Consider the following 230,686-nt stretch of genomic DNA (forward strand, 5'->3'; position numbering starts at 1 on the left):
ACTCGGTCAGCACCGACAACACCTGGGCGGCGAACGCCTCGTTCAGTTCGACGACGTCCATGTCGTCGAGGGTGAGGCCGAGCCGGCCGAGAACGGCGGCCGTCGCCGGGACCGGGCCGATGCCCATCGTCGCCGGCGCGACACCGGCCACCGCCCATCCGGCGAGTCGGACCAGGGGTGTCAGCCCCAGCGCTGCGGCCCTGTCCGCCGTGGTGACGAGGCAGAGCGCGGCGCCGTCGTTCTGGCCGCTGGCGTTGCCGGCGGTGACCGTCGATTCCGGATCGATCGTTCCGCGGATCGGGCGGAGCCGGGACAGCGACTCGAGGGTGGTGTCTGCTCGGGGATGCTCGTCGTCGGTGACGACGACGGGATCGCCCCTGCGCCGAGGCACCGTGACGGGCACGATCTCCTCGGCGAAGACGCCGCTCCGTTGCGCCGCGACGGCGCGCTGGTGGGACTGCACCGCGAAGGCGTCCTGGTCGGCGCGTGGCACACCGTACTGCTCGCGGAGGTTCTCGGCCGTCTCGATCATCCCACCGGGCACGGGAAAGTGTGTGCCGCCGGCCGTGATCCGGGCCCGTGCGAGCCTGTCCTGGAGGGGCACGGAGTCGGCGCCGACGCCCCACCGCACACCGTCGGTGTAGAACTCGGTGGAGCTCATCGACTCCACGCCGCCCGCGAGCACGACGTCGCTCACGCCCGTGGAGACCTGCATGCAGGCGTCGAGAACGGCCTGCAGCCCGGACCCGCAGCGGCGGTCGACCTGGCGGCCGGGGACGCCGATGCCGAGCCCCGCATCGAGTGCGGCGACGCGTCCGATCGCCGGTGCCTCGCCGTTCGGTGCGCCCTGCCCGAGGATCACGTCGTCGATGTCGGCGCCGGACAGCCCGGTGCGCGAGAGGATCTCGATGATCACGGCAGACGCGAGGTCCGCTGCGGGAACGGTCTTCAGGGCCCCGCCGAAGCGGCCCACGGGGGTGCGCAGCGGAGCGCAGATGACGGCGTCGAGCATGGCGTGGTCTCGTCTCGTGTGTCGGTGGTCGGGTGGGGGGAGAGGTCAGGAGGTGCGGGCTGCGTCCGACCGCGACGCGACGCGGGCGAGATCGGCGTCGATGGCGGCCGCGGTGCTCAGCAGCGCCGGCACGACGGTGGTTCTCAACTCGTCGAGCGAGTAGCGCGCCGCGGGAGTGCTGATGTTGACCGCGGCGGTGACGGCGCCGCCGTGCCCGTGCAGCGGCGCGGCGATCGAGCGGAGTCCGATCTCGAGTTCCTGGTCGACGATGCAGAAGCCCTGTGTCCGAACGAGATCGAGTTTGGCGCGCAGGCTCGACTCCGTCGTCACCGTCCGTCCCGTGAGGTCGCGGAGGTCGGTGCGCGCGAGAAGGTTCGCGAGAGCGTTCTCGTCGACACCGGCCCACAGGACTCTGCCCATCGAGGTGGCGTAGGCGGGGAAACGGGTGCCGATGGTGATGGACACGGTCATGATGCGGCTCACCGGGACCCGGGCGACGTAGACGACGTCGAGGTCGTCCAGGACGGACACCGACGAGGACTCGTGCACGCGCGCGGTCAAGGCCTCGAGATGCGGTCCGGCGATCTCGGGGAGCGAGAGCGACGAGAGGTACGAGTAGCCGAGATCGAGGACCCTCGGAGTCGGCGCGAAGGTGGTGCCGTCGGTGCGGACGTACCCGAGTTCGACCAGGGTGAGCAGGAAGCGACGGGCAGTGGCGCGGGTGAGATCGGTGGCTCGGGCGACCTCGGACAGCGTGCGACGGGGATGGTCCGCGTCGAAGGCCCGGATCACCGCGAGTCCGCGGGCGAGGGACTGCACGTGATCCGCGGCGGCAGCGCGGGTCTGCGGCTGTGTGGGCTCGGTCATGGGGTCCTCTCCTCGTCGGCTCGGATGCGCGTGTCTCATTGAAGCACAGTGTTCGCATCACGGACTTCTGTTCACTTGTCGAACAGTGCGTTAGGGTCACGGTCATGATGAACAAGGTGGTGGCCTCGGCCGCCGAGGCGGTGGCCGACATCCCGAGCGGATCGTCGATCGCGGTGGGCGGATTCGGTCTGGTCGGTGTGCCGGAGCTTTTGATCGCTGCACTGCTCGATCAGGGTGCGACCGATCTCGAGACCATCAGCAACAACTGCGGGACCGACGGCTTCGGGTTGGGAATCCTGTTGGAGCAGGGCCGGATCCGCAGGACCGTCAGCTCGTACGTCGGGTCGAACAAGGAGTTCGCCCGCCAGTACCTCGGCGGTGAGCTCGAAGTGGAGCTGACACCGCAGGGCACGCTCGCCGAGCGGCTGCGAGCGGGCGGCGCCGGAGTCCCGGCCTTCTTCACCCCCGCGGGGGTGGGGACCCAGGTCGCCGAGGGCGGGCTGCCACAGCGGTACGACGGCGCCGGCGGGGTCGCTCTCGCCTCGGCCCCGAAGGAGACGCGCGAGTTCGACGGTGTCACCCATGTCCTCGAGCGCGGGATCGCCGCCGACTTCGCACTGGTGCACGCCTGGAAGGGTGATCGGTACGGCAATCTCGTCTACCGGGCCAGCGCCCGCAACTTCAATCCACCGGCAGCGGAGTCGGGGCGCATCACCATCGCCCAGGTGGAGCATCTGGTCGAGCCGGGGGAGCTGACGCCCGAGGACGTGCACACGCCCGGAATCCACGTTCAGCGCGTCGTCGTCGTCGGGCCCGTGACGGTCGGGATCGAGCGCAGGACGGTGCGGTCATGACCCCGACTCCCCGCACACGGGACGAGATGGCGGCACGGGTGGCCGCCGAACTCGAGGACGGGCAGTACGTGAACCTGGGCATCGGTATGCCCACGTTGATCCCGGCCCACATTCCCCCCGACAGGACCGTGATCCTGCACTCGGAGAACGGAGTTCTGGGCGTGGGCCCGTACCCCACCGAGGACGAACTCGATCCCGAGCTGATCAATGCCGGCAAGGAGACCGTCACCGTGCTCCCGGGGGCCTCGTTCTTCGACTCGGCACAGTCCTTCGGCATGATCCGCGGCGGCGCCGTGGACGTCGCCGTCCTCGGCGCGATGCAGGTGGACAGCCGCGGTGATCTCGCCAACTGGATGATCCCCGGCCACATGGTCAAGGGGATGGGCGGCGCGATGGACCTGGTCCACGGAGCGCGACGCGTCATCGTGATGATGGAACACGTCTCCCGCAGCGGGGAGCCCAAGATCGTCGAGAGGTGCACGCTCCCGCTCACCGGTCGCGGCTGCGTGCACCGCATCATCACCGATCTGGCGGTCATCGACGTCACGGCGGACGGGCTCGAACTGATCGAGACCGCACCCGGCGTGGGGGTCGACGACGTCCTCGCGGCGACGGGCGCCGAGGTCCGCGTCCGGACGTAGCGTTACCGTTTCCTTCTCATGGTCGACTCACTCACCGACGGACTGAAGGTCCGCCATCTGACGATGATGGGCCTCGGCTCCGCGATCGGCGCCGGGCTGTTCCTGGGCACCGGCGCCGGCATCGCCGCCGCGGGACCCGCCGTCCTCCTGTCCTACGCCATCGCCGGCTTCCTCGTGATCCTCGTCATGCGCATGCTCGGCGAGATGGCCGCCGCCTCGCCGTCGTCGGGATCGTTCTCGACCTACGCCGAGATGGCGTTCGGCCGCACCGCCGGCTTCGTCACCGGCTGGCTGTACTGGTTCACCCTCGTCATGGTCATGGGTGCCGAGATGACCGGCGCCGCAGCCTTCATGGGTGCATGGTTCGGTGTGGATCCGTGGATCCCCGCCCTCGTGGCCATGGTCGTCTTCGCCGCGATCAACCTCGCGAAGGTGTCGAACTTCGGCGAGTTCGAGTTCTGGTTCGCCGCCATCAAGGTCACCGTCATCATCGGGTTCCTCGTCGTCGGGACGTTGCTGGTGTTCGGCCTGCTCCCCGGTTCGGACCCTGTCGGCGCCGCCAACTTCACCGGTCTCGGTGGGTTCGCGCCCAATGGCGTCTCGGGCATCGCCGCGGGGCTGCTGGTCGTGGCGTTCGCCTTCGGCGGCATCGAGATCGTGACCATCGCGGCGGCCGAGTCGAAGGACCCGGCCCTGTCGGTGGGGCGCGCGGTGCGCAGCGTCGTGTGGCGCATCAGCGTCTTCTACCTCGGGTCGATCCTGGTGATCACGTTGCTGCTGCCGTGGAACCGTCTCGACGAGGCGCAGTCGGCCGCGGAGAGCCCGTTCACGCTGGTGCTGCAGCAGGCGAACCTCTCCGGGGTGGTCGGCTTCATGGAGGCCGTCATCGTGCTGTCTCTGCTCAGTGCCTTCAACGCGCAGGTCTACGCGACCAGCCGGATGATGTACTCGCTGGCGCTGCGGGAAGGCCGGAGGCCGGCCGGTGGTGGGCGGGAAGGCCGGAGGGGGCCGTTGGCGCGGGTGGATGCGTCGGGGGTCCCGCGCGCCGCGCTGCTCGTCTCGGTGTTCTTCGGCTTCGTGGCCGTGCTGCTGAACTATCTCGACCTCGACGGTCTGCTGACGTTCCTGCTCAACGCCGTGGGCGCGTCCCTGTTGGCGATCTGGGCGATGACGGTGGCATCGCAACTACGACTACGACGCCGTCTGGAGGCGGCAGGTCCACTGCCCGTTCGCATGTGGGCGTTCCCGTACCTCAGCTGGATGGCGCTCGCGCTCCTCGTGGGCCTGACCGTGCTCATGCTGACGGACGCGTCGTCCCGTCGTCAGGTACTCGCCACCCTCGCGGTGGTCGTGCTGTTGACCGTCGTCGGTCTGGTCACCGGGCGTCGTCGGGCGGCGGCTCGCTGATCACACGCTGGGCGTGGGTGTAGACGTTCATACCGTCTCCGCGGAGGAAGCCGACGACAGTCAGGCCGGACTCGTCAGCGAGGTCGACGGCGAGCGACGACGGCGCGGACACCGCGGCGAGGATCGGGATCCCGGCCATGACGGCCTTCTGCGCGAGCTCGAAGGATGCGCGTCCGCTGACCATGAGCACCGTTCCCGTGAGGGGAACCCGTCCTTCGAGCACCGCCCACCCGATCACCTTGTCCACGGCGTTGTGTCGGCCTACGTCCTCCCGCACCGCGAGAAGCGTGCCGTCCGTGTCGAAGAGCGCGGCCGCGTGCAGCCCGCCCGTGGACGCGAAGATGCGCTGGTGCTCGCGGAGGGTGTCCGGGAGCGTGGTCAGGACGGTCGTCGTGACTGTCGCGCCGTCGGCTCCGGGGGAGTGGCGGGTCTTGAGCCGCACCGCATCGAGTGACGCCTTGCCGCAGACGCCGCAGGACGACGTCGTGTAGAAGTTCCGTTCGACCCCGGGGTCGGGTGGTGGGACGTGCGCTGCCAGAGCGAGATCGAGCACGTTGTAGGTGTTGAGCCCCTCGTCGTCGACACCGTCGCAGTACCGTGCGGCCAGAATGTCGTCGCGGCCGCCGATGACGCCCTCGGTGGCGAGGAACCCGTGCGCGAGTTCGACGTCGTGTCCGGGCGTACGCATGGTGACGGCCAACGCCTTGCCGCCGACGCGTAACTCCAACGGTTCCTCGGCGACCACGGTGTCGGGCCGTGACGAGCGGTGCGGTCCGCGGATGCGGACGACCGGTCGGCGGACGGTGGCGCGGCCCATCAGTGGTGGCTCTCGTGCGACGTGCTCATCACTCCATAGTGGACCCGCGTCGGCCCGGCGCGCGGACGGACCCGTGTCCGAGGCGGCGGTGCATAAGTTAGCCTTGCCTACACCAGGGGGGCTGGGTCCCCGCCGTCCATCGAAGGGACCACCTCACCATGGCCATGTCGGCCGGCGTCTCACGTCGTTCTTTCCTCCTCGGTGCCACCGGCGCGATCGTCGCGGTGGCCGCTGCGTGCAGCAGTTCGGACTCCGGCGGATCGCAGGACTCCGGCGCGACCGTGTCCACGAAGTACGGCGAGGTCAGCGTGCCGTCGGACCCGCAGCGCGTCGTCAGCGTCGGGTACAACGACCAGGACACCCTGCTCGCGCTGGGTGTCGTTCCGGTCGGAGTGTTCGACTGGTACGGCGACTACCCGTCCGCGACCTGGCCCTGGGCGCAGTCTGCGCTGGGGGGCGCCGCACCGGCGATCGTCGGGACCGCGTCCGAGGGCATCGACGTGGAGAAGGTGGCGTCGGCAGGCCCCGATCTCATCGTCGGTACCTATGCCGGTATCACGCAGTCGGAGTTCGACTCGCTGTCCCAGCTCGCCCCGACCGTCACCCAGCCGACCGGTTTCGTCGACTACGGCATTCCGTGGCGCGACCAGACCGCACTGCTCGGCCAGGCGCTCGGTCGGGCTGATCAGGCGAGCACGCTGATCACCGATCTCGAGCGCGAGTTCGCCGACACGGCTGCCGCCAACCCGTCGTTCGCCGGCAAGACGGTGCTGCTCGGAGCGCTGCAGGGGCCCGGACAGTTCGGTGTCTACGGCGCGCAGGACCCGAAGGTGCGCTTCCTCAACGAACTGGGCTTCGTGAATCCGCCGGTCGTCGACCAGGTGGGCGAGCGCAACTTCGCCACCGTGAGCACCGAGCAGTTGTCTCTCGCCGACGTCGACGTGCTCGTCTGGTACGCCGGTGGCGGCTTCGGTGACAAGCTTCGTGCCGAGCTGGCGGCCACTCCCGTCTACCAGCAGCTGTCCGCCGTCCAGGAGAATCGCGTGATCATTCTCGAGGACGAGGCGGCCGAGGCCATGGCGTGGAGCACCGTGCTCAGCCTGCCGTTCGCGTTGCAGGAGATCCCCGGTCGGCTGGCACCTCTCGTGCGCTGACACGCCCGGTCGCGGATCGGCCGGCGGTACTGTCGGCGGCGTGACCGTGCTGATCATCGGCGACGCCGACCGTCTGGACTCGGCCGGTGAGAGCCCGGGCCGATTCGCGGTGCGAGGTCCGGAGTCGGACGCGTGGTTCGACGCCGAGACGGACCGTGCGGTGGTCGGCTGGCGCTGTGTGCTGATCGGTTCCGCAGCCGATGTCGCGGTCTACCGCGAGCGGGCGCTGCGGGCGGGCGCAGAACCCGACGAGATCTCCGTCGTCGTCACGCAGGACGGCAGTGTCGACGTCTACTGCCCGGTGTGCGGAACGGTCGGACCGGCACCGCCCTGTGGGTCCTGCGGTGCGAATCTCGTGGTGACCGACCATGTCTCGAGCCGTCTCGCTGCTCGCCTCGGCGTTCCGGACGCCGCGTCGTGACACTGCGGGTGGTCCACTCGACCGCGGTCACTCCGGACGGTGCGGTGCGGCGCATCGACCTCGCGCCGCTGCGCTCGGGGGACGCGCTGCCGTCGTTCGTGCCCGGAAGCCACGTGGTGGTGCGCTGCGGCGACGACGCGTCCGCCCCGTACAACGCCTATTCCCTGATCGGGCCGCCGCACGCCCCGTCCCTCTACTCGTGCGCGGTACTCGCCGTCGGCGCCGGGTCGCGATGGCTGCAGAGCCGGCGCCCGGGTGACGTCGTCGAGGTCGACACTCCGCGCAGCACCTTCGCTCCGGTTCTCCGTGCGCGGAGGCACCTGCTGGTGGCCGGCGGGATCGGCATCACGCCGATCCTGTCCCTGGCGCGGTGGCTCGGGTCGACCGCCGAGGTGCACTACGTCCACCGGCCGGAACGCGGCGCGTTCGCCGAGGACGTGGCCACGTCGTGCGATGCGCGGATCAGCACCACCCGCGAGGACTTCACGAGCGGACTGGCGGACGCGCTCACCCGGCAGCCACTGGGAACTCACCTGTTCGTCTGCGGGCCACCCTCTCTCGTCGAGGCGACGCTGACTGCCGCGCGTGCGGTGGGCTGGCCGGAGAGCCGTCTGCACACCGAGGCGTTCATCCGCCCCGATACTCCTCGCCGGTCGTTCGTGCTCGAACTCGCGCGCAGCGGTCGCACCCTGCCGGTGTCGGCCGACGAGTCGGTGCTGGACGTCCTCGACACTGCCGCCGTGTCCGTCGACCGGCAGTGTCGTCACGGTGTCTGCGGTCGGTGTCGGACGCCCGTGCTCGCGGGCGCCGTCGATCATCGCGACCTGTTCCTGTCCGACGACGAACGCACACGGTCGGATTCGATGATGGTCTGCGTGTCCCGCGCCGCGGGGGACCGTCTGGTGGTGGACCTGTGACCGACCTACGGGCCTTCCCGTTCCCCTTCGACGGTGACACGTACCGGTACAGCACGAATCTCGAACCGGCGCGCACGGCTCATCGGACCGCCGCGGGCGGCTGGGGTGAGCACGTCGTCGAACCGGGCACCGACTATCGGGGCGCGCTGGCCGAACGCGCCCGCATCCTCGCACGGGACCCCCGGCGAGCGGTGTCGTTGCCGCACATGGCGGCCGGCCGGGTGGGACGCGCTCGAGACGGTGCTGACCGAACTGCACCGCAGCGTGCCCGACGAGACGACGCTCGATCTCGACGACGGGCGTGTCCGTTTCTCGAACAGATTGTCCGGCACCAGCATCGACGTCGCCAGAGGTGACCCGAGCGTCGACCCACTGCTGCTGGCGGCGGGGGAGACCCCGGACGATCTCGTCCTGCTCGACACCCGCAGGGGCGAGCTGTTCGCCGACGCGGGCGTGGTGACGTTCGCGTCGGGGTGGTCCGTGAACTTCGCTCTGGGTGCGAGCTTCGAGGACATCCACGGTCCCGTCCCGCGTGTGCGGGAGGAAGGGGTCGTGGCGCGGGCGCGCGCGTTCCTCCTCGGGCTGGGTGCGGGAGCGATCGTGCGGCGCACCAACTGGTCGCTCGGTGTCGATCATCGGCTCGACGCCTCTCTGGAGACGCGCGGGGAGTGGGCACCCGCGCGACGGCACCTCGAGACCGCGTCCGTCGACGAGGTCGGCCGGCGCCTCTGCCTGCGGGTCGAGGTGCAGCACCTGACGCGCCTCGCTCCGTCCGGTGCGATCCTCTTCCTCATCCGCACCCATCAGGCCTCGCTCGACGAACTCGCCGCGGTGCCCGGCTGGGCGGAGCGCGTCGTCGCGGTCACCGCGGAGCTGCCGCGTGACATGGCCGACTACAAGGGGCTGACCGCGCTGCGACCGGCGATCGACCGCTGGTGGCGGAGCAGACGTCGCGCGGTGCTCGGGTGATCGCCTAGGTTCGGGGGCATGACCGACGCGAGCGCTTTCCGGACTCCCGACGCCTACCTCGACCTTCCCCGCATCGCGGGCCTCGCACTGTCCGTCGACGGAGCGTCGCTCGTCACCACGATGTCCGAGCTGAATGCCGCACGGACGAAGTACGTCTCGAGTCTGTGGTCCATCGCGACGGACGGCACGTCGGCGCCGCGCCGGCTCACCCGGTCCGCCACCGGTGACTCCGCACCGACCTTCGCCGCGAACGGCGACCTGCTCTTCGTGCGAGCGGAGTCCGGTGACGACGACGCACCGTCCGCGGTGTGGGCGCTGTCCGCGCGGGGCGGAGAGGCCCGCAGAGTCGCGCACCGCGGCGGAGGGGTCGGGGGAGTCGTGGCCGCGTCCGACGCGCCGGTGTTCGCCGTCTCCGGTGAGGTTCTGGGCGACGTCGACCGTGACGAGACGCTGCGCGCGCTGCGGAAGGACAAGGCCGTCTCCGCGATCCTGCACAGCGGATATCCGATGCGGCACTGGGACAGCGACCTCGGTCCGGCGTCCACGCACGTCTTCGTGGGGAACCTCGGCGACACCGAGGACACCGACGTCGCTCTGCGGACGGTGACGCCGCGACCCGGCGGCTCGGCGGGCGGCGGCGCGTACCGCGACACCTCCGTCGCGGTGGCTCCCGACGGCTCGTGGCTGGTGGCCACACGCAGGGTCGCGGGAGCCGATGCCACCACACGGCACGTGCTCGTCCGGATCGACACCTCGGACGGTGCCGACGCCGTGCTGGTCGACGACCCGGTGGCCGACGTCGGTGCCCCTGCCGTCTCGCCGGACGGAACGCGCGTCGCCTATGTGCGCGAGACGCATCCGGAACCGGATGCGGCGCCGCGGACCACGCTGCACGTCCTCGACCTGACGACCGGGCTGCCGGAGCAGTGGGCGGCCGGGTGGGACCGGTGGCCGTCGTCGCCGGTGTGGTCCGCCGACGGGCACAGCATCCTGGTGACGGCGGACGACGACGGCCGGGCACCGATCTTCGTCGTGACGCCCGACGCGGCCCTCCGCCTGACGCACGACGACCACGCCTACACCGACCTGCGCCCGGCTCCGGACGGTGATGTCGTCCACGCGCTGCGCTCGTCGTATCTCGTTCCGCCGCATCCGGTCCGGATCACGCTCGTCGACGGTGCGGTGACCGAGCTGCGATCACCGGCCGCCACGCCGACACTGCCGGGCACCCTCGAGGACGTCGAGACCACCGCCGAGGACGGCGTGCGGGTGCGCGCCTGGTTGGCTCTGCCCACGGGCACGTCCGCCGACTGGCCCGCGCCGCTGGTGCTGTGGGCGCACGGCGGACCGCTCGGATCGTGGAACGCCTGGTCGTGGCGCTGGAATCCGTGGATGCTGGTGGCACAGGGATTCGCCGTCCTGCTCCCCGATCCGGCACTGTCCACCGGGTACGGACAGGCGTTCGTGCAGCGCGGCTGGGGCCGATGGGGGACGGAGCCCTACACGGACCTGATGGCCGTCACCGACGCCGTCGAGCAACGCGAGGACATCGACTCCACGCGCACGGCGATGATGGGCGGCTCGTTCGGCGGCTACATGGCCAACTGGGTCGCAGGTCACACCGACCGCTTCCGGGCGATCGTCTCGCACGCCGGTCTGTGGGCGCTGGACCAGTTCGGTCCCACCACCGACGAGGCGTCGTACTGGGCGCACGAGATGACGCCGGAGATGGCGTTCGAGAACTCACCGCACCTGGCCGTCGCGGACATCGTCACCCCGATGCTGGTGATCCACGGCGACAAGGACTATCGCGTGCCCGTGGGCGAAGCGCTGCGGTTGTGGTGGGAGCTGTTGTCCGAGTCCGGTTCTCCCGCCGACGAGAACGGGGAGACCGTGCACCGGTTCCTGTACTTCCCCGACGAGAACCACTGGATCCTCTCGCCGCAGCACACCGCTGTCTGGTACGGCGCCGTGCACGCCTTCCTGGCCGAGCACGTACTCGGACAATCCACTCCGATGCCCGAGATCCTCGCGGCGCGACCGGGCCGGACCGTCGATCCCGACGCGCACTAGAATCACCCGGTGATCAGATCGACGACAGCGCCCGACGAGAACCCTGCCGACCGCCTGCCCAAGGCCTGGAATCCCGGTGACGTGGAAGCAGGCCTCTACCAGGGATGGGTCGACTCCGGGTACTTCGTCGCCGATCCGGACAGCGCGAAGCCGGGGTACTCGATCGTGCTCCCGCCGCCCAACGTCACCGGCAGCCTGCACATGGGCCATGCCCTCGATCACACACTGATGGACGTCCTGTCCCGTCGCAAGCGGATGCAGGGCTACGAGGTGCTGTGGCTTCCCGGCATGGACCACGCGGGCATCGCCACGCAGTCGCTCGTGGAGAAGCAACTCGTCGCCGAGGGAACGTCCAAGGACGAACTGGGCCGGGACGCCTTCATCGAGAAGGTGTGGGAGTGGAAGCGTGAGTCCGGCGGCACCATCGGCGAGCAGATGCGCCGGATCGGTGACGGCGTCGACTGGAGCCGCGAGCGGTTCACGATGGACGAGGGCCTCTCGCGTGCCGTCCAGACCATGTTCAAGCTGCTCCACGATCGTGGCCTGATCTACCGCGCCGAGCGCCTCGTCAACTGGTCGCCGGTGCTGAAGACGGCGATCTCCGACATCGAGGTCAAGTACGAGGACGTCGAGGGCGAACTGGTCTCGCTGCGCTACGGATCGTTGAACGACGACGAACCGCACGTGGTGGTCGCCACCACTCGTGTCGAGACGATGCTCGGCGACACCGCCGTCGCCGTTCACCCCGACGACGAGCGCTACCGGGACCTGGTGGGAACGACGCTTCCGCACCCGTTCCTCGACCGCGAGATCCCGGTCGTCGCCGACGACTACGTCGACCCCGAGTTCGGCACCGGCGCCGTGAAGATCACGCCGGCACACGACCCCAACGACTTCGAGATGGGTCTCCGGCACAGCTTGCCGATGCCGTCGATCATGGACACGTCGGGCCGGATCGCCGACACCGGAACGCAGTTCGACGGTATGGACCGCTTCGAGGCTCGTGTCGCCGTGCGCGAGGCACTCGCGGAGCAGGGCCGCGTCGTCGCCGAGAAGCGTCCGTACGTCCACAGTGTCGGCCATTCCGAGCGCAGCGGCGAGCCCATCGAGCCGCGACTCTCCCTCCAGTGGTGGGTGAACGTCACCACGTTGGCGGCCTCCGCCGGCGACGCCGTGCGCGACGGGCGCACCGTGGTGCACCCGAAGAGTCAGGAACCGCGGTGGTTCGCCTGGGTCGACGACATGCACGACTGGTGCATCTCGCGCCAGCTGTGGTGGGGGCACCGCATCCCCATCTGGTACGGACCCGACGGTGAGACGGTCTGCGTGGGCCCCGACGAGACGCCGCCCGAGGGCTGGGTGCAGGACCCGGACGTGTTGGACACGTGGTTCTCGTCCGGCCTGTGGCCCTTCTCGACGATGGGCTGGCCCGACCGCACTCCCGACCTCGAGAAGTTCTATCCCACCAGCGTTCTCGTCACGGGTTACGACATCCTGTTCTTCTGGGTCGCCCGCATGATGATGTTCGGCACCACCGTCGGCGACGAGCTGCCCGGTCCGGTGCCGTTCCGCGACGTGTTCCTGCACGGGCTGGTGCGTGACGAGTTCGGCCGCAAGATGTCGAAGTCGAAGGGCAACGGCATCGACCCTCTCGACTGGGTCGACCGATTCGGTGCGGATGCACTGCGTTTCACGCTGGCGCGCGGCGCGCATCCCGGCGGTGACCTCTCGGTCGGCGAGGACAACGCGCAGAGTTCGCGCAACTTCGCCACCAAGCTGTTCAACGCCACCAAGTTCGCGTTGATGAACGGCGCTGTGGTGCAGGATCTCCCGGCCCGCGAGACGCTCACGGACGCCGACCGCTGGATCCTCGACCGGCTGGCGACGGTACGCGCCGAAGTGGACGACGCGCTGGACCGCTACGAGTTCGGCAAGGCGTGCGAGGCGCTGTACCACTTCGCCTGGGACGAGGTCTGCGACTGGTACCTCGAACTGGCCAAGGTGCAGTTCTCGTCGGAGAGCGCGGCGGAACCCACTCGTATCGTCCTCGGTGTCGTGCTCGACTCCATTCTCCGCCTGCTGCATCCGGTCGTCCCGTTCGTCACCGAGACGCTCTGGAAGGCGCTCACGGGCGGCGAGAGCATCGTGGTCGCACCGTGGCCGAAGGAGACCGGGGTCGGAGCCGATCCCGTCGCGTTGCAACGCGTGTCCGACATGCAGAAGCTCATCACCGAGGTGCGCCGCTTCCGCAGCGACCAGGGCGTGAAGCCGAAGCAGAAGGTCCCGGCGCGGCTGCTCGGGGTCGAGGAGGCGGACCTCACGGCACAGATCCCCGCGACCCGTGCGCTCGCCTTCCTGACGGAGCCGGAGGAGGACTTCGCCGAGACGGCGTCCATCGAGGTTCGACTCTCGCTCGGTACCGTCGTCGTCTCCGTCGACACGTCCGGCACCGTCGACGTGGCGGCCGAGCGCAAGCGCGCCGAGAAGGATCTCGCGGCCGCGGAGAAGGAACTCGCCGCCACCACGGCCAAGCTGGGCAACGAGGCCTTCATCGGCAAGGCCCCCGAGGCGGTCGTGGACAAGATCCGCGCACGGCAGCAGATCGCCCGCGAGGACGTCGAGCGCATCACCGCACGTCTGCGTGAGATGGGGCCGGCGTGAGCTATCCGGGAAACTCCGGGCCGGAGGGGGTGACGGGACCCTCGCCGGTCGATCTCGCCGAGTTCACGCTGGTGGAGTCCGAACTGGACCAGCGCTGGGGCGAGACGACCATCGAGCCGTCGCTCACGCGCATCAGTGCGCTGATGGACCTGCTCGGGTCCCCGCAGGCGAGCTACCCGTCCATCCACGTCGCGGGCACCAACGGCAAGACGTCGGTCACCCGGATGATCGAGTCGCTGCTGCGGGCGTTCCACCGGCGCACCGGTCGCACCACCAGCCCCCACCTGCAGTTGGCCACCGAGCGGATCGCGGTCGACGGGGTGCCGCTGACCCCTCGCCAGTACGTCGACACGTACCGCGACATCCTGCCGTACGTCGAGATGATCGACGCGCAGTCGGAGGCCGCGGGCGGGCCCAGAATGAGCAAGTTCGAGGTGGTGACCGCGATGGCGTTCGCGGCGTTCGCGGAGGCCCCGGTCGACGTCGCCGTCGTCGAGGTGGGTCTCGGCGGGCGGTGGGACGCCACCAACGTGGTGGACGCGCAGGTCTCCGTCATCACCCCGATCGGTATCGACCACATCGAGTACCTCGGTACCGATCTGGCCGGTATCGCCGAGGAGAAGGCCGGCATCATCAAGAAGGCCCCCGAACGGCTCGATCCGGTCGACACGGTGGCGGTTCTCGACGAGCAGCAACCCGAGGTCACCGACGTCCTGTTGCGGCGTGCCGTGGAGATGGACGCGGCGGTGGCCCGCGCCGGGTCCGAGTTCGTGGTCCTGGCCCGTCGCGTCGCGGTCGGCGGTCAGCAGCTCGAGCTCCGCGGCCTCGGCGGCGTGTACGACGACATCTTCCTTCCGCTCCACGGTGAACACCAGGCGCGCAACGCCTCGCTGGCCCTCGCGGCGGTCGAGGCGTTCTTCGGCGCGGGTGCCGACCACGGACTCGACGTCGAGACGGTGCGCGAGGGTTTCGCCTCGGTGGTGAACCCGGGCCGACTCGAGCGGGTGCGCAACGCACCGACGGTCTTCGTCGACGCCGCGCACAACCCGCACGGCGCCGCCGCACTCGCCGCGACGCTGACGGCCGAGTTCGACTTCCGCAAGCTCGTCGGCGTCGTGTCCGTGATGAAGGACAAGGACGTCGACGGCATCCTGCAGGCACTCGAACCCGTACTCGACGAGATCGTCGTGACCCACAACGGCTCCCCGCGCGGGCTCGACGTCGAGGCACTCGCCGACGCCGCCGTGGCCAAGTTCGGCGACGAGCGTGTCGTCGTCGCGGAGACGCTCCCGGACGCACTCGAGATCGCGATCGGCATCGCGGAGGACGTCGCGGACGAGGGTGAGGCCGTCTCCGGTGCCGGCGTCGTCGTCACGGGATCCGTGGTGACCGCCGGTGCGGCACGCACTCTCTTCGGGAAGGACCCGGTATGACAGTCCCCGAGGCGGGCCAGGTCCCGCCGCCCGCACGCGATCCGTGGAAGGGGTTCCGCGGCGTCTGCGCCGGCACCCTCGTCCTCGAGGCGATCGTCGTCTTCCTGTCCCTCCCGGTCGTCGCGACCGTCGGCGGCGGACTCACGTGGATCAGTGGGACGTACATCATCGCGCTGGGCGTGGTCATGCTGCTCGGTGCAGGACTGCAGGGTCGGTCGTGGGCTCTGTCCTTCGATCTCGCGCTGCAGGTCCTGGTGATCCTCGGCTTCTTCGCGCACCCGTCGATCGCCGTCGTGGGCGTGCTGTTCCTCGCCGTGTGGGTGTACCTGCTGTATCTGCGCCGCGATCTCCGCAAGCGCATCGCCGAGGGCCGGTTGCCGAGCCAGCGAGAATGACGCCGGTGCTCCGGGGCCGATCGAGGGTCCTCTAGGCTCAGCGCTCGTGACCGAACGCACTCTCGTACTGATCAAGCCGGACGGCGTCGAACGTCGCTACGTCGGCGACATCCTCGGCCGTATCGAGCGCAAGGGGCTCGACCTCGTCGCCCTGAAGCTCCTGACGGTGGACCGCGAGGTGGCGGAGAAGCACTACGCCGAGCACGCCGAGCGGCCGTTCTTCCCCGACCTCATCGAGTTCATCACCTCGGGACCGCTCGTCGCGGCGGTGCTCGAGGGTCCTCGTTCCATCGAGGCCTTCCGTCAGATCGCCGGTGGCACCGACCCCGTGGCCAAGGCGACGCCCGGCACCATCCGCGCCGATCTCGCGCTGGACGGACAGAAGAACCTGGTCCACGGCTCCGACTCGCCCGAGTCCGCTGCTCGTGAGATCGCGCTCTGGTTCCCCGAGCACGGCTGACGCTCCACCTCGAGTACCACCCCCGACCGCCGGGCCGCACCGCGAACCCCGCAGTGGCACGCGGCGGTCGGGGAGTGTGGGATACTGGCCTAGGTCGCGACGCGCACCACGCGAACGTGACCGGATGACAATCACGGACCGAAGCCCGTCATCGCGAACACGCGCAGGCATCGATGCGAGTCTCCTTCTCGCACCGCCGACGCGTCCCGCTGAAGATCAGGTGCTCGGATCGGCCATCCGCCCAGGCAGTGCGGTGACAGTCGCCGACCGTTCCGGTCGACGACCTGACGCAGTGCGAACCCGCTTTTTCGTCGGATCGTCCGATCCCGCGAACGAACCATGACTCCCGCGTGGCCGCGTGCCATTCGACGGACGACGCCCGATCGGGCACCTCGACCGTGGATGTTCGCGCCCGGGAGCCCGAGGAGAACACGTGGCCGACACCGTGCCGCCCCAGGAGCCGCTCGATCAGGGCGCCCCCACCTTTCCCGAGCGCATCCGCGTTCACGCGCTCGCCAAGCTGCTGGGAGTGACCAGCAAGCAGGTCGTCGCCCAGCTGGCCGAGATGGGCGTCGACGTCCGCAGCGTCCAGTCCAGCGTCGTTCGTGACGACGCGCAGACCGTCGCCTCCGCACTGGGTGCTCCGGCGCTCGACGCCGCCGACGTGGCAGGTCTGCCCGCTGCGGAGAGCGCACCTCCCGCCGCCGAGGAGACCAGCTCGGCGTCCACGGCCGACGAGAGTCCGGCGTCTCCCACCGAGCCGGACCTCTTCACGAACATCGAGACGGCCGAGGCGACGGCCCCGTCGTCCGCCGACCCCGCCACCGCGCCGCTGTTCCTGCAGCCCGAGGTCACCGAGGCGCCGAAGGCTCCCCGGACGCGGGCACGTCGCGCTCGATCCGCGCCGAAGAAGGCGGAGGTCGACGAGACCACGACAGCGGACGCACCCGAGGCCGAGGGCACTGCCGACGTGTCCACCCCTGTCGAGGTGTCCGCCCCCGCCGAGAGCACCCCCGCCGTCGAGACGGCGACCGAGTCCGACACCTCCTCGTCCGATGCCTCCGCGTCCGACGAGGGCACCGACGACGACGCGAACGAGCAGGACGGATCGTCCGGTCCTCGCCGCCGCCGCCGTGGCCGTCGTGGCCGTGGTCGTGGACGCGGCGACAACCAGAACGACGATCAGAGCGACGACGACGAGTCGGACGAGTCCGCCGCGGATCGCTCCGATGCGCCTGCCGCCGAGAACGCGACGGCGGAATCGGAGACCACGGACACGGATGACGCCGCGGAGGGCGACGACGCGCCGAAGCGCTCCTCGAGCCGCCGCTCGCGCAGCCGTCGTGGGTCGCGGGCGGACACGTCCGCCGACTCGGACGCGCCAGAGACCACCGATTCGACCGACGCGTCCAGCACGACCGACACCACTGCCGCCGAGACGGAACCGTCCGCGGAGGACACCGACGGTGCCTCCGGGGAGAACGACGGCGCCTCCGGGGACAACGACGACGACTCGACCGGGGACAGCGCGAGCCGTCGCCGGCGCCGCCGTCGTCGCCGCAAGAGCGGTGGCGAGAGCGCGGACGCCGAGACCACGACCGACGACGATCCACCCAACACGGTGGTGCACGAACGCGAGCCACGTCAGCGCGCGGCCAAGTCCAAGGACGAGGTCCAGGGCATCACCGGGTCGACCCGGCTCGAGGCGAAGCGTCAGCGTCGCCGCGACGGTCGTGACGCCGGCCGTCGCCGTCCGCCGATCCTGACCGAGTCCGAGTTCCTCGCGCGCCGCGAGTCGGTGGACCGGACGATGGTCGTGCGCGAGAAGTCGCTGGCCGGGCACCCGGACCTGACCCAGGTCGCGGTGCTCGAGGACGGCGTTCTCGTCGAACACTTCGTCACCAGCACGGCCTCGGGCTCCATCGTGGGCAACGTCTACCTCGGCCGCGTGCAGAACGTGCTGCCCAGCATGGAAGCCGCGTTCATCGACATCGGCAAGGGCCGCAACGGTGTGCTGTACGCCGGCGAGGTCGACTGGGACGCCGCCGGTCTGGGCGGCAACAGCCGCAAGATCGAGCAGGCGCTCAAGCCCGGTGACCAGGTGCTCGTGCAGGTCAGCAAGGATCCCGTCGGGCACAAGGGCGCCCGGTTGACCACGCAGATCTCGCTCGCCGGCCGCTTCCTGGTCTACGTGCCCGGTGGCTCGTCCACCGGCATCAGCCGCAAGCTGCCCGACAACGAGCGCAAACGTCTCAAGGACATCCTGCGCGACATCGTCCCGTCCGAGGCCGGGGTCATCATCCGGACCGCGTCGGAGGGCGTCAGCGCCGAGGAGCTCGAGCGCGACGTCACCCGTCTGCAGGCGCAGTGGGCCACCGTCTCGGAGCGCTCGACGGGTGCCGAGGCGTCCAAGTCGTCGGCTCCGGTCACGCTGTACGAGGAGCCCGACCTCCTGGTCAAGGTGGTCCGCGATCTCTTCAACGAGGATTTCTCCAAGCTGGTCATCGAGGGCGACCGTGCCTGGTCGACGGTGCAGAACTACATCGAGACCGTCGCCCCCGACATGCTGCCCCGCGTCGAGCGGTACACCTCGGAGTCCAAGGACGTCGATGTCTTCGGTGCCTTCCGCATCGACGAGCAGCTGGCCAAGGCGCTCGACCGCAAGGTGTGGTTGCCGTCCGGCGGCACGCTGGTGATCGACCGCACCGAGGCCATGACCGTGGTCGACGTCAACACCGGCAAGTTCACCGGTGAGGGCGGCAACCTCGAGGAGACCGTCACCCGGAACAACCTCGAGGCGGCCGAGGAGGTCGTGCGGCAGATGCGCTTGCGCGACATCGGCGGCATGATCGTCGTCGACTTCATCGACATGGTGCTCGAGTCCAACCGCGACCTGGTGCTCCGTCGCCTGACCGAGGCCCTGGGCCGCGATCGCACACGGCACCAGGTGTCCGAGGTGACGTCGCTCGGACTGGTCCAGATGACGCGCAAGCGCATGGGTACCGGTCTCATCGAGGCGTTCTCCACGACGTGCGAGCACTGCCACGGGCGTGGGCTGATCATGCATCAGTTCCCCGTCGAGCCGGCCAAGGACGAGGGTGGGCGCTCCCACTCCCGCTCCGATCGGTCGCGGTCCGACAACTCCCGTTCGGACACCACCTCCCGCTCCGACAGCCAGGCCTCCGAGGGCGGCTCGCGTCGCAAGCGCGGCGGCCGGGACCGTTCGGAGAATCGAGTCGACGAGACGACGACGGCCGAGACCACCGAGTCCGAGTCGGGAAGCGACACGGCTGTGCGTCGTGCTCATCCCGTCGCTCTGGCCATGGCGGCGCACCTGCATCCGGACGATGTCGCCGAGGTGGCGGACACCGTGTCGGATCCGATCGAGGACGCGACGGCCGCCGTGGCAGCGGTGCGCGACGCCGCCGGCCGCAACGGCCGATCGGACTCGGCCGCCGAGGTGACCGAGACGTCGGACACGCCGTCGACACCCGATTCCGCCACACCCGAACCCGCGGCGCCGGAGCCTGTCGCTCCCGAACCCACCGCCGCGACGCGTCCGCGCCGCAGTCGTCGGGTGTCCCGAGCGGCGTCCGCGCCGGCCGGGGACTCCGCCGGCACGGTCATCGTGGTGCCCTCGGCACTCGAGACGTCCACGGCAGCACCGACTTCCGGCAGCGGCGACGAGGGCGGCGCTGCCGAACCCGTTGCAGTGACCGTCGGGGGCGGCGCCTCCGTGGAGCCCGTCGCACCGGTCCGGCGTCCGCGCCGTCGGGCAGCGGGTCGGCCGGCCGGGCCGCCGGTGGACGACGAGGCCTGAGCTGCGGCCGAGCACCGGGCCCGGCGGTTTGACCGGGCCACGGGCTCTACCGTAATCTTGGACAGTCGCTGCCGGCGACGTGGCTCCGTCCTGTCCTCCGCGAGGTGAGCGGGCGCAGCCACCCGAACTTCGGTTCGCCGGCGCAAGAGTGTGACCAGCAGGGGCTGCGGAACCGCAGCCACGAGACCAGTCACGTCCCCGACCAGGGACGTGAGAACGCATCAAAGAAGCAAGGGGTAGCCCTCCGATGGCAACGTACGCGATCGTCAAGACCGGCGGAAAGCAGTACAAGGTCGCTGTAGGTGACCTCGTCAAGGTCGAGAAGATCGAGGGAGCGCCCGGAACGGCTGTCTCGCTTGCTCCCGTTCTCGTCGTCGACGGGTCCGAGCTGACCACCGGGGCCGACAAGCTGGCCGGCATCACCGTCACCGGTGAGGTCGTCGAGCACACCAAGGGCCCGAAGATCCGCATCCACAAGTTCAAGAACAAGACCGGGTACCACAAGCGTCAGGGACACCGGCAGAAGCTGACCGTCCTGAAGGTCACCGGCATCAAGTAAGCCCTGACACCGGTCTCCATCCGGCGTCTCTGCGTCACCACGGCTCGTTCCACCAGGGCTCGTCCATCACGGCACCGGCTCCACCAACCCCGGGAGGGTTTCTCATGGCACACAAGAAGGGCGCGTCCAGCTCACGCAACGGTCGCGATTCCAATGCTCAGCGTCTCGGCGTCAAGCGCTTCGGCGGACAGTCGGTCAGCGCGGGCGAGATCCTCGTCCGTCAGCGCGGCACCCACTTCCACCCGGGTGTGAACGTCGGCCGTGGCGGCGACGACACGCTCTTCGCCCTCTCGGCGGGTGCAGTTCTCTTCGGCACCAAGCGTGGCCGCAAGACCGTCAACATCGTCCCGGCCGCCGCGGAGGCCTGATTCTCCTGCGGCGCCCGCGAGGCCCGGCTTCGGCCGTTCCTGCGACGTCAGTGCACGTTCCCGTCAGGGGCGGTTCGGAGGGCTCGTCCTCCGTCCGCCCCTGACGGCGTTTCACCCCTCGGCGCCCTGTCGGCCGCCGATCTCTCAGCAGTTCAGCATCATCTGCCTTTCGGAAGGACCCTCCACCCATGTCGCGTTTCGTCGACCGTGTCACCCTGCACGTCAGTGCGGGAAAGGGCGGTAACGGGTGCTCCTCCGTCCACCGGGAGAAGTTCAAGCCCCTCGGTGGTCCGGACGGCGGCAACGGCGGCCGCGGCGGCGACGTGGTCCTCGTGGTGGATCCGAGCGTGCACACCCTTCTCGACTTCCACTTCCACTCTCATGCGAAGGCAGGAAACGGCACGCAGGGGGCCGGCAGCAATCGCGACGGCGCCGTCGGCGAGGACCTGATCCTGGGTGTCCCGGACGGCACCATGGTTCTCGACAGCGACGGCCGGATCCTCGCCGACCTGGTGGGCGAGGGCACGCGTTTCGACGCGGCGGCCGGCGGTCGCGGCGGCCTGGGCAACGCCGCCCTCGCATCACGAGCACGCAAGGCGCCCGGCTTCGCGCTGCTCGGCGAGGACGGGGTCGAGCGCGACCTGGTCCTGGAGCTAAAGTCCGTGGCCGACGTCGGTCTGGTCGGCTTCCCGAGCGCCGGAAAGTCGTCTCTCGTCTCCGTGCTCTCGGCCGCCAAGCCGAAGATCGCCGACTACCCGTTCACGACACTGGTCCCGAACCTCGGCGTCGTCTCGAGCGGCGACACCACGTTCACCGTCGCCGACGTCCCCGGCCTCATCCCCGGCGCCAGTCAGGGCAAGGGGCTGGGCCTGGACTTCCTGCGTCACCTCGAGCGCTGTGCCGTGCTCGCCCACGTCGTCGACTGCGCGACCCTCGATCCGGGTCGCGATCCCGTGTCCGACGTCGACGCTCTCGAGGCCGAACTGGCCGCGTACACGCCCGCCCTGTCGAGCGACGCCGGCCTGGGCGAGTTGGCCGATCGCCCGCGCATCGTCGTGCTCAACAAGGTGGACGTTCCCGAGGCGCAGGAACTGGCCGACATGGTGCGCGAGGACTTCGAGGCCCGCGGCTGGCCCGTCTTCGCCATCTCCGCGGTGAGTCGGGAAGGTCTGCGTCCCTTGACCTTCGCTCTCGCGGAGCTGGTCGCGCAGTACCGCATCGATCATCCCAAGGCCGTCGCGCGTCGGCAGGTCATCCGGCCCGTCGCCACCGACAAGGCGGGCTTCAGCGTCATCTCCGATCCTGACGAGCCGGGCGGCTTCATCGTGCGCGGCGAGCGCCCGGAGCGGTGGGTCATGCAGACGGCCTTCGACAACGACGAGGCCGTCGGTTACCTCGCCGACCGACTCGCTCGTCTCGGTGTCGAGGCGGAACTGGTCAAGCAGGGCGCGCAGCCCGGGGCGTCCGTGACCATCGGCGACGTCAGCTTCGAGTGGGAGCCGCAGACCCCCGCCGGTGTCGACGTCACCATGACCGGCCGCGGTACCGACTCGCGCATCGACCAGGTCGAGCGCATCGGCGCGCCCGAGCGCAAGCACGCCCGCCGTGTCCGTCGAGGGCTGGAGAGCGACGAGCAGTGACCGCGACGCAGCCGCACGGGAGTACGCGGGAGATCATCGCGTCGGCGCGCAGCATCGTCGTGAAGATCGGGTCGTCGGCTCTCACCAGCATGGAGGCCGGACTCGACCTCGCCCGGCTGGACGCGTTGGCGGATGCGATCGAGGCGCGGATGCGTGCCGGGTCCGACGTCGTCGTCGTGTCGTCCGGAGCGATCGGTGCCGGTATGGCGCCGTTGGGTCTCAAGCAGCGGCCTCGTGACCTGGCGACGAAGCAGGCCGCGGCCAGTGTCGGCCAGTTGGCGCTGGCGCACGCGTGGGGCACCTCCTTCGGCCGCTACGGTCGGACCGTCGGTCAGGTGCTGTTGACGGCGGACGACATCGCCCGTCGGTCGAATCACCGCAACGCTCAGCGCACCTTCGACCGACTGCGCTCACTCGGCGCCGTGGCCGTCGTCAACGAGAACGACACCGTCGCGACGGCCGAGATCCGCTTCGGCGACAACGACCGTCTCGCAGCCCTGGTCGCGCACCTCGTCGGCGCGGACGCGTTGCTGCTGCTGTCCGACGTCGACGGCCTCTACGACGGCGACCCCCGCAAGGACCCCGACGCGACCTTCGTCCGCGAGGTCGCGAGTCCCGAGGATCTCGACGGCGTCGTCGCCGGATCGGGCGGCTCCCTCGGCACCGGCGGCATGGCGTCCAAGTTGTCCGCGGCCCGCCTGGCAGCGGACGCGGGTGTTCCCGTCCTGCTGGCGGCGGCGTCCGAGGCGGCCTCCGCGCTCAGTGGCGGACCGGTGGGGACCACGTTCACCGCGCGCCCGAACAGGTTGTCGGCCCGCCGATTCTGGGTTCGTCATGCCGCGGACACCGCCGGCGCCCTCACGCTCGACGACGGCGCCGTCACCGCGGTGATCGGCCGGCGACGCTCGTTGCTGTCGGCAGGAATCGTCTCGGTCAGTGGCTCGTTCGACGCCGGCGACGTGGTGACCCTGCACGGCGTCGACGGCACCGTGGTCGCGCGCGGAGTCGTCGCGTACGACGCGGCGGAGCTCGCCGGCATGATCGGTCGCTCGACGGGCGATCTCGCCCCCGAGGCCCGACGCCCCGTGGTGCACGCGGACGACCTCGTCCCGGACTGAGCGACCGGTCAGGCCGGAGCCGAGGCGGCGAGCACGCGCCGGAGTGCGAGGGCCAGCAGCGCCACCGCGACACCGGCCGCAACCATCGACCACAACGCCCAGCCGAAGCCGGTCAGCTCCGCGAGAGAGCCGAACGCGACGGGTGCCAGCAGCACCCCGATCCGGGCGATCAGCGACACCACTGTGAGGGCCGTGCCCGCGGTGATGCCGGGGAGTCGTCCGGCCAACCCGAACGCAGCCGGAAAGATCGGTGCCGCACCGAATCCCGCGACGGCGAACATCACCGGGGCGATCACGGGCGAACTCACCACGGGTGCCGCCAGGAACGCGGCCGCGATGAGCAGTGCGCCGCCCATCAGCACGGCGTGGCGTCCGACGCGGTCCACCACGGCGTCACCGACGAGGCGTCCGACGAACATCGCGGACGAGAAGGCCACGACGGTGAGACCCGCCAGTCCCGGCCCGGCCCCGAGATCGGTGGAGTAGATCGCACCCCAGGACTGCGGCACGTCCTCGACCAGGGCGCACACCAACACGAGCCCTCCGAGCGACGCCAGGGCGCCGGAGAACACGCGCCGTGGCCCTCGGCCGGACGGTCGAGGGACGGTGTCGGGCACGGCGCGTCCGTCGGGAACCAGCGAGCGGTGAGCCACCAGCGCGAGCGCCAGCAGGACCCCACCGACGAGAGCGAAGTGGACGAGCACGGCGAGTCCGATCCCGGCCGCGGCGGCGCCCGTGAGGCCGCCGGTGACGGCCCCTGCGCTCCACGCCGCGTGGAATCGGTTGAGAAGCGAACGCCGCCGGTTCTTCTCGACGATCACCCCCTGCGCGTTCATCGCCACGTCCATGACGGCGTCGGCCCCGCCCAGGACGGCGAGAGCGAGTGCCAGTGCCCACCACGTCCCGGCGAGTGCCGGGAGTACGAACGCCAGGCACAGCACCGTCGCGGAGAGCAGGACGACTCGGTGACTGCCGAGCCGCCGGATACCGACGGCGGCCAGGGGAGTGGCGAGAAGGCCGCCGGTGCCGACTCCCGCGAGCGCCAGACCGAGCACCGACGCGTCGAGTTCGAGAGCATCGCGGATCGCAGGCAGGCGCGGCGCCCAGTTACCGAGCACCGCACCGTTGACGAAGAAGATCGCCGCGACGGCCCACGGGGCACCGCCGACGGTCCTGCCGTCCGTCACAGAAAGGACGCCAGGACCTCGGAGCAGCCGGCCTCGATCTTCTGGGCGGCGAACTCGTCCCCGCGGGTGCGTCCTCGGTTGACGATGAACACCGGGATGTCGTTCTTCCACGCGTGCCGGACGAAGCGCAGTCCGGACATGACGGTGAGCGAGGACCCCAGCACCACGAGCGAGCGCGCGGCGTCGACCATGTCGTAGGCGCTCCGGACGCGCGGCTTGGGCACGCTCTCACCGAAGTAGACGATGTCGGGTTTGAGGATGCCGCCGCACACCTCGCATCCGACCATGCGGAAGTGGGCGGTGCTCTCGATGATCGCGTCGGCGTCCGGGGCGATCTCGACGCCGTCGGCACCGACGACGGACTCGATGAAGCCGGGATTGGCAGCGGTCAGACGTTCGTCGAGAGCCACGCGGGAGACGAGGCGATCACAGTCGAGGCAACGGACCCGGCCGTACACACCGTGCAGGTCGATCACCGAGCGGGAGCCGGCCTTGGTGTGCAGCATGTCGACGTTCTGCGTGATGACGCCGGAGACGGTACCCACGCGCTCGAGCTCGGCGAGGGCGCGGTGCCCGGCGTTGGGGCGGGTGGCGTCCATGTGGCGCCAGCCGACGTGGTTGCGAGCCCAGTAGTGACGTCGGAAATCGTCGTCGCCGATGAACTGCTGGAACGTCATCGGGTTGCGCGGCGGAGAGTCCGGGCCCCGGTAGTCGGGAATTCCCGAGTCCGTGGACATCCCGGCACCGGTCAGCGCGACGACGCGGCCGTCGGCCATCGCGTCCTGTAGAGAGAGGGCGCTGCGCGGCGACCGATCGAGAGAGCGTGGGGAAACCGAGGTCACGTCTCCAGAGTAGGTCGCCGCGCGGGCTGGGGTGGAGCGGCGGGGTGGGATGTCCGGTCGGCCCGTGGCGTCAGGCAGGAACCTCGATCAACGGGTAGACGCCGTTCTCGTCGTGACGCTCGTTGCCGACGACGGGCGGGTTGAACACGCACAGCATCCGCATGCGGGTCCGCGTCTCCACCGTGTGACGCTCGTGCCCGTTCAGCAGGTACATCGATCCCGGACCCAGGTCGTACGTCTCACCGGTCTCGCGGTCGGTGAGCGTGCCCTCGCCCTCGATGAGCCAGACGGCCTCGACGTGGTTGGCGTAATGGAAGTTGTTGACGGTGTTCGGCTCGATGGTGGTCTCGTGGAACGAGAACCCGACCTTGTCACCGCCCAGGACGATCCGCTTGGACCGCCACTGGCCGTCCTCGCTCGCGATGTCGCGCTCGGTTCCGGTGATGGCCTCGGTGGTGCGAACGATCATGTGGTCCTCCTCGTGCTGTGCGGACGTGCGGAACGCGATTCGGTCAGGAGCAGACGGTCGCGGTGGCGTCGGCCAGGATGCCGAGGCCGTGATCGAGATCCTCCTCGGTGATGGTGAGCGGCGGAAGCAGCTTCACCACCTCGTCGGAGGGTCCGGACGTCTCGGCGAGCAGGCCCTTGTCGTAGGCGAGCGCGGTGACCTTCGACGCCTTCTCCGCGTCGTCGAACACGAGACCCTGGACCATGCCGCGACCGCGGGTGCTCAGACCCTCGAAGCGGGCCGAGAGATCGATGAACGCGTCCTGGATCCGCTCGCCCTTGGCCAGGATCGACGCCTCGAACGCGCCGTCGGCCCAGTAGTGGTCGAGCGCGGCCTTGCTGGTGACGAAGGCCGGGCTGTTGCCGCGGAACGTGCCGTTGTGCTCGCCGGGACCCCAGACGTCGAGTTCCGGGCGCATGAGCGTCAGTGCCATCGGCATGCCGTAGCCGCCGATCGACTTCGACAGCGTGACGATGTCCGGCACGATGCCGGCGTCCTCGAAGGAGAAGAACGGCCCGGTGCGGCCGACGCCCATCTGCACGTCGTCCACGATGAGCAGGATGTCGCGGCGCTTCAGCAGATCTGCGAGCCCGCGCAGCCACTCGGCACGGGCGACGTTGACGCCGCCCTCACCCTGGACCGTCTCGACGATGACGGCCGCGGGGCGGTTGATGCCGCTTCCCGAGTCGTCCAGCACTCGTTCCATCCACTGGAAGTCGTCCGTGGCACCGCCGAAGTAGTTGTCGAACGGCATCGGGGTCGCGTGGACCAGCGGGATGCCGGCGCCGGCGCGCTTCATGGAGTTGCCGGTGACGGACAGAGCGCCGAGCGTCATGCCGTGGAACGCGTTCGTGAAGTTGATGACCGAGGAACGGCCGGTGACCTTTCGCGCCAATTTGAGCGCGGCTTCCACGGTGTTCGTTCCGGTGGGTCCGGGGAATTGCACCTTGTAATCCAACCCGCGGGGCTCGAGAATGCGCGTGGTGAACGACTCGAGGAATTCACGCTTCGCGACGGTGGACATGTCGAGACCGTGCGTGATGCCGTCCCGCATGATGTAGTCGACCAGTGCCTGCTTGAGCACGGGATTGTTGTGGCCGTAATTGAGCGCACCGGCTCCGGCGAAGAAGTCGAGGTAGCGACGGCCGTTCTCGTCGGTGATCCACGAACCCTGCGCGGTGTCGAACACTGCGGGCCACTGTCGGCTGTAGCTGCGGACCTGCGACTCGCGGGCCTCGAAGATGTCGGTGGTGGTGTCGGTCGGGGTGATGCTGGTGGTCATCGAGGTCCTTCGGGTGTGGTCGTCGGAAGTGTCGGCGAGCGTGCCGTCGAACGGGCCGACCGTGTAGAGGTCCTCCGGCTCGTGGCTGTCGGGAAAGTCGTTCGCTGCGAACAGATCTCGTCGGGTGATGGTGGTGTCGCGTCGTCGCGCCAAAGATGTGAAGAGGGCGATCGACGCGTCGTTGTCGGGGCTGATGGTGGTCTCGAGGAGGCGTGCTCCGCGTGGGGTGGTGCGGTCGACGAGGCCCTGCAGCATGCGCACGGCCAGGCCGTGCCCGCGCTGGTCGGAGTCGACCGCCACCTGCCAGACGAACAGGGTGTCGTCGGCGTCGGGACGGATGTATCCGGTGACGAAGCCGACCGGACGGTCGTCGGCGTCCACTGCCACGATCGAGGTGTCGGAGAAATCGCGGCACCACAGCACGTACGAGTAACTGGAATTGACGTCCAGTACTCGGGAGTCCCTCGCGATCTCCCACAATCGCGTCCCGTCGGCCACGCGTGGTGGGCGGAACGAGAAATCGATGTCGTCGGTCGGGGCGGCTCTCTGTAACACTGGCGTCATATTGCAGACGAACGTAACAAGGCTGACCGGACATGTCAGGCGCCCTCGTCGTCAGGCACGAGAATGGCACGCCTATCGCCAGTACGTTCGCCCCTTGTGAGTGTGGTCACACGACGATGCGTTCGCCGGCGACTCGGGGGCCTGCCGCGGCCCGCGGGAGGCGCGGGAACCCTCGCAGCGGCACCGCGGCGTGGGGCTGCTGTGACCAGTGTGAACAGGGTGATCAAGACTGAATGGTCTCGACGACGGTGAAATAAATGGTCAGAGCCCGGCGAGGCACCCACCGTTCCCGTTCGGTGATGGCTAATGTCCGGCACACTATGACTCCCACGGTCAGACTTCCCCGGCCCGCCCGACTGCGAGGCGCCGCTGCACGTGTCGGTGCAGCCAGCTCGACCCCCGTCGCGATGGTGCTCGCCGTTCTGCTCCCCACCGTGGCGGCCGGAGTGTTCTGGGTCACGCAGACCGATCGCCCCGCCACCACCGGCACCGTTTCCGTCGCCGCCACTGCGGGCGGGTCGACGACGGACCCGCTCGGGTCGAGTCGTGCCGCCCTGACCAACACGGTCCTGCCGCTGCAGATCCTGAGTGGCGGTATGGCCGAGCTGTCCGACGGCAGCGTGGAGCTGGACGACGGCGCTCACCAGATGTCCGACGGCCTGCACCAGGCCCGCGACGGCTCGGCCGAACTAGCCGACGGCATGACCCAGCTCCGAGCCGGCCTCTGGCAGCTCGGTGACGGCTCGTCGCAGGTGAGCGGAGGAGTGGATCGCGTGGTGGGTGCGCTCACCGGCGTCGGAGCCGCGCAGGGCCAGATCGAACTGATCGTTCAGCAGACTCTCGACTCGCTCGCCGCGTCCACCGATCCGGGCGCCGCCGCGTCCGCGGATCAGCTGCGGCCGGTCCTCGACCTGCTGCGCACCCAGGGACTGAACGCCGGGGTGATGACCGACCTGCAGACGCTGCGCGACGGTGCGCGCACCGTGGCGTACCAACTCGACGACCCGTCCTCGGAGTTCGTCGACGGCATGGTGCGTGCCACCGACGGATCCGCGCAGCTGCGCGACGGCCTCGTCCTGCTCGACGACGGCGGGGTACGCCTCGTCGACGGCACCACGCGCCTGGTCGGGGGAGTCGGCCCGATGGAGACCATGTTCTCCACCCTGCGCACCAACGTGGAGAAAGCGTCCACCTCGCTGCCGGCAGCAGAGCGGATCGAACCCGACCCGGCCGGCGGCGGTACCTCGTACGTGGTGCGGTCCGCCTCGGACGCGTGGCCGTACCTCGCGGCGGCGTTCGCGCTCGTCGCAGCAGCGCTCGTCGGATTCTTCGTCCCGCGCGCCCGCGCCGCGGTCCTGGGGGCGGTGGCCACCGCGTCGACGATGGTGCTGGCCCTGACGTTCGCCGACACCGGCGCGAGTCTCTCGGGCTCGATGGTCTCGACCGTCCTGATCGGAGTCTGGGTCGCCGCGGTGGCCACTGCGGCGCGTGCACTGCGCACCGCACTCGGAGCCGTCCGTGCCGGAGTGGTGCTCGGGGTCCTCGGGCTCGTCCAGGTGGTGCTCGGCGGGTTGGTCCTGCGCGGGGTCGGTGGTCTGCCCGACACGGTCGGACTCTTCACCCCCCTCGGCCAACTGGTCCGGTCGTTGGAGAACGCCGCCGCGGGCGGAAGCATCGTCACCTCGCTCGTGTCGGTGATCGCCGCACTGGTCACGGTGGCTGTATCGGTGGCCGTCCTGGCCGCGCATCGCACGATCGACGACGCGGAACCGGTCGACCACGGCGCCGATGCGGCTGTCGAGAACGACGCCGACGAGGCCGACCGAACCGAGGACGACAGCGTCTCGTCCTCCGTACGCTAGGACCACCGGCCGGACGATCCCGCGGCAGGAATACCTGTCGGCGCCGGGTGGGCGGAGGAGCGTGACGTGCTGCTCGACGGAGCCAACGCACTGATCTACGGGGGCGGCGGTGTCGTCGGGAGCCGGCTGGCCGTCGCCCTGGCCCGCGACGGAGCGCGCGTGCACCTCGCGGGCCGCTCCCGGACGAAGATGCAGCACGTCGTCGACATCATCCGCGCGGACGGTGGCCACGCCGAGGCGGCCGTCATCGACGTGCTGGACGAGGTCGACGTCGACGAGTACGTGGACGTCGTCGCCGCCTGCTCCGGGAGCATCGACGTGTCGATCGACGTCATCATCCCTGGCCGGGCGTCGCGTTCGACCCACTCCGAAGCGTCGGCGCGTCGGCTCGATCGCACCGAGGTCGCGGATCTCGAACGTCCGGTCCTGGACGCGCTGCGTGCCCACTTCATCACCGCGCGGGCGGCCGCACGGCACATGGTGTGCCAGCACTCCGGTCTCATCCTCGTTCCGCGCTGCCTGCCGACCGCAGGCGACGCGGGGCTGGACGCGTCGTCGCTGGCCTCCGTCGTCATCGATCGGCTCGCCGCGCAACTTGCCGGCGACCTGGTCGGCACCGGGGTGCGCGTCACCGCCGTCGACACCGATCCGACGTCGGCCGACGAGACGGCCCGACGGCTGGTGGCCGCGGCGTCAGACGGCGATACGTAGCGCCTCGACGAGATCCCGGTACAGGGTGTCGGTGTCGAGCAGCTCGCGGTGCGTTCCCTTCGACCGGACACGTCCGCGCTCGAGCACGAAGATGGTGTCCGCGTCGATGACCGTCGACAGGCGGTGCGCGATGGTCACCACGGCACCGTGCACCGACAGGTCGCGGATGGCGTCGTGGATGGCGGCCTCGGTGATGCCGTCCACCTGCGCGGTGGCCTCGTCCAACAGCAGGATGTCCGGTGGGCGGACGATGGCACGGGCCAACGCGATGCGCTGACGCTCGCCGCCCGAGACCGCCGAGTCGCGCAACTCGGTGGCGAGACCGGCCGGCAACAGCTCGATCTTCTCGGCCAGCCGCACGCGTTCGAGTGCCGCCCACAGCTCGGCGTCGGTCGCGTCCGGGTGGGTGAGCCGGAGATTGTCGGCGATCGTGCCCGGCAGTGTGGGTGTGGCCTGCTCGACGTAGCCGATGCGCGCGCGGATCTGACTGTGGGACAAGGCCGAGTACGGGACACCGTTCAGGGCGAGTTCGCCGTCCCGCGGTTCGAGGAAGCGCAGGATCAACGAGAACAGCGTCGTCTTGCCGGCGCCCGACGGCCCGACGACGGCGGTGTGGCCGCGCGACGGAATGCTCATGTCGATCGCGTTCACCGCGGCGCCCTCGTCGCCGTACCCGGCCGTGACCCGAGTGAGGGTGAGCGCCGAGACCTCCGCGCTCGCCGGCAGGTCCGCGACCGCGGTGGGCGCCTCCTTCTCGAGGTCCATCACCTGCACCTCACGAATGCGGGCCGCGGCGGCGATGCCGCGCTGCAGCTGCGAGACGTAGAGCGTGAGCTGGGCGACCGGGCCCACCAACTGGAACGCGTAGAGCAGGAACGCGACCAGGCTGGAGACGGCCAGCGCTCCCGAGCTCACCCGATACGCGCCCACGCCGAGCACCGCGATGATGGTGAGCTGGATCCCGGAACCGGTGATGGTCCACGCCCAGGCTTCGAGACGCACTGCCCGGATACCGTAGGACGCCGAGACGCGGGCCTCCTCGATGACCAGCTCGCTCGAACGACTCTCCGCCCGACTGGCCTTGACCGTGCGAACGGCGCGCAACGCGCCCTCCAGGATGCCGCCGAGCCGACCCATCGCCTCCTGTGCATTGCGTTGAGCGCGAGCCACCTTCGGCATGAGGAACCCGGCGGCGACACCGATGAGACCGATGCCGAGCAGAGCCGTCCCGAGGAGGGGGAGGTCGAGGGTCGCCATGAGCACGATGACACCCACGATCGCGATGCTGCCGTTGACGATCTCGACCAGCGCCCAGGACGACGCCTCGCGGAGCAGCATCGTGTCGGACGTGACCCGCGTGAGCATCTCGCCCGCGGGACGAGCGGTGACCGCCGGGATGGTGGCGCCGAAGAACCGCCGCACCATCGATGATCGCGCCTCGAGCACGACGCGTTCGGCCATGGTTCCCAGGAGCAGGCGTTGAGCCAGACCCACGATGATCCCCACGACGAGGAGCCCGACCAACAGGACGATGGCCGACCGCGTGGCGCCCGGGACGTCGAAGGAGTCCAACAGTCGTTTGGTGACCAGCGGAGTGGCCAGGGACGACGCGGTGACCAGCAGACCGAGAAGCAGACCGAACCGGAACAACCGGCGATGCGGGCGGATGAAGGTCCAGAGGAGGCGGAGATTGGGGAGCCGACCAGGTGCATCGGGAGTAGCTGTCGTCACCTCGTCACACTAGTCGCGCGCCGACAGACACCCCTTCTGTCCATCCTCGGCCTACCTGCCCGTCCCCGGCCTACCCGACCACCCGCGGCCGGCCTCCGGCCTACCCGCGACCGATCAACGCGAACGGAAGCACCGCATCGGCCCCCGCCTGCCGGAGCGCCCGCGCCGCCACGGTGAGCGTCCACCCGGTGTCGGTGGAGAGATCGAGCAGCAGGACGGGTCCGCGATGCGCCGTCAGATCGGGTGCCTCGAAGGCGTCCACCAATGAGGCGACGCGGAACGCGGAGTTCGCGCCCGAGACGGGCCGGGCATCGGGCCGACGGTGCAGAACGCCCAGTGGCTCCAGCCTGCCGACCCTCGCCAGACGCTCCCCGAGGTCGTTCAACAGCGCCGGTCGGGAGTCGCTCTCCATGACCATCAGCCCGGTGGGCCGCTCGTCCCACGTCCACTCTGCGAGGACCTTGATGCACGCGGCCTCCAGCCCGTCGGGTGCCGGACCGTCCTCGCCGTCCGTCAGCGCGCGCAGGCGTGGTCCCCACACCGGGTCGGTGAGGCGGCCGAGGATGCGGCCGGTCTCCGGGCCGTCGCTGATCTTCCCCGACAGCTCGACGCCGACCTTCTTCAGTCCTGTCGGCCACTGCTTGCGGATGGCGAGGTCCAGCCCGGGTCGATCGAGACGCCGCCGGGTCGACTCCACGTGATCGGCCGACACGTCCGCGGAGAGGTGCTGCCCGGTGCAGTTGTCGCAGCGCCCGCACCGGTCCGCCTCCGCATCCCCGGTGAGGGACGGATCGTCGAGTTGCCGGCGCAGGAACGCCATCCGGCACTCGTCGGTGCTCTGGTACTCGATCATCGCGCGCTGCTCGGACAGCCGTGCCTCGTCGAGTCGTTCGTAGCGCTCCCGGTCGTAGTGCCAGTGTTCCCCGGTACCGAGCCAACCGCCCTTGACCCGCCGGACGGCGCCGTCGACGTCGAGGACCTTGAGCACCATCTCGAGCCGAGTGCGTCCGAGCTCGACGAGCGGTTCGAGAGCCTGGGTGGACTGGGCGCGCTCGGTGTCCAGCACCTCGAGCACCCGACGTACGACGTGTTCGCGAGGGAAGGCGACGGACGCGAAGTAGCTCCAGATCTCCCGGTCCTCCGGACCGGGCAGGAGGACGACGTCGGCGCGCTCGGTGGCGCGTCCCGCGCGGCCCACCTGCTGGTAGTAGGAGATGGGCGACGACGGTGCACCCACGTGCACGACGAACCCCAGATCGGGTTTGTCGAAACCCATGCCCAACGCCGAGGTCGCGACGAGCGCCTTGACACGGTTCTGCAGCAGATCCTGTTCCGCCGCTTCGCGTTCCGTCGGATCGGTCTGGCCGGTGTAGGCGGCCACCTCCATTCCTCGATCGCGCAGCAGCGCCGCGAGGTCGTTGGCTCCCGCGACCGTCAGCGAGTAGACGATGCCCGAGCCGGGCAGGGTCTCGAGATGGTCGGCGAGCCAGGCGATGCGCGCCGTCGGATCGGGGATGGTGACCACGGACAGGTGCAGCGACTCGCGCTGGAGACCGCCACGCAGGACGGTGGTGTCGGCCCCGCCGACACCGAGCTGTGCCGCGACGTCCTCGACCACCCGATCGTTCGCGGTGGCCGTGGTGGCGAGAACGGGGACCCCCTCGCGCAACTCGGCGATGAGCGACCTGATGCGGCGATAGTCCGGCCGGAAGTCGTGACCCCAGTCGGAGACGCAGTGCGCTTCGTCCACCACGACGAGCCCCGCGTCCGCGGAGAGCGAGGGCAGCACCTGATCGCGGAAGTCCGGATTGTTCAGCCGCTCCGGGCTCACCAGCAGCACATCCAGTTCACCGGCCGCGACGCGTGCGTGGACGTCGTCCCACTCGGTGACGTTGCCCGAGTTGATGGTGGCGGCGGTGACCCCGGCGCGCTCGGCCGCAGCGACCTGGTTGCGCATGAGCGCGAGCAGAGGCGACACGATGACGGTCGGTCCGAGCCCCTGCTCGCGCAACAGGCGTGCGGCGATGAAGTACACGGCCGACTTTCCCCACCCGGTGCGCTGCACGACGAGTGCGCGTCGATGATGGACGACGAGCGCCTCGATCGCCGTCCACTGGTCCTCACGGAGAACGGCATCGGGGCCGGCGAGGTCGGTCAGCAGCTCCTGTGCGCGCTCACGGGTACTCATGCGTCACGCGTCCCGGCGAGAGCCCGGTCGACCTCGGTGACGGTGGGAGCCGAGGACCCCGCGCCGTCGCGCGTGGTGGCCACGGCCCCTGCCGCACACGCGCGCCGAACCGCGGCGGCGGGGCCGTCGCGCCACGCGGCGGCCAGCGTGCCGGCGAAGACGTCGCCGGCGCCCGTGGTGTCGACGGCCTCGACGGCGGGCGAGGGATGGGCGGTGACGACGCCGTCGGCGCTGCGATGGCGGGCACCGTCGGCCCCCAGCGTGGTGACCACGTGCGGAATGCGGGCGAGTGCGTCGACCCCCAGGGCGTTCTCCTCGTCGCGGTTGACGATCGCGACGTCGACGAGAACCAGCAGATCGTCGGAGAGCGGTTGCACCGGTGACGGATTGAGGAACACGAGCGTGCCGTTGGCCCGCGCGTGTCGCGCCGCCGCGACGACCGTCGCGACGGGCGTCTCGAGTTGGCACAGCAGGACGTCGGCTTCGGCGACGGCAGCCAGTTCCTCCGCCGTGAGCTCGGTCAGGGTCTCGTTGGCACCGCCCACGACGACGATGGAGTTCTCCGCGGCGTCGTCGACCGTGATGACCGCGACGCCACTCGCGCCCTCGACCTCGCGCAGCAGCGACGCGTCGACCTCGGCCCCGACGAGGGTCTCGCGCAGTTCGAGCGCGAAGGTGTCGGAGCCGACTGCTCCGACGAAGACCACCTCGGCGCCGGCCCGAGCGGCGGCGACCGCCTGATTGGCGCCCTTGCCGCCGGGGGAGGTGCGGAACGCGCTGCCGAGGACCGTCTCACCCGGTGCGGGCAGCGTGGGGGTGCGGGCGACGAGGTCCATGTTGATGCTGCCGACGATGGTGATGCGGGGACGTGCGGTGTCAGGATCGGCCATGGTGCACGACACTAACGGGTGGTTCGGACACCCGAGCCGTCTCGACGAGCGGGCGGCCAGTCCACGAACGACTTGCTCCGCGGCGGCGCGAACGTGCGCACCTTGGACGTGCGGAGACCCTGCCGGACCAGCCCCTCGGCGACGGTGATCGCCGCGGTCACCCCGTCGACGACGGGAACGTCGACCCTGGCCCGCACGGCGGCGTCGAGACCGGACATTCCGCCGCACCCCAGGACGATCACCTCGGCTCGGTCGTCGCGCACCGCGCGCTCCGCCTCGTCGACGACGGCGCGCACCGCCGCGTCGGGATCACGGTCGAGGTCGAGCACCCCGAGGCCGCTGGCGCGGACCGACGCGCAGCGGGTGTGCAGGCCCGCGACGAGCAGTCGGTCCTCGATCAGCGGGACCGTGCGATCGAGGGTGGTCACCACCGAGTACGAACGCCCCAGGAACATCGCGGTGCTCGCCGCGGCCTCGGTGATGTCGACGACGGGAACGTCGAGCAGCTCCTGCAGGCCCTCGCGGCCGTGCTCGCCGTAGCCGGCCTGCACGACGGCGTCGAACGGTTCCGCGTACGCGCGGACGGTCTCCATGACCGCGACGGCGGCGAGGTACGACTCGTAGTTGCCCTCCACCGACTCGGCCCCGAACGCCGGCGTCAGCGCGACCACGGTGGTGCCCGGCGACGCGATCTCGCGGGCGCGCGCACCGATGGCCTCGGTCATGGATCGCGTCGTGTTGACGTTGACGACGAGGATGCGCACGGCAGCTCCGGAGTTCGACGGGAACGGGGTTCGGCGTCGCTCAGAGTAGACCCGCTCCGCAGGCCGGAAGATATATCGCGAACTCGGTTACGTTGGCAGCGCACGAGCGTGAACCGAACGAGAGGACCGGACCCACACCATGGCCGAACTGTTCTGCAACGGAGGCGCCATGCGTGGCGGCAACCTGCACCACAACGTCTCCAGTCACACCTTCCTCGGCTCGGTGCGGACGGCGCCGAACTACCGGTTCTTCGCGGTGCGCGACGAGTTCCCCGGCCTGCTGCTGACCGAGACCGGTGGCGCCTCCATCGCCGGTGAGCTGTACGACGTCCCGATGGAGAACATCCGCACCGACTTCCTGCCGGAGGAGCCCGTCGAACTCGAACTCTCGGTCATCGAGCTCGCCGACGGACGGTCGGTGATGGCCGTGGTGCTGCGACCGGGCCTGGTCGACTCGCTGTCCGCCGAGCTCACCGAGATCACGGATCTCGGTGGGTGGCGTGCCTACCGCGGGCTTCCCGATCCGGACGAGACCGTCTCTGCGGGAGCATGAGTCGTGTCCGCCGCTGCTGACTTCCTCCTCTTTCCCGATCTCGCCTCGCGCGCTCTGGGCGGGTCGGTGAGCGCCGCCAACGACGAGTTGTTCGCGCAGCGCGAGAACCTGATCAAGCCGACGGCGCCGTTCTTCGATCCGTCGGAGTTCGGCCACAAGGGCAAGGTGTACGACGGCTGGGAGACCCGCCGCCGACGCGACGACGGGCACGACTGGGCTCTCGTGCGGCTGGGTGCGGCGGGCATCGTGCACGGCGTCGTCGTGGACACCGCGTTCTTCCGCGGCAACTATCCGCCGTTCGTGTCGGTCGAGGCCGCGTCCGTCGAGGGCTACCCCTCGGCCGAGGAACTGTCGACGGTGCAGTGGCACACCATCGTCGAGAAGTCGCGGGCCGACGGCGACACGGCGAATCTGTATCCCGTGACCGACACCCGTCGCTGGACCCACGTCCGGTTGTCGATCTATCCGGACGGGGGAGTGGCGCGGTTGCGGGTGCACGGCGAGGTGGTGCCCGACCCGCGGTTCCTGACCGGAACGGTCGATCTGCTGGCGGCGGAACACGGTGGGCGGCTCGTGGAGTGCTCGGACGCGTTCTACGCGTCTCCGGCCAACATCATCCTGCCCGGCCGTGCCCGGAACATGGGTGAGGGGTGGGAGAACTCGCGTCGGCGAGGCGGCGGAAACGACCACGCGACGTTCGCTCTCGGTGTCGCCGGGGTGCCGCGGCACGTGGAGGTGGACACGTCGTACTACGTCGGCAACGCCCCGGGCTGGGTGCGACTGAGCACCGTCGACGATCGGGTCGCCGACGTCGCGGATCCGTCCGCGTGGGCCGAGGTCCTGCCGCGTACGGCGGTCCAGCCCGACACGCGGCACCTGTTCCATCTCGACGGCGCCCCTGCCGCAACACATCTGCGCCTCGACGTCTACCCGGACGGGGGTCTGTCCCGGCTGCGGTTGTTCGGCGATCCGGACGAGCGTGGCCGCGTCGACGCGCGCGCCGCCTGGTGGGACGGGCTTCCCGCCGAACACCGCGCACTCCTCGCCGAGCAGGCCCCGGCATGAGCGCGTGGGATCTCGCGTTCCGCGCGCGCCGTGCGGTCGTGACCGCGGCCGACGGTTCCCGTACCGAGACGGCGTGCACGGTGGGGGTGCGGGACGGCCGCATCGTCGCCGTCGTGGGTCACGACGATCCCGTCGATGCGGACGTCGTCGTGGACCTGGCCGACGACGAGGTACTGCTCCCGGGTCTGGTGGACACCCACGTGCACGTGAACGAGCCCGGTCGCACCGAGTGGGAGGGTTTCGCGAGTGCGACGGCCGCCGCGGCCGCCGGGGGCATCACGACCCTGATCGACATGCCGCTCAACAGTATTCCGTCGACGGTCTCCACCGACGCACTCGACGTCAAACGAGCGGTGGCCGAGCCCGAGGCTCGCATCGACGTCGGCTTCTGGGGTGGCGCCGTACCCGGCAACGTCCCGGACCTGCGCGCGATGCACGAGGCCGGTGTCTTCGGCTTCAAGTGCTTCCTGCTGCACTCGGGTGTCGACGAGTTCCCGCCTCTCTCGCCCGACGAGCTCGAGGAGGCGATGCGGGAGATCGCCTCGTTCGACGGACTGCTGATCGTGCACGCCGAGGACGCGCAGATCATCGCCGACTCCGAGAACGCCGGCGGCCGGGACTACGCAGGTTTCCTGGCGTCGCGACCGCGCGCCGCGGAGAACACGGCCATCGCCGACGTGATCGCGGCGTCGCGGCGGACGGGATGCCGCGTCCACATCCTGCACCTGTCGAGTGCCGACGCCGTGCCGCTCGTGGCGGCGGCGAAGAAGGACGGTGTGCGGATCACTGCCGAGACCTGCCCGCACTACCTGTCGTTCGCGGCGGAGGAGATCGCGGACGGGGCGACCCAGTTCAAGTGCTGCCCGCCCATCAGGGAGGCCGACAACCGGGACGCGTTGTGGCAGGCGTTGTCCGACGGCGTGATCGACACGGTGGTCACCGATCACTCGCCGTGCACCACGGAGCTCAAGCGGTTCGACATCGGCGACTTCGGTGTCGCGTGGGGCGGCATCGCCTCGCTGCAGGTGTCCTTGGCCGCCGTGTGGTCCGAGGCCCGTCGGCGTGGGCACTCTCTCGCCGACGTCGTCGGGTGGATGTCCGCGGCGACGGCGGCTCAGGTCGGACTGGAGAGCAAGGGCGCGATCGCGGTGGGCAAGGACGCCGACCTGGCGGTGTTCGCACCGGACCAGGAGTTCGTGGTGCACGCGGAGGAACTGAGGCACAGGAATCCGGTGAGTGCGTACGACGACCGCACGGTGACGGGCTGTGTGCGCTCGACCTGGCTCGCCGGACGACGCATCGATTTCGACGGTCCACCGCAGGGAAGGCTGCTGACGCGCGGCTGATTGCAGATTGTTGACAATCGGACGATCGTCCTCGACAGTGAGGGCATGACTGCAGCAGCATTCGTGCCTCGAACAGCCGACGCCTCCACCAGTGCTCACACCGCTCGGCTGTCGCCCGCCCTGAAGCAGGCCACACCCATCGTCGTGGATCACGCGTCGGGAAGTTGGATCACCGGGACCGACGGGCGCCGCTACCTCGACTTCACCACGGGTATCGGCGTGACCAGCACCGGACACTGCCATCCGCGCGTGGTCGCGGCGGCGCGCGAGCAGGTCGGCAAGATCATCCACGCGCAGTACACGACCGTCATGCACACGCCTCTGCTCGAGTTGACCGAGAAGCTCGGCACCGTCCTGCCGGTCGGCCTGGACAGCGTGTTCTACGCCAACTCGGGGTCCGAGGCCGTCGAGGCGTCGATTCGTCTGGCGCGCATGGCCACCGGCCGCCCGAACATCATCGCGTTCCACGGCGGCTTCCACGGTCGCACCGTCGCCGCGGCGACACTCACCACAGCCGGGACCAAGTTCCGGTCCGGCTTCGCTCCGATGATGGGCGGCGTCCACATCGCGCCGTTCCCGTACGCGTTCCGATACGGCTGGGACCTCGACACCGCGGTGACCTTCGCCTTGCGCGAGCTCGACTACCTGCTGCAGACCGTGTCCGCCGTCGCCGACACCGCGGCGTTCATCATCGAGCCGGTCCTGGGCGACGGTGGTTACCTTCCCACCCCGCCGGCGTTCCTGGACGGACTCCGAGAGCGAGCCGATCGGCACGGCATCGTGCTCATCGTGGACGAGGTCCAGGCGGGAGTGGGCCGCACGGGGAAGTTCTGGGGTCACCAGTTCTCCGATTCCACCCCGGACGTTCTCATCACGGCCAAGGGTCTCGCCAGCGGCTTCCCGATCTCCGCGATCGCCGCCTCGACCGCCCTCATGAGTACCGCCCTGCCGGGATCGCAGGGCGGCACCTACGGCGGGAACGCGGTGGCCGCGGCGGCCGCCGTCGCCACGCTCGACGTGGTCGAGGACGAGGGCCTGGTGGAGAACGCCCGTCTGCGCGGGGAGCAGCTTCTCGGTGGACTGCGTGAGATCGCGGCTCGGCACGACGAGATCGGAGATGCCCGCGGGCTCGGTCTGATGGCGGCATTCGAGTTCGTCGACGACGCCGGGGACGCCGATCCGGGCGCCGCGCTCGCTCTGCAGAAGGCAGCTCTGGACCGCGATCTCCTGTTGTTGACGTGCGGTGCGCTGGGCAACGTGGTGCGCATCATCCCGCCCCTCGTGGTGACGCGGGACGAGGTCGAGCTGGGACTCGAGCGCATCGCGGAGGCGTGCGACGCGGCGCTGGGAGTTCGGTCGTGACGACGACGGTCGACCGACCCGTGCCGGTGGCCGATCGCAGCATTCTGATCGGTGGTCGATGGCGGGACGCGGTGGACGGCCGCACGTTCGACGTCGAGAACCCTGCCACCGGCGAGACCATCGCGCGCGTCGCCGACGGGGGGCCCGCCGACGCCGCTCTGGCGCTCGATGCCGCGAGCGCCGCCCAGTCTGCGTGGGCGGCGACGTCGCCGCGGGAGCGGAGCGTCGTGCTGCGCCGTGCGTTCGACCTCGTGGTCGAGCGGACGGAGGACCTCGCCGCCGTGATGACCGCCGAGATGGGCAAGCCGCTCGCCGAGGCGCGCGGCGAGGTCGCCTACGCAGCCGAGTTCCTTCGCTGGTTCTCCGAGGAGGCCGTCCGCATCGCCGGCGATCACACCCTGACCGGCGACGGGTCGACGCGCATGGTGGTCACACGAGTACCGGTGGGACCGTGTGTGCTGGTGACGCCCTGGAACTTTCCGCTTGCCATGGGTGCCCGCAAGATCGGGCCCGCTGTGGCCGCCGGATGCACCATGGTGTTCAAGCCGGCCGAACAGACACCGCTCACCTCGCTCGCTCTGGCCCGCATCTTTCAGGAGGCCGGACTGCCGGACGGCGTCCTCAACATCGTCACGACCTCGGACGCGGGTGGCGTCGTCGAACCGTGGTTGCGCAGCGGTGTGGCTCGGAAGCTGAGTTTCACGGGCTCCACCGCCGTCGGCAGGCTGTTGCTCGGCCAGGCGGCGTCCACCGTCATGCGGACGTCGATGGAACTGGGCGGGAACGCGCCCCTCGTCGTCTGTGCGGACGCCGATCTGGGGACGGCGCTCGACGGAGCCATGATCGCCAAGATGCGCAACATGGGGGAGGCCTGCACCGCCGCCAACCGGTTGTTCGTCCATCGGTCCGTCGTCGACACCTTCGCGGAGCAGCTGACCGCGCGGATGGCCGAGCTGACCGTGGGAGACGGTGCGCACGAGGGTGTCCGGGTCGGCCCGCTGATCGATGCGGAGGGCCGCGCGAAGGTGCAGCGCCTCGTCGACGACGCGGTGAGACGCGGGGCGCGAGTCCTGACCGGCGGTGCCACGCCGGAGGGGCCGGGATACTTCTACCCTCCGACGGTGCTGGTGGACGTTCCACCCGACGCCGAGATCGTGCACACCGAGATCTTCGGGCCGGTCGCCGCGATCATCACCTTCGACGACGAGGACGAGGTGGTGCGCATCGCCAACGACACCGAGTGGGGTCTCGTGGGCTACGTGTTCACTCGTGACGTCGACCGGGCCTTCGATCTGGGCGAGCGTCTCGAGGTGGGCATGGTCGGTCTCAACACCGGGCTGGTGTCCAACCCCGCGGCACCCTTCGGCGGGGTCAAGCAGTCCGGACTGGGACGTGAGGGCGGGCGTCTCGGCATCGACGAGTTCCTCGAGGTGAAGTACTTCGCCGTGCCGCGTCGGCCGGGGCGGACGCTGTGACGGCCACTCGACGGCTGACGCCTCTCGACGCCCGCACCACGTCGATCGTCATCGCGGACCAGTTGCGCGAACGCATCATCGACGGATCGTTCGCACCGGGGGAGCAGGTCCACGAGGCGACGGTCGCGACCGAACTCGCCGTCTCCCGCGGACCCGTTCGCGAGGCGCTGCAGCGGCTGAGTCAGGAGGGGCTGCTCGTCTCCTTCCGCAATCGCGGCGTCTTCGTCGTCGAGCTGGGTGAGTCCGACGTCGCCGAGATCTACCAGGCGCGCGCGGCCATCGAGATCGGTGCCGCGTTCACCGTTCTGCGGCGTGGTGACTCCGGACGCGTCGCGGACGCGTTGTCGCGCATCGTGGTCGAGATGCAGCCGGCCATCGACCGGGGCGACTGGCGGTCGGTGGCGGAGCGGGATCTCGCGTTCCACACCGCACTGGTCGCGGCGACGGGCAACAGCCGGATGGGCCGGATGTACGCGACGCTCGCCGCCGAGGCCCGCATCTGCATGGCCAACCTCGAGACCGCGTACCACCGGCCCGACGCGTTGATCGAGGAGCACACGCTGCTCGTCGATCTGCTGCGAGCGCAGGACTGGGCCCGGCTCGAACCTGCTCTGCGCGAACACATGGACACCGCCGTGCACGATCTGACGGCGTCGCTACGTGAGTCGGCGGAGACCGCGTAGTCACTCGCGCTGCGCCCGTGGGTGCGAGCACCTACGCTCGCTCCAGGAACCCGGATAACCTCGAAACTGTCAGGGGTACAGCATGATCGACACGATCAGTACGGCCGAACACAGCTCCCGCCTCGCTGCCGTGCGTGCCGTCATGGCCGAGCGGGGTCTCGCGGCGCTCATGATCACCGATCCGTCGAACATCTACTATCTGACGGCCTACAACGCCCTGTCGTTCTACACCCCGCAGGTGCTCTTCGTGCCGGCCGAGGGCGACATGCTGTTCTTCGCCCGCGCCATGGACGCGCACGGCGCCTCACGCACGTCGTGGCTTCCCGACGACCAGGTGTTCGGCTATCCGGAGACCCTGGTCCAACGGCCGGACACCCATCCCTTCGTCTGGGTGGCCGACACGCTGCGCGGACTGAGCCTGGTCTCGAACTTCGAGCACGGCCAGGTGGGGCTCGAGATGGACTCCTACTACTTCAGCCCGAAGGCGTTCGAAGCACTCGTGAAGTGCCTGCCGGAGTACCGGTTCGTCGATTCGCGTGAGCTGGTGAACTGGGTGCGGTCGGTGAAGTCGGACACCGAGATCGAGCTGATGCGCGGGGCGGCGGCGATCTGCGAGAGCGCCATGGCGACCGCGATGGACGCGATCGCCGTCGGTGTGCGCCAGTGCGACGCCGCCGCGGCGATCTCCGCGGCGCAGGTGCGCGGCACGGACGACTTCGGCGGCGACCACCCGGCCATCGTTCCGATGCTGCCCACCGGTGAGGGTGCGGACACCCCGCATCTCACCTGGACCGACCGGCCGTTCCGGGACGGGGAGTCGACCGTGGTGGAACTGACCGGGGTGTTCCGCCGCTACCACGTCCCGATGGCGCGGACGGTCTCGCTCGGGCGACCGGACCCGCGCATGGCCGGTCTCGCCGCCGCCACCGACGACGCACTCGGAGCCGTGCTCGCGGAGATGAGGCCCGGAGTGCAGACCAGTGACCTCGCGGCGACGTGGAACCGTGAACTGGGCCGGGCGGGATTTCACAAGCCTTCCCGCATCGGGTACTCGATCGGCATCGCGTACGCGCCGGACTGGGGCGAGCGCACCATCAGCCTGCGCAGCGACGACGCCACGATCCTGCAGCGCAACATGACGTTCCACGTCATCGGCGGTATGTGGCTCGACGGTTACGGATACGAGGTGTCCGAGTCAGTGGTGGTCACCGACACCGGTATCGACACCTTCACCGCCTACCCGCGATGCCTGACAGTCAAGGAGTGACGGACATGCACGCACAGACGTACGAGACGACCACGCTTCCGTGGGCGCTGCGCACCGATCACCTCGTCGGGTCGATGATCGACTCGTCGACCTCGCTGCTCGCCGCGCAGAAGCACGACATCGTGCGCTTCGCCATGGGATCGCCCGCCGCCGAGGCGGTTCCGCACGCGGCGATGGCGGAGATCGCGGGCCGGGTCCTGACCGCAGATGCCTTCGACTACGGTGCGACAGAGGGTGATCCGGCTCTGATCGAGCAGCTGGTGGCCTTCTGCGACGCCTTCGGTGAACCGACGTCTCCCGATCGGTTGGTCATCACGTCGGGTGGCATGCAGGGGCTCGATCTCGCGTGCACGCTGTTCGTCGACCCCGGCGATCTGGTGATCGTCGAGAGCCCGACGTACACGAACGGCACCGCGACCGTGCTCAGCTACGGTGGCGACATCCTCGAGGCGCCGATGGATTCCGACGGGCTGATCGTCGAGGCGCTTCCCGAGTCGGTCGCCCGCGCGGGCCGACTGCCCACGATGATCTACACCATCCCGACGTTCCAGAATCCGTCCGGGACGACCATGTCGCTGCCGCGCCGACTGGCGCTCCTGGAACTCGCCCGCGAGTGGGGCGCCGTGGTGCTCGACGACGACCCCTACGGCCACCTCCGCTTCCAGGGAGATCCGGTTCCGAGCCTGCGAGCGCTCGCTCCCGACGACCCGCTCGTGTTCTCCGTACGCACGTTCTCGAAGCTCATCGCCCCCGGTCTGCGCGTCGGGTGGGTGGACGCGGACCCCGCCGCTCGCCGGTTGATCATCAACGCGAAGCAGGCGATGGACACGTGCACCAACGTGCCGAACCAGCGGATCGTGGCCGAGTTCCTGCGACAGGGACTGCTCACCGAGCACCTGGCGTCCCTCGCGGACATCTACCTGCCCCGCAAGATCGCGATGCAGACGAGCCTGGAGCGGCACCTCGGTGGGAGGGTGCGCACCACCGATCCCGAGGGCGGTTTCTTCCTGTGGGTCACGCTGGTGGGTGACGACGCCGCTGTGGACACGCGGCGGCTGTTCGAGATCGCACTCGCGCACGGTGTCGCCTTCATCCCGGGTCCGGCGCTGTCCGCGAACGGCCTCTTCGGCGATGCGATGCGACTGTGCTTCGCGTCCTCGACGCCCGAGCGCATCGACGTCGGGGTGCAGCGGTTGGCGGGTGCGCTGGACGCGGCCCGAGCCGAACTGTGACGGCGGCCGACCTCCAGCAGGATCGCGCGTCGACCGACGTCGCGACGGTCGAGCGGATCACGAGAGCGCTGATCGACGCCGGTCCCGACGAGTCCGCCGTGGTGGCCGAGATCTGCCGCATCGCAGAGAGTCTCGGTCTGCAGACCGTCGTCACCGACGCGTCGCCGGGGCGGCCGAACGTCGAGGTGGTCCTTCCCGGCGAGCCCGGCCCGGGCCTGCTGTTCCTCGGGCACTCGGACGTGGTGCCCGCCGGGGAGGGCTGGAGCGGGAACCCGTTCCGCTCGCGGGTGCACGACGGTCGGATCGTGGGACGCGGCGCCTGCGACATGAAAGGTGGTCTCGCCGCGGTACTCGCCGCGATGGGGTCACTGGCCCGGCGCGGTGTGGTCCCGGCGCGCACCGTGACACTCGCCTGCGTGGTGGACGAGGAGGACACGGGCCTGGGCATCCGGGCATGGGTGTCCGACCGTACCGACCAGACCGGCCGGCCTCCGGCCTTCAGGGTCGATGACGGCCGGCCTCCGGCCTTCACGGGATGCGTCGTGGCGGAACCCACGGCCGGCACCGTGATCGTCGGGTGCCGCGGAGCGGCGAACATCGTGCTCACCGTCACCGGTCGGAGCGCGCATGCCGGCCGGCCCGAGAACGGTCGCAGTGCCGTGGTCGCGGCGGCCCGCGTCGTGGGCGAGATCGACGGGCTGCACGCGGAACTGGCCACCGTGCCGCACCCGGTGCTCGGCGCCGCGTCGTGGAACGTCGGCCGGATCGACGGTGGGACCGGACCGTCGATCGTCGCGGGCCGCTGCCGGCTGGAGATCGATCGTCGCCTGCTGCCGGACGACGACGTGGACGCCGTCGTCGCGGACCTGCTCCGCCGGGCCCGCCTCGTCACGGATCTGGACGTCGACGCGTACGTCGAGATGGAGATGCCGGGATTCCTCACCGACGAGTCGAGCCCGCTCGTCGAGTCGGCGCTGGCGGCGCTGCGCTCCACGGGTGCGCCGGACCCGTCGACCGCGGTGTGGACGGCGTCCTGCGACGGGGGGTTCGTGGCCCGTGACCTCGGAGTGCCCACCATCGTGCTGGGTCCCGGTGATCTCGAGGCGCAGGCCCATCAGCCCGACGAGTCCGTGGACCTGCTCGAGGTCGCTCGCCTCTCCCGGGCCTACGCTCGACTGATGACGGAGCAGCGACCGTGAGCCCCTCCCGCACGAACGGCGGAGCGAGGCCGATCATCACCGTCCTGCACGACGGGCTCCTTCCCGACCGGGTGCAGGAACTCGACACCTCGTACGAGGTGCGGCATGCCACCGCCGACACGTTCGGCGATGCGGTCGACGGCGCGCAGGCGGTCCTGCTGTGGGACTTCTTCTCGTCGGCGCTCCGGGACCAGTGGTCGCGCTGCTCCGCACTCGAATGGGTGCACGTCGCCGCAGCAGGGGTGGACAAGCTGTTGTTCGACGACCTCGCGGCGTCCGACGTCGTGGTGACCAACGCGCGCGGGGTGTTCGACGTGCCGATCGCCGAGTTCGTGCTCGCGTCCGTGCTCGCTCTGGCGAAGGACGTGCGCGGCACCGTCGAACTCGGCCGGCAGGCGCGATGGTTGCGCCGGGAGACCGAGAACATCGCGGGGCGTCGAGCTCTGGTGATCGGCACGGGCAGTATCGGCCGGGCGACGGCGCGCATGTTGCGTGCCGTCGGTATGGACGTCTCCGGGGTCGGACGGAGCGCTCGTGCGGGTGATGCGGATTTCGGAACCGTCCACGCCAGTGCGGATCTCGCGTCGGTGGTGCCCGGCGCCGACTACCTCGTTCTCATCGCACCGCTGACACCGTCGACACGGGGCATGGTCGGCCGCGACGTGCTCGCGGCGGCCGATCCCGGGGTGCGCGTGATCAACGTGGGTCGTGGCGAACTGCTGGACACCGACGCGCTGGTCGACGCTCTGCGCGGCGGCCACGTCGGGGGAGCTGCCCTCGACGTGTTCGACACCGAGCCGCTGCCACCCGAGCACGTGCTGTGGACCCTCGACCACGTGCTGCTGACCGCACACATGAGCGGTGACACCGTGGGGTGGCGCGACCGGCTCTACTCCGGTTTCGCCGAGAATGCCGAACTATTCGCGGCCGGCCGACCGCTGCGCAACGTCGTCGACAAGTCCCTCGGGTTCGTCGCCGGGTGACCCGGTGACCGCGGGCGTCCGGTCGTATCCCTTGCGGTCGTAGATCGCGATCACCAGAGCGCCGAGGACCAGGCCGATGACGAGCCCGAGCAGCGTCATGCCGAGTCCGTGGGCGAGACCCGAGTTCCAGCGTGAGTCGAAGTAGAGGATCGAGCGCACGGCGAGATACACCTGATGCATCGGTTCGAATTGCGCGAGCCACCCGAAGAGCGCAGGTGACGCTTGGATCGGGATCGTGGCGCCGGCGGACGGCAGTCCCAGGATCACGAAGACGACGAGGTTGAGGATCAGCCCCGGAGTGCCGAAGATCGACAGCACCGACACCGCGGTGATCCCGACGGCCGAGATCGCCAGCACTCCGAAGAGCCACAGGCCCAGCGCATTCGGGATCGGCATGCCCAGTGCGGTGGCGATCGCGACGTAGAGACCGGACACCACGAACCCGATCACCACCATCGTCAGCCATTTCGCGGCGAGCACGCGCAGGCGACTGTCGGTGGATCGGCGACGCTGCAGGAAGGTGGGGCCGAACTCGAGCGGCACGAAGCCGAGTGCGCCGTCGACGAGGGCGCTGGCGATCATCGCGCCGGTGAAGCCGGCGAGCACGAGCAGCAGGGCGTAGTAGAAGGCGGACAGCCCGAGCCCCGTGCCGTCCGGAAGTGGGTCGTAGGGAGTGACGACGATGTCGACCGGCGCAGCCAGTGTGAGGGCCGCGGCCCCGGAGAGGGTGGCGCCCGCGGGCAGTGCCTCGGTCACTTGCGTCGTGAGTCGTTCTCCCAGAGTGCCGTTCGCGGAGTCGAGCGCCGTGTCGCCGATGGTGGTCATGAGGGAGGACCCGAGTGTGCCGGCACGCGGATTGGTCATGATCGTCACGATGGGTCGCTCGATGTCGCCCGCCACGACGGAGCCCTGCGTCAGGATCGACACTCGTTTGGTGAAGTCGCTCGGCACGACGATCGCGCCGTAGACGTCGCCGTTCGCGAGGAGGTTCTGCGCCTCCGCGATACCGACCTGCTTCAGATCGATCTTCTCCGCGTCGATGCCGTCCGCGATGCCCTGGCCGATCTGCTGCCCCAGGTTCGCCTGCTCACCGTTCGGCAGCACGTCGCCCTCGTCGCTGACCACCAGTGCCACCGGGAAGTGGCGGAGGTTCTCCTTGGGGTCGAGGATGCCGCCGAGGTACAGCGCCGCGAGCAGCGACATGACGACGGAGACCGCGACGACCGGCAGCACCCAGGTGGTGGGGCGCCGGAATGCGGGCGCAGCGGCTTCGGGGGACATGGCGGGCCTTCCGTCGGCAAGTTCTCGGTGACCGATACACATCTGTATCGTCTCGTTCGATATGATAGTGCATCATGGCGGCGACTTCAGGCAACGTGACCGCGAGAACAGGCAGGACCGCCACTCGCAGCAGAGCACAGACTCGCGAGCGAGTGCTGGACGGCGCCCTCGAGGTGTTCGTCGAACGGGGCTTCGGGCGATCGACCCCGGAACAGATCTGCGAGCGAGCGGGATTCACTCGCGGAGCGTTCTACTCGAACTTCTCGTCGATGGACGAGGTCTTCCTCGAACTGTGGACGCGACAGGCGTCGGGACTGATCACGCGGGTACGCGGAGTGGTCGACGCCCTGGAGTACGACGCGTCCGACGGGCGGTCCTTCGAGGAGATCGTCGTGGCAGCGCTGAGCGGACTGGTCGGCGACGTGTCGTGGCACGTACTCATGGCGGAGTTCGGCGCCCACGCGGCGCGGAACCCGGGGCTGGCGGCCGTGGTGACCGGGCACCGGGCCGCGCTCCGTGACGCCCTGCGTCCCATGATCGTTCACGGTCTCGCGACCCACGGGCGCGAGGTGGCGGTGGACGACGACACCCTCGGTCGGGGTGTCGTCGCCGCCTACGAAGGAGCGATGGCCCAGGCGATGATCGAGCCGGCCAACCCGGTACCCGCGCGACTCGCCCTCGAGCTCGTGGCCGCGGTCATATGGTCGTTCTCGCGCGAGCGCTGACTCCGCACATGGTCGTTCTCGCGCGAGCGCTGACTCAGAACGCCCGCTCGTACTGCGGAGGTGTGGCCGGGGTGATGTCCGCGCCGAGCTCGCGTGCCGCACGACGGGCCCAGTAGGGGTCGCGCAGCAGTTCGCGCGCCAGGAACACGGCCACGGCCTCGCCGGACCCGATGATGTCCTCGGCCTGCTTGGGCTCGGTGATCAGTCCGACAGCGGCCGCGGGGATGCGCGTCTCGCTCTGGATGCGCCGGGCGAACGGCACCTGGTAGCCGGGTTCGACGGGGATGGACGCCTTCGCGACGTTGCCACCCGTGGAGACGTCGACGAGGTCGACACCGTGATCCTCGAGCTGCTGGGTGAGCAGAACGGTCTGGTCGGGCGTCCAGGCCTCGGAGTCGACGCCGCGCTCCTCGCCGGTCCAGTCGGTCGCGGACACGCGCACGAAGACGGGCTTGTCGGCCGGCCACACCTCGCGGATCGCGTCGACCACGCGCAGGGTCAGGCGGACACGACCCTCGAAGCTGCCGCCGTACTCGTCGGTCCGGTGGTTGCTGGCCGGGGACAGGAACTGGTGCAGCAGGTAACCGTGCGCCGCGTGCACCTCGGCCACGTCGAAGCCGGCGGCCAGCGCGCGTACCGCGGCGGAGCGGAAGTCGTCGACGACCTTGTCGATGTCCGCGGTCGTCATCTCGCGCGGAGCCGGGTAGTGGCCGAACTCGACAGCGCTGGGTCCGACCGTCTCCCACGCGAGGGAGTCGTCCGCCGCCAGCGGCTTTCCGCCACGCCACGGTGCGTCGGTGGACGCCTTGCGACCGGCGTGGGCCAACTGGATCGCGGGCACACTGCCGTGCTGCCGGATCTCGGTGACCACCTCGGCCAACGCGTTCGCCTGCTGGTCGTTCCAGATGCCGAGGTCCCACGGCGTGATGCGGCCCTCCGGGCTCACCGACGCCGCCTCGGTCATCACCAGGCCGACGCCGCCGACGGCACGCGAGACGAGGTGAGTCCGGTGCCACGGTGTGACCGCGCCCGTCGAGGGTCCCTCCGCGTCCGCCGAGTACTGGCACATCGGCGACATCCACACCCGGTTGGGGAAGGTGACCTCACGCAGGGTCAAGGGCTCGAACAGCAGGCTCACAGTCATCTCCTCGTCTCGTCCGACACGCGCGCCGTCCACGACGACAGCGCTCAGGATGAACGAACAATTCGGCCGGGCGATCATTCCCGTCGGCCGGATCGTCCCGGGTGCGCTCGGGCGTACGGGCTGGTGGGAGCGTGACCTACCCTGGACGGCGTGACTGCCACCACCAGCGCCGAGGTGTCCACCCCCGATGCTCTCGAAGCGGACGTGCACGCCGCTGCTGCCCGCGCCCGGGTCGCCGCGCGCGCACTCGCTCTGCTGACGACCGCGCGCAAGGACGACGCGCTGCACGCCGCGGCGGACGCCGTCCTGGCCTCCGCCGACGCGATCCTCGCCGCCAACAGCGAGGACCTCGCACTCGCCGAGGCGTCCGGCACCCCGCCCTCGCAGCTCGACCGACTGCGGCTGACCCCCGACCGCATCGACGGCATCGCCGCCGGACTGCGCCAGGTGGCGTCTCTGCCGGATCCCGTGGGGGAGCTCCTCGAGGGTCGGACCCTGCCCAACGGACTCGAGATCCGGCAGCTCGCGGTGCCGCTCGGCGTCGTCGGCATGATCTACGAAGCCCGGCCCAACGTCACGGTCGACGCGTTCGGGCTCACTCTGAAGTCGGGCAACGCCGTCCTCCTGCGGGGGTCGTCCTCCGCCGCGCGATCGAACGCCGCGCTGGTGGGTGTTCTGCGGGCGGCCCTGTCGGCGCTGGACCTTCCCGCCGACGCCGTCCAACTCCTGTCCAGCGAGGATCGAGCGACGGTCACGCACCTCATCCGGGCTCGCGGACTCGTCGACGTCGTCATCCCGCGCGGTGGGCCCGGCCTCATCTCGGCGGTGGTGCGCGACGCGACGGTGCCCACCATCGAGACCGGTGTCGGCAACTGCCACGTCTACGTGCACGCGTCCGCGGACCTCGAGATGGCCGAGCGCATCCTGCTCAACGCGAAGACACGTCGAGTGAGCGTGTGTAACGCCGCGGAGACGGTGCTGATCGACGCCGCCGTGGCCGACGTGGCGGTGCCGCGTCTGGTGCAGGCGTTGTCGGACAACGGCGTACGTGTCCACGGCGATCTTCCCGGTCTCGTTCCGGCCACCGAGAACGACTGGGCCGACGAGTACCTGTCCGACGACATCGCCCTCGCCGTCGTCGACGACCTGGATGCCGCCGTCGCGCACATCGACAGGTACGGCACGGGACACACCGAGGCGATCGTGGCATCGGATCTCGCTGCCACACGGGCGTTCTCGGCTCGGGTGGACGCAGCGGCCGTCATGGTCAACGCCTCCACCGCGTTCACGGACGGTGAGCAGTTCGGCTTCGGAGCCGAGATCGGCATCTCCACCCAGAAGCTCCACGCCCGCGGCCCGATGGGGCTGCGGGAACTCACCTCGACCAAGTGGATCGTGCAGGGCGACGGGCACATTCGTCCGGCCTGACCCGCCTCCACCACCTCTCTGGAACAACCGAAAGGCCCGGCGTGACGCAGACGTACTCCGACATCGTTCCGTTCTTCTCTGACGTCGACGACGTGGCGACCCGCCTCGCCGCCACGGGGTACCTCGCCGACAAGGCGACCGCCACGGCGGTGTTCCTCGCCGATCGTCTGGGCAAGCCGCTGCTCATCGAGGGCCCGGCAGGTGTCGGCAAGACGGAGCTGGCTCGCGCCGTCTCGCAGGCCGCGGGAGCCGAACTGGTCCGCCTGCAGTGCTACGAGGGCGTCGACGAGGCGCGGGCACTGTACGAGTGGAACCACGCGAAGCAAATCCTGCGCATCCAGTCGAGTTCCGGCGCGGGGTGGGACGAGACACGCCACGACGTGTTCTCCGAGGAGTTCCTGCTGTCGCGGCCCCTGCTCACGGCGATCCGTCGATCGGATCCCACCGTGCTGCTGATCGACGAGACCGACAAGGCGGACATCGAGATCGAGGGCCTGCTCCTCGAGGTGCTCAGCGACTTCGCGATCACCGTGCCGGAGCTCGGCACCATCTCGGCGACCAGGCGGCCGTTCACGGTGCTGACCTCCAACGCGACACGCGAGTTGTCGGAGGCGCTGAAGCGTCGCTGCCTGTTCCTGCATCTCGACTTCCCGGACGCCGACCTGGAGCGGCGCATCCTGGCCAGCCGGGTCCCGGAGCTGCCGGAGGCGATGGCCGAGCAGATGGTGCGCATCGTGCAGGTGTTGCGGGACATGCAGTTGCAGAAGTTGCCGTCGGTCGCCGAGACCATCGACTGGGGCCGCACCCTGCTGGCTCTGGGCATGGACGAGGTGAGCGACACGGCCGTGCGGTCGACGCTCGGCGTCATTCTCAAGCACCGCTCCGATCAGGACCGCGCCGTCGCCGAACTCCGACTCGGCTGACCCGTGACCGGGACGGTGGACATCTCCGGCATCCCCGCACACCTGGTGGGGTTCGTGGAGGCGCTGCGTCGCCGCGGTATCGACGTCGGCCCGTCGGAGACGGTCGACGCGGGCGCGGTGCTGGCCGTTCTCGACATCCTCGATCGGGAGGTGGTGCGGGAGGGTCTCGCGTGCGCGCTGGTGCGCCGACCCGGCCATCGCCCCGCGTTCGACGCGCTCTTCGATCTGTGGTTCCCGGCCGCGATCGGTGCGCGGACCGCCGACGAGGAGAACACGGTCGGCCCGCCTCTCGCCGAGGACGGCACCGTCGATCTCGACGCTCTGAAACACGTGCTGGCGGAGCTGCTCGCGGACGGTTCCGCGGAGGCCATGGCGCAGGTCGAGCGCCTGGTGGGCGACATCGTCGAGACCTACGGCAAGTACAGCTCCAGCCGCGGCGAGTCGTTCTCGGAATACCAGACGCTGCGCACGGTGGAGCCGTCGACGCTGCTGGCGAAGATTCTCGACGGACTGATCGGCCGCTCCAGCGGTCCCGGTGCACCCACGACCGGCGAGTTCGAGTCCGAACTGGCCCGTCGGACGGCCGCGGTCCGCATCGCGGAGTTCCGGTCGATGATCGAGAAGGAGACCCGTCGCCGCACCGCCGAGGTGCTGGGCAAGGAACGGGTGGCGTCCTACGGCGTCCCGCGCCTGGTCGAGGACGTCGACTTCCTCCGCGCGTCCGAGTCGGAACTGGCGGCCCTCCGCAAGAACGTCGCTCCGTTGGCGCGGCTCCTGGCGAGCCGACTGGCGGCCCGTCGACGGCGGTCGCGAGCGGGGTCGATCGACCTGCGGCGCACCCTGCGCAAGTCCTTGTCGACGGGCGGCGTCCCCATCGACCTGGTCAACCGCAAGCCCCGCACCGCGCGGCCCGAACTGGTGATCTTCTGCGACGTCTCGGGATCGGTCGCCGGCTTCAGCCAGTTCACCCTGCTGCTCGTGCACACGTTGCGCGAACAGTTCTCCCGAGTGCGTGTCTTCGCGTTCATCGACACCGCCGACGAGGTGACCCGGTTCTTCGACGCCTCGGCCGGACGCGCGTCGCTCGCCGAGTCGATGTCGCGCATGATCACGGAGTCGGAGCTGATCACCTACGACGGCCATTCCGACTACGGCCACTCCTTCGAGACCTTCACCGCGCATCACCTCGATGCCATCGGTCCTCGGGCGTCGCTGTTGATCCTGGGCGATGCCCGCACCAACTACCGCGATCCGCGCACCGAGTCCCTCGCCCGCATGGTCACCGTCGCCCGGCACGCGCACTGGCTCAACCCCGAGCCGAAGGCGCAGTGGGGGACCGGCGACTCGGCCGCCGACGTCTATCGGCGGGTGATCTCGATGCACGAGTGCCGGTCGGCGGCGCAACTGGCCGAGGTCGTGTCGCGGCTCCTTCCCACGGGATCCTGACGTCTCTCGGTTCGGCCGAATCCTCTGTTCGGGGCAGGTCCACGTAGAGTCGTCACTCGTGCAGGAACCGACGACGCCGCCCGAGGGCCGACGCCCGCGACGTCTCGGCGTCATGGGTGGCACGTTCGACCCCATTCACCACGGGCACCTCGTGGCCGCCAGTGAGGTCGCCGACCGGTTCCAGCTCGACGAGGTCGTCTTCGTTCCCACCGGCCAGCCCTGGCAGAAGCAGGACCGGACGGTGAGCCCGGCGGAGGACCGCTACCTCATGACGGTCGTCGCCACCGCGTCGAACCCTCGCTTCTCCGTCAGCCGCGTCGACCTCGACCGTGCCAAGCCGACGTACACCGTCGACACGCTTCGCGATCTCGCCGACCAGCATCCCGGTGACCAGTTGTTCTTCATCACCGGGGCCGATGCTCTCAGCAGCATCATCGGCTGGCAGAACTGGCAGGAACTGTTCGAGCTGGCCCGCTTCGTCGGCGTGTCCCGCCCCGGGTACGAACTGGGTGCCGACCATCTGGCCGAGTACCTCGATCGGTTGCCGAAGGACGTCCTGACCCTCGTGGAGATCCCGGCCCTGGCCATCTCGTCCACGGAATGTCGACGGCGTGCCGCCGAGAACCGTCCCGTCTGGTACCTCGTGCCGGACGGCGTCGTCCAGTACATCTCGAAGCGGGACCTGTACCGCCCTGCCGGGGAGGAGCGTCACGACGGCATCGCGACCGTCTCCGAGCCCGCACCCCAGCACACCGGCACTTCCGCCACCACCGCATCAGCCCTACCAGGAGAGAACACCACGTGAGCGCTACACCCGAGGCCATCAGGGTCGCCAGCATCGCCGCACTCGCGGCGGACGAGAAGCTCGCCGCCGACGTCATGGCCCTCGACGTCTCCGACCAGCTGGTCATCACCGACTGCTTCGTCATCGCGTCGGCACCCAACGAGCGCCAGGTCAACGCCATCGTCGAGAACATCGAGGAGAAGCTCCGCGAGGCGGGCAGTCAGCCCGTTCGTCGTGAGGGCACCCGCGAGGGCCGATGGGCACTGCTCGACTACGTCGACGTGGTCGTCCACGTGCTCCACAACGACGAGCGTCACTTCTACGCCCTCGAGCGTCTGTGGAAGGACTGCCCGGTCCTCGAGATCGAGGGTCTCGGAGCCACGGACACCTCGACGCAGTACGGCACCGACGATCACGGTGTCGACGACGCCCTCGACCACGGTGTCGATCGCGTCACCGAACCGGACGAGTGACGTCCGTTCGTCGGTTGGTGCTGCTCCGGCACGGTCAGACCGAGTACAACGCGGCCTCGCGCATGCAGGGTCATCTCGACACCGACCTGACCGAACTGGGTCGCACACAGGCCGAGGTCGCCGCTCGAGCGTTGGCATTGCTGCAGCCACACCGCATCGTCTCGTCCGATCTGCGACGGGCACACGACACGGCGACCGCGCTCTCGACGGCCACGGGTGTTCCCGTCGAGCTCGACGAGCGGCTCCGCGAGACGCACCTCGGTGACTGGCAGGGGCTGACGCACCTCGACGTCGACGACGTCTCACCCGGCGTCCGCGAATCGTGGCGCGCCGACGCCGAGTTCCGTCCGCCGGGCGGCGAGTCGCGCGTGGACGTCGCCGAGCGCTCGATGCCGCTGATCCAGGAGCTGCTGAAGGACCCGGAGTGGACCACGGCGCCCGTCGTCGTGGTCGCCCACGGTGGAACCATCGCCGCGCTCACGGCCGCACTGCTCGATCTGCCGGTCGACCGGTGGCCGGTGCTCGGGGGACTGGGGAATGCCAGCTGGGTGCAGGTCGCCGGACACGGAACGGACGACGTCTCCTGGCGCCTGGACGTGTGGAACGCGACGGCCGCCGTGGCAGGTGACGTTCTCTGATGTCCGCCGCGGATCGCCCGGTCCTGCTCGTCCTCGCGGATTCGCTCGCGTACTACGGTCCCGAGGGCGGTCTGCCGGCCGATCATCCCCGCATCTGGCCCACCCTCGTCGCGCGCGAACTGGGGTGGGACGTCGAGCTCGTCGGTCGCATCGGCTGGACCTGCCGCGACGCCTGGTGGGCTCTCACCCAGGATCCTCGCGTGTGGGCGTCGATACCGCGTGCCCGCGCTGTGGTTCTCGCGACCGGCGGGATGGACTCTCTTCCGTCGCCTCTGCCGACGGCTCTGCGCGAGCAGATCCGCTACGTCCGGCCGCCCGTCCTGCGACGCGGTGTGCGCGCCGCCTACGGCTGGCTGCAGCCGCGGCTCTCGCACCTCGGCCGTCCGGTGGCCCTGCCGCCGCATCTGAGCGTGGACTACCTCGAACAGATCCGGGCCGCCCTCGCGGCCGTGCGTCCGGACGTCCCCGTCATCGCGACGCTCCCGTCGGTACATCGGTGCGACGCCTACGGACGTGTGCACGCCGGTCGCGAACCGGCCGTGCGGGCGACCACGGCGTGGGCTGCGGAGCACGATCTCCCGCTCGTCGACCTCAAGGCCGCCGTCGAGGAGAACATCGCGTCCGGTGACGCGAATCCCGATGGCATTCACTGGGGTTGGGACGCACACGTACGCGTCGCCGAGTCCGTCGTCGCTGCCGTGCGCGCCTCCGCCCGCATCTGATCCACAGGGTCGTGGCCGTCCACAGATGAGCCCGGCGGCGGCTCGTCTCGTCCTGGCCCGGGCCTACCGTCGCGGGCATGGCACCCGAGATCGCTGCTCCCGAGCCGGCCGACCCCGACGGCGGCCGGTCCGACGCGGTGCATCGCCGCGCGGGTCTCGTCGGCTCGCGCTTCCGGATCGATCCGGGGTCCCGCGGCGTCCGTGCCCTCGCCGTGGCCGCCGTCCTTCTCGTGGGCGCCGTGGGGGCAGTGGTGATGCGAGATTCTCCGCAGGTCACCGCGGTGCCGCCGCTTCCCCCTCTGATCACCGAGTCCGAGACGCCGACGACGTCGGCACCGGAATCCGCGGGAGTCGTGGTCAGCGTGCTCGGCGCTGTGATGCGCCCGGGACTCGTCACCGTTCCCCCCGAGTCCCGTATCGCCGATGTCGTCGCGGCCGCGGGTGGGCGCCGGGACGACGCGGACCTCTTCGGGCTCAATTGGGCGGCGAAGGTGTCGGACGGTGACCAGGTGGTGGTGGGGTCGACGACGGGGTCGGTACCGCTCGCTCCGGCACCCGTGTCCGTGGCCGGTGAGGGGTCGTCCGATGCCGGCGGGAAGGCCCCGGGTCTGGTGTCGCTGAACGAGGCGACGGAGGCGGAGCTCGATGCCCTGCCCGGTGTCGGTCCGGTGACCGCGAGCGCGATCGTGCAATGGCGCACCGAGAACGGCGGCTTCACGTCCGTCGATCAGCTGTCCGAGGTGAGCGGCGTCGGCCCCGCTCGGCTCGAGAAGCTGACGCCCCTGGTCACGGTGTGACCGACGCACCTGCCGTAGATCTGCGGCTCGTCCCGAGTGCGGTGGGGGCGTGGGCTGCGACCGTGGTGGCCGTCGGCGCGGGGTGGCGGCCCGCGGCGGCTCTGGCCGCGGTGTGCGTGCTCGTGGCGGTCGTCGGCTGGTGGTGCCGGCGTCGGCACGGCTCGGGATCGCTGGTGATGCTCGTCGTCGTGGCGGCCTGCTGCGTCACCGCGGCGTTCGCGGCGACGTCGTCCCTGCGGATGCACGAGGTGACGACGGGCCCGGTCCGCGAGGGCGCGCTGCGCGGTGCGTACGCGACGGTCGAGGGCGTCGTCACGGACGATCCACGTCCGATCACGGGCTCGTTCGCGGATCAGGTGCTCGTGCCGATACGAGCGAGCCGAGTGACGCTGCGCGGCACCGTCGTCGATGGGTCGGCCCGGATCACCGTGTTCGCGCCCCCGGATCCGTGGCGGGCACTGGAACCGGGTGTGTCGGTGACGTTCCGGGCGCGGCTCGCGGCTCCCGATCGTGTGGGCGCGGTGGATGCCGTCGCACGTGCCACCGGGCCACCCGAGGTGGGGAGCGCGCCGGCCCTGCTCCGGTGGTCGGGCGTGGTGCGACGTGCTCTCGCGGAGGCCGCTGCCATCGCTCTGCCACGTGAGGAGGCGGGGCTGCTCCCCGGGATGGTGGTGGGGGACAGGTCAGGACTCGACGTCTCCGTCCAGGACTCGTTCACGGCGGCCGGTATGTCCCACCTGACCGCTGTGTCGGGTGCGAACTTCACCTTCGTCGTCGGGTGTGTCGTCCTCGGCGCTCGGCTGCTCTCGGCCGGCCCTCGAACCACCGCGGCGCTCGCGGGAATCGTCCTCGTCGCGTTCGTCGTGGTGGCGAGACCGTCACCCAGCGTCCTGCGTGCGGCGGTCATGGGTGTGCTGGGTCTGCTGGCGGTGATGACCGGCCGCCGTCGCCATGTGATGCCGGCCCTGTGCACCGCGGTGCTGGTGCTGCTGGCCGTCGATCCGGGACTGGCGGTGTCGTGGGGGTTCGCGCTGTCGGTGACCGCGACGGTCGCTCTCGTGCTGCTCGCCCCGGTGCTGACGGCGATGGTGAGCCGCGCCGACGCACCGCCCGGTCGCCGACGTCCGGTGCTCGACGCCGTGGCCGTGGCGCTGGCGGCGCACCTGGTGACCGCACCGCTGGTCGCCGCCATGGCTGGAACGTTCTCCGTCTACTCGGTGGCGGCGAACGTGCTCGCCGCACCCGTCGTCGGGCCGGTCACCGTGATCGGCGCGCTGGCGGCCGTGGTGGCCGTCGTGAGCGTGGAGGCCGGGGCTGTCGTCGCCGGGGTGGCGTGGGTGCCGCTGCGGTGGTTGCTGGCCGTGGCCGCGTACACGGCGGACGCTCCCGGTGCGACGGTGCTCACTCCGACCGGGCCTCGGGGCGCCGCCGTCGTCGGGGGATGTGTCCTCGTCGCGGCGGGCGCGGCGGTGATGGTCCGGCGTCGGTGGCTGTCGGCGCACCGTGGCACCATCGACCGGTGAGTTCGACAGCGAGCAGCACCCGTCCCGAGCCCCTGCACCTCGTCCTGGGCGACGAGGAGCTCCTCGTCGAGCGTGCGGTGTCGTCCATCGTGGCCGCGATGCGCGCGGCAACGGTGGGGGCCGGGGCCGAGGTGCCGGTCGACCGTCTGCGGGCGGGGGACACGACGGTCGCCGAGCTCGCGGAATTGCTCAGCCCCTCCCTCTTCGCCGAGGATCGCGTGGTCGTCTTCGAGGCGGCCGCGGAGGCCGGTAAGGACGCGATGACGCTGGTTCTCGACGCCGCGGCGACGCCGGTGGACGGTGTGGTCCTGGTCGTTCTGCACTCGGGTGGAGGCCGGGCCAAGGCCATGGTGGGGGCGCTGCAGAAGTCCGGTGCCGTGGTCCACGAGTGCGCGAAGCTGTCCAAGGCGTCGGAGCGCGTCGACTTCGTGCGGGCCGAGTTCCGCTCCCACTCGGAGACACGCGTCGCTCCCGACGCCATCGCCGCACTCGTCGACGCGGTGGGGTCGGATCTCCGCGAACTGGCCGCTGCGTGCTCGCAACTGGTGTCGGACACGGCGGGCAAGGTCGATGTCGCGGCCGTCCGCCGCTACTACTCGGGCCGTGCGGAGGTCACGGGCTTCGACATCGCCGACAAGGCCGTGTCGGGTGACCGCGCCGGCGCTCTCGAGGCACTGCGGTGGGCGATGCTGGGCGGCACACCGCACGTGCTGCTCGCGGACGCACTGGCCGAGGCCGTCCACACGGTGGCGCGGGTCGGTTCGGCGGGCCGCGGCGATCCGTTCCGGATGGCGTCCGAACTGGGGATGCCGCCGTGGAAGATCAAGAAGGCGCAGGCGCAGGCCCGCATGTGGGATCCGCAGCGCATCGCCGAGGCACTGCAGGTGGTGGCCGCGCTCAACGCGGACGTCAAGGGCCAGGCCGCCGATGCGGACTACGCGGTGGAACGGGCAGTGAACGTGGTGGCGGGGCTGAGTTCGCGCTGACAGCGCCGCCCGGGCACACGACTACGCCCCGGGCATCGTGCTCGCCCGGGGCGTAGTGCTGACAAGCTACTGCACAGGAACTCTCGAGAAGAACTGCACAGGGACTCTCGAGAGGAGCCGCGAGGGCTCGGGAGAGATCAGAGCTTGTTGAAGGCCAGCGACAGTGCCGACTTCTTGTTGGCAGCCTGGTTCTTGTGGATGACGCCCTTGCTGGCTGCCTTGTCGAGCTTGCGGCTCGCAGTCAGCAGGATCTCCTCGGCCTTGGCCTTGTCGCCGGCTTCGGTCGCCTCACGGAAGGAGCGAATCACGGTGCGGAGCGACGACTTCACCGACTGGTTGCGCAGGCGCTGACGCTCGTTGGTAGCGATTCGCTTCACCTGGGACTTGATGTTGGCCACGCGTAGTTATCCTTCGTCTCTTCTCGGTCCGGGACGGCTGACTCCGGGGAACACTCTCGAGCCGTACGTGCAGTGCTTGTGAAAGCTGGTGACGGTGGGTGCGCACGAGCGTGCCCACGTCCGACGTACGAGACTACCAGCGTCGGTCCGGTAACCCAATTCGGTGATCTCGCTGCAGGGAGTCGGTGTGCACGTGACTCGTGAGGTTGCATGGAATTAACGTGTCCACCGTGCTCCAGTGGTACCTGTGAGGCAGCATGGCGACCATGAGTCCCCGATCAAGCGCTGCACCACAGGCGAAGAAGAGCCGTTCGCAGTCGCAGTCCTCGTCCGGGCCGAGCGTCTTCGACGGTTACCGGGACATCGGGAAGTACGGACTGGCGTTCGACGAGATGTTCGACGGCGACGGCGGGCTGCGTGGACCGTACAAGGGAATCCACAAGGCGCTCGCGCCGTCGGACGCCGCGGAACTGGACGCCCGCTCGGACGCCCTCGGCCGCGCCTTCGTCGATCAGGGCATCACGTTCGCGCTCGAGGGGCAGGAGCGTCCGTTCCCTCTCGACCAGGTGCCCCGGGTCATCGCGGCGTCCGAGTGGAACAAGCTCGAGCGCGGGATCAAGCAGCGGGTCAAGGCACTCGAGTTCTTCCTGGCGGACATCTACGGGGAGCAGGAGATCCTGCGTGACGGCGTGGTCCCGAAATCTCTGGTGACGTCGTGCGAACACTTCCACCGCGAGGCGTTCGGCATCGTGCCGCCCAATGGTGTGCGCATCCACGTCGCCGGTATCGACCTGATCCGGGACGCCGAGGGCACGTTCCGTGTCCTCGAGGACAACCTGCGCTCGCCGTCGGGGGTCTCGTACGTGATGGAGAACCGCCGCACCATGGCGCGCGTGTTCCCCGACCTGTTCGCCAGCCACCGGGTGCGTGCGGTCGGTGACTACGCCACGCACCTGCTGCGCGCCCTGCGTGCCGCTGCCGCGATCAACGAGGCGGACCCCACCGTCGTCGTCCTCACACCCGGCGTCGCGAACTCTGCGTACTTCGAGCACTCCCTCCTCGCCCGGCTGATGGGCGTCGAGCTGGTCGAGGGCCGCGACCTCTTCTGCCGCGACAACGTCGTCTACATGCGCACCACCGAGGGCGAGCGCCAGGTCGACGTGATCTACCGCCGCATCGACGACGACTACCTCGACCCCATGCAGTTCCGACCCGACTCCGTTCTCGGTGTGGCCGGACTGGTCAACGCCGCACGTGCCGGCAACGTCGTCATCTCCAGCGCCATCGGCAACGGTGTCGGCGACGACAAGCTCACCTACACGTACGTGCCGACCATCATCGAGTACTACCTCGGCGAGAAGCCGCTCCTGGCCAATGTCGACACGTATCGGTGCTGGCTGCCGGACGAGTGCGAGGAGGTGCTCGACCGTGTCGACGAACTGGTGATCAAGCCCGTCGAGGGCTCCGGCGGATACGGCATCGTGTTCGGTCCGGACGCGTCGCCCAAGGAACTGGCCACGATCAGCAAGAAGATCAGGGCTGATCCGCGCGGGTGGATCGCGCAGCCCGTGGTGCAGCTGTCGACGGTGCCCACCAAGATCGGTGACCAGCTCGCGCCGCGGCACGTCGACCTGCGGCCGTTCGCCGTGAACGACGGTGACGACGTGTGGGTGCTGCCCGGCGGACTGACCCGAGTGGCGCTGCCCGAAGGGTCCCTGGTGGTCAACTCGAGCCAGGGCGGCGGCAGCAAGGACACGTGGGTGCTGGCCGGCCGCGCCACCAAGGAGGACGAGCGTGAGCTCGGCGGGGCGGAGATCGTGTCCGAACCCCCGTCGTCACCCACCGCGGAGCAGGGCCCCGAGCTCAACAGCCAGCAGATTCAACAGCAGCAGCAACAGCTGACCCACTCCCCGAAGGACGGTGCCCGCTGATGTTGGCTCGTAACGCCGAATCGCTGTACTGGATCGGCCGCTACGTCGAACGCGCCGACGACACCGCGCGCATCCTCGACGTCACGGTGCACCAGCTGCTCGAGGACGCGACCGTCGATCCCGACCACACCTCCCGAGTCTTGCTGCGAGTGTTGGGATTCGAGCTTCCCGACGAGCGCCTGGACGTGTGGTCGCTGACGGAACTCGTCGCTTTCTCCCGCGAGGGCAACGGCTCCATCGTCGACTCGTTGTCCAGCGCCCGCGAGAACGCTCGCGGCGCACGCGAGGTCACCTCGAGCGAGATGTGGGAATGTCTCAACACGACGTACAACGCACTGGGTGAACGCATCCGAGCGTCGAAGCGTCTGGGCCCCCACGAGTTCCTGGGGTTCATCGAGGAGCGCGCAGCGATGTTCGCCGGCCTCGCCGACTCGACGCTCAGCCGCGACGACGGCTACCGGTTCCTGCTGCTCGGTCGCTCCGTGGAACGCATCGACATGACCGTCCGCCTGCTGCTCGCCCGTGCCGGCGACCGACCGTCGTCGCCGGCGTGGGTCACGGTGCTGCGGTCGGCCGGTGCACACGACACGTATCTGCGTACCTACCGTGGCGCTCTCGACGCTCAACGCGTCCTGGAGTTCATGCTCCTCGACCGGCTGTTCCCGCGCTCGGTGTTCTACGCACTGAGCGAGGCCGAACACTCGCTCGACAGCCTCGACCATCACCCCGACATGCGCGTCGGATCCCGTGCCGAGGCGCAGCGACTTCTCGGCCGCGCTCGCAGTGAACTCGAGTTCCTGCAGCCGGGTGTTCTGCTGGAGGACCTGCAGGACCGTCTGATGTCGTTGCAGGAGACCTGCCGCGAGGTGGGTGAGGCGATCTCCAAGCAGTACTTCCACGCAGCGCCCTGGGTCGCCTGGACGGACGCCGGAAGCCGAACGGACGAAGCACAATTGGAGGGTGAACTGTGAGCTGGCGGATGCGCGTCGTGCACACCACGGGGTACAACTACGACGCACCGGTCACGTCCTCGTACAACGAGGCGCGACTGACGCCGCGGAGCGACACCCGGCAGAACGTCATTCTGAACCGCGTCGAGACCGATCCGGCGACGAGGTCGTACCGGTACACCGACTACTGGGGCACCGCGGTCACGGCGTTCGATCTGCACGCTCCACACACGTCCCTCGAGGTGGCCGGGTCCTCCGTCGTCGAGACGGACGCGTTCGTCCCGCCGGAGGAGACCCTCGACTGGGAGGACCTGGCCGCAGACCCCGTGGTGGACAGGTTCAACGAGCTGCTCGGCCACAGCACCTACGTCCCTCGGAACCGTCAGCTGACGTCCGTCGCGAAGAAGTTGGCGAAGGATCTGGGGCCGTACGACGCCGTGGTGGCCGTCTGCGACTGGGTGAACCAGGAGATGTCCTACGTTCCCGGCACCACCGGGGTGCACACGTCCGCGGTGGAGGCGTGGGCCGAGAAGAAGGGCGTCTGCCAGGACTACGCACACCTCACGCTGGTGTTGCTCCGCAGTATCGGCATTCCTGCCCGCTACGTCTCGGGCTACCTGCACCCGAATGCCGAAGCGGTGGTCGGTGATTCGGTCGAGGGTCAGTCACACGCGTGGATCGAGGCGTGGACCGGATCGTGGTGGGGCTACGACCCGACCAACGGTGTGCCGGTGAACGAACAGCATGTCTCGGTGGGAATCGGACGCGACTACGCCGACGTGCCACCCCTGAAGGGAATCTTCTCCGGTGGCGGGTCCACGGAACTCGACGTCGTCGTGGAGATCACCCGGCTGGCCTGACGCCAGATTCGCCCAACAGCGAGCGCGTCAGTCTCTGACGCTCGTCCACGCAGGCGGTGAGCACCGCGGCGACGTCGTCGTCGGTGATCACCGTCGGGTGCCCGTCGGCGCCATGGTCGTCGCGTTCGATCGCGGCCACCACGGTGCGGCGCACGAGTTCTCGGACGTACGAGGCGGTTCCACCCTCGGTCGCCTCCACCAGCGGTGTGAGATCGGCTGCCACGTCCACGGCCGACAGGTAGAGCCGTGCCAACCGTTCGCGACCGCGGGTGTCGGGCAACGGGATCTCGACCGCGAGGTCGATACGGCCGGGCCTGTCCCGGACCGCTCGCTCGATGGAGTCCGGTCTGTTGGTGGTCAGGACGAACGTGACGTCCGCGTCGCCGTCCATGCCGTCCATCGCGTCGAGCAAGGCGAACAGGAGCGAGTTCACACCCGTTTCCTCGCGCTCCCGGGCGATGAGATCGACGTCCTCGACCACCACGACCGACGGGCTCAGGCGGCGTGCAAGGGTGGTGGCCTCGGCGATGTGCCGCATCGCGGACCCGGTAAGTACGATCACCGTGCTCATCGGCACCAGTCCCAGCAGGTGACGGACGGTGTGGGTCTTGCCGGTTCCGGGCGGTCCGTACAGCAGTAGTCCGCGGCCCACATGCTGGCCGGCCTCGCGGAGCCGCGCCGCGGAGGACCCGACGGTGACGAGATGGCGAGTCATCGCCTCGAGGGTGCCGTCGGGAAGGATCAAGTCCTCGCCCGCGACGGTGGGCCTCGCCATGAACCTCACGAGGCCGTTGCCGCGTCCACCGCTCCCTCCCAGGGTCAGGACCTGCCCGCGCATGACGTCGTGGTCGGTCATGAGCGAGAGGAGGGCGTCCAGCGTGCTCGCACCGGCGTCTCGATCGCCGGACAGCACCTCGATCTGGAGTGGGGCCTGGTGGGCCGGGTCGGGAATGTGGAGCGCGACCGCCACGGGAATACCGCCGGGAGAGTGGGTGTCGAGCAACCCGAACACCGGGACGGACATCGTCGACGCGGGACCGACGTCCACCGACCGGTACTCGACCGGTGCGCCGCGACAACTGCCACCGCGACGGCAGGAACTCAGCATGGCGACGAGATCGTCGTGGTACCGCTCGTGGCCACGAACCGACGACCACCGTTGTGCCGCAGATGAAGTCGACTCCTCCGGGCGGTCATCGGCATAGGCCTCGACGGCGAGGACGAGGGTCGCGGCCTGATAGGCGGGGAGTGAGCGGCGATGCGAGATCACCGCATCCGGAGGCGCCGCCAGGTGCGAGAAGATGTGCAGCGCAGGCTCTTCGAGCGGACCGGTGTCGAGTGTCCGGGCGCGATGGGAGAGATGGGACAGGGCTCCGCTGACGATGTCGAGGGAGTCCGGGGAATGCGTGAGGGTCACAGTGAACGCACTACCAGTGCGGATGGTTCGAAGGAATGTGACGCGGGATGTGGCGCCCGTGAGGAAGGGGAAGAGGGGGGCGGAGAATCACATCCGCACGGACACGGTAGCACCGCGGCATGGATGTGCGCCAGAGCCGGCCGGAGCTGACGACCCTCGCGGCGTCCGGGCGGAGGTGATTCACTGGAGACCATGTCGGCCACCGGATGGTTCCTCGTCGCCCTGATCGTTCTCGTCGCCGCCGTTCTCGCGTTCCGACTTCTCGGACGCGCCGCATCCGGCAGGCCCACGACCTCCGGCGAGGTCGGAACGGTCGGCCTGGACGACGGTGCTCGCGCCGAGATTCATCGACTGCTGGCCGCCGACAAGAAGATTCAGGCGATCAAGGTCTATCGGGAGCGAACTGGCGCCGGACTGCGCGACGCGAAGGTGGCGGTCGAGTCCCTCGAACGCGGTGAGTCCCTCACGCCGGGCCCGGCGCAGTGGGACGACCTCGTTCCACGCCTCACGGCACTGAAGAACGAGGGACAGGCGATCGTCGCGATCAAGTTGCTCCGCGAGCGGACCGGGTTGTCGCTGCTCGAGGCCAAGAACGCCGTCGATCGACTGTGATCCGAGTTCAGTGCCAGGAGAAGTCGGAGCGCAGGCGCTGTGCCACCAGGTCGAAACGATCACGGGGGAGGACGGCTCCCTCTCGTCGGATCCCGCCCTCGGGAACGTCGAGCACGCGGTCGAGACGGACCCAACTCGGGCGTCCCTGCGCGTCCCACGGCCCGCCGCCGAGGCCGAGCCAGTCGCGGTCGCCGTCGTGCTTGCTCTGACTCGAGAGCATGAGGCCGAGCAGAGTGGAACCGTCGCGGCCGACCACGAGCACCGGTCGATCCTTGCCCTGCGACGGATCCTCCTCGTAGGCCACCCACGTCCACACGACCTCGCCCGGGTCCGCGGCGCCGTCCAGCGCGGGGGAGTACTCGATGCGCCGTGCGCGCATGGCGGTGGGAACCGAGGTCGACGTCACGGGCCGTCCCGACGGTGCTCCGGTGGGTGACGTGCCACCGGCACCGGACGCGCCGATGCGTGAACCCAACGACTGCGTCACCTTGTCGAGGGCGCCGGACCGCTGCAGCTGCCGGAACAGGCGCGGGCCTTCCGCTACTGCGAGTCGTCCCAGTTTCTTGCCGATCGACGCCAGAGTTGCCATGCCGACCAGGCTACCGAGACCCGAGGACGTAGCTCACCACCTTTGAGTGAGGTTCGGCTACCCTAAGTCCGTTTTCGGGAGATTCCCGATGTGAAAGAGGGTTGTCGTGAGGCGTGGAAGTGTCGGACGTGTGGGTCGCCGCACGGTGGTGGCCGTCGGACTGAGTGTCCTGGCGCTGGTGTCGGCGTGCTCGTCCGACACCGAGAGCGGATCGACCGAGGGGTCGGTGACCGTGACTCACGCCTACGGCGAGACCGTCGTGCCGGCCGATCCGCAGCGTGTGGTCTCGGTCGGACTGACCGAGCAGGACACCCTGCTGGCTCTCGGCGTCGTTCCCGTCGGTGTCACGGAGTGGTACGGAGAGCAGCCGGACGCGACGTGGCCCTGGGCTCACGATCTGCTGGGTGACGCCCGGCCCGAGGTGCTCACCCAGGACGACGGCATCCAGTTCGAGAAGGTCACCGCCCTCGAACCCGACCTCATCATCGGCACCAACGCCGGCATGACGCAGGACGACTACACCCGGTTGAGCGCCATCGCCCCGACCATCGCCCACAGCGACGTCGATTCCCCCTACTTCGAGCCGTGGGATCAACAGACCCGCACCATCGGAGCCGCGCTCGGCAAGCCCGACGAGGCGGAGGCGCTCGTCGAGAACGTCCGCACCCGGTACCGAGAGGCTGCCGAGGCCCACCCCGAGTTCGCGGGGAAGAAGGCCGTCCTCCTGCAGAACGCGATCTACGACGGCAACGCCATCGCCTATCAGGACGGTCTGAGCACGGACTTCCTCACCTCGCTCGGGTTCGAGATCCCGTCCGAGCTCGACGCCTTCGTCCAGGAGGAGGACGCCCAGGCGTACATCCCGTTGGAGAACCTCTCCGTGCTCGACACCGCCGACGTGCTGCTCTGGGCCACCGAGTCCCCGGAGGACCGCGCGACCCTCGAGGCCGACCCGGTCTACTCGTCGTTGCAGGAGGTGCGGGAGAACAGGCTCGTCTTCACCGACGCGATCACGGCCGGCGCCATCTACTTCACCTCGCCGCTGAGCCTGCCGTACCTGCTCGACTCGCTCGTACCGGCATTCGAGAGCACCCTCGCGGGTGCCGGAGCGGCCACCACCACGGCCCCCGCCTGACCCCTCCGGCCTGCCCGCCCCACCTGCACGACCGGCCTCCGGCCTGCCCGCCCCACCTGCACGACCGGCCTCCGGCCTGCCCGGGACCCCGGCCTCGGTGACGTGCAGATATTCTGTACGTCACCACGGCCGTCTCGTCAGGAGTACCCCATCACCAATTTTGCGGACACGACGTTCACGGATCCCACCAGGATCCGTAACTTCTGCATCATCGCCCACATCGACCATGGCAAGTCGACGCTGGCCGACCGCATGCTGCAGCTCACCGGTGTCATCGACGACCGGTCGATGCGCGCGCAGTACCTCGATCGCATGGACATCGAGCGTGAGCGCGGCATCACCATCAAGGCGCAGAACGTCCGCCTGCCGTGGAAGGTGGGGGACACCGAGCACGTCCTGCACCTGATCGACACCCCCGGGCACGTCGACTTCACCTACGAGGTGTCGCGTGCACTCGAGGCGTGCGAGGGTGCCGTGCTCCTCGTCGACGCTGCACAGGGCATCGAGGCGCAGACGCTCGCGAACCTCTACCTGGCACTCGAGAAGGATCTGACGATCATTCCGGTGCTGAACAAGATCGACCTGCCCGCGGCGGACCCCGACCGCTACGCCGCGGAGATCGCCCACATCGTCGGCTGCGAGGCGGACGACGTGCTGCGCGTCTCGGGCAAGACCGGCATGGGCGTCGAGGCATTGCTCGACGAGGTGGTCCGTCTGGTCCCCGCGCCCGTCGGCGACGCCGACGGCCCCGCACGGGCCATGATCTTCGACTCCGTCTACGACGCGTACCGCGGCGTGGTGACGTACGTGCGTGTGGTGGACGGCAAGATCCTGCCGCGCGAGAAGGTCACCATGATGTCGACCGGTTCGACGCACGAGCTCGTCGAGGTGGGCATCGTCTCGCCGGACCCCAAGGCGACGAAGGGCCTCGGCGTCGGTGAGGTGGGCTATCTCATCACCGGCGTCAAGGACGTGCGTCAGTCGAAGGTGGGAGACACCGTCACCAGCGCCCGCAACGGCGCGACCGAAGCGCTCACCGGATACCGCGAGCCACGGCCGATGGTCTACTCGGGTCTCTACCCGGTGGACGGGTCCGATTACCCCGATCTGCGCGACGCCCTCGAGAAGTTGCAGCTCAACGACGCCGCCCTCACCTACGAACCGGAGACGTCCGTCGCTCTCGGGTTCGGGTTCCGCTGCGGATTCCTCGGTCTGCTGCACATGGAGATCACCCGCGAGCGCCTCGAGCGCGAGTTCGGGCTCGACCTGATCTCGACCTCGCCCAACGTCGTGTACCGGGTGGAGATGAACGACGGCGCCGAGCACATCGTCACCAACCCGTCGTACTGGCCGGAAGGCAAGGCGCGCGCGGTGTTCGAGCCGATGGTCAAGTGCACCATCATCTCGCCGAGCGAGTTCATCGGGTCCATCATGGAGCTGTGCCAGAGCCGCCGCGGTGAGCTCGGCGGCATGGACTACCTGTCGGAGACCCGCGTCGAGCTGCGCTACACCATCCCGATGGCCGAGATCATCTTCGACTTCTTCGACATCCTCAAGTCACGCACCCGCGGCTACGCGAGCCTCGACTACGAGGAGATCGGCGAGGAGTCGGCCAACCTGGTGAAGGTGGACATCCTGCTGCAGGGCGAAGCCGTCGACGCGTTCTCGGCCATCGTGCACGCCGACGCGGCCGGTGCCTACGGCAACAAGATGACCACCCGACTCAAGGACCTGATCCCGCGCCAGCAGTACGAGATCCCGATCCAGGCGGCGATCGGGTCGAAGATCATCGCGCGCGAGAACATCCGTGCGATCCGCAAGGACGTCCTGGCGAAGTGCTACGGCGGTGACATCAGCCGTAAGCGCAAACTGCTCGAGAAGCAGAAGGCCGGCAAGAAGCGGATGAAGACCATCGGTCGTGTCGACGTGCCACAGGAGGCGTTCGTCGCCGCCCTGTCCACCGACGCGTCCGCGGACAAGAAGAAGTAGGTCCGCGGTCGCTCCCGCGGGGACACCCATGACCAGGACCCCGCCGGCCGGCACCGGGTCCGCCGCCGACGACGATCCGCCGTCGCTGGCCGACGCGGACCTGCTCCGTACTCCGCCGGCGACGCCGCGCGGAGTGCGCACGCGCGCTGCGCTCGTCGCGGCGGCGCGGGTGGTGTTCGAGCGTGCCGGGTACCTCGACGCCCGTCTGGTGGACATCACCGCCGAGGCTCGCTGCTCGTCGGGCACGTTCTACACCTACTTCGCGAGCAAGGAAGAGATCTTCGCGGCGGTGCTCGAGGTGTCGCAGGACGACATGATGCATCCCGGTACCGAACACGTGCCGGACGACGGTGATCCGGTCGCCGTCATCGAGGCGAGCACGCGCGCGTACTTCGAGGCGTACGAACGCAACGCGAAGCTGATGGAACTGCTCGAACAGGTGGCGGCCATCGACATCCGGTTCCGGCGGCTCCGACGCAACCGTGCCGACGCGTTCGTCCGTCGCAACGCGCGCAGCATCGCGGGTCTCCAGCGACGAGGCCTGGCGGACAGCGGCGTGGATCCCGTCGTCGCATCACTCGCGTTGTCGGGCATGATCTCCCGGCTGGCGTTCACCCATTTCGTGGTGGAGCCGTCCCTCGGCGAGCCGCCGACGTGGTCGTCGGATCAGCTGGTGCACGCGGCGACGCGCCTGTGGGTCAACGCCCTCCGACTCGACTGACCGTCACGAGTGCGCATGGCCGTGGGCGGGCTGGAACTGCCCGGCCTGCGCTGCCTCCTCCGCCCGGATGACGTGCACCACGGCGTTGATCAGCGCGAGGTGGGTGAACGCCTGCGGGAAGTTGCCCAGGTGCCGACCCGTCTTCGCGTCGATCTCCTCCGCGTAGAGCTTCAGCGGGCTCGCGAACCCGAGCAGCCGTTCACACAGTCGCTTCGCGCGGTGCAGTTCGCCGATCTCGACCAGTGCGGACACCAACCAGAACGAGCAGATGGTGAAGGTGCCCTCCTCGCCGGAGAGCCCGTCGTCCGTGGTGTCGACGCGGTAGCGCAGTACCAGGCCGTCCTCGGTGAGCTCGTCGGCGATGGCGAGCACCGTCGCCCGGACGCGCTCGTCGTCCGACGGCAGGAACCGCAGGAGCGGCACCAGCAGCAACGAGGCGTCGAGTGAGTCGTCGCCGTATCGCTGGGTGAAGACTCCGCGCGAGTCGACGCCGTGCTCGAGAACGTCGGCCTTGATCTCGTCGGCGATGCTCGACCATTCCTCGGCGTACGCCTTCTCGCCGTGCAGCACAGCAAGTTTCGCTCCGCGGTCGAGCGCCACCCAGCACATCACCTTGGACGACGTGAAGTGCTGCGGTTCCCCACGTACCTCCCAGATGCCCCGGTCGGGCTCGCGCCAGTGCTCGATCGCTTCCTCCACCTGACGCTTGAGCAAGGGCCACAGCGACTCCGGAACATTCTCCCGCGAGCGCACGTGCAGGTAGACGGAATCGAGCATCGTGCCCCAGATGTCGTGCTGCACCTGGTTGTAGGCACCGTTACCGATGCGCACAGGGACGGCTCCGTCGTACCCGGAAAGGTGTCCGAGCTCCTCCTCCTCGAGCGTGCGTTCGCCGCCGATGCCGTACATCACCTGCAGCGGAACGGGTTCGCCGTCCGGGCCCGACGTCACGTCGGAGATGAAGGCGAAGAAGTCGTTGGCCTCGCGATCGAGGCCGAGCGTGTACAGACCCCACAGGGCGAAGGTGGAGTCGCGTACCCAGGCGTACCGGTAGTCCCAGTTCCGCTCTCCGCCCGGCGTCTCCGGCAACGACGTGGTGCTCGCGGCGAGCAGCGCGCCGGTCGGTGCGTACGTGAGACCCTTGAGGGTGAGCGCGCTGCGCTGCAGGAACCCGCGCCACGGATGGTCGGGAAAGCGGCCGATGGTGATCCACTGGCGCCAGCACTCCGCCGTCTGCCACATCTTCTCGGCTGACTCCTCGAAGGTGCGGGGAGGATCGAGCGTCGACCACGACAGCGCGACGAAGACGTTGTCGCCCTCCGTCATCCGAGTCCGGGCGCGGGCCTCTCGCCCCTCGAGGCCGATGCGCAGATTGGTGGTCAACTTGAGAGTGGGTTCGGTGCCGTCGCCCGCCGTGGCGGTGGCCGTCGCCTCCTCGTAGACGTTGCCGGTGTACTCCCACACGGCAGGCTTGCGGTGGTAGTCGAACGCGGGCTCACAACTCATCTCGAGCTCGACCGTTCCACTGACGCACTTCACGCTGCGGATGAGGCAGTGCTCGGCGTCCCAGTCGGACGGGGCCCGGCGGTGCGTGCGGGAGCGCTCGTCCGTGTTGTGCCACTTGCCCATCACCAGAGCGTCGCGGACCACCAACCATCCGGTCTCGGTCTGCCACGTGGTCTCGACGATCAGACCGCCCGGGAGATAGCGCCGCGCCGCGGGCACGTTCTGACCGTAGGGGCCGATGCGGAACTGCCCGGCACCGCGATCGAGCACCGCTCCGAAGATGCTGGGGGAGTCCGGTCGCGGAATGCACATCCACTCCACCGCACCGTTGCGAGCGATCAGACACGTGGTCTCGCAGTCCGACAGGAAGGCGTAGTCGTCGATCGGCGGAAACGTCGTGCGATGCGGCAGCCAGGTCTGGGCCGTGCCGGGAACGGTGTCGAGCGCGCCGCCCTCCTCGGCCGGCTCGGCCGCGCCGGGGCCGAAGACGGCTTCCCCCGCGCTGGCGACGCGGGGGACCACGGACTGTTCGTCGAACGGGCTCATCCGCCCATCATGAAGCCGTCCGGCGCCCCAGTCCACCGCGGAGAGCGAGGGACTACTGTCGTGAGGTGTGAACGCAGTGGCCACGTGGTGGGACGGAGTCGAACTCTGGATCGCCGGGTTGCCGTTCGTGCCCCAGGTCGCCGTTGTCCTGCTGGTGGTCGTGCCGGCAGCGGCACTCACCGCGTACGTCGTCGACATCGTGTTGTCTGCGCTCTTCGATGCCAGGCGGCGCTACTTCCGCCGGACGCCCGCCGACCGGGATCCCGCAGCCGTGACCACCGGCAACTCCGACCCCCGAGAGAAGTGACACCGTGCCCCGCTCCCGTGTGACCCTGGCCCTCATCGCGCTGATCGTGCTGGTGATCGTCGCGTGGCTGCTGACTCGGTAGCAGGCTCTCTCCGACTTTCTGCTAAATTCTCGGCTGTGTCCGACGCAGCCCCGCACCCGATCCGCCATGAACTGGCGCTGATCGCTGTCGGCATGCTCGCGGTCGCTGACGTCGACTGTCGCTGACCTCACACGGCGCGCCCTCACCGATTCCGGCGCGCTCCGCTCGTCAGTTCCGTCCATCACCGCTGTTCATGTCCGTGCCGCCGCGCGATCGCGTGTGCCGCACTCCTCGAGAGGTCCACCGTGTTCCCATCACGTCGTGTCCGCCTGCTGTCCGCCGCCGCCGTCGCGGCCGCCCTCACCCTGACCGCGTGCTCCACCGGGTCCTCCGACACCGTCGGGGAGACCGCCGCGTCCACGTCCGGTCCGTCGCTCACCCTCGTCGGGTACGCCGTGCCCAAGAACGGGTGGGATGCCATCGGCGCCGCGTTCGCCTCCACCGAGAACGGTGACAACGTCACCATCAACGCCGACTACGGCGCCTCGGGCAACCAGTCGCGCAAGGTCGCCGACGGCGCACCGGCCGACATCGTCAACTTCTCGGTCGAGCCCGACGTCACCCGACTGGTGAAGGCCGGCAAGGTCGACGAGGCCTGGAACCAGAACCGCCTACGGTGGCGTGCCGTTCGGCTCCGTGGTGTCCATCGTGACGCGACCGGGCAACCCGAAGAACATTCGCACGTGGGAGGACCTGATCCGCCCCGACGTGCAGGTCATCAGCCCCAGCCCGCTCAGCTCCGGCTCGGCGAAGTGGAACTTGTTGGCGCCCTACGCCTCCGTGAGCAACGGCGGCCAGGATCGCCAGGCCGGCCTGGACTACGTCACCGAACTGGTGAAGCACTTCCCGGTGCAGCCCGACTCCGGCCGCTCCGCGTCCGAGGCGTTCCTCCAGGGCCAGGGCGACGTCCTGCTCAGCTACGAGAACGAGGCGCTGTTGCTCGAGGGGCAGGGTCAGCCGGTGGAGCACATCGTTCCGGACCAGACCTTCCGCATCGACAACCCCGTCGCGGTCGTCAACTCCAGTGCGAATCTCGAGCAGGCCAACGCCTTGAACGACTACCTCTACACCGCGGAGGGCCAGAAGATCTGGGCCGACAGCGGTTTCCTGTCCCGTCGACCCCGCAGTCGCCGCCGACTACACCGACAAGTTCCCGACGCCGCAGAAGCTGTACACCATCGACGACCTCGGTGGCTGGGCTGCGGTGGACAGTGACCTGTTCGGCGAGAACGGTGCCATCAACGCGATCTACAAGGCATCGAGCTGACCATGACGACAGAGGTCGCCGGTCGGCGAAAGTTCCTCCCTCGCCGGCCGGCCTCCGGCCTTCCCGCCTCTCGCCGGCCGGCCTCCCATCTTCCCGGGGGATCGCTCACGCTCGGCACCGTCGTCCTGTGGCTCTCGATCATCGTCCTGCTGCCCCTGGCGGCCGTGCTGAGTCGCTCCCTGTCCGACGGACCCGCCGAGTTCTGGGACGCGGTCACCGATCCGCGGGCGCTGGCCACTCTGCGCGTGACGGTGCAGGTCTCGGTGGTGGCGGCGCTGATCAACGTGGTGATGGGCACCGTCATCGCCTGGGTGTTGGTGCGAGACGACTTCCCGGGCAAGTCCGTCGTCAACGCCCTGATCGACCTGCCGTTCGCCCTGCCCACCATCGTCGCGAGCCTGGTGCTCCTGTCGCTGTACGGACCGATGAGTCCGGTGGGCATCACGTTGAACGCCACCAAGGCCGGTGTCGTGCTCGCCCTCGCCTTCGTCACGCTTCCGTTCGTCGTCCGCGCGGTGCAGCCGGTCCTCATCGAGCTCGACCGGGAAGTGGAGGAAGCGGCCGCCTCGCTCGGTGCGAGCAATCTGGTGATCTTCCGGCGGGTCGTGCTGCCGGTGCTGCTGCCGTCGATCCTCTCGGGTGCCGGACTGGCCTTCTCGCGGGCACTCGGCGAGTTCGGATCGGTCGTCCTCATCGGTGGCAACATTCCCGGCGAGACGCAGATCGCGTCGCAGCTCATCCGCGAGCAGATCGAGACCGATCAGCCCGTCGACGCGGCCGCGATCTCCGTGGTGCTGTTGCTCATCGCCTTCGTGGTGCTGTTCGTGCTGCGCATCGCCGGTAGCCGCCTCGCCCGGCGGGAGGAGCAGAAGTGAAGCTGTCCACCGGAACTCGACTGAGCCTCCGTACGGTCGCGCTGCTCTATCTGGCCGTGCTGGTGGTGTTTCCGCTGGGTGCGATCCTGTACCGCACGTTCGAGAACGGCATCGTCTCGTTCTTCCAGCTCATCACCACACCGGCCGCACAGTCGGCGTTGCAGTTGTCGCTGATCATCGTCGCGATCGTCGTGCCGCTGAACGTGGTGTTCGGCGTCGTCACGGCCCTGGCTCTCGCGCGCGGCAACTTCCGTGGCAAGGGTCTCGTGCAGGCGGTCGTCGATCTCCCGTTCGCGGTGTCCCCGGTCATCGTGGGTGTCGCGCTCATCCTGCTGTGGGGTGCCGGCGGCTGGTTCGGCTTCCTCGCCGAGTGGGGCATCACGGTGATCTTCGCGCTGCCCGGCATGGTACTGGCCACCATCTTCGTCACGCTGCCGTTCGTGGTGCGCGAGGTGGAACCGGTGCTGCACGAGATCGGACAGGAACAGGAGGAGGCCGCGGCCACGCTGGGCGCGACGTCGTGGCAGACCTTCTGGCGCATCACACTTCCCGCCATCCGCTGGGGGCTGACGTACGGCGTCGTCCTGACGGTCGCCCGCGCGCTCGGCGAGTTCGGTGCCGTCATCATCGTCTCCACCAACCTGCCGGGCATCTCACAGACGCTGACGCTGCTGGTGAACGCCAGGTACGAGGACTTCAACCAACCGGGCGCGTACGCCGCGTCGACACTTCTCATGGTCGTCGCCGTCATCGTGTTGTTGCTGATGACGGTTCTGGACCGCAAGCGAACCAAGGAATGAGCACCGTGACGACGACGACCACGACGACAGAGGAGCGCACGGGCGGCATCGAGATCTCCGTCCGGGGAGCGCGGAAGAACTACGGCGACTTCGCGGCCCTCGACGACGTGTCCCTCGACATCCCGTCCGGATCGTTGACGGCGCTGCTGGGGCCCAGCGGGTCGGGCAAGTCGACACTGTTGCGGTCGATCGCCGGACTCGAGGAGCTGGACTCCGGCGTGGTGGTCATCGCCGGCGACGACGTCACGACCGTCAGTCCGCAGAAGCGCGACATCGGATTCGTCTTCCAGCACTACGCCGCGTTCAAGCACCTCACCGTGCGCAAGAACGTCGCCTTCGGGCTCGAGATCCGCAAGCGGCCCAAGGCCGAGATCGACGAGCGCGTCGATCAGCTGCTCGACATCGTCGGCCTCTCGGGTTTCCAGACGCGCTTCCCGGCGCAACTGTCCGGTGGCCAGCGTCAGCGCATGGCCCTGGCCCGCGCGCTCGCCGTGGATCCGCGGGTGCTGCTGCTCGACGAGCCGTTCGGTGCCCTGGACGCCAAGGTGCGGGCCGATCTCCGCACGTGGCTCCGTCGACTGCACGACGAGGTGCACGTCACCACGGTGCTCGTCACGCACGATCAGCAGGAGGCGCTGGACGTCGCCGACCGGATCGCGGTCATGAACAAGGGCCGGATCGAGCAGGTGGGCGCTCCTCGCGATCTCTACGACACCCCGGCGAACGATTTCGTCATGTCCTTCCTCGGCGAGGTGTCGCGGCTCAACGGCCAGCTGGTCCGTCCGCACGACATCCGGGTCGGCCGCACACCGGATCTCGCGAACGCGCAGCAGACCGGCACGGCCGAGAACGCGGGGGTGTTGCGGGCGACCGTCGAGCGTGTCGTGCACCTGGGCTTCGAGGTGCGGGTGGAGCTGCGCAACGGCGCCACCAACGAGCTGTTCTTCGCGCAGATCACCCGCGGCGACAACGAGGCGCTGGGGCTGCAGAGCGGGGAGACCGTGTACGTGCGTGCCACGCGCGTGCCGGTGATCCCCGGCTGACTCACGCGCGGTCGACGCACCCCGACCGGACACACACGGTCGGGCCACGGAACGCCGGATCACCGCATCGCGTGACCATCGCCAGCACGTCGCCGGCGTGGATGTCCGACGGCAGGTCGAGCGCGGGGCACACGCAGCGCCCCGACCGGGTGCAGAGGCAACACGGAACCGGTCGGCACACCGGATGGCGCGAGGCGAGGCGGACGGACACCGGGGCGACACCCGAGTCGGCACCGGTCGTGACGACGCGGAGGAGCCCTCGGTACACGTCCACCGACCGGACTCGGGTCACCGTGACCACCGCGGTGCCCGCTCGGACGGCCACGGCGTCGCCGTACTCGTCGCACAGATCGTCGAGGAACGTCTCGGCGCGCCCGTCGCTTCGGACACACAGCCTGCCCCCGTGGGTGTGAATCTCCCCGGGCCACAGCGCACGAGCATCGTCCGGAGACGACAGCGACGGCAGTAGTTCACGCAAGGTCATGACTCGACCCTGCATGCTCCACTGCCGTCGTCGGCGGTTCCTGACGTCGTCTCGACGCGGGGGCGTCTCTTCCTTACGCGTTCGATGCGCGCAGCACGGCTGCCGCGACCTCGGCCGGCGTCGCGGTGTCGTCGGCATCGACGTGGTGATCGGTGACCGGGATCCCGGCCGCAGCGATCTCGACTCGCGCGGCAGCGAGATCCTCGCCGTCCGCCGACGAGATGGGCACGATCGCGACCACTCCGGCATCCGCGAACAACCGGGCCAACCGGGCGAGTTGCACCGTCGCGGCGCGGGTTCCGGCTGCGGCGTCGATGTCGAGGACTCCGCGGACGTTGTCACCGCCGACGATGTAGGCGGTGCGACCGGAGGCGGTCAGTGCGTCCTCGAGCGCGACGGCGACGGCGGCCTTGTGCGAGGACGGGTGGCCGGTGAGCCAGATCGTCGCACCGTGCTGACCGGTACGGCGGACACGCTCGTCGCGGGTGATCGACGACGGAACCCAGGACGGGGTGTCCGAGCGGTCGAGCACCGCGCGGGACCCCTCGATGATGCCCGCGGCCACGGTGTCGTTCGTGTGCTCGTCCAGCAGGATGAACGCACCGGAGTCGCGGTTGTCCGCGTAGTCGTCGGTCACGATCACCGCACTGGTCCGCAGCGTCACCCGTGCGATGTCGTTGAGCGACAGGTTCTCCGAGCCGGGATGCTCGTCGAGCGTCTCCGGATCGAGTCGCGAGTGGATGCGCTGCACCGTCGCGCGCACCGTGGTGGTGGTGTGCTTGATCGCCAGTCGGTCGCCGACACCGAGAGGTGCCTCCGCCAGCCAGCACACGGTGGCATCGAATTCCCGTGCGAGCGTGGGCAGGTGGGCGTCGGGCTCGCCACTGACCAGGACGTCGCCGCGGGCCACGTCGATGTCGTCGGCCAGTTCGACGGAGACGCTGAGCGGAGCCACGGCGACGTCGCGGGCGTCGTCCAGCGTGTCGAGCGCCGTGACCACACTGCGCGATCCGGACGGCAGCGCGACGATCGAGTCGCCGATCTGCACGGTGCCGGCGGACAGCCGGCCGGTGTACCGACGGCGTTCGCCGTCGGTGGGGCGAGAGACCCACTGCACGGGCAACCGCAGCTCCGTGGCGACCGGTGCGGGAGCGACCAGGTCGATGCTCTCGAGGTGATCGAGCAGAGTGGGGCCGGTGTACCAGGGCATGGTCGAGGACGGCCGAACGACGTTGTCGCCCAGCTTCGCCGCGATCGGGATGACCAGGATCTCCGTGCCGAGGCGGGCACCGAGGTCGGCGAGCTCGCGCTCAACGTCACGGAAGCGGGACTCGTCGAAGTCGATGAGATCCATCTTGTTGACGGTCGCCACCAGGCGGTCGACACCCACGAGCGTCGCGATCCGGGCGTGACGACGCGTCTGCCGCAACACGCCGGCGCGGGCGTCCACGAGCAGGATGGCGACGTTCGCGTTGGAGGCTCCCGTGAACATGTTGCGCGTGTAGCGCTCGTGTCCCGGGGTGTCTGCGAGGACGTAGCTGCGACTCGGCGTGGAGAAGAAGCGGTAGGCGACATCGATGGTGATGCCCTGCTCGCGCTCGGCACGCAGACCGTCCGACAGGGCGGCGAGGTCGGCCACGCCCTCCTCGTCGGTCACGGCGTCGAGGTGATCGAGCGGAAGACTGTCCGTGTCGTGCAGCAGCCGCCCGATGAGGGTGGACTTGCCGTCGTCGACGGAGCCGGCTGTGGCGATGCGCAGCAGCTGACGCGGGGCGGTGGGAGCCGGGGACACCGGAACGTCCGACACCGGAAGCGGATTGGTGATGGTCATCAGAAGTACCCCTCGCGCTTGCGATCTTCCATCGCGGCTGTGGACGTGCGGTCGTCGGCGCGGGTCTCGCCGCGCTCGGACACGGTGGCCGCGGAGATCTCCGTGATCACCCCGGCGATGTCGGTGGCGTGCGAGCGCACGGCGCCGGTGATGGTGAGGTCGCCCACCGTGCGGTAGCGCACCATCTCGACGGCAGCGGTCTCGTGCTCGGTCGGGGAGGTGAACTCCGAGGTGGCGAGCAGGATGCCGTCGCGCTCGAACACCTCGCGCTCGTGGGCGAAGTAGATGGACGGCAGTTCGAGCTGCTCGAGCTCGATGTACCGCCAGATGTCCAGCTCGGTCCAGTTGCTCAGCGGGAACACGCGGACCTGCTCACCGCGCTTGATGCGGCCGTTGTACAGCGACCACGGCTCGGGGCGTTGGGCCCGCGGATCCCACTGGCCGAACTCGTCGCGGAAGCTCAGCACACGCTCCTTGGCGCGCGCACGCTCCTCGTCGCGCCGCGCACCACCGAAGGCGGCGTCGAACTTGTTCTCCTCCAACGCGTCCAGCAACGTCCGGGTCTGGAGACGGTTGCGCGAGCCGGAGGACCCGCCGACCTCGCGGACGCGACCGGAGTCGATCGACTCCTGGACGGACGCGACGACGAGGCGATGGCCGCCCTCCTCGAGTCGTCGGTCGCGGAACTCGATCACCTCGGGGAAGTTGTGTCCGGTGTCGACGTGCATCACCGGGAAGGGAACGGGGGAGGGGCGGAACGCCTTCTCCGCCAGGCGGAGCAGGACGATGGAGTCCTTGCCCGCCGAGAACAGCAGTACGGGTCGTTCGAGCTCGGCCACCACCTCGCGGATGATGTGCACGGACTCGGCCTCGAGTGCCCGGAGCTCGTCGACGTGGGTGACGTCCACGCTCGTGGCGGCTGTCATCGGGTTCCTTCCTCGGTCGAGTGCAGTCCGCACTCGGTCTTGGTGCTGCCGGCCCAGCGACCGCTGCGCGGGTCCGCTCCGGGAGCGGGCTTGGCCGTGCACGGTGCGCACCCGATCGACGGGTAGCCCTCGTCGACGAGCGGGTTCACGAGGATGCCGTGCTCGTCGATGTAGGACTGCATCTCGTCATCGGACCACGCCGCGATCGGGTTGATCTTCACCAGGCCGAACGCCTCGTCGAAGGAGATCAGCGGCGAGTTGGCGCGCGTGGGTGCCTCGACGCGGCGGATGCCGGTGACCCAGGCGCTGTAGTTCGCCAGCTCACGCTTCAGCGGCACGACCTTGCGCAGTGCGCAGCAGCGTGCGGGATCGCGGGCGAAGAGATCCTTGCCCTCGAGCCTGTCCTGCTCGGCCACCGACACGGTCGTCTTCGCGTCGATGACGTTGACCCCGTAGACCGACTCGACGGCGTCACGAGTACCGATGGTCTCGGCGAAGTGGTAGCCGGTCTCCAGGAAGAGCACGTCGACACCCGGATGCACCTGCGCGGCCAGATGGACCAGCGCGCCGTCCTGCATGTTCGACGCGACGATGTAGTCGTCGCCGAAGGTGTCCTCGGTCCAGCGCATGAGCTCGTCCGCCGAGGCGCCGTCCATCTCCCGCGCACCCCGCTCGGCGATGGCGCGGAGCTCGGACTCGGTCAGGTGGCGATGGGTGGCGACGCTCATGAGACAACCTTTCGCGGGCGGACGGTCCAGGAGACAACGCGAGGGCGGGACACGCGATTCCCGTGCTCGCTCACTGCAGATCCGCGTCGTCGGCGCGTACGGCCCACTGCGCGAACCGCTCGCCCTCGTCGCGCTGCTTGACGAAGTTGCGGACGACCCGGTCGATGTAGTCGCCCAGCTCGGCGCTGGTGACCTTGTGCTGGCGCAACTTCCGGCCGAAGGCACTGTCGAAGCCGAGGCTTCCACCGAGATGGACCTGGAAGCCCTCCACCTGTCCGCCGTCACCGTCGTCCACCAGTTGGCCCTTGAACCCGATGTCGGCGACCTGTGAACGAGCGCACGAGTTGGGGCAGCCGTTGATGTTCACGGTGATGGGGACGTCGAGTTGCGCGTTGACGTCGGCCAGCCGCTGCTCGAGTTCGGGGACGAGCACCTGCGAACGCTTGCGGGTCTCGGCGAAGGACAGCTTGCAGAACTCGATGCCGCTGCACGCCATCAGGTTCTTGCGCCAGATGGACGGCCGCGCCGGCAGACCCAGCGCGTCCATCTCGGCGATGAAGTCCTCGAGCTTCTCGTCGGAGATGTCCAGGACGATGAGCTTCTGGTACGGGGTGAACCGGATGCGATCCGACCCTGCCCGCGCGGCCGCGTCGGCGACCTTCGTCAGGATCGTGCCGGACACGCGGCCCGCGATGGGGGCGAGTCCGACGGCGTTGAGGCCGTTCTTCAGCTTCTGGACCCCGACGTGGTCGACGGGCCGGGTCGGCTTCTCCGGGGCGGGGCCGTCGAGAAGCGGCCGCTTCAGGTACTCGGTCTCGAGCACTTCCCGGAACTTCTCCACGCCCCAGTCCTTGACCAGGAACTTCAGCCGCGCCTTGTTGCGCAGACGCCGGTACCCGTAGTCACGGAAGATCGAGACGACGCCTTCCCACACGTCGGCGACCTCGTGCAGCGGCACCCAGACCCCGAGCCGCTGCGCGAGCATGGGGTTGGTGGACAGACCGCCGCCGACCCAGACGTCGAGGCCGGGACCGTGCTCGGGATGGTTCACCCCGATGAAGGCGATGTCGTTGACCTCGTGGACCACGTCCTGCTGGCCGGAGATCGCGGTCTTGAACTTGCGGGGGAGGTTCGAGTACTCCGGCCGGCCGATGTAGCGCTCGACGATCTCGTCGATGGCGGGCGTGGGATCGAGGACCTCGTCGAGCGACTCGCCGGCGAGCGGGGAGCCCAGCACGACGCGCGGGCAGTCGCCGCACGCCTCGGTGGTCTTCAGACCGACAGACTCGATGCGCCGCCAGATCTCGGGGACGTTCTCCACCTCGATCCAGTGGTACTGCACGTTCTCCCGGTCGGACAGATCGGCGGTGTCGCGGCCGAACTCCTGCGAGATCTCACCCAGAGTGCGCAACTGCAACGCGCTGAGTGCGCCGGCATCGCAGCGGATGCGCATCATGAAGTACTTCGCTTCGAGCAGGTCGATGTTCTCGTCGCCCGTGAAGGTGCCGTCGTAGCCCTGCTCGCGCTGGGTGTAGAGCCCCCACCAGCGGAAGCGTCCGCGCAGATCGGCCTTGTCGATGCTGTCGAAACCCTGCTTCGAGTAGATGTTCTCGATCCGCGCGCGGACGTTGAGCGGGTTGTCGTCCTTCTTGCTCTGTTCGTTCGCGTTGAGCGGTTCCCGGTAGCCGAGTGCCCACTGGCCCTCGGACCTCCGCTTGGCGGGACGGGTCGACCGTGCGCGCGGCGCAGCGGTGTCGGGGGTGTTCGTCATGGGCGCTCCAAGGTCGGGCGCCGAACAGGAAGGGGTGTCTCGGAGGGCTGGTCCGCACACCTCGTCCCTGACCGGCCGGGGGGTGTGCGGGCTGGCGGGAGGGTCAGACGAGCGGCCTCAGACAGCTGCAGACGCGTGCGAGATCGACGTGGCGCCGAGCCACGAGCATGATCTCCACGACTGTCATGAGCCCCATTCTGCCACGACGCGGGTGCCTCCCCCGACCAGGGCGTCGACGAGGAGGGAGGAGGACACTGGTCCGGTGATCCCCGTTCCACTCGCTCCTCCCGCTGTCGGTGTGCTCGCACCCGAGTCGTTCGTCGATCGTCCGGCCGCGCCGTTCGGCCTCTACCTCCATGTGCCGTTCTGCGCGACGCGCTGCGGTTACTGCGACTTCAACACCTACACCGCCGGGGAGCTCGGAACGTCGGCGTCACCGCAGTCCTGGCTCGACGGGGTGCGCCGCGAGCTCGACCTCGCCGCGGCGACGTTCGCGCGGGAGTCGGGCAGTGTGCCCAGCGTCGACACCGTGTTCGTGGGCGGCGGAACACCGTCGCTGCTCGGCGCCGACGGCCTCGCCGATCTCCTCGGTGCCGCGCGCTCGTCCTTCACGTTCTCGGCCGATGCCGAGGTGACGACGGAGTCGAATCCCGAGTCGACGTCGCCGGCCTTCTTCGACGGAATCCGCGCGGCCGGCTACACGCGCGTGTCGTTGGGCATGCAGTCGGCGGCACCGCACGTGCTCGCGATCCTCGACCGCACCCACACCCCGGGACGCGCCGGGGACGCGGCACGGGAAGCGGCGGCGGCCGGGTTCGACCACGTGAACCTCGACCTCATCTACGGAACGCCGGGAGAGAGTGACGACGATCTCGACGCGTCGTTGACGGCGGTGCTCGACGCCGGTGTCGACCACGTGTCCGCGTACGCGCTCATTGTCGAGGACGGGACGGCCCTGGCGAGACGGGTGCGCCGGGGCGAGCTCCCGGCTCCGGACGACGATGTGCTGGCGTCGCGCTACGAGCGGATCGACGCGCGTCTCGGCGCGGCCGGCTTCGGGTGGTACGAGGTGTCCAACTGGGCGCGGGGCGACGGTGCGGAGTGCCGGCACAACCTGGGGTACTGGGACGGCGGTGACTGGTGGGGCATCGGTCCCGGCGCACACAGCCATGTGAACGGGACGCGGTTCTGGAACGTCAAGCATCCGGCGCGATACGCGGAGACGCTGGCGAACGGTGCGCTGCCGATCGCGGACAGCGAATCTCTCACGAGCGACGAGCAACACATGGAACGTGTCATGTTGACCGCGCGGCTGCGGGCGGGAATGGCCGCTGGTGATCTGTCGACGGACGAGGTGGCCCGTGCGGACTCGATCGCGTCCGACGGACTGCTCGTCCGTCTGGGCGATCGGTACGTCCTCACCGACCGTGGGCGGTTGCTCGCCGACGGGGTCGTGCGCGACATTCTCGAGTGAGTGCCGCTCAGGCCCCGATCGCGTCGTAATCGAACACCCGCGCGTGCAGGACGACACGGTTTCGCAGCGCAGCCCGCACCGCCCGGTGCAGGCCGTCCTCGAGGTACACGACGCCGTGGTAGTGCACGGCATGGGGAAACAGGTCCCCGTAGAACGTGCTGTCCTCGGACAGCAGACGGTCGAGTTCGAGCACCTTCGTGGTGGTCACGATCTCGTCGAGGCGCAACTGACGTGGCGGAATCTTGGACCAGTCGCGGAGCGACAGACCGTGCTCCGGATACGGCTTGCCGTCGCGCACTCCCTTGAAGATCACACCGGTCACAGTAGTGACTCGGGCGAGCGGAATGGGGCACCCGCGCGTCGCCGACTAGAATCGGCTGGTCCCGCACAGCCACCGGTCCCGAGCGTAGGAGGGTTGCGATGTCGAGTACGGAGGATCGACGTTTCGAGGTCCTGCGTGCCCTGGTCGCCGACTATGTCGCGACGCAGGAGCCCATCGGATCGAAAGCACTGGTCGATCGACACAATCTGGGAGTGTCCAGCGCTACCGTGCGCAACGACATGGCCGTGCTGGAGGCCGAGGGCTACATCACGCAGCCGCACACCAGCTCGGGTCGTATCCCCACAGACAAGGGCTACCGGCAGTTCGTCGACCGCATCGCCGACGTCAAGCCGCTCTCCGCGGCGGAGCGACGGGCGATCCTGCAGTTCCTCGACACCGGTGTCGACCTGGACGACGTGCTGCGGCGCGGTGTTCGCCTGCTCGCCCAGCTGACCCGTCAGGTCGCCGTCGTGCAGTACCCGACCCTGTCCGCGTCGTCGGTCCGCCATCTCGAGGTGGTGGCCCTGACGCCGGCGCGACTGTTGCTGGTGCTCATCACCGACTCCGGCCGCGTCGATCAGCGCATCGTCGAACTCGGCGACGTCATCGACGACGAGGACCTCTCGCGTCTGCGGTCGCTGCTCGGCGGCGCGCTGGAGGGCAAGCGTCTCGCCCTGGCGTCGGCCGCGGTGGCCGAACTCGCCGAGACGGCGCCCGAGGATCTGCGCGACGCCGTGGTGCGCTCGTCGACCGTGCTGGTCGAGACGCTCGTCGAACACCCGGAGGAGCGGCTCGTGCTCGGGGGGACCGCCAACCTGACGCGCAACGCCGCCGACTTCGCCGCGCTCAGTGGGTTCCCGGGGTCGCTGCGCTCCGTGCTCGAGGCGCTGGAGGAACAGGTCGTGGTGCTCAAGCTCATCGCGGCGACCCAGGACACCGGCCGAGTGACCGTCCGGATCGGCGAGGAGACCATGGCCCCTGAAATGCGGGGCACCTCGGTGGTCTCCACCGGCTACGGCTCGGCGGGCAACGTGCTGGGCGGTATGGGTGTGCTCGGCCCCACTCGCATGGACTACCCGGGAACGATCGCGTCGGTCGCGGCTGTTGCTCGATACATCGGAGAGGTGCTGGCCGAACGATGACGGCCGGTGCACTCACCTGCCCCACCCGAACTTTTCCCGACCCACCTTCCACCAAGAGGATATGAGTACACACGTGGCACGCGACTATTACGGAACTCTGGGCGTCGACAACAAGGCGTCGGACCAGGAGATCAAGCGCGCGTATCGCAAACTCGCGCGTGAGTTCCACCCCGACGTCAACCCCGACGAGTCGGCCCAGGCCCGCTTCAAGGACATCAGCTCCGCGTACGAGGTGCTGTCCGATCCCGAGAAGCGACGCATCGTCGATCTCGGTGGCGATCCGCTCGAGAGTGGCGGCGGAGGCGGAGCAGGCGGCTTCGGCGGTGCCGGCTTCGGCGGCGGACTGGGCGACGTGTTCGAGGCGTTCTTCGGCGGCAACGGCGGCGGCACCCGCGGACCCCGCGGTCGCGTCCAGCCCGGCTCGGACTCGCTGCTGCGCACCACGCTGACGCTGGAGGAGTGCGCCACCGGCGTCACCAAGCACATCGCCGTCGAGACGGCCGTGCTGTGCGACGTGTGCACCGGTTCCGGGACCAACGGCGACTCGACGCCGGTCCGCTGTGAGACGTGCAACGGTGCCGGCGAGGTGCAGTCGGTCCAGCGGTCGTTCCTCGGACAGGTCATGACGGCGCGTCCGTGCCCCACCTGCCGCGGCGCGGGCGAGACGATCCCCGATCCCTGCCGCAAGTGTGGCGGCGACGGGCGCGTGCGTGCCCGCCGCGAACTGGCCGTGAAGGTGCCGGCCGGTGTCGGCAGCGGGATGCGCATCCGCCTCGCGGCGCAGGGCGAGGTCGGCCCCGGCGGCGGTCCCGCCGGTGACGTGTACGCCGAGGTGGTCGAGAAGTCGCACGACGTGTTCGTCCGCGACGGCGACGATCTGCACTGCACCATCCGCGTGCCGATGGCGGACGCCGCCCTGGGCACGTCCGTCAGCGTCGACGCGATTCCTCGACGGTCCCACGACGATCACCGTCGACCCCGGCACGCAGCCCGGCTCGGTGCAGGTCCTGCGCGGTCACGGCATGCCCAAGCTGCGCAGCGGTGTCCGCGGCGATCTGCACGCGCACCTCGAGGTGGTCGTCCCGGCCCGCCTGGACTCCACGGAGACCAAGTTGCTGCAGCAACTGCGCACTCACCGCGAACGCGACAACGCCGAGGTGGTCACCACCGCATCGCAGCACACCGGGGGACTGTTCTCCCGTCTGCGCGACGCCTTCAGTCGCTGATCGGGCGGGGGACCACTGGTGGCGGCGACCGTCTACTTCCTCGATCCGCTGCCGTCTCCGGGGGAGTCGGGCGCGTTGGACGGGGCCGAAGGTCGGCACGCGGCCACGGTGCGCCGGACGACCGTCGGTGAGCGGCTGGTGCTGTCGGACGGCCGCGGCTCGCTCGCGGCCGTCGAGGTCACCGGCGTCGAGAAGGCCCGGCTCTCGTTCACGGTGCTCTCCGTCACCACCGCGGAGCCGCCCCGGCCCACGGTGACCGTGATCCAGGCGCTCCCGAAGTCGGAGCGCTCGGAACTGGCCGTCGAGACGGCGACCGAGGCGGGTGCGGACGCGATCGTGCCGTGGCAGTCGCTGCGCTGCGTGTCGCGATGGGACGGCCCGAAGGCCGTCAAAGGTGTCGCGAAGTGGCGGAACGCTGCCTCCGCGGCCGCCAAGCAGGCGCGGCGTGCCTTCGTTCCCGACGTCGCCGACCTGCACGACACTCGGATGGTGCGCAGCCTGGTCGAGGGCGTCGTCGCACGTGGGGGCATCGTGGTCGCGCTGCACGAGGCTGCGCCCGGGGCCTTCGCGGACCTCCCGTTCCGCGGCGCACCCGAGGTGGTGCTCGTCGTCGGACCCGAGGGCGGGCTCGACGACACGGAGATCGACATGCTCGTCGGTGCCGGCGCGACGCCCGCGCTCCTGGGGCCGACCGTCCTGCGGACATCGACCGCGGCGGCCGTGGCGTTGGGCGCGCTCGGCGTCCTGACCGATCGCTGGTCCGGCGCGCCCCCTGCTTGATCTGCGGCGCGGGCCGCTGGTGCACGTGCTCCGGTTTCCGCAACCCGCTCCTGTTGTGACCGGAGCAGGTTGTTGCAACCGGAGCACCTGGCGCCGCCCGGCCCGTGTGCGGGAAGGGGCAGCTACGAGGGTTGCGCGCGACATACTGGAATGCGCTTCTCGGGGGAGACGTTAAAGTGGTGAGAGGTTCCCGTCGCGGCGGACCGAGTATCGAAACCCGAGAGAAGGCCATAGCCACCACGTGAGTGACAACATCCCTTTCGTCGGCACCAGAGGTGACGATGCGCAGGACACCACTCGTGCGTCCCGCGCGCAGAAGCGGCAGTCCTCACGCCCGGTTCTGACCGAGGCGCGTGTGACCGAGTCCATCGAACTCGACCCCGCCGTGATGTTCCCGCTGCTCGGGTCCGCCGACGGTAACCTCCGGGCGCTCGAGCAGGTGCTCTCCGCCGAGATCCACGTACGCGGCAACGTCGTCACGTTCGAGGGGGCACCGTCCGACATCGCCGTCGGCAAGCGGGTGCTCACCGAGCTCGCCGCCGTCGTGGTCGCCGGCGGACCGGTCACTCCGGACGCGGTGCGGCGCACCGTCGCGATGCTCAGCCGCGGCGTGAGCGAGTCTCCCGCCGAGGTCCTGAGCCTGGACATCCTGTCCCGACGCGGCAAGACCATCCGGCCCAAGACGCTGAACCAGAAGCGCTACGTCGACGCGATCGACGCCAACACCATCGTGTTCGGCGTGGGTCCCGCCGGAACGGGCAAGACCTACCTGGCCATGGCCAAGGCGGTGCAGGCTCTGCAGGCGAAGCAGGTCAGCCGCATCATCCTCACGCGCCCGGCCGTCGAGGCGGGGGAGCGACTCGGGTTCCTCCCCGGCACACTGCACGACAAGATCGATCCGTACCTGCGTCCGCTCCACGACGCGTTGCACGACATGATGGACGTCGAAGCCATCCCGAAGCTCATGCAGGCGGGCATCATCGAGGTCGCACCGCTGGCCTACATGCGTGGCCGCACGCTGAACGACGCGTTCATCATCCTCGACGAGGCGCAGAACACCACGGCCGAGCAGATGAAGATGTTCCTGACCCGCCTCGGCTTCAACTCGAAGATCGTCGTCACCGGTGACATCACCCAGGTGGATCTCCCCGGGGGATCGCGTTCGGGACTGCGTGCCGCCACCGAGATCCTGGTGGACATCGACGACATCCACTTCGCCAAGCTCGACAGCAGCGACGTGGTCCGGCACCGACTGGTCTCCGACATCGTCGACGCCTACGACCGTTTCGACGCCGCGGACGCCAAGTCCGCCAACCGCGCTGCGCGTCGCAGTGGCGGTCCCCGCGCCGCGCACCACTGATGTGGGCGTGCACGGGCACGGGGGCGTCGCCGCGCACTAGTACGGTGTTCGCATGAGCATCGAGGTCTCCAACGAATCCGGGATGGACGTCGGAGAAGAGGATCTGATCGCGGTCGCGCGCTACGCCATCGCGCAGATGGACGTGCACCCGGCAGCCGAGCTGTCCATGGTCCTCGTCGACTCCGCCACCATGGCCGATCTCCACATGCGCTGGATGGACCTGCCAGGTCCCACCGACGTGATGTCGTTCCCGATGGACGAGCTCGAGCCGGGCGGTCGCCCGGACTCACCGGACCCCGGTCCGTCGATGCTCGGAGACATCGTGCTGTGCCCGTCGTTCGCGGCGGACCAGGCCGAGAAGGCCGGGCACCCGCTCGAGCACGAACTCGCACTCCTCACCGTGCACGGTGTGCTGCACCTCCTCGGCTACGACCACGCGGAGCCGGACGAGGAGAAGGAGATGTTCGGCCTGCAGAACAGCATCCTCGAGGACTGGTACGAGAGTCTGCGCCAGGCCGAGCGCGACGCTCTGTCGGCTGCGCGAGACGCGAAATTGTTGGGCAGCACCGGCTTCGCGAATCCCCGGACCGATGCCGGTGGTGAGTCGACCCGGTGACCAGCGCTCCGGCACTGATCGTGCTCGCGGTTGTCCTCGTCCCTCTCGGTGGCCTCTTCGCCGCCATCGACTCCGCCGTCAACACCGTCTCCTCAGCACGCGTCGAGGAGATGGTGAAGGAATCTCGGGGCGGGGCGAGCGAACTGCTCCGCATCCTCGAGGATCGTCCGCGGTACGTCAATCTGATGGTGCTGCTGCGCATCCTGTGCGAGATCGGGTCCACGGTTCTGCTCGCCGGAGCGTTGCTGGACCTGCTCGCGCCGGCGCAGGCGCTGGCCATCGCCGCCGGCGTCATGGTGGTGGTCGACTACGTCGTCATCGGCGTGGGGCCCCGCACACTCGGCCGCCAGCACGCGTACTCCATCTCGCTGGGGTCGTCCTACCCGCTGCGCGCCATCGGCATCCTGCTCGGCCCGGTGAGCCGCTTGCTCATTCTCGTCGGCAATGCGATCACGCCCGGCCGCGGCTTTCGCAACGGTCCCTTCGCCTCCGAGATCGAACTGCGGGAACTGGTCGACATGGCGCAGGAGCGCGGCGTGGTCGCCGACGACGAGCGCCGCATGATCCAGTCCGTGTTCGAGCTCGGCGACACCTCCGCACGCGAGGTGATGGTGCCGCGCACCGAGATGGTGTGGATCGAGCGTGACAAGTCCGCCGGACAGGCGACCACCCTCGCCGTGCGGAGCGGGCATTCGCGGATCCCGGTGATCGGCGAGAACGTCGACGACATCCTCGGCGTCGTCTATCTCAAGGACCTCGTGCAACAGACGTACACGTCGTCGGACGGTGGTCGCAGCGTGCGTGTCGACGAGGTCATGCGTCCCGCGGTGTTCGTCCCGGACTCCAAGCCGCTGGACAGCCTGCTGGCCGAGATGCAGAGGGACCGCAAGCACATGGCCGTCCTGGTGGACGAGTACGGCGGTGTCGCCGGCCTCGTCACCATCGAGGACGTGCTCGAGGAGATCGTCGGCGAGATCGCGGACGAGTACGACACCGACGAGGTGGCCCCGATCGAGGAACTCGAGGACGGCCGCTTCCGGGTGTCGTCCCGGCTCCCTCTCGAGGATCTCGGCGAACTGTTCGACATCGAGATCGACAACGACGAGGTGGACACCGTCGGCGGCCTGCTGTCCTACGAGATCGGGCGCGTCCCGCTGCCGGGCGCCCGTGTCGAGGCACACGGGTTGATCCTGGTGGCCGAGGGCGGCTCCGATGCGCGCGGACGAGTGCGTGTGAGCACCGTGACCGCCGAGAAGCTTCCCGAACCGGACGCCGACGACGAGGACTCCGAGTCGTCGGACGAGAGAGACGAGATCGACCATGACCGAGACTGACGATTTCCACTCCGGGTTCGTGTGCTTCGTCGGACGGCCCAACACCGGCAAGTCCACCCTGACGAATGCCCTGGTGGGGGCCAAGATCGCCATCACGTCCTCCCGGCCCCAGACCACACGCCACACCATTCGGGGCATCGTGCACCGGGACCACGCGCAGCTGATCCTCGTGGACACCCCGGGCCTGCACCGGCCGAGGACCTTGCTCGGGCAGCGTCTGAACGACCTTGTGCGCGACACCTACTCGGAGGTCGACGCCATCGGTCTCTGCATCCCGGCGGACGAGAAGATCGGCCCCGGCGATCGCTGGATCCTGGAGCAGGTCCGCCACAACGCGGGCAGGACAGCGCTGGTCGGTCTGGTGACCAAGATCGACAAGGTCTCCAAGCAGCGCGTCATGGAGCAGCTGATCGCCGTCTCGAACCTGCTCGGTCCCGACTGCGAGGTGGTCCCCGTGTCCGCCGCGTCCGGCGAGCAGGTGGAGGTCGTCGTCGACGTCTTCGCGAAGGTGCTGCCGCCCGGGCCTGCGTTCTACCCCGACGGTGAGCTGACGGACGAGCCGGAGGAGACCCTCATGGCCGAGTTGATCCGGGAGGCAGCGCTCGAGGGAGTGCACGACGAGCTCCCGCACTCCCTCGCCGTGGTCATCGAGGAGGTCGGGCCCCGCGAGGGGTCGGACACGATGCTGGACGTGCACGCCATTCTCTACGTCGAACGTCAGTCGCAGAAGGCGATCGTCATCGGCAAGGGTGGGGCCCGACTGCGCGACGTGGGCACCGCGGCTCGCGGTCAGATCGAGAAGCTGCTCGGCACCCGCATCTACCTCGACCTCCGCGTCAAGGTGGCCAAGGACTGGCAGCGCGATCCCAAGCAGATGGGCAAGCTGGGCTTCTGACCCCGCGCTACCGTGCCGCGATCGATCGTCGCGACACGGTAGCCGGGTGCAGGTTCAGGACAGGTGCTCAGGCTCCGTCTGGGTCTTGTGGTGCTCGTCGGAGCGCATGGCGTCCTGGCCGCCGTGCCCCACTCCCGGGCTGCCGGCCCTGGCCGGACTCAACGAGACGACGATCGACTTCGACGTGGGGCAGTTGCTGTCGGTCGCCGACGAGTCCAGCGGAACCAGCGGGTTGGTCTCCGGGTAGTAGGCGGCTGCGGACCCCTTGGGCGTCTGGTACTCGACGATCCGGAAGTTCTCGGCGACGCGCACCACGTCGTCGTCGTCCCACTTGGTGGTGATGTCGACGAAGTCGCCGTCCTTCATGCCGAGTTCCGCGATGTCGCCGCGGTTGACGAACACGACGCGGCGGCCGCCCTCGATTCCCCGGTACCGGTCGCTGAGTCCGTAGATCGTGGTGTTGAACTGATCATGGCTCCGGAACGTCTGCAGCAGAAGATGTTTCGGCGGCACCTGCAGAGCCTCGATGGGCGAGACGAAGAACTCGGCGAGGCCGGACTCCGTCTGGAAGGTCCGCGAGTCCCGCGGCGGGTGGGGGAGGACGAAGCCTCCGGGGCGCCGAGCGTTGACCTCGTAGCCCTGGCATCCCGGAACCACCCGCGAGATGTGCTGACGGATGGTGCGGTAGTCGTCGCGCATGCCCTTCCAGTCGAGACCGTAGCGGTCGCCGATCGTGGCTTCCGCGATCTGCGTGATGATCTCGACCTCGGACTTGACGTGCGGGCTCGGCGGATCGAGCGGACCGCGGGAGGAGTGCACCGAGCACGTCGAGTCCTCGACGCTGATCCACTGCGGCCCGCTGGCCTGGATGTCCTTCTCGGTGCGGCCCTTGGTCGGCAGGATCAGCGCCACGTCCCCGGTGACGAGGTGCGAGCGGTTGATCTTCGTCGAGATGTGCACCGTCATGTTCGTCTTGCGCATGGCATCGAAGGTGACGGTGCTGTCCGGCGTGGCCTGGGCGAAGTTGCCGCCGAGACCGAGGAAGAACTTCACCTTGCCGTCGCGCATCCCGCGGATCGAGTCGATCGTGTCGAGACCGTTCTCGCGGGGCGGATCGAAGCCGAACTCGCTCTCGAGTGCGTCGAGGAAGTGCTTCGGTACCCGCTCCCAGATGCCCATCGTGCGGTCGCCCTGCACGTTCGAGTGACCGCGCACGGGCAGCACACCCGCGTTCGGCTTACCGATGTTGCCCTGAGCGAACGCGAGGTTGGTGATCTCCTTGACGGTGTTCACGGCGTTGCGGTGCTGCGTGATGCCCATGGCCCAGCAGAAGACGGTGGCCTTCGAGTCACGCAGGAGCTTCGCTGCGTCTGTGATCTGGGCTCGGGAGAGACCGGTGACCGTCTCCACCTCGTCCCAGTCGACCGCCGAGACGTGCTGCTTCCACAGATCGAAGTTGTTGGTGTACTTCTCGATGAACTCGTGATCGAGGGCGTCCCACTCGACCAGCAGCTTGCCGATGGCCTGGAAGAGCGCCAGGTCGCCGTTGATGCGGATCGGCAGGTGCATGTCCTCGAGATCGGTGCCGGGTCCCACCATGCCGCGCGGGGTCTGCGGATTCTTGAAGTTGATGAGGCCGGCCTCGCGCAACGGGTTGATCGCCAGGATCTTGGCGCCGTTCTGCTTGGCCTTCTCCAGCGCGGACAGCATGCGCGGGTGGTTGGTGCCCGGGTTCTGTCCGGCCAGGATGATGAGGTCCGCGCCGTACACGTCGTCGAGCACGACGCTGGCCTTGCCGATGCCCATCGACTCCTGCAGAGCGAACGACGTGGACTCGTGACACATGTTGGAACAGTCCGGCAGGTTGTTGGTGCCGTACGCGCGAACGAAGAGCTGGTACACGAACGCGGACTCGTTCGACGCGCGGCCCGACGTGTAGAACGTGGCCTCGTCCGGGTGCAGCGAGCGCAGCTCCTCGCCGATGAGGTCGAATGCCTCGTCCCACCCGATCGCCTCGTAGTGGGTGCCGCCCGACCGCTTGACCATCGGGTGCGTGATGCGTCCCTGCTGACCGAGCCAGTGCTCACTGTGCGAGTCGAGGTCGGCGATGCTGTGGCGCGCGAAGAACTCCGGGGTGGCGCGGCGCTTGTCGGCTTCCTCGGCGACGGCCTTCGCGCCGTTCTCGCAGAACTCCGCGGCGTGACGGTGACCCGGATCCGGATCGGGCCACGCGCAGCTCATGCAGTCGAAGCCCTCGGCCTGGTTCAGGTCGAGCAGGGTCCGTGCGGTCCGCACCGGGCCCATGCGCTCGAGCGAGCGCTTCATCGAGACGGCGACGGCGGTCGGACCGGCGGCATGCGTCTTCGGCTTCTCGATCGACAGGTCGGCCTCGTCGTAGTCCCGAGAGTCGTGTGTGCGTGTCATCGATCCGTCACTCCATTCATGTCGCGCGTGCCCCTCTGGTCGAGGGTAGTGCGCGGCGCCGACACGACCGGTCGGACGACGCGCTTCCACTCCTGTCTACCCGCGCCGACGATTCCGTACCCGTCGCCTAGCGTGAGGCCATGACGAGAACTCGCACCGTGTCCGATCACGTCGACGTCGCGGCATCGCCCGACGAGGTCTACGCACTGGTCAGCGATCCGACGCAGACGCATCGGTGGAGCCCCGAGAACACGGGAGCGGTGGTGGACGAGCCGCGCCGTGGAGGTACCTACGAGGGCATGACGTTCGTCGGCCGCAACAAGCGCGGCCGGGCGACGTGGAGCACGCGGTGCGTGGTGACAGCCGCCGAGCCCGCACGGCGATTCGCGTTCCGGGTGGAGGTCATCGGACCCGGCAAGCCGATCGTCCGCGCACGGAACGCGAGCTGGGAGTACACCTTCGCGCCAGTGGACGGCGGCACCCGCGTCACCGAGACGTGGACGGACGATCGGCCGTGGCCCGACGCGGTGGCCGCGCTGTTCGACAAGGTGGCCACCGGGGGCAGTTCCTTCGCGTCCTTCCAGCGCCGCAACATCGCGCGGACGCTGGCGAATCTGCAGGCCGAGCTCGGCGCTCCCTGACCTCGCCCGGTCGTCCTGCGTGGGACAATGACACGGTGCCGGCGAGCAGAGGTGGAGTGTGAGGTCGTATCGCGATCATGCCGTCGTCCTGCGCCAGCACAAGCTCGGTGAGGCCGACCGCATCGTCACGCTCCTCACCCGCCGCCACGGACTGGTGCGCGCAGTAGCGAAGGGGCGTGCGCCGCACGACGTCGAAGTTCGGCGCCCGGCTCGAGCCGTTCGCCTACATCGACGTGCAGCTGTATCCCGGTCGCAACCTCGACATCGTGACCCAGGTACAGACCGTCGAGTCGTTCGCGTCCGACATCGTCGCCGACTACGGCCGCTACACCACCGGGTGCGCCGTCCTCGAGACCTCCGAGCGACTGGCGGGTGAGGAGCATGCTCCGGCGCCTCGTCTGCATCACCTGACCGTCGGCGCGCTGCGCACCCTGGCCTCCGGGGCTCGCGACTCGGAACTGGTGCTGGACGCGTTCCTGCTGCGGGCGATGAACTTCGCCGGGTGGGCTCCGTCGCTGGACGAGTGCGCGACGTGCGCTGCGCCCGGTCCGCATCGCGCGTTCCACGTCTCCGCCGGGGGAGCGGTGTGCACCCACTGTCGCCCCGCCGGGTCCAGCACACCCTCGGTGGGTGTGCTCGACCTGATGTCGGCCCTGCAGAGCGGCGACTGGGCGGGTACCGAGGCGTCGACCGACTCGATGCGCGTGCAGGCGAGCGGTCTGGTGGCCGCGCACCTGCAGTGGCATCTCGAACGGCAACTCCGCACCCTCCCGTTCGTCGAACGCAGCGGCGGGTCCGGGACCGCCGGGTCCGCACCCGCCGGAGAAACTCCGGTCGGGCAGGATGAGACCCGTGATCCGTCGAAGTCCACGCGAGCAGCCCACTCGGCGTGAGGTCCGCGCGCCCGATCCGCACCCGTCCGGTGCCCGCGCGCCGATCCTGCAGCCCGAGCTGATTCCCCGCCACGTGGCGCTCGTCATGGACGGCAACGGACGCTGGGCGCAGGATCGCGGACTGCCCCGCACCGCCGGTCACGAGCGCGGCGAGGCCGTCCTCATGGACACGGTCTGCGGATGCATCGACATCGGCGTGCGGTGGCTGTCCGCCTACGCGTTCTCGACGGAGAACTGGCGCCGCAGCCCGGACGAGGTGAAGTTCCTCATGGGCTTCAACCGCGACGTCATCCGCCGCCGCCGCGACGAGATGCACGAGATGGGGGTGCGCGTCCGCTGGGCGGGGCGCCGACCTCGTCTGTGGCGCAGCGTCATCAACGAACTCGAGACGGCCGAAGAGCTCACGAAGGACAACACCGTCATGACGCTGACGATGTGCGTCAACTACGGCGGCCGCGCCGAGATCGTGGACGCAGCCCGCGAGATCGCCCGTCGCGCAGCAGCCGGACAGCTCGATCCCGACAAGATCTCCGAGGCGTCCTTCGCGAAGTACCTCGACGAACCGGACATGCCCGACGTGGACCTCTTCCTGCGGCCGTCCGGCGAGCAGCGCACGTCCAATTTCCTGATCTGGCAGTCCGCCTACGCGGAGATGGTGTTCCAGGAGAAGCTCTTTCCCGATTTCGATCGCCGCGACCTGTGGGCCGCGTGCGTCGAGTACGCCTCGCGTGACCGCAGATTCGGTGGTGTGAAATGACGGAGCAGGACATCGTGGCGGCCCTGCAGGACCGTGCCCGGCTGGCACTCGGACAGTTCGCGGACGTGTCCGTGGGCGACGACGGATCGCTCGGGTTCAGCTACGCGGGCGCACTCTGCTCGCTGCGTGCGGTCGCTCTGAGTCCGGGACTCGAGGTGCTCGCTCTGACGGCCGTGCTGGCCTGGGACCGTCCGTCGTCGGGAACGCTGCGGGCGCGAGTGGCGGTGCGCAACAGCGAGTCCCAGTTCGGCTCGATCTCGCTCACGACGCACGGGTCGCAGGCCGACGTCGTGATGCGCTACACGTTCCCGGCGTCGGGTCTCGACGACGAACCACTCATGACGATGCTCGTCCTGGTGCTCTCGGGTGTGGAGAAGGCGCGCGTCGGCCTGGTGCCGTGACGCCCCGCAGCCCGTCCTCCGGGCGCAGCGTCGGCGACATCGACGCGGAGCACGTATGGCATCCGTACGCCGGGTTCCCGTCACCCCGGCCGCTCGTGGTCACCGGTGCCGAGGGGGTCCGTCTGCATCTCGAGGACGGCCGCTCGCTCGTGGACGGGATGAGCTCGTGGTGGGCGGCGATTCACGGCTACCGGCACTCCGTGCTCGACGCGGCCGTCACCGAGCAGCTCGGCGCGATGAGTCATGTCATGTTCGGCGGGCTCACTCACGAACCGGCGGCCCGACTGGCCGAGGTGCTGGTGAACATCACCCCGCCGGGTCTCGATCGCGTGTTCTTCGCCGATTCGGGCTCGGTGTCCATCGAGGTGGCGGTCAAGATGTGTCTGCAGTACCAGCGGGCACTCGGCCGTCCCGAGAAGCGTCGGCTGCTGACGTGGCGCGGCGGCTACCACGGCGACACGTTCACGCCCATGAGCGTGTGCGACCCGGAAGGCGGCATGCACTCGGCGTGGACGGGAGTGCTGGCGGAGCAGGTCTTCGTGCCGCCGCCCCCTTCCGACTTCCGCCCGGAGTACGCGGCAACCCTGGCGGACGCGGTGGCGAGGCACGCCCACGAGCTGGCCGCTGTCATCGTCGAGCCTGTGGTGCAGGGCGCGGGTGGAATGCGGTTCCATGACCCGCGGTACGTCCGCGTGCTGCGAGAGGCGTGCGACGCCCATGACATCCTGTTGATCCTCGACGAGATCGCCACCGGATTCGGCCGCACCGGAACCATGTTCGCGGTCGAGCAGGCGGGAGTGTCACCCGACGTGCTCTGCGTGGGCAAGGCGTTGACGGGCGGCTACCTCACGCTGGCGGCCACGCTGTGCACTGCCGAGATGGCGTCGGTCATCAGTGCCGGGCCCGCCGGCGGCCTGATGCACGGACCGACGTTCATGGCCAACCCGCTGGCGTGCGCCGTCGCGGTCGCCTCGACGGAACTGCTGCTCTCCCGCGATTGGCTGTCGGAGGTGTCCGGGCTCGAGGCGGGTCTCGTGACCACTCTGGCGGCGGCGCGAGATCTGCCGGGCGTCCGTGACGTGCGCGTGCTCGCCGGGATCGGTGTCGTCGAACTCGATCACGACGTCGACGTCCCGCGTGCGTCGGCCGCGGCCGCGGCTCACGGGGTGTGGATCCGGCCGTTCCGGAACCTGGTGTACGCGATGCCGCCGTATGTGTGCGCCGACGACGACGTGCGCAGGATCGGAGAGGCGCTGGTGCTCGCCGCCGCGGCGGGCTGAAACTTGAACACCGTTCAAGTCGGTGCGTAGGCTGCGCGGTCATGAGCGAAAGAGCGCTGTCGTGGCTCGAGGTCGAGGCCTGTCGGCGCAGCGCGGCAGGTCTGCGCCGCGTCGTGTCAGCCCGGACGACGGGCGACCGGATCATCGATGTGGCGTCCAACGACTACCTCGGTCTCGGCCGTCATCCGGCCGTCACGGCGGGTGCTCGCGAGGCCGTGAACCGGTGGGGAGCGGGCAGTACCGGGTCGCGTCTCGTCACGGGGACGACGGCCGATCATCTCGCGCTCGAGCACGAGCTGGCCGACTTCGTGGGAATGCCCTCGGGCCTCGTGTTCTCCAGTGGGTACACCGCGAACCTCGGCGTCGTGACGGCGCTCGCCGGGGCCGGGACGCTGATCGTCTCCGACGCCGCCTCCCACGCGTCACTGGTGGACGCGTGTCGACTGTCCGGCGCCCGAGTCGTGGTCACCCCGCATCGCGACGTCCGCGCGGTCGACGCCGCACTGGCCGCGCGCACCGAGGCGCGGGCGCTGGTGCTCACCGACTCGGTGTTCAGCGCGGACGGTGCGCTCGCACCGCTCGCGGAACTCCACGCCGCCACCAGGCGCCGCGGCGCCGTACTGGTGGTCGACGAGGCTCACGGACTCGGTGTCCGCGGCGACGGCGGCCGCGGTCTGGTGCAGGAGTGCGGACTGGCAGGCGCTCCCGATCTGGTGATCACGGTCACACTGTCGAAGGCGTTGGGGAGTCAGGGTGGTGCCGTGCTCGCGAACCACGCTGTGCGGGAACATCTCCTGAACACAGCCCGTACGTTCGTCTTCGACACGGCGCTGGCGCCAGCGTCGGTGGGCGCCGCCCGCGCCGCGCTGGGAGTGCTCGTCGGCGACCCCGCGCTCGTGGCGTCGGTGCGTCGGCACGCCACCCGGCTCGCGCGGGAACTCGGCCTGGTGAACGCACCGGCGGCCGCGGTCGTCCCCGTCGTCGTCGGCGATGCCGCCACGGCGGTGCGCGCCGCGTCGCGATGCCTGGCGGACGGTGTCGCGGTGGGGTGCTTCCGCCCGCCGTCGGTGGCGCACGGATCGTCCCGGCTCCGACTCACCGCGCGCGCGGACCTCACGGACGACGAGGTGGCCACCGTCGCGGCAGTCGTTCGCGCGGCTGTGCGCGGGAAGGTCTCCGTATGACCGTCGTCGTCGTGACCGGGACGTCGACGGACGTCGGCAAGACGGTGGTGACCGCCGCCCTCGCAGTCGCGCTCGAGCACATCGGACTGACGGTGGCCGTCTGCAAGCCGGCCCAGACAGGGGTCTCGCCGACCGGGGCCGGTGATCTCGACGCCGTGGCGCGGTTGTCCGATCCGGATCGTCGCCGACACCACGTCGAATGCGTTCGGTACCCGGATCCGCTGGCGCCGAACGTCGCTGCTCGTCGGGCCGGCCTTCTCCCGCTGCGCATGTCGGACGCGGTCGACGCGATCACCGCTGCGGCCTCGAGTGCCGATGTGGTGCTGGTGGAGGGAGCCGGTGGCGTCGCCGTGCGCTTGGACGATGACGGACTCACGGTGCTCGACCTCGCCCGCGCGGTGGGTGCCTCGGTCGTCGTCGTGACGGAGTCGGGGCTCGGCGCTCTGAATCACGCCGCCCTGACGGTCGATGCCGTTCGCCGAACGGGCGCGTTCTGCCCGGGGCTCGTCATCGGCTCGTGGCCCTCCGTCGCCGGGCTCGCCGACATCACCAACCTGGCCGAACTGCCTGCGGTCACGGATGTTCCGATCCTCGGCCGTATTCCCGAGGGCGCCGGCGCGCTGCCATCGGAACGGTTCGTCTCCGCCGCACCCGACTGGTTCGACGTCGACTTCCTGCATCACCCCGATTCTCACAAGGAGCTTCCATGACGACCGTCCACACCGTTCTCGACGACGCCGAGCGCATCGTTCTCGACGAGGGCACGCCACTCGACGTCGAGAGGGTGCTGGCAGTGCTCGAACTTCCCGACGATGCGGTCGCCGACGCCCTGGATCTCGCGCACCGCGTCCGGATGCGCTGGTGCGGTGCAGAAGTCGAGGTGGAGAGCATCATCAGTGTGAAGACCGGCGGGTGTCCCGAGGATTGCCACTTCTGTTCGCAGTCGGGACTGTTCGTCTCGCCGGTGCGCGCGGCACGGCTCGACATCGCGGAACTGGTCGAGGCGGCGAAGCAGACCGCGAAGACCGGCGCGAGCGAGTTCTGCATCGTCGCGGCGGTGCGAGGTCCGGACGAGCGACTCATGAGTCAGGTGGAGGCGGGCATCGCCGCGATCCACGCGGAGGTGGACATCGACATCGCCTGCTCGCTCGGCATGCTGACGCGGGAGCAGGCGGAACGCCTCGCGAGTTGGGGCGTGCATCGGTACAACCACAATCTGGAGACGGCGCGCTCGTTCTTTCCGACGGTCGTCACCACGCACACGTGGGAAGAGCGGCAGCAGACGCTGACGACCGTCGCCGACGTCGGCATGCAGGTGTGCTGCGGCGGCATCCTCGGAATGGGCGAGGGTCTGCGTCAGCGAGCGGAATTCGCGACCGAGCTGGCGGCGGTGAATCCGCACGAGGTGCCCCTCAATTTCTTCGATCCGCGACCCGGAACCCCGTTCGCCCACCTCGCGGTCCTGCCCGCAACCGATGCCCTCCGCGCCATCGCGGCATTCCGACTCGCGCTCCCGCGCACCACGTTGCGTTTCGCCGGTGGCCGCGAGATCACGCTCGGCGACCTCGGCGCGCGACAGGGGATCCTGGGCGGCATCAACGCCATCATCGTCGGCAACTACCTGACGACGCTCGGTCGTCCGGCCGAGTCCGATCTCGATCTCCTGGCGGAGCTGAAGATGCCGGTCAAAGCGCTCGATGCCGCCATCTGAGTCCCCGGCGTTCGATGGGTGGACGGGCGCACCGCTGGCAGACGGGGCGCGACCACGGCCTCGAGACCTGGAGCCACCGCGGTACTGCGCATGGTGCGGCCGCCGCATGGTGGTGCAGGTGTTCCCGTCCGGGTGGTCCGCGCACTGTTCACGGCATCCACTGATCGAGGGATGACGAGCGTTCAGCGAGCGGCGCACTCGCTGCAGGTGCCGAAGATCTCGGCCGTGTGGCTGACGTCGCTGAACCCGTGCTTCGAGGCCACCGACTTGGTCCAGCGCTCCACGGCGGCACCTTCCACCTCGACGGTGAAGCCGCAGTCGCGGCACACCAGATGGTGGTGGTGACCGTCGGAGCACCGGCGGTAGACGGACTCACCGGAATCGGTCCGCAGGACGTCGATGGTGCCGGCGTCCGCGAGGGCCTGCAGGGTGCGGTAGACGGTGGTGAGGCCGATACCGTCGCCACGCTTGCGCAGTTCGTCGTGCAGCTCCTGCGCCGACCGGAACTCGTCGACGGTCTCCAGCAGTTCGGAGATGGCGCTGCGCTGCTTGGTCGAGCGCACACCGATGGTGCGGGGAGCGGTCACGAGTGGTTCTCCTCCTGAGCGTGGGCGACGGCGTCGACGACGATGTGGGCGAGGTGGTCGTCCACCAGGCGGTACAGGACCTCGCGTCCGGCACGCTCACCGCGGACGACGCCCGCGGCCTTGAGGACACGCAGGTGCTGGCTGATGAGGGGCTGCGTGACGCCCAGTGCACCGACCAGCTCGTGCACACACCGCTCCGACTCGCGCAGTTGCAGCACGATCGCGATGCGCACCGGAGCGGCGAGTGCACGCAGCAGGTCGCCCGCTCCGCCCAGCACGTCCTTGGACGGCAGCGGAACGGGGCTCGGAGCCGCGGGAGGGACCACCGTGTCGTCGATGCTCATGAAGGTCCTCCTGCACTGTCGGGTGGCGCTTAATGGAAACAGTAACCACTTTCGACATCTACTCTGATATGCGCGGACGTGCATGTCAACTCACCGGTGCTCGAAGACCGGGACGTCGCCGGATAGTCTGATGTGTCGCGAGCAGAGGGACACCCCCTCGCTCGGCAGTACTACCGACCACCCGAGATGGAGAGCTGGCCCCGTGGCACCGAAGTCCAAGATCGATACCGTCGCCAACCTGGCCAAACGCCGGGGACTCGTCTACCAGTGTGGCGAGATCTACGGCGGAACCAAGTCGGCCTGGGATTACGGCCCCCTCGGCGTGGAGCTGAAGGACAACATCAAGAAGCAGTGGTGGCGCAACATGATCACCAGCCGCGAGGACACGGTGGGTCTCGACTCGTCCGTCATCCTGCCGCGCGAGGTGTGGGAAGCGTCCGGCCACGTCGAGACGTTCTCCGATCCGCTGGTCGAGTCGCTCCACACCCACAAGCGCTACCGCGCCGATCACCTTCTCGAGGCGTACGAGGAGAAGCACGGCCACCCGCCGGAGAACGGACTCGCCGACATCCGCGATCCCGAGACCGGCGAGCCCGGTTCCTGGACGGAGCCGCGCGCGTTCTCCGGACTGCTCAAGACGTTCCTCGGACCTGTCGACGACGAGGCAGGCCTGCACTACCTCCGCCCCGAGACGGCGCAGGGCATCTTCGTCAACTTCGCCAACGTGCTCACCACGTCGCGCAAGAAGCCGCCGTTCGGCATCGGCCAGATCGGCAAGAGCTTCCGCAACGAGATCACGCCCGGCAACTTCATCTTCCGCACCCGCGAGTTCGAGCAGATGGAGATGGAGTTCTTCGTCAAGCCCGGCGAGGACGAGCAGTGGCACCAGTACTGGATCGACTACCGCATGAAGTGGTACACCGATCTGGGCATCGACCCGGAGAACCTGCGCCTGTACGAGCACGCGCAGGAGAAGCTGTCGCACTACTCCAAGCGCACCGTGGACATCGAGTACCGCTTCGAGTTCCAGGGCAGCGCGTGGGGCGAGCTCGAGGGCGTCGCCAACCGCACCGACTTCGATCTGTCGACGCACTCGAAGCACTCGGGCACCGACCTGAGCTTCTACGACCAGGCCAACGACGAGCGCTACACCCCCTACGTCATCGAACCTGCTGCGGGACTGACTCGTTCGCTCATGGCCTTCCTCGTCGACGCGTACCACGAGGACGAGGCGCCCAATGCGAAGGGCGGCGTGGACAAGCGGACGGTGCTGCGACTCGATCGTCGTCTGGCGCCGGTCAAGGCCGCCGTGCTCCCGCTGAGCCGCAACGCCGACCTAACGCCCAAGGCCAAGGACCTCGCGGCGACTCTGCGACAGAACTGGAACGTCGAGTTCGACGACGCCGGCGCCATCGGTCGCCGCTACCGTCGCCAGGACGAGATCGGCACCCCGTTCTGCATCACGGTCGACTTCGACACGCTGGACGACCATGCGGTCACCATCCGCGAGCGCGACAGCATGGCACAGGAACGGATCGCCCTCGATCAGGTCGAGGGCTACCTCGCCACCCGCCTGCTGGGCTGCTGACCGCTACTTCTGCAGAGCAGCGGTCATCTGCTCCTCGGTCTCTTTCCCGACCCGCTCGAAGGCGATGCCGGCGAGCGGGTCGGCCAGTTTCGCGAGGCCGTTGAACTCGATGTTCGCGTGATAGGTGATCTCGGTGGAGGTCGGGCCGGCTTCGTTCAGCGTGATGTCGTCGGTGCTCGTAGCCGTCTTGTTCGTGCCCTTCAGGACGATGTGGCCGGGCTCGTCGACCTCGAGACGGTAGGTCAGCTCGGTCGAGATGCCGTACAGCTTCGACGTGTTGTTCCATTCCGTGCCGACTGCGACCGGTCCGGGCGTGGACTGCGTGCACTCCACGGTGCCCGGATCCCATTCGGTGGCGTTCGCGAAGTCGCGCAGGTACGCGGCCACGTCCGCCCGTGATCGGGTGACGGTGAAGGTGCGGGTGACATCGACCATGGGTGGGGCTCCTGATGCTAGGTGGGTGACTCCAGAGTGCCCGTTCGCGCGCAGTACTGAAACACCACGTCAGCGGACACAGGAGTGCTGCTGGTACTCCACCAACTGGCGCTGCACCGACACGGGTACCGGGATGCGGGTGTAGACCGGCACACCGTCACCCACTGCGATCCACGCGGGGAACACGAAGGGCTTCCTGGCGTCCGCGATGACATGCGGTTCGCAGGACGCCGTCGACAGAGTGACCGGGACGTCGATGCTCGCTGTTCCCGACGCCAGCGTGACCGGCACCTCCTCGCTGCTCAGCGCGTAGAGGAGGCTGCCGCGAATCTCGTCGAGGCGCAACGGGTCGTCACCGCCTCGGCGATCGAGGGTGAGCACCGCCGACAGAGGCGCCGCGGGGTCCGCCGGTGGAGGGCCGGGAACCAGGGTGACCGCGACGATGTCGGCGAGTTCGGCGGCGGCACATTCTTCGGCGTGGATTCGGTTCAGGGTGTCGTTCTGCGACGCGAGCGGCACCTCGACCGCGATGTCGTCACTCGTCTCGACGACCGCTGTCGCCGGTTCCGCTCCGACATCGCACAGCGCTGTTCCGTACGGCACGGTGACGTCGATGCGGGAGCCGCGGTCGAGCGTGATCTCGCGAGGTGTCGCGTCGAGAGTCTCGAAGCCGGGAGAACGCAGTGCGACCGACCGGACGGTGACCGGCTGCTCCGACGCGCCGGTGAGCGTCACCTGAAGCTGTCCGCCCACCGCGTCGTCGTCGCGGCTCCGGTAGGTGGATGCGCTCACGGGGGCGCGGACCTCCGGCGGCGACGGTGCGCAGCCGACGAGGAGAGTCAGGGCGAGGGCGCTTGCCGCGACCCGAGCGGTCACCGGCTCAGAAACGTCCGCCGGACGAGCGTCCGATGCGTCCCGAGCTGCCGGAGCCGCCGAACGAGCGCGGACCGCCGCCGAATCCGCCGTAGCCACCGCCACGACGGTTCCCGTACGAGCGGCCCCCGGAGAAGCCGCCCCGCAGCACGCTGTCGATGAGCACGCCGGTGAGGATGCCGCCCGCCGAGGACGAGCCGCCGTACCCACCGCTGTGCCGAGGGCGCTGTGTCGCCTCCCAGTCGGCGACGTCCGCCTGAGCGAGGTGCGACGCCTGCGCAGCGAGGGACAGGGCGGCCGCGGCGTGCTGCAGAGCGCGTGGCGCGTCCGTGGCACCCAGCTGCTGGGCGGCTTGGACGTGCCGTTCGGCCTCGGCGAGCCGCGTACGCGCCTGGACCTTCACCGCGCCGCTGCGGGCGCCGATGTACTCGCTCGCGGCCCGCACCTGTGCCTGCGCCGACGCGAGGTCCCGGTCCAGTCGAGCGCGGGCATGGTCGTCCTGTTCCTTGCTCTGTGTGGCGACGGCGAGTGCGGAGTCGAGTTGCGCGTCGGCTGCGACGAGGGCGTTCATACTGCCCAGCGGATCCTGCGTGCCGCGGGTCCGTGCCCGACCCAACGCCTCGGCGACGGCGGCCCGTGCCGCGGCGAGTCGGTCTCCGCCGTGCGAGGCGAGGCGGTCCGCCGATGCGATGTCGGCTTCCGCGTCGGCCATCGCCGCGTCGAGCCCGGAGCGCGCGGCCTCGATGTCGGCGTCGGCGTGCTCGACGGCGTCGAGCAGCGATCGGGCGCGCGACAGCGCACTCTCCGCGGTGCGCACCGCGGCCACCACCGGTCCCTGGTGACCCACCGGTTGCGCGGCGGCATCACGCCCCTCGTCGATGCTCGCGTCGGCGAGCTCGAGCTGTTCCTTCGCCAGGTCGACGTTGTTCGCCACCGGCGCGAGGACGGAGCTGTCGTACCGCCCCGCGAGGCTCGTCAGGGTCGTCGCCGCCGCGTCCAGCCGCGCCGTCTGCTCCACCTGCCCGCGCGTGAGCGCGTCGAGACGGGAGTCCGCGTCGATCAACAGGTTCCGGATCTCGTCGAACTCGGCGACCTTCTCGTCGAGGTGCCGGTCCGCGTCACTGCACGAGGTGATGATCGACAGGAGCATCTGGCGCCGCTCGTCGGGCGACTCGGGGATCGCGTCGTCCAGACGCTGCCTCGTCTCGAACGCGGCCGCGAGCGCGCGGCGGGCGCCGTCGAGAGCCTCGACGAACGGGCGAGCCGCGGCCTGTCCCAGTTCGCCGACGGCAGTGGACAACTCGTCGGCACTGGCCCGGATCGCCTCGTCGGTCTCCACCAGCAGAGCGCGGGAACGCTCGTCCAGGACGTCGAGCGGGAGAGCGGCGAAGGCCGCGGGGTCACTGCCGTCCAACTGCTCGGCGGCCTCCAGTGCATCGGCTCGCCGCCGCCGTGCGCGCAGCCGAGTGAAGGCGAAGGCGCCCAGTACGAGGACGAGGATCACGCCGACGGCGACCCAGAGACCTGCCGATCCCGAGCCGGTGGTCGACGCCGCCTTGCCCAGGCCGGTGGCTGCCGCCGTCGCCGCGCCCGCCCAGTTCTCCTCGCGCAGCGCCGGTTCGATCGAGGCCTGCTCGAGTTCGGAGATCTCCGAGTCCGAGATGCTCGACAGCGCCTGGGGAACGTTCAGGACGTACGAGCGGGCCTGCGTCGCGACCGCCATGAGCACATCACGGTCCCCGAAGTCGCTGGTGGACGCCGTGCGCTCACCCCACGAGGTGGCAGCCTGGCCCGAGAAGTCGTCGACGAAGACCACCCAGAGCCGGAAGCCCTGCTCGTCGTAGAGGGTGTCGACGGCGGACTGCACCTCGGACACCTCACCGGCATCGAGTGCGCCGGCCTGATCGGTGACCTGCTCGGGCACTCGGAACGGTTCCTCGGCGGAGGCGGGCACGCCCACACCGACCACGGCGAGGACGAACAGGATCGCGGTGGTGGCGGCACGCAGGAGCACTCGGACCCGGGTCATGGTGGGAACCTACCGGGAGCGTGGCCGAACGGTGCGAACGAGGACGAGAGACCCGTGACAACTGTCATGCCGCGGTCGTGACGCACGAACGAGGGTTCGTCCCTCGCATCGGAGCAGTGTTCTTCTCATGACCACACCAGCGATTCACCTCGACCATCTGCGGAAGTCGTTCGCCGGGCCGGGCCACACCCGTGTCCAGGCCGTCGACGACCTGTCACTCGTCGTCCACCCGGGCGAGATCGTCGCGTTCCTCGGGCCCAACGGCGCCGGCAAGACCACCACGATCGACATGATGCTGGGCCTCGGTCGACCCGACGAGGGCTCCGTCGCCCTCTTCGGCGGATCGCCCGAGGACGCCGTCGCGACGGGCCGCGTGTCGGCGGTGATGCAGAGCGGGGGACTGCTCGAGGACATCACCGTCGAGGAGACCGTTCGCCTCATCGGCACCCTGTACTCGTCCACCCGGCCCGTCTCGGAGGTCCTGGCACGCGCAGGCATCGCGGACATCGGGGGCCGGATGGTGGGGAAGTGCTCCGGCGGTCAGCAGCAGCGGTTGCGGTTCGCGCTCGCCCTGCTCCCGGATCCCGATCTCATCGTGCTCGACGAGCCGACCACGGGCATGGACGTGGAGGGCCGACGTGAGTTCTGGGGCGCCATGCGCGAGGACACCTCGCACGGACGCACGGTCCTGTTCGCCACGCACTACCTCGACGAGGCGGACGCCTACGCCGACCGCATCGTGCTGCTGCGCGACGGGCGCATCGTGGCGGACGGCACCGCGGCCGAGATCAAGAACGTGGCGTCCGGCCGGCGGGTCTCGGCGATCCTGCCGGGCGCGCGGGCAGCCGATCTGCTGGCCGTTCCCGGCGTCGACGACGTCGAGATCCACGGTGACCGGCTCACCGTCCACGCGACGGACTCGGATGCAGCCGCTCGATACCTGTTCGCACACACCGCAGCTCGCGAGGTGGAGATCGTTCCCCACACTCTCGAGGACGCGTTCCTGACCCTCACCACCGACACCACCGGGAGCCTCGCATGACCGCCACCGATTCGACCACCACCACCACTGTCCGGACGCTGCCGGCTCGGGGCGGATTCAACGCCGGCTTCCTCGCACTCGAGATGCGCCGGATGTTGCGGAACCGCCGCACCGTCGTCTTCGCACTCGTCGTGCCGCCGATCTTCTTCCTCATCTTCGGGCTGCAGGGTGATCTGAAGACCGAGTCGGCAGGATCGGCGAACGTCACCGGCTACGTCATGGTGAGCATGGCCCTCTACGGTGCGATGCTGGCCACCACGAGTGGCGGCGCCATGGTCTCGATCGAACGCGGACTCGGATGGAGCCGTCAGCTGCGGCTCACCCCGCTGACCCCCACCGCGTACATCGCGGTGAAGGTCGTCGTCGCCATGGCGCTCGGGCTCGTGTCCGTGGCCGTCGTCTTCGCCGTCGGTGCGGCGACAGGCGCGACTCTTCCCGCCGCGGCATGGGTGGAGTGCTTCGTGCTCGCCTGGATCACCTCGATCGTGTTCGCGGCGTTCGGCCTCTTCATGGGGTACCTGCTGCCGTCGGAGAACGTGATGCAGATTCTCGGACCCGGTCTCGCTGTGCTCGCGTTCGCCGGTGGTCTCTTCGTCCCGGCGAGTGGATGGTTCGCGACCGTGGCGAAGTTCGTCCCCACCTACGGGGTGGCCACGTTGGCGCGGTCGCCGCTCGGGGACACCTCGTGGACGTCGCTGGTGGAGGCGCTCGTCAACGTCGCGGTGTGGACGACGATCTTCGTGATTGGCGCGATGACGATGTTCCGCAAGGACACCGCCCGCGTATGACACGTCCGGACACCAGGGGGTCTAGCGTGGCGGCGGTGAGCAGGACCACCGCCGCCGCGCTCGGCCGTCGTCAGGGCCTCGTGCAGTCACTTCGGTCGCACTTCGTCATCGAGCCGCGCGAGGTGAACGTCGACGACAGCGAGGGGACGCGACTGCGCGCCGCCGTGCGCCGAGGCTGGGTCTTCAGTGCGGTGTGGCTGGCCTACCTGATCTATCCGGTACGGGCGGTGTGGAGTTACGACGGGCCCGTCCACTGGCAGGTGGCCGCAGCGCTGTGTCTGCTCGCCTTCGCCGCGGTGTTCCTGGGTGGTTTCCGCGACTTCCGGGGACGGCTGCATGCCGAGGCGCAGGTGCGGGTGCCCCGACAGTGGGCTGTGGTGGTGGCGCTGATGCTGCTGCTGGTTCCGGTCGCTCCCGCAGCCGGTGACTCCGTGTTGACGGGATGCGTGTTCGTGGCGGTTCTCGCCGTCATGACCCTTCCTCGCCGGTCGGGTCTCCTCGTGCTCGCTGCGAACGTCGCCGCGGTCGAGGTGCTTCCCCGTGTCGTCCCGAGTTGGACCCCGGACGATTCCGCCGGGTTCACCGTGGCGGTGGCCGCGTTCGCCGCCTGGGGAATCAGCCAACTCGTCGCTCGCAACATCCAGCTGACCGAGGCGCGCCGCCGCCTGTCCGACCTGGCCGTGGTCGAGGAGCGCGAGAGAGTCGCTCGCGACGTCCACGACATCCTCGGCCACTCGCTGACCGTCATCACCATGAAGGCCGAGCTGGCCGGGCGACTCGTCGAGGTGGATCCGGCGCGTGCCGCCGTCGAGATCGCCGACGTCGAGAGCCTCTCGCGCGCAGCGCTCGCCGACGTGCGATCGACGGTGGGCGGGCTGCGTCACCTGCGACTCGACACCGAGATACGGGGAGTGCGCAGCGCCGTCGAAGCGGCAGGGATGACACTGCACATCGAGGGGTCGGTGCGTGACGTGGCGGAGGAGTTCCGTGAGCTGTTCGCCTGGGCGCTCCGGGAAGCGGTGACGAACGTGGTGCGTCACAGCGGCGGAACCGAATGCCGGGTGCGACTCGACGCCCGCCGGATCACCGTCGCGGACAACGGCATCGGGCCGCAGGGCGAGTCCACGGGCACCGGCCTGCGGGGACTCACCGACCGCGCGGACGCCCTCGGCGCCGCCGTCCGGGTCGCACGGGGAAGTGACGGCGGGTTCACTCTCACGGTGACGGCGCCGTGACGATCCGACTCCTGCTGGCCGACGACCAGGCCCTGGTCCGCGGCGCTCTGGCCGCCCTGTTGGGACTCGAGCACGATCTCGACGTCGTCGCGGAGGTGGGGCGCGGCGACGAGGTGGTGCCCGCAGCGCTCGAGCACCGTCCCGACGTGGCGCTTCTCGACGTCGAGATGCCCGGGGGAGACGGCATCGCGACCACCGCCCTGCTGCGGGCGGCAGTCCCCACGTGTCGCGTGCTCGTGGTCACCACCTTCGGACGGCCCGGGTACGTGCGGCGGGCCATCGACGCCGGTGCCGGCGGATTCGTGGTCAAGGACACGCCCGCTCGCCAGCTCGCCGAGGCGGTCCGGCGGGTCCACGCCGGGATGCGCGTCATCGACCCGGCACTGGCGACGGAGACGCTGACGGCCGGGAACTCGCCCCTGACACCGCGGGAGCGGGACGTCCTGTCCGCGGCGCGCTCCGGGACCACCGCCGGGTCCGTCGCCGCCGCGCTGCACCTCTCCGAGGGCACGGTGCGGAACCATCTCTCCGCCGCCATCGGGAAGACCGGTGCCACCACGCGCGCCGAGGCCGTGCGCATCGCGGAGGACAACGGGTGGTTGTGAGGCGCGCCGGACCGATCTCCGCGGGTGCGGCTGGCAGAATCGACGTGTGAGTACCGACTACCGCTACGACGACCCGTACGTGCCGCAGCCCGATCGTCTCGGCTTCGGCGGCACCGTCGCGCGCTGGCTCCGTCGGCTCGTCGCGGGCGTGGTCCTCGTGGGAGTGCTCCTCGTCGGTGGGACCGCTGTTCGGGTCTGGCAGGTGGCTCGGATCGACGATCACACGCCGTCGGACGCCATCGTCGTGCTCGGCGCGGCCCAGTACGACGGCGTCCCGTCGTCGGTCTTCGAGGCGCGACTCGAACAGGCGTCGGCGCTGTTCTCCAGCGGGGTCGCTCCGCTGATCGTGACGGTCGGTGGCAAGCAGGTGGGCGACAACTACACCGAGGCGGCGTCGGGTCGGAACTACCTGATGGACCAGGGTGTTCCGGGCGAGGACATCGTCGCCGTCGAGGAGGGGTCGGACACCCTGCTCAGCATCGAGGCCGTCGCGGCGGAGTTGCAGTCGCGAGGACTGACCGACATCACCCTGGTGAGCGATCCGTGGCACTCGCTGCGCACCCGCACCATGGCGCGCGACGCCGGTCTGGACGCGTGGACGTCGCCCACCCGCCAGGGCCCCGCCGTGTTCACCCGCGAGTCGCAGATCCACGGGATCGCCAGGGAGACAGCGGCTCTGCTGTGGTACCAGCTGACGCACTACTCCGCGGACTTCCAGTACACGGCCAGCCAGTGACGCAGTACGACGCGGCGGACCTCGAACGACTGGTGGCGGAGGGGCCGAAGACGGCCGCGCTGGTGCTCACCGAGACACCCGGCGATTCGCGAGGACACTTCGCCCGTGATCGCGCCCGGGTGCTGCACTCGGCCGCGTTGCGACGCCTCGCCGACAAGACTCAGGTCACCGGTCCCCGTGAGGGCGACACGCCCCGCACCCGATTGACGCACTCTCTGGAGGTCGCCCAGATCGGGCGCAGCATCGCCGACGGCATCGGGTGCGACCCCGATCTGGTGGAACTGGCCGGGCTGGCTCACGACATCGGCCACCCGCCCTACGGACACAACGGCGAGCGGGCCCTCGACGAGGTGGCCGAGTCCTGCGGCGGGTTCGAGGGCAACGCTCAGAACCTTCGGATCCTCACGGTGCTGGAACCGAAGGTCCTCACCGAGGACGGCGCCAGCGCCGGGCTGAACCTCACTCGTGCCTCGCTCGATGCCGCGATCAAGTACCCGTGGCTGCGGCCGCGGCCGGGCGCGAAGTTCGGCGCCTACGACGACGACGCCGACACCCTCACCTGGATCCGCGAGGGCGCACCCGAGGGTCGTCAGAGCCTGGAGGCGCAGGCGATGGACTGGGCCGACGACGTCGCGTATTCGGTGCACGACGTGGAGGACGGCATCATCGCCGGGCGCATCGACCTCCGGTCGCTGGCCGACCCCAGCGAGCAGTCGGCCCTCGCCGAGATGTCGGTGAGCGAGTTCCGCGGCTTCGACCGTGACCACATGCGCGAGGCCGCTCAGCGGTTGTCGGAGATGCCGGTGGTCACCGATGCGTCAGGCTACGACGGCACTCTCGTCCGCTCGGTGGCGCTCAAGCGGATGACGAGCGAACTGGTGGGCCGATTCACCACCGCCGCCATCTCCAGCACCCGGGAGGCGGCCGACGGCAGGCCCGTGCGGCGCTACGAGGCCGATCTCTCCGTCCCGTCGCTGGTCCGAGCGGAGGTGGCGTTGCTCAAGACGATGGCGCTGCGTTACGTGATGTCCGACGCCGGGCACCGGCTCCGGCAGGACCGTCAGCGCGATCGCATCCACCGCGTCGCGGCCTGGCTGCTGTACTCGGCACCGACCTCGCTCGATCCGATGTTCGTTCCCGTGTGGAACGCCGCCGCGGACGACTCCCAGCGCATCCGCGTCGTGGTGGATCAGATCGCGTCCTACACGGAGTCGCGGCTCGAACGGGTGGACAAGAGCAGCCTCGGAGCGCAGGCGTCCTGGGGTTAGCGGGTCCGGGTCGGTACGGCGGGGAGCCGTGTCGGACCCGGCACTAGACTGGGCTCGTGGCCGGCCGGATACCTGAACGCGATGTAGCCGCCATTCGCGAACGCACTCGCATCGAGGACATCGTCGGCGAGTACGTCGCACTGAAGGCTCCGCGAGGCGACTCCATGAGCGGGCTCTGCCCGTTCCACGACGAGAAGAACCCGTCGTTCCACGTCCGGCCGAATCACGGCACCTTCCACTGCTTCGGCTGTGGTGAGGGCGGCGACGTGTACACGTTCCTGCAGAAGATCGAACACATCACGTTCGTCGAGAGCGTCGAGCAACTCGCGGATCGGCTGAGCTACTCCATCTCGTACGAGGGTGGCGGCACCTCGGTCCAGCGTGATCGTGGGACCCGGTCCCGCCTCGTCGCGGCCAATGCGGCAGCGCAGCAGTTCTACGCCGAGCAACTCGGATCACCCGAGGCGCAGGCGGCGCGGGACTACCTGACGCAGCGCAACTTCGATGCCGCCGCGGCACAGGAGTTCGGGTGCGGGTTCGCCCCGAGTGGGTGGGACACGCTCACCAAGCATCTGCTGAACAAGGGCTTCGAGTTCAAGGAACTCGAGGCGGCCGGGCTGTCCCGCGAGGGCAAGCGGGGTCCGATGGACCGGTTCCACCGTCGCTTGCTGTGGCCCATCCGCAACCTGTCCGGTGACGTCATCGGCTTCGGCGCACGCAAGATCTTCGACGACGACACGATGCCGGGAAAGTATGTCAACACTCCGGAGACGTTGCTGTACAAGAAGTCTCAGGTGCTGTTCGGCCTCGACCTGGCGAAGAAGGACATCGCCAAGGGGCATCAGGCCGTCGTCGTCGAGGGCTACACCGACGTCATGGCCATGCACCTGGCGGGAGTCAAGACGGCGGTCGCCTCGTGCGGTACCGCTTTCGGTGACGAGCACCTCGCGCTCCTGCGTCGGCTGCTGATGGACGACAAGTTCTGGCGCGGCGAGATCATCTACACCTTCGACGGGGACTCAGCCGGTCAGGCCGCCGCGATGAAGGCCTTCTCGGGAGACCAGAAGCTCGCCGGCCAGACGTTCATCGCGGTGGCTCCGGACGGGATGGATCCGTGCGACCTGCGCCTCGAGAAGGGGGACGCGGCAGTACGTGATCTCGTCGCGCGTCGTACCCCGCTCTTCGAGTTCGCCATTCGCGGCGCTCTGTCCGAGTGCGATCTCGACACCGCCGAGGGACAGGTCGAAGCCCTGCGCCGCACCGTGCCGATGGTCGCGCAGATGAAGGACCGTGCGCTCCGCGACAACTACGCGGCTCGGCTCAGCGGCTGGGTGGGCTGGATAGACGAGCGCATGGTGGTCAACCGGGTGCGCGAGGAAGCGGCCAAGATCGCGAAGGGTGGCGCTCCGGCGCCGCTCCGGCGGCCGGTGCGCAGTACCGAGACCGAGAAGGCCGCGCCGGTCGGACCGGCCCATCCGGCGCGCAACGACCCCACGCTGTGGCCGCAGCGCGAAGCCCTCAAGGCCGTCATGCAGCACCCCGGTATCGCCGGGTCCGTGTTCGATTCGCTGCCGCCCGAGACGTTCGGGCACCCGGCGTACGCCGCGGTGTCCGAGGCGGTCCGCGAGGCCGGTGGAACGGCCGCGGGGCTCGGGGGCGGGGAGTGGCTCGACGCCGTCGGCAAGAAGGCGGAGCCGAAGGGATTGCGCTCCCTGGTCACGGAACTGGCCGTCGAGGCCATGCCCATCTCCGACGAGGCGACCCCGCGCTACATCTCGGGGGTGCTCGCGCGTCTGCAGGAGGTGTGGGTCGGCCGGCAGGTCGCGGAACTGAAGTCGAAGCTGCAGCGCATGTCACCCATCGAGAAGCCGGACGACTACAACGCGCTGTTCGGCGACCTCATCGCGCTCGAGCAGTACCGCCGCAGCCTGTTGGAGCAGGCCGTCGGCAGCACCACGGACGCGGAGTTCCCCGCCGTCTAGAGCTTGTCGTGCGGGATGTAGAGCTGAGTGTCGTCGACCTGCTTCATCGGCTCGAGCTTCGGCTGCGTGCTGAGGGTGTCGGCCAACTTCTGGCGTCCGGCCGACACGACCTTCTTCGTCGCGGGGCTCGACGCCACCGCCTTCGTCGCGCGGCTGATCTGTTCGTAGCGCGCCCGCCCCGCCTTGGTGCCGAGCACGTATCCGGCAGCGATGCCGGCCAACATTCCCATCATGTGAGCGTGAGTCCTTTCGAGACGTCTGAGACCATCCTGCCCGACGTGACCGGGCACGGCGAACTCCCCGGGGCGGGTGCGGCGAAACGAGAAGAGCCCGTGACCGACAACGGTCACGGGCTCTGCGTGCTCCCCCATCTGGACTTGAACCAGAAACCCTTCGATTAACAGTCGAATGCTCTGCCAATTGAGCTATGGGGGAATGTTCGTGGCTCCGACAGCACCCTCTCGGATGCATCCTCGCCGAGAAGAGACTCTAACCCATGGCACCCGTCGACCACCAAATCGCCTCGTCCTGGCATCACCACACCCGGCCTGGTCAGGGTAACCTAACTCGGAACGACGACCTCGACTGCGGGAGCACCGACGATGACCGACGACACCGAGCCGACCTTCTACTGGGCCGAGGTGGTGGACCGGACGACACTGAGCCCCAACCTCGTTCGCCTCACCTTCGGCGGAGAGGACCTGCGCCGGTACCGCCCGGCCGGTGTGGCCGACGAGTGCGTCGCGCTCTACTTCCCGGCTCCCGGCGACGCTCGGCCGCCGGCCATGCAGTGTGTCGACGGGGTGTGGTGGTACCACGACGACGCCACCCGTCCCGAGGGACGCAACTACACGGTGCGACGGGTGACGGACGCCGGTGAGCTGGTGATCGACTTCGTCGCCCACGACGGCGGGGTGGCCGCGTCCTGGGCGCTGTCGGCGCGACCGGGCGACGTCGTGGTCGTCACTCCGCCGCGGCACTGGTTCGCGCCGCCGGCGGACACCGCGTGGTTCCTCCTCGCGGCGGATCTCGCCGGGCTTCCGGCGCTGGGCCGAGTGCTCGAGGAGTTGCCCGCGAACACTCGGGCCCATGCGATCGTCGAGGTTCTCGACGAGGCCGACGTGCAGACGTTCGAGTCGGCGGCCGAGGTGACAGTGCAGTGGTGCGTCGGGTCCGGTAACGGGCACGGTCCCGGAGTGCTGCCGGACGCGGTGCAGGCGTGGGAGTTCCCGCCGGGCGAGGGTTACGTCTTCTTCGCGGGGGAGGCCGCGGACTCGCGTGCCGTCCGCAAGTACGTGCGCCGCGAGCAGGGTATGGGCGTCGACCGTTTCGACATCATCGGCTACTGGCGCGTGCGAGCCGAGCAGTGGCTAGCGAAGTACACGGCGGTGGAGAAGGAGGTGTCCGCCGTCTACGTTGGCGCGCTGCAGGAGGGCCGTTCGGAGTCCGAGGCGGCTCTGATCTACGACGAAGCGCTGGAGAAGGTGGGGCTCTGACGCACTCCTCGGCGCGCGAACTCCAGGAGCACCGCACCCGAAGCAACCCCTGCCACGATGTCGATCCACATCCGGTCCGACCCGGCGACGGCCAGGACGAAGCCGAGCACCCCGAGAACCGTCAGCACCGCGCCCAGGACGTCGAACAGTCGCAGGTGCCACAGGCGCGCCAGGACGACGAAGTGCACGCCGACCACGACGGCCACCCAGGCGACCCCGGCCTCGGGCAGTCCGAGAGGCCCCGCCACGACGCGGATGCCGACGAAGAGCAGCACCACCTCGGCGAGCACGATCATGGCGTAACCGCGTCCGAACGGTGTGACACCCGCGGGCACCGTGGCCACGGGATTGCGCGCGATTCCCACGAGAACGGTGATCGCGACCGCCGCAGCGGCCACACAGAACGCGAGACGCAGGAGTGTCGGCGACGACGCCGAGTTGACCACCACGAACACGAGTCCGAACACGGCGCCGATGAGGGATCCGAGCTTCTGTGGGGGCAACCGGCGTCGGGTGGTCATGGACTCAGTGTGGACGGTCTCCGGTCCGCGCGGTCACTTTCCGCGGGGGAGGTGCGGTCCTGGAGTGGAATACATTGCCCTCCGAATCGTCTTTGGGCTCGCGTGCGATGCCGAAACGCCACATCAACGGCCCCACGAGTCGATCGAAGACCGCCGGCACCAGCGAGTAGCCCGCCGACGCGAACTTGTTGACGAGGCCGAACACCGCATCGGCGTCCCGCTCACGCTGTGGGCGCCGGACGACCGCCGCGACGGCACGGGCGATGACCTCGGGCTCCGCGACGGGGGGAGGCGGCGACCCCGCTCTGCCGACGACGGTGGCGGCCTGCTCGTAGATCGGCGTGTTCACGGCACCGGGTGCGACGGCGCTGACGTGCACGCCGGGGTACTGCCGAACCTCCTGCTGGAGAACACGGGTGAGTCCGCGCAGCCCCCACTTGGACGTGACGTAGGTGCCCATCCACGGCACCGCGATACGGCCCAGCAACGAGCCGATGACCACGAGGTGGCCGTGCTCCTGGTCGCGGAACACCGTCAGCGTCGACCGTGCGACGTTCGCGGACCCGAGCAGGTCGACCGACACGGCGTGATCGAACACCTCTGCCGGGGTGTCGAGGAACGTCCCGTAGGACATCACCGCGGCGGAGTGCACGCAGACGTCGAGGCGTCCGAACTGCTCGACGACCTCGGTGACGACCTTGGTCACGTCGTCGCCGCGCACCACGTCGACCGGTTTGACGGCCACCGCGGCGGCGCCGCGTTGCAGGCATTCGTCGGCCACGGCGGCCAGACCGTCACGGCCACGGGCACACACGACGATGGACCAGCCGCGCTCGGCGTAGAGGTGGGCGGTGGCGCGGCCGATACCGCTGGACGCGCCGGTGATCAGGATCGTCCCGGCGGAGCGACGATCGGTGGGAGAGATGGACTGGGTCATGGATCACCTCGAGTATCGACGCGCTGCCGACGTCGGCGCGCGTCCGGAGAGTCGACGGCCGAGACCGTCGATGGTGACGCCAGTTCTCGACGCCGTCGACGCCGCGGATGTGACCGGCGGCGTCCCAGAGCAGTACCCCGAATTCGGAGTCACGAGCAGGACGAGACCGATCAACGCCGATATTTCTCGCGATACATCGCGTTGTCCGCCCGCCTCATCAGTTCGTCGAGGTCCGGGCCGACACCGCCGGGGGCGGGGTTCCACACCGCGACCCCCGCACTGACGGAGAGCTGCGCGGAGCCGAGCCCGTCGAGGGCGGTCGCCCCGAGGTCGAGGACCTCCTGTTCGCCGGCCCCGGGGAGGACGACCACGAACTCGTCGCCGCCGACGCGGGCGATCAGATCGTCGGAGCGAAAACTTCTGTGGAGAATGCCGGACAGTCGTACCAGCGCCGTGTCGCCCGCGTCGTGGCCGGCTCGGTCGTTGATCTCCTTGAGACCGTCGAGATCGAGATAGAGGACACCGACGGGCACGGCATCACGTTCGCAGTCGGCGAGCGCGGGCGAGGCGCCCCGCGCGAGACCGCGCCGGTTCAGCAGCCCCGTCAGGTCGTCTCGGTGAGACAGCGAATCGGCTCGAGCGCGTGCTCGATCCACCGACCTGTAGCGCTCCCACAGCAGACCGATGGTGCGGATCCGCACGTAGTGGATCAACCCCGCCACCAGAACGGTGCGCACGATCGCGGCCGCGAAGGTGCGCACCCCGACGTTTCCGATCCCGTTGACCGAGGCAAGGGCGATCCAGGCCAGTACGCCCCCGGTGACGACGACGACAACGTGCCATCGTCGTTGCAGCAGCGCGGCGGCGGCGACGATGGAGAGCGCGAGTCCGAAGGCGGGGAAACCGGAGTCCGCATCGGCGTTGCCCAGAACGGGACTGGCGATGATCAGGGCTGCGGCGACGAACGTCACGACGTCCGTGTGACGGTAGAACCACACGGCCCGCGGCGTGTGCAGTGCCCAGAACGTCGTGGCCGCGAGCGCGGCGACCAGCAGGTTGTAGGACTGAACCCACCAGTGGACCGCGTAGTGGGGGTCCGTCACCACCCACAGGAACACCGCTCCGTACAGAACGGTGCTCAGCACGCAGATCGCGGCGAGGCCCTGGACGACCACCACGTCCGATCGCACCGGATCGCCGTCGTGGGCGCTGTCGCGCCACTGCCGACGCGCTCGGCGTGCGGACGCCACCAGCGCGCCCGCCCCCGTGTCACTCACTCGCGCAGACCGCCCTCGCTCCGGGCTCCCATGGCCCGTGTCACCACCACGCTACCGGGCGGACGAGTCCTCGCCGTGGGAGAGGCGCAGGGCGCGACCACGTTCGACGTGTTCGCGATCGGTCTCCTCGTTCTTCTCCGAGACGCGCGTGTCGCGCGGTGGAAGCTGCAGATGGTCCTCGGCCTCGATGCCGGCCTGGAGTTGGCGGCCGCGTTCCAGCTCGGAATCGAGTTCCGCCCCGAACAGCAGAGCGAGGTTCGTGATCCAGAGCCACAGCAGGAAGATGATCACGCCGGCCAACGAGCCGTAGGTCTTGTTGTAGCTGCTGAAGTTCGCGACGTAGAAACCGAAGAGCACGGACGCGAGGATCCACACGACGATGGCCATGCCGGCCCCTGTGCTGATCCATCGGAACTTCGGCTGCTGCACGTTGGGTGTGGCGTAGTAGAGGATCGCGACGGCCAGGACGATCAGCGCGAGGACGACGGGCCACCGCGCGATGTTCCACACCGTCAGTGCGGTGTCGCCGGCACCGATCGCGTCACCCACGGCCGTGGCGACGGGACCGCTGACGGCCAGCATGAGTCCCGCTGCGGCGATGCAGATCAGGCCGACCAGAGTGACGACCAGCATGACCGGTCGCAGCTTCCAGATCGGTCGGCCCTCGTCCACCTCGTACATCCGATTCATGGCGCGGCCGAACGCGCCCACGTAGCCGGACGCCGACCATAGGGCGCCGGCCAGACCGATGATCAGGGCGAGTCCGGCGGTGGGCGCCTGCACGAGCTGCTCGACCGGTCCGCGCAGTGTGTCGACGGCGGACGAGGGCCCCAGGTCGGACACGATGTCGAGCACCGCGGTGACGGTGCGCTCGCCCTGCCCGAACACGCCGAGAAGGGACACGACGGCGAGAAGAGCCGGGAACAGCGACAGCACGGCGTAATACGTGAGAGCAGCGGCCAGATCGGTGCACTGGTCCTTGGAGAACTCGCGCGCGGTCTTGCGCAGGACGTAGAAGAACGACGGCGTGGTGAGATCGGTGGGTGAATCGGGCTTCCGAGGATCGTCCGGGTCCGCGTGGGCCGGGTCGTCACCCGTCGTCTGCTCTCGGGTCATGGACTGCGGACTACCCGCACTCACCCGACGCAAACCGCCGCCGGGTCACGCGGACAGCGGCGGGGTCGGGGCGTCCTCCACCTCGTGCACGCCGCGGACGAACTCGGCGAGAGCGTCCTGCGCGGTGTGTCGAGGCGCCCACTCCAGCAGGTCGCGGGCGCGACCGGAGTCCATGATGGGAAGCCGCAGCACCGCGTCGAACAGGCCGGGGTCGGTGGGAACGAGGCGTGCGGTGAACAGAGCATCGAGGGCGAGTCGCACCGCGGACGCGGGCAGAGGGATCAACCGCGCGCGGAGAATTTCCGCGAAGGTGGCCGGGGTGATGACGGGGTCCGCCGCGAGGTTGAACGCGCCCGACACCTCGCGCACCGCCGCCGCGGCGAATGCTCGTCCGACATCGCGGGAGTGCACTCCCTGGAACACCAGATCCGCGATGTCAGGGAAGACCGGGACGAACGCGGGTCGCACCAGCCGGGCCGGGACGATGGGTCCGCCGAACAGTCGACGCTGTTCCGTGGACGCCGACGCCTCGAAGACGAAGGCCGGGCGCATCCGGACGACCCGGAGGTCGGGATTCCGCGTCTCCACCCGGTCGAGCACACGCTCGAGATACGACTTCTCGCGCGTGTAGGCCGCGCCCTGCCAGCCGTGCGTCGGCCAGTCCTCGGTCACCCGAACGTCTTTCGATCCCGGGGAGTAGGCACCGACCGACGACGCGTGCACCAACGCGCTCACTCCGGCCGCCGCCGCGGCGTCGAAGACCCGCATCGCGCCGACGACGTTGACGTCCCAGGTCTGCACCGGATCGCGCGACGGCTGGAACTGCCACGCCAGGTGTACGACGACGTCGACTCCGTCGAACAGCGGAACCAGGTCGTCCCGTGCGATGTCCGCCTCGACGAACGTCGTCCGTGCGGGAGCCCACGCCGGACGACCGTTCGTCGGCACGGGCGAGCGCCGCGCGATCGCACGGACTGCGGAGACCGCCGGGTCGACGACCAGCGCGTCGACGACCGAGGTCCCGAGGTTTCCCGTCGCTCCGGTCACGGCCACGACGAGCCCACTGCGTTGTTCCGGCATGTCGTGGCGATACCCGTGCGTCGGGGAGCCAAACGGGTATCCGGCTCCCGCGTCGCCGTTCAGCGCCGTGACTTGACCCGATACATCGCGTTGTCGGCGCGCCTCGTCAGGTCGTCGAGATCCGGCGCGTGTGGTCCCGGACTCCACACTGCCAGTCCGACACTGACGGACACCTCGGTGGTCATCGAGAGATCGCGGATGGACGCGCTCAGATCCAGCGCCACGGTCCGGTCCGTGTCGGGGAGGACCACGACGAATTCGTCACCGCCGACGCGGGCGACGATGTCACTGCCGCGGAACGCGGTCCCCAGCATCTCGGCGAGTCTTACCAGTACGGCATCTCCGGCATCGTGCCCGAGGGTGTCGTTGACATCTTTGAGACCGTCCACGTCGAGGTAGAGAACGCTCACGGGCCGAGACTCTCGTCGGCACCGATCGAGTTCGGTCGCCGCACGTCGCTGAAGGCCGCGACGGTTCGCCAGGCCGGTCAGATCGTCGACGTGCGACAGGGAGTCGGCCCTGGCACGTTGCTCGTCGACCATCCGATACTTCTCCCACAGCAGGTCGATGGTCTTCATGCGGAAGTAGTGGATGACCGCGACGACGAGAACGGTTCGCAGCACCGACACCGCGAAGGTCTGCACGCTCACGTCGGTGCCGTGAGCCACCGCCAACGCCGTCCACGCGCACACCGCCAGCGTGGTGAACGTGACGATGTGGGCGCGACGTTGGAGTATTCCGGCGAAGGCCACGATGGCCAGAACGAGTCCGAAGGCCGGGTACGCAGACCCCGCGCTGGCATAGGCGAGGACCGGACTGCCGACGACGAGAATCGCGGCCACCAGGGTTACCGCGTCCGTGTGCCGGTAGAAGATGCCGGCACGCGGGGTGTGCAACGCACACCAGGTGACTGCGGCGGTCACCGTGACCCCGAAGGTGTAGGTCTTCGACCACCAGGAGAACGCGTAGTCGTCGGCCGTCGTCATCCAGACCAGGACAGCGCCGAACAGGAGCGTGCAGAGTGCCGTGATGGTGGCGAGTCCTTCGACGATGACGAGGTCGGAGCGCACCGGATCACCCGCGCGCGCCGTGGATCGCCACACCGTCCGTGAGTGCTGCGCACGGTCCGTCCACGAACCGGGACCGGTGATTCTCGCCATGTAGACCGTCCTCGTGACCAGCCCCCGTCACCCGCTTCCAGGTGAAATGTACTCGACCCGACCCGTTCGTGATCCCGTTCGCCCGACCTGCCGGAACCGGACGTCAGGGAGCGTCGGTGAGGTACCCGCCGCCGCGGGGGAAGTACTCCGCAGCAGGGATCGTGCGGTCGTCGTCCTCGGTGCGCACCGCGTCGATCACGAGCGCTCGGTTACGGCCGAGGTGGGCGTTCGGGCCGGAGACGATCGCCATGCCGTCACCCTCGTGGATGAAGACGCGACCGGGTGTACCGCCGTAGATGCCCTGCGACACATGCGCTTCGACGATGCGGAGCCGACGGCCACGGTGATGGGTCCACGCGTTGGGGTAGGGGTCGGACTGAGCGCGGACCAGACGGTCGATGTCCTCTGCCGGCCACGTCCAGTCGATACGGCTGTCGATGTCCGCACGCTTGTGGAAGAACGTCCGCTGCGAGAGGTCCTGCGGGGTCCACACCGCGGTGCCGCTCTCGATCGCGCCGAGTGCCTCGAGCAGTACCTCGGGAATGAGGTCGATGGTCGCCTGCACCAACTGGGTCGCGGTGTCGCGCGGGCCGATCAGAACGGACCGCTGGATGACGACGTCGCCAGTGTCGAGTTCGTCGTCCATACGGTGCGCGGTCAGGCCGGTCTCGGCCGCGCCGCTGATCAGCGACCAGATCACGGGGGAGAAACCCGTGAACCGGGGCAGCAGTGAGTCGTGCAGGTTGAGGGTGCCGTGCGGCGGCATGTCGTAGATGGACCGGGGCAGCTTGGTGCGCCAGTTGTTCGCGACGATGATGTCCGGCTTCGCCTCCTCCAACGCGACGCGCAGCGCATCGTCCGGAGTGAGGGCGAGGTGGACCGGCACGTCGTGGGCGCGTGCCAGATCTTCCACGGAATCCGACCAGATCGACTCGTACGAGTGCTCACTGGGAGGATGGGTGACGGCCAGGACCACCTCGTGATCGGACTCGATGACCGTCCGAAGCGTCGTGTGTCCCCAGGTCTGATAGCCGAACATCGCCACTCGCATGCTGGTTAGCCTAACCTTCCCCGGCCACCTCTCGGCATCAGCCCCTGAGCATCACCGGGACGCCCTGGTAGGGCTGCAGGGTCATCGGGAAACTGCCCAGCTCGTCGACGACGGCGATGTCCTGGTCGGTGAACAGGTCCACCACCGTGGCCCCGCCGGTGAGGTGCTTCGACTGCACCGTCGCGTGGATCTCGTCGCCCGTGAAGTTCAGCACCGTCGCCGAGATGGATCCGTTGCCCAGCTGGTGCACCAGGACGAGCAGCCCCTTGTGCGACACGGACGGGACGTCGAGCTGGGTGGCCGTCGCGATGCCGTACCTCGTCCGCACATCGAGGATGCGGGACAGCTGACGCGCGAACGACGTCGAGTCCTTCATCTGCTCCGGCAACGAGCCGTAGAGACTGCGGCCTCGGGGGATCCCGGACTCCGACCGGGTGGCGTCGGGCGAGGTGTTCATGAGGTCGTGAGCCCCACGGTTGATCCAGCGGGTGTCGCCCTCACGGATGAGATCGGCGACCTCCTCCGCCGGCACCGGGAGGATGCCGGTGAGGTCCCAGCCGGACAGCGCGAACACGCCCGGTTGCAGCGCGTTGTACATGGCCAGCATGAGATGGGCGCGCTTGACCGTCTCGATATCGGTGTCGTCCATCCGGTCGAGGTCGCGGATGCCCAACGACGCCGTGATGACCGACGCGGTGGTGCAGGCGATCCCGTTGTTGGTGAACGTGCGGTTGTACGGCGCCCACCGGCCGGTGAGTCGTTCGCACAGTTCGGCGCGGATCTGGTCACCCAGATCGCCGCCCTTGATCACGTCGCCGCCGTACGAGAATTCGTCCTCACGGTGCAGGGTCGCGAAGTGCACCAGCTCGAAGGTCATCTCGTCGTGATTCTGCAGCGCGTGCACCAGCGAGGCGGTGTCCACACCGTGGTCCCGCGCCAGATTCATGGTGAGCCTGAGGAACTCGGTGTTCCCCATGACGAGCGCGTGGTGATAGGCGGGGCGGTTGATGAAGTCGTAGGACAGATCGGCGCCGCTGCTTCCCATCGCCTTGATGTCGTCGATGGTGAGGTTAAGCTCCTGGAAGGTGAAGCCACCCATCTTGCGCACCACACTGGAGATGAGGTGATTGGCGGCCTCCGAGAGCGGGTGGCCCTCGGACCATCCCGGACCCTCGGTCCGGCGCTCGACTCCGAGGAACCCGTTGGCGTCGAGACGCAGTGCGCCGGCGCCGAGGTCCGCGATGGAGTGGCAGGCGTCGCCGATGACGAGGCGCATACCGGCGAACGAGGGATCGAGCCAGTTGATGGAGGGCTGACCCGCCTTGAAGTAGTGCAGGTACACCCAGCGGCGCTCGACCCCGTCGACTCCGCGGATGACCGGCGTGGCACTCCAGTTGGTCTCCTTGACGCCCATCTCGTAGAAGATGACGCGCTGGAGCTGGCCGACGATGTACCCGGCACGAGCGAGATTGGCCTCGGACTCGGCATCGATGTTCACCGAGTCCTGGCCCGCCTTCACGCGGGGGAGCAGGTGCCAGTCCTGCGGTTCGATCTCCACCATGTGGTAGATGCCGGGGTAGTCGGAGACGTTCATCTCCGCCAATCGGAAATCGGCGCCCTTGCCGGTGTGTCCGGGGACGATGTCGTCGATGACGATGCCCTCGTAGGCGGACGCGACGACGCACAGCCGCCGGAACTCCTCCTCGGAGCCGAACGCCGGGTCGATCTGCATGCTGACGCGGTCGAAGTGGCCGTCGACCGACGGTGTGGCATGCCACCCGTGCAGTCCGCCGGCCTCCTTGACGGGGCCGGTGTGCACGGCCGTGATGCCGATGTCCGAGAACACCTGCCACAGAGCCTCGTCGCCGAGCGTGCCGAGAAAGCTCTGTCCTGGAGCCGCGATGAGCGAGATGGGATACGCGGTGAACCACACGGGTGCGCGCTCGACGGCTCCGCGCGGATCCGGCGACGCGTAGGGGTTCTGCCACATGCTGCCCTTGCCGGACAACTGTTCCGCGATCAGCTTGGCATCGTGCAGCATCGACCGGTCGACGAGCCACGACACGTACTCGGGATTGGAGGCGTCGGCGTCACCCTGGGGCAGCGCGCCCGCGGTGCGGTACGCACGACGCACCGACGGCTTCAACGGGCGAGGCCTGGCCGGGTAGAAGCTCTCGTCGTACGTGATCTCGCTGGGTTCGTGCTGAACTTCCGGATCCACTGTTCCTCCGATGTGACGGGACGCGCGGACATCTTCGATGGGAAGCTCCCACAGGCGTGCCTGGTCTGCATGCCGTCCGGGGAACTACCCGAGGGTCGACGAACCGAAACGCCGACCGCACCTCAGACTACGCACGGACCGACGGAGTGTGCCGAACACGCCTCGGTGGATCGGCGGGCGTGTGATCGAATGGTGCAATGGACACGGAAGGGCGGGCCGAAGGTGGCCTGACACCCGAACGACTCGGTGAGATCGTCGGCTCGCTGGGTCGACGCATCGAGGACACGGACGAGCTCGGCGAGTTGCTGCAGCGGTCGGTGGATCTCGCGCACGACGTCATCAGAGGCGCCGACAGTTGCGGCGTGACAATCGATTACGACGGCACCACGTACACGGCGGTCTACACCGACAGCACCACCCTCGCGGTGGACGAGATGCAGTACGAGACCGGCGAGGGTCCGTGCCTGGAGGCGTCCCGTACCGACACCACGATCGTCGTCGACTGCGACAGCACCGAGCAGCGGTGGCCGGAGTTCGCGGCCGCGGCGCGCACCGAGGGTGTGCACTCGTTCCTCGCCTCGCCCATCAGGACCCTCGACGGCGTGATCGGCTCGTTCAACCTGTACGGCTCGTCCGCCGACGCCTTCGACGACATGGACGCCGACATCCTGGACAGCCTCACCACCACGGTGGGACGGGCCATCGGAGAGCATGCTCGCTACACCGACGCCACCACCACGGTGAGCGGACTGCGTGACGCCATGGCGCGACGCGCCCCCATCGAGCAGGCCAAGGGCATTCTGATGGCGATGCGCGGTCTCGACGCGGACGCCGCGTTCGACGTGCTCTCGCGTGAGGCGCAGCGCCGGAACGTGCGAGTTCGCGAGGTGGCCGCCGACTTCGTGCGCGACGCCACCAGGACCGATCCGGCCGGCTGACGGTCAGCCGGCGCGTCGCTCCAGCAGCATCGAGGTGACCTCGTTCGCGCTGGCCGGGTGGGCGAGCCAGAAGCCCTGGGCCAGATCGCAACCACTGTCCCGTAGACGGTCGAACTGGGCCTGTGACTCGACACCCTCGCCGACGACGGCGACGTCGAACGCGTGTGCCAGGGACACGATGGCGGACACGATGGCCTCGGGCTGCTTGCCCGGCATGGCCTGGATGTACGTCTGATCGATCTTGAACGCCTCGATGACGGGATACCGGCTGAGGTAGGTGACGGAGCTGTGGCCGCTGCCCAGATCGTCCAGGAGGATGGACACGCCCATCTCGTGCAGTTCGGTGAGGGCGTCCCGCACCTGCGCCGTGTCCGCGAGCCACACCGTCTCGGTGATCTCCAGGCCGAGTCGGCCCACCGGCAGACCGGAACTGGCGAGGATGCGGGCGACGCTGGCCACGAACTCGGGCTGGCGAAGCTGCAGGGCACTGACGTTGACCCGCACGCCGACGTCCGAGATGGCCTGCCACTCCGCCGCCTGCACGCAGGCGGTGTGCAGAGCCCACAGGCCGAGGGTGTTGATCTGGCCCGTGCGCTCGGCGATCCGGACGAAGGTCTCCGGGCTCACCGAGCCGAGGGTGGGGTGCTGCCACCGCGCGAGTGCCTCCACGGCGGTGATGCGGCCGGTCGCGATGTCGAAGATGGGCTGGTACGCGAGCGTCAGGATCTGGCTGTCGAGAGCCGACCGGAGATCGGCCGACAGAGCCAACTGGTTGCGGCGGTGCTCTCGATCGTCGGTGTCGAACACCGCGACGTTCCCGCGACCGGTGTCCTTCGCGCGATACATCGCCACGTCGGCGCGGCGAATGAGCTCGTTTCCGGGCACGGTGTCGTCCGCCAACGCGACGCCGATGCTCGCGGTGATGCGCAGTTCGTTGCCGTCGACGACGATGGCCGCCCGCACGGCGTCCGCGTAGGCCTGCGCCACGGCGATCGACTCCTCCGGACCGGAGAGGTTCTCGCAGACCGCCACGAACTCGTCGCCGCCCAGGCGAGCCACGGTGTCGCCGGGGCGCGATGCCCGAGTGAGGCGGTTGCCGATGGACACCAGAGCAGAGTCGCCCGCCTCGTGCCCCAGCCCGTCGTTGATGGACTTGAAGTCGTCGAGGTCGATGAGCATGACGGCCGTCGTGGTGGCCTTCGCGACGCCCCGCTCGACGGCGGACTCGATGCGGTCGTACGCCAGCGCGCGATTGGGGAGCCCCGTCAGCGGGTCCCGGAGGCTGCGGTAGCGCAGTTCACTCTCGACGCCGACACGATGCACGGCTGCGGACACGACGTCGGACACCGTGTCGAGGGCACCGGTGTCGAGCATCGGATTGTCCGGGACCAGAATCGGCGGCCCCGCCGTCGTGATGTCGATGATCGGCACGGACGACCCGGTGGCGGAGGAGAGGTAGCGCGAGTCGACCCCGAGGACGGTCAACACACCCCACGGCTGGCCGGTGCCGTCGATCGGCACGGCGACCGCGTTCTCGACACCACCCGCGACGAGGGCGGCGACGTCGAACCTGGACTCGTGCGCGTCCCCGGACCACACGATCCGGGTGGCCGATCGGCTGGCGAACGCGGTGATCGAGGAGGACGGTCCGGTGGCGCACAGATCGTGCGGTGCGTCGTCCCCCGTGGCGGCGACGATCTCGAGAGTGGCAGGCAGGTCGTGCGCGCGGGTGATGACGGCGCACCGCGCCCCGTACAGCGTCACGACGGCGTCGGTGGCCGCCGACAGAAGGTCGTCGAGCCGGCCGCGCAGAGCGAGCCTGCTCAGCTCGGCGACGACCCGCTGCTCGGACGCCCGGAAGGTCGACGCGTCCAGAGCCTTCTGCAGGAGATGGTCGTCGGCATTCTGTGCAGAGGCGTCGCGATGGATCGAGACGACCAGGGACGAGTCGTCGTCGTGGCCGCGTACGGCGAATGCTGAGGTGGACACCGCGAGCCTTTCTCCTGTGAGGTGATGCACCAGTTCTGTTCGGCCGAGCCAAGTTCCGTGGAGCTGGACAGCCGAGAGGATGTCCGTGAGCGTCGTGGGGGGAGTGGGGACGACGACGGCGTCCACGGTCGGATCGTCCGACGGCCCGTGCTCACCGCCGTCGAGTCCGAGAGTCCTCGACGCCTCGGGATTCGCGTGGACGATCCGGCCGTCGGACGTGGACACGAGCACCACGTCGGGGGAATGGTCGAACACCGTCGCGAGACCGAGTCGCGAGGACATGAAGGCCTCCGACAGCGTCGGGCGCGGGTCTGATCCATCCTCGTCGGGCATCATCGTCGTTCCTCACGGCTCTGCCGTCGGTCCTGCCTCTCTCGTCACCGTTCGGAGTCGACGAACAGACGGGTAGCCGGGTCGATCGCTTCGAAACAAACCTAGAGTTCAAAATATAGCAGACGAACAGCCGAAACGACGGTGTGTGCGTGTCGGGACAACGGTGTCCCGGCGAGGGGGACGTCCTGGCCTGACGACCGAGGTGTGGGAAGGCGAAGGGTCCGAGTGGGGCGGGCGGGGCTCGAACCCGCGACCAATGGATTATGAGTCCACGGCTCTAACCGACTGAGCTACCGCCCCCGGCGCTGACGCGCGCTCACGATACCTGGGCAGGATCAGCGACGGCGGCCGCGGGTACGCGTGCCGCATGACCGAACCGAACGGCGACTCGCCCGTGTCCGACGAACCCTCGACCTCCTCGGAGAGGCCCTACGACTCCTCGCGCGACCCCGACGCGGACCCGTCGGAACTGGACGACGCGGCCGGAACGCAGCCCGATCAGGCGGAGGGCTGACGTTCAGCTCGGTGTGAGCGTTCCGACTCGCAGCATCTCGAGGACGACGTCGGCGGGCTGGGGGCGGGCGTAGAGGTACCCCTGCGCGCGCGAGCACCCCAGTTCCAGCAACACGGCACGGGCGTCGACGTCCTCGAGCCCCTCCGCGATGAGGTCGAGGTCGTAGGCCCGAGCGAGGGCGGTGACGGCCTCGACGATCGCGCGGTCGTCCCTACTGGTCGCGAGGTGGGTGACGAACTCGCGATCGATCTTGACGGCGTCGACCGGCAGCGTCTTGAGATGCGAGAGCGAGCTGTACCCGGTGCCGAAGTCGTCGATGGCCACGCGTACCCCGAGTGCACGGATGTCGCGCAGAGCCCGTGCGGCCAGGACGATGTCGTGGACCACCGCCACCTCGGTGATCTCGATGCACAGGTACTGCGGCTCGAGGGAGTACCGGGACAACGCCTCTCGTACGGTGTGCACGAAGTCGAGCGAGACCAACTGTGCGGGTGACACATTGACCCGCAGTGCGATGTCCAGTGTTCCCAACGTCGAGCGCCACGACGCGTACGTTCTGCACGCGGTGTGGAGCACCCACCGTCCGAGGTCGGTGGCCAGGTTGACGGCCTCGGCGATGGCGATGAACTCGACGGGCGGCAGCATGCCCCGGGTGGGATGCTGCCACCGCACCAGGGCCTCGACCGCGGTGATGCGGTCGGTCGTGAGGTCGATCTCGGGTTGGAAGTACAGGAGCAGTGACTCGCCCTCGATCGCTGCGCGCAGATGCAGCTCGATGTCGTTCTGCAACTCGTTGCGTTCGCGGATCTCGGAACTGAACAGCGAGACCTGATTGCCCCCGGCCGTCTTGGCGGCCAGCGCAGCCTGGTCGGCGTCCGCGATCACCGAATCGACCGTACCGCTGCCGGGGATGCCCAGTGCGACACCGATACTGGCCGTACGTGAGACGTACTCGCCCGCCATGTCGACCCGTGCGGTCACCACGGTGAGAATGCGGCAGGCCTCGGCGTACGCGTCGTCCTCCGTCATCGGACCGGGAAGAACGACCACGAACTCGTCGCCGCCCCACCGTGCGAGAAGAGTGTCCGCGTCCGAATGCCGCTGCAGCCGTGCACCGACCGTGCGGAGGAACGTGTCACCGGCCGAGTGCCCCAGGAAATCGTTCAGGGCCTTGAGGCGATCGAGGTCGAAGTAGAGCACCGCGAATGCGTCACCGCCCCCGGCGAGTCGAGCGGACAGCAGCTCCGAGACACCCCGCCGGTTGAGCAACCCCGTCAACGCGTCGTGCGTGGCGGCCCACTGCAGGTGCTCCTCGGCGTCGATCCGAGCCTGCAGTTGGGAGAAGAGGGTGGCGATCGCCTCGAGCGCGTCGACCTCCTCGTCCGACCACTCGCGGTCGCCCGACGCCACGAGTCCGATGACCCCGGTGGTGATGTCGTGAGATAGCAGGGGTACGGACACCATGGAGGTGCTCGTGTATCCCGAGGCCGCCTCCACGCGGTGCCGATAGTCCTCCATGGCTGGGTCCGGACGAAAGAGAAGCGGCTCACGGAGGAACTCCGCGGCGGCGAAGACCGGGTCCGCGTCGGCAAAATGTACGACTCCGAGTGGATCAGGATCCGGAACGTCGACCCTGTCGGGCCACTCGGCCACCATGTGTGTGGCTCGACGGGACCGATCATGATGTCGCAGGAACCCTGCGTCGACAGCGAAATAGTCGACCAGGTCCTCCAGCGCGGACCGATATCCTGCAGCAACCGTCGAGGCGTTCACGCCGATCAGGTGGGTCGCCACCCGGGTCACCAATACGTCGAAGCTCGGACGGCGCTCCAACGTCGGGTCTCCTCGCGTGGCTGCGGAGCGCTGGACTGCACTCGTTCAGCCGACTGTACCGCGAAGAGTGCCGTCAGCGAGGTCGACGCCGACTTCGAACGGCGGGAATTGCGCAGTGAGACAGTCGCAATACGAGGCCGACCGGTTTGTCTCGCGGCTGACCAGCGGTATCGAGGAAGCGGTGACGCAGTGCGCGTAGTCGCTCGGCGTAACGCGGGGACAGAGCGTCGAATTCGTGCTCCTCCGAGGCGTAGAGGAACACGGGAGACACGGGATGGACTGCCAGACCGTGCAACTCGGCCGTGATCCACGCACGCTCCACTGCACCGCCGGCGACGACGTGATCGCGGCCGGTGGTTCCCGGCGCGAACACGACGAGTACCGCGGACGTGGTCGCCATCCGATCGCGCGTGTCGTCGCCCAACGCCGTGCCGGCGTCCCAGTCCGCGAGAAGACGCATCACGTCGGGTCGTCGGGCGACGTCGAGCTTGACCAGGTCGGTGGCGTCGAGGGCCAGAGTGGCGACATCGATACCGGTGTCCGGGTCGTCGTCTCCGGGCCACCGCAGTTCGGACATCATCTCGGCGTGCAGCGTGGTGGTGAGGTAGCGGAGTCGGTCCGATTCCGCCAGGATCTCGCCGATCTCGGACAGCGCCGCCCGATCCGTGATCACGACCGCTGAGCCGTCCTCCGCTTCAGCCGCCGCGCACAGGTCGCGCACGACCTCGTCGGCCAGGGCGGTCGGTGTGCCCGGGTGACGGTTCGTCGAACGCCGCATCATGGCCTCGTGGAGGGGAGCGAGGGCAGTGTCCGGCCTTCGCGCCACTGTCAGGTCGACGCGTACGCGACCGTCGCCCTCGTCGACGACGGTCGGCACCGCCGTGAGTCCGGCTCGGGCCGCGGCGACCCGAGCGTTGAACACCGCGGCGCCCACGGCGATTCGGCTCCCGCGGTGCGCGACATCGAGACCGGTGGTGCGCAGAGGATCGAGCGTGATCGTGACGACGTCGTCGGACGTCGTCACGATCCACGGCTGAACGTTGCCGCCGGACGGTGCGCGCCGAGCGGCCTCCACCATCGAGTCCACGACCGAGGTCGGTGTCGTGGGCGCCGTCGTCGGTGCCGGCTCGTCTATGGGGTCCCCGGCGCTCTCGGTCGTTCCGAGGGTGTCGAGCGCGCCGTCGACGTCGATACGAGTGCGACCGGACGGCATGGATTGCCCCAACACGATGCGCCGCACCACCGCTGCGACCGTCGCTCCACCCAGAGCGACGTCGCTCCCGAGCTGCGGCCACGTCGAGATCGTGCGGTCGACTTCGACCATGGACGCGGCGAACCGCGCGGACACGTCGGATGCACCGAGGATCGACATGACGTGGGGTGCCTTGTCGCGCGTGCTGAGACCGGTGAGGGCGCCCGACGAGAGCGTGCCGACAGCGCCGTGGAAGATCGGACGATCGGGCTCGAGATCGAACCGTTCCACGTCGAGAAGACCGCGGTCGCTGGTCTCCATGATCACCGGGATGCGATGCCGCTTGGCGGCTTCACGCAGCAGGACCTTCACGTCGAGGGAATCGCATTCCTCGATGACGATGTCGAGGCCGTCCAGGAAGTCGTCGACCGTGTCGGCGGTGATGCCGCGTGCTTCGACGCGCACGGACAGGTAAGGGTCCAGCTCGGCGATGCGCCGGGAGACGATGTCGGTCTTGCTCTCGCCCAGGTCGAGAACGGTCGACGGGATCCGGTTGAGGTTGGAGAGCTCCAACTCGTCGAAGTCGGCGACCCGCAATTCCCCGCACAGTCCCTCGAGGGCCAGGGTGTGCGCGACCGCGTGCCCCACGCTGAGACCCACGACGCCGATCTTCGCCGCGCCGAACCGGTCCTGCTCCTCGGCGGTGATCTTGTTGCGGTTGCGGTCGAGCCGGAGCCGCCGGAACCCGCGAGGCCCGAGAACGCGGACGAGCGTGCGGCGCCACGGATAATGCACCCAGCGAGGGGATTCGTCCAGAACGTCGGCATCGGGCCGAGGGACCAGAGCGGACAGTCCCCGTGCCTGGGCGTCGAGTGTGTCGAGAACGACGGTCACACCGTCGCCGAGCAGAGACTCGACGACCACTCGGTCGCTCGGGGACCGCGGGTCGAGAATCGTGGGTGTGGCGTCGTCCGCCCGAGTGGGGTCCACCAGCATGTCGGTCACCGAGTTGGGCTCCTCGTCGATCGGTCGGGTACGGCGGTGGCCGCCCACGAATGTGCCAATTGGGCTGCTGCGTCGTCTATTCGGCGCACATGGCGTGGATCGGCCCGGTCGCGATAGCTCTCGAGATCCCACCACAGAGCGCGGGTGCGATAGCGATCGTCGGGGTAGACGGCCGGTTCGACGGACTCAGCTGTGACGGCGCCGGTGCTCTGCCACATTCGCACCACATGATCCGCTGCCGTGACCAGCGCGTAGCGGGCGCCCAACAGCGAGCAGCCCAGCGGTCCGGCGTACCCGATGACGTCGGCGAGGTGACGATCGCGTGCCGCCGTCGACTCGACCCAACCAGTCTTGAGCTCCACGACTCCGCGCCCCAACCGCTCGTCGACCATCTGCCGCAGTACCATCCGGCCGATCGGGTGATGCCGCCACTCGATGTCGGCATGCGTGTCTCGCGCGTCGGTGTAGGGCCCCTGCAGTCTGGCACCGGCGAGCATCGCCCCGGAGGTGTCCAGCGCGCAGAAGAACAGAGCGGTGGTCGAGCCGTCGCGGATGGTGTCGTGTTCCAGCGCCGGCAGAACGTCGTGGTGGGTGTAGCTACGGTGTGCACCCTTGAGGAAGCGAGTCCACAGATCAGGTCTGCTGGAAGGCGTCGTCGCGATGATCGTGCAACCGAAGTGTCTGTCGACGTAGTGACCCTGAGTGTGCGCCCGGACCGGGGAGAAGGGCAACGCTGACGGGGCCGACATGAGGCACTCCTGCGTCGTGAGGGTGAGCCGAGGGAAAGTCAGGCGACCGCGTCGACCGGGGTCGACTCGACCATCAGGTAGCGGCGGTCGCCCACCACCATGCGGGACATGGCCATGTCGACCTCCACTGCCCGGCCGTCCTTGCGGACCAGCCGGAGACGCGTGGCAACGGACCCTGTGAAGTACGCGCGCTCTGTCGCGTTAACGAGGGCTGCACTGTCCGCAGGATGGAGGATGGAGGACGACGGCACGGCCGCGAGCTCGTCCGCCTCGTACCCGAGCAGGCTGCTGCAAGCGGAGTTGTAGAACGCCAGGGCTCCCGAGGAGTCGTGCACGGTCGTCGCTCGCGTCGATCGGACGACGCGGGTGTAGAGACTGGACAGTTCGGACTGCGTGGAGCGGCGCATCAGCGTCGTGTTGACACGTGCATCGATAGCTTCCGTACCCGACATGTGATCCATTGTGGCACAGTGCCTTACGGAAGTGCTTGGTCGTCCACCAGGGAAAACCGGCACGAAACCCATTTTGTTGTGGGATGTCATGAGTTGCAGGTCACGTCGTTTTCGGATCAGATGGTGTGCAGAGTGCACTACGACGCCACTCGAGCTGCGACATCGGCGGGCGGTGTGGCGTCGATCGTGGGGGTAGGGCGCCGCAGCGGGGGCATGCGTCGTCCGGGGGATTTCAGGAGAAGTCATGGAAGCGATCGACGGCTCGGCGCATGTTCGGCGTCCGCTGAATGCGTTGGTCTCGGAACTCGCGACCCGGCTTCTCGGCGCAGACGCCGCCAACGTCGTCGTCGCGTATCGCCGACTGCTCCGTGATCTCGCAGTCGACTTCGAGATGGACACCTGTTTCCTCCGCCACAACGACTCCGACGTCGATGCCACTGTGCTCGTCGCCGAGTGGCCGCCCCGTCCGGTCGTACCGGTTCCAGATCCTCTCGGTGTCGTCTACTTCGCCGATGCCGATCCGGTTTTCGCCGTCACCCGGGAGCAGGATCGAGTCCAGATCTACCGGCCGAACGATCAACCCGAGAATTACCGAGAGCGGATCGAGAACGGATCCGGGGTGTCGGCCACGACGGTGGTGACGGTCCCTCTTCTCGGCGACGGCCGCACCCTGGGCGTCCTGGGTTTCGTTCGATTCGCCGACCGCCAGTGGACCGCGGAGGAGCTCGAGGCCGTCACTGCGGTCGGAGCGATGCTCGCTCAGGTGCAGAGGCGCGTGGCCGCGGAGAACGAACTGCGCCACACCGCGATGATCGACGAACTGACCGGGCTGATGAACCGTCACGGGCTGACCGAGCTGCTCGACGGGCGCGCCGGCGACGGCACCGCGGTGGGCGTGCTGTTCGTGGACATCGACCGGCTGGCCGCTCTCAACGACTTCCTCGGCCATCGCATGGGTGACGAGTTCCTGCGCACCGTCGCGGACCGCATCCGCCGCCGACTGCCGGAGGGGGACGTGGTGGCGAGGCTCGGCGGGGACGAGTTCGTCGTCGTCCTCGGTGGTGCGCCCACGGCCGAGGACGGTGCGGAGCGTGCGGAGATGGTCCGGTCGGTGGTCGCCGAGCCGATGGTGGTGGGGGACGACAGGGTGACCCGCACCGCGAGTATCGGCGTGGCCGTGGGAACCGCGGATCCGTCGGAGATGCTGCGCCGGGCGGATCAGGCGGCGCTGCACGTGAAGTCGTCGGGTGGCAACGGCGTCGTCCTCTACTCGGACGAGATCGCGGCGACCAACGACCTGCGGACCGACGTCGAGCTGACGCTGGGCCATGCCATCTCTCACGACCGGTTGGTGCTGCACTTCCAACCCGAGGTGGACCTGCGTTCCGGTGAGATCACCGCAGTGGAAGCTCTCGTCCGCTGGCCGCATCCGACCCGCGGCATGCTCGGGCCCGACGTGTTCGTGCCCATCGCCGACGCGGCGAACCTCGCCCCGGAACTCGGGCGCTGGGTCATCGATGCGGCGTGCCGGGCGTATGTGAGCTGGCGGGACGCCACGGGTCGCACCGACCTGGTTCTGCGCGTGAACATCTCACCGGTCCACCTCGCCGTGCGCGACTTCGCGCAGGAGGTGGCGGACGTCCTGCGGACCCACGGGATCGCCCCGGCCTGCTTCTGCCTGGAGCTGTCCGAGGTCGCGGTGGTGGATTCGGTGGCGCGATCGGGCGCAGCCCTGACCTCCCTGCGCGACAAGGGAATCAGGACGGCCATCGACCACTTCGGTGTCGGGTACTCGTCACTGCTGCATCTCAAGAGGTTGCCGCTCGACGTGCTCAAGATCGACAGGCACTTCACCGACGGGCTCGGCGTGGACGGCGACGATCGTGCGCTCGTCTCGGTCATGATCGGACTTGCTCGGTCACTCCGGCTCGACGTCGTCGCCAACGGGGTCGAGACGTCCACGGCGGCGCGCACTCTGGTCGAGCTGGGCTGCCACCGCGCGCAGGGTCACGCCATCTGTCCGCCCGTCGACGAACCCACCCTCCGCTCGCTGCTCGTCGACGGGACCCGGCTGCTCGACGTGTCCTGATCGTCGGTCCTGACGAGCCGGAGCGTCACCGGGACACCGTTGAGGACGGCATTTCCCGCGACGCCCTCGACGCGGTCCGGATCGGTGAGGTCGTTGACGCTCGGTCCGCGGACGTCGCGGGCCACCGTCAGTCGCACACCGTCGCGGTCATGCCCGAAACCGTGCGGGATGCTCACGACGCCGGGCATCACCGAGTCGCTCGCCGTCACCTCGATGCGCACGGAGCCGGCGGCGGACACGACCTCGACGGTGTCCCCGTCGGCGATGCCGAGACGGTCGAGATCGGCGGGATGTGCCAGCAGACCGTGGCGCGGCTTGCCCTTCACGAGACGCGGCGCGTTGTGCATCCACGAGTTGTTGCTGCGAACGTGGCGGCGCCCGATCAGGAGCAGTTCGCCGTCCGCGGACGGCGTCGCGGCGAGTAGAGCGCTCCGCAGTCTGTCGATGTCCGGGGTGATCACGTCGTGCATCAGACCGATACGCCGATCGCGGGTGAGCAGCTTGCCCGGCAGTCCGGGACGCAGCGGACCGAGGTCGGTGCCGTGCGGGTTTTTCCGAAGTGTCCGCAGAGTGACCCCGCGAGCGCGCAGCAGCAGGAGTTCGACTGTTCGGGCGGGGGACAGCCGAGTGCGCACCTCACGGACCACGGCCGCGGCGTTCACCCGACCCAGGGTCCGCGCGCGCGTTCCGCGGCGGCGGACGGCGGCGTAGCGCAGACTCAGATCGCGGAAGATCTCCCAGTCGTGGCGCGCGTCGGCCTCTTTCGGCAGGACGGCCGGATTGAACTTGGCGGTGTTCCGCACCGCGAAGGTCGAGAAGATCAGGTCGTAGTGGTCCCGCTCGAGGGCCACCGTGGACGGCAGGATGATGTCGGCGTGGCGTGAGGTCTCGTTGACGTAGATGTCGAAGGACACCATGAAGTCGAGCCCGGCGAACGCGTCGTCGAGTCGGGGGCCGCCTGGCATCGACAGCACCGGGTTGCCCGACGCCACCACCATGGCGCGGACGCGCCCGGGCCCGTCGGTGGTCATCTCGTCCACGAGGGTCGACGCCGGGAGCTCGCCGCTGAACTCGGGCAGATCCCGCACCCGGCTGCGCCACTTGTCGAAATGACCGCGGCCGGTGATCTTGTTCGCGATCAGGTCGACGGCCGGATCGGTGAACAGCACGCCGCCGACCCGGTCGAGATTGCCGGTCAGGATGTTCAGGACGTGCACCGCCCACTGGCACACGGTGCCGAACTCCTGGGTGGAGACACCCATCCGGCCGTAGACCGCGGCCGATCCGGCGCTCGCGAGATCGCATGCCAGCGTGCGGATCACGTCGGCGTCGATACCGATGAGGGGTGCCACGGCCTCGGGCGTGAACGCCGCCACCGCCTCGGTCACACCCTCGACGCCGTCGACGTACGGGGCGGGGGTTGCGGCGCCGTCGGCCAGGACGACGTGAACGAGCGCCAGCAGCAGATGAGCATCCGTGCCGGGACGGATGAAGTGGTGGGTGTCGGCGACGTCCGCCGTCTCGGTGCGCCTCGGGTCGATCACCACCATGCGCCCGCCACGTGCGCGCAGTTCCTTCACCCGCTTCCCGAAATCGGGCACCGTCATCATGGATCCGTTCGACGCCATCGGGTTGGCGCCGAGGACGAGGAAGAAGTCGGTGTTGTCGATGTCGGCGATCGGCTGACGGAGCTGATGCCCGTAGAACAACATGTTGGTCAGCTGGTGCGGCAACTGGTCCAGCGACGTGGCGGAGTACCGGTTGCGGGTGCGCAGCATCGACAGGAACGGGATGCCGTGGGTCATGGCGCCGAGACTGTGCACGTTGGGGTTGCCCGCGTAGACACCCACGGCGTCGGCGCCGTGCTCGTCACGGATGGCGGACAGGCGTCGCGCCACGAGGTCCACCGCCTCGTCCCACCCGATCTCGCGCCACCCCGACTCGGTGCGATGCAGCGGTCGGCGGACACGGTCGGGGTCGTTCAGGATGTCGACGAGCGCGGTCGCCTTGGGGCAGATGTGTCCGCGGGACAACGGATCCTTCTTGTCCCCGCGGACGGACTGCACACCCTCGTCGGTCACCGTGTACTCGAGTCCGCACATGGCCTCGCAGAGGGTGCAGGTGCCGTGGGCGGTGCGGGTGGTTCCAGCCGAGGTCATTCCACGCACGCTAGTCGCGTGTACCCGGACGCATCGAGATTCTGTGACGAGTGTGAATTACAGTCGGGCTCGTGGTCACCGGCAACGCATCCGAGATTCTGTCCTCACTCACCGACTGGCCGGTCCCGGCGGTGTCGGCCGCGGTGATCACCGACGGTCCCGACGTGGCCGCGCGGCACGGTGATCGGGACCGCGTGCAGGAACTGGCCTCGGTCACCAAGCTCCTCGTCGCCTACGCGGCGCTCGTCGCGGTGGAGGAGGGTGCCGTCGAGCTCGACGAGGCGGCGGGACCCGAAGGATCCACCGTCCGACACCTTCTCGCCCACACCTCGGGAGTCGCGTTCGACGATCGACGGCCCACCACGGCGCCGGGGACGAAGCGCATCTACTCGAGCGCCGGCTTCGAGATCCTGGCGGAGCACGTGACCGAGCGTTCCGGCATCGAGTTCGGGGAGTACCTGTCCGCCGCCGTGCTCGAACCGTTGGGTATGACCTCGACCGAGCTGCACGGGTCGGCCGGCCACGGAGCCCGCTCCAATCTCTGCGACATGGAGGCGTTCGCGGCAGAACTGCTCGCACCGACGCTCGTCTCCCGCCAGACCGTCGACGAGGCGACGAGCGTGCAGTTCGAGGGACTCGGAGGCATCCTCCCCGGGTACGGGTCGCAGCGACCCAACGACTGGGGTCTGGGCTTCGAGCTCCGTGACCACAAGTCGCCGCACTGGACGGGGGAGACGAACTCGGCGCGCACGTTCGGGCACTTCGGGCAGTCGGGAACGTTCCTCTGGGTGGACCCCGAAGCCCGCGTCTCGTGCGTCGTGCTCGCCGACCGCGCCTTCGGGGACTGGGCCAAGCCGTTGTGGACCGCGTTGGGTGACACGGTGCTCGCGGGCGTGTGACCCGCCGCGACACGCCGCCGGAACCCACCCGACACACCGAACGACTGGTGTAACAGGGGTAACTCGAGGCACACTGGTAGAAGCCGTACATCAGCAGACGCGTCAGGCCGTTGGGGAAGACGTCCCTCGTCGAAGCTGGAGGCAACGGTGAACGCACTGAACCAATTCGCGGACTCGACCACGGGTGTCGTCTACATTCACTCGTCGCCGGCCGCGCTGTGCCCGCATGTCGAATGGGCGCTGTCCGATGCGCTCGACTGCCGAGCAAATCTCAAGTGGACCGCGCAGCCCGCATTCGACGGTCAACTGCGGGCCACCACCAACTGGACCGGCCCCGTGGGCACCGGCGCCCGGTTGGCCAGCGTGCTGCGCTCATGGCAGATGCTGCGTTTCGAGGTCACCGAGGACCCCAGTGAGGGTGTCGACGGTGAACGCTTCGCGCACGTGCCCGGCCTCGGCCTGTGGCACGGCGCCACCAGTGCCAACGGCGACGTCATGGTGGGCGAGCAGCGGCTGCGGTCGATCCTCGAACAGGGACGCGGCGACGTGTACGCGCAGCTGGATCACGTTCTCGGTACCGCCTGGGACGCGGAGCTCGAACAGTTCCGTCTCGGTGGAGTCGGCGGAGAGGTCACCTGGCTCGCGAGTTAGTGAGCGACACCACTCAGAGCGGGATGTTCTTGTGGCGACCACGGCGCGCCGGGGCGTCCGCCAGCGCGCGGGTGAGAGTGCTGCGGGTGGCGGCCGGATCGATGATCGCGTCCACGACGCCGATGCCCACGGCCCGCTCGACACCACCGGCGATGGCCTCGTGCTCGGCCGTCAGACGGTCGTGCAGCGCCTCGCGCTCGTGATCGGGCGCCGCTGCCAGTGCCTTCTTGTGCAGGATGCCCACGGCCGCCTTGGCGCCCATGACCGCGACCTCGGACTCCGGCCAGGCGTAGACGGCCGTTGCTCCGAGAGCCCGTGAGTTCATCGCGATGTATGCGCCGCCGTAGATCTTGCGGGTCACCAGTGTCACGCGGGGCACGGTGGCCTCCGCAAACGCGTGCAGCAGTTTGGCGCCGCGGCGGACCACGCCCTCCCACTCCATGCTGACGCCCGGGAGGTATCCCGGGACGTCCACGACGACGACGAGCGGTATGCCGAAGGCATCGCACAGGCGGACGAAGCGGGCGGCCTTCTCGGCGGACTCGGAGTTGAGGCACCCACCGAGGCGGATCGGGTTGTTGGCGATGACACCGACCGAGCGACCGCCGAGGCGGCCGAGCCCGGTGACGATGCTGCGCGCCCAACCACCCTGGAACTCCTCGAAGGACGACTCGCCCTCGACGTTGTCGAGCAGCTCGTTGATGACCGGGTGCACGTCGTACGCGCGGCGGTTCGACGCGGGCAGGAGTGCCTTGAGATCGGTGTCGCCGTGCTGGGCGGCGGCCAGGTCGAACTCGCCCTGCTCACTGAACATCGACACGAGCCGACGTCCCCGTGCGAGGGCGTCGAGTTCGTCGTCGGCGACGATGTGGCAGACGCCGGACTTGCGGAAGTGGGTGTCGGGCCCACCGAGCGAGGCCATGTCGACCTGCTCGCCGGTGACGCTGCGCACCACGTCGGGACCGGTCACGAAGACCCGGCCCTCGGGGGCCATGATCACGACGTCGGTGAGCGCGGGTCCGTACGCGGCGCCGCCGGCGGCGAATCCGAGCACGACCGAGATCTGCGGAACGGTGCCCGACGCACGCACCATGGCCTCGAAGACCAGCCCGACGGCGTGCAGAGCCTCGACGCCCTCGGCGAGACGGGCCCCACCGGAGTGCCAGATGCCGACGATGGGCGCTCCCGAGTCCAGGGCCTCGTCGATGGCGGAGACGATGTGCTTGCAGCCGTCGACTCCCATGGCGCCGCCCATGACGGTGGCGTCGGAGCAGTAGGCGATGGTGCGGACTCCGTCGATCTCACCCGAGGCGGCCAGCACACCGGACTTGTCACGGTCGTGCAGCGGGGTGGTCGTACCGGAGTCGAAGAGCTTCTCGAGACGAGCGAGGGGGTCGCGCGGGTCACGCGACGAGGAGTGGCGGGTGTGCGGAGCGAGGACGGTCATCGTGTTCTCCCCTTCATACTGCCGCTCCCGGCAGGGGAGTGGTGGTGCGGGCGAAGACCCGGCGACCGCGGTCGCCGGACCTCCGCCCTCGTGCGCGTACGACTGTCACGCCGTGACGGCTGCGGAGCCGTCAGTGGCGTCCGAAGGCGAGCGCAACATTGTGCCCACCGAATCCGAACGAGTTGTTCAGTGCGTACTCGATCTCGCCGCGACGGGCCTCGCCCGACACGACGTCGAGGTCGATCTCCGGATCCTGGTTGTCCAGGTTCAGCGTGGGCGGAACGATCCCGTCCCGGATGCTGAGCACTGTCAGGATCGACTCCAGGGCGCCGACAGCGCCGATGGAGTGCCCGAGGGCCGACTTCGGTGCGTACACCGATGCGTGGTTGCCCACCGCAGCGTTGATCGCGGTGGCCTCGGCCGTGTCCCCGATGGGAGTGGCCGTGGCGTGGGCGTTGACGTGCGAGATGTCCTGCGCCGTCAGTCCCGCCGTCTCGATGGCCCGGCGCATCGCACGCGCCGCACCGGTTCCGGCAGGATCGGGAGCCACCAGGTGGTACCCGTCCGAGGTGATGCCGGCGCCGAGAAGGCGAGCATGGATCGTCGCGCCGCGAGCCTTGGCGTGCTCCTCGCTCTCGATCACCATGAGCGCACCGGACTCGCCGAAGACGAAGCCGTCACGATCCTTGTCGAACGGCCGCGAGGCCGCCTGCGGATCGTCGTTGCGTGTGCTCATGGCACGCATCATCGAGAAGGCCGCGATCGGCACCGCGTCGATGTGTCCCTCGACCCCACCCGTGACCATGATGTCCGCGTCGCCCATGACGATCATCCGCCATGCGTGAGCGATCGCTTCCGATCCCGACGAGCATGCCGAGACCGGTGTGATGACACCGGCGCGTGCACCCAGGTCGAGCCCCACGACAGCCGACGGTCCGTTCGGCATGATCATCTGCACGGCGAGCGGGGACACCTTGCGGTACCCGCCCTCGCGCATCTTCTTGTCGGCGTCGAGCAGCGCGTCTCCGCCGCCCAGGCCGGTGCCGATCGAGACGCCGAACCGCTCCGAGTCGACCTCGGGGCTGCCGGCGTTCTTCCACACCTCCTTGCCCAGGACGTATGCCATCTGCTCGACGTAGCTCATGCGTCGTTGTTCGACGCGAGAGAGAAGAGTTGATGGATTGACGGCCAGATGGCCGCCGATGCGAACCGGAAGATCGAACTCGGTGACGAAATCGTCCTCGAGCACGTCGATGCCGCTCTCCCCGTTCAGCAGTCCCTTCCACGTCGCGTCGACGTCACCGGCGATGGAGGTGGTCACCGCCAGGCTGGTCACGACGACGTTGCGGAAGCCCCCGTTGGCTGTGCTGGGCGTGGTCACGGTCGTGCTCACTCGCCTGCGGAGTCGCTCTGGTTGTCGAGCTTCGCCTTGATGGCCTCGGCGGCCTCGGGGTTCTCGGCTTCGAGCTTCTGGATGTAGTTCACGGCGTCGCCGACGGTGCGGAGGCTGGCGAGATCCTCGTCGGGGATCTTGACGCCGTACTTGTCCTCGGTCTGCACTGCGATCTCGACCATGGAGAGGGAGTCGATGTCCAGGTCGTCGACGAACGACTTCTCGACGGTCACCTCGGACGGCTCGATGCCGGTGACCTCTTCGATGATCTCGGCGAGTCCGGCGATGAGTTCTTCCTGCGTGGCCACGGAGTGGCTCCCTTCGTGTAAGGAACTGTGCACACGGCGCGACTGTGCGCCGGTGCGGATGCTGTCTCGACGAACGCTCGTTCTCGAGTCGGGCCGGCTACGTACCGGCCCCGCTCACCTCACGACGTGTGGTGAGCGATGCGCATCCCCGGCCCGGTCCGTGACGGACCGGCGGGGTTGCGCGCAGTAACCTAACCGACCGATACCGGGGCGGTGAGGCCGGAGACGTCCTCCGGAGTCTTGAGGGCGACCGTCGGGGTGCCGCGCATCTCGCGCTTGGCGATCCCGACGAGGGTGCCGGCCGGCGGGAGCTCGACGATCGAGGCGACCTCGGCCGCGCGCAGCGTCGCTGTGCACAGATCCCACCGGACGGGCCGGGTGACCTGGCCGGCGAGCTTGGCCAGTGCGTCCGCGCCGGAGGTGACCTCGCGGCCGTCGAGGTTGGAGAGCAGGCGACGCGTCGGATCGGACGGCGTGATGGAGGCAGCTGCGGCGACCACGGCGTCCTGCGCGGGTGCCATGAAGCGCGTGTGGAACGCGCCGGCGACGGGCAGCGGGCGAATGCGTGCCTTCTCGGGCGGGTTCGCGGCGAGCTCGGCGAGGTCGGTGAGGAGACCGGCGGCCACGATCTGGCCGGCGGCGTTCCGGTTGGCGGCCTCGAGGCCGAGCTCGGTCAGACGCTCGAGGACCGCGTCCTCGTCGCCACCGAGTACGGCGGACATGCCGGTCGGAGCCAGTGCGCAGGCCTTGGCCATCTCGGCGCCGCGGATCGCGGCGAGAGCGACGGCGTCGTCGGCGGAGATGACGCCCGCGACGGCGGCTGCGGCGAGTTCACCGACGGAGTGGCCGGCGACGACCATGTTCTCCGGCAGTCCGTGCGTCCGCTCGATCTCCTCGAAGGCGAGGAGCGCAGCGGCCACGACGAGCGGCTGGGTCACGGCGGTGTCGGTGATCTCCTCCGCCGTGGCGGTGGTTCCGAGCCGCGTCAGGTCGAGGCCCGACGCCTGCGACCAGAGGGCGAGACGATCCGCGGCCCCGGGGAGTCCGAGCCACGGCACGAGCATGCCGGGTGTCTGAGAGCCCTGTCCGGGCGAAAGCACTGCAATCACGGAACTAAGAAAACACTGTGAAGGCCGTTTCAGGAGATGTTCTACGCGATGAACCTTGTCGGTCGTATTTGTCAGAACCCTACAAACGCCCTGCAGGATGGGTCGCATCGTTCCTGGCGCAAGATCCGTTACTGTATGAGATTCCCAAATGTTCCGGCTGTGACTGTTGTTATCGGTGATGGGCTTTCGTTATGGGATTGCGACAGGCGACCCACTGTTGCCGCGATTCTCAGGACGTACGCATCACGGGCATTGGTCGGATCCCGACCAGTCACCTCCGCGATTCGCTTGAGCCGATATCGCACAGTATTTGGATGAACAAACAGTGACCTGGCACACGTCTCGACCGCTCCGCCGCAATCGAGATACGCATCGAGCGTGTCCGAGAGTGCCGATCCGGCAGCCTGGAGCGGCTGGACGATGAGCTCGTTGAGCGACGTGACCGCCGCCTGATCGCCCAGCAACGCTCGTTCCGGCAATAGTTCACCCGCGTGCACCGGCCGCGGTGCTCCTCGCCATCCGACCACCGCCTGCATCCCCGCGAACGCCTCCACGGCACTCGAGTGCGCGGCGCCGAGGGTGCGGGTCGTCGGGCCGATGACCACCGGGGTGTCGGAGAAGTTGCGCATGAGGTCGTCGAGGAAGGCGGCACTGGTCGGGTCGCCGGAGAGATGACCGGAGACCACCATGACCAGACGCGTGCCCTGCACGACGGCGAGCGCGGCGCGATGGTGGCGCTGCGCCACCGTGTGCACGGTCCCGACGACGGAGACGCCCTGATCCGGTGGAGGCGATCCGACGAGCACGGTGGCCGGCGCGGTCGCGTCCCAGTTGAGGGTCGCGGCACGCGAGAGCATGTCCGAGCCGGTGTCGCCGCGGACGACGGCGTCCACCACGAGGGCCTCGAGCCGGGTGTCCCACGCGCCACGCGACTCGGCCGCGCTCGCGTACACCGACGCGGCGGCGAATCCGAGCTCGCGCCCGTAGCGCAGCACTGCTTCCGTGAGCGCGACGAGTTGCTGATCGTTGCGCGCCAGGGCCGGGAGCCACTGCTCGAAGAACTCCATGGCGACCCGCACCATGTCGACGGTCTGCCGCAGAGTCAGGCGCCGCGCCAGATCCTGCGGGATGACCTGGAACGCGTCGAGGCTGAAGCGGATGTCGCTGTCGGGGTTCTGCAACCACTCGAGGAAGTTGACGACGGCCGTCTGCACGAGCATCTGCACACTCGCGCGCTGCGACGCATCGAGGTCGCTCACGAACGGCAGCTGATCCTGCATCTGGGTCAGCGCCTCGGTGGAGAGCCTGCTCGAGAACTGCTTGACCCGACGCAGCAACGCGTCGGGAAGCGGGACTCGTTGTTGTCTCGCGCGGATCGCGCCACCGGGTCGGTGGGCCTCCGCGGCGGCGCGGCGGAGCTCGCGGCGTTCCCGGACACGCTCCGATTCCCCCTCCGGCGAACCGTCGGGGGAATCGGGAGCGATGTCGGCCATGGACAAGAACCTACGCGCCGCTGCTGGTGGAACCGTCAGGCAACGCCCGGGTCGGCCGTCGAGATCGGTGCTGCGAGGACGTCGTCGATCTGGTAGCGCTCGGCTGCCTCGACCGCCTTGTCCTTGTCGACCTCGCCGGACCGGCCGAGTGCGGACAGCACGGCGACGACGATGGACTCGGCGTCGACGTTGAAGTGGCGACGAGCGGCCGTGCGGGTGTCGGAGAAGCCGAACCCGTCGGTGCCCAGCGTCGTGTAGTGACCGGGAACCCACTGACGGATCTGATCCGGAACAGCACGCATCCAGTCCGACGCGGCGACGAAGGGTCCCTCCGCCTCCTGCAGCTTGCTGGTGACGTACGGGACTCGCGGCTCGTCGCCGGGGTTGCGCAGGGCCTCGGTCTCGGCGTCGACACCGTCGCGGCGGAGTTCGCCCCAGCTGGTCACCGACCAGACGTCCGCGGACACGCCGTAGTCCTCGGCGAGGAGTTCCTGCGCACGCAGCCCGGACGGCATGCCCACACCGGAGACCAGGATCTGTGCCTTCGGGCCGTCGGCCTTGCCCTTCTGGAACAGATAGATGCCCTTCAGCAGACCCTCGACGTCGAGGTTCTCGGGCTCCGCCGGCTGGCGGTACGGCTCGTTGTACAGAGTGATGTAGTAGAAGATGTTCTCTCCACCGAATCCCTCCACACCCTCGGTGCCGCCGTACATCCGGCGCAGACCGTCCTTGATGATGTGCGCGATCTCGAACGAGAACGCCGGGTCGTACGCGACGGCCGCCGGGTTGGTCGCCGCGAGCAACAGCGAGTGTCCGTCGGCGTGCTGCAGGCCCTCACCGGTGAGGGTGGTGCGGCCGGCGGTGGCGCCGAGCACGAAGCCGCGGGCCATCTGGTCGGCAGCGGCCCAGAGGCCGTCGCCGGTCCGCTGGAAACCGAACATCGAGTAGAAGATGTACAGCGGGATCATCGGTTCGCCGTGAGTGGCGTACGACGTGCCGACGGCCGTGAAGGACGACGTCGAGCCGGCCTCGTTGATGCCCTCGTGCAGGATCTGGCCGGTGACGTTCTCCTTGTAGGCGAGCATCAGTTCCGAGTCGACCGAGGTGTAGAGCTGGCCGTTGCGGTTGTAGATCTTGAGCGACGGGAACCACGAGTCCATACCGAAGGTGCGGGCCTCGTCGGGGATGATCGGCACGACGCGATGGCCGATCTCCTTGTCGCGAAGAAGTTCCTTCATGACGCGGACGAGCGCCATGGTCGTCGCGACCTCCTGCTTGCCGGAACCCTTCATGATCGACTTGTAGGTCGAGTCGGGCGGCATGGGCAGCGGCTTCGCCGACGTGCGACGCTCCGGGACGTATCCGCCCAGGGCCTTGCGGCGATCGAGCATGTACTGGATCTCGGGGGAGTCCTCGCCCGGGTGGTAGTACGGGGGCAGGTACGGATCCTTCTCGAGCTCCTCGTCGGAGATCGGGATGTGCTGGATGTCGCGGAACGCCTTGAGGTCGTCCAGCGTCAGCTTCTTCATCTGGTGGGTCGCGTTGCGGCCCTCGAAGTGCTTGCCCAGCGTGTAGCCCTTGATGGTGTGCGCCAGGATCACCGTCGGCTGGCCCTTGTGCTCCATCGCGGCGGCGTACGCGGCGTGGACCTTGCGGTAGTCGTGGCCACCGCGCTTGAGGTTCCAGATCTCGGCGTCGCTCAGATCCTTGACCAGTTCCTTGGTCCGCGGATCGCGACCGAAGAAGTTGTCGCGGACGTAACTGCCGTCGTTGGCCTTGTACGTCTGGAAGTCGCCGTCGGGCGTGGTGTTCATCAGGTTCACCAGCGCGCCGTCGCGGTCCTTGTGCAGGAGCGTGTCCCACTCGCGGCCCCACACGACCTTGATGACGTTCCAGCCGGCGCCACGGAAGAACGACTCCAGTTCCTGGATGATCTTGCCGTTGCCGCGCACCGGGCCGTCGAGGCGCTGCAGGTTGCAGTTGACGACGAAGGTCAGGTTGTCCAGCCCCTCGGTGGCAGCCACGTGAGCGAGGCCTCGCGACTCCGGCTCGTCCATCTCGCCGTCGCCGAGGAACGCCCACACGTGCTGATCGGTGGTGTCCTTGATGCCGCGGTCGGCGAGGTAGTGGTTGAAGCGCGCCTGGTAGATGGCGTTCATCGGGCCGAGGCCCATCGACACCGTCGGGAACTCCCAGAAGTCCTGCATCAGACGCGGGTGCGGGTACGACGGCAGGCCGCCGCCCTGATCCGCGTGGCTGTACTCCTGGCGGAAGCCGTCCATACGCTCGGCCGGAATGCGACCCTCGAGGAACGCGCGGGCGTAGATGCCGGGGGAGGCGTGGCCCTGGATGAAGATGTGGTCACCGCCGCCCGGGTGGTCCTTGCCGCGGAAGAAGTGGTTGAAGCCCACCTCGTACAGAGCAGCGGACGAGGCGTACGTGGAGATGTGGCCACCGACGCCGACGCCGGGGCGCTGCGCTCGGTGCACCATGATCGCGGCGTTCCAGCGGATCCAGGCGCGGTAGCGGCGTTCCATGGACTCGTCGCCGGGGAACCACGGCTCGTTCTCGGTGGGGATGGTGTTGACGTAGTCGGTCGACGTCAGCGCGGGAATGGACACACGCTTCTCGCCGGCACGCTCGAGCATGCGCAGCATCAGGTAGCGGGCGCGCTGCGGCCCGGAGCGCTCGAGGAGCTGGTCGAAGGATTCCATCCACTCGTCGGTCTCGTCACTGTCGATGTCCGGAAGGTACGACGCCACCCCCTCTCGGATGACGCGAACACGGCCGTCCGTGCTCGCCTTCCTGGCGACAGCGCCCATCGCGGCGTCTGCCGCGTCGGTGCGCTCTTCCTTCGTCGATTCCGACAACGTGTGTTCTCCTCGATGTGGCGGGAGCATGGTGTGCTCCCGGTCCAGTGCGAGCCGGTCCTGTGACGCCGGCCCGCTGTGCAGCTTCACGGTGATCTGGGTCAATCTCGGGTGATCGAGGTCAATCCTGCCCCATCGGACCCCGCTTGGTGCAGGTGGTTCCCGATTGGGTAAGCGTGAAATCAATGCAACGGAAAAACGCGCAGATCGCCGCGTCGGCTTGCGCCGGGGCGCCCGACCCTGTTCGCTTTGACTACTGCACACTTTGCTGTATCGCCCGGTCGGTCTCGATCGGGTTCACGACTCGAAGGAGGACACGACCGTGGTCGCCGCGGCGGACGCCCAGAACTATGCCCAGAAGCTCGGAGTCACCCGCGACATGGTCGTGCAAGAGTTGGGTTGGGACGAGGACACCGACGACGACTTGCGGGCCGACGTCGAGGAGATGATCGGCGGCGAGACCGTCGACGAGGATTCCGACGAGGTGGTCGACGTCGTGCTGCTGTGGTGGCGCGACGGGGACGGAGACCTGGTCGACGCCCTCATGGACGCCATCACCCCCCTTTCCGACGACGGTTTCGTGTGGGTCCTCACTCCCAAGACAGGCCAGTCCGGCCATGTCGAGCCCAGCGAGATCGCCGAGTCCGCACCCACCGCGGGCCTCACCCAGACCTCCACCACGAACCTCGGTGCGTGGATCGGCAGTCGGCTGGTGCAGCCCAAGGCTCAGCCCACGAAGCGCTGATGACGCTCGAGGTGGGAGTCGAGGCTCCCGACTTCACGTTGAAGGACCAGAACAACCAGCCCGTCACGCTGTCGGACTATCGCGGCACCAAGAACGTGCTGCTGATCTTCTTCCCGCTCGCGTTCACCGGCACGTGCCAGGGTGAACTCTGCCGGGTGCGCGACGAGCTGCCGAAGTTCGAGAACGACGACACCGCGGTGCTCGCCGTCTCGGTCGGTCCGCCTCCCACGCACAAGATCTGGTCCGCCGAGCAGGGATACACGTTCCCGCTCCTGTCGGACTTCTGGCCGCACGGCGCCGTGGCGCAGCAGTACGGCGTGTTCAACGAGGACCTCGGGTTCGCCAACCGCGGAACCTTCCTCATCGACACGTCCGGAGTGGTGCGGTTCGCCGAGATGATGGGTCCGGGCGAGGCCCGTGACCAGGGGGCTTGGGAGAAGGCCCTCGCCACGCTAGATTCTTGAGCGCGTTCCCCGGCTCGGTCGGGGAACGACGGGGCGTATAGCTCAGCGGTAGAGCTCTGGTTTTACACACCAGCGGTCGGGGGTTCGAACCCCTCTGCGCCCACTCGAATTTCTTCAGGCGACAATGTGTTTTCCCAGCTCAGGCCGTGCCCACAATTACGCGCATCATGCCGGTGGGCACATTTTGGGCACACTTGCTTCACGTGCGTGGTCCAGCGCGGCGCCCACGGCGTCGAGATCGTCGTCGAATAGGTCCGCGTACACGTCCAATGTCATGGCCGCCGACGCGTGACCGAGCATCCGCTGCAGCGCCTTCACGTTCGCGCCGGCCTGCACTGCCAGGCTCGCCGCTGTGTGCCGAAGGTCGTGTGGCGTCACTCGGGGGATATCAGCCGCTTGGACGCCTTTGTCGAACCACCCGGATATGTTGTGCGGCCGCGGAAGGTGCCGACCGTCGCCGTCAGGGAACAGCAGATCCTCCCGGACCTTCCCCTCACACTGCACCGCCAGCATGGGCACGAGGAACGCAGGCAGCGGGACCGTCCGCCGCTTGTGTCCCTTCGTTGTGCCCACGATGATCTCGGAGCCCACCGCGACCGCGTTCTCGTCGACCGTGGCGCGCTTGCGTAGGAGGTCCAGGTCCTTCACCCGCAACCCAGTCGCCTCACCCCACCGCAGCCCGCAGTACGCGAGCATGAATACCAGCGTCGACCATTCGCCAGTCGCCGCCGCGAACTGGTCGACCTGGGTGTGCGTCAAGTAGACGTTCCGCTTCCGCGTCTTCCTCGGTAGGCGAGTGCCGGCGGTCTTCCCGACTCCACGAGCCGGGTTCGCCAAGATCAGCCGATCGCGTACGGCGTCATCAAGGATGCTCGCGAGCACGCCGAACGTGCGGATCACGACGGTGGCGCCGACCGTCTCGCCAAGCTCGACCACCCACGCCTGAACATCCGTTGGGCGGATGTCCACGAGTCGAACGTCGCCCCACCGCGGCTCGACACGCAGACGCCACGCCACCTCAAGAGGAGCCCAGGTTGACCGCTTCAGGTGGCCGCGCTGTCGCTCCAGCCAGTCGGGACCGAGCTCACCTACTGTGCGCCGGCCATCGGCGGGGGAGATGTACTCGCCGCGGAGCTTCGACACCTCCACCGTATTCGCGAACGCCTGCGCGTCGCGCTTAGTGGTGAACCCACGACGCTTTGTCTGTTTGTGATCCGGTGTCCGATAGCGAACCTGGTAACGGCGGCCGGATTTGGTCTCGTAGGGCTCAATCGTCGCCATCGGATGCCTTCTTCGCCTGCCGGTCTTTCTGATAGTCGTCGACGAATAGGTCGAACAACTCAAAGAGCTTCGACATCCGTTGTTGGTCCATTTTCATGATGGAGGACATCATGTCGGCCACCTCGTACGGGATGATCCATTGGCCGTCTTCATCCCTGGTCACACCGACGCCATCCTCGTCACGGTCCTCCCATTCCGCGGTTTGCTGCGGCGCCCAACTCGGAATGAATAGGCACTTACCCCAACTCCAAAGCACGCCGAGCCGCGTCGTGCCGATACCTGTGGCTTCGACCTCGATCCGCGCTTTATTGTCCCTTTTTCCTTTCGGACTCTGCGGGAAAAGAATGGCGAGAGGGGAAACGCCCAAAGCAACCGAGAGGACCATCAGGTCGTCGACATCCACCCGCCGCCGGCCTTGCTCAATCTGATTGATAGAGCCGTGTCCGAGTGGGCGATTCGATTCCTCGGTCCTGGCTGCAAGCGCCCTCAGGCTCAAACCTCGCTTCGCCCGAAGGCGCGCAACGTTGTGCCTGACCGTCTCCCCAGTCGGCCCACGGAGGACCTCGTCTGTTGCCATATGCGACACGCTACGGCGTGGTCTTGCGACAGTCCAGATCCTGGGTTAGCTTGTGATGAATACCGAGACAAGGTGTTATCAATTCAGAACAGGAGACACGGTGAACCATCCAGACGCGGTTCTCGCGCCGTCCCCCCTCGCCACGCCGAAGGAGGCAGCGGCGTTCTTGCGTACGAGCCCAAACGCGTTGTCACAGATGCGGTACCGAGGGGAAGGGCCGACGTACGTCCGCACCGGACGTCGCATCCTCTACCGGCTCAGCGACCTGCAGGCATACGTCGAAAGCAACACGGTGTGTGCAGCGAACAGGACGGGTGCCGCCTGATGCCCGCCAAGGGTGTGCGCCTGGCGCACAGCCCCACGACGAAGAACGCCCCCGACGCCGGCCAGGGCATCGAGGGCAGTGATCAGAGAACCCTCAGTAAGGAGAAGAACCTGATGAACGACATGGTAGACCAGACCACCCACGACGCGCCGATCGACCTCGACGCCGACCTCACCGAGTTCGAGCAGTACGCCCGCGAATACTTCCCGAAGGTCTCACCCAAGAGTCCGTACTACCGGGCCGAAGAGCGTGCGTACGAGTACAGCACGTGGGTTCCCCACAACAAGGTGCACGAGGAGGTCGCACCGGGTGTGACCACGCCTGTCTGGCACCACGAAGACAGCGCGGACGAGTCGTGGCGGCCGACCCCGTACAGCAACGGTTTCGTCAGCGGGACCCACCTCGTTCGCATCAGCAGTGAGCTGGGCGCCACCGACGTCGAGGGCATCACTTTCCCCTCGTTCGCCGCTCGGATCATCCAGGGGTTCAACATGCGTGAACCGGTGATGGAGACATGGGTTTCGTGCGTAGGAAGCGAGGGCGGCGGCGACTCGACAGCGATGAAGTGGCTGCACAAGTCACGGATGCGCCTCACCCTGGATGAAGCCGCCGAGGTGGCCAAGCTCCTGCTGCTCCTGGTTGACGTCGCTCGTGACACGACCGTCCAGGGTGGTGAGTGATGTTCGCTTACACCACCGAAGACGTCCTCGTATGGGCCGTCCGCAAGGCGATCAACACGCTCGACTGGGTTCCGGACTCACTCAGCGGGAACGGTACCGATACCGAGGGACCTGAATTTGACGCCCTGGATACCGCCCGCATGGATCTGATCGCCGCAGCGAAGCTGGTTGACCACTACTCCGACGGGCGTCCGATTGAATCCCGCATCGACATCGAGGACGGCGTCTTCACCACACACGTCTGGCCGTACCGGGCCACGAATCTCGGTGAGCAACTCCTGTACACGAATCGACGATCGGCAGATCCCGGTGAGGACCACGGCGCCTACTCCGTCTTCGCGAACGAGTCGACGTGCACCTTGCGCGTGGAACTGCACGAGCCCCGCCCACGTCACCTGAGGAGGGTCTGACATGGCGTTCATCGTCAACGACGAAGTGTGCGTCGACCCGGTTCGAGCTCACAGCACTACCGGCAAGTCCATCACCGTGACGTGGGGCGGTACCTCAGTCCGCTTGTCGATCACCGAGGCGGTTGACCTGGTTGATGCGGTGGCGTCGGTATTGGCCGACCTACCGAGGTCGCCGGCAGCCGCAACTGCGCCGAGCCTCTCGAAGGTCATCGAGCGCAATGAAGACGCGGTGCGCGCCGCCGCAGAGATCAGGGAGAGCCTGTGATGTCTGAGACCGAACCGGCAAATAGCGGCCTCCAGAAAGCGATCGAGAACGCATCGGAATGGGATTTCACGCCCGCTATGGAAGCCGTGCGCTACCTCGCGTCAACCGGGCAGGAGTTCGAGGCGTTCGATGTCACCGAGCAGTGCGGCGTGGAGCTCGACCACCCCAGTAGGTGGGGCGCACTGTTCGCCGAGGCCAAACGCCGAGGTGTGATCGAGCACTGCGGCTACGGCCGAGCCCGTCGGCCAGGGCGTTCTGGTGGTCTCACTCGCTTCTGGCGGGGGTGCGCACGCTCATGACCGATGCACGCCTACCCGAGCGATACCTCATGGACCGGCGGATCCATCGGCTCAGCGCTGACCACTTCCGGGCGTTCGTGATGAGTTTGGTGTGGAGCGTGTCCAACCGTACGGACGGCGTGATCCTGCCCGAGGACCTGGTGTTGATACCAGGCTTCGGGCGGGACGCGCCGGCCGCGCTGGTCGGCCAGAAGCTCTGGGAGGAGCGCCCCGAGGGGTGGCTGATTCTGGACTACGCCGCGCACCAGACCACGCGAAGTGAGCTCGAAGTTCTGGAGAACGCACGCCGGCGGGACCGGCTGAAGAAGCAGAAGCAGCGTGCGAACAAGAGTGCAGGTAGTGCCTCTGTCCCTGGGGACGTACCGGGGGACGAGTCCCCGGCGACTGCACAGGAAGGACAGGCAAGGACAGGACAGGCAAGGCACGTTAGAGAACCAGACCTAAAGCGAGACTCTGCGGAGAAGCACTGGAAGCACAACGTGAAGCCTCGTCGTCCCTGCGGGTGGTGTAGCAACGGTTCAGCGTTCTCGACTGAGGACGTGTGCCCTCAGTGCCACCAGCATGGGGAGAAGGTGGTGGCGTGACGAGTCCGTGGGATCGATTGGCGGAGGCGTTGTCGGCGGCGCCGGATCTGCCCGAGGCGTTGTGCGCGGGCCGTCACGTGTTGTTCGACGGCTTCGATGCCGAGAGCGGTGAGACCCGTGAGGATGCGGCCTACCGGCACGCTGCCGCTGTGGCTCTGTGTCGTCGTTGCCCGGAGCTGAGACCGTGTCGGGAGTATTCGGTGAAGGCGTTCCCGTCCCCACTCACAGCGGTAGTCGGGGGGAGAGTTCCTTCCAGGAACCGGCCTTCCGACAAGGCCGTACAGAAGGAGGCGTCCTGATGCGTGCCATCAACAACCGTGACCGGGAACGAGCGATGCGAGCCGCACTCGCCGTCCTCCAGGGTGAGGCCGACCGACTGCCGCTCCTGTTGGCCGAGGTGGATCGCGACGCACAAAACGGTGACCCGTACGCAGGTGTTGCTCTCATGTGCGCGCTCGCCGGATCGGCAGCGGTTCTCGCCCGTGACCTCTACGGCGACGAGGCCGAGGACTGGGCAATCGGAATTCTCGACCAACTGCACCGGGAAGACACCCCGTGACGTCCGGCGCCGAACCGTCGATGGAGGTGCGCATCGCGCAGTGCCTCACCTCCGACGGTTCGGTGATCGTCCCCCCGAGAATCGCCCGGTGGCTCGACGGCCAGTCGGGGATGACCGCGGATCGACGTATCCGGCTCCGCACCACAGATCGCGAGGCGTATGTCGTGCTGACCGCCCTCTACCTAGCGGCCATCGGTTCCGCAAACGGAACGAAAGATGATGCATCGCAACGGTATAGGCAAGACTATAACCAGTGGGTGAGCACCAAGGAAGCAGCCGCGATGCTGGACGTGACCGACCGATGCATCCGGAAGTGGTGCGCCACAGGCCGGATCCACGCCGAGCAAGTGGGCGCCCGGTGGTTGGTCGACCCCAACAGCATCGACATTGCCGACAGCAGGAGAATCGCATGAGTCTCACAGACCTCCACGCCGAGGTAGCCGAATACCGAGAACAGGCCGGCGCACTCGCCGAGGAGTTCTCCCGCATCCACACCGAGGTGACCAGCGACCGCAGTCTCACGGCCGTCGGCCAGCGGGAACAACTCGAACCGCTGCACGCCGAGGTCGCCGAGAAGATGCGCGCCCTCCACGCCCGTGAGAAGGCCGCAGTCCAGGGACTCAAGGAGAACCTCGAGCGCCGCGTGTTCGGCCTCTCCCCATCAGCCAGCACCGACCCCTCACGCCTCGTCAGCTACCGCGATGCCGCAGCCCGAGCACGTCAGCTCGACAACGGTGACGACGCCACCGAGCTGTACGAGTCGGCCAAGCGATCCGGCGACGACATCCTCGCCACCGCAGTGATGGAGAGGGCGATGGTCAGGGGTTGGTCCACAGTCACCAACGACTACCTCGACCGCAACCCGGCAGCACGCGATGATCTCGGTGACCTGACATCCCTCGCCAAATACAGCGACAACGGCCTCATGTCGACCGTTCACTACGTGCCGCCGCGCTTGGACTTGCCACGCAGTGCAGGGTTCCCGAAGCTCGGTGGACAGACCACCCACGCACCAGCACCCAGTGCCCCCGACCTCGCCGGCAAGATCACCGGATTCCTCAGCGGCGGCGAGCGCCGAGGTGTCGACCACCTCCTGGGGTCGAATTGAGCAGCGGCGTCGGTGTCCAATCCCGACTTCATCCTTTCCAGGGCAAGGGCTCCATCACGACGCCGGCAACAACCGGCGCCCAGAGCACCCTGCACCGGCGCCGCACTCACCACGGGCATGTCACGATAAGCGGAAACCGGGCCTCAGACGCTCTGAGAGCACACCGGCGTCGCTCGAACCGCCAGGCCCGCTCACAGGTCCGCCACGGTGCGACACAGGCCCGACACGGGCAGGGGGGGTGCCCCTCGGCCACCGGCACGGCGCCCCTCGTAGGCATACGCCATTGTGTGTGTCCCACCCCCCTACCCCCCTGGCCCGGAAGGTGACCTGATGACCGACTACACGACACTCAGCGCCGCGATGGACGCCAAGGACGACCTCGCCGAGGTCGAGCTCCGTTACAGGTTGCTTTCAGAGACGTTCGAGAGCGTCCCGCAGTTGCGGGCGAATCTGAACCCAGCGTTGGAACGGGCGAAGGCTGAGATCCTGCGTCTCCGAGCAGCATCGGGGGCACGCAGAGACATCGGATCCACCGATGGTGTGTCCGCACAGGTAATCGCGTTCGATTCGGCGCGGTTCCAGAAGGCGGGCGAGAAAAAGTCCACCAAGAAGAAGTCCACCACCGCGGCTGAGTCCTCCTCGTCCGCGTAGCTTGATCCCGTTCGCAGGGCCGCTCCACGCACTCGGCGAACATCGTTCGACCGGGTGCGCTGAGTCCGAAGGACGCGCCCCGTGGCTGTAGAAATTGCCTCCGCTTATGTGAGCTTGTCGGTCTCCACGGCCAACATCCCCCGCCAGATGCGGGCCGCGTTCGCCAACGCCGCCCCCGAAGCTGAACGCGCCGGCCGTGACGCCGGTCAGCGCATGGGTGCCGGCCTGCAGAACTCGCTTGGATCCTCCCTGAAGACCCTCGCCGGCGCGGCCGGTCTCGCCACCGGCGTGGCTGCCATCGCCGCCGGCTTCAAACAGGTCATCTCGGTCGGGAACGACTTCACGACCTCGCTCAACACCATGTCGGCCGTGTCCGGTGCGACCGAGGCGCAGTTAGCAGCCGTCTCGGAACGAGCGCGCACCCTCGGCAACGACATCTCCCTACCGGGAACATCCGCTGGAGACGCAGCCGCGGCGATGACCGAACTCGCCAAGGGCGGGTTCTCCGTCGAGCAGTCCATGGACGCCGCCAAGGGCACCTTGCAGCTCGCTGCAGCGGCTCAGATCGACGCCGCCTCCGCAGCCACGATCCAATCCCAGGCGTTGCAGTCCTTCGGTCTGAACGCGGACTACGCGGCGAAGACTTCCGACGTTCTCGCGAACGCCGCCAACGCATCCTCAGCAGAGATCACCGACATCGCGAACGGACTGCAGCAAGCCGGCGCTGTGGCGAATCAGTTCGGTCTCACGATCGAGGACACCGCCACCGGTCTTGCGCTGTTCGCGAACGCCGGCATCACAGGGTCAGACGCGGGCACGCTCCTGAAGTCAGCACTGCTGGCGCTGACCGATACCTCCAACCCCGCCCAAGGCGCGATCGAAGAACTCGGGCTCACCGTCTACGACGCACAGGGTCAATTCGTCGGCCTGTCATCGCTGTTCGGTCAGCTCGACGATGCCGCCGCCAGCATGACCCCGGAGATGTACCAGGCCGCCACCGCAACGTTGTTCGGTTCCGACGCCATGCGCCTCGCAGGTGTTGCCGCTCAGGTCGGCTCCGAGGGCTTCGATTCCATGCAGGTCGCGATCAACCGGCAGGGCGCTGCCGCTGAGGTCGCCGCGGCGAAGACTCAGGGTCTTCCCGGTGCCATGGCCGCGGTCGGCAACGCAGCAGAGACCGCCGCCCTGCAGATCTACGACTTGGTCGACGGTCCACTCGAAGCGCTCGCCGGGAAGTCCGCCGACTTCATCTCGAGCAACTCACCGAAGTTCGTCGACGGACTCACCGAGGTCGGTTCCGCTGCAGGGTCCACGGTCTCCGCGCTGTCATCGATCCCTACCGAAGTTCAGGCCATCGGGGCGGGTCTGCTCATCGGACAGTTGGCCGCTCGACGGTACGGCTCCTCCCTCACCACCATGGGCGGCAACGCCACCAGTGCAGCCACCGCCATGCGCCAGATTGCTACCGCCAACAACCTTGCGGCCTCCGCAGGATCGGCCGGCAGCGTGGCAATGGGACGGTTCGGATCGTCCATCGCACAGCTGGGAACGCATCGCCCCGCCGTCGCACAGATGCAGACCGCGTTCCTCGGGGCAGCGTCGAGCGCCGAGCGGTTCGGACGAGCAGCCGGTACCGCAGCCGCGGCCGGCCAGGGAATGCGACTGGCAGCGTCCGGTGTCGTCGGCGCCCTCGGTGGTCCGGTGGGCTTGGGATTGACGGCCACCGCCATCGGCGCGACCGTCGTCATGGGCAACCTCGCCAAGTCGCACCGCGAGGCCGCCGCGGAAGCGGAAGCACAGCGAGCAGCAGTGCAGTCCCTGCAGCAATCACTGGAGGAGAACACCGGTGCGGTGACTTCGGAGACCTACCAGAACAAAGCTCAGGAACTCGCAGCCGGCGGGCAGCTCGACTCCGCTCAGGACTACGGGATCCAGGGTCGCGACTATGTGGCCGCGACCCTCGGGTTCGAGGCGCCGCTGCAGCGAGTGAACGACCTGCTGCAGTCGAACATCGACAAGTCGGTGCAGGCGTCGGGAGTGTTCCGCAACAACATCGACGTCTACTCCGAACTGGGGATCACCGCGGACGACCTCACTGCGGCACTGTCCGGCAACTCCGCGAAGTACGACGAGATCACCTCGAAGGTGGACACCTACAACGCCGCGCAGACCACGGGTCGCAACGGTGTCGCATTGACGGTCGCCGGTCTCGACGATCTCAAGGCTGGTCTCGACACAGCGGGCCAGGGCGCGATCAACCTCTCGAACACCGTCAACACCTCGAACGGGCAGTTGACCGAAGCGCAGCAGATCCAGCGCGACTATGCCTCCGCACTCGTCGGGACTGCCGGTGAGACACAGACCCTCGCCGGCAACGTCGCGGTCCTCGGTCAGACGGTCATCGACGTACCCAATGAAAAGACTGTCCGCATCGAAGCGCCAACGCAGGAACAGCGTGACCGCCTGCTCGGTCTCGGACTGACGATCGAGCAGATCCCCGGATCGAAAGATGTTGTCGTGCGGGCAGATACAGTCGACGCAGAGAACGCAGTCAACGCGTTCGTGCAGAAGCAACGCACCGCCATCATCACCCTGCAGACGGTGGAGAAGGAGCGTGTCCCCGCCGCAGTGTTCCCCGGTGGACGTGCGCACGGCGGACGGCTCCCCCTGACCGGCCCGGGGACAGGCGTCACCGACGGCATCCTCGGCGTCACCGGTGCAGGGATGCCGATCGCCCGCGTCGATGCCGGGGAGTGGGTCATCAACGGCAACTCCTCAGCCAAGTACGACCGCGAACTCGCAGCTATCAACGCCGGTACTTTCCCGAAGCTCCCCGGCTATGCTGGCGGTGGTGTCGTCGACGCTATGACCGCGCTGGTTCAGAAGCGTTGGCCTACAATGGAAATGACGTCGGGCTACCGGGACGAGCCGGGGTCGTTCCACTACACCGGGCAGGCCGGGGACTTCTCCAACGGATCCGGTGACACCCCCGAGATGCAGGAGCTTTCGAACTTCATCGCCGACAACTACATGTCCGCGACCGCCGAACTGATCCACGCACCCTTCGACCGGAACATCGACAACGGGCAGAGCGTCGGCGACGGGTACGCGTTCTTCGGTTCCGACACCATGGGCCAGCACTACAACCACGTGCACTGGGCAATGACTACACCGCCGTCCGAGCCCGCCACTGCAGCGCCCACGGACACCCGCAGTGACCGCGACCGCATCGTCGACGACATCGTCGCGGAGGGCCGAGACCGCGGCATCAGTGACCGCGGCATCACCATCGCGCTCGGCGCGGGCCTCGTCGAGTCCGAGCTGCAGAACCTCGACTACGGCCCCGACTCCTCGACCGGGGTGTTCCAGCAACAGGACAACGGCGCCTGGGGAACAGCGGAGGAGCGGATGACACCCCGCGCAGCAGCGGGCATGTTCTACGACGAGCTCTCGAAACTCGACTACGAGAACATGGACCCCGGCGCCGCGGCGCAGGCAGTGCAACGCTCCGCCTACCCGGACAAGTACGCCCCACGGATGGCCGAGGCGGAGCAGTTGCTCGCAGCATCCACCGGTCGCGCCGTGGTCGTTCCCCCCGCCCCGCAGGACGTCGTCACAGCGGCAGAAGAGGCCGCACCGGCGGTCACCGAGCCGGCAGAGCCGACGAGCACCACCACGCCGGAGAAGGCGCCACAGCCGGAGGTGAAGACCTTCAGCATCTCGGACCGGTTCCGGCAGTTCGGCTCCGAGGTCGGCAAGATCGGGGCGCAGGCCCTGCTCGACCAGTTGCCCTTCGACCTCGGTTCGTCGCGGTTGCTGACGATGCAGTTGCCTGACTTCTCGCAGCAGCCGGGCCAGGTGGAGGGCGGAACACCGCCGCCGGATCCGAAGACGTGGGTACCTGGGATGCTTGAGACCGGCCAGTTCCCCGGACCCGAAGCGACCGGCCTGCAGCAGGAGTCGCCCGTCGTGGAGTACCTGCGGCGCTTCCGCGAATCGCTCAACCAGGTGCCCGTGTTCGATCAGGGTGGCTGGGTCAAGCCCGGCCTGAACCTGGTCAACAACCAGACAGGAGGACCGGAGCTGCTGCGGAACGCGACCAAGGAGAAGCCGGTGCCGCAGCCGAGTCTGACCGCGGACGCCATGTCACAGATGCTCGCTGATCGCCCCAACGTCCAGTTCAACGTCACCGACATCGACGAGGCGCTGCGCAAGTACACGCAGCACCAGAAGCAGAATGCGCTGACTTTTAGCCGGCGGTGAGGTTACGGGGCTACTCGCTCTCAGCGAGTACCCCTCCGGCGCCTTATAAAAATTTGCCAATCAACTCCAGGACGGAACTATGACCACCGTTTTCGACACCCTTGAGAACATCGGACGTGAGCCTGCTACGGGCCAGATCACGTTCTTGGTACCGCATACCCGAACGTCCAAATCGGGTGAGTCCATCGTGATGATGCAGCGCCACTCCGCCGCTTTGAACAACAGCGGATCGTTCTCGACGAACCTGCATCCAGGTCTGGCGTTGGTGCAACTCAGCGGCAAGAGGCGCGAGTTCGTTGTCCCTGACTCTGGGGAGCACCGACTCCACGATCTCCTCGACGCGTACCTCCCTCCGACGACTGAGCCGGATCTCGTGCAGCATGCGGTTGACCGCTACCTTCAGCAGAACCCAGTTGACACCGTGAAGGGCGACACCGGCCCGACTGGTCCGGCGGGTGTCGCCGGCGCGAAGGGCGACACCGGACCGGCAGGCGCAAAGGGCGATACCGGAGCCGCCGGCCCGATGGGTCAGGGCATCCAGATCAAGGGTCGCGTCGCCACGTACGCCAACCTCCCCACCTCGGGGAATGTGTCGGGTGACAGTTGGGTCGTCACCGCGGACGGGTTGCTGTACATCTACGGCACCTCAGCCTTCCCCTCTAACGGCAGCGGTGTCCCGTTCAAGGGCGACCGAGGAGACAAGGGCGATCCGGGCACGACGTCCTGGAACGGATTGGCGGACAAGCCCACCACGTTCCCGCCGGCCACCCACACCCACGCCACCACCGAGGTGACCGGACTGTCTACCGCGCTCGCCGCGAAGGCCGACCTCGACGGAACCGGGAAGGTTCCGCAGGCGCAGATCCCCGCCGTCGCCATGACCGACTTCCTCGGCGCTGTCGGCACGCAGGCAGCGATGCTCGCACTGGTGGGGCAACGGGGCGACTGGTGCACCCGCACCGACCGCGGTACCGACTGGCAACTCATCGCTGAACCCTCGACCACGTTGGCGTCGTGGCGTGAGAAGACGTACCCCGCATCACCTGTCTCTTCGGTAGCGGGCCGAACCGGTGCGGTGACGCTGTCCTCCACGGACATCACCGACGCCACTGCTACCGGTCGAGCAGTCGTAAAGGCGACGGACGCAGCAGCAGTGCGTACCGCAATCGGCGCGGCCGCCGGGTCGGTGACGATCGTGTCCGTGACAGAAGCCGAGTACGCGGCCCTACCCTCCGCCACGAAGACCGCTGCTGGTTTCGTGGCGGTGATCCGTCCATGAGCGTGAGGTCCGCAGACACACGGGCAACACGTGTGTTGGTAGGTACCGGGTCAGCAGATGTAGCCGCGTCACGCATCATGGTCGGGACCGGAACGGATGCCGTCCTCGCATGGGGGAGACGTACACCGTCAATTGTCGGCTACGCCGGCGCGGGGACCACCAGCGGTGTCAGTGTGTCCGTAGCTAGCTCAACCCTCCCCATACTGCAGAACGGTGACTTTCTTGTCGCGGTTCTGCGCTCCGGTCAGTCGTCTGCGACATCAGGGTGGGAGAGCAGCGGCTTCGTGATGCTCAATGATCCCGTCAGTATCGGAGGCGGCAACCGCATCAACGCCACACTTGGGCACGCCGTCACCGATGTCGCATCCGAGCCCTCCACGTACACGTTCCAGTACAACGGCACCGGCCTCCGCAACGCCGTCGTCCTGCTAGTCCTCCGCGGCGTCGACCTCGCCAACCCGATTGTCGGCACGCTGTCGGCAAACCCCACCGACGGGTTCGCCGCACCCACGGGGTCGCTGATCCTCGCGCAGGTCGCGAACGAACTGACCGCCGGCAACTCGAACACCCCCACCGTGACCGACCCCGACTACTCCACCCTCACGGTGCAGGGCTCGGCCACGGGGACGAGCGGCACCCGCACAGCAGTATGGGTCGGCACAGCCACCGCCGCCGCGGACTTCGCACCCTCGGCGGGGGACACGACATGGTCGGCCAACGCTGCCCGCACGTTCTGGTACGTCGCGATCCAAGGCGCTTACTCGTAAGTCAACCGGCGTCAAGCTCACCCCGGCCTGCTGGTGATGCAGGTGCAGGGGATGTATGGGTCGGGTAGGCGGCATCATCACCTTTCGGCCGCCAGTGACCTGCCCAGCGCCGCATGTACCGGGCCTAGGGCCTAGACGAACGTGGCCATGCTTGCAGGGTTGCGGACTTCCTCGATGACAAGCCAGACGAGCGGGGGGTACGTGACGACGACGTTGTCCTCACGGTGAATCTGGAGGCAGCCGTTCTGCATGAGCGTGTAGTGGTCCCTGTCCGTGTAGCTGGAGACCGAATGTCCGGTTGGATCATCGATGGTTCGGATCGTCACGTTAAAAGCCATGTCCGGACCGTAACCGACCAAGGGGTGCGTTGTGTGGGGCAACCGGCTGCGATAATGGCGACATGGCGATCAATGTGACGTTCACCGATGGTCGATACACGGAGTACGACGATCGCACCTGGTGGGACGTGACCGACGGCGGCGTGTTGCGCATAGGGGGTCAACAGGGGGTTCCCGACGTGCTCATCTCGCCAAGTGCGTGGTCGACGATTGACATCGCGCGATAGGGATGTGTGAGTCACATCACACTATCCTGTGCGGTGCTTTGTTCTCGGGGCTAGCATGTCCCTATGACCGCCGCACTTGCTCCGATTCCGTACGGTGACGACTCGTCCATCGTTGAGGCGGATGAGGCCTCAGAGCTGCGCGTTGGCGGAGGCTTGCCCCACGCCCGCTACGTCAAGACGGTGGATGCGTCTGGCGTGATCCGTCTTATCCCGCTGGCTTCTCTTCACGAGTCGGAGCGGGCGATTCTTGAAAGTTCACAGCTTTATCGGGACACTCGCAAGGGTGTTGTCGACGCTCTCGAAGGCCGCCGATCGTCACTGGACTGGATGTTCGACGAGGAAGAGTGAGTCGCCCGGCGTATGTAGACGCCACCGACGACGTCAACGAGTTCTTGAAGCTCGCCAAGGTGACTCCCCGTATGCAGGATAAGTACAAGAAGTGCCTCAAGACGGTGAAGCTGTTAACCGAGGTCGGCCCGACCCACCCGAGCCTCAATACCCATCGAATGCAAAACTTGCCTGGCCCCGACGGTCGCGCCATATGGAATTCGTACGTTGAGAGCGCAACCGCGAATGCTTGGCGAATGTACTGGATCTGGCAAGACGATGGCGGAATTACTGTCATCTCAGTCGGCCCGCACACCCACACGCCCGGCACCCAGTTGCAGTTGACTCGCAAAGGCACTATGCCGGACAAGTAGTCGACACCTTCGTCACTCAGTCCCGGTACAGCTTCTCCAACTACCCGCGCTCGCCGGTGCCAACAAGTGTGGCCAAGGTCGCGAGTCTCACACCGGGAGTGCGGACCGAGTGCTTCCCGAGATCGCCGGGGTCGGTGACCTCCACCCGGTCCGCGGAGGTGACAGTATCAGCATGTCGAACACTTGTGCGAACATATAGTAAGACGACGATTTGTCGGCGTCGGCAAGTCATCCAGCAACCGAGGTGGACATGACCCTGGTTGCACCAGGTTGTCGGCGCCGACATCCTGGCTGATCAGGTGCGGAAAGTCCGCACCTGCAGAGTCGCATTCGAAATGCGCCCCTTCGACATCAAGTTGTCGAGGCCGACATCTTGGTCGTGCACGGAGTTCAGCTCCGCCCGTGCGGCCGAATCGAGGACGCCGCTACGTGGCGAACTTCACCACGCAGCCACAAGTCCACGTCGTCGCGGTGGACACGCCACGTTCCACGAGGAGCCACATGCTGATGGCCGCGCAACTCACCAACCTGCAGGGCGCGGTACACGATGTTCTTGTTCGTGCGCCCGTACTCGCACACCTCGGGGACCGTCATCCACGGTGATGCAGGATTGCCTCCACTTTGGAACTCCGTCATGACGACAACCTACGAGGCGTAGCGTCCTGGCCGCATGGACAACCTCATCAATATCGAAGATGTAGCGACCCGCACCGGACTCAGTGTCGGACGGATCCGCAACCTTCGCACCAACGCTGAGATCGCGAAGAACGGTCACCACCCGTTGTTCTCTCTCGGGTTCAAGGTCGGCTTCGGTGTGAACTCGCGCCTGCTCTGGCGTGAGTCCGACGTGGACGATTTCCTTGAGGCTCGACGCGGTGCGGCTGCATCGTCCCGCTGACCGGGTGGGCACATTTTGGGCACAAAGTGTGGATGCAACCGGGAATGTGCTGTGACCCCCAGTTACCATTTTTCGCAGATCAGAGCGCTTTCGGAGCTACAGGCAGGAGCTCGCTTAGGGTTCGAACCCCTCTGCGCCCACATCATGGACATGCGGCCCAACTGCGAACGGTGCGACGTGGATCTGTCACCGTCGTCCGTCGACGCGTGGATCTGCACGTACGACTGCACCTTCTGTACCGCCTGCGTCGATCGACTGTCGAACGTGTGCCCCAACTGCGGTGGCGGCTTCGCCCCGCGTCCGGTTCGACCGGCTCGCGAATGGCGGCCGGGGTTGTCGGTGGCGCTGCGACCCGGATCGACCGTGCGAGTGCACACGCCGTACACCGAAGCGGAGCTCGACGAGTTCGTGGACCGGGTGAAGGGTGTGCCGCCGGCTGAGCGGTGAACGGGGCTGACCGCCGGGCGCAGCCCGCGGCGGACTAAGCAAGCGCGGCGCAGCGACCCGGGCAGCGTCAGAACACCTGTCGGTACAGCTCCTCGATCTGCTGGGCGGTGGGGACCACCGGGTTGTTGTTCGGCGAGCCCGAGGCAAGTGCCTGCTCCGCCATCAACGGGACGAGCTTCTCCCACTTGTCCGCATCGAGACCGTGCGCGCTCGGGGATGGCACTTCGACCGTCGCGCAGAGGTTCTCGATGTAGGTGACCAGTGCTGCCGAGGCCACGTCGTCGCCGTCACCCTCATGTGCGGCGCCGAGTTGCCGCGCGCACTCCGCGTACCGCTCCGGGGCGCCGGGGATGGAGAACGCGGTGACGGCGGGCAGCAGCATCGCGTTCGACAAGCCGTGTGCGACATGGAAGTGGCCACCGATGGGTCGGCTCATGCCGTGCACCAGACACACGCTGGCGTTGGAGAACGCCATCCCGGCCTGGGTGGACGCGGCCATCATCGCGGCGCGCGCCTCGGCGTCGTCCCCGTCGGTGTACGCGCGTACGAGGAACCGTCCGATGGTGCGCATGGCGTTGAGGGCCAACGCATCGGAGATCGGGTTCGCCTTCTTGCTGACGTACGCCTCGATGGCGTGGGTCAACGCGTCGACACCGGTGTCCGCGGTGAGGCGTGGCGGCATGGACATCGTGAGTTCGGGGTCGACGACGGAGGCGATGGGGAGGAAGGACAGGCCGGGGCACAGCATCTTCTCGTCCGACTCGCTGTCGGTGATGACGGTGAACTGCGTTGCTTCCGAACCGCTTCCGGCCGTGGTCGGGATGGCGATGATGGGCAGCGCCGGTCCGGTGTACGGACCGGGTGCCTTGTAGTCGCGCATGACGCCGCCGCCCTTGCTCAGCACCGACAGTGCCTTCGCGGTGTCCATGGGGCTCCCGCCGCCGAAGCCGATGACGGCGTCCGCGTCGTGCGCTGCGACGGCGGCGACCCCGGCGGTGAGGGAGTCGGTGGTGGGGTCGGGAACCGTCTCGGCGAACAGCGCGCCGGTCTTGCCGGCGGCCGCGATGATGCCCATGACGCGGTCCGCTGCACCCGTGCTGACCATGAACTTGTCGGTCACGAGGAGGGGGCGCTCGACTCCGAGGTCGTCGAGTACCTGGCCGAGGTCCTCGACGGCGCCGGGTCCCATACGCAGGAAGCGGGGAAAGGAAATGGATGTCGACATCGTCGTCGTGCTCCTTCTCGTGGTCGGGCGGTGCGTGATGCGGAAATGCCGATGCCGCACCGCCTCCCGAACTGCGGAGAGACGATGCGGCGCGGCGTGGACCTGACTAGTCGTTCTCGGGGAATCCCAGGTTGATGCCGCCGTGGCTGGGGTCGAGCCAGCGGGAGGTGACGGCCTTGGCGCGGGTGAAGAAGTGCACGCCCTCGGTGCCGTGGGCGTGGGTGTCGCCGAAGAGGCTGTTCTTCCAGCCACCGAAGCTGTAGTAGGCCATGGGAACCGGGATCGGCACGTTGATGCCGATCATGCCGACCTCGACCTCGTTCTGGAAGCGTCGAGCGGCGCCACCGTCGTTGGTGAAGATGGCGGTGCCGTTGCCGTAGGGGTTGTCGTTGATCAGCTGCAGCGCCTCGTCGTACGTGTCGACGCGGACGACGGAGAGCACCGGTCCGAAGATCTCGTCGGTGTAGATGCTCATCTCGGGGGTGACGTGGTCGATGAGGGTGGGTCCGAGCCAGAAGCCCTCGTCTCCGCCGTCGGCCTTCACGGTGCGGCCGTCGACGACGATGGTGGCGCCGGACTCCTCGCCCGCGTCGACGTAGGACGCGACCTTGTCGCGGTGCGCCTTGGTCACCAGCGGGCCCATGTCTGCGCCGCGGGTGCCGTCGCCGGTCTTGAGCGGGGTGGTGCGCTCGGCGATCTTGGCGACCAGCTCGTCAGCGATGTCGCCGACCGCGACGAGGGCGGAGATGGCCATGCAGCGCTCACCGGCGGAGCCGAAGCCGGCGTTGACCATGGCGTCGGCAGCGAGGTCGAGGTCGGCATCGGGGAGCACGATGGCGTGGTTCTTGGCGCCGCCCAGGGCCTGGACGCGCTTGCCGTGCGAGGTGCCCGTCGCGTAGACGTACTGCGCGATGGGGGTGGAGCCGACGAAGCTGATGGACTTGATGTTGCGGTTCTCGAGCAGCTCGTCGACGGCCGTCTTGTCACCCTGGAGAACGTTGAAGACGCCGTCGGGCAGGCCCGCTTCCTTCCACAGCTCGGCGATCCAGATGCTCGCCGTCGGGTCCTTCTCGGACGGCTTGAGCACGACGGTGTTGCCGGCGGCGATGGCGATGGGGAAGAACCACATCGGCACCATGGCCGGGAAGTTGAACGGGCTGATGATGCCGACGGGTCCGAGCGGCTGGCGCAGGGAGAAGACGTCGACTCCGGTGGAGGCGTTCTCGGTGAAGCCGCCCTTGAGCAGATGCGGTATACCGCAGGCGAATTCGACGACTTCCTGGCCGCGGCTGATCTCGCCGAGCGCGTCGGAGAGGACCTTGCCGTGCTCGGCGGTGATGATCTCGGCGAGTTCGCCCTTCTTCGCGTTGAGCAGTTCGCGGAAGTTGAAGAGGATCGCGGTGCGCTTGGACAGCGAGGTGTCGCGCCAGGCGGGGAAGGCGGCGGTGGCCGAGTCGATGACGACGCGGGCATCCTCGACGGTGGCGAGAGCGAGCTCGCCGGTGACCTGACCGGTGGCCGGGTTGGTGACGGGGGAGGTCTTGTCGGAGGTGCCGGCGAACGGCTTGCCGTCCACCCAGTGCGTGATCGTGTTCACGGAGATTCCTTCGGTCGAGTGCTGGCCTGTGACCTGAGTCTCCCTAGCAGAATTGCGTCTGTCAAAGGCCAAAGGCGCACTCTCGCGTGCAGATCTGCACGTCGTGGGTACGCTCACGGCATGTTCTCCGCCGATCATCTCCGCTTCTTCCTGGAGGTCTCGCGCCACGGGCGCCTCAACGACGCCTCGCGAGTGCTGGGTGTCGACCACACGACGGTGGGCCGCCGCATCACCAGTCTGGAGAAGGCGGCGGGCCATCGACTCTTCGATCGCACGCCGTCGGGCTGGCGGCTGACGGAGGCGGGTCGGCGCCTCGTGGGCTACGCGGAGACGGTGGAGTCGACGCTGATCGCGGCGTTCGAGGACCAGACGACGTCCGTGGGCTCGCTGACCGGCTCCGTGCGGATCGCCGCCCCGGACGGTTTCGGTGCCTTCGTGCTCACGCCGCAGCTGACGCGGCTGCGCCGGGACCACCCCCGACTCGACGTCGAGCTGGTCACCGCCACGGAGCACGACGCGCTGAGCACCCGCGGCTTCGACGTCGCCGTGAGCCTGGAGCGGCCGTCGCCGCGATTCATGTCATCGCGGAAGCTGGCGTCGTACGAGCTCAAGCTGTACGCGTCACCGTCGTACCTCCGCGCCGCGCCCACACTGGAGAGCCTCGACGACCTGCGTCGGCACGTCCTGATCTGGTACGTCGACGCGCTGTTGGACGTGGTGCCGCTGCGCATCCTCGACGCCATGCATCTCGACGGTCGACCGCAGTTCCAGACCAACAACATCACCGGGCACTGGCTCGCGGCCCGCCACGGGCTCGGGATCGCACCGTTGCCCAACTACATCGGCGAACCGGACGACCAGCTGGTCTGTGTGTTGCCCGACGAGTTCGCCGTGCGCCGCGACTACTGGACCGCGATGCCTCGCGACCTCACGCGACTGGCGCGGGTGAAGGCCGTCGACGAACTACTGCGATCGATCGTCGCCGACGACGTGCACCTGCTGGCACCGGATGCGGACGATCAGTGAGCCCGTCGCGGTAGTGCGAAGACCAGGACGAACGCGAGCACGGCGAATCCGGCGCTGACTCCCATGGCGTGCGCCGCGCTGTCGGTGAACGCCGTCGCGACGGCGTCCTCACCGGGGCCCATGACGTTCAGCGAGCCGAAGAGGACGCTGCCGATGATGGCGATGCCGATCGCGCTGCCGACCCGCTGCATCGTCGAGATGACACCGCTGGCGGCGCCCGCGTCGGGCCGATCGACCGTCGCGACGATGAACTGCGCATTGGGAGCGATGAAGGCGCCGTTGCCCAGGCCTGCGATGAACAGGGGCAGCAGCAGCTTCCAGTTGGTCAGGGCCGACGCATCGGTGAACAGCAGGACCAACCAGGCCCACACGAGTCCCAGGGTGACGAGGGCCGTGCCGAGCACCAGGACATTGCGGCCGAGACGTTCGGCCAGCCTGTTGGACTGCGACGACGAGATGATGCTGCCGATCGCGAACGGGATCGACACCACGCCCGAGGCGAGGGCCGAGTTGCCGAGACCGGTCTGCCACAGGATCGAGATGGTGAAGAAGATCGACGTGAAGGCAGCGAAGTAGACGAGGGCGAGAATGACCCCGCCGGTGAACGCGGGCCGGGTGAACAGTCGCGGCGGGACCAGGGGGGTGCGGCCGGCACGCGAGTAGCGCACCTCCCACGCGCCGAACAGCCCGATGAGCACGATGCCGGCGCCGAGTGTCACGTACGTCCATGTCGGCCATCCGGTGTCCTGGCCCTCGATGAGGGGGACCAGGATGGCGACGAGACCTGCCGTGACGAGTGCGAGACCCACCCAGTCGATACCGCGCGCGGGGGCGTCGGGGGAGTCGATCTCGGAGCGGGTCGGCAAGATCTTCGCGGCCAGGATCAAGCCGATGAGTCCGAACGGCAGGTTGACCCAGAAGACCAACCGCCATCCGCTCTCGCTGCCGGCGGCCTCGATGATCAGACCGCCGATGATGGGGCCCAGTGCGGACGAGACGCCGATGACGGCGCCCATGATGGCGAAGGCCTTGCCCCGCATCTGCGGCGGGAACAGCAACTGGATGTAGGCGGTGACGGCGGGGACGAAGATGCCGCCCGCGAGTCCCTGCACGATGCGCGCCGCGACGAGCTGCAGATCGTTCTGCGCGAGTCCACACGCGAGGCTGGCCACCGTGAAGAGGGCGAGTCCGGTGAAGAACACCCACTTGTGGCCGATGCGGTCGCCCACCCGACCCGCCGGGATCAGTGCCAGGCCGAACGCGAGCGCGTATCCGGAGATGATCCAGGACAGGGTGGCCTCGGACGCGTCGAGGCTCGTGCGGATGGTGGGGAGCGCGACGTTGACGATGGTCGTGTCGAGCAGGGCGATGAACATGCCCATGAGCAGGACGATCAACGACTGCCAGGCGCGTCGGGAGACCGCGGGGGCCGCGTTGTCGGCCGAGGTGGAAGTGGTGGACACCCGAGAAACCTTTCGCACAGGACAGTAACTGACGACCGTATTCGGTGAAGACGTGAGTCTCGGACCGGTCGTGGCCGCATTCTCTAGAGTTGCGTGCACCACGGAGCGCGGCGCACGGGGTGCAGCGTTCCCCGCGGGACGCGCACGCAATCACCGCTTCGCCGGTGACGGAAGCGAGGGGGATCTTCGATGACACATGCGTTCACGGACGATGCGTTGGGGCGCGACGACGCGGTGGGGCTCGCGCTGCGAGTGCGCAGGCGCGAGGTCTCCGCCGCGGAACTGGCGTCGGCGGCACTGTCGCGCATCGAGAAGACGGCCGAGTTGGACGCGCTGGTGGGGCCACCACTGACGACTCCCGTCGTCGGCGACCAGGCGGGGCCGTTCGCGGGTGTGCCGACGCTGATCAAGGACAACAGCGACGTCCGAGGGCTGCCGACGGGCCAGGGCTCCGAGATCATCCGTGCTCGTCCCGCGGACCGGCACGGTCCCGTGGCCCGCGAGATGCTCTCGATGGGGTTCGGTGTCATGGCCAAGACGACGCTGCCGGAGTTCGGTCTCAGCGCGTCGACCGAGTTCCCGACCCGGCCGCCCACCCGGAACCCCTGGAACACCGAGTACTCGACGGGCGCGTCCTCGGGCGGATCCGCGGCGCTGGTGGCGGCGGGGGCGGTTCCCCTCGCACACGGCAACGACGGCGGCGGCTCGATCCGGATCCCAGCGGCCTGCACGGGGCTCGTGGGCCTCAAGCCGTCGCGCGGCAGGTTCGTGCTGCCGGCGCTGGAGAAGCTTCTGCCCGTCGCGATCGTCTCCGAGGGCGTGCTGACGCGCAGTGTCCGTGACACCGCCGCGTTCTGGGCCGCGGCCGATCACGCGAGTGCACGACGCCTGCGACCGATCGGCACCGTGACGGGCCCGTCGGCGCGGCGACTGCGGGTCGGTGTGATCCGGCAGTCGCCCGCGGGCGGCCCCACCGACGTCGAGACGCTCGCCGCGCTGGACGACGCCGCCGCGCTCCTCGAGCGCCTCGGTCACACGGTGGACGAGATGACCACCGTGCCGATCGACCCACGCTTTCCCGAGGACTTCGTCGAGTACTGGTCGTTCCTCGCCTACGTTCTGCAGAAGACGACGCCGCGTCTCGAGGGCCGCACGGAACGCGACTTCGACACGCTCACCGCGGGACTCGCGGACCGCTTCCGTCGTACGCGGTACCGATTGCCGTCGGTGGTGCGTCGACTGCGCAGGGCCGGTGCCGACTACGCCTCGATGTTCGCGAGCGTCGACCTGGTGCTGTCCCCGGTGCTCGGGCACACCACGCCGCGGCTGGGGCATCTGTCGCCGCACGTGCCGTTCGACGAGTACCTCGAGAGGCTCACGTCCTACGCCGCGTTCACTCCGCTGCACAACGTGGCGGGAGCGCCGGCGATGTCGCTGCCGCTGGGGCGCTCGAGCGCCGGACTGCCGGTGGGGGTCATGTTCTCCGGTGTGCAGGGCGACGAGCGAACGCTGCTCGAGGTGGCCTTCGAGATCGAGGGCGCGGCACCGTGGCGTTCCCTCGCCGACTGACACGAGAACGTCGCCCGTTCTCCGTGTTGCGACCCCCGACGGGCCGGCGGGTGCCTAGTGTTCTGGGACAGGGGGGCGACCCGAGCCCGCTGACAGGCACGAACGTCGGAGGAACACATGTCCGCAGGGCTCGTCGACATCCTGATCCGCATCAGCTACCTGTTCCGCGGCTGGAGCTTCTAGTCAGGCGTTCGGGTTCGCCACGTTCTGCAGTCGCACCTGACCGCGGGCGATCTCCTTACCTGAGTCGGCGCTGGTGATGATCACCTGCCAGAGCTGCTGTACCCGACCCTGTTGCAGCGGGGTGGCGACCACGTCGACCCGCCCCTCGGTCATCGACCGGAGGAAGTCCGTTCCGTTGTGGACGCCGACGGCGAACTGACCGCGGTCCGAGACCGCCACGCTCGCACCGATACTCGCGGCCGATTCGACGGCCGAGGCGTAGACGCCGCCGTGCACGACGCCCCACGGGGTGTGATGATCGCTCGTCAGATCGATGTGTCCGCGTACCTCGGTGCCGGTGGCCGTGGTGACCTGCAGCCCGGCTGCGGCGGTGAAGACGGTGTCGGCGAAGTTCTGTAGGTCGGTCATGGGGTCTCCTGTGTAGGCGGACCCACAGTCAACCCCAACGAGCTCAGCGTCGGTCGACGTGTCCACCGAACACGATGGAGGCGTCGGCGAGTGCCACGCTCACGGTCGGCGTGCGTCCGTGCAGGTGACCCAGCGGACCGTCCGATGCGAACGTCCACGTCGTCGACAGCGCGCGGGTGGTCGCGTAGATCGTGTTGCGGGACACGACGGTGCGACCGCCGAGGTGCTGTGCGGTGGTGAGCGGAATGCGCGGCGTGCCCGGTGTGAGTCGGCGCCCGACCCGCGCGTCGAGCGCCGCGACGGGGGCACCGTCGAACGTCATCGACGCGGTGACACGCGGCCCGCTCGTCTCGCGGCGGAATTCGCCCAGATGCTTCGGTATGGACCACAGTTCGCGCCCACCGGTGCGGGACTGCGGACTGTCGACCCAGATGTGCGGGATGGTGGCCATGACGGTGAGGCCGTGCCGGACGAGTACCGAGCCGATCAACTCGTCGTAGGACAGGACGCCGCCCGAGGTGTAGCGCACGAAGGCCGCGGAGACGACAGCGTGCCCGCCGACCGTCACCAGCCGGGCATCGGCGTCGGACACGGCGGACACCACGTCCTGCGGGAGCTCGTGGACGGGAACGCGGTAGACCGACACCAGCAGGGTGCCGCCGAGGTACCAGGGCTCCGGCGGATACAGCTCGCCGTCCGCGCCGGTGTGCCAGTCCTGCGTCCGCGTCGACTCCGTCATGCGCACAGGGTAGCCGAATACGTGGACGTCCGACTATCTGACCGTGACGCGGCGGATAGGATCGCAGACGATGATCATCGCACCCGCCGTCGGAATCGTGTCCGGATACCTCGCCGACCTGATGCTGGGGGATCCACGACGCCGTCATCCCGTGGCCGCCTTCGGATCTCTCGCCGCCGCCCTCGAGACGCGGACGTACCGGGACGACCGACTCGCCGGAACCGTCCACACCGCACTGCTCGTCGGTGGAGCCATCGGCGCGACGGCCGCGGCGGATCGACTCGTGCGCGATCACCCGGTTCCGCGTGTAGCGCTGACGGCCGCCGCGGTCTGGGCGTGTCTCGGCGGAACGACGCTGGCCCGCACGGGTCTCGCGCTGGCCGACGCCCTGGACGCCAACGATCTTCCGGCCGCGCGGGCGATTCTGCCGTCGCTCTGCGGGCGTGATCCCGCTCTGCTGGACGACGCGGGCGCGGCGCGGGCGGCGCTCGAATCGGTGGCCGAGAACACCTCGGACGCGACGACGGGCGTGCTCTTCTGGGCCGCGGTGGCAGGGGCTCCTGGCGCCGTCGGCTACCGCGCCGTCAACACCCTCGACGCGATGATCGGCTACCACTCGCCGCGCTACGAACGGTTCGGATGGTGTGCCGCCCGGCTCGACGACGTGGTCAACCTGATCCCCGCCCGACTCACCGGACTCCTCACGGCAGCATCGGCGCCGACGGTGGGTGGGACGCCGCGGGACGCCCTGGCCGCGTGGCGCGCGAGCGCGTCCGACCATCCGAGCCCGAATGCCGGAGTGACCGAGTCGACCGCCGCGGGCGCCCTCGGAGTACGGCTCGGCGGCGAGACGGCCTACGCGCACGGTGTCGAACAGCGGCCCGTCCTGGGCCGGGGAAGCGTCCCCACGACGAACGATCTGCGGCGTGCGGTGCGCCTGTCGGCCGCGGTGCAGGCGAGCGCCGCGGCGGTGTCAGCGCTTCTTGCCGTAGCGATCGGTCAGCAGCGTCGTCGACTCGGCCGCGGGCGCCGACTTCCTTCGTAGGCCTCGCCGCGGCTTCAGCAGCGCGTCCAGTCCGTCGTCGTACTCGTCGGGAGCGGCGGTGGGCTCGAGATCGTCGCTCGGTTCGAGGTCGTCACTCGACTCGGCGTTGCCACGCCGCCGTTCCTTGATCTCGGCGCGCACGAAGTACGCCAGACCCAGCAGAGCCATGATGCCGAACGCCAGCCACTGCAACCCGTAGGACAGGTAAGGCCCGGCGTCGAGCTGCGGCAGCGCGAGAACACCGAGACCGCCGGGCTGCGCGTCGGCGAGCTGCACGTACCCGTCGACCGGATCGGTGCCGGTCAACTCACCGACCTGGGCGGGCGTGATCGTGTAGACCTGCGGGACCCCGGGGCCGGCGACGGCGGGCTTGTCCGGAACCGACGGTTCCGAGACGCGCAGGCGGCCCTCCAGCGTGACGGTGCCGGCCGGCGGGGGATCGAAGGTCGGGACGTCGATACCCGTGGTGGGCAGCACGTAGCCGCGGTTCACCAGGATCGTGGGCCCGGCGTCGGTGACGAACGGGGTGAGGACCTCGAAGGCCGGGGTGTCGTCGACGCTGCGCAGGCGGACCACCACATCGCTGTCGGCGTCGTACGTCCCGGTGACCACGACCCGTCGCCAGTCGTCCTCGGGGGCGACGACCTGCTCGGTCAACAGGTCGGCAGCATCGACCGGTTCCGCGTCGAAGGAGCGGCTGATCTGCTCGTTCCGCGCCGACGTGGTGGTGTTCTTGCCCAGTTGCCAGGGCGCGAGAACGGAGAAGCAGAGGTACGCGAAGAGGATGACGACAGCCGCGAGTGCCAACCACCCGGGACGGAGAAGGAACGACAGTCGGCGCACGACTACACAGCGTAGTCGTCGCGTCGCGACGGGGGTGTCAGTGCTGCGTGAGGGCCTCGAGTAGACCGGGGACGGCCGCCTCGATCTGCTCGCGCACCGTCTGGAAGTCGCCGTCGTCGCCGTAGTACGGATCGGCCACCGAGTCGGAATCGGCGTGCGGGTCGAACGAGCGCAGCAGTGCCAGCCGGTCCGCGGGGACGCCGAGGCGACGGAGGTCGCGCTCGTGAGTTCGATCCAGCGCGACGACGAGGTCCGCACCCAGGATCTCGGCATCGACGGTGCGGGCGCGATGGGCCGACGGGTAGCCGTGCGACTCCAGCTCGGCAGCGGCGCGCGGGTCGGCGGCGTCGCCGACGTGCCAGTCGCCCGTGCCGGCGCTGGTGACGCGCACCCGGTCGTCCATCCCGGCATCCGCGAGGGCCTGCGTCACGATCTTCTCGGCCATCGGCGACCGACAGATGTTGCCCGTGCAGACGAAGGTCACGTGCACCGTCATGCCGCGTCCGTCGTGAGCGAGGAGAGCAGCGTGGTGAGTTCCGCCGCCGATCCGACGGACCACGAGGCCGCGTCGTGCTCGGACTCGAATCCGTATCCCCACCGGACCAGGACGACGGGGATGCCCCAGTGCCCGGCGCCGAACACGTCGTGGTCGCGGTCGCCGACCATCACCACCGACGCGGTACCGCCCTCGGCCGTGGACCGAGCCGGGCGCCCCACCTGCTCGAGTGCGCGCGCGACGACGTCCGCCTTGGACCGGCGGCTGCCGTCGTCGCTGGCGCCCGCGATGAAGCGGAAGTAGTCGGCCAGGCCGAAGTGTTCGAGAATGCGCCGTGCGAATCGTTCGTTCTTCGACGTCGCGACCGCCATCGGGACACCGGCGGCCACGAGCGCGTCCAGCACGTCGACGATGCCCTCGTACACCCGGTTCTCGGACCAGCCGCGGCTGTCGTAGTACTCCGTGTAGGCGGCGCGGGCGCGCTCGACCCTGTCCTCGTCGAGACCGAGGGACCGGAACGTGTCGATCATCGGCGGACCGATGACGTGCGCCCGGACGTCGTCGCCGGGCGGCGGGCTCCCCACCGTCGCGAGCGCGTGATCGAAACCGGCGAGGATGCCGGGTGCGGAATCGGTGAGGGTGCCGTCGAGGTCGAAGAGGACGAGGTCGACGGCTGTGGTGGACATGGGGGTCAGTATATGGAGCGCCTACAGTCACCCGAGTGACAGGCGACGCCCGTATCGATCCGCTGCTTCGCCACCACGGCGACGTGGAGGTCGAGGCGGGCATGCTCGACTTCGCGGTGAACGTTCGTGGGTCCCGGCCCCCCGAGTGGTTGCGGCGCAAACTGATCGAGGCCGTCGACCGACTCGCGGCGTATCCGTCCGAGGCCGAGGACCGGCGGGTTCGCGACCGAGTGGCGTTGCGCCACGGTCGATCTCCGGACGAGGTGCTGTTGCTCGCCGGAGCGGCCGAAGGATTCGCGATGCTGCCCCGGCTGCGCCCGCGCCTCGCCGCGGTCGTCCACCCGTCCTTCACCGAGCCGGAGTTCGCCCTGCGCAGTGCCGACGTCCCGGTGCATCGGGTCGTCCTGCCCGCGCCGTACCGGCTCGTCGACGCCGCCGTTCCGCACGACGCCGACCTGGTGGTGCTGGGCAATCCCACCAACCCGACGTCCGTCGGCCATCCCCGCGCGGACGTGCTCGCACTCCGGGCGGAGGGACGCGTGCTCGTCGTGGACGAGGCATTCGCCGACACCGTGCCCGGCGAGCCCGAGTCCCTGGCGTCGCAGTCTCGTCCCGACGTGGTGGTGCTGCGCAGCCTCACCAAGTCGTTCGCCCTCGCGGGGCTGCGGTGCGGGTACGCGCTCGGAGCGCCGGACGTCCTCGCCACACTGAACCGGGGCCGACCCCACTGGCCGCTGGGCACCCTGCAGCTGGCCGCGATCGAGGCGTGCTGCGAACCCGACGCCGTCGCGTCCGTGGACGCCGACGCGCTCGTGCTCGCCCGCGAGCGGCAGTACCTCGTCGAACGGCTCCGCGTACTCGGGGTGGAGGTGTCGGCACTGGCGACGGCGTCGTTCGTGCTCGTCCGCGCGGAGAACGGCGCAGCGATCCGGGCCGCGTTGCGGGACCGCGGTGTCGCGGTCCGCCGAGGCGACACCTTTCCCGGCCTCGGCCCGGATCACCTGCGGATCGCGGTGCGGGGCGCGGACTCCGTCGACCGACTCGCCGACGCGTGGGGTGACGTGGTGCGCGAGATGGGCACACCTAGGGTCGAGTGATGGCATCGACGGGAACCGCAGCGCCCACCCTGGCCGAGATCATCGACGTGCTCGACGCGGCGTACCCGCCCCGGCTCGCCGAGAGCTGGGACTCGGTCGGTCTGGTGTGCGGCGATCCCGCGAACTCCGTGACCACCGTGATGTTCGCCGTCGACGCCACGGCCGCCGTCGTGGACGAGGCGATCACCGCCGGTGCCGATCTGCTCGTGGTGCACCACCCACTGCTGCTGCGCGGTGTGGACACGGTCGGTGCCCACACGCCCAAGGGCGCGTTGGTGCATCGCCTGATCACGGCGGGGTGCGCTCTGTTCACCGCCCACACCAACGCGGACTCGGCGCAGCCCGGAGTGTCCGATGCGCTGGCGACACTGCTGGGCCTCACCGATCTGCGCCCCCTCGACGAGAAGTCGGGACGGGGGCCTCGACAAGTGGGGTGTGTACGTCCCGGTGGCCGACGCCCCCGCCGTGCGGCAGGCCATGTTCGACGCGGGCGGCGGGTCGATCGGCGACTACCGCGAGTGCAGCTGGAGCGTCGTGGGCGACGGCCAGTTCCGTCCCGTCGACGACGCGCGGCCGGCGATCGGCACCGTCGGCACCGTCGAGTCGGTCGAGGAACGGCGCGTCGAGATGGTCGCTCCGCGCTCTGCGCGCGCGGCCGTTCTCACCGCGCTGCGCTCGGCGCACCCCTACGAGGAAGTGGCGTTCGACGTCGTCGAGACGGCCGGGTTGCCGACCGACTGCGGGCTGGGCCGGATCGGGACGCTGGCCGAGCCGATGTCGTTGCGCGCCTTCGCCGACCGCGTCGGCAGCCGGCTCCCGTCCACTGCCTGGGGAGTGCGCGCCGCCGGCGACCCGGACGCGACGATCCGGCGGGTGGCCGTGTGCGGTGGATCCGGGGACTCGATGCTCGGCGCCGTCACCGCAGCGGGTGTCGACGCCTACGTGACCTCCGACCTGCGACACCACGTGGCGGACGAACACCTGCGGGCCGGCGGACCCGCGCTGATCGACGTCGCGCACTGGGCGGGGGAGTTCCCGTGGTGCGCCCAGGCGCGCGACCTGCTGGACAGCGCGTTCGGTGATCGCGACGGCTGGACCACCCGGACACTGACGATCAGAACGGATCCGTGGAGCATCGGCGTCCGTCCCCCGCAGGACTAGTACCGTGACACGCGTGAACGTCGACCCGAAGATCCAGCTCTCCCTCCTCGACCTGGCCGCCATGGACACCGAACTGGCCCAGCTCGCACACCGTCGACGCACTCTTCCCGAGCAGGTCGAGCTCGATGCACTCGAACGCGAGCGGATCGACCGCAAGGACGCAGCCGTGGGCGTGCAGATCTCGCTCGACGATCTGGACCGCGACATCCGCAAGCTCGAGGGCGAGGTCGACGCCGTGCGCCGCCGCGAGGAGAAGGACCGCGCTGCGCTGGCCTCCGGCGCGGCTCCCGCGAAGCAGCTCAGCGAACTCCAGCACGAGCTGGGCAGCCTCGAGCGCCGCCGCGGCATCCTCGAGGACGAGTTGCTCGAGGTCATGGAGCAGCGCGAGGCGTCGCAGAGCGACTACGAGCACGCCGGTGCCAATCTGACACAGGTCGAGGACACGATCGTCGACGCCACCCGTCGACGCGACGACGCCCTCGCCGACGTCGAGAACGCCGAGCGCACTCGGTCGGCGCAGCGCGAGGAGCTCGCCGCGCAGCTGCCCGCCGAGGTGTCCGCGATGTACGAGAAGCAGCGTGAGCGGTCGGGCATCGGTGCCGCCCTGCTGCGTGGTCGGCGCTGCGGTGCGTGCCGGATCGAGCTGGATCGCGGCGAGATCGCGCGCATCGCCGGCACCGCGCCCGACGTGGTCGTGCGGTGCTCGGAGTGCAACGCGATCCTGGTGCGCACCAACGAGTCCGGTCTGTGAGTCCCCAGCTCGACTCCGTCCTGGTGGAGGCCGACGGGGGATCGCGAGGCAACCCCGGGCCCGCCGGCTACGGAGCCGTCGTGTGGGACGCGGCGCGAGCCACGGTGTTGGCCGAGCGCCGCGAACACCTGGGAGTGGTGACGAACAACGTCGCCGAGTACCGCGGACTGATCGCCGGTCTCGAGGCGGCCCGCGAACTCGGGGCCTCGCGCGTCTCGGTGCGGATGGACTCCAAGCTGGTGGTCGAGCAGATGTCCGGCCGCTGGAAGGTCAAGCACCCGGACATGATTCCGCTGCGCGCGCGAGCAGCCGCTGTCGCGGACACGTTCGACGACGTGCAGTACGCGTGGATCCCGCGCGCCGAGAACTCGCATGCCGACCGGCTGGCCAACCAGGCGATGGACGGTGAGGACGCGCTGCTCACCGGTGCGGCCGAGGTCGCGAGCGCACCGACGCCGGTGTCGGAACGGCCTGCCTGGCAGTCCGTCTCGGGTGCCGCGACCCGCACGATCCTGCTGCGGCACGGCCAGACCGCCCTGTCGGTGGATCGTCGGTACTCCGGCCGAGGCAACCCGGAGCTCACCGAGCTCGGGCGAGCGCAGGCAGCGGCCGCGGCGCAGCGTGTCGCACTGCTGGGCGGCGTCGACGTCGTCCTGAGCTCACCGCTGGGCCGGGCGCACGACACCGCGTCGGCCGTCTCCCGCGCGACCGACGTCCCCGTCACCGTCGTCGAGGACCTGACGGAGACGGACTTCGGCGAGTGGGAGGGCCTCACCTTCCTCGAGGCCACCGAGCGCGATCCCGAGCTGCATCGGCGGTGGATGGGCGACACGTCCGTCGCGCCGCCCGGCGGCGAGAGCTTCGACGCCGTCCTCGAACGGGTGCGCCGGGTCCGCGAACACATCGCGACCGAGTACGCGGGGAAGACCGTCGTCGTGGTCTCGCACGTGACGCCCATCAAGACGCTCCTGCAGCTCGGCCTGGACGTCGGCCCGTCGATCCTCTACCGGATGCACCTCGACCTGGCGTCCATCAGCATCGTCGACTGGTTCGACGACGACGCGGCCTCCGTACGCCTGGTGAACGACACGTCCTTCCTCTGGGCCTGATGGAGGAACCGACACGTCGTTCCTCTGGACCCGACCATCACACCTGCAGGGCGAGCCACAGGGCGACGGTCGCCGCGACCACGGTGATCGGTGTGGTCACCAGACCCACCACGGTGAACGTGCGCAGGCTCGGCGGCTCGCCCTCCGCGCGAGCCACGCGGCGCCACAACATGATCGCGAGCGACCCGACGTAGGTGAGGTTGGGCCCGAGGTTGACGCCGATCAGCATGGCGAGCAGCGCGCCCACCGGTGCAACGCCTGTCGTCGACGTCAGTGCGGCGAGCAGCAGCAGCGTCGCGGGCAGGTTGTTGAGCACGTTGGAGGCGACCGCGGCCACCGCGGCGACGGTCAGGAGCGCGAGCAGCGTGGACGACGTCGGCAGGATCTCGGTGACGGCCTCGCCCACCGGACCCCCGGCGAGTCCCGCGACCACCACTCCGAGCGCGAAGACGAACACGCAGAACCACAGATCGAGTGCACGCACGATCGCGACGGGAGTCGTCTCGGACCGGCGCAGCGCAGGAACGGCGAGCACGATCGCGGCCGCCGCGGCCACCCACACCGGTTCGAGGCCGAGCGACCCACTGATCGCGAAACCCACCAGAGCGCAGCCGATCACGACGAGGGCGAGCGTCGGCGCCGCCACGGACGGACCGTCGTCGTCCGGCGGGTTCTCCACCTCGCGCAGGTCGGCGCGGAACAACCAACGGAACGCCGCGTACTCGAGCGCGATCGCGACGACCCACGGCGCTGCCATCAGCGCGGTGAAGTGCAGGAACGACAGACCGGTGGCCGAGAACACCAGCAGGTTGGTCAGATTCGAGACCGGCAGCAGCGTGGAGGCCGAGTTCGACAGGTGTGCCACGGCATACGACGCCGGCCGTGGCGACATCCCGGCGCGGCGGGCGGCGGCGATGACGACCGGGGTGAGCAGGACGACCGTCGCGTCGAGACTGAGCACTGCCGTGGTGAGGGACGCGGTGACGAACACGAGCATCAGGAGCCGCGTGGGGGAGGATCGCGACCGGGCGTGCAGGACGGACGCGATCCACGTGAACACACCGTGCGCGTCGGCGAGGTGAGCGAGAGCCAGGATCGCCGCGAGGAACGCCACCGTGGGGGCGAGCTCCGCCGTCTCCTCGAGTGCGTCGCTCGTCGACACGACTCCGAGCAGGATCGCCAGTGCCGCGGCCGGAACGGCGATGGTGGCTTCGGGGAGTCCGCGAGGGCGAGCGATGGCGAAGACCAGGACGGCAGCCACCAGCAGCGCGGCCACGACGGTCCGCGCGGTGGAATCGGTGATCACGCGAGGATCTTGCGCAGCGTGCGGAGGTTTCGCGTGGTCGTCGTCGACTTGTAGGACGCGCGCGCACTGGCCTTGCCGACGACACTGGACAGGGTGTCACCGCGCACGACCTCCCAGAACAGGACGTGATGCGGCCCGAGTGTCGACCTCTCGACGACGGGGTCGGCCGTCTCGCCGATCGCCGCGAGATCGGTGGTGGACACACCGTCCGTCGAGAAGATCACGTACGGGTGGCGTACCGCCTCGTCGGTCTCCCACGGGAAGGCGGCGACGATCTCGGCGAGCTGCTCCACGGTCACGACCACCACCCACGCCTCGTAGCCGAAGGCCTGCCGCAGGACGCCCTCCACGTCGGAGCGCACCACGGCCGGGTCCTGCGTCGTCGCGGTGAGCACCACGTTGCCCGACGCGAGAACGGTGCGCACCGCGGTGTATCCGGCGTCCTCCAGCGACGACCGCAGGGCCGCCATGGAGATGCGGATGCCGCCGACGTTGATGCCGCGCAGGAGGACGACGAAGGTCATGCGCGTGACTCTAGATCCCCGGTCCGACCATCCGTCCGCTCGGCACACCCACCCCCCGCGAGTACGTCCGAACTGTCGTGATCGGGGCTCGCCCAGCGACGGTTCGGACGTACTCGCGGGGGTCGGAGCGGGGGTGGGACGGGGGTGGCGGAGCGGCTACCATGACGGGGCGGACGAGTTGGCCGGGCGGCCGCGGCACGGAGAACTGACGACCGGCGTCGTCAAGCTTCGAGCCGAGGAAAGTCCGGACTCCACAGAGCAGGGCGGTTGCCAACAGCAACCCGAGGCGACTCGCGGGACAGTGCCACAGAGAAGAGACCGCCGACCGGTCCTCGGATCGGTCGGTCAGGGTGAAACGGTGCGGTAAGAGCGCACCAGCACCCCGGGTGACCGGGGTGGCTCGGTAAACCCCGCCCGGAGCAAGATCGAAGGTCGCACCGCCGTTCGCGGTGGTGCGTCTGCGCAGGTGTTCGAGGGCTGCTCGCCCGAGCCTGCGGGTTGATCGCTCGAGGTACCCGGCGACGGTGTGCCCAGATGGATGGTCGCCACCCGGGATTCGTCCCGGGGACAGGATCCGGCTTACACGCCGACTCGTCCGCGCACACGACCGGTCCGACCGCCCTGTTCGAGGGCGGACTAGAACATATGTTCGATGTCCTCTACAGTGAGTCTCGGCGGGCCGGCGGTAGGAAACTACGGGAAGCGTCGGCCCGCCGCCACGTATCGAGTCCTCCTGAACGACGAAAGGCCCCGTCCTCGATGAGGGCGGAGCCGTTCGTGAGCAGAGTGGATCAGATGGGGTCGACCACCAGCAGGGTGGCCCAGTACGTCGCGGCGTCATGGCCCATCAGCGGCAACAGTTGATCGAAGAGAAGGGTCGACATGTCGTACTCCTATCGGGTGCGTGGTCCGGCTCCGGTCCGGCGTGTGTACCCGGACATGCGAGAAGTGTAACGCGGCCGCTGGTCCCGCGGTGTGTGCGGTCGGCGCGTCGCCGACCGTGAATCGCGGGGCCGCAGAACGCGAAGTCTGTTCCGTCGGGGCGGATCTGGGGCACACTGTCGATCATGAGTGACGACGACGATCAGTGGTACTTCCGTATCAGCGACAAGGCTGTCGTGCAGGGCAAGGAGGCCGGTGCGATGGACCGCATGGGCCCCTACCCCGACAGGGCCACCGCCGAGCGCGCCCTCGAGATCGCCGCGGAGCGTAACAAGGCCGCGGACGACGCCGACGACACCTGGTCTTCGTGACCGCATCGGCGCGCTCGTGACCGCGTCGGTATCGAGGCGGGCCGTTGCGCCTCGGGTCGACGGTGTCGACTTCTCGGCTGTGCGCGCCGAGTTCGACCTGCCGACCGGGTACCCGCCCGACGCGGTCCCGGTGGCGGACTCTCGTCCGACGCGGCGCGACGCGACCGACCTGGAGTTCGTGACCATCGACCCGCCCGGGTCGATGGATCTGGACCAGGCTCTCGTCGTCCACCGCACCGACGCGGGTTTCCGCCTGTACTACGCCATCGCCGACGTCGGTGCGGTCGTCGCGCCGGGAAGCGTGCTGGACGAGGAGGTGCGCCGCCGTGGACAGACGGTCTACCTCCCGGACGACAGCGTGCCGCTGCACCCTCGGCAGATGTCCGAGGACGCGTCGTCCCTCCTGCCGGACCGGGTACGGCCGGCCGCGCTGTGGACCATCGACACCGACCCCGCGGGGACGGCGACGTCCTGGCACGTCGAGCCGGCGACGGTGCGCTCACGGCAACGGTTCACCTACGCCGAGGTGCAGTCGGCTGTCGACTACGGCACCGTGCATCCGTCGCTGACGGCGCTGCAGGATCTCGGTCGGGCGCGGCGGGCCCTCGCGGTCGCGCGCGGCGCCATCGAGCTCGCGCTTCCCGAACAGGAGGTCGTCGCCGACGGTTCCGACCGCGGCGGATGGCGCCTCGAGATCGCGCCGCGCACCGAGGCCGACGCGTGGAACGCCGAGATGTCCCTGCTCACCGGAATGTGCGCCGCCGCGATCATGCTCGAGGCGAGGGTCGGCATCCTGCGCACTCTCCCGCCGCCGGGCGCGTCGGACGTCGAGGCACTGCGGGCGGTGGTGCGGGCACTGGGCCTGCAGTGGCCGACCGGTGCCTCGCCCGGCCAGGTTCTTGCCGGCCTGGACCCGGCGGCTCCCACGACTCTCGCCGTGATGACCGAGGCGACCACGCTGTTGCGCGGTGCCGCGTACGTCGCCTTCGACGGTGAGACACCCGAGGAGCCGGACCATTCCGGGATCGGTGGCCCGTACGCCCACGTCACCGCGCCGCTGCGTCGGCGCGTCGACAGGTACGCCACCGAGGTGTGTCTCGCGCACTGTGCCGGAACCGCTGTCCCCGACTGGGTGCTCGCCGAGTTCGCAGAGCTGCCCGACGCGATGCGGCGCAGCGATTCGCTGGCGTCGAAGGTGGACCGTGCGTGTATCGACCTCGTCGAGGCCAGGGTGCTGGCGGACCGCGTCGGCGACACCGTCTCGGCCGTCGTGCTGCGCGGACGAACCGACAAGCGGCCCGCCGAGGTCTTCGTTCCCGAGTACACCGTCGTCGGCCGGTGTTCGGGAGACCCGGCCGAGGGCACGACCGTCACCGTGCGGGTGGGGCCGGTGGACGTCGCGACCCGGCGAGTGGAGTTCTCGGTCGGGTAGGCCGGAGGCCGGTCGTCGGTGGTCGGGTAGGCCGCTCAGGTTGTCAGCCGAGCGAGGCTGCGCGGCGCCGCAGCTTCGTCCACGCGCGGGGGAGCGGCTCCAGCGCGTCCGCGCTGTCGTGTCCCTCGTTCGCGTACAGGACACCGAAGGTGAAGGTGTCCTCGCCTCGCTCGGCCGCGGAGGCGGCTTCGGTCAGGATCGTGGCGCGCGACACCGCACTGTCCTGGACGTCGCCGAGGACGGACTGCACCTTCTTCGCTGCCTTCGCGACGTCGGCGGCCGTCGTGCGTACTGCTCCGTCCGAGAGTGCGCCCGCCGCTGCCTCGGCCGCGTAGCGCAGCTTCTTGGCGTTCTTGCGCACGTCGTGCAGAGCCTCGGCACGCTCGTCGCCGGTGAGCGCGGCCGCGTGAGCCTCGGCTCGGGCGATCGTGCGGTACTGGCCGCGAAGCACCTTCCGGAAGACCTTGTCCGCGCGGCCGTCCGAAGGACCGACGGTGGGTGCTGCCAGGAGTGCATCGAGTGCGTCGAGCAGGGCGAAGTAGCGCTCGCCGCTCAACTCCCGCACAATCTCCTCGTGCGCGAGCGTGTACAACCGTCGCTGGGTGCCGACGAGGGTCTCGACCACGGGACCGCGCACAGCGTCGGACGGCAGCGCCGAGAGCGACGCGTCGTAGCGGGCCGCCAGCACCTCGGCGTCGCGAGCGGTGCCGAGAATGTCGGCGAGCCAGGACAGTTCGCTACGGACCGCGTCGACGGACGGTCGGTCGAGCAGGTCGCGGTAGGACCGCAGCACGCTGCGCAGTCGCCGCGTGGCGACGCGCATGGCGTGCACCGCGTCGTCGTCGTTCTCCCGCACACGCGGATCCGCCGCGAGGAGAGCGGACACGTCGGTGGCCAGGGCGGCGAGCAGCGCGGACCCGGCGGTGCCGTCGGGCGTGGCATCGCCGGTCCGGAGATCCGCCAGGCGGGATCCGAGCGCCCGTGCGAGCTTCGACGGTGAGGAACCGGGGTCGGCGCCGTGGGAGAGCAGGTAGGTGCTCACCTTCTCCAGGGTGCGGCGGTCACCGTCGATCAGCTCCACCTCCCATTCACGCCAGCGAACAGTGGTGTCGTCCAACAGGTTCCGGGCGGTGACGGTGTCGTCGCACAGCTCCGCGGCGGTCTGGTGCCGCTTCGTGGCCACTACGGTGACGATGCGGCGGGTCTCGATGCTCGCGACGGGCACGAGCGGTTTGCCTCGCACGTGCGCCGTCACACGATCGGCGACCTCGGCCGGCACGCGAGCGGTGTTGCCGCCCGCGGACAGCGGGCTCCGCAGCTCGAGACGCTCGTCGGACGAGACGGGCATCTTGATGTGCCATCCCGCGTCGGAGCTTCCGGTCCGTCGACGCACCGTGATGCGTCGACGCGCCAGGTCGAGATCCGGGGTGTCGAAGTACGTGGAGACCGGGTGTGTCAGCTCCGGCGCGGACGCGGACACGATCGACTTCGCCCCCGTGAGCTCGGGAACCGGCGTGTCCATGCCGACGTCGAACTTGGCCTCGATCTCCGTGTGCGCATCCGCACCACCTGAACTCATGGTGACATCTTTACCACCTGCAGGTGAACGGCCGGTTCGTCAGCGGCGGAAGGAGTCCGTCGCTTCGACGAGGTGATGGATGATTCCCGGTTCCGCGGCGGAGTGCCCGGCGTCGTCGACGATGTGGAGTGTCGACGACGGCCAGGATCGATGCAGATCCCAGGCGCTCGTGGCCGGGCACACCACGTCGTAACGGCCCTGCACGATGACACCGGGGATGTGGGCGATGGAGTCCATGTTCGCCAGCAACTGATTCTGTTCCAGGAACCCCTGGTGCACGAAGTAGTGATTCTCGATGCGCGAGAACGCGAGTGCGAACCGTGCCTCGGAGTTCTGCTCCACGCGTTCCGGTTTCGGGAGCAGGGTGCTGGTGGCGCCCTCCCACGTGGACCACGCGACCGCCGCGTTCAGCGCGGTCTCCGGGTCGGACGAGTGAAGGAGTCGGTGGTAGATCTCCACGGGGTCGCCGTCGCGCTCCGCCGCCGGGATCGGGGCGAGAAACTTCTCCCACAGTTCTGGGAAGAGGTGTCCCGCGCCGCCGCGGTAGTACCAGTCGATCTCCGACTCACGCAGCAGGAAGATGCCGCGCAGCACCAGTGACGTGACGCGGTGCGGGTGCGCCTGGGCGTACGCGAGCGACAACGTCGATCCCCACGACCCGCCGAACACCGACCACGTGTCGATGCCGAGATGCTCACGCAGGACCTCCATGTCGGCGATGGAGTGTCCGGTGGTGTTGACGGAGAGATCGGCGCCGTCGGCGACGTGCGGCGTGGACCGACCGCACCCGCGCTGGTCGAACAGCACGATCCGGTAGGCCTCGGGATCGAAGTAGCGACGCTGATCGGGACCCGTGCCGCCGCCCGGTCCGCCGTGCACGAACACCACCGGAGTGCCGTCGGGGTTGCCGCTGACCTCGAAGTGGAGGTGCTGCCCGTCGCCGACGTCGAGCATCCCCGAGTCGTGCGGGTCGAGTTCGGGGTAGAGGGACCGGCGCGCCGTCATCGTCACAGCCCCACGAGGCCCGACGCGAGATCGGGAATCTCGAGGATGTCGACGACCTGGCTCCGGACGTCCGAGCACGCGTCGGTCGCGGCCGTGTCGACGATCCCGCGGTTCTGGATCACCGCGGCGTTCAGTCCGTAGCGTGCCGCCCACGTCTGCACCAGGATGTTCAGGCCGCCGCGGCCCACGGTCGGGCCCTGCACGCGCCAGTTCGACAGCTGTGCCTCGAGGTCGGTGCACAGCGACTGAGCCGAATCCTCGGACACCGTCGGGGTGGCCGCAGCCGCCGACGTGGTCGTCGTGGGAGCGGCCGTCGTCGTCGACGCAGTGGTGGTGTCCGTCCCGCCTGCGCACGACGTCAGGGTCACGGTCGCTGCTGCCAGAACACCCGCCGCGGCGAGTCCATGTCGCATCATCATGGCCCCGAGTGTGCCACCCGGGTGCTTCCCCGACCGGCTCGCCCGCGTCGCTCGCCCGGGGTCGCAGTCCTAGAAGCTGTGCTCCTGCGCGGGGAAGGCCCCCGACCGCACCTCGGCGGCGTAGTTCGACGCCGCGGCGCGCAGCTGGTCGCCGACGTCGCCGAAACGCTTGACGAACTTGGCGGTGCGACCGCTGGTGAAACCGGCCATGTCCTGCCAGACGAGAACCTGGGCGTCGCACTCCGGACCGGCACCGATGCCGACGGTGGGGATCGTCAGCTTGCGCGTCACCTGGCCGGCGAGATCGGCGGGCACCATCTCCATGACGACGGCGAAGGCGCCGGCCTCCTGGACGGCGATGGCGTCGGCCACGAGCTGCTCGGACGCGTCGCCGCGGCCCTGCACGCGAAAACCACCGAGGCCGTTGACGCTCTGCGGGGTGAAGCCGATGTGCGCCATCACGGGGATACCGGCGGCGGTGATGGCGGCGATCTGCGGGGCGACACGCTCGCCGCCCTCGAGCTTGACCGCGTTGGCCTGGCCCTCGCGCATGAAGCGGACAGCGGTCTCGACGGCCTGCTGCGGAGAGATCTCGTAGGTGCCGAACGGCAGGTCGGCGACCACGAGTGCATTGGGGGCGCCGCGGACCACGCCGCGGACCAGGGGGATGAGCTCCGCGATGTCGATGTGCACCGTGGTGTCGTAGCCGTAGACGACGTTGGCGGCCGAGTCGCCCACGAGCAGGACAGGGATGCCGGCCTCCTCGAAGATGCGCGCGCTCGAGTAGTCGTAGGCGGTGAGCATGCTCCAGCGGTCGCCGGAGGCCTTCATCGCCTGCAGGTGGTGGGTGCGGGTCTTGCGGCCCGTGGGTGCGGATCCGTACAGCGGGGTCTCAGCAGCAGACATCGAGCGTCCCTTTCGTCCTCGAGGCCCGCTCGGCGGGTCCCCGGGTAGAGGTGATGACGCGTTCAGTCTGCCACCGCCGGGTTCCGCGGCACGAGTGCGCTTGGTCACACACCACGCCGTGCCACCATCGAGAGGTGTCCTCCCGTCGCGCGTCCGTCCGTCTCGCCGTCTCCCTCTCGGTTCTCGCAGTGCTGGCCGCGGCGTGCGGCTCCGATGTCGGCGGTACTCCCACCGACGACGAGGGTGGGTCCGTGCCCGTCACGACGACGGAGACGCGTGCCGATCAACCGTCGACGCTGGACGCCTTTCGGGCGCAGCGTGTCACGTGGAGATCGTGCGAGGGATTCGTGACCGACGGATCCGAGCTGGACCCGAGCCTGCAGTGCGGCCGGGTGACCGTGCCGATCGACTACGACGATCCCGCCGGGCCCACCGCCTCACTGGCGCTGTCCCGGTCGGCGGCGACGGGGGAGAAGGTGGGCTCGATGCTCGTCAATCCCGGCGGACCCGGCGCGTCGGGCCTCTCGACTGCGACGGTGGCGCGGGGTACCGCCGTCGAATCGTCCTTCGACGTCATCGGATTCGACCCTCGGGGCATCGGTGCGTCGGTGCCGGCGGTGCGCTGCGACACTCCGCGGGAGTTCGACGCCGAGCGTGCGGACAACGACGTGGACACCTCGCCCGCCGGCATCACCGAGACCGAGAAGGAGAATCAGGACTACGCCGCGCGGTGCGCCGAGCGCAACGATCCGGTGTTGCTCGAACACCTCACGTCGGCCGACGTCGCGCGGGACATGGACGTCGTCCGGTCGGTGCTCGGCGACGATCAGCTGACGTATCTCGGATTTTCGTACGGGACGCGGCTGGGCTACACCTACGCCGAACTCTTCCCCGAGAACGTGCGCGCGATGGTGCTCGACGGCGCTCTCGACCCCGCTGCGAACGCGGCCGACGAGGTGGTCGCCCAGGGCGCAGGCTTCCAGTCGGTGTTCGACGCCTTCGCGGCCGACTGCGCGGGACGGTCCGACTGTCCACTCGGTACCGACCCGGCGGGAGCCGTGGGTTCCTTCCGGGCCCTGGTCGATCCGTTGGTGGACCGGCCCGCGAGCACCGAGCTCACCGGGCCGGAGGGTGCCCGCTCGCTGAGCTACGACGACGCCGTGACCGGAGTGCAGCAGGCGCTCTACAGCACTGAACTGTGGGGACCGTTGCGGCGCGGACTGACTCAGCTGGAGAACGGTCAGGGCGACATCCTGCTCTCGCTCGCCGATCTCTACAACGGGCGCCTGAGCGACGGCACGTACAGCAATACCAACGACGCGTTCACCGCCGTGCGGTGCGTCGACGATCCGCGGGTGACCGACCGGGCGGAGGAGGGCGCGCTCGACGCCCGGTTCCGCGCCGCCGCGCCGTTCCTGGACGACGGCCGGGGCAACGGCACCGCGCCGCTCGAGCCGTGCGCCTTCTGGCCGGTCCCCTCGGCGGCCGACCCGGGGCCGATCTCGATACCGGGACTCGCACCGACCGTGGTGGTCTCGACCACCGACGATCCCGCCACCCCGTACGAGGCCGGCGTCGCTCTGGCCGCGCAGCTGGGCTCGTCGCTGGTCACCTACGAGGGGAATCAGCACACCGCCTCGTTTGCCGGGATCGCCTGCATCGACGACGCCGTGTCCGCCTACCTCGTCGGCCTGACGCCTCCACCAGCAGGTCTGCGCTGCTGAGTCGTGACCTCACAGTCGTCGCCACCGCGCTGTGAGGTCCAGAAAGTGCGACCGGTTTCACGATGTAACACGGATTTAATGCAACGTGCCTAGCCTGACGGTCATGGATCGCCAAAAGGAATTCGTGCTTCGCACTCTGGAGGAGCGCGACATCCGGTTCGTCCGTCTGTGGTTCACGGACGTGCTCGGCTACCTCAAGTCCGTGGCCATCGCTCCGGCCGAACTCGAGGGCGCGTTCGAGGAGGGCATCGGCTTCGACGGCTCGGCGATCGAGGGCTTCTCACGAGTCTCCGAGGCCGACACCGTGGCCAAGCCCGACCCCACGACGTTCCAGATCCTGCCCTGGACCACCAGCAAGGGCGAGCAGCACTCCGCCCGCATGTTCTGCGACATCGCGATGCCCGACGGGTCGCCGTCCTGGGCCGATTCCCGGCACGTGCTGCGTCGACAGCTCTCCAAGGCCGCGGACCTCGGATTCAGCTGCTACGTGCATCCCGAGATCGAGTTCTTCCTGTGCAAGGAACTGCCCGACGACGGTCGGCCCCCCGTCCCCGCGGACAACGGCGGCTACTTCGACCAGGCCGTCCACGACGAGGCGCCGAACTTCCGGCGCCACGCCATCGATGCCCTCGAGTCCATGGGCATCTCGGTGGAGTTCAGCCACCACGAGGCCGCGCCCGGTCAGCAGGAGATCGACCTGCGCTACGCCGACGCCCTGTCCATGGCCGACAACGTGATGACCTTCCGCTACCTCGTCAAGGAGGTCGCGATCGACGAGGGCGTGCGCGCGACGTTTATGCCCAAGCCCTTCAGCGATCAGGCCGGCTCGGCCATGCACACGCACATGAGCCTGTTCGAGGGTGAGACCAACGCCTTCCACAATCCGGACGACCCCATGCAGTTGTCCGAGACCGGCAAAGCCTTCATCGCGGGCATCCTCGAGCACGCCAACGAGATCAGCGCGGTCACCAACCAGTGGGTCAACTCCTACAAGCGTCTGATCCACGGCGGCGAGGCCCCCACGGCCGCGTCCTGGGGTCCGTCGAATCGCTCTGCGCTGGTACGCGTTCCGATGTACACGCCGAACAAGGCGTCCTCTCGTCGCGTCGAGATCCGCAGCCCCGACTCGGCGTGCAACCCGTACCTCACCTTCGCCGTGCTGCTCGCGGCCGGACTGCGCGGGGTGGAGAAGGGGTACACGCTGCCGCCCGAGGCCGAGGAGGACGTGTGGTCGTTGACCTCCGCCGAACGCCGCGCCATGGGCTACCGGGAGCTGCCCAGCAGCCTCAACGAGGCGCTCGCCGCCATGGAGGGCTCCGAGCTGGTGGCCGAGGCGCTCGGCGAGCACGTCTTCGACTACTTCCTGCGCAACAAGCGTCGTGAGTGGGAGTCGTACCGTTCGCACGTGACGCCGTTCGAGCTCAAGACCTACCTGGGTCTGTAGGGCCGGCGAGACTGCGCGATTGTCGAGTGGACGGGGCTGTCGAGTAACGTCGACACGCCATGAACATGTCGGAATGCACCACCGTCCCGAGATTCGTCGACCCGCGGTTCGTCCACCCGACGTTCGCTGACGCCGACCCGGCGGTCGACTCGTACACCGTGGTGGAGGCTCGCCCGTGATTCCGCCCAGTTCCCGTTCCACCGTGCCCAGCCCCGGACGGCTCGGTCTCGTCGAGGCGTCGGCCCCGGCGAACCTGTCGCTGCTGGGCTGGACCGACGAGGACAGCACCGAGCTGCTGTGGTCGCTGTCGCGCTCGCCCGACGCCGATCTCGCGCTGCGCACTCTCGCGCGCCTCGCCGAGGATCTCGGTGACAACTGGTCCGACCTCGACGCCCGCCTGCGCACCGACAAGAGTCTGCGCGGCCGCATGTTCGCTCTCGCCGGATCGTCCAGCGCTCTCGGTGACCACCTGGTGTCCGAGCCGGAGAAGTGGCGCCTGCTCACCACCTGCACGGAGTCGTTGCCCACGGCCGACGAGCTGCGCGACTCGATGCTCGCGAGCGTCGGTGCCGTCGCGGAGACGGGCGACGACGCCCTCGGTCAGGTGTTCCGGGCCGAGCTGACCGGACCCAAGGCCATCATCGCGCTGCGTACGGCGTACCGCGACCACCTCATGATCCTGGCCGCCGCCGATCTCGCGGCGACCGTGGAGAACGAGCCCGTCGTGCCCTACGAGGTGGTCGGTCGTCAGCTGTCCGATCTGGCGGACGCGGCGCTCACCGCGGCACTGTCGGTGGCCGTCACCGTCACGTTCCCCGACGGGCCCTGCTCGGTCCGACTCGCGGTCATCGCGATGGGCAAGTGCGGTGCGCAGGAACTGAACTACGTGAGCGACGTCGATGTCGTCTTCGTCGCCGAACCCTCCAACTCCCTCGCCACCCGCATGGCCGGCGAGATGATGCGCATCGGCTCGTCCGCCTTCTTCGAGGTCGACGCCGCACTGCGTCCCGAGGGCAAGCAGGGCGAACTGGTCCGCACTCTCGACTCGCACCTGGCGTACTACCAGCGGTGGGCGAAGACCTGGGAGTTCCAGGCGTTGCTCAAGGCGCGCGCCATGACCGGTGACGCCGAGCTGGGCCAGGCCTACGTCGACGCGGTGACGCCGATGGTGTGGGTGGCCAGTGAGCGCGAGGACTTCGTCCCCGAGGTGCAGGCGATGCGCCGCCGCGTCGAGGAGATGGTGCCGGCCGAGCTGCGCGAGCGCGAGATCAAGCTGGGGCGCGGCAGCCTGCGTGACGTCGAGTTCGCCGTCCAGTTGCTGCAACTCGTGCACGGACGAGCCGACGACTCCCTCCACGAACGCGGTACCGTCGCCGCGCTGTCCGCTCTCGCCACCGGCGGCTACATCGGGCGTGACGACGCGGCCAACCTCACCGCGTCCTACGAGTTCCTCCGCCTCATCGAGCACCGGCTGCAGCTGCAGAAGCTGCAGCGCACGCACCTCCTGCCGCCGGACGACGACGACGAGGCGATGCGGTGGCTCGCCCGCGCCGCCCACATGCGTCCCGACGGCAACCACGACGCGACCGGCGTTCTGCGCCAGGAGATCCGTCGCAACGCGCAGCGGATCCGGCGATTGCACGCTCGGCTGTTCTATCGCCCTCTGCTCGAATCGGTGGCCCGGCTGGACAGCGACTCGCTGCGCCTGAGTTCGGATTCCGCGATCCGGCAGCTCTCGGCGCTCGGCTACTCGGCTCCGCAGAACGCGCTCGGGCACCTGAGCGCACTCGTCGGCATGGGTGCGCGCAAGGGTCGCATCCAGTCGCTGCTGCTGCCGACGCTGCTCGAATGGCTGGGCGACACACCGGATCCCGATGCGGGCCTGCTGGCCTACCGACGGCTGTCCGAGGAGGTCGCCGAGCAGTCCTGGTTCCTGCGGCTGGTCCGCGACGAGGGTCCGGTGGCGCAGCGCCTGATGCAGGTGCTCGGGTCGTCGGAGTACCTGCGCGGTGTGTTGGTCAACGCGCCGGAGGTCATCCGGCTCTTCGCCGACGGATCGACCGGCCCCAAACTGCTCGACGTCGATCCCACCGAGACGTACGGCGCCATCCTGAAGTCCTCTGCGCGCTACGACGATCCGGTACGCGCGGTCGCGGCGGCGCGGTCCCTGCGTCGCTACGAACTGGCGCGGGTCGCCTCGGCGGACATCCTCGGACTGCTCGAGGTCCCCGAGGTGTGCCGGGCGCTGTCCTCGGTGTGGGCAGCGGTCATCAACGCCGCCCTGGACGCGGCGGTCCGTGCGTCCGTCGCCGAGCGCGGCGGCACCGCTCCCGCGTCGATCGCCATCATCGGCATGGGTCGACTCGGTGGTGGTGAATTGGGCTACGGGTCCGACGCCGACGTGTTGTTCGTGTGCGAGCCGGCCGAGGGCGCCGACGACAGCGACGCCGTCAAGTGGGCCAACGCCATCGCCGATCGTGTCCGCAAGCTCCTGGGTTCGCCGAGCCAGGACCCGCCGCTGGAGGTGGACACCGGACTGCGTCCCGAGGGGCGCAACGGGCCTGTCGTGCGCACACTCTCGGCCTACGACGCGTACTACTCGCAGTGGGCGCAGCCGTGGGAGGTGCAGGCCCTGCTCCGCGCCCACCAGGTCGCCGGCGATCAGGACCTGGGAATCCGGTTCCTGCTCATGGCCGACCGCATCCGGTACCCCGAGGGCGGAGTCTCCGAGGACGCCGTCCGCGAGATCCGGCGCATCAAGGCCCGGGTCGACGCGGAGCGACTGCCCAAGGGAGCCGACCCGAAGACGCACACCAAGCTGGGGCGCGGGGGACTGGCCGACGTCGAGTGGACCGTGCAGTTGCTGCAACTGCGTCACGCCCACCGCATTCCGGCGCTGCACAACACGTCGACCCTGGAGTGCCTCGACGCGATCGGCGCCGCGGAGCTCATGAGCCCGGGCGACGTCGACCTCCTGCGCCAGGCGTGGCTCACGGCCACGAAGGCCCGTAACGCGCTGGTCCTGGTGCGCGGCAAGCCGACCGATCAGTTGCCGGCTCCCGGCAAGGTGCTGTCGGCCGTCGCGCAGGTGGCCGGCTGGCCCAGTGGCGACGCGGGGGAGTTCCTCGACAACTACCTGCGTGTCACCCGTCGGGCCAAGGCGGTGGTGGAACGCGCGTTCGGTTCCTGACCCGTACCGGTTCTGCACAGAGAACGACCCCGCTCGGCCGACTGTGCCGGGCGGGGTCGTCTTCTGTGCAGTAGGTGTACCTCGGTGTCAGTCGGCCCCGGCGGTGACGAAACCCTGCTGCACCATCCAGTCACGCGCCACCTCGGCGGGTTCCCGGCCGTCGACGTCGACCTGCTTGTTCAGCTCGGTGATGGCGTCGATGGTGAGCGCCGCGGACACCGGCGCGGTGATCTCCGCGATCTCCGGGTAGCGGTCGGCGATCTCCTGACGCAGGTTCACCGTCGCGTTGTAGCGCGGGAAGAACAGCTTGTCGTCCTCGACGACCACCAGGTCGAGGCCCTTGATGCGGCCGTCGGTGGTGAACACCTCGCCGAACTTGCACTGCGAGCCGTCCGCCGTCGCCTGATAGATGATGCCCGTCTGCAGGATCTGGCGGTTCACCGCGTTCGCGTCGAAGCCGTACGCCGCCGCCATGCCGGGGAAACCGTCCTGGCGGGAGTTGAACTCGGTCTCCACGCACACCGCCGCGGCGGCGGGATCACGCTGCACCAGGGCGGCGTAGTCGGACAGCGTCTTCACGCCGGTCTCCTGCGCCGTCTGCTGGTTCATCGCGAGTGCGTACGTGTTGTCCATCGGCGCCGGGTTGACCCAGACGATGCCGTTCGCCTTGTCCGCGTCGCGCACCGCGTCGTACTGCTCTGTCGCGTCGGGAATGGGAGTCTCGTTGCCGAGGTAGTTGATCCAGCCGGTGCCGGTGTACTCGTAGGTGACGTCGACCTGGCCGCTGATCATGGCCTGCCGCGTGCTGTTGGATCCCGAGATGTTGGTCAGGTCGCGGACGTTCGCCCCCGCCGCCTCGAGCGCGAACTCCAGGATGTAGCCGAGGATGATCTGCTCGGTGAAGTCCTTGGAACCGACGGTGAGCTCGGCACCTTCGAGACCCGGCTGCGCCGTGATGCTTCCGGGTTCGACGGCCAGGGGCACCGCGCTGCCGGACTGCAGCCCGCAGCTGGTGAGGGCGAGGGTGGAGACCGCGCACAGTGCGATCAGGGTACGGCGCATCAGCGCAGTCCTTTCGGTCCGAGGAAGGCCTCGGCGAGAGCGCCCAACCAGTCGACGAGCAACGCCAACGCCACCGCGAGCACGGCGCCCACGACGAGGATGAGCGGCTGATTGAGCTTGTACCCGGTGTCGATGAGCACGCCGAGGCCGCCGGCGCCGACGAGGAAGCTCAGCGTGGCGGTACCGACCGCCAGCACGAGAGAGGTGCGCAGGCCGGCGAGGATGTACGGCACCGCGAGTGGGAACTCGATGCGCCACAGGATGCCGGAGCCCGACATGCCCTGTCCGCGTGCGGCATCGATGTAACTGGCGTCCACCTGCTGGAACCCCAGCATGGTGTTCCGCAGCACCGGGAGCAGCGAGTAGAACGCGATGGGCAGGACACCGACCCAGAACCCGGTGCTGCCGGTCGCGAGGAACAACAGGACGAGCAGGCCGACGGCAGGCGCTGCTTGACCGATGTTCGCGATACCGATGAAGACGGGAGCGAGCCGTCGATAGCCGTTGCGAGTGAGGATGATTCCGAGGGGCACCGCGATCAGCACGACGAGTGCCGTCACGACGAACGTGATCAGGACGTGCTCCAGAACGCGCTGGGAAATCGTGGCGACGTTGATCGTCGCCGCCTGCGTCGCCGTGAGATCACGCGTGAGGGCGTAGACCAGCGTGACCACCACGAGGACGAGAACCAGTGCGGGCTGGACGACCAGACGGATCCGTTCGGCTCGCCGGGCTGCCCTGGCCGCGGACTTCGCATCGCCCTCGGCGTCGGAGGGATCGTCGACGACGGACGCCTCGACCGACGCCGTCACGACGACGCGCCCGAGACGGACGCCGCGCCCGCGTCGACCACGTCGTCGTGGTCGTGCGCGTGCTGCGAACGGATGGTCTTGATGGTGTCGATCAGTGCCTCGATGGTGACGGTGCCGACGTACTCGCCGCGCTTGCCCGTCACGGTCGCCGTCGCGTTGCCCTCGGCGAGCAGGGCCTCGAGCGCGTCCTGCAGCGTGGACTGGATCGACACGAGCTCACCGATCGGCACACCGACGTCGCGGAGGCTGCCCACGCCGGCGAGGTGACGACGGTCGGTCCACCGGATGGGCCGCTTCCGGGAGTCGAGGATGAGGCCCCACGCCTCCGGATCGGTGCCGAGCGCCCGGTTCATCGTCTCGACCGGCTCGTCCTCACCGAAGGCGGGAACATCGCTGAGCTCGATGTCGCGCACACGCATGAGGGTGAGCTGCTTGAGAGCCGCACCGGCGCCGACGAAGCCGGCCACCGTCTCGTCGGCGGGATTGGCCAGCACGGCCTCGGGGGTGTCGTACTGCAGGATGCGGGACTGGTTGCCCAGGACGGCGATCCGGTCGCCCAGCTTGACGGCCTCGTCGAAGTCGTGTGTCACGAAGACGATGGTCTTGCCCAGCTCGGCCTGCAGGCGCATCAGCTCGTCCTGCAGGAGGCCGCGGGTGATGGGGTCGACGGCACCGAACGGCTCGTCCATCAACAGCACCGGGGGGTCGGCCGCCAGAGCGCGGGCCACACCCACGCGCTGCTGCTGCCCACCGGAGAGCTGGCGCGGGTAGCGCTCGCGGTACTGGCCCGGATCGAGTCCGACCAGATCGAGCATCTCGTCGGTGCGGTCGGAGATCTTCTTCTTGTTCCACCCGATGAGCCCGGGGACCATGCCGACGTTCTGCGCGATCGTCATGTGCGGAAACAGGCCGGCCTGCTGGATCGAGTAGCCGATGGTGCGTCGCAGCTCGTTCGGATCGATGGACAGCGCGTCCTTGCCGCCGATCGTGATCCGTCCGGACGTGGGCTCGATGAGGCGGTTGATCATCCGCATCGTCGTCGTCTTGCCGCAGCCCGACGGTCCCACCAACACGACGACCTCACCCGCGGGGATGGTGAGCGACACGTGGTCGACCGCGGCGGCCTTCTGGTTGGGGTAGGACTTCGTCACGTCCTCGAGGACGATCTCTGCTCCGGTGGTGGTGCGAGTCGTGTCAGTCACGGATACCCCTCGAGGTGGTGAGTTTGCCGATCAGGACGTAGATCCCGTCGAGGATCAGCGCCAGGATGACGATCAGGACGGTGCCGGTGAGGGCCTGGGGAACTGCGGTGGGGCTGCCGACGCGGGCGAGGCCGGAGAACAGGAGATTGCCGAGGCCGGGGCCCTTGGCGTACGCGGCGATGGCGAGAATGCCCATCGCCATCTGGGTGCTGACGCGCATCCCGGTGAGAATCGACGGCCACGCGAGAGGAATCTCGATGCGACGCAACACGGTGGCTCGGCTCATGCCGATACCGCGTGCCGCATCGCTGACCGCCGGATTCACCGCGTCGAGTCCGACCACCGTGTTCCGGATGATCGGCAGCAACGAGTACAGCACCAGCGCGGTGACGGTCGGCTTGACGCCGAGACCGAGAATGGGAATCAGCAGTCCCAGCAGCGCGAACGACGGGATGGTGAGCACCGTGCTCGCGAGAGCGGTGGCGACGGCGGAGCCGGCGGGACTGCGGTAGACGAGAACTCCGATGGCGACACCCAGGATGGTCGCGATGACGACACACTGGACGACGGCGGAGACGTGAAGATAGGAATCGATCGCGAGCTGCCTTCGGCGGCCGACGATGAAGTCCCACAGAGCATCCATCAGGTGCAGATCCTTCGCTCGGCGACAGGAGAGACGCGACTGTGGTGGTGCCACGACGTCCGGCGGCCGGGTGGATCGTCACCCGGAACACAGCGGACACCCGTGTCTACCCCGAAAGTGCGGAGTTCAATCCAGCTTTCGGTCGAGTCGTGTCCGCATCGTTCCCGAATCGTCCCGGAAACGACGCGAGCCCGCGCCGGACAGGGTCCGGAGCGGGCTCGACGTGGTGGAGCGTGACTCAGCAGTCGTAGTACAGCTGGAACTCGTACGGATGCGGGCGGAGGTTCACCGGCGCGATCTCGTTCTCACGCTTGAGCGAGATCCAGGTCTCGATCAGGTCGGTGGTGAAGACGCCACCGGCGGTGAGGTACTCGTGGTCGGCCTCGAGGCGGTCGATCACGGCAGGCAGCGAGGTGGGTGCCTGCGGGATGTTCTTCGCTTCCTCGGGCGGGAGCTCGTAGAGGTCCTTGTCGACGGGAGCGAGTGGCTCGATCTTGTTCTTGATGCCGTCCAGGCCGGCCATCATCTGCGCGGCGAACGACAGGTACGGGTTACCGGACGCGTCGGGCGCGCGGAACTCGAGACGCTTGGCCTTCGGGTTGTTGCCCGTGGTGGGGATACGGACGGCGGCCGAGCGGTTACGGCCCGAGTACACCAGGTTGATGGGGGCCTCGTAGCCCGGCACCAGGCGGTGGTACGAGTTGATCGTCGGGTTCGTGAACGCCAGCAGCGACGGCGCGTGGTGCAGGATGCCGCCGATGTAGTGACGAGCGAGATCCGACAGACCCGCGTAGCCCTTCTCGTCGTAGAAGAGCGGCTTGCCGTCCTTCCAGAGCGACTGGTGGACGTGCATGCCCGAGCCGTTGTCACCGAAGAGCGGCTTCGGCATGAAGGTCGCGGACTTGCCGTGCTGCCAGCAGGTGTTCTTGACGATGTACTTGAACAGCTGCAGGTCGTCGGCTGCACGCAGCATGGTGTTGAACTTGTAGTTGATCTCCTGCTGACCGCCGGTGCCGACCTCGTGGTGGCCGCGCTCGAGCTCGAAGCCCGCGTTCTGCAGGTTGGTGGAGATGGCGTCGCGGATGTCGACGTAGTGGTCGTACGGCGCGACGGGGAAGTAGCCGCCCTTCGGGCGGACCTTGTAGCCGAGGTTGGGGGACCCGTCGGCCTCGGTCTCGGCGCCGGTGTTCCAGGCGCCGGAGCTCGAGTCGAGCTCGTAGAACGCGCCGTTCATCTGGGAGTCGTAGCGCACCGAGTCGAAGATGTAGAACTCGGCCTCGGGACCGAAGAACGCGGTGTCGGCGATGCCGGTGCTGGCGAGGTACTCCTCGGCCTTGCGCGCGACGTTGCGGGGGTCGCGGCTGTAGGACTCGCGGGTGTACGGATCGTGGACGAAGAAGTCCATGTTCAGCGTCTTGGCGTGACGGAACGGGTCGATCTGAGCGGTGCCGTAGTCGGGCAGCAGCATCATGTCCGACTCGTGGATCGACTGGAAGCCACGCACGGACGAGCCATCGAACGCGAGACCGTCTTCGAGGGTGTCCTTGGTGAACGCCTTCGCCGCGATCGAGAAGTGCTGCTGGATACCCGGGAGATCGGTGAAACGGATGTCGACGTACTCGACGCTCTCATCCGCTATGTACTTGATGACCTCTTCGGCCGTGGTGAAATCCACGCTGGAACTCCTTCTTGTCGAGTGCTGGTCCGCGACGTCTGTGTGAGTGCGGCAGCTGCGCCACGCCGACGGTAGGGAAGTGGTGTTGCCTCACCGTCAAGTCCGTGTTTCGTCGGTGTTACGCGTCCCGTCGTCGCAGCTGGTGGCTGGTGGGAAGACCCTCCCGCCGGGGCGACACCTATCCTGGAGCAATGGCCCCGCACTCACACCAGTATGGAGAACACTCATGGCACGGATGACCGGATCGTGGCTCTCGGGCCCCGCCGCCGCGCTGCCCGACGGTGACCACGAGCAGCAGGCCTACCAGGGCGAGTACCTGGGACTTCCCAAGGTGGGGCCGGGTTCGCTCGCGCCGACACCGAGGCGTGTCGCGGCGTTGGCCATCGACTGGCTGATGTCGATGGGTGTGTCCGCGCTGTTCCTCGGCGGCAGTGTCGCCGGGGGCAACCTGTCGACCCTGACCCTGGGAGTGTGGTTCCTGCTCGGATTCGTGTCCGTGAGCTTGTTCTCCTTCACGCCCGGTCAGTTCTGCATGGGCATGCAGGTGGCGCGCATCGACGCTCCGGGCCGCGTGGGAGTCGTGCGCGCGCTGGTGCGTCAGGTCTTCATCGCCTTCGTGGTGCCCGCCGTCATCACCGACATCGACAGCCGCGGCATGCACGACCGCGCGACGGGCACCGCACTCCTCATGTCCCGGTAGTGGGGCTCACCCCTCGTGCGCCCTTTGCGCATCCCTGGACACGCACAAGGCGCACGGGGCCGGAGGCCACTAGCGACGCTTGATGGTGCGCTGCACACCCTTCATCTTCGCGCCGCCCGGCATCGGTCCCTTGGGGAGTGCCGGGCCACCGCGGGCGCCCAGCGCCGAGAGCCGTGACTCGATGGTCTCCATGCGCTTGCTGTCGATGTTCTTCGGCAGCTTGGTCAGGTACTTCTGCAGCTGCGAGAGCGGCACCTGGCCCTCGTCGTTGCCGACGACGACGTCGTAGATCGGGGTGTCGCCGACGAGGCGTGCGGTCTTCTTCTTCTCCTGCGCCAGCAGTGCCTTCACGCGCTGCGGTGCGCCCTCGGCCACCAGGATGACGCCGGGACGACCGATGACGCGGTGCACGGCGTCCAGCTGCGTGGTGCCGGCGATGGCGGTCTTGACACGCCACCCGCCCTGCAGGTTGTCCAGTGCCCACGCGGCGGCGCCGGCCTGGCCCTCGGCCTTGCCGTACACCGACTTCTGCACGCGGCGACCGAAGATCACGAACGCGATGAGCACACCGATGAGGAGCCCGAACGGCAGCAGGAGCCACTCGATCCCGAAGATCAGCCCGATCAGGAAGAACAGCACCGCCATACCGACGACCGATCCGATCATCAGCGGCAGGAGGAGCTTGTCCTCCTTGCGCTGCATCTGGAAGGCCTGCCACAACTGGGAGCGCCGTTCCTTCGACGCCTGCTTGCGTGCTGCCTTCGCCGCGGCCTTCGCCTCTTTCGAGGCCTTGCCCTTGCCTGCTGTACCGCCGTTCGCCATGGCTCCCAGGATAGGCGCAGACGCAGCGCGACCCGCCATCCGGTAGGACGGCGGGCCGCGTGGTGTCGCTGGGGGTGTGGGGTCAGCGGGCTGCCAGGCGCGCCATCAGCGAGCTGGCTTCCTGGGACGCCTCGCCGCCGTGCTCGAGGTGGGACATGTTCTCGGAGATCGCACGGCCGTGGTGAGCCATGGCCTGCGCGTAGAGGCGACCCGCGCGGTACGAGGAGCGGACCAGGGGACCGGCGAGGACGCCGGCGTAGCCCATGGCCTCGGCGGCCTTGGAGTGCTCGACGAACTCCTCCGGCTTGGCCCACCGGTCGACCGGATGGTGCCGCGGCGACGGGCGCAGGTACTGGGTGATGGTGAGGATGTCGCAGCCGGCGTCGTGCAGGTCCTGCATCGCCTGCGTGACTTCCTCGTAGGTCTCGCCCATGCCCAGGATCAGGTTCGACTTGGTCACCAGGCCGGCGTCTCGCGCCGCGGTGATGACGTCGAGGCTGCGCTGGTAGCGGAACGCGGGACGGATGCGCTTGAAGATGCGCGGCACCGTCTCCACGTTGTGCGCGAGCACCTCGGGGCGCGAGGAGAAGACCTCGGCCAGTTGGTCGGGGTCGGCGTTGAAGTCGGGGATCAGCAGCTCGACACCGGTGTTGGGGTTGAGGCGCTTGATCTCACGGACGGTCTCGGCGTACAGCCAGGCGCCGCCGTCTTCGAGATCGTCGCGGGCGACACCCGTGATGGTGGAGTAGCGCAGACCCATCGCCTGCACCGACTCGGCCACGCGGCGCGGCTCGTCCCGATCGAGGTCGGCAGGTTTGCCGGTGTCGATCTGGCAGAAGTCGCAGCGACGGGTGCACTGCTCACCGCCGATGAGGAACGTGGCTTCGCGGTCTTCCCAGCATTCGTAGATGTTGGGACACCCGGCCTCTTCGCACACCGTGTGCAGTCCCTCGCGCTTGACGAGTCCCTTGAGTTCGGAGTACTCGGGGCCCATCTTCGCGCGGGTCTTGATCCACGACGGTTTGCGTTCGATCGGGGTCTCCGCGTTTCGGATCTCGAGGCGGAGAAGCTTGCGTCCGTTCGGAGCTTGTGCAGGAGAGTTCTCGGGTGCGACGGTCACCGCATCGATGCTACTCGCGGGGGGTCATCCGCCGAAGTTCACCGTGGTGAAGCGTGGCGTGGGTGCGACGGGCGTTCTGTCCAGATCGTGCACCGCCAACGGCAGGGCACCGTCGAGTGCGTCCAGGATGCGCTGCGTGACCGCCGGAGTGACCTCGTCGACGGTCACGTCGCGGCCGAGTTCGTCCGACAGTGTGGTGACGCCGGCGTCCGCGATACCGCACGGAACGATGGTGCCGAAGCCCTCCAGGGACGCATTGCAGTTCAGGGCGAAGCCGTGCAGAGCCACACCCCGCTGCACGCGGACCCCGATGGCAGCCACCTTGCGTTCGGGCTGCCGTCCCGGACCAGAATTTCGGGCTCCGCGCACCTCGCCGGCCGCGAGCCAGACGCCGGAACGACCGTCGATACGCCCGACCTCGAGGCCCAGATCGGTGCACACGGCGATGAGTGCCTCCTCGATCAGCCGGACGTACCGAACGACGTCGACGGGCTCCGCGAGCCGCACGATGGGATAGCCGACCAGCTGCCCGGGACCGTGCCAGGTGATCTTGCCGCCACGGTCGACGTCGATGACGGGGGTGCCGTCGCGCGGCCGATCCTCGGGAGCCGTACGCCGACCCGCGGTGAAGACGGCGGGATGCTCGAGAAGCAGCAACTCGTCGGCGCCGTGGTTCTCGGCACGACGGCCGGCGACCTCGCGCTGGATCTCGAGAGCGTCGAGGTAGTCGATCGTGCCGAGCGAACGCACGAGCATCGGCCGGGAGTCGGCGCGGGCGGAGCGGGTGATCATGACATCGAAGAGTACGCCGCCGGGTCAGCCGACGGTGTCCGCGAGCGCCTCTCCGATGGTGTTGTGCTCGAACGTGAATCCGTGCTTCTCGAGCACCGCGGGGATGGCTCGCGGATTGTGCAGGATGGCCTCGTTCGCGAACTCGCCGATGATCGCGGAGATCGCGAACCCGGGCACCATCCACGGTGCCGGGCGATGCACCGCTCGCGACATGGCGCTGTTGAACTGGGCGTTGGTCACCGGTGCGGGCCCCTGGAGGTTGACCGGTCCGGTGATGTCCTGATTCTCGAGGGTGAAGACGATCGCCCGGACCTCGTCCGTCAGTGAGATCCACGGGAAGTACTGGCGGCCGCTGCCGAGCCGACCGCCCAGCGCGAAGAGGTACAGCGGGCGGAGCTTGCCCATCATGCCGCCGTGCCGGGACAGGACGGCAGCGCTGCGCAGGAACACCACCCGGACGCCGTTCGAGGCCGCGAAGGACGTGGCGTCCTCCCAGTCGCGACACACCTCGGCGAGGAAGCCCGTACCGACCGGCGCCGTCTCGTCGACCACGGTGTCGCCGGTGTCACCGTAGAAGTTGATGCCGCTGGCGTTGACGAGCGTCGGCACCTTCGCCTCGACGACGGCGCGGGAGATCACCTCTGTGGGGACGATGCGACTGTCGCGGACGGCCTGCTTGTACGCACCGGTCCACCGCTTGTCACCGATCCCGACACCGCACAGGTTCACCACGGCGTCGGCGCCCTGGAGAGCCTCCGGGTCGAGTGACCCGGCGGTGGGATCCCAGCCGATCTCGTCCGGTCCCGCGGGTGCACGGCGGACGAGGCGGAAGACGTCGTGCCCTCCGCTGCGCAACGCCGCCACGAGCGACGTGCCGATGAGTCCGGACGAACCTGCGATGACGATGCGCACGAGTGACTGCCTCCTGGGACGGCGACGGGGGCACCCACTGCACGGTGTGCAGCGAGTGCCCCCTCGTTCGACAGGTCACAGATTCCCGGAGGTCGGGGCTGCGAAGTGTCGGGGACTTCCGAGATTACCGAAGAAGCGTCAGAGGCCGAGGTCGGCTTCGAACGCGCCCTCCTCGAGGCGGTGCTTGATGGTGGTCAGGAAGCGACCCGCATCGGCGCCGTCGACGAGACGGTGGTCGTAGGTGAGCGGCAGGAACGCCATGGAGCGGACACCGATGGACTCGCTGCCCGAGGCGTCGGTCACCACGACCGGGCGCTTGACGATGGCCCCGGTGCCCAACATGGCGGCCTGCGGCGGAACAAGGATCGGCGTGTCGAACAGGGCGCCCTGGCTGCCGATGTTGGTGATGGTGAACGTGCCACCGGACAGCTCGTCCGGCTTGAGGCCGTTCGACCGTGCCCGTGCCGCGATGTCCGCGATGGCGCGTGCGATGCCGGCCAGCGACAGGTCGCCCGCGTTGTGGATGACGGGGGAGAGGAGGCCCTGCTCGGTGTCCACCGCGATGCCCAGGTGCTCGGCGTCGTGGTACGTGATCTCCTTCTTCTCCTCGTCGATGCTCGCGTTCACGTTGGGGTGAACCTTGAGCGCCTCGACGACGGCCTTCGCGAAGAACGGCAGGAACGTCAGGTTGACGCCCTCGCGCTCCTTGAACGTGGCCTTGGCGCGGGTGCGCAGTGCGGCCACCTTGGTCAGGTCGACCTCGAACACCTGCGTGAGCTGCGCCGACGTCTGCAGCGACTCGCGGGTCTTCTTGGCGGTGATCTGCCGGATGCGGTTGATCTTCTGCGTCGAACCGCGCAGGTGCGCGAGTTCGGGCCGCACGCCGGCAGTGGACGGTGCCGAGGGCGTGGCGGACGCGGCGGGAGCTGCGGCAGCCGGAGCAGCCTTCTCCTCGGCCGGTGCCTTCTTCGCCTCTGCGGCGGCGAGGACGTCCTGCTTGCGGATGCGCCCACCCACGCCGGTTCCCGACACGGAGTTCAGGTCGACGTCGTTCTCCTGCGCGAGCTTGCGCACGAGCGGCGTGACGTACGGGCTGGAACCGCCGGCGTTCGATCCGCCGGCCGGCGCCTCGGACTCCGACTTCGAGGAGTTCTCGGACTTGCTCTCGGACTTCGGCTCCGGCGTGTAGACCTCGCCGGCGGGCTCGGGATCGGCCTGCTTGGCGGGCTTCTCGGCGGGCTTCGCCTCCGCCTCGGGCTCCGGCTTCTTCTCCGGCTCGGGCTTCTTCTCGGGCTCCGGCTCGGGCTCGGGCGCGGACTCCTTCTTCGCGGGAGCACCGGAACCGATGACGGCGAGCTGGCCGCCGACCTCGACGGTGTCGTCCTCCTCGGCGCTGATCTCGAGCAGGGTGCCGGCGACCGGGGACGGGATCTCGGTGTCGACCTTGTCGGTGGAGACCTCGAGGAGCGGCTCGTCCACGGCGACCTCGTCGCCGACGGCCTTGAGCCACCGGGTGACGGTGCCCTCCGTGACGGACTCGCCCAGTTCGGGCATCGTGACGGGAGTGCCGTCGCCGCCACCGGTGGAACCGCTGCTCGCACCGCCGTCGTCGTCGCTGTCGGGTGCGGGCGCGTCGGCCTCGCTCTCGCCCTCGACGGACGCCTGCTCGGCGGCGTCGGACGGGCCTGCGTCGGCTTCGTCGCTGCTCGAGTCGTCGCTGCTCGAGTCGTCGCCGTCGGACGGTGCCTCGTCCGCGTCACCGATGACACCGAGCTCACCGCCGATCTCGACGGTGTCGTCCTCCTGCGCGACGATCTTGGTCAGGACACCCGCTGCCGGAGACGGAATCTCCGTGTCCACCTTGTCGGTGGAGACTTCGAGCAAGGGTTCGTCGACTTCGACCGTGTCCCCCTCCTGTTTCAGCCACCGTGTGACAGTCCCCTCGGTGACGCTTTCACCGAGAGCTGGCATCTGGACGGAGAAGGTCATGTCTGTTGACTCCTCGACAAGTTGTAGTACGGGTGTAGCGGCTCGTGGTCGCTAGCGGGTGTGGTGTCTAGCCGGTCGCGGTACGTGGACCATTGTGGCCGCGTCGCACCGTTCTCGCGGCGAGTTGTGCCGGTAACGGGTGACGCGCACCGTGAGATGGTTCACGCGATGCCCGATCATCCTGTCACTTCGTGAGACGGTTCGCGCTCGGTGGGGTCGGCGTGCCGTCCGGATGATGGTGTGGACCGGATTGAGTGCATTTCGTGCACGCGAGAGTCGCGTGCACTGCTCGGCGGATGGAGGAGACACCGTGGGACTGTTCGACAGATTCAAGCGCCCGAGTCGATCCCGAGGCGGAGCGTCCTCGTCCGACAGAGCGCATCTCGCCGACTGGACGGCCGCCCGCATCGGCGTCGAGGCCTACGTCGAACCGGAGACGACGGTCACTCCGATCACCGTGGTGCTGGTCGCGAACGACGGTGAGTGGACCCGCCGCGCGGTGGGCGGCGAGAAGGGCGCGCGCAAGCTGGGCGAGGACCTGAAGATCCCGGTCTACGACGTGCGCAAGACCGGGTATCCCCAGCGGATGCGGGACCACGACGCCCGACAGAAGATCATCCGGAGGCGCGAGCAGGGAGCCTGAGCTCCCCGCTCGCGCGAGCGGGTCAGCCCTGCTCGGCGATGTCCTCGAGCACCGAGATCATCGTGCGCACCGGGACACCGGTGCCGCCCTTGCTCGTGTAGCCGTGCGGCCCGCCGGTGTTGAAGGCCGGCCCGGCCACGTCGATGTGCGCCCACTGGACGCCCTCGGCGACGAACTCCTTCAGGTAGAGCCCGGCCGCGAGCATGCCGCCCCACCGGTGGTTGGTGACGTTGGCGAGGTCGGCGACGCGGGAGTCGAGATCGGGTCGCAGTTCGGCCGGCAGCGGCATCGCCCAGGCGTTCTCGCCGATGCGCTGCGAGATGGCGGCGACGCGGTCGCGGAACACCTCGGTGCCCATGACACCCGGGGTGCGTGTGCCGAGGGCGACCATCTGCGCTCCGGTGAGGGTCGCGGTGTCGATGAGATAGTCCGGCTCGTCCTCGCAGGCGCGCACGATGGCGTCGGCGAGAATGAGGCGGCCCTCGGCGTCGGTGTTGATGACCTCGACCGTGGTGCCGCCGTACTGGGTCAGCACGTCGCCGGGACGCTGCGCCGTGGACGACGGCATGTTCTCGGCCATCGGCACCGTCGCGGTGACGTCGATCGGCAGTTTCAACTTGGCCGCCAGCACCACCGTCGCGACGACGGCGGCCGCGCCGGCCATGTCCGAGGTCATGTTCTCCATGCCCGCCGCGGGCTTGATCGAGATGCCGCCGGTGTCGAACGTGATGCCCTTGCCGACGAGAGCGACGGTGGGGGACTTCTTCTTTCCGCCGGACCAGGACAGCCGGACCAGACGCGGCGGGCGGGACGAGCCCTTGCCGACGCCGACGATGCCGCCGTAGCCCCCGCGCTCGAGTGCCTTCTCGTCGAGCACCTGCACGGTGAGGCCGGCCTCGGTCCCGAGGGCACGGGCGCGCTCGGCGAACTCGGCCGGGAAGAGGTGGCTCGGGGGCGTGTTGACGAGGTCACGCGCGGTGGCGACCGCCTCGGCGACGGCCTCGGAGCGCGCGAGTTCGGCGCGAGCCTGCTTGTCGCGCGGCGATCCGACGAGCAGATCCACCCGCGTGATCGGTGTCGCGTCGTCCTTGGGCGCCGACTTCTGCTTGTACTCGCTGAACTGGTAGGCGCCGAGGTAGAGGCCCTCCGCGGCGGCGGCGAGGCCGACGGCGGACAGGGTCGTCGCGACGTGGCCGATGCCGGTGAGCGCGCGCGCCGCCGATCCGGCCGCACGACGCAGCACGTCGTCGGTGCGCTCGGCGGCGGTGCCCAGACCGACGGCGAGAACGCTGGCGGCGGGCAGGGACGAGGGTGCGGGAACGCGGGTGACCTGATCGGCCCGGCCGGTGGCGCCGAGGGCCGTGACCGCGGCGAGGACGTCTGCGGCGGCGTTCCCGAGGAAGTCCTCGCCGACGATGCGGACACCGTCGTCGGTCTTCTCGAGTCCGACGACGACGACCTCGACGGCCTTGTCGATGGTTCCGGCGAGGACCAGTTCGGGTCCGAGTGTGCGCTGCGACTGACTGGTCACGTGCTGCTGCTCCTGATGGTCGGGGACGGTCGGTGAGGGTGGAGCGACGCAGTCGATCGTATGCCGACCCCGACATCGGGCTCGTCTGAGTTAGCGTTCCCCACCATGAGCGAAGAGTTGTTGCACGGTCCGGTCCACGAGGCGCACGTCGCCCTCGGAGCCACGTTCGCCCCCTTCGGCGGGTGGACGATGCCGGTGTCGTACGCGGGCACCGTCTCCGAGCACACGTCGACGCGCACCACCGCGGGGTTGTTCGACGTGAGTCACCTGGGCAAGGCGGTCGTCTCCGGTCCCGGCGCCGCGGCGTACGTCGACTCGGTGCTGACCAACGCGCTCGACCGCATCGGGCCCGGCCAGGCGCAGTACACGTTGTGCTGCACCGAGAACGGCGGAGTGGTCGACGACCTCATCGCCTACCTCGTGTCCGACGACGAGGTGTTCCTCGTGCCCAACGCGGCCAACACCGCCGCCGTGGTCGAGGTGCTCGCGCAGGGTGCCCCGGCCGGCATCGAGGTCCGCTCGGCCCACCGGGAGTACGGCGTCCTCGCCGTGCAGGGACCGCGGTCGGCCGACGTCCTCGCCGCCGTCGGGCTGCCGTCCTCCCTCGATTACATGGCGTTCGAGGACGTCGCGTTCGGATCCGGCTCGGTACGGGTCTGTCGCACCGGCTACACGGGGGAGCACGGGTACGAGCTGCTGCCGCAGTGGGACACGGCCGCGTCGCTGTTCGAGGCGCTGCTGGGCGCGGTGCGCGAGGTGGGCGGCGAGCCCGCCGGTCTCGGAGCGCGCGACACGCTGCGCACCGAGATGGGCTACCCGCTGCACGGGCACGAGCTGTCCGTCGACATCAGTCCGCTGGAAGCGCGCTGCGGCTGGGCGGTGGGCTGGAAGAAGGACGAGTTCCGCGGACGCGACGCCCTCGTGGCGCAGAAGGAGGCGGGCGCACCCCGCACCCTCGTCGGCCTCCGCGCCGTCGGACGCGGTGTGCTGCGTCCGGATCTGACCGTCCTGCGCCCCGGGAATTCGGTCGGCACCGGAGAACCGGTCGGTGCGACCACGTCCGGCACCTTCTCGCCGACCCTCAAGGTGGGCATCGCGCTCGCGTTGCTCGACACCGCGGCGGGCGTCGCCGTCGGTGACGCGGTCGACGTGGACGTGCGTGGTCGGGCGATCGCGTGCGAGGTGGTCAGGCCGCCGTTCGTCGAGGCGCACGTGCGGTGAGATGCCACACCACGCTGCTTTAGAGTGTTCGGCATGACTGGCCTGGAATTCACGCGTCACGAGCACCCGTCGCCCGCCACCGCGGAAGCGCGGGCAGCGGTGTTGCAGGCGCCCGGGTTCGGCGTGCACTTCACCGATCACATGGTGGCCATCGACTACGACGCCGGCACCGGGTGGCACGACGCGGTGGTGACGCCCTACGCGCCGTTCCCGATGGATCCCGCGGCCATGGTTCTGCACTACGGCCAGGCCATCTTCGAAGGTCTCAAGGTCTACCGCCAGCCCGACGGCAGTCTCGCGTCGTTCCGCCCCGGCGCGAACGCGGAGCGCCTGCAGAGCTCGGCCGCGCGGTTGGCGATGCCGGCCCTGCCGGTGGAGCTGTTCCGCGAGTCCATCGAGCAGCTGCTCGCCGTCGACCACGAGTGGGTGCCCGTCGCCGGCGGCGAGGACGCGCTCTACCTGCGGCCGTTCATGTTCGCCACCGAGGCGGGGCTGGGCGTGCGCCCGTCGTCCTCCTACCGCTACCTCCTCATCGCCTCGCCCGCCGGCGCGTACTTCCCGCGCGGGGTCAAGCCGGTCAGCGTGTGGCTCTCCACCGAGTACGTGCGCGCCGCGCCGGGCGGCACCGGAGCCGCGAAGTTCGCGGGCAACTACGCGGCCTCCCTGCTGGCCCAGGCGCAGGCCGCGGACCAGGGCTGCGACCAGGTCGTGTGGCTCGACGCTCTCGAGCGCCGCTACGTCGAGGAGATGGGCGGGATGAACCTGTTCTTCGTCTTCGGCTCCGGACCCGACGCGCGGTTGGTCACGCCGTCCCTGTCCGGCTCGCTGCTGCCCGGCATCACGCGTGACTCGCTGCTGGCGCTCGCCACCGACGCGGGCTTCGCCGTGGAGGAGCGCAAGATCTCCACGGACGAGTGGCAGAAGAAGGCGGAGTCGGGCGAGATCACCGAGGTCTTCGCGTGTGGCACCGCAGCCGTGATCACCCCCGTCGGCAGTGTGAAGTCGGCCGAGGGCGACTTCCGCATCGGTACCGGAGAGCCCGGCGAGGTCACCATGGCGCTGCGCGACACACTCACCGGAATCCAGCGCGGCACCTTCGCCGACACCCACGGCTGGATGAGCACGCTGCGCGACTGATCGCTCAGCCGACGAGGCAGAGCACGAGCACCACGGCGGTGGTCAGCTCGATGCTCGCCCCGAGCACGTCACCGACGAGACCGCCGAATCGCCGAACGCAGTGCCGGGCGAGCAGAGTGACGGCAGCGAGTGCCACCGCGACGGCTGCCACTCCCTGCAGCGGGACGCCGGGGACGGCGAGCAGCCCGGCGGCGAGTGCCACGAGGACCCACAGGGTGACCACGGCGGGTGACTGCGACGCCGCGACGAGTGAGCCGAAGCCACTGCCGGTGGCGGCGGGCACCGAGCGGCGGCACACGATCACGACGGCGCACCGGGACACGACGGCAGCGACCACGATCGCGAGAGCGTCTCCCCGAGAGACGAGTTCGCCCATGGCCACCGCCTGCACGCCGAGAATCAGAACGAGGGTCGCGGCCCCGAACGGTCCGGTGGACCCGGACTTCATGATCGCCAGCGCACGCTCGGCCGGGCCGTAGGACCCGAGTCCGTCCGCGGTGTCCGCGAGCCCGTCGAGATGCATTCCGCGGGTCAGCAGCGCCAGGGTGCCGACGCCCAGCAGTCCCGCGAGCGTCGGCGGCAGGTCGGCTGCGGCGCACGACCAGACCACCAGTGCGGCCGCGCCGCCCAGCGCCAGGCCCACGAGCGGGACGATCCCGATCGCGCGGCGTGCGTCGTCGCGATCGACGGCGTCCGGACCACGCACCGGCAGCACCGTCAGCCAGGAGAACGCCAGGCGCACCGGGTCCAGGAACATCAGGGCCGCGTGCTCACTCCGGCATCGGAGAACGTCGCCATGTCGGCGAGTGTCGCGACGGCACCGGACAGGATCGGCAGCGCGACCATCGCCCCCGAGCCCTCGCCGAGGCGCATCGACAGGTCGAGCAGGGGATCGAGTCGCAGGTGTGCGAGCGCCAAGGCGTGTGCCGGTTCCGTCGACCGATGGCCGGCCAGCCACCACGACGAGGCGCCGACCGAGAGATCGTTCGCGACCAGTGCCGCCGCCGTGACGACGACGCCGTCGAGCAGCACCGGTGTGCGACGCACCGCGGCCTGCACCAAAAAGCCGGTCATCGCGGCGAGATCGGCGCCGCCGACGGTGCGCAGCAGTGCGATCGGGTCGCGGGTGACGGGACGCGCACGCCGCAGGGCGTCACGGATCGCGGCGGTCTTGCGGATCCACCCCGCGTCGTCGATGCCGGTACCGCGGCCGACCGCCGCCACCGGTTCGGTGTTGGTGACGGCAGCGATCAGCACGGTGGCGGGGGTGGTGTTGCCGATGCCCATGTCGCCGGCGATCAACAGGTCGGCGCCGCCGTCGACCTCCTCGTCGGCGATGTCACGGCCCGCTGTCAGGGCGGCGATCACCTCGTCCTGCGACAGTGCGTCCTCGCGGTCGATCGACCCACTGGAGCGACGCACCTTGTGCGACGACACGGAGTCGTCGGTGTCCGCGTCGACCGCGATGTCCACCACTCGCACGGTCGCACCGGACACCGTCGCCAACGCGTTGATCGCGGCACCGCCGGCGGCGATGTTCGCGACCATCTGCGCCGTCACCTCGGGCGGGTACGCGGAGACCCCACCGCGGGCGATGCCGTGATCGCCGGCGAAGACCACGGCGCGAGCCCGAGCGAACCGATGCGGAGGGCTCACGCCCTGGCACGACGCGACCCACACGGCGAGGTCCTCGAGACGGCCGAGCGAGTCCGCGGGCTTGGTCAACGACGACTGCCTGGCTCTCGCCTCGCGGGCGATCTCGGCGTCGGGTGGATCCACCGGACGGAACAGTGCGGAACTCTCGGTCACCACGTGCCTCTCGATCGGTCGGTGGGTCGGTCACTCGGTCGGGTGAGGGGGACGGACAACCCGGCCACCACCAACGTCACCGCGTCACACACCTGCGCGAGACGGGCGTTCGCGGCACCGATCTCGTCGCGGAAGAGTCTGCCCGCCCGCGACTCCGGGATCACGCCCAGACCCACCTCGGGGGAGACGAGCACCAGCGGACTCTCGAACCGGTCGACGGCCGTCACCAGGTCGTCGACCGCGGCCACCACCGTGCCGCGCGGCGAGTCCCACGCGCGCAGATCGTCCAGCGCGCCGGTGAGCCAGGTCCCCAGGTCGTCGACCAGTGTGGGCACGTCGTCCCGCAGGGCCTCGGACAGTGCCGAGTACGAGGTGATCTCTACCGTGGACCAGTGCTCCGGCCGCGTCCGTCGATGCGTGTCGATGCGGGCGTCCCAATCGGCGTCCGCACTGTTCCGCCGCCCGGTGGCCACGTACCGGACCTCGGCGTGACCGGCCAGCAACGACTCCGCATGGCCGGACTTGCCGGACCGGGCACCTCCGAGGACGAGCGTGCGCGTCACCGCGGGTGCGCTCAGACCGCGTCGCCGGGGCCGACGCGAGGCTTGGGGGCACGCATCTTGCGGACCTGCGACGCGCGGACGAACGAGTACCAGCCGAGCTTGAAGCCGCCGTCCGGAGTCTCGGGGAAACGGTCCCGCACCTTGTTGTTGACGCGGCGGCCGAGCAGATAGCCGTCGATACCCATGAAGATCATCATGATGAACAGCGCGAGCGTGACGATCGACTGCACCTCGGGGCTCAGGAACAGTGCCACGAGAAGGATTAGGGCCATCGGCATGAAGAGCCCGACGAAGTTGCGACGCGAGTCGACCAGGTCACGCGCGTAGGCGCGGACGGGGCCCTTGTCGCGGGGGAGGAGGAACTTGTCCTCGCCGGCCATCATGCGGGCACGCTGGTCCGCGGCCTTCGCGCGACGCTCGGCCGAGGCGGCCTTGCGCTCGTCCTTGCTGCCCCGCGTCGCCTTGCGTCGCGCCCGGGCCTCCTTGGCCGTCAGCGGTGCCGGTGCGACCGGGCCACGGCGGCGGCCCTCGGCCTCACGCCGGGAGGGCGTGGGACGGCCCTTGCCGAGGCTGACGTTGCCGCGGGTCTGCGCCGTGCTCTCGTCCAGGCTCGTCGACTCGTGGTCGACGGGGGTCTGGGTGTCGGACTTCTCACTCGACTTACCGAAGGGCAGCTTCACCCCCACAGGTTATTCGACGTTCACCCCCGCGCGAACACCGCAGTCGTGGGCTCTCACGACCGGCGCTCCTCGTTAGAGTGTTCCGATGCGAGTTCTCATCGCCCCCGATTCCTTCGGAGACACCCTGACCGCGGCCGAAGCAGCCGACGCCATCGCGGCGGGGTGGTCGAGCGCGCGCGACGACGAGCTGATCCTCGCGCCCCAGTCCGACGGCGGACCCGGGTTCGTCGACGCACTCGCGGCCGACGGAGGCGAGGTGATCGAGTCGACCGTGTCCGGACCTCTCGGCGACGCCGTGACCGCGCACTGGTTGCTCGACGGCGCGACCGCCTACGTGGAGGTCGCGCAGACCGTCGGTCTCGGACTGCTCGGTCGTTCGCCGGATCCGGAGTCGGCCGTCGCGGCGTCCAGCAGGGGAGTGGGGCAGATCGTCGCGGAGGCGCTGACCCGTGGTGCGACCACCGTGGTGGTCGGTCTCGGTGGCAGCAGCTCGACCGACGGCGGCGCGGGCATGATCGAGGCTCTCGGGGGACCCGACGCGGCGGTCGCGGCTCTCGCGGACGTCGACCTCGTCGCGGCCACGGACGTCGACAATCCGTTGCTGGGTCCGGCCGGTGCGGCCGCGGTGTTCGGACCGCAGAAGGGTGCGGACGCGGACACCGTGCGTGTCCTGGAGGAGCGGAACGCCGACTGGTGCGTCGAGCTCGATCGCGTCGCCGAGCGCGCGGTGGCGGACCTGCCGGGGGCGGGTGCGGCCGGCGGCCTGGGCGCCGCGTTGCTCGCGCTGGGAGCGACCCGCACGTCCGGGGCCGATCTGGTGGCCGAGCGCACCCGTCGCCACGAGGTGATGCCGACGGTCGACGTGGTGCTGACGGGCGAGGGGAAGTTCGACTCGCAGTCGTTGCGCGGAAAGGTGGTGACCGCTCTCGCGGGGTCGGCTCGCGAGCACGGTGTGCGCACGGTGGTCCTCGCCGGTCAGGTGCGTCTGGGCGAGGACGACATGCGCGCGGCGGGCATCGAGTCGGCGCACTCGGTGACCGATTTCGCCGGATCGGTCGACCTCGCCATGTCGGACGCGCGTGCCCAGCTGACCGGACTCGCCGCGGACGTCGCCCGCACCGGCTCGTGGGCGTGACCGCCCCGGCGATCGTGTGGAATAGCGGGGTCGGGAGTACCGTTGACTGTGTTCGCCGGCGTTGTCGCCGAGAGGGCACGAACGATAGGGAGAACCCATGACTGTGCAGAACGACGTCGCCACCAGTGACGTGACCACCACCGACACCGAGACGCACGCCGTCCTGATGACCGAAGCGGCCTCGTCCAAGGCCAAGGCACTGCTCGATCAGGAAGGCCGCGACGACCTGGCGCTGCGCATCGCGGTTCAGCCCGGCGGGTGCGCAGGGCTGCGCTACCAGCTGTTCTTCGACGACCGCTCGCTCGACGGCGACCTGGTCAAGGACTTCGGCGGCGTCACGCTCGCCGTGGACCGGATGAGCGCGCCGTACGTCGAGGGCGCATCGATCGACTTCGTCGACACCATCGAGAAGCAGGGTTTCACGATCGACAACCCCAACGCCACGGGTTCGTGCGCGTGCGGTGACTCCTTCAACTGAGTCCCGAGTAGTCTCCCGCCGGCCCCGGCACCCTGCGTGGGTGCCGGGGACGACGTGTGTCCGGGGTGCGTCGTCCCGGGGCGTCCGTCTGATGGGGTTCACCCACTCGTCACCCGGGTAAGGTTCACAGCAGTTCTCCTCCACCTGCTGCGAAAGGCCCTCGGACGTGACCATTGCGGTGTCCGGCTCCATTGCTACCGACCATCTGATGCGGTTCCCCGGTCGGTTCGCCGACCAGTTCCTCGCCGATCAGCTGGCACACGTCTCGCTGAGCTTCCTCGTCGACGACCTCGTCATCCGCAAGGGCGGGGTGGGCGGCAACATCGCCTACGCCATGGGTGTTCTGGGCGGCGCACCGCTGCTCGTCGGCTCGGTCGGTCCCGACTTCGCCGAGTATCAGACGTGGCTCGAGGACAACGGCGTCGACTGCTCCGCCGTCACCCTCTCCGAGACGGCTCACACCGCGCGTTTCGTCTGCACCACCGACGAGGACATGGCACAGATCGCCTCGTTCTACCCCGGCGCGATGACCGAGGCCGGCGACATCTCCGTCCACACCGTGGCCGAGGGTCGCGACCTGGAACTCGTCCTGGTCGGCGCCAACGACCCGGCCGCGATGATGCGCCACACGGCGGAGTGCCGCGAACTGGGCATCCCCTTCGCCGCGGATCCGTCACAGCAGCTCGCACGCCTCGACGGAACGCAGGCCACCGAGCTCATCCAGGGTGCCGAGTACCTGTTCACCAACGAGTACGAGTGGGGCCTCCTCCGTCAGAAGACCGGGCTGACCGAACGCCAGATCCGCGACACCGTCGGCCTGCGCGTGACCACGCTCGGCAAGAACGGCGTCGAGATCGTCGGCGCCGACGGCACGGACATTCGCGTCTCCGTGGTCCCGGAGACCAGCAAGGTCGACCCCACCGGTGTCGGTGACGCGTTCCGCGCCGGCTTCCTCGTCGGCCGCGCCAACGGGCTGGGCCTCGAGCGCGCCGCCCAGCTCGGATCGTTCATCGCGGTGCTCGTGCTCGAGACCACCGGCACCCAGGAATGGACGCTCGTCCGTGACGACGCGATCAAGCGCCTCACCGACGCGTACGGCGACGTGGCCGCGGCCGAGATCGCCGCGATCCTCCCGCAGTAGTTCGCGTCTGCCGGCTAGAGCCGAACCGGGTACGTGGGTTCGGCGATGGCCGGCACGATGCGCTTCTCGACGAAGATGCCGTGCCACACCATGAAGATGAGCACGGTCCACAACCGGCGGCTGTGATCGCTGCGTCCCTCGCGGTGGTCGTTCAGCATGCGGGTGATCGCGGCCTTGTCGAGCAGGTGATCGGTCTGGGAATCGGCGATCTGCTGGTGCGCCCAGTCGAAGAGCTCGGTGCCCCGCAGCCAATGCCGAAGCGGCACAGGGAAACCCAGCTTCGCGCGGTTGAGCACATGATCGGGCACGATGCCGTCGAGTGCCTTGCGTAGCGCGTACTTCGTCGTCGACTTCGTGATCTTCTGCTCCAGCGGCAACTGCTCCGCCACCCGGAACACCTCGTTGTCGAGGAACGGCACGCGCAACTCCAACGAGTTGGCCATCGTGATCTTGTCGGCCTTCACCAGGATGTCGCCGCGCAGCCACGTGAACAGGTCCAGATGCTGCATCCGCGCCACCGGGTCCCAGCCGGCGGACTGCGCGTAGATCGGCGCCGTCACGTCCTGATGGGTCCACTCGGGCCGGAACTCCCGCAACACCGACCGCAACTGCGCATCGTTGAAGCTGCGCGCATTGCCGTAGTAGCGCTCCTCCAGGCTCATCGACCCGCGGTGCAGGAGACTCTTGCCGCGGGTGCCCTCCGGGATGCGCTCACTCAGTCGACCGGCGGCGCGTCGTAGGGAGGGTGGCAGCTTCTCGAACGGTGCGAGCGACAACGGTTCCCGGTAGATGGTGTAGCCGCCGAACAACTCGTCCGCACCCTCGCCCGACAGCACCACCTTGACGTGCTTCCGTGCTTCCTTGGCGACGAAGTAGAGCGGCACCAGCGCCGGGTCCGCCACCGGATCGTCGAGATACCAGACGATCTCGGGGATCGCCGCGGCGAACTCCTCGGGCCCGACGACCTTGATGACGTGCTTGGCGCCGATCGCGGCGGCCGACTCGGCCGCGACGTCCACCTCGGAGTAGCCCTCACGCTCGAAACCGGTGGTGAAGGTGACCAGATCCGGGTTGTGCCGCATGGCGAGCGCGGCGATCGCCGTGGAGTCGATGCCGCCGGACAGGAACGAGCCCACGGTGACGTCGGCACGCATGTGCTTGGCGACGGAGTCCTCGAGCGCCTCGGCGATCTCGCGGTAGCGCGCCGCCTCGGTGCCCGACGGGACGGGACGCACAGGGAATGTCGGCCGGAAGTAGCGGGTGACGGTCGGCTCCGAGCCGGGAGTCAGGCGAGCGGTGCAGCCGGACTCCAGGCGACGAATGCCCGCGTGGAGCGTCTCGGGTTCCGGCACGTACTGCAGCACCGTGTAGTGCTCCAGGGCGCGGGGGTCGAGCTCGTCGGACACGCCCAACGACTCGAGGAGCTCGAGAATGCTCTTCTTCTCGCTCGCGAACGCGGTGCCCGCGGCGCCCGTCGAGTAGAACAGCGGCTTGATGCCGAACGGGTCACGCGCGAGGAACAGTTCCCGCTTCTCGGTGTCCCACAGCGCGAAGGCGAACATGCCCCGCAGGCGTCGAACGGCGTCGTCGCCCCAGAAGTGGAACGCGGCGAGAATGGCCTCGCCGTCACCCTCGGTGGCGAACGTCGCGCCGTGCTCGCGTGCAAACGTCTCGCGCAGTTCGAGGTAGTTGTAGATCTCGCCGTTGAACACCAGCGCGTAGCGCTCCGGACTCTCCGCGGGACCCCAGCGGAGCGGCTGGTGCGAGTGCTCGATGTCGATGATCGAGAGCCGGTTGAAGCCCAGCGCCAGATCGTCGTCGTGCCAAGTTCCCGGCTCGTCCGGCCCGCGGTGTCGCATGCAGTGCGACGCGTGGCCGACGGCATCGACGACATCTTCCGCGGATGCGTTCGACGTCAGCAGTCCCAGCAGTCCACACACGGTCGGTACGCCTCGTTTCGTTCGGGTGTCGGCCCGGTAGCGGGCCTGGTCACAGGCGTCGCCGGGACCTCGACGGCCCGACGCGCATCGGTCCGAGTATGCCGCAGTGCGGCGGGAACGCCGAAGTGACCGGCCGGGCCCGGTGTCGCCGCCCAACTCGCACCCGACCCGACACGAGAACCGAGCCCGCTTTGGTCTACGCTGCGTAGTACACGAGTACCTCGTGCGTGTGAGCGACTTCGGTGGCTCGTCCGGACGGTTCTCGTACTCTCCATCTGGCAATCAGGAAGGCGTGATCGTGGCGCAGCGTGGTGGTGGATCCGGTCGTCGGACGACACGACGAGTCGGATTGGTGGCCTCTCTTGCAGTGGCCGCCGTGGTGCTGTCGGGCTGCGGCATCGACAATTCCGTACTTCGATTCGGATGGCCGTCGGGCGTCACGCCGCAGGCCGAGCGGATGCGCGAGCTGTGGACGTGGTCCGTCATCGCGGCGCTCATCATGGGCGTCATCGTGTGGGGCCTGACCTTCTGGACGGTGGCGTTCCACCGCAAGAAGAAGGACTCGCCGGAGTTCCCGCGCCAGACCGCGTACAACGTCCCGCTCGAGCTGTTCTACACGGCCGTGCCGTTCGTCATCATCGCCGTCCTCTTCTACTTCACGGTCGTCGTGCAGAACTACGTCCAGGAGAAGCAGGACAACCCCGACGTGGTCGTCGACGTCACCGCGTTCCAGTGGAACTGGAAGTTCGGCTACCGCACCGTCGACCTCAAGGACGGGCAGCCGCTGTACGACGGCACCGACCAGGAGCGCGAGCAGGCAGCAGAGGAGGCCGGCACCCCCGAGGGTGAGGAGCCGGGCCCGCTGTTCGGCCGCGAGAAGTCCGACCAGTCGTACCTGCACTACAACGAGGTCGAGACCGTCGGCTCCAGCTCCGAGGTCCCGATCCTCGTGCTCCCCACCGGCAAGCGCATCGAGTTCGAGATCGCGTCCTCCGACGTCATCCACTCGTTCTGGGTTCCCGAGTTCCTGTTCAAGCGCGACGTCATGCCGAACCCGGACGAGAACAACTCCGACAACGTGTTCCAGATCAGCGAGATCGAGCGTGAGGGTGCCTTCGTCGGGCGCTGCGCCGAGATGTGCGGCACGTACCACGCGATGATGAACTTCGAGGTTCGCGCGGTCAGCCCCGAGGCCTTCGAGAACTACATGGCGGCGCGTCGCGACGGCCAGACCAACGCTCAGGCGCTGGAGTCCATCGGCGAAGAGCCTCGCGCGACCTCCACCTCGCCGTTCAACACCGACCGCACCGTCAAGGCTGCGACCGTGGCAGAAGGAAACTGACATCCCATGAAGATCGAAGCGAAACTCTTCGAGATCCTGACCGGGTTCTTCATCCTCGTCGGAATCCTCTACGGCGTGTTCACCGGCTTCTCGCGGACCGGCATCGAGTGGGCCGGCCTCACCGCCATCGCCCTCTCGGCGGGCCTGACGCTGATCGTCGGAACGTACTTCCGGTTCGTCGCTCGTCGACTGGACACCCGTCCCGAGGACTACGACGACGCGGAGATCGCCGACGGTTCAGGCGACCTGGGCTTCTTCAGCCCCGGTAGCTTCTGGCCCATCATCCTCGCCGGATGCGCCGCCTTCATGGCCCTGGCGTTCGCGTTCTACGAGCCCTGGATGCTCGCGGTCGGCGCCCTCGCCATCATCGCCGCCGCAGCCGGACTGGTCTTCGAGTACCACGTGGGACCCGAGAAGCACTGACACAGCTCCACCCCGAACGCCCCCGGCCTGTGGTCGGGGGCGTTCGGCGTCGCTGGGGTGGGATAGCGCCCCTCCCTGGCGGGCTTCTCGCGCCTCCGGCGTTCCCGCACCCACGTTGCCGTCGCACATCGCACGTCGCCTTGCCGAGCAACGCGCATGCGTGACGCGACGAAGGGTGCGGGAACTGGTGCCCTGCCGGCCGCTCGCGCGATGATGACGACGTGTTCGAGAACTTCGACGAATCGATGATCGAGGTCGAGGCCGCGTCGATCCTCACCCGGCACTGCGGCGCGGGCGATCTCCCCGTGCTGTTGCTGCACGGGCACCCGCGTACGTCGGCGACGTGGCACCGTGTCGCCCCACTGCTGGTCGACGCAGGACATACGGTCGTCTGTCCGGACTTGCGCGGGTACGGCCGCTCGCAGGGCCCGGCGCCGACACCCGACCACTCCGCACACTCGAAGCGGGCGATGGCCTCGGACATGGTGCAGGTGATGGCCGCACTCGGGCACCGACGCTTCGCCGTGGTCGGACACGACCGTGGAAGCTACGTGGCCCTGCGCCTGGCCCTGGACCACCCGGGCCTCGTGGCCGCGCTGTCCCTGCTCGACTGCATCCCCATCAGCGAGCACCTCGACCGGGCGGACAGTCGATTCGCGACCCGATGGTGGCACTGGTTCTTCTACGCCCAGCCCGACCTCCCCGAGCGCGCCATCACTGCCGATCCCTCTTCGTGGTACCGCGGCGATCCGGCCCTCATGGGAGTGGAGAACCACCGTGAGTGGCTGACGGCGATCCACGATCCCGATGTCGTACGCGCGATGCTCGAGGACTACCGAGCGGGACTCACTGTCGACGCCGACCACGAACGCGCCGACCGAGCGCAGGGGAGGACGTTGGCCGTGCCGGTGCAGGTGCTGTGGTCCACACGGGACGACCTCGAGGAGTTGTATGGTGACCCGTTGACCATCTGGCGTGCATGGGCGCCGGGCGTCGTCGGGCACGGCATCGATTCGGGACACCACATGGCCGAGGAGGCCCCGCACCACCTCGTCGACGCGCTGCTGCCGTTCCTCGCCTCGGCGGAGCGGTGGGATTCAGTGCAGTAGCCCGCGCTCCACACGGTCCAGTGCACCGGATCTGCTGGGGCGGGGTGTTCGTGTGCAGTGATCCCGCGGTGGGCGCGGATCACTGCACACAAGAGTGGTGGGTGGCATCCCGATCCGCCGGCGCGGATCTCGGACTGCGCTGACACCCCGCCTCGCCGAGCGACGACGGGTGCGGGAACGAGCGGTGGGGGAGGGGACAGACGAAAAGAGGCGCCACCCGAGTGGGTGGCGCCTCTTCTACCGTTCAGCGGGTCGCTCAGTGCCCGTTGGACTCCGGTCCGTGACCGTTGCCGTTGGACGAGCCGTTGCCGTTCGAGTGGCCGTTGGACGAGCCGTTGCCGTTCGAGTGCCCGTTGCCCTGCGACAGGATCTTCGCCTGGTAGGTGCGGAGCATGGTGAGCTGATCGTGCTCACCCTCGTGCGACAGACGCTCGTGCAGCCGGTGCTCCTCGTCCGAGTCCGGAGTGAAGATGCTGCCCGAGCCGGGCTTGCCGGCGGAACCGAGCTTGTTCATCTTCTTCGGGATCGCAGCACCCTGGTACTCGAGCGAGATCGGGTGGCCGTGATCGTCGACCGGGCCGAGGGGCTGGTGGATCTCGACGTAGGCGCCGTGGGGCAGACGCTTGATGACACCCGTCTCGATGCCGTGCTCGAGCACCTGGCGATCGCTGCGCTGGAGACCGATGCAGAAGCGGTAGGTCAGCAGGTAGACGATCGGAGGCAGGACCACGAGGCCGATGCGGCCGATCCAGGTCATCGCGTTCAGGGAGATCGAGAACTTGTACGCGATGATGTCGTTGACGCAGCTGAGCGTCAGGACCACGTAGAAGGCGATCGCCATGGCGCCGACCGCGGTACGCACCGGAACGTCGCGGGGACGCTGCAGCAGGTTGTGGTGAGCGTCGTCCTTGGTGAAGCGCTTCTCGATCCAGGGGTACGCGATCATGATCGCGAACACCGCACCCATGATGACGGCGACCCAGAAGACGGCCGGGACCATGTAGTTGCCGATGTAGAGCTCCCACGCGGGCCATAGTCGAGCCAGGCCGTCCGTCCACATCATGTAGAAGTCGGGCTGTGAGCCGGCGGAGACCTGCGACGGGTTGTACGGGCCCAGGGCCCACACCGGGTTGATCTGCAGTACTCCACCCATGACCGCGAGGACACCGAAGGTCATGGCGAAGAAGGCGCCGGACTTGACCGCGAAGACCGGGAGGATGCGGACACCCACCACGTTGGTCTCGGTGCGGCCGGGGCCGGGGAACTGCGTGTGCTTCTGGTACCAGACGAGCGCGAGGTGAGCCGCGATGAGCGCCAGGATGATGGCGGGCAGGAGCAGCACGTGCGCGACGTACAGGCGCGGGATGATCAGCGTGCCGGGGAAGTCACCGTTGAAGATCAGCCAGTGCATCCACGTTCCGATGACCGGGATGGAGATCGTGATGCCTGAGAACGCGGCGCGCAGCCCGGTACCGGACAGCAGGTCGTCGGGGAGCGAGTAGCCGAAGAAGCCCTCGAACATCGCCAGGATGAGCAGCAGCGAGCCGATGACCCAGTTCGCCTCACGCGGGCGACGGAACGCACCGGTGAAGAAGATGCGCATCATGTGCACGATGATCGAGCAGGCGAACAGCAGAGCTGCCCAGTGGTGGATCTGGCGGATGAACAGACCGCCGCGCACCTCGAAGGACAGGTCCAGCGTGGTGGCGTACGCCTTGGTCATCTCGACACCGCGCAGGGGAGCGTAGGCGCCCTGGTAGGTGGTCTCCGTCATGGAGGGGTCGTAGAAGAGGGTCAGGTACGTACCGGACAGCAGCAGGATGACGAAGCTGTACAGCGCGATCTCGCCCAGCAGGAACGACCAGTGGGTGGGGAAGACCTTGTTGATCTGACGACGCATACCCGCTGAGAGGTGATAGCGGGAGTCGACGTCCTCGGCTTGCTTCGCAGCGAGCGTGGCGATGGATGGACTCATCGTGAACCTTCCGATGACGACGCAGCAGAAGCGCTCTCCTGCTCGTGTACTCCGGCCGGACGTTCCCAGTAGGCGGGTCCGAGCGGCTCGATGAAATCGCCCGCGGCGACGAGGTAGCCCTCGTCGTTGACCGTGATGGGCAGCTGCGGAAGAGCGCGGGCGGCCGGTCCGAAGATCGGCTTGGCGTACTCCAACGCGTCGAATTGCGACTGGTGGCACGGGCACAGGATCCGGTTGGTCTGCTGCTCGTACAACGATGTGGGGCACCCGAGGTGGGTGCAGATCTTCGAGTAGGCGAAGTAGTCGCCGTAGTTGAAGCTCTCCTGGCCCTTCCGCTTGATGGTGCGGTCGGCGTCCTCGGTACGCAGACGGATGAGCATGACCGCGTTGCGGATGCCCTTCAGTGCGTGCGAGAGCTCCTCCTCGTTTCCACGCTCCGACTCACGGAACGGGAAGACGGTCTCCATGGCGCCGGCGTCGAGATCCTCCGGGCGGACGAGAACGATGTCGTCGACGCGTCCGGTGTAGCGACGCAGGTAGACGGTCTCGCCCTCGTAGTTCGGCGTCCAACCCGAGACCCAGAGCGAGGACTCGTCGCCCTCGGCCCACGGGTTCTTGATCAGACCGCCGAGCGGGAGGATCGACATGACGCCGAGCGCGCCGCCGCCGAAGACGAGGCTGCGCTTGATCATCTTGCGTCGACCCAGCGTGGAGGTGTCGAAGGAGTCGCTGAGTTCGGCGACGACCGTCTTCTTGTCCACCTCGCTCGATCCACCGTCGTGGCGGTCCTGGATGGACACCTCTTCGGGAATGAACTTCTTGGTGAACTGCACGGCGCCGACTCCGACACCGATGATCGCGAGACCCATGGTGAGACCGATCAGCGGTGTGTACAGGCTGTACAGCCCATAGCTGTCCTCGCCCATGCCGGCGTACTGCCACGGCCAGAACAGGTAGATGGCGATGAAGGCCACGGCCGACACACCCGCGAGGAAGAACCAGAGGCTGACGCTGCGCTCGGCGCGCCTCTCGGCCTTGGTTCCGGGGACGGGCCAGCGTGCGCGACGGAACGCCACGTCCACGTGGTCGAGGTTGGTGCCGAGTGCGACGAGCTCGTCGCGGCTCATGGCGGCCAGTTCCTCGTCCGTGTACTTGCGGTCCGGGTCGAAGCCCTCGGGGAACTTGTTCGGATCGCCGGGCACGCCGTCGTCCTTGCGGTTGTCGTCGCTCATGACCTCACTCCGATCCACAGTGCTGCTGCGACGACCGCTCCGATGCCGACCACCCAGATGGCGATGGCTTCCGTACCGGGGCCGAAGCCGCCGAGTCCGTATCCACCGGGAGGCTGCGTCTCGGAGGAGGACTTGACGTACGCGATGATGTCTTTCTTCTCTTCGGGCGTGAGCTGGCGGTCCGAGAACTTGGGCATGTTCTGCGGGCCGGTGACCATCGCCTGGTAGATCTGCTGCTCGTTGGCCGGGTCGAGGATCGGCGCGAACTTGCCCGAGGACAGGGCGCCACCGCGACCGGTGAAGTTGTGGCAGGACGCGCAATTGAGGCGGAAGAGTTCACTGCCGCGAGCGATGTCATCGCCGCGAAGCGACTCCTGCGCGATCTCACCGTTGTCGGTGCGCACCACCGTGGGTCCGCCGCCGTTGGCCTGGATGTAGGCGCCGAGGGCGTCGACCTGCGACTGGTTGTACTTCGGGGGCTTCCGCTCGGCCTGGGCCTCGTTGCGCGCCATCGGCATGCGACCGGAGGAGACCTGGAAGTAGACGGCTGCTTCGCCGACTCCGATGAGGGACGGTCCGCGGTCCTGGACACCCTGGAGGTTGGCGCCGTGGCACGTCACGCAGGACGTGTCGTAGATCTGCTGGCCTTCGCGCACCATGGCCGCGCTGTCTTCCTGCGCGGTGGCGACCTGAGCGTCGGGGGTGAGGGCTGCGGCGAGGAAGCCCGCGCCGACGAGGCCCATGAACAGCGCCATGGCGCCACTGACCCGGCGACGGGTACGACGCTTGCGACGCGCCTTGGTCGCCGAGGCGTCCGGCGTACCGGCGGACACGACGGTGCCGTCGTCGTCGGGAGTGGCGGGGGGAGAGGAACTCATCTGTATCCCTTGTCGTGTCGGGACGGCTTGTCGGATGCGACCGATGAGGCTGTCATCGGGTATTCGACGCCTGCTCGGTCAGCGGATGAAGTAGATCGTCGCGAACAGCGCGATCCAGACGATGTCGACGAAGTGCCAGTAGTACGACACGACGATGGCGGCGGTGGCCTGGGCCGGCGTGAACTTGCTGACCAGGGTGCGGGCGATCAGGAAGACGAAGGCGATCAGACCGCCGATCACGTGCAGGCCGTGGAAGCCGGTGGTGATGTAGAAGACGGAGCCGTAGACGCTGCTCGAGATCGAGGTGCCCTCGTGAACGAGGTGGTAGTACTCGTAGCCCTGGCCGGCGACGAAGAACGCGCCCATGGCCAGAGTGATCGTGTACCAGCGGCGCAGTCCGAACACGTCGCCACGCTCGGCGGCGAACACGCCCAGCTGGCAGGTGAAGGACGATGCGATGAGCACCGCGGTCACGGGGACGGCCAGCGTCAGGTTGAGCTCGGTCGGCTCCGGCGGCCACTGGCCGGGAGCGGCCTGAGCCCGCGCGACGAAGTACATCGCGAAGAGGCCTGCAAAGAACATCAACTCGCTGGACAGCCACACGATGGTGCCCACGCTGACCATGTTCGGTCGGTTCAGCGAGTGGACACGCTGGGTGATGGCGGATCCCGAAGTACCTACTGCGCTCGTCACATCGAGAAGTATGACTCGTCGTAGTACGGATGGCATAGCCGGGGCGGTATTGGCGAGTCGAGCATCGTTCGCGCGCGCGTGACACAGAATGCCTCCTCGTGGTCCGGTCGGCCCGTCTTCCTGGACTTTCTGTTCAATAGTACTCGTCCGTGCACGTCGGACCGGGTTCCGTCGACCCCCGCGCCCGTGATGTATCCCGCACGCCGGAGTCTCGACCCGAGCTTCAGACTCGATGGCTCCCGAGCGACTCCGGGACCGGTTCCGGCGGCATCTGGCACTGTCGTGACATGACTTCGGGCTCTGGTCGTGGGCGGACACGGTGGTGGCAGCGGCTGTTCGGCCGGGCGGCTCCGGAGCCCCTCGACCCCACTCGCACCGACCTCGTCGTGGTCGCGTCGTGCTTCGACGACGTGGAGGCGTGCTCGACGACCCTCGAGCGCGCGGCGCACACGGACCCCCTCTGGTCCGCGGACGACGACGTGGTGTTGCGCCACCACCTGCTCCTCCCCGCCGATCAGATCGCCGACGCGGTGTCGGTGGCGGCGCAGGACGGATACAGCGAGGCGACCGCAGGTCCCATGGCGCAGACTCCCGGGCATCTGCCCGGCGGTGTCTCCGACGCGACCGTCCTGGTGCTGCAGCGGGTGCAGGTGCTCGACGCGCTGCACTGCTCGCAGGAACGGTCACGGATGGCGGGGTTGGCCCAACGGCGCGACGGGGTGGTACTGGGCTGGGACGCCCTCCAACCGGCTGCCGAGGACGCATCGCCGGAGCACTAGGCTTCCCGCTCATGAGCGCTGGGGATGGCACGCGTACATGGGCACAGGTCCTCGGGGCCCTGGCATCACGCCAGGACCTGACGGGTGCCGACACGGCGTGGGCGATGGACGAGATCATGTCGGACAACGCCACCGCGGCCCAGATCGCTGCCTTCGGTGTCGCCCTCAAGATGAAGGGCCCCACGTCGGACGAACTGCGCGGACTGGCCGACTCGATGCTCGGCCACGCCAAGCGCGTGCCCGTGGACGACGACGTCGTCGACATCGTCGGTACGGGCGGCGATCGGTCCCACACGGTGAACATCTCGACAATGGCGTCGGTGGTCGTGGCGGCCGCGGGAATCCGGGTGGTCAAGCACGGCAACCGGGCCGCCTCGTCCAAGAGCGGCGGAGCCGACGTGTTGGAAGCGCTGGGCGTGCGTATCGACCAGGGACCGGAGCGGGTCGCGGCGAGTGTCGCCGAGCTGGGCATCGGGTTCTGCTTCGCGCCCGTGTTCCACCCGGCGCTGCGCTTCGCTGCGGCGCCTCGCAAGGAGATCGGCATCCCCACGGCCTTCAACGTCCTCGGGCCGCTGACGAACCCTGCGAGTCCGCGCGCCGGTCTGGTGGGATGCGCGTTCGACGATCTGATCGACGTCGTCGCGGGCGTGTTCGCGGCGCGCGGCAACTCCGTCCTCGTGGTGCGCGGCGACGACGGGCTGGACGAGATCACCACGTCGACGACCACCTCGGTGCGCATCGTCCGGAACGGTGTCGTCGACCACGCGGTGCTCGATCCACGCGATCTCGGTATCGAGCGGGTGTCCCTCGACGCCCTCCGAGGCGGGGACGCCGCACACAACGCGGACGTGGCGCGTCGGGTGTTCGGCGGCGAACGAGGCCCCGTGCGGGACGCGGTGCTGCTCAATGCAGCAGGTGCCATCGCGGCGTTCCGCGGCGTCGACGGTTCGCTCGAGGACGCGATGGCCGGTGCGTTGACGACGGCAGCCGCCGCGGTGGACGAGGGAGCCGCTCAGACGCTGCTGACGCGATGGGCGGCGTTCACGTCGGCCTGAGTCACTCGCCGATGGAGAAGCCCGCGTCGACGTCGGCGCTCGAGTAGGACTTGAACGCGATGTGCGTGTCTGTCCGCACCACGCCGGTGACGCGGTTGACGCGCTCGGTGATCACCTCGGCGATCTCCTCGTGCGTACGCACCTTGACCACGGCGATCAGGTCGACGTCGCCGGCGCACGAGTACACCTCGGACACACCCGGTACGTCGGCGACGGCACGCGCGGTCTCCGGAATGGAGTGCACCTCGGCGTGGATCAGAACGATGGCGGTGATCATGGTGAACCTTCCGAACTGTCGTGAGAGGGCGAACTGCGGGTCAGCCTAGTTCTCGGCCGTGCGGTCATCCCCAGGCCATCGTGCGTTCCTTCTCGCGGCGTCCGACGTCGCGCACGGCGGCGCACCACTGTGCCCATCGCCCCGCTCCGTGCGCCGGTTCGCACCATCCGTCCGTGGTGTCGACGATGCGGACGCCACCCGACTCGAGCCACCGCGCGATCAGCGCCACCTCCTCCGGCGTGGCACCGCGTAGGGGAGTAGCGTCCGGCACGACGGTCTCCGCACCGGCGACGAGTGCTTCCACCACGGGCATGGGCGCGACGCCGCGGCGGGAACGACCGGCACTGGCGAGACGTCCGTGCCGGACGACGACGAATTCCCACCCGCCGTCGTCGGCGCGGCGCGCGGCGATCAACTGCTCGATGGCCGCGAGTGCCTGCAGCCGCTGCACCGACCGCAGGGCCGTCAACAGGGTGGCCGCGCGGTCGCGCAGGCGGGCCGCGGACTCGAAGAGCAGATCCTCGGACAGTGCGTCGATCCGGGCGGCGACGGCATCGAGCACCGCTGCGTCGGCACCCTCGGTGAGAGCGCGGAAGGCGACGGGCGCGTCGGCGTACTCCTCGGGAGTGAGCGGGCTCGCCGTCGCCGCCGTGCATCCACCGACGGCCTCGGTGGAACAGTCGTGCACCGCCGAGGCGGCGATGCGGTGGGTGCAG

213 protein-coding genes, 3 tRNA genes, 1 other RNA gene and 5 pseudogenes (2 of these 222 running past the window's edge) are annotated in these 230,686 nt (G+C 68.8%); 129 read left to right on the forward strand and 93 right to left on the reverse strand.

The genetic code is table 11. From position 1 onward, the window contains the following. Both QE449_RS07910 and QE449_RS07915 read right to left on the reverse strand, forming a co-directional pair. A protein-coding gene (locus QE449_RS07910; protein WP_056445905.1) for an acetyl-CoA C-acetyltransferase crosses the window boundary here: on the reverse strand, positions 1 to 1,012 show its 5' portion. It extends 197 nt beyond the left edge of the window; the window shows 1,012 of its 1,209 coding nt (coding positions 1–1,012); it begins with the start codon at positions 1,010 to 1,012; its stop codon lies off the left edge, out of view. Positions 1,013 to 1,057: 45 nt separating this feature from the next. Further along, positions 1,058 to 1,879 carry an IclR family transcriptional regulator C-terminal domain-containing protein gene (locus tag QE449_RS07915; RefSeq protein WP_307108597.1) on the reverse strand — a complete coding sequence of 274 codons (822 nt, stop codon included), beginning with the start codon at positions 1,877 to 1,879 and terminating at the stop codon, positions 1,058 to 1,060. 107 nt (positions 1,880 to 1,986) lie between these two features. Between QE449_RS07915 and QE449_RS07920 the strand changes: the two genes are divergently transcribed. From QE449_RS07920 to QE449_RS07930, 3 genes are read left to right on the forward strand one after another with little or no spacing between them, the layout of a single operon-like run. Continuing rightward, the gene (locus QE449_RS07920) at positions 1,987 to 2,733 is read left to right on the forward strand and encodes a CoA transferase subunit A (RefSeq protein WP_037185784.1); all 747 of its coding nucleotides are present in this window, start codon (positions 1,987 to 1,989) and stop codon (positions 2,731 to 2,733) included. Continuing rightward, positions 2,730 to 3,374: a CoA transferase subunit B gene (locus QE449_RS07925; RefSeq protein WP_027505659.1), complete on the forward strand. Its 645-nt coding sequence runs from the start codon at positions 2,730 to 2,732 to the stop codon at positions 3,372 to 3,374. The genes QE449_RS07920 and QE449_RS07925 overlap by 4 nt, the downstream gene beginning before the upstream one ends. An 18-nt stretch (positions 3,375 to 3,392) precedes the next feature. Beyond that, complete coding sequence (locus QE449_RS07930) at positions 3,393 to 4,781, forward strand: amino acid permease (RefSeq protein WP_307108598.1); 1,389 nt, start codon at positions 3,393 to 3,395, stop codon at positions 4,779 to 4,781. On the opposite strand, the gene fdhD is transcribed toward QE449_RS07930, so the two are convergent. Beyond that, the gene (fdhD, locus tag QE449_RS07935) at positions 4,750 to 5,598 is read right to left on the reverse strand and encodes a formate dehydrogenase accessory sulfurtransferase FdhD (RefSeq protein ID WP_307092215.1); all 849 of its coding nucleotides are present in this window, start codon (positions 5,596 to 5,598) and stop codon (positions 4,750 to 4,752) included. The two genes, QE449_RS07930 and fdhD, sit on opposite strands and share 32 nt — an antisense overlap. Before the next feature lie 164 nt (positions 5,599 to 5,762). Between fdhD and QE449_RS07940 the strand changes: the two genes are divergently transcribed. The 14 genes from QE449_RS07940 to proB all read left to right on the forward strand — a co-directional run bounded on the left by QE449_RS07940 (position 5,763) and on the right by proB (position 23,586). Next, entirely contained in the window at positions 5,763 to 6,752 is a 990-nt protein-coding gene (locus QE449_RS07940) for an iron-siderophore ABC transporter substrate-binding protein (protein ID WP_222631375.1), read from the forward strand. Between the two features lie 40 nt (positions 6,753 to 6,792). Further along, positions 6,793 to 7,173 (forward strand): dimethylamine monooxygenase subunit DmmA family protein, encoded by a 381-nt coding sequence (locus tag QE449_RS07945; protein ID WP_285185693.1) that lies wholly within the window; start codon positions 6,793 to 6,795, stop codon positions 7,171 to 7,173. Next, the gene (locus QE449_RS07950; RefSeq protein ID WP_307108599.1) at positions 7,170 to 8,090 is read left to right on the forward strand and encodes a PDR/VanB family oxidoreductase; all 921 of its coding nucleotides are present in this window, start codon (positions 7,170 to 7,172) and stop codon (positions 8,088 to 8,090) included. Before QE449_RS07945 ends, QE449_RS07950 begins: the two co-directional genes overlap by 4 nt. A 240-nt stretch (positions 8,091 to 8,330) precedes the next feature. Then, on the forward strand, positions 8,331 to 9,059 hold the full coding sequence (locus tag QE449_RS07955) for a heme-dependent oxidative N-demethylase subunit alpha family protein (protein WP_307108600.1): 729 nt from the start codon (positions 8,331 to 8,333) through the stop codon (positions 9,057 to 9,059). 18 nt (positions 9,060 to 9,077) lie between these two features. After that, positions 9,078 to 11,132 carry an alpha/beta fold hydrolase gene (locus QE449_RS07960; RefSeq protein WP_051613337.1) on the forward strand — a complete coding sequence of 685 codons (2,055 nt, stop codon included), beginning with the start codon at positions 9,078 to 9,080 and terminating at the stop codon, positions 11,130 to 11,132. Positions 11,133 to 11,144: 12 nt separating this feature from the next. Further along, positions 11,145 to 13,793 carry a valine--tRNA ligase gene (locus QE449_RS07965; protein WP_027505663.1) on the forward strand — a complete coding sequence of 883 codons (2,649 nt, stop codon included), beginning with the start codon at positions 11,145 to 11,147 and terminating at the stop codon, positions 13,791 to 13,793. Next, positions 13,790 to 15,226 (forward strand): folylpolyglutamate synthase/dihydrofolate synthase family protein, encoded by a 1,437-nt coding sequence (locus tag QE449_RS07970; RefSeq protein WP_051613338.1) that lies wholly within the window; start codon positions 13,790 to 13,792, stop codon positions 15,224 to 15,226. Before QE449_RS07965 ends, QE449_RS07970 begins: the two co-directional genes overlap by 4 nt. After that, positions 15,223 to 15,621, forward strand: coding sequence for a DUF4233 domain-containing protein (locus QE449_RS07975; protein WP_027505665.1), 399 nt, complete (start codon positions 15,223 to 15,225; stop codon positions 15,619 to 15,621). The genes QE449_RS07970 and QE449_RS07975 overlap by 4 nt, the downstream gene beginning before the upstream one ends. A gap of 46 nt (positions 15,622 to 15,667) precedes the next feature. Beyond that, positions 15,668 to 16,081 (forward strand): nucleoside-diphosphate kinase, encoded by a 414-nt coding sequence (ndk, locus tag QE449_RS07980; RefSeq protein ID WP_027505666.1) that lies wholly within the window; start codon positions 15,668 to 15,670, stop codon positions 16,079 to 16,081. A 433-nt stretch (positions 16,082 to 16,514) separates the two neighbouring features. Beyond that, entirely contained in the window at positions 16,515 to 19,901 is a 3,387-nt protein-coding gene (locus QE449_RS07985; protein WP_027505668.1) for a translation initiation factor IF-2 N-terminal domain-containing protein, read from the forward strand. 247 nt (positions 19,902 to 20,148) lie between these two features. After that, the gene (rplU, locus tag QE449_RS07990) at positions 20,149 to 20,460 is read left to right on the forward strand and encodes a 50S ribosomal protein L21 (protein ID WP_027505669.1); all 312 of its coding nucleotides are present in this window, start codon (positions 20,149 to 20,151) and stop codon (positions 20,458 to 20,460) included. Positions 20,461 to 20,564: 104 nt separating this feature from the next. Continuing rightward, the gene (gene rpmA / locus QE449_RS07995) at positions 20,565 to 20,828 is read left to right on the forward strand and encodes a 50S ribosomal protein L27 (RefSeq protein WP_027505670.1); all 264 of its coding nucleotides are present in this window, start codon (positions 20,565 to 20,567) and stop codon (positions 20,826 to 20,828) included. 188 nt (positions 20,829 to 21,016) lie between these two features. Next, a complete protein-coding gene (obgE, locus tag QE449_RS08000) occupies positions 21,017 to 22,468 on the forward strand; it encodes a GTPase ObgE (RefSeq protein WP_027505671.1) in 1,452 nt (483 codons plus the stop codon). Further along, positions 22,465 to 23,586, forward strand: coding sequence for a glutamate 5-kinase (proB, locus tag QE449_RS08005; protein ID WP_027505672.1), 1,122 nt, complete (start codon positions 22,465 to 22,467; stop codon positions 23,584 to 23,586). Before obgE ends, proB begins: the two co-directional genes overlap by 4 nt. Before the next feature lie 8 nt (positions 23,587 to 23,594). Here the strand turns inward: proB and QE449_RS08010 are convergent, their stop codons facing one another. From QE449_RS08010 to ectA, 5 genes and pseudogenes are all read right to left on the reverse strand, one after another. Next, complete coding sequence (locus QE449_RS08010) at positions 23,595 to 24,773, reverse strand: MFS transporter (protein WP_307108601.1); 1,179 nt, start codon at positions 24,771 to 24,773, stop codon at positions 23,595 to 23,597. Next, positions 24,770 to 25,549, reverse strand: coding sequence for a Sir2 family NAD-dependent protein deacetylase (locus tag QE449_RS08015; protein WP_027505673.1), 780 nt, complete (start codon positions 25,547 to 25,549; stop codon positions 24,770 to 24,772). Before QE449_RS08015 ends, QE449_RS08010 begins: the two co-directional genes overlap by 4 nt. 136 nt (positions 25,550 to 25,685) lie before the next feature. Further along, positions 25,686 to 26,084: an ectoine synthase gene (locus QE449_RS08020; protein ID WP_027505674.1), complete on the reverse strand. Its 399-nt coding sequence runs from the start codon at positions 26,082 to 26,084 to the stop codon at positions 25,686 to 25,688. Between the two features lie 43 nt (positions 26,085 to 26,127). Then, entirely contained in the window at positions 26,128 to 27,405 is a 1,278-nt protein-coding gene (gene ectB / locus QE449_RS08025; RefSeq protein ID WP_027505675.1) for a diaminobutyrate--2-oxoglutarate transaminase, read from the reverse strand. Between the two features lie 60 nt (positions 27,406 to 27,465). Beyond that, positions 27,466 to 27,969: pseudogene (gene ectA / locus QE449_RS08030) on the reverse strand (diaminobutyrate acetyltransferase); the annotation flags it as partial. Positions 27,970 to 28,289: 320 nt separating this feature from the next. On the opposite strand from ectA, the gene QE449_RS08035 reads away from it, so the two are divergent. Together QE449_RS08035 and QE449_RS08040 are read left to right on the forward strand one after the other, a co-directional pair. Beyond that, positions 28,290 to 29,831, forward strand: coding sequence for a hypothetical protein (locus tag QE449_RS08035; RefSeq protein ID WP_197027783.1), 1,542 nt, complete (start codon positions 28,290 to 28,292; stop codon positions 29,829 to 29,831). A gap of 66 nt (positions 29,832 to 29,897) precedes the next feature. Further along, a complete protein-coding gene (locus tag QE449_RS08040; protein ID WP_051613342.1) occupies positions 29,898 to 30,542 on the forward strand; it encodes an SDR family oxidoreductase in 645 nt (214 codons plus the stop codon). Here the strand turns inward: QE449_RS08040 and QE449_RS08045 are convergent. From QE449_RS08045 to QE449_RS08060, 4 genes are all read right to left on the reverse strand, one after another. Beyond that, positions 30,525 to 32,273, reverse strand: coding sequence for an ABC transporter ATP-binding protein (locus QE449_RS08045; RefSeq protein ID WP_027505676.1), 1,749 nt, complete (start codon positions 32,271 to 32,273; stop codon positions 30,525 to 30,527). The two genes, QE449_RS08040 and QE449_RS08045, sit on opposite strands and share 18 nt — an antisense overlap. Before the next feature lie 100 nt (positions 32,274 to 32,373). Next, positions 32,374 to 34,461: a RecQ family ATP-dependent DNA helicase gene (locus QE449_RS08050; protein WP_027505677.1), complete on the reverse strand. Its 2,088-nt coding sequence runs from the start codon at positions 34,459 to 34,461 to the stop codon at positions 32,374 to 32,376. Beyond that, entirely contained in the window at positions 34,458 to 35,351 is an 894-nt protein-coding gene (locus tag QE449_RS08055; protein ID WP_027505678.1) for a PfkB family carbohydrate kinase, read from the reverse strand. Before QE449_RS08055 ends, QE449_RS08050 begins: the two co-directional genes overlap by 4 nt. A gap of 11 nt (positions 35,352 to 35,362) precedes the next feature. Further along, positions 35,363 to 36,115 (reverse strand): aspartate/glutamate racemase family protein, encoded by a 753-nt coding sequence (locus QE449_RS08060; protein WP_027505679.1) that lies wholly within the window; start codon positions 36,113 to 36,115, stop codon positions 35,363 to 35,365. 139 nt (positions 36,116 to 36,254) lie between these two features. Between QE449_RS08060 and QE449_RS08065 the strand changes: the two genes are divergently transcribed. The 10 genes from QE449_RS08065 to QE449_RS08110 all read left to right on the forward strand — a co-directional run bounded on the left by QE449_RS08065 (position 36,255) and on the right by QE449_RS08110 (position 47,280). Then, positions 36,255 to 36,668 carry a gamma-glutamylcyclotransferase gene (locus QE449_RS08065; RefSeq protein ID WP_027505680.1) on the forward strand — a complete coding sequence of 138 codons (414 nt, stop codon included), beginning with the start codon at positions 36,255 to 36,257 and terminating at the stop codon, positions 36,666 to 36,668. A gap of 3 nt (positions 36,669 to 36,671) precedes the next feature. Beyond that, positions 36,672 to 37,733 carry an allantoicase gene (alc, locus tag QE449_RS08070; RefSeq protein WP_307108602.1) on the forward strand — a complete coding sequence of 354 codons (1,062 nt, stop codon included), beginning with the start codon at positions 36,672 to 36,674 and terminating at the stop codon, positions 37,731 to 37,733. Continuing rightward, positions 37,730 to 39,079, forward strand: coding sequence for an allantoinase AllB (gene allB, locus QE449_RS08075; RefSeq protein WP_027505682.1), 1,350 nt, complete (start codon positions 37,730 to 37,732; stop codon positions 39,077 to 39,079). Before alc ends, allB begins: the two co-directional genes overlap by 4 nt. 45 nt (positions 39,080 to 39,124) lie before the next feature. After that, positions 39,125 to 40,441, forward strand: a complete 1,317-nt coding sequence (locus QE449_RS08080; protein WP_285185681.1) for an aspartate aminotransferase family protein — start codon at positions 39,125 to 39,127, stop codon at positions 40,439 to 40,441. Continuing rightward, on the forward strand, positions 40,438 to 41,916 hold the full coding sequence (locus QE449_RS08085; protein WP_051613385.1) for an NAD-dependent succinate-semialdehyde dehydrogenase: 1,479 nt from the start codon (positions 40,438 to 40,440) through the stop codon (positions 41,914 to 41,916). Before QE449_RS08080 ends, QE449_RS08085 begins: the two co-directional genes overlap by 4 nt. Then, entirely contained in the window at positions 41,913 to 42,599 is a 687-nt protein-coding gene (locus tag QE449_RS08090) for a GntR family transcriptional regulator (protein ID WP_231476313.1), read from the forward strand. Before QE449_RS08085 ends, QE449_RS08090 begins: the two co-directional genes overlap by 4 nt. An 82-nt stretch (positions 42,600 to 42,681) precedes the next feature. Next, entirely contained in the window at positions 42,682 to 43,866 is a 1,185-nt protein-coding gene (locus tag QE449_RS08095; RefSeq protein ID WP_027505686.1) for a Xaa-Pro peptidase family protein, read from the forward strand. Between the two features lie 5 nt (positions 43,867 to 43,871). Beyond that, positions 43,872 to 45,098: a PLP-dependent aminotransferase family protein gene (locus QE449_RS08100; protein ID WP_027505687.1), complete on the forward strand. Its 1,227-nt coding sequence runs from the start codon at positions 43,872 to 43,874 to the stop codon at positions 45,096 to 45,098. Continuing rightward, on the forward strand, positions 45,095 to 46,297 hold the full coding sequence (locus tag QE449_RS08105) for a M20 family metallopeptidase (protein WP_307108603.1): 1,203 nt from the start codon (positions 45,095 to 45,097) through the stop codon (positions 46,295 to 46,297). Before QE449_RS08100 ends, QE449_RS08105 begins: the two co-directional genes overlap by 4 nt. Further along, complete coding sequence (locus QE449_RS08110) at positions 46,294 to 47,280, forward strand: D-2-hydroxyacid dehydrogenase (RefSeq protein ID WP_307108604.1); 987 nt, start codon at positions 46,294 to 46,296, stop codon at positions 47,278 to 47,280. The genes QE449_RS08105 and QE449_RS08110 overlap by 4 nt, the downstream gene beginning before the upstream one ends. On the opposite strand, the gene QE449_RS08115 is transcribed toward QE449_RS08110, so the two are convergent. After that, positions 47,215 to 48,561 (reverse strand): DUF3533 domain-containing protein, encoded by a 1,347-nt coding sequence (locus QE449_RS08115; protein ID WP_222649340.1) that lies wholly within the window; start codon positions 48,559 to 48,561, stop codon positions 47,215 to 47,217. The two genes, QE449_RS08110 and QE449_RS08115, sit on opposite strands and share 66 nt — an antisense overlap. A 74-nt stretch (positions 48,562 to 48,635) precedes the next feature. Between QE449_RS08115 and QE449_RS08120 the strand changes: the two genes are divergently transcribed. Next, complete coding sequence (locus QE449_RS08120; RefSeq protein WP_082544536.1) at positions 48,636 to 49,286, forward strand: TetR/AcrR family transcriptional regulator; 651 nt, start codon at positions 48,636 to 48,638, stop codon at positions 49,284 to 49,286. Positions 49,287 to 49,320: 34 nt separating this feature from the next. Here the strand turns inward: QE449_RS08120 and QE449_RS08125 are convergent, their stop codons facing one another. Further along, positions 49,321 to 50,424, reverse strand: coding sequence for an NADH:flavin oxidoreductase/NADH oxidase (locus QE449_RS08125; protein ID WP_056446339.1), 1,104 nt, complete (start codon positions 50,422 to 50,424; stop codon positions 49,321 to 49,323). Positions 50,425 to 50,580: 156 nt separating this feature from the next. Here QE449_RS08125 and QE449_RS08130 point away from each other — a divergent pair, with 156 nt between their 5' ends. The 10 genes from QE449_RS08130 (at position 50,581) to holA (ending at position 60,150) form a co-directional block, all read left to right on the forward strand. After that, on the forward strand, positions 50,581 to 51,858 hold the full coding sequence (locus QE449_RS08130; protein ID WP_307108605.1) for a glutamate-5-semialdehyde dehydrogenase: 1,278 nt from the start codon (positions 50,581 to 50,583) through the stop codon (positions 51,856 to 51,858). 41 nt (positions 51,859 to 51,899) lie between these two features. Further along, positions 51,900 to 52,781, forward strand: coding sequence for a MoxR family ATPase (locus tag QE449_RS08135; RefSeq protein ID WP_027505693.1), 882 nt, complete (start codon positions 51,900 to 51,902; stop codon positions 52,779 to 52,781). A 3-nt stretch (positions 52,782 to 52,784) separates the two neighbouring features. Next, positions 52,785 to 54,227 (forward strand): VWA domain-containing protein, encoded by a 1,443-nt coding sequence (locus QE449_RS08140; RefSeq protein ID WP_307108606.1) that lies wholly within the window; start codon positions 52,785 to 52,787, stop codon positions 54,225 to 54,227. A gap of 58 nt (positions 54,228 to 54,285) precedes the next feature. Continuing rightward, positions 54,286 to 55,032 carry a nicotinate-nucleotide adenylyltransferase gene (nadD, locus tag QE449_RS08145; protein ID WP_268788579.1) on the forward strand — a complete coding sequence of 249 codons (747 nt, stop codon included), beginning with the start codon at positions 54,286 to 54,288 and terminating at the stop codon, positions 55,030 to 55,032. Then, a complete protein-coding gene (gene rsfS, locus QE449_RS08150; RefSeq protein WP_051613344.1) occupies positions 55,029 to 55,484 on the forward strand; it encodes a ribosome silencing factor in 456 nt (151 codons plus the stop codon). Before nadD ends, rsfS begins: the two co-directional genes overlap by 4 nt. After that, positions 55,481 to 56,122, forward strand: coding sequence for a histidine phosphatase family protein (locus QE449_RS08155; protein ID WP_056445828.1), 642 nt, complete (start codon positions 55,481 to 55,483; stop codon positions 56,120 to 56,122). The genes rsfS and QE449_RS08155 overlap by 4 nt, the downstream gene beginning before the upstream one ends. Next, positions 56,122 to 56,844 (forward strand): diglucosylglycerate octanoyltransferase, encoded by a 723-nt coding sequence (gene octT / locus QE449_RS08160; protein WP_307092262.1) that lies wholly within the window; start codon positions 56,122 to 56,124, stop codon positions 56,842 to 56,844. Before QE449_RS08155 ends, octT begins: the two co-directional genes overlap by 1 nt. Positions 56,845 to 56,921: 77 nt before the next feature. Continuing rightward, the gene (locus QE449_RS08165; protein ID WP_307092264.1) at positions 56,922 to 57,641 is read left to right on the forward strand and encodes a helix-hairpin-helix domain-containing protein; all 720 of its coding nucleotides are present in this window, start codon (positions 56,922 to 56,924) and stop codon (positions 57,639 to 57,641) included. Further along, positions 57,638 to 59,164, forward strand: a complete 1,527-nt coding sequence (locus tag QE449_RS08170; protein ID WP_307108607.1) for a ComEC/Rec2 family competence protein — start codon at positions 57,638 to 57,640, stop codon at positions 59,162 to 59,164. Before QE449_RS08165 ends, QE449_RS08170 begins: the two co-directional genes overlap by 4 nt. After that, positions 59,161 to 60,150: a DNA polymerase III subunit delta gene (gene holA / locus QE449_RS08175; RefSeq protein WP_027505699.1), complete on the forward strand. Its 990-nt coding sequence runs from the start codon at positions 59,161 to 59,163 to the stop codon at positions 60,148 to 60,150. Before QE449_RS08170 ends, holA begins: the two co-directional genes overlap by 4 nt. A 137-nt stretch (positions 60,151 to 60,287) precedes the next feature. Here the strand turns inward: holA and rpsT are convergent, their stop codons facing one another. Next, positions 60,288 to 60,548, reverse strand: coding sequence for a 30S ribosomal protein S20 (gene rpsT / locus QE449_RS08180; protein WP_027505700.1), 261 nt, complete (start codon positions 60,546 to 60,548; stop codon positions 60,288 to 60,290). A gap of 266 nt (positions 60,549 to 60,814) precedes the next feature. Between rpsT and QE449_RS08185 the strand changes: the two genes are divergently transcribed. The 3 genes from QE449_RS08185 to QE449_RS08195 are packed head-to-tail and all read left to right on the forward strand — an operon-like array spanning position 60,815 to position 64,289. After that, positions 60,815 to 62,479 carry a circularly permuted type 2 ATP-grasp protein gene (locus QE449_RS08185; protein ID WP_197027785.1) on the forward strand — a complete coding sequence of 555 codons (1,665 nt, stop codon included), beginning with the start codon at positions 60,815 to 60,817 and terminating at the stop codon, positions 62,477 to 62,479. Further along, positions 62,479 to 63,450, forward strand: coding sequence for an alpha-E domain-containing protein (locus QE449_RS08190; protein WP_027505702.1), 972 nt, complete (start codon positions 62,479 to 62,481; stop codon positions 63,448 to 63,450). Before QE449_RS08185 ends, QE449_RS08190 begins: the two co-directional genes overlap by 1 nt. Before the next feature lie 8 nt (positions 63,451 to 63,458). Continuing rightward, positions 63,459 to 64,289 (forward strand): transglutaminase family protein, encoded by an 831-nt coding sequence (locus tag QE449_RS08195; protein ID WP_222630380.1) that lies wholly within the window; start codon positions 63,459 to 63,461, stop codon positions 64,287 to 64,289. Here QE449_RS08195 and QE449_RS08200 read toward each other — a convergent pair. Next, on the reverse strand, positions 64,273 to 65,706 hold the full coding sequence (locus tag QE449_RS08200; RefSeq protein ID WP_307108608.1) for an ATP-binding protein: 1,434 nt from the start codon (positions 65,704 to 65,706) through the stop codon (positions 64,273 to 64,275). The two genes, QE449_RS08195 and QE449_RS08200, sit on opposite strands and share 17 nt — an antisense overlap. Positions 65,707 to 65,898: 192 nt before the next feature. Between QE449_RS08200 and QE449_RS08205 the strand changes: the two genes are divergently transcribed. Then, the gene (locus QE449_RS08205; RefSeq protein ID WP_051613347.1) at positions 65,899 to 66,318 is read left to right on the forward strand and encodes a hypothetical protein; all 420 of its coding nucleotides are present in this window, start codon (positions 65,899 to 65,901) and stop codon (positions 66,316 to 66,318) included. Between the two features lie 7 nt (positions 66,319 to 66,325). Here the strand turns inward: QE449_RS08205 and QE449_RS08210 are convergent, their stop codons facing one another. Further along, positions 66,326 to 66,907, reverse strand: coding sequence for a type II toxin-antitoxin system PemK/MazF family toxin (locus QE449_RS08210; protein ID WP_222631571.1), 582 nt, complete (start codon positions 66,905 to 66,907; stop codon positions 66,326 to 66,328). 106 nt (positions 66,908 to 67,013) lie between these two features. On the opposite strand from QE449_RS08210, the gene QE449_RS08215 reads away from it, so the two are divergent. The 3 genes from QE449_RS08215 to QE449_RS08225 all read left to right on the forward strand — a co-directional run bounded on the left by QE449_RS08215 (position 67,014) and on the right by QE449_RS08225 (position 70,752). Beyond that, the gene (locus QE449_RS08215; protein ID WP_200933839.1) at positions 67,014 to 68,042 is read left to right on the forward strand and encodes an iron-siderophore ABC transporter substrate-binding protein; all 1,029 of its coding nucleotides are present in this window, start codon (positions 67,014 to 67,016) and stop codon (positions 68,040 to 68,042) included. A gap of 102 nt (positions 68,043 to 68,144) precedes the next feature. After that, positions 68,145 to 70,031 carry a translation elongation factor 4 gene (gene lepA / locus QE449_RS08220; protein ID WP_269320095.1) on the forward strand — a complete coding sequence of 629 codons (1,887 nt, stop codon included), beginning with the start codon at positions 68,145 to 68,147 and terminating at the stop codon, positions 70,029 to 70,031. 28 nt (positions 70,032 to 70,059) lie between these two features. Further along, positions 70,060 to 70,752, forward strand: a complete 693-nt coding sequence (locus QE449_RS08225; RefSeq protein WP_051613349.1) for a TetR/AcrR family transcriptional regulator — start codon at positions 70,060 to 70,062, stop codon at positions 70,750 to 70,752. Between the two features lie 3 nt (positions 70,753 to 70,755). Here the strand turns inward: QE449_RS08225 and QE449_RS08230 are convergent, their stop codons facing one another. After that, positions 70,756 to 72,804, reverse strand: a complete 2,049-nt coding sequence (locus QE449_RS08230) for a glycoside hydrolase family 15 protein (protein ID WP_222630386.1) — start codon at positions 72,802 to 72,804, stop codon at positions 70,756 to 70,758. Positions 72,805 to 72,871: 67 nt separating this feature from the next. On the opposite strand from QE449_RS08230, the gene QE449_RS08235 reads away from it, so the two are divergent. The 6 genes and pseudogenes from QE449_RS08235 to QE449_RS08255 all read left to right on the forward strand — a co-directional run bounded on the left by QE449_RS08235 (position 72,872) and on the right by QE449_RS08255 (position 77,178). Further along, on the forward strand, positions 72,872 to 73,111 hold the full coding sequence (locus QE449_RS08235) for a hypothetical protein (RefSeq protein ID WP_037185709.1): 240 nt from the start codon (positions 72,872 to 72,874) through the stop codon (positions 73,109 to 73,111). Positions 73,112 to 73,228: 117 nt separating this feature from the next. Then, on the forward strand, positions 73,229 to 73,318 hold the full coding sequence (locus QE449_RS21435; RefSeq protein WP_321163718.1) for an Ms4533A family Cys-rich leader peptide: 90 nt from the start codon (positions 73,229 to 73,231) through the stop codon (positions 73,316 to 73,318). Positions 73,319 to 73,438: 120 nt separating this feature from the next. After that, positions 73,439 to 74,460 (forward strand): annotated as a pseudogene (locus QE449_RS08240) (sulfate ABC transporter substrate-binding protein). 2 nt (positions 74,461 to 74,462) lie between these two features. Then, positions 74,463 to 75,335 carry a sulfate ABC transporter permease subunit CysT gene (cysT, locus tag QE449_RS08245; protein WP_307108609.1) on the forward strand — a complete coding sequence of 291 codons (873 nt, stop codon included), beginning with the start codon at positions 74,463 to 74,465 and terminating at the stop codon, positions 75,333 to 75,335. Beyond that, positions 75,332 to 76,135 (forward strand): sulfate ABC transporter permease subunit CysW, encoded by an 804-nt coding sequence (cysW, locus tag QE449_RS08250; protein WP_307108610.1) that lies wholly within the window; start codon positions 75,332 to 75,334, stop codon positions 76,133 to 76,135. Before cysT ends, cysW begins: the two co-directional genes overlap by 4 nt. A 5-nt stretch (positions 76,136 to 76,140) precedes the next feature. Continuing rightward, on the forward strand, positions 76,141 to 77,178 hold the full coding sequence (locus tag QE449_RS08255) for a sulfate/molybdate ABC transporter ATP-binding protein (RefSeq protein ID WP_307108611.1): 1,038 nt from the start codon (positions 76,141 to 76,143) through the stop codon (positions 77,176 to 77,178). Position 77,179: 1 nt separating this feature from the next. Here QE449_RS08255 and QE449_RS08260 read toward each other — a convergent pair whose 3' ends face one another. The 5 genes from QE449_RS08260 to QE449_RS08280 all read right to left on the reverse strand — a co-directional run bounded on the left by QE449_RS08260 (position 77,180) and on the right by QE449_RS08280 (position 82,918). Further along, entirely contained in the window at positions 77,180 to 77,662 is a 483-nt protein-coding gene (locus tag QE449_RS08260; RefSeq protein WP_307108612.1) for a hypothetical protein, read from the reverse strand. Positions 77,663 to 77,735: 73 nt separating this feature from the next. Next, complete coding sequence (locus tag QE449_RS08265) at positions 77,736 to 79,493, reverse strand: GTP-binding protein (RefSeq protein WP_222630393.1); 1,758 nt, start codon at positions 79,491 to 79,493, stop codon at positions 77,736 to 77,738. Further along, positions 79,493 to 80,419 carry a sulfate adenylyltransferase subunit CysD gene (cysD, locus tag QE449_RS08270; RefSeq protein ID WP_222630395.1) on the reverse strand — a complete coding sequence of 309 codons (927 nt, stop codon included), beginning with the start codon at positions 80,417 to 80,419 and terminating at the stop codon, positions 79,493 to 79,495. The genes QE449_RS08265 and cysD overlap by 1 nt, the downstream gene beginning before the upstream one ends. Then, a complete protein-coding gene (locus tag QE449_RS08275; protein ID WP_027505713.1) occupies positions 80,416 to 81,147 on the reverse strand; it encodes a phosphoadenylyl-sulfate reductase in 732 nt (243 codons plus the stop codon). The genes cysD and QE449_RS08275 overlap by 4 nt, the downstream gene beginning before the upstream one ends. A gap of 70 nt (positions 81,148 to 81,217) precedes the next feature. Further along, positions 81,218 to 82,918, reverse strand: coding sequence for a nitrite/sulfite reductase (locus QE449_RS08280; RefSeq protein WP_056445789.1), 1,701 nt, complete (start codon positions 82,916 to 82,918; stop codon positions 81,218 to 81,220). 298 nt (positions 82,919 to 83,216) lie between these two features. Here QE449_RS08280 and hemW point away from each other — a divergent pair, with 298 nt between their 5' ends. Continuing rightward, positions 83,217 to 84,392, forward strand: a complete 1,176-nt coding sequence (gene hemW, locus QE449_RS08285; RefSeq protein WP_056446332.1) for a radical SAM family heme chaperone HemW — start codon at positions 83,217 to 83,219, stop codon at positions 84,390 to 84,392. Positions 84,393 to 84,399: 7 nt separating this feature from the next. On the opposite strand, the gene QE449_RS08290 is transcribed toward hemW, so the two are convergent. Continuing rightward, the gene (locus QE449_RS08290; RefSeq protein WP_027505715.1) at positions 84,400 to 84,705 is read right to left on the reverse strand and encodes a type II toxin-antitoxin system VapB family antitoxin; all 306 of its coding nucleotides are present in this window, start codon (positions 84,703 to 84,705) and stop codon (positions 84,400 to 84,402) included. Positions 84,706 to 84,812: 107 nt separating this feature from the next. On the opposite strand from QE449_RS08290, the gene hrcA reads away from it, so the two are divergent. The 7 genes and pseudogenes from hrcA (at position 84,813) to era (ending at position 92,067) form a co-directional block, all read left to right on the forward strand. Further along, positions 84,813 to 85,856: a heat-inducible transcriptional repressor HrcA gene (gene hrcA, locus QE449_RS08295; RefSeq protein WP_027505716.1), complete on the forward strand. Its 1,044-nt coding sequence runs from the start codon at positions 84,813 to 84,815 to the stop codon at positions 85,854 to 85,856. A 73-nt stretch (positions 85,857 to 85,929) separates the two neighbouring features. Next, positions 85,930 to 87,082 (forward strand): annotated as a pseudogene (dnaJ, locus tag QE449_RS08300) (molecular chaperone DnaJ). 18 nt (positions 87,083 to 87,100) lie between these two features. Beyond that, complete coding sequence (locus QE449_RS08305) at positions 87,101 to 87,862, forward strand: 16S rRNA (uracil(1498)-N(3))-methyltransferase (RefSeq protein WP_056445787.1); 762 nt, start codon at positions 87,101 to 87,103, stop codon at positions 87,860 to 87,862. Between the two features lie 340 nt (positions 87,863 to 88,202). Continuing rightward, positions 88,203 to 89,222: a PhoH family protein gene (locus QE449_RS08310; protein WP_056446329.1), complete on the forward strand. Its 1,020-nt coding sequence runs from the start codon at positions 88,203 to 88,205 to the stop codon at positions 89,220 to 89,222. A 52-nt stretch (positions 89,223 to 89,274) separates the two neighbouring features. Beyond that, entirely contained in the window at positions 89,275 to 89,838 is a 564-nt protein-coding gene (gene ybeY / locus QE449_RS08315; RefSeq protein WP_027505720.1) for an rRNA maturation RNase YbeY, read from the forward strand. Next, positions 89,835 to 91,172: a hemolysin family protein gene (locus QE449_RS08320; RefSeq protein WP_056445784.1), complete on the forward strand. Its 1,338-nt coding sequence runs from the start codon at positions 89,835 to 89,837 to the stop codon at positions 91,170 to 91,172. The genes ybeY and QE449_RS08320 overlap by 4 nt, the downstream gene beginning before the upstream one ends. Beyond that, on the forward strand, positions 91,159 to 92,067 hold the full coding sequence (gene era / locus QE449_RS08325) for a GTPase Era (protein WP_027505722.1): 909 nt from the start codon (positions 91,159 to 91,161) through the stop codon (positions 92,065 to 92,067). The genes QE449_RS08320 and era overlap by 14 nt, the downstream gene beginning before the upstream one ends. A 54-nt stretch (positions 92,068 to 92,121) precedes the next feature. On the opposite strand, the gene QE449_RS08330 is transcribed toward era, so the two are convergent. Next, positions 92,122 to 94,491: an FdhF/YdeP family oxidoreductase gene (locus QE449_RS08330; RefSeq protein WP_027505723.1), complete on the reverse strand. Its 2,370-nt coding sequence runs from the start codon at positions 94,489 to 94,491 to the stop codon at positions 92,122 to 92,124. 140 nt (positions 94,492 to 94,631) lie between these two features. Here QE449_RS08330 and QE449_RS08335 point away from each other — a divergent pair, with 140 nt between their 5' ends. The 8 genes and pseudogenes from QE449_RS08335 to bioB all read left to right on the forward strand — a co-directional run bounded on the left by QE449_RS08335 (position 94,632) and on the right by bioB (position 101,358). Continuing rightward, a complete protein-coding gene (locus tag QE449_RS08335; protein ID WP_222630408.1) occupies positions 94,632 to 95,132 on the forward strand; it encodes an SRPBCC family protein in 501 nt (166 codons plus the stop codon). 58 nt (positions 95,133 to 95,190) lie between these two features. Next, positions 95,191 to 96,025 (forward strand): annotated as a pseudogene (recO, locus tag QE449_RS08340) (DNA repair protein RecO). After that, positions 95,976 to 96,782 carry an isoprenyl transferase gene (locus QE449_RS08345; RefSeq protein ID WP_027505726.1) on the forward strand — a complete coding sequence of 269 codons (807 nt, stop codon included), beginning with the start codon at positions 95,976 to 95,978 and terminating at the stop codon, positions 96,780 to 96,782. Before recO ends, QE449_RS08345 begins: the two are co-directional and overlap by 50 nt. Next, positions 96,779 to 97,183, forward strand: coding sequence for a hypothetical protein (locus QE449_RS08350; protein ID WP_027505727.1), 405 nt, complete (start codon positions 96,779 to 96,781; stop codon positions 97,181 to 97,183). The genes QE449_RS08345 and QE449_RS08350 overlap by 4 nt, the downstream gene beginning before the upstream one ends. After that, a complete protein-coding gene (locus QE449_RS08355; protein ID WP_307108613.1) occupies positions 97,180 to 98,463 on the forward strand; it encodes an adenosylmethionine--8-amino-7-oxononanoate transaminase in 1,284 nt (427 codons plus the stop codon). The genes QE449_RS08350 and QE449_RS08355 overlap by 4 nt, the downstream gene beginning before the upstream one ends. Positions 98,464 to 98,504: 41 nt before the next feature. Next, positions 98,505 to 99,647, forward strand: a complete 1,143-nt coding sequence (locus tag QE449_RS08360) for an 8-amino-7-oxononanoate synthase (RefSeq protein WP_307108614.1) — start codon at positions 98,505 to 98,507, stop codon at positions 99,645 to 99,647. After that, positions 99,644 to 100,357 (forward strand): dethiobiotin synthase, encoded by a 714-nt coding sequence (gene bioD, locus QE449_RS08365; RefSeq protein ID WP_307108615.1) that lies wholly within the window; start codon positions 99,644 to 99,646, stop codon positions 100,355 to 100,357. The genes QE449_RS08360 and bioD overlap by 4 nt, the downstream gene beginning before the upstream one ends. Beyond that, on the forward strand, positions 100,354 to 101,358 hold the full coding sequence (gene bioB, locus QE449_RS08370; protein ID WP_307108616.1) for a biotin synthase BioB: 1,005 nt from the start codon (positions 100,354 to 100,356) through the stop codon (positions 101,356 to 101,358). The genes bioD and bioB overlap by 4 nt, the downstream gene beginning before the upstream one ends. Positions 101,359 to 101,540: 182 nt before the next feature. Here bioB and QE449_RS08380 read toward each other — a convergent pair whose 3' ends face one another. Both QE449_RS08380 and QE449_RS08385 read right to left on the reverse strand, forming a co-directional pair. Next, positions 101,541 to 101,945, reverse strand: a complete 405-nt coding sequence (locus tag QE449_RS08380) for a Fur family transcriptional regulator (protein WP_027505728.1) — start codon at positions 101,943 to 101,945, stop codon at positions 101,541 to 101,543. Further along, a complete protein-coding gene (locus QE449_RS08385; RefSeq protein WP_027505729.1) occupies positions 101,942 to 102,289 on the reverse strand; it encodes a metalloregulator ArsR/SmtB family transcription factor in 348 nt (115 codons plus the stop codon). Before QE449_RS08385 ends, QE449_RS08380 begins: the two co-directional genes overlap by 4 nt. Positions 102,290 to 102,491: 202 nt before the next feature. On the opposite strand from QE449_RS08385, the gene QE449_RS08390 reads away from it, so the two are divergent. Next, entirely contained in the window at positions 102,492 to 103,877 is a 1,386-nt protein-coding gene (locus tag QE449_RS08390; protein WP_027505730.1) for a glycine--tRNA ligase, read from the forward strand. Between the two features lie 3 nt (positions 103,878 to 103,880). On the opposite strand, the gene QE449_RS08395 is transcribed toward QE449_RS08390, so the two are convergent. The 3 genes from QE449_RS08395 to QE449_RS08405 all read right to left on the reverse strand — a co-directional run bounded on the left by QE449_RS08395 (position 103,881) and on the right by QE449_RS08405 (position 107,214). Beyond that, positions 103,881 to 104,312 (reverse strand): SRPBCC family protein, encoded by a 432-nt coding sequence (locus QE449_RS08395; protein WP_027505731.1) that lies wholly within the window; start codon positions 104,310 to 104,312, stop codon positions 103,881 to 103,883. 69 nt (positions 104,313 to 104,381) lie between these two features. Further along, entirely contained in the window at positions 104,382 to 105,104 is a 723-nt protein-coding gene (locus QE449_RS08400; protein WP_307108617.1) for a hypothetical protein, read from the reverse strand. An 88-nt stretch (positions 105,105 to 105,192) separates the two neighbouring features. After that, entirely contained in the window at positions 105,193 to 107,214 is a 2,022-nt protein-coding gene (locus QE449_RS08405) for a TPM domain-containing protein (protein ID WP_307108618.1), read from the reverse strand. Positions 107,215 to 107,341: 127 nt separating this feature from the next. On the opposite strand from QE449_RS08405, the gene QE449_RS08410 reads away from it, so the two are divergent. From QE449_RS08410 to dnaG, 7 genes are read left to right on the forward strand one after another with little or no spacing between them, the layout of a single operon-like run. Beyond that, a complete protein-coding gene (locus tag QE449_RS08410) occupies positions 107,342 to 108,256 on the forward strand; it encodes an ABC transporter ATP-binding protein (protein WP_307108619.1) in 915 nt (304 codons plus the stop codon). Beyond that, a complete protein-coding gene (locus QE449_RS08415; protein ID WP_056445772.1) occupies positions 108,253 to 109,044 on the forward strand; it encodes an ABC transporter permease in 792 nt (263 codons plus the stop codon). Before QE449_RS08410 ends, QE449_RS08415 begins: the two co-directional genes overlap by 4 nt. A gap of 35 nt (positions 109,045 to 109,079) precedes the next feature. Next, positions 109,080 to 110,279, forward strand: a complete 1,200-nt coding sequence (locus QE449_RS08420) for a sensor histidine kinase (RefSeq protein ID WP_162246772.1) — start codon at positions 109,080 to 109,082, stop codon at positions 110,277 to 110,279. Continuing rightward, positions 110,276 to 110,884 carry a response regulator transcription factor gene (locus QE449_RS08425; protein ID WP_307108620.1) on the forward strand — a complete coding sequence of 203 codons (609 nt, stop codon included), beginning with the start codon at positions 110,276 to 110,278 and terminating at the stop codon, positions 110,882 to 110,884. The genes QE449_RS08420 and QE449_RS08425 overlap by 4 nt, the downstream gene beginning before the upstream one ends. 46 nt (positions 110,885 to 110,930) lie before the next feature. Then, positions 110,931 to 111,620 (forward strand): YdcF family protein, encoded by a 690-nt coding sequence (locus tag QE449_RS08430; protein ID WP_027505738.1) that lies wholly within the window; start codon positions 110,931 to 110,933, stop codon positions 111,618 to 111,620. After that, the gene (locus QE449_RS08435; RefSeq protein ID WP_027505739.1) at positions 111,617 to 112,888 is read left to right on the forward strand and encodes a deoxyguanosinetriphosphate triphosphohydrolase; all 1,272 of its coding nucleotides are present in this window, start codon (positions 111,617 to 111,619) and stop codon (positions 112,886 to 112,888) included. The genes QE449_RS08430 and QE449_RS08435 overlap by 4 nt, the downstream gene beginning before the upstream one ends. 56 nt (positions 112,889 to 112,944) lie before the next feature. Beyond that, positions 112,945 to 114,870 (forward strand): DNA primase, encoded by a 1,926-nt coding sequence (gene dnaG, locus QE449_RS08440; RefSeq protein WP_056445766.1) that lies wholly within the window; start codon positions 112,945 to 112,947, stop codon positions 114,868 to 114,870. On the opposite strand, the gene QE449_RS08445 is transcribed toward dnaG, so the two are convergent. Then, positions 114,867 to 115,103, reverse strand: coding sequence for a hypothetical protein (locus QE449_RS08445; RefSeq protein WP_027505741.1), 237 nt, complete (start codon positions 115,101 to 115,103; stop codon positions 114,867 to 114,869). The genes dnaG and QE449_RS08445 overlap by 4 nt on opposite strands. 129 nt (positions 115,104 to 115,232) lie before the next feature. Then, positions 115,233 to 115,305 (reverse strand) — tRNA-Asn (locus tag QE449_RS08450). 167 nt (positions 115,306 to 115,472) lie between these two features. Here QE449_RS08450 and QE449_RS08455 point away from each other — a divergent pair. Continuing rightward, positions 115,473 to 116,366, forward strand: coding sequence for a siderophore-interacting protein (locus QE449_RS08455; protein ID WP_027505742.1), 894 nt, complete (start codon positions 115,473 to 115,475; stop codon positions 116,364 to 116,366). Here the strand turns inward: QE449_RS08455 and QE449_RS08460 are convergent. The 8 genes from QE449_RS08460 to treS all read right to left on the reverse strand — a co-directional run bounded on the left by QE449_RS08460 (position 116,333) and on the right by treS (position 125,729). Then, positions 116,333 to 116,887: a hypothetical protein gene (locus QE449_RS08460; protein ID WP_307108621.1), complete on the reverse strand. Its 555-nt coding sequence runs from the start codon at positions 116,885 to 116,887 to the stop codon at positions 116,333 to 116,335. The genes QE449_RS08455 and QE449_RS08460 overlap by 34 nt on opposite strands. A 4-nt stretch (positions 116,888 to 116,891) precedes the next feature. Then, the gene (locus QE449_RS08465; protein WP_051613353.1) at positions 116,892 to 117,824 is read right to left on the reverse strand and encodes an SDR family oxidoreductase; all 933 of its coding nucleotides are present in this window, start codon (positions 117,822 to 117,824) and stop codon (positions 116,892 to 116,894) included. A gap of 170 nt (positions 117,825 to 117,994) precedes the next feature. Further along, on the reverse strand, positions 117,995 to 119,101 hold the full coding sequence (locus tag QE449_RS08470) for a diguanylate cyclase (RefSeq protein WP_307108622.1): 1,107 nt from the start codon (positions 119,099 to 119,101) through the stop codon (positions 117,995 to 117,997). A gap of 51 nt (positions 119,102 to 119,152) precedes the next feature. Beyond that, positions 119,153 to 120,217, reverse strand: coding sequence for a YihY/virulence factor BrkB family protein (locus QE449_RS08475; protein WP_307108623.1), 1,065 nt, complete (start codon positions 120,215 to 120,217; stop codon positions 119,153 to 119,155). A gap of 45 nt (positions 120,218 to 120,262) precedes the next feature. Then, entirely contained in the window at positions 120,263 to 121,297 is a 1,035-nt protein-coding gene (locus QE449_RS08480) for an NAD-dependent epimerase/dehydratase family protein (RefSeq protein WP_307108624.1), read from the reverse strand. A 59-nt stretch (positions 121,298 to 121,356) separates the two neighbouring features. After that, positions 121,357 to 122,457, reverse strand: a complete 1,101-nt coding sequence (locus tag QE449_RS08485; protein WP_307108625.1) for a diguanylate cyclase — start codon at positions 122,455 to 122,457, stop codon at positions 121,357 to 121,359. A gap of 103 nt (positions 122,458 to 122,560) precedes the next feature. Then, positions 122,561 to 123,508 (reverse strand): methionyl-tRNA formyltransferase, encoded by a 948-nt coding sequence (locus tag QE449_RS08490; protein ID WP_307108626.1) that lies wholly within the window; start codon positions 123,506 to 123,508, stop codon positions 122,561 to 122,563. A 37-nt stretch (positions 123,509 to 123,545) separates the two neighbouring features. Continuing rightward, the gene (treS, locus tag QE449_RS08495; RefSeq protein ID WP_027505747.1) at positions 123,546 to 125,729 is read right to left on the reverse strand and encodes a maltose alpha-D-glucosyltransferase; all 2,184 of its coding nucleotides are present in this window, start codon (positions 125,727 to 125,729) and stop codon (positions 123,546 to 123,548) included. Positions 125,730 to 125,926: 197 nt separating this feature from the next. Here treS and QE449_RS08500 point away from each other — a divergent pair, with 197 nt between their 5' ends. Further along, on the forward strand, positions 125,927 to 126,667 hold the full coding sequence (locus QE449_RS08500; RefSeq protein WP_056445747.1) for a GAF and ANTAR domain-containing protein: 741 nt from the start codon (positions 125,927 to 125,929) through the stop codon (positions 126,665 to 126,667). A 3-nt stretch (positions 126,668 to 126,670) separates the two neighbouring features. Here QE449_RS08500 and QE449_RS08505 read toward each other — a convergent pair whose 3' ends face one another. Continuing rightward, on the reverse strand, positions 126,671 to 128,992 hold the full coding sequence (locus tag QE449_RS08505; RefSeq protein WP_307108627.1) for an EAL domain-containing protein: 2,322 nt from the start codon (positions 128,990 to 128,992) through the stop codon (positions 126,671 to 126,673). 223 nt (positions 128,993 to 129,215) lie between these two features. Further along, positions 129,216 to 129,289, reverse strand: a tRNA-Ile gene (locus tag QE449_RS08510). Positions 129,290 to 129,356: 67 nt separating this feature from the next. Here QE449_RS08510 and QE449_RS08515 point away from each other — a divergent pair. Next, entirely contained in the window at positions 129,357 to 129,503 is a 147-nt protein-coding gene (locus QE449_RS08515) for a hypothetical protein (protein ID WP_197027787.1), read from the forward strand. Positions 129,504 to 129,506: 3 nt separating this feature from the next. Here QE449_RS08515 and QE449_RS08520 read toward each other — a convergent pair whose 3' ends face one another. The 4 genes from QE449_RS08520 to QE449_RS08535 form a co-directional block, all read right to left on the reverse strand. Then, positions 129,507 to 131,297 carry a bifunctional diguanylate cyclase/phosphodiesterase gene (locus tag QE449_RS08520; protein ID WP_307108628.1) on the reverse strand — a complete coding sequence of 597 codons (1,791 nt, stop codon included), beginning with the start codon at positions 131,295 to 131,297 and terminating at the stop codon, positions 129,507 to 129,509. A 112-nt stretch (positions 131,298 to 131,409) separates the two neighbouring features. Beyond that, the gene (locus tag QE449_RS08525) at positions 131,410 to 133,524 is read right to left on the reverse strand and encodes an Rv1355c family protein (protein WP_307109694.1); all 2,115 of its coding nucleotides are present in this window, start codon (positions 133,522 to 133,524) and stop codon (positions 131,410 to 131,412) included. A 5-nt stretch (positions 133,525 to 133,529) separates the two neighbouring features. After that, complete coding sequence (locus tag QE449_RS08530) at positions 133,530 to 134,282, reverse strand: hypothetical protein (RefSeq protein WP_222638404.1); 753 nt, start codon at positions 134,280 to 134,282, stop codon at positions 133,530 to 133,532. Positions 134,283 to 134,320: 38 nt separating this feature from the next. Continuing rightward, positions 134,321 to 134,734 (reverse strand): PAS domain-containing protein, encoded by a 414-nt coding sequence (locus tag QE449_RS08535; RefSeq protein ID WP_307108629.1) that lies wholly within the window; start codon positions 134,732 to 134,734, stop codon positions 134,321 to 134,323. A gap of 244 nt (positions 134,735 to 134,978) precedes the next feature. Here QE449_RS08535 and QE449_RS08540 point away from each other — a divergent pair, with 244 nt between their 5' ends. Continuing rightward, positions 134,979 to 136,823: a bifunctional diguanylate cyclase/phosphodiesterase gene (locus QE449_RS08540; protein ID WP_307108630.1), complete on the forward strand. Its 1,845-nt coding sequence runs from the start codon at positions 134,979 to 134,981 to the stop codon at positions 136,821 to 136,823. Here the strand turns inward: QE449_RS08540 and QE449_RS08545 are convergent. Further along, complete coding sequence (locus QE449_RS08545; protein ID WP_307108631.1) at positions 136,742 to 138,982, reverse strand: molybdopterin-dependent oxidoreductase; 2,241 nt, start codon at positions 138,980 to 138,982, stop codon at positions 136,742 to 136,744. The genes QE449_RS08540 and QE449_RS08545 overlap by 82 nt on opposite strands. 71 nt (positions 138,983 to 139,053) lie before the next feature. Between QE449_RS08545 and QE449_RS08550 the strand changes: the two genes are divergently transcribed. Then, positions 139,054 to 139,881: a serine hydrolase gene (locus QE449_RS08550; protein WP_307108632.1), complete on the forward strand. Its 828-nt coding sequence runs from the start codon at positions 139,054 to 139,056 to the stop codon at positions 139,879 to 139,881. 147 nt (positions 139,882 to 140,028) lie between these two features. Continuing rightward, positions 140,029 to 140,532 carry a DUF3145 domain-containing protein gene (locus QE449_RS08555; RefSeq protein ID WP_027505753.1) on the forward strand — a complete coding sequence of 168 codons (504 nt, stop codon included), beginning with the start codon at positions 140,029 to 140,031 and terminating at the stop codon, positions 140,530 to 140,532. A 13-nt stretch (positions 140,533 to 140,545) separates the two neighbouring features. Here the strand turns inward: QE449_RS08555 and QE449_RS08560 are convergent, their stop codons facing one another. From QE449_RS08560 to aceE, 6 genes are all read right to left on the reverse strand, one after another. Further along, positions 140,546 to 141,979, reverse strand: a complete 1,434-nt coding sequence (locus QE449_RS08560) for an acyl-CoA carboxylase subunit beta (protein ID WP_056445733.1) — start codon at positions 141,977 to 141,979, stop codon at positions 140,546 to 140,548. A 130-nt stretch (positions 141,980 to 142,109) separates the two neighbouring features. Next, positions 142,110 to 143,360, reverse strand: a complete 1,251-nt coding sequence (locus QE449_RS08565; RefSeq protein ID WP_027505755.1) for a KasA/KasB family beta-ketoacyl-ACP synthase — start codon at positions 143,358 to 143,360, stop codon at positions 142,110 to 142,112. 8 nt (positions 143,361 to 143,368) lie between these two features. After that, complete coding sequence (gene acpM / locus QE449_RS08570; RefSeq protein WP_027505756.1) at positions 143,369 to 143,680, reverse strand: meromycolate extension acyl carrier protein AcpM; 312 nt, start codon at positions 143,678 to 143,680, stop codon at positions 143,369 to 143,371. A 191-nt stretch (positions 143,681 to 143,871) separates the two neighbouring features. Beyond that, positions 143,872 to 144,789 carry an ACP S-malonyltransferase gene (locus QE449_RS08575; RefSeq protein WP_027505757.1) on the reverse strand — a complete coding sequence of 306 codons (918 nt, stop codon included), beginning with the start codon at positions 144,787 to 144,789 and terminating at the stop codon, positions 143,872 to 143,874. Between the two features lie 128 nt (positions 144,790 to 144,917). Further along, positions 144,918 to 146,282, reverse strand: coding sequence for a CdaR family transcriptional regulator (locus QE449_RS08580; protein ID WP_081821256.1), 1,365 nt, complete (start codon positions 146,280 to 146,282; stop codon positions 144,918 to 144,920). Positions 146,283 to 146,317: 35 nt separating this feature from the next. Continuing rightward, positions 146,318 to 149,104, reverse strand: a complete 2,787-nt coding sequence (aceE, locus tag QE449_RS08585) for a pyruvate dehydrogenase (acetyl-transferring), homodimeric type (RefSeq protein WP_307109695.1) — start codon at positions 149,102 to 149,104, stop codon at positions 146,318 to 146,320. Between the two features lie 370 nt (positions 149,105 to 149,474). Here aceE and QE449_RS08590 point away from each other — a divergent pair, with 370 nt between their 5' ends. The 3 genes from QE449_RS08590 (at position 149,475) to QE449_RS08600 (ending at position 150,464) form a co-directional block, all read left to right on the forward strand. Continuing rightward, positions 149,475 to 149,897, forward strand: coding sequence for a DUF3052 domain-containing protein (locus QE449_RS08590; RefSeq protein ID WP_027505760.1), 423 nt, complete (start codon positions 149,475 to 149,477; stop codon positions 149,895 to 149,897). Beyond that, on the forward strand, positions 149,897 to 150,361 hold the full coding sequence (locus QE449_RS08595) for a peroxiredoxin (protein ID WP_204868236.1): 465 nt from the start codon (positions 149,897 to 149,899) through the stop codon (positions 150,359 to 150,361). Before QE449_RS08590 ends, QE449_RS08595 begins: the two co-directional genes overlap by 1 nt. Before the next feature lie 31 nt (positions 150,362 to 150,392). After that, positions 150,393 to 150,464 (forward strand) — tRNA-Val (locus QE449_RS08600). 62 nt (positions 150,465 to 150,526) lie between these two features. On the opposite strand, the gene QE449_RS08605 is transcribed toward QE449_RS08600, so the two are convergent. Together QE449_RS08605 and QE449_RS08610 are read right to left on the reverse strand one after the other, a co-directional pair. Further along, positions 150,527 to 151,642 (reverse strand): tyrosine-type recombinase/integrase, encoded by a 1,116-nt coding sequence (locus tag QE449_RS08605; protein WP_307108633.1) that lies wholly within the window; start codon positions 151,640 to 151,642, stop codon positions 150,527 to 150,529. Next, the gene (locus QE449_RS08610) at positions 151,629 to 152,219 is read right to left on the reverse strand and encodes a helix-turn-helix domain-containing protein (protein ID WP_307108634.1); all 591 of its coding nucleotides are present in this window, start codon (positions 152,217 to 152,219) and stop codon (positions 151,629 to 151,631) included. The genes QE449_RS08605 and QE449_RS08610 overlap by 14 nt, the downstream gene beginning before the upstream one ends. Positions 152,220 to 152,274: 55 nt before the next feature. Here QE449_RS08610 and QE449_RS08615 point away from each other — a divergent pair, with 55 nt between their 5' ends. The 13 genes from QE449_RS08615 (at position 152,275) to QE449_RS08675 (ending at position 163,409) form a co-directional block, all read left to right on the forward strand. Next, a complete protein-coding gene (locus QE449_RS08615) occupies positions 152,275 to 152,544 on the forward strand; it encodes a helix-turn-helix domain-containing protein (protein ID WP_307108635.1) in 270 nt (89 codons plus the stop codon). Further along, positions 152,544 to 153,224, forward strand: a complete 681-nt coding sequence (locus QE449_RS08620; protein ID WP_307108636.1) for a hypothetical protein — start codon at positions 152,544 to 152,546, stop codon at positions 153,222 to 153,224. The genes QE449_RS08615 and QE449_RS08620 overlap by 1 nt, the downstream gene beginning before the upstream one ends. Then, entirely contained in the window at positions 153,224 to 153,634 is a 411-nt protein-coding gene (locus QE449_RS08625) for a hypothetical protein (RefSeq protein ID WP_307108637.1), read from the forward strand. Before QE449_RS08620 ends, QE449_RS08625 begins: the two co-directional genes overlap by 1 nt. Before the next feature lies 1 nt (position 153,635). Beyond that, positions 153,636 to 153,899, forward strand: a complete 264-nt coding sequence (locus QE449_RS08630) for a hypothetical protein (protein WP_307108638.1) — start codon at positions 153,636 to 153,638, stop codon at positions 153,897 to 153,899. Beyond that, on the forward strand, positions 153,899 to 154,198 hold the full coding sequence (locus QE449_RS08635; protein ID WP_307108639.1) for a hypothetical protein: 300 nt from the start codon (positions 153,899 to 153,901) through the stop codon (positions 154,196 to 154,198). Before QE449_RS08630 ends, QE449_RS08635 begins: the two co-directional genes overlap by 1 nt. Then, complete coding sequence (locus QE449_RS08640; protein WP_307108640.1) at positions 154,195 to 154,782, forward strand: hypothetical protein; 588 nt, start codon at positions 154,195 to 154,197, stop codon at positions 154,780 to 154,782. Before QE449_RS08635 ends, QE449_RS08640 begins: the two co-directional genes overlap by 4 nt. Before the next feature lie 298 nt (positions 154,783 to 155,080). Next, positions 155,081 to 155,341 carry a hypothetical protein gene (locus QE449_RS08645; protein WP_307108641.1) on the forward strand — a complete coding sequence of 87 codons (261 nt, stop codon included), beginning with the start codon at positions 155,081 to 155,083 and terminating at the stop codon, positions 155,339 to 155,341. After that, the gene (locus QE449_RS08650; protein WP_307108642.1) at positions 155,338 to 155,754 is read left to right on the forward strand and encodes a helix-turn-helix domain-containing protein; all 417 of its coding nucleotides are present in this window, start codon (positions 155,338 to 155,340) and stop codon (positions 155,752 to 155,754) included. Before QE449_RS08645 ends, QE449_RS08650 begins: the two co-directional genes overlap by 4 nt. Beyond that, a complete protein-coding gene (locus QE449_RS08655; RefSeq protein ID WP_307108643.1) occupies positions 155,751 to 156,449 on the forward strand; it encodes a hypothetical protein in 699 nt (232 codons plus the stop codon). The genes QE449_RS08650 and QE449_RS08655 overlap by 4 nt, the downstream gene beginning before the upstream one ends. A 330-nt stretch (positions 156,450 to 156,779) precedes the next feature. Then, positions 156,780 to 157,100, forward strand: coding sequence for a hypothetical protein (locus QE449_RS08660; protein ID WP_307108644.1), 321 nt, complete (start codon positions 156,780 to 156,782; stop codon positions 157,098 to 157,100). An 81-nt stretch (positions 157,101 to 157,181) separates the two neighbouring features. Next, positions 157,182 to 161,363, forward strand: a complete 4,182-nt coding sequence (locus QE449_RS08665) for a phage tail tape measure protein (protein WP_307108645.1) — start codon at positions 157,182 to 157,184, stop codon at positions 161,361 to 161,363. A gap of 421 nt (positions 161,364 to 161,784) precedes the next feature. After that, complete coding sequence (locus QE449_RS08670; RefSeq protein WP_307108646.1) at positions 161,785 to 162,642, forward strand: hypothetical protein; 858 nt, start codon at positions 161,785 to 161,787, stop codon at positions 162,640 to 162,642. Positions 162,643 to 162,926: 284 nt separating this feature from the next. Next, positions 162,927 to 163,409, forward strand: a complete 483-nt coding sequence (locus QE449_RS08675) for a hypothetical protein (protein ID WP_307108647.1) — start codon at positions 162,927 to 162,929, stop codon at positions 163,407 to 163,409. A gap of 131 nt (positions 163,410 to 163,540) precedes the next feature. Here the strand turns inward: QE449_RS08675 and QE449_RS08680 are convergent, their stop codons facing one another. Beyond that, a complete protein-coding gene (locus QE449_RS08680; RefSeq protein ID WP_307108648.1) occupies positions 163,541 to 163,747 on the reverse strand; it encodes a hypothetical protein in 207 nt (68 codons plus the stop codon). A gap of 62 nt (positions 163,748 to 163,809) precedes the next feature. Between QE449_RS08680 and QE449_RS08685 the strand changes: the two genes are divergently transcribed. The 3 genes from QE449_RS08685 (at position 163,810) to QE449_RS08695 (ending at position 164,675) form a co-directional block, all read left to right on the forward strand. After that, positions 163,810 to 163,974: a hypothetical protein gene (locus tag QE449_RS08685; RefSeq protein ID WP_307108649.1), complete on the forward strand. Its 165-nt coding sequence runs from the start codon at positions 163,810 to 163,812 to the stop codon at positions 163,972 to 163,974. Between the two features lie 63 nt (positions 163,975 to 164,037). After that, positions 164,038 to 164,322, forward strand: coding sequence for a hypothetical protein (locus tag QE449_RS08690; protein WP_307108650.1), 285 nt, complete (start codon positions 164,038 to 164,040; stop codon positions 164,320 to 164,322). After that, on the forward strand, positions 164,319 to 164,675 hold the full coding sequence (locus QE449_RS08695) for a hypothetical protein (RefSeq protein ID WP_307108651.1): 357 nt from the start codon (positions 164,319 to 164,321) through the stop codon (positions 164,673 to 164,675). The genes QE449_RS08690 and QE449_RS08695 overlap by 4 nt, the downstream gene beginning before the upstream one ends. 390 nt (positions 164,676 to 165,065) lie before the next feature. On the opposite strand, the gene QE449_RS08700 is transcribed toward QE449_RS08695, so the two are convergent. Beyond that, positions 165,066 to 165,311, reverse strand: a complete 246-nt coding sequence (locus tag QE449_RS08700) for an excisionase family DNA-binding protein (RefSeq protein WP_307108652.1) — start codon at positions 165,309 to 165,311, stop codon at positions 165,066 to 165,068. Positions 165,312 to 165,345: 34 nt separating this feature from the next. On the opposite strand from QE449_RS08700, the gene QE449_RS08705 reads away from it, so the two are divergent. Then, entirely contained in the window at positions 165,346 to 165,573 is a 228-nt protein-coding gene (locus tag QE449_RS08705; RefSeq protein WP_307108653.1) for an AlpA family transcriptional regulator, read from the forward strand. A 150-nt stretch (positions 165,574 to 165,723) separates the two neighbouring features. Beyond that, the gene (locus tag QE449_RS08710) at positions 165,724 to 166,020 is read left to right on the forward strand and encodes a DUF1272 domain-containing protein (protein WP_307109696.1); all 297 of its coding nucleotides are present in this window, start codon (positions 165,724 to 165,726) and stop codon (positions 166,018 to 166,020) included. A gap of 67 nt (positions 166,021 to 166,087) precedes the next feature. Here QE449_RS08710 and QE449_RS08715 read toward each other — a convergent pair whose 3' ends face one another. Continuing rightward, positions 166,088 to 167,245 (reverse strand): iron-containing alcohol dehydrogenase, encoded by a 1,158-nt coding sequence (locus QE449_RS08715; protein ID WP_222630469.1) that lies wholly within the window; start codon positions 167,243 to 167,245, stop codon positions 166,088 to 166,090. A 106-nt stretch (positions 167,246 to 167,351) separates the two neighbouring features. Then, entirely contained in the window at positions 167,352 to 168,842 is a 1,491-nt protein-coding gene (locus QE449_RS08720; RefSeq protein WP_042575241.1) for a CoA-acylating methylmalonate-semialdehyde dehydrogenase, read from the reverse strand. A gap of 120 nt (positions 168,843 to 168,962) precedes the next feature. Here QE449_RS08720 and QE449_RS08725 point away from each other — a divergent pair, with 120 nt between their 5' ends. Next, on the forward strand, positions 168,963 to 169,868 hold the full coding sequence (locus QE449_RS08725; protein WP_027505768.1) for a LysR family transcriptional regulator: 906 nt from the start codon (positions 168,963 to 168,965) through the stop codon (positions 169,866 to 169,868). Here the strand turns inward: QE449_RS08725 and QE449_RS08730 are convergent. Then, positions 169,862 to 171,331 (reverse strand): MFS transporter, encoded by a 1,470-nt coding sequence (locus tag QE449_RS08730; RefSeq protein ID WP_027505769.1) that lies wholly within the window; start codon positions 171,329 to 171,331, stop codon positions 169,862 to 169,864. The two genes, QE449_RS08725 and QE449_RS08730, sit on opposite strands and share 7 nt — an antisense overlap. Before the next feature lie 189 nt (positions 171,332 to 171,520). Here QE449_RS08730 and QE449_RS08735 point away from each other — a divergent pair, with 189 nt between their 5' ends. Continuing rightward, positions 171,521 to 172,900 carry an amidase gene (locus QE449_RS08735; RefSeq protein ID WP_307108654.1) on the forward strand — a complete coding sequence of 460 codons (1,380 nt, stop codon included), beginning with the start codon at positions 171,521 to 171,523 and terminating at the stop codon, positions 172,898 to 172,900. A gap of 183 nt (positions 172,901 to 173,083) precedes the next feature. Here QE449_RS08735 and QE449_RS08740 read toward each other — a convergent pair whose 3' ends face one another. Continuing rightward, positions 173,084 to 173,491: a PaaI family thioesterase gene (locus QE449_RS08740; RefSeq protein ID WP_056445720.1), complete on the reverse strand. Its 408-nt coding sequence runs from the start codon at positions 173,489 to 173,491 to the stop codon at positions 173,084 to 173,086. A gap of 43 nt (positions 173,492 to 173,534) precedes the next feature. Next, entirely contained in the window at positions 173,535 to 174,230 is a 696-nt protein-coding gene (locus QE449_RS08745) for an acetoacetate decarboxylase family protein (protein WP_307108655.1), read from the reverse strand. Between the two features lie 70 nt (positions 174,231 to 174,300). Here QE449_RS08745 and QE449_RS08750 point away from each other — a divergent pair, with 70 nt between their 5' ends. Beyond that, positions 174,301 to 175,275, forward strand: a complete 975-nt coding sequence (locus tag QE449_RS08750) for a cobalamin biosynthesis protein (protein ID WP_307108656.1) — start codon at positions 174,301 to 174,303, stop codon at positions 175,273 to 175,275. On the opposite strand, the gene QE449_RS08755 is transcribed toward QE449_RS08750, so the two are convergent. Genes QE449_RS08755 through QE449_RS08765 form a run of 3 tightly spaced genes read right to left on the reverse strand, consistent with a single transcriptional unit; the run spans position 175,204 to position 177,300 of the window. Then, a complete protein-coding gene (locus tag QE449_RS08755) occupies positions 175,204 to 176,118 on the reverse strand; it encodes an SURF1 family protein (protein WP_307108657.1) in 915 nt (304 codons plus the stop codon). The two genes, QE449_RS08750 and QE449_RS08755, sit on opposite strands and share 72 nt — an antisense overlap. Before the next feature lie 37 nt (positions 176,119 to 176,155). Further along, positions 176,156 to 176,614: a low molecular weight protein-tyrosine-phosphatase gene (locus tag QE449_RS08760; protein WP_307108658.1), complete on the reverse strand. Its 459-nt coding sequence runs from the start codon at positions 176,612 to 176,614 to the stop codon at positions 176,156 to 176,158. Continuing rightward, positions 176,611 to 177,300: an HAD-IA family hydrolase gene (locus QE449_RS08765; protein ID WP_027505776.1), complete on the reverse strand. Its 690-nt coding sequence runs from the start codon at positions 177,298 to 177,300 to the stop codon at positions 176,611 to 176,613. The genes QE449_RS08760 and QE449_RS08765 overlap by 4 nt, the downstream gene beginning before the upstream one ends. 35 nt (positions 177,301 to 177,335) lie before the next feature. Here QE449_RS08765 and cobC point away from each other — a divergent pair, with 35 nt between their 5' ends. From cobC to QE449_RS08785, 4 genes and pseudogenes are all read left to right on the forward strand, one after another. Continuing rightward, positions 177,336 to 178,397 carry an Rv2231c family pyridoxal phosphate-dependent protein CobC gene (gene cobC, locus QE449_RS08770; RefSeq protein ID WP_307108659.1) on the forward strand — a complete coding sequence of 354 codons (1,062 nt, stop codon included), beginning with the start codon at positions 177,336 to 177,338 and terminating at the stop codon, positions 178,395 to 178,397. Beyond that, positions 178,397 to 179,558: pseudogene (locus QE449_RS08775) on the forward strand (Nif3-like dinuclear metal center hexameric protein). The gene cobC and the pseudogene QE449_RS08775 overlap by 1 nt, the downstream one beginning before the upstream one ends. A 13-nt stretch (positions 179,559 to 179,571) precedes the next feature. Next, positions 179,572 to 180,309 carry a zinc ribbon domain-containing protein gene (locus tag QE449_RS08780; protein ID WP_027505779.1) on the forward strand — a complete coding sequence of 246 codons (738 nt, stop codon included), beginning with the start codon at positions 179,572 to 179,574 and terminating at the stop codon, positions 180,307 to 180,309. After that, positions 180,306 to 181,418 (forward strand): bifunctional RNase H/acid phosphatase, encoded by a 1,113-nt coding sequence (locus tag QE449_RS08785; RefSeq protein WP_307108660.1) that lies wholly within the window; start codon positions 180,306 to 180,308, stop codon positions 181,416 to 181,418. The genes QE449_RS08780 and QE449_RS08785 overlap by 4 nt, the downstream gene beginning before the upstream one ends. 37 nt (positions 181,419 to 181,455) lie before the next feature. Here QE449_RS08785 and QE449_RS08790 read toward each other — a convergent pair whose 3' ends face one another. Next, entirely contained in the window at positions 181,456 to 182,721 is a 1,266-nt protein-coding gene (locus QE449_RS08790; protein ID WP_373428377.1) for an SLC13 family permease, read from the reverse strand. After that, entirely contained in the window at positions 182,721 to 183,248 is a 528-nt protein-coding gene (locus QE449_RS08795) for a DUF1697 domain-containing protein (RefSeq protein WP_222638389.1), read from the reverse strand. Before QE449_RS08795 ends, QE449_RS08790 begins: the two co-directional genes overlap by 1 nt. A 174-nt stretch (positions 183,249 to 183,422) precedes the next feature. Between QE449_RS08795 and rnpB the strand changes: the two genes are divergently transcribed. The 3 genes from rnpB to QE449_RS08810 all read left to right on the forward strand — a co-directional run bounded on the left by rnpB (position 183,423) and on the right by QE449_RS08810 (position 185,933). Continuing rightward, an RNA gene (gene rnpB / locus QE449_RS08800) (RNase P RNA component class A) lies at positions 183,423 to 183,846 on the forward strand. Positions 183,847 to 184,315: 469 nt separating this feature from the next. Then, on the forward strand, positions 184,316 to 184,501 hold the full coding sequence (locus QE449_RS08805; RefSeq protein WP_037185713.1) for a hypothetical protein: 186 nt from the start codon (positions 184,316 to 184,318) through the stop codon (positions 184,499 to 184,501). A 4-nt stretch (positions 184,502 to 184,505) separates the two neighbouring features. Further along, positions 184,506 to 185,933: an RNB domain-containing ribonuclease gene (locus QE449_RS08810; RefSeq protein WP_373428378.1), complete on the forward strand. Its 1,428-nt coding sequence runs from the start codon at positions 184,506 to 184,508 to the stop codon at positions 185,931 to 185,933. A 43-nt stretch (positions 185,934 to 185,976) separates the two neighbouring features. Here QE449_RS08810 and QE449_RS08815 read toward each other — a convergent pair whose 3' ends face one another. The 4 genes from QE449_RS08815 to panB all read right to left on the reverse strand — a co-directional run bounded on the left by QE449_RS08815 (position 185,977) and on the right by panB (position 189,842). Next, positions 185,977 to 187,512, reverse strand: coding sequence for a CYTH and CHAD domain-containing protein (locus tag QE449_RS08815; protein ID WP_307108663.1), 1,536 nt, complete (start codon positions 187,510 to 187,512; stop codon positions 185,977 to 185,979). Positions 187,513 to 187,551: 39 nt separating this feature from the next. After that, the gene (pip, locus tag QE449_RS08820; RefSeq protein WP_027505785.1) at positions 187,552 to 188,517 is read right to left on the reverse strand and encodes a prolyl aminopeptidase; all 966 of its coding nucleotides are present in this window, start codon (positions 188,515 to 188,517) and stop codon (positions 187,552 to 187,554) included. Positions 188,518 to 188,519: 2 nt separating this feature from the next. Beyond that, positions 188,520 to 188,936, reverse strand: coding sequence for a hypothetical protein (locus QE449_RS08825; RefSeq protein ID WP_307108664.1), 417 nt, complete (start codon positions 188,934 to 188,936; stop codon positions 188,520 to 188,522). 69 nt (positions 188,937 to 189,005) lie between these two features. Beyond that, positions 189,006 to 189,842 carry a 3-methyl-2-oxobutanoate hydroxymethyltransferase gene (panB, locus tag QE449_RS08830; protein WP_307108665.1) on the reverse strand — a complete coding sequence of 279 codons (837 nt, stop codon included), beginning with the start codon at positions 189,840 to 189,842 and terminating at the stop codon, positions 189,006 to 189,008. A 134-nt stretch (positions 189,843 to 189,976) separates the two neighbouring features. On the opposite strand from panB, the gene QE449_RS08835 reads away from it, so the two are divergent. The 3 genes from QE449_RS08835 (at position 189,977) to QE449_RS08845 (ending at position 196,200) form a co-directional block, all read left to right on the forward strand. Beyond that, positions 189,977 to 191,566: an alpha/beta hydrolase gene (locus QE449_RS08835; RefSeq protein WP_307108666.1), complete on the forward strand. Its 1,590-nt coding sequence runs from the start codon at positions 189,977 to 189,979 to the stop codon at positions 191,564 to 191,566. 103 nt (positions 191,567 to 191,669) lie between these two features. Beyond that, the gene (glnA, locus tag QE449_RS08840) at positions 191,670 to 193,010 is read left to right on the forward strand and encodes a type I glutamate--ammonia ligase (RefSeq protein ID WP_027505789.1); all 1,341 of its coding nucleotides are present in this window, start codon (positions 191,670 to 191,672) and stop codon (positions 193,008 to 193,010) included. 175 nt (positions 193,011 to 193,185) lie between these two features. After that, positions 193,186 to 196,200, forward strand: coding sequence for a bifunctional [glutamine synthetase] adenylyltransferase/[glutamine synthetase]-adenylyl-L-tyrosine phosphorylase (locus tag QE449_RS08845; RefSeq protein WP_056445676.1), 3,015 nt, complete (start codon positions 193,186 to 193,188; stop codon positions 196,198 to 196,200). Positions 196,201 to 196,287: 87 nt separating this feature from the next. Here QE449_RS08845 and QE449_RS08850 read toward each other — a convergent pair whose 3' ends face one another. The 5 genes from QE449_RS08850 to glnA (QE449_RS08870) all read right to left on the reverse strand — a co-directional run bounded on the left by QE449_RS08850 (position 196,288) and on the right by glnA (QE449_RS08870) (position 201,594). Continuing rightward, on the reverse strand, positions 196,288 to 197,262 hold the full coding sequence (locus QE449_RS08850) for a glycine betaine ABC transporter substrate-binding protein (protein ID WP_027505791.1): 975 nt from the start codon (positions 197,260 to 197,262) through the stop codon (positions 196,288 to 196,290). After that, the gene (locus QE449_RS08855; RefSeq protein WP_373428276.1) at positions 197,262 to 198,074 is read right to left on the reverse strand and encodes an ABC transporter permease; all 813 of its coding nucleotides are present in this window, start codon (positions 198,072 to 198,074) and stop codon (positions 197,262 to 197,264) included. Before QE449_RS08855 ends, QE449_RS08850 begins: the two co-directional genes overlap by 1 nt. Next, the gene (locus QE449_RS08860; protein ID WP_056445669.1) at positions 198,071 to 199,276 is read right to left on the reverse strand and encodes an ABC transporter ATP-binding protein; all 1,206 of its coding nucleotides are present in this window, start codon (positions 199,274 to 199,276) and stop codon (positions 198,071 to 198,073) included. The genes QE449_RS08855 and QE449_RS08860 overlap by 4 nt, the downstream gene beginning before the upstream one ends. Further along, positions 199,269 to 199,919 carry an ABC transporter permease gene (locus QE449_RS08865; RefSeq protein ID WP_027505793.1) on the reverse strand — a complete coding sequence of 217 codons (651 nt, stop codon included), beginning with the start codon at positions 199,917 to 199,919 and terminating at the stop codon, positions 199,269 to 199,271. Before QE449_RS08865 ends, QE449_RS08860 begins: the two co-directional genes overlap by 8 nt. 238 nt (positions 199,920 to 200,157) lie before the next feature. Continuing rightward, positions 200,158 to 201,594 (reverse strand): type I glutamate--ammonia ligase, encoded by a 1,437-nt coding sequence (gene glnA, locus QE449_RS08870; RefSeq protein WP_027505794.1) that lies wholly within the window; start codon positions 201,592 to 201,594, stop codon positions 200,158 to 200,160. A gap of 226 nt (positions 201,595 to 201,820) precedes the next feature. On the opposite strand from glnA (QE449_RS08870), the gene QE449_RS08875 reads away from it, so the two are divergent. Further along, positions 201,821 to 202,294, forward strand: coding sequence for an RDD family protein (locus QE449_RS08875; protein ID WP_027505795.1), 474 nt, complete (start codon positions 201,821 to 201,823; stop codon positions 202,292 to 202,294). 69 nt (positions 202,295 to 202,363) lie between these two features. Here the strand turns inward: QE449_RS08875 and QE449_RS08880 are convergent, their stop codons facing one another. The 5 genes from QE449_RS08880 to sucB form a co-directional block, all read right to left on the reverse strand. Next, the gene (locus QE449_RS08880; protein ID WP_056445665.1) at positions 202,364 to 203,116 is read right to left on the reverse strand and encodes a DUF4191 domain-containing protein; all 753 of its coding nucleotides are present in this window, start codon (positions 203,114 to 203,116) and stop codon (positions 202,364 to 202,366) included. A gap of 82 nt (positions 203,117 to 203,198) precedes the next feature. Continuing rightward, positions 203,199 to 204,236 (reverse strand): lipoyl synthase, encoded by a 1,038-nt coding sequence (gene lipA, locus QE449_RS08885; protein WP_027505797.1) that lies wholly within the window; start codon positions 204,234 to 204,236, stop codon positions 203,199 to 203,201. Positions 204,237 to 204,260: 24 nt separating this feature from the next. Then, positions 204,261 to 205,028, reverse strand: a complete 768-nt coding sequence (lipB, locus tag QE449_RS08890) for a lipoyl(octanoyl) transferase LipB (RefSeq protein WP_307108667.1) — start codon at positions 205,026 to 205,028, stop codon at positions 204,261 to 204,263. 24 nt (positions 205,029 to 205,052) lie between these two features. Further along, the gene (locus tag QE449_RS08895; protein ID WP_027505799.1) at positions 205,053 to 205,940 is read right to left on the reverse strand and encodes a TIGR01777 family oxidoreductase; all 888 of its coding nucleotides are present in this window, start codon (positions 205,938 to 205,940) and stop codon (positions 205,053 to 205,055) included. A gap of 138 nt (positions 205,941 to 206,078) precedes the next feature. Further along, positions 206,079 to 207,929, reverse strand: a complete 1,851-nt coding sequence (gene sucB / locus QE449_RS08900; protein WP_307108668.1) for a 2-oxoglutarate dehydrogenase, E2 component, dihydrolipoamide succinyltransferase — start codon at positions 207,927 to 207,929, stop codon at positions 206,079 to 206,081. A 310-nt stretch (positions 207,930 to 208,239) separates the two neighbouring features. On the opposite strand from sucB, the gene QE449_RS08905 reads away from it, so the two are divergent. Beyond that, the gene (locus tag QE449_RS08905; RefSeq protein WP_027505801.1) at positions 208,240 to 208,572 is read left to right on the forward strand and encodes a hypothetical protein; all 333 of its coding nucleotides are present in this window, start codon (positions 208,240 to 208,242) and stop codon (positions 208,570 to 208,572) included. Between the two features lie 22 nt (positions 208,573 to 208,594). On the opposite strand, the gene QE449_RS08910 is transcribed toward QE449_RS08905, so the two are convergent. Beyond that, entirely contained in the window at positions 208,595 to 210,103 is a 1,509-nt protein-coding gene (locus QE449_RS08910; protein WP_307108669.1) for a leucyl aminopeptidase, read from the reverse strand. 105 nt (positions 210,104 to 210,208) lie between these two features. Between QE449_RS08910 and gcvT the strand changes: the two genes are divergently transcribed. Together gcvT and QE449_RS08920 are read left to right on the forward strand one after the other, a co-directional pair. After that, positions 210,209 to 211,324 carry a glycine cleavage system aminomethyltransferase GcvT gene (gene gcvT, locus QE449_RS08915; protein ID WP_027505803.1) on the forward strand — a complete coding sequence of 372 codons (1,116 nt, stop codon included), beginning with the start codon at positions 210,209 to 210,211 and terminating at the stop codon, positions 211,322 to 211,324. A 33-nt stretch (positions 211,325 to 211,357) separates the two neighbouring features. After that, positions 211,358 to 212,461, forward strand: coding sequence for a branched-chain amino acid aminotransferase (locus tag QE449_RS08920; protein WP_027505804.1), 1,104 nt, complete (start codon positions 211,358 to 211,360; stop codon positions 212,459 to 212,461). A 4-nt stretch (positions 212,462 to 212,465) separates the two neighbouring features. Here the strand turns inward: QE449_RS08920 and cobS are convergent, their stop codons facing one another. The 4 genes from cobS to QE449_RS08940 are packed head-to-tail and all read right to left on the reverse strand — an operon-like array spanning position 212,466 to position 215,513. Continuing rightward, positions 212,466 to 213,218, reverse strand: coding sequence for an adenosylcobinamide-GDP ribazoletransferase (gene cobS / locus QE449_RS08925; protein ID WP_261769347.1), 753 nt, complete (start codon positions 213,216 to 213,218; stop codon positions 212,466 to 212,468). Further along, on the reverse strand, positions 213,218 to 214,273 hold the full coding sequence (gene cobT / locus QE449_RS08930; protein WP_037185716.1) for a nicotinate-nucleotide--dimethylbenzimidazole phosphoribosyltransferase: 1,056 nt from the start codon (positions 214,271 to 214,273) through the stop codon (positions 213,218 to 213,220). The genes cobS and cobT overlap by 1 nt, the downstream gene beginning before the upstream one ends. Then, entirely contained in the window at positions 214,267 to 214,833 is a 567-nt protein-coding gene (locus QE449_RS08935) for a bifunctional adenosylcobinamide kinase/adenosylcobinamide-phosphate guanylyltransferase (protein WP_307108670.1), read from the reverse strand. Before QE449_RS08935 ends, cobT begins: the two co-directional genes overlap by 7 nt. A gap of 11 nt (positions 214,834 to 214,844) precedes the next feature. Next, the gene (locus QE449_RS08940) at positions 214,845 to 215,513 is read right to left on the reverse strand and encodes a DUF3043 domain-containing protein (RefSeq protein ID WP_027505807.1); all 669 of its coding nucleotides are present in this window, start codon (positions 215,511 to 215,513) and stop codon (positions 214,845 to 214,847) included. Between the two features lie 85 nt (positions 215,514 to 215,598). Here QE449_RS08940 and QE449_RS08945 point away from each other — a divergent pair, with 85 nt between their 5' ends. The 3 genes from QE449_RS08945 to QE449_RS08955 all read left to right on the forward strand — a co-directional run bounded on the left by QE449_RS08945 (position 215,599) and on the right by QE449_RS08955 (position 218,267). Next, positions 215,599 to 216,648: a glycerate kinase gene (locus tag QE449_RS08945; protein WP_307108671.1), complete on the forward strand. Its 1,050-nt coding sequence runs from the start codon at positions 215,599 to 215,601 to the stop codon at positions 216,646 to 216,648. 97 nt (positions 216,649 to 216,745) lie between these two features. Then, positions 216,746 to 217,126, forward strand: coding sequence for an iron-sulfur cluster assembly accessory protein (locus QE449_RS08950; RefSeq protein WP_027505809.1), 381 nt, complete (start codon positions 216,746 to 216,748; stop codon positions 217,124 to 217,126). A 166-nt stretch (positions 217,127 to 217,292) separates the two neighbouring features. Beyond that, a complete protein-coding gene (locus QE449_RS08955) occupies positions 217,293 to 218,267 on the forward strand; it encodes a carbohydrate kinase family protein (RefSeq protein ID WP_307108672.1) in 975 nt (324 codons plus the stop codon). Positions 218,268 to 218,281: 14 nt separating this feature from the next. On the opposite strand, the gene asnB is transcribed toward QE449_RS08955, so the two are convergent. Continuing rightward, entirely contained in the window at positions 218,282 to 220,207 is a 1,926-nt protein-coding gene (gene asnB / locus QE449_RS08960) for an asparagine synthase (glutamine-hydrolyzing) (RefSeq protein WP_307108673.1), read from the reverse strand. Between the two features lie 295 nt (positions 220,208 to 220,502). Between asnB and QE449_RS08965 the strand changes: the two genes are divergently transcribed. From QE449_RS08965 to QE449_RS08975, 3 genes are all read left to right on the forward strand, one after another. Beyond that, positions 220,503 to 221,549 carry a cytochrome c oxidase subunit II gene (locus QE449_RS08965; RefSeq protein ID WP_371831725.1) on the forward strand — a complete coding sequence of 349 codons (1,047 nt, stop codon included), beginning with the start codon at positions 220,503 to 220,505 and terminating at the stop codon, positions 221,547 to 221,549. 6 nt (positions 221,550 to 221,555) lie between these two features. After that, the gene (locus tag QE449_RS08970; protein WP_027505813.1) at positions 221,556 to 221,972 is read left to right on the forward strand and encodes a cytochrome c oxidase subunit 4; all 417 of its coding nucleotides are present in this window, start codon (positions 221,556 to 221,558) and stop codon (positions 221,970 to 221,972) included. Positions 221,973 to 222,193: 221 nt separating this feature from the next. Continuing rightward, a complete protein-coding gene (locus tag QE449_RS08975) occupies positions 222,194 to 223,081 on the forward strand; it encodes an alpha/beta fold hydrolase (protein ID WP_307108674.1) in 888 nt (295 codons plus the stop codon). A gap of 256 nt (positions 223,082 to 223,337) precedes the next feature. Here QE449_RS08975 and QE449_RS08980 read toward each other — a convergent pair whose 3' ends face one another. The 4 genes from QE449_RS08980 to QE449_RS08995 all read right to left on the reverse strand — a co-directional run bounded on the left by QE449_RS08980 (position 223,338) and on the right by QE449_RS08995 (position 227,859). Next, positions 223,338 to 225,056: a cytochrome bc complex cytochrome b subunit gene (locus QE449_RS08980; RefSeq protein WP_307108675.1), complete on the reverse strand. Its 1,719-nt coding sequence runs from the start codon at positions 225,054 to 225,056 to the stop codon at positions 223,338 to 223,340. Next, the gene (locus QE449_RS08985; RefSeq protein ID WP_307108676.1) at positions 225,053 to 226,288 is read right to left on the reverse strand and encodes a ubiquinol-cytochrome c reductase iron-sulfur subunit; all 1,236 of its coding nucleotides are present in this window, start codon (positions 226,286 to 226,288) and stop codon (positions 225,053 to 225,055) included. Before QE449_RS08985 ends, QE449_RS08980 begins: the two co-directional genes overlap by 4 nt. After that, entirely contained in the window at positions 226,285 to 227,166 is an 882-nt protein-coding gene (locus QE449_RS08990; protein ID WP_027505814.1) for a c-type cytochrome, read from the reverse strand. Before QE449_RS08990 ends, QE449_RS08985 begins: the two co-directional genes overlap by 4 nt. 78 nt (positions 227,167 to 227,244) lie before the next feature. Next, the gene (locus QE449_RS08995; protein ID WP_027505815.1) at positions 227,245 to 227,859 is read right to left on the reverse strand and encodes a heme-copper oxidase subunit III; all 615 of its coding nucleotides are present in this window, start codon (positions 227,857 to 227,859) and stop codon (positions 227,245 to 227,247) included. A 287-nt stretch (positions 227,860 to 228,146) separates the two neighbouring features. On the opposite strand from QE449_RS08995, the gene QE449_RS09000 reads away from it, so the two are divergent. Further along, positions 228,147 to 228,638, forward strand: coding sequence for a hypothetical protein (locus QE449_RS09000; RefSeq protein WP_027505816.1), 492 nt, complete (start codon positions 228,147 to 228,149; stop codon positions 228,636 to 228,638). A gap of 11 nt (positions 228,639 to 228,649) precedes the next feature. Then, positions 228,650 to 229,693 (forward strand): anthranilate phosphoribosyltransferase, encoded by a 1,044-nt coding sequence (gene trpD, locus QE449_RS09005; RefSeq protein ID WP_222638377.1) that lies wholly within the window; start codon positions 228,650 to 228,652, stop codon positions 229,691 to 229,693. A 1-nt stretch (position 229,694) separates the two neighbouring features. Here the strand turns inward: trpD and QE449_RS09010 are convergent, their stop codons facing one another. Then, the gene (locus tag QE449_RS09010; RefSeq protein ID WP_027505818.1) at positions 229,695 to 229,970 is read right to left on the reverse strand and encodes an Lrp/AsnC family transcriptional regulator; all 276 of its coding nucleotides are present in this window, start codon (positions 229,968 to 229,970) and stop codon (positions 229,695 to 229,697) included. 64 nt (positions 229,971 to 230,034) lie between these two features. Beyond that, positions 230,035 to 230,686, reverse strand: the 3' end of a protein-coding gene (locus tag QE449_RS09015) for a DEDD exonuclease domain-containing protein (protein WP_231476318.1). 1,091 nt of this gene lie beyond the right edge of the window; 652 of the gene's 1,743 nt are visible here — the last part of the coding sequence; its start codon lies off the right edge, out of view; the stop codon is at positions 230,035 to 230,037.

The sequence above is a fragment of the Rhodococcus sp. SORGH_AS_0303 genome (genome assembly GCF_030819335.1).
Taxonomy (GTDB): Bacteria; Actinomycetota; Actinomycetes; order Mycobacteriales; family Mycobacteriaceae; genus Rhodococcoides.

Bases quoted from the DNA above. Each gene is read 5' to 3' on its own strand.
- QE449_RS07915 (WP_307108597.1), bottom strand. From the start codon at position 1,879: ATGACCGAGCCCACACAGCCGCAGACCCGCGCTGCCGCCGCGGATCAC.
- QE449_RS07920 (WP_037185784.1), top strand. From the start codon at position 1,987: ATGAACAAGGTGGTGGCCTCGGCCGCCGAGGCGGTGGCCGACATCCCG.
- QE449_RS07925 (WP_027505659.1), top strand. From the start codon at position 2,730: ATGACCCCGACTCCCCGCACACGGGACGAGATGGCGGCACGGGTGGCC.
- QE449_RS07930 (WP_307108598.1), top strand. From the start codon at position 3,393: ATGGTCGACTCACTCACCGACGGACTGAAGGTCCGCCATCTGACGATG.
- fdhD (WP_307092215.1), bottom strand. From the start codon at position 5,598: ATGGGCCGCGCCACCGTCCGCCGACCGGTCGTCCGCATCCGCGGACCG.
- QE449_RS07940 (WP_222631375.1), top strand. From the start codon at position 5,763: ATGTCGGCCGGCGTCTCACGTCGTTCTTTCCTCCTCGGTGCCACCGGC.
- QE449_RS07960 (WP_051613337.1), top strand. From the start codon at position 9,078: ATGACCGACGCGAGCGCTTTCCGGACTCCCGACGCCTACCTCGACCTT.
- QE449_RS07975 (WP_027505665.1), top strand. From the start codon at position 15,223: ATGACAGTCCCCGAGGCGGGCCAGGTCCCGCCGCCCGCACGCGATCCG.
- rplU (WP_027505669.1), top strand. From the start codon at position 20,149: ATGGCAACGTACGCGATCGTCAAGACCGGCGGAAAGCAGTACAAGGTC.
- rpmA (WP_027505670.1), top strand. From the start codon at position 20,565: ATGGCACACAAGAAGGGCGCGTCCAGCTCACGCAACGGTCGCGATTCC.
- obgE (WP_027505671.1), top strand. From the start codon at position 21,017: ATGTCGCGTTTCGTCGACCGTGTCACCCTGCACGTCAGTGCGGGAAAG.
- QE449_RS08015 (WP_027505673.1), bottom strand. From the start codon at position 25,549: ATGGCCGACGGCCGCGTCGTCGCGCTGACCGGTGCCGGGATGTCCACG.
- QE449_RS08020 (WP_027505674.1), bottom strand. From the start codon at position 26,084: ATGATCGTTCGCACCACCGAGGCCATCACCGGAACCGAGCGCGACATC.
- ectB (WP_027505675.1), bottom strand. From the start codon at position 27,405: ATGACCACCAGCATCACCCCGACCGACACCACCACCGACATCTTCGAG.
- QE449_RS08035 (WP_197027783.1), top strand. From the start codon at position 28,290: ATGACTCCCACGGTCAGACTTCCCCGGCCCGCCCGACTGCGAGGCGCC.
- QE449_RS08050 (WP_027505677.1), bottom strand. From the start codon at position 34,461: ATGAGTACCCGTGAGCGCGCACAGGAGCTGCTGACCGACCTCGCCGGC.
- QE449_RS08055 (WP_027505678.1), bottom strand. From the start codon at position 35,351: ATGGCCGATCCTGACACCGCACGTCCCCGCATCACCATCGTCGGCAGC.
- QE449_RS08065 (WP_027505680.1), top strand. From the start codon at position 36,255: ATGGCCGAACTGTTCTGCAACGGAGGCGCCATGCGTGGCGGCAACCTG.
- allB (WP_027505682.1), top strand. From the start codon at position 37,730: ATGAGCGCGTGGGATCTCGCGTTCCGCGCGCGCCGTGCGGTCGTGACC.
- QE449_RS08080 (WP_285185681.1), top strand. From the start codon at position 39,125: ATGACTGCAGCAGCATTCGTGCCTCGAACAGCCGACGCCTCCACCAGT.
- QE449_RS08095 (WP_027505686.1), top strand. From the start codon at position 42,682: ATGATCGACACGATCAGTACGGCCGAACACAGCTCCCGCCTCGCTGCC.
- QE449_RS08100 (WP_027505687.1), top strand. From the start codon at position 43,872: ATGCACGCACAGACGTACGAGACGACCACGCTTCCGTGGGCGCTGCGC.
- QE449_RS08115 (WP_222649340.1), bottom strand. From the start codon at position 48,561: ATGTCCCCCGAAGCCGCTGCGCCCGCATTCCGGCGCCCCACCACCTGG.
- QE449_RS08120 (WP_082544536.1), top strand. From the start codon at position 48,636: ATGGCGGCGACTTCAGGCAACGTGACCGCGAGAACAGGCAGGACCGCC.
- octT (WP_307092262.1), top strand. From the start codon at position 56,122: ATGTCCGCCGCGGATCGCCCGGTCCTGCTCGTCCTCGCGGATTCGCTC.
- QE449_RS08165 (WP_307092264.1), top strand. From the start codon at position 56,922: ATGGCACCCGAGATCGCTGCTCCCGAGCCGGCCGACCCCGACGGCGGC.
- QE449_RS08185 (WP_197027785.1), top strand. From the start codon at position 60,815: ATGAGTCCCCGATCAAGCGCTGCACCACAGGCGAAGAAGAGCCGTTCG.
- QE449_RS08190 (WP_027505702.1), top strand. From the start codon at position 62,479: ATGTTGGCTCGTAACGCCGAATCGCTGTACTGGATCGGCCGCTACGTC.
- QE449_RS08195 (WP_222630380.1), top strand. From the start codon at position 63,459: ATGCGCGTCGTGCACACCACGGGGTACAACTACGACGCACCGGTCACG.
- QE449_RS08205 (WP_051613347.1), top strand. From the start codon at position 65,899: ATGTCGGCCACCGGATGGTTCCTCGTCGCCCTGATCGTTCTCGTCGCC.
- QE449_RS08210 (WP_222631571.1), bottom strand. From the start codon at position 66,907: ATGGCAACTCTGGCGTCGATCGGCAAGAAACTGGGACGACTCGCAGTA.
- QE449_RS08225 (WP_051613349.1), top strand. From the start codon at position 70,060: ATGACCAGGACCCCGCCGGCCGGCACCGGGTCCGCCGCCGACGACGAT.
- QE449_RS08230 (WP_222630386.1), bottom strand. From the start codon at position 72,804: ATGAGCCCGTTCGACGAACAGTCCGTGGTCCCCCGCGTCGCCAGCGCG.
- cysT (WP_307108609.1), top strand. From the start codon at position 74,463: ATGACGACAGAGGTCGCCGGTCGGCGAAAGTTCCTCCCTCGCCGGCCG.
- QE449_RS08260 (WP_307108612.1), bottom strand. From the start codon at position 77,662: ATGACCTTGCGTGAACTACTGCCGTCGCTGTCGTCTCCGGACGATGCT.
- QE449_RS08265 (WP_222630393.1), bottom strand. From the start codon at position 79,493: ATGACCATCACCAATCCGCTTCCGGTGTCGGACGTTCCGGTGTCCCCG.
- cysD (WP_222630395.1), bottom strand. From the start codon at position 80,419: ATGACAGCCGCCACGAGCGTGGACGTCACCCACGTCGACGAGCTCCGG.
- QE449_RS08275 (WP_027505713.1), bottom strand. From the start codon at position 81,147: ATGAGCGTCGCCACCCATCGCCACCTGACCGAGTCCGAGCTCCGCGCC.
- QE449_RS08280 (WP_056445789.1), bottom strand. From the start codon at position 82,918: ATGACGAACACCCCCGACACCGCTGCGCCGCGCGCACGGTCGACCCGT.
- hrcA (WP_027505716.1), top strand. From the start codon at position 84,813: ATGTCGAGTACGGAGGATCGACGTTTCGAGGTCCTGCGTGCCCTGGTC.
- ybeY (WP_027505720.1), top strand. From the start codon at position 89,275: ATGAGCATCGAGGTCTCCAACGAATCCGGGATGGACGTCGGAGAAGAG.
- era (WP_027505722.1), top strand. From the start codon at position 91,159: ATGACCGAGACTGACGATTTCCACTCCGGGTTCGTGTGCTTCGTCGGA.
- QE449_RS08330 (WP_027505723.1), bottom strand. From the start codon at position 94,491: ATGACACGCACACACGACTCTCGGGACTACGACGAGGCCGACCTGTCG.
- QE449_RS08335 (WP_222630408.1), top strand. From the start codon at position 94,632: ATGACGAGAACTCGCACCGTGTCCGATCACGTCGACGTCGCGGCATCG.
- QE449_RS08345 (WP_027505726.1), top strand. From the start codon at position 95,976: ATGAGACCCGTGATCCGTCGAAGTCCACGCGAGCAGCCCACTCGGCGT.
- QE449_RS08350 (WP_027505727.1), top strand. From the start codon at position 96,779: ATGACGGAGCAGGACATCGTGGCGGCCCTGCAGGACCGTGCCCGGCTG.
- QE449_RS08360 (WP_307108614.1), top strand. From the start codon at position 98,505: ATGAGCGAAAGAGCGCTGTCGTGGCTCGAGGTCGAGGCCTGTCGGCGC.
- bioD (WP_307108615.1), top strand. From the start codon at position 99,644: ATGACCGTCGTCGTCGTGACCGGGACGTCGACGGACGTCGGCAAGACG.
- bioB (WP_307108616.1), top strand. From the start codon at position 100,354: ATGACGACCGTCCACACCGTTCTCGACGACGCCGAGCGCATCGTTCTC.
- QE449_RS08385 (WP_027505729.1), bottom strand. From the start codon at position 102,289: ATGAGCATCGACGACACGGTGGTCCCTCCCGCGGCTCCGAGCCCCGTT.
- QE449_RS08395 (WP_027505731.1), bottom strand. From the start codon at position 104,312: ATGGTCGATGTCACCCGCACCTTCACCGTCACCCGATCACGGGCGGAC.
- QE449_RS08405 (WP_307108618.1), bottom strand. From the start codon at position 107,214: ATGACCCGGGTCCGAGTGCTCCTGCGTGCCGCCACCACCGCGATCCTG.
- QE449_RS08410 (WP_307108619.1), top strand. From the start codon at position 107,342: ATGACCACACCAGCGATTCACCTCGACCATCTGCGGAAGTCGTTCGCC.
- QE449_RS08415 (WP_056445772.1), top strand. From the start codon at position 108,253: ATGACCGCCACCGATTCGACCACCACCACCACTGTCCGGACGCTGCCG.
- QE449_RS08445 (WP_027505741.1), bottom strand. From the start codon at position 115,103: ATGATGGGAATGTTGGCCGGCATCGCTGCCGGATACGTGCTCGGCACC.
- QE449_RS08455 (WP_027505742.1), top strand. From the start codon at position 115,473: ATGACCGACGACACCGAGCCGACCTTCTACTGGGCCGAGGTGGTGGAC.
- QE449_RS08460 (WP_307108621.1), bottom strand. From the start codon at position 116,887: ATGACCACCCGACGCCGGTTGCCCCCACAGAAGCTCGGATCCCTCATC.
- QE449_RS08465 (WP_051613353.1), bottom strand. From the start codon at position 117,824: ATGACCCAGTCCATCTCTCCCACCGATCGTCGCTCCGCCGGGACGATC.
- QE449_RS08475 (WP_307108623.1), bottom strand. From the start codon at position 120,217: ATGACCCGAGAGCAGACGACGGGTGACGACCCGGCCCACGCGGACCCG.
- QE449_RS08480 (WP_307108624.1), bottom strand. From the start codon at position 121,297: ATGCCGGAACAACGCAGTGGGCTCGTCGTGGCCGTGACCGGAGCGACG.
- QE449_RS08485 (WP_307108625.1), bottom strand. From the start codon at position 122,457: ATGGCGAGAATCACCGGTCCCGGTTCGTGGACGGACCGTGCGCAGCAC.
- QE449_RS08490 (WP_307108626.1), bottom strand. From the start codon at position 123,508: ATGCGAGTGGCGATGTTCGGCTATCAGACCTGGGGACACACGACGCTT.
- QE449_RS08500 (WP_056445747.1), top strand. From the start codon at position 125,927: ATGGACACGGAAGGGCGGGCCGAAGGTGGCCTGACACCCGAACGACTC.
- QE449_RS08505 (WP_307108627.1), bottom strand. From the start codon at position 128,992: ATGATGCCCGACGAGGATGGATCAGACCCGCGCCCGACGCTGTCGGAG.
- QE449_RS08515 (WP_197027787.1), top strand. From the start codon at position 129,357: ATGACCGAACCGAACGGCGACTCGCCCGTGTCCGACGAACCCTCGACC.
- QE449_RS08525 (WP_307109694.1), bottom strand. From the start codon at position 133,524: ATGCTGGTGGACCCCACTCGGGCGGACGACGCCACACCCACGATTCTC.
- QE449_RS08530 (WP_222638404.1), bottom strand. From the start codon at position 134,282: ATGTCGGCCCCGTCAGCGTTGCCCTTCTCCCCGGTCCGGGCGCACACT.
- QE449_RS08535 (WP_307108629.1), bottom strand. From the start codon at position 134,734: ATGTCGGGTACGGAAGCTATCGATGCACGTGTCAACACGACGCTGATG.
- QE449_RS08540 (WP_307108630.1), top strand. From the start codon at position 134,979: ATGGAAGCGATCGACGGCTCGGCGCATGTTCGGCGTCCGCTGAATGCG.
- QE449_RS08545 (WP_307108631.1), bottom strand. From the start codon at position 138,982: ATGACCTCGGCTGGAACCACCCGCACCGCCCACGGCACCTGCACCCTC.
- QE449_RS08560 (WP_056445733.1), bottom strand. From the start codon at position 141,979: ATGACCGTCCTCGCTCCGCACACCCGCCACTCCTCGTCGCGTGACCCG.
- QE449_RS08580 (WP_081821256.1), bottom strand. From the start codon at position 146,282: ATGGCCGACATCGCTCCCGATTCCCCCGACGGTTCGCCGGAGGGGGAA.
- aceE (WP_307109695.1), bottom strand. From the start codon at position 149,104: ATGGGCGCTGTCGCCAGGAAGGCGAGCACGGACGGCCGTGTTCGCGTC.
- QE449_RS08595 (WP_204868236.1), top strand. From the start codon at position 149,897: ATGACGCTCGAGGTGGGAGTCGAGGCTCCCGACTTCACGTTGAAGGAC.
- QE449_RS08605 (WP_307108633.1), bottom strand. From the start codon at position 151,642: ATGGCGACGATTGAGCCCTACGAGACCAAATCCGGCCGCCGTTACCAG.
- QE449_RS08610 (WP_307108634.1), bottom strand. From the start codon at position 152,219: ATGGCAACAGACGAGGTCCTCCGTGGGCCGACTGGGGAGACGGTCAGG.
- QE449_RS08615 (WP_307108635.1), top strand. From the start codon at position 152,275: ATGAATACCGAGACAAGGTGTTATCAATTCAGAACAGGAGACACGGTG.
- QE449_RS08620 (WP_307108636.1), top strand. From the start codon at position 152,544: ATGCCCGCCAAGGGTGTGCGCCTGGCGCACAGCCCCACGACGAAGAAC.
- QE449_RS08625 (WP_307108637.1), top strand. From the start codon at position 153,224: ATGTTCGCTTACACCACCGAAGACGTCCTCGTATGGGCCGTCCGCAAG.
- QE449_RS08630 (WP_307108638.1), top strand. From the start codon at position 153,636: ATGGCGTTCATCGTCAACGACGAAGTGTGCGTCGACCCGGTTCGAGCT.
- QE449_RS08635 (WP_307108639.1), top strand. From the start codon at position 153,899: ATGTCTGAGACCGAACCGGCAAATAGCGGCCTCCAGAAAGCGATCGAG.
- QE449_RS08640 (WP_307108640.1), top strand. From the start codon at position 154,195: ATGACCGATGCACGCCTACCCGAGCGATACCTCATGGACCGGCGGATC.
- QE449_RS08645 (WP_307108641.1), top strand. From the start codon at position 155,081: ATGCGTGCCATCAACAACCGTGACCGGGAACGAGCGATGCGAGCCGCA.
- QE449_RS08655 (WP_307108643.1), top strand. From the start codon at position 155,751: ATGAGTCTCACAGACCTCCACGCCGAGGTAGCCGAATACCGAGAACAG.
- QE449_RS08660 (WP_307108644.1), top strand. From the start codon at position 156,780: ATGACCGACTACACGACACTCAGCGCCGCGATGGACGCCAAGGACGAC.
- QE449_RS08680 (WP_307108648.1), bottom strand. From the start codon at position 163,747: ATGGCTTTTAACGTGACGATCCGAACCATCGATGATCCAACCGGACAT.
- QE449_RS08685 (WP_307108649.1), top strand. From the start codon at position 163,810: ATGGCGATCAATGTGACGTTCACCGATGGTCGATACACGGAGTACGAC.
- QE449_RS08690 (WP_307108650.1), top strand. From the start codon at position 164,038: ATGACCGCCGCACTTGCTCCGATTCCGTACGGTGACGACTCGTCCATC.
- QE449_RS08700 (WP_307108652.1), bottom strand. From the start codon at position 165,311: ATGACGGAGTTCCAAAGTGGAGGCAATCCTGCATCACCGTGGATGACG.
- QE449_RS08705 (WP_307108653.1), top strand. From the start codon at position 165,346: ATGGACAACCTCATCAATATCGAAGATGTAGCGACCCGCACCGGACTC.
- QE449_RS08710 (WP_307109696.1), top strand. From the start codon at position 165,724: ATGCGGCCCAACTGCGAACGGTGCGACGTGGATCTGTCACCGTCGTCC.
- QE449_RS08715 (WP_222630469.1), bottom strand. From the start codon at position 167,245: ATGTCGACATCCATTTCCTTTCCCCGCTTCCTGCGTATGGGACCCGGC.
- QE449_RS08725 (WP_027505768.1), top strand. From the start codon at position 168,963: ATGTTCTCCGCCGATCATCTCCGCTTCTTCCTGGAGGTCTCGCGCCAC.
- QE449_RS08735 (WP_307108654.1), top strand. From the start codon at position 171,521: ATGACACATGCGTTCACGGACGATGCGTTGGGGCGCGACGACGCGGTG.
- QE449_RS08740 (WP_056445720.1), bottom strand. From the start codon at position 173,491: ATGACCGACCTACAGAACTTCGCCGACACCGTCTTCACCGCCGCAGCC.
- QE449_RS08745 (WP_307108655.1), bottom strand. From the start codon at position 174,230: ATGACGGAGTCGACGCGGACGCAGGACTGGCACACCGGCGCGGACGGC.
- QE449_RS08750 (WP_307108656.1), top strand. From the start codon at position 174,301: ATGATCATCGCACCCGCCGTCGGAATCGTGTCCGGATACCTCGCCGAC.
- QE449_RS08760 (WP_307108658.1), bottom strand. From the start codon at position 176,614: ATGACGGTGCACGTGACCTTCGTCTGCACGGGCAACATCTGTCGGTCG.
- QE449_RS08765 (WP_027505776.1), bottom strand. From the start codon at position 177,300: ATGTCCACCACAGCCGTCGACCTCGTCCTCTTCGACCTCGACGGCACC.
- QE449_RS08795 (WP_222638389.1), bottom strand. From the start codon at position 183,248: ATGACCTTCGTCGTCCTCCTGCGCGGCATCAACGTCGGCGGCATCCGC.
- QE449_RS08805 (WP_037185713.1), top strand. From the start codon at position 184,316: ATGAGTGACGACGACGATCAGTGGTACTTCCGTATCAGCGACAAGGCT.
- QE449_RS08815 (WP_307108663.1), bottom strand. From the start codon at position 187,512: ATGAGTTCAGGTGGTGCGGATGCGCACACGGAGATCGAGGCCAAGTTC.
- pip (WP_027505785.1), bottom strand. From the start codon at position 188,517: ATGACGGCGCGCCGGTCCCTCTACCCCGAACTCGACCCGCACGACTCG.
- QE449_RS08825 (WP_307108664.1), bottom strand. From the start codon at position 188,936: ATGATGATGCGACATGGACTCGCCGCGGCGGGTGTTCTGGCAGCAGCG.
- panB (WP_307108665.1), bottom strand. From the start codon at position 189,842: ATGTCTGCTGCTGAGACCCCGCTGTACGGATCCGCACCCACGGGCCGC.
- glnA (WP_027505789.1), top strand. From the start codon at position 191,670: ATGGATCGCCAAAAGGAATTCGTGCTTCGCACTCTGGAGGAGCGCGAC.
- QE449_RS08850 (WP_027505791.1), bottom strand. From the start codon at position 197,262: ATGCGCCGTACCCTGATCGCACTGTGCGCGGTCTCCACCCTCGCCCTC.
- QE449_RS08865 (WP_027505793.1), bottom strand. From the start codon at position 199,919: ATGGATGCTCTGTGGGACTTCATCGTCGGCCGCCGAAGGCAGCTCGCG.
- QE449_RS08875 (WP_027505795.1), top strand. From the start codon at position 201,821: ATGGCACGGATGACCGGATCGTGGCTCTCGGGCCCCGCCGCCGCGCTG.
- QE449_RS08880 (WP_056445665.1), bottom strand. From the start codon at position 203,116: ATGGCGAACGGCGGTACAGCAGGCAAGGGCAAGGCCTCGAAAGAGGCG.
- lipB (WP_307108667.1), bottom strand. From the start codon at position 205,028: ATGATCACCCGCTCCGCCCGCGCCGACTCCCGGCCGATGCTCGTGCGT.
- sucB (WP_307108668.1), bottom strand. From the start codon at position 207,929: ATGACCTTCTCCGTCCAGATGCCAGCTCTCGGTGAAAGCGTCACCGAG.
- gcvT (WP_027505803.1), top strand. From the start codon at position 210,209: ATGAGCGAAGAGTTGTTGCACGGTCCGGTCCACGAGGCGCACGTCGCC.
- QE449_RS08920 (WP_027505804.1), top strand. From the start codon at position 211,358: ATGACTGGCCTGGAATTCACGCGTCACGAGCACCCGTCGCCCGCCACC.
- cobS (WP_261769347.1), bottom strand. From the start codon at position 213,218: ATGTTCCTGGACCCGGTGCGCCTGGCGTTCTCCTGGCTGACGGTGCTG.
- QE449_RS08945 (WP_307108671.1), top strand. From the start codon at position 215,599: ATGCGAGTTCTCATCGCCCCCGATTCCTTCGGAGACACCCTGACCGCG.
- QE449_RS08950 (WP_027505809.1), top strand. From the start codon at position 216,746: ATGACTGTGCAGAACGACGTCGCCACCAGTGACGTGACCACCACCGAC.
- QE449_RS08970 (WP_027505813.1), top strand. From the start codon at position 221,556: ATGAAGATCGAAGCGAAACTCTTCGAGATCCTGACCGGGTTCTTCATC.
- QE449_RS08980 (WP_307108675.1), bottom strand. From the start codon at position 225,056: ATGAGTCCATCCATCGCCACGCTCGCTGCGAAGCAAGCCGAGGACGTC.
- QE449_RS08985 (WP_307108676.1), bottom strand. From the start codon at position 226,288: ATGAGCGACGACAACCGCAAGGACGACGGCGTGCCCGGCGATCCGAAC.
- QE449_RS08990 (WP_027505814.1), bottom strand. From the start codon at position 227,166: ATGAGTTCCTCTCCCCCCGCCACTCCCGACGACGACGGCACCGTCGTG.
- QE449_RS09000 (WP_027505816.1), top strand. From the start codon at position 228,147: ATGACTTCGGGCTCTGGTCGTGGGCGGACACGGTGGTGGCAGCGGCTG.
- trpD (WP_222638377.1), top strand. From the start codon at position 228,650: ATGAGCGCTGGGGATGGCACGCGTACATGGGCACAGGTCCTCGGGGCC.
- QE449_RS09010 (WP_027505818.1), bottom strand. From the start codon at position 229,970: ATGATCACCGCCATCGTTCTGATCCACGCCGAGGTGCACTCCATTCCG.